Below are 230,686 nucleotides of genomic sequence, written 5' to 3'. Positions count from 1 at the left end.
TTTTTTCATTATTTGGAACTCCAAAAGCGAAAGATAAAAGTGATTGCTGAAGTTATAAACGTAGGCAACTTGAGAAAGGGTTTTATTTTTTTCTTATTTTTCAGTTTATTTTCTCTTTTTATTTTTCCTTTTTTTTGGAACTCCCCTCCCGGTGCATCAAATTGTTACCTATAGTCAATATAGATTGTCTTTTACGCCGTAAGATATCAAAGTGTTATTTGTAGGTTGTTTTTTTGTGTTTGAGATAGAGCCCTAACGGGGAACTGGCAGGCAGTTAGCTTCAGATTAGAGTGCCGGAAACAACGAAAACTAAGGTGAGGTGGGTATGTATTCTATAAAAAGAAATCTGCTTTTAGGCTTAGCTATTGTCTTTTGCTACATCTTCGTCAGTATTTATAGTGCCAAACTTAATGATGTCTCTTTCGCAACCCAAGCCCATCAGTATGGGACCGACTTGGCCTATAACGCGTCAGAGTTTGGCGATCTCAGAGTGTCACCCGCGACTATATACAACAGAGCCAAGATTAATCATCTGCACTCAGACGGAAGGGATAGTCGTGAGAGAAGTGATAAAGATGGTCAAAGCGGAATTAACCGTAATAATGCTTATAGAAGTAATGAATATGGGAGTTTAAATCGCAGAGCCGATAACGCTGGTGTCACACAAAAATCCCAGATAAACAGTGTTGAGCTAGAAAAAACGAGAGTCGCGGGTATACTCAACGCTGCCGTTTTTCTATTGGGTGTCACCATAGTTTCATTGGCATTTACCGGCGAAAACATCAAGTCAGAATTTGATGAAAAGGTTATATTCCTGTCGATACTGATTTTGATCGATGTCCTGTTTATCGGGGGGGAATACACCATGGCACTTCCGGTCCTGGGGCTTATTTTGCTCTATGGAAGGCGCTACCTTGGAACCTACTTTACCCCGCATCAAGAGTAGCTTGTTTTATCCTCAACTCAAGGTTAGTCTTAGATAAACGACTTGCCAAAGGAGGATAATGCCGATGCTGGAACCGCTCGCCAACAACACGCCTGTGTTGTTCCATTGGTACAACTGCGATATTCAACTCGCCTACGATTTCCCCAACGTTTAGTCCTGCCCGATGCAGGCTGGATATCAGCCCGCATTTAAGCTAATTCTGTTAGCTAATTCAGTTAATCAAAACGCGCTATTTAGCCGAGCTCTGCCATGCCATTTTTGCTGAAGATAGTTGCTGAAATTGTTGCGGTATTTAATCGACTCGGTAGGTGTAATAAATGCTACAAGGGATTAAACAATGAAACGTATTCCGGAACCTTTTCGTATCAAGATGGTTGAGTCAATTAAAATGACTAACCTTGAAGACAGAGAGCAAGCCCTGACCCAGGCGGGTCTCAACCCCTTCCTGCTTCGCAGTGAAGATGTCTATATCGATCTGCTCACCGACTCCGGCACCGGCGCAATGAGTGATGTGCAGTGGGCGGGACTCATGATGGGGGATGAGTCCTATGCGGGTAGTCGTAACTATTTCAACCTGTGTGAATCTGTAGAACATTTCTTTGGTTATAAACTCACAGTGCCCGTTCATCAGGGGCGCGGCGCCGAGCAGATATTGTTTCCCTGCCTGATAGAGCGGATGAGGCAGGTACGCGGTGGCACCGAGCCGATATTTATCTCTAACTATCATTTCGATACCACGGCGGGTCATATCGAGATGAACGGCGGCAAGGCGCTCAATGTCGTGACCGAAAAGGCGTTCGATACCGAGAGTTACTACGACTGGAAGGGGGACTTCGATCTTGATAAGCTGCGCGACACCATAGCTACCTATGGTGCCAACAATATCGCCGCCATCATCACAACAGTGACCTGTAATAGCTCCGGCGGGCAACCTGTCTCTATGGCGAACATGCGTGCCGTCTATGAGATCGCTCAGAAACATGACATACCGGTCGTCATCGACTCAGCCCGATATTGTGAAAATGCCTATTTCATCAAGCAGCGTGAGCCGGGATATGAAGATAGCTCCATGTTGGAGATCATCCGTGAGATGTTCCAGTATGGCGATATGCTTACCCTGTCGGCGAAGAAAGATCCCATGGTTAACATAGGCGGGCTCTGCTGTGTGCGTGATCATGAAGAGTTATTCAGAGCCGTGCAGACACGATGCGTGCCCATGGAAGGGTTTGTCACCTATGGCGGCATGGCCGGCCGTGATATGGAGGCGTTGGCCAGAGGCATGCATGAAGGCGCCGATGAAGACTTTCTTCATTACCGTGTCTGTCAGGTAGCCTACCTGGGGGAGCGTCTTCGCGAGGCGGGGATCCCAATTCAATATCCCACGGGAGGGCATGCGGTGTTTGTCGACGCCGCGAAGATGTTACCCCATATTCCAGCCCATCAGTTTCCCGCACAATCTCTGTGTAATGCCCTCTATCTCGAGGCGGGCATTAGGGCGGTAGAGATTGGTTCATTGCTACTTGGACGCGAGCCTGAAACCGGTGAGCAGAAGGTGTCACCTATGGAGTTGATGCGACTCACCATTCCGCGCCGGGTTTATACCAATGATCATATGGACTATATCGCCGATGCGCTCATCGCCATCAAAGATCAGGCGGCGTCGCTTAAGGGGTTAACCTTCGATTACGAGCCGCCGGTATTGAGGCACTTTACCGCTAAGTTCAACTCTCTTTAGAGTACAATTGCGTTACAGCCCGAGGTGAGCTTTCAAGCTCACCTCGGGTTAGCTTTTCTCTCAAAACTTATTCGGTTTATAAAAGATATTCAATTTAACTCTTTCTATATCCTCAACTTTTCTCAACTCACATAGCTTCTATCTCATTATAGGTACATAAATTAATACACATATAAATTTGTGATGCCCCAAAAAAGAACTATTTTTAATCATAGGACATGTATGTTTGGCTGTGCTGAAGAGCATGACCATGCCGCGATAGGGACGTTCAATGAATCTACATACTCAGGAACCGGAAACGATAAATGTCGTTATCTGCGATGATTCGGTTACTAATGTTTTGATCATAGCCGAAATCTTAAAGTCTATTGATATGGAGCTGAATGTCACGAAAATCACCGATCCGCGTAAGGTGATGAATGAATTGGATAGTCAAGTAACCCTGCTTATTTTAGATCTGGAAATGCCCTATTTTACCGGTTATGAAATTCTCGAAAAAATCAGAACACTTTACAGTCCCGAGAAATTACCCGTTATCGTTGTCAGTGGTTTGAGCGATCAAAAGTCTCAAATTAAGGCATTAAAATCGGGTGCAAATGATTTTATCTGTAAGCCATTTAATGAGTATGAGCTCAAACTTCGGGTTATCAATCAGCTTAATATCATGAACGCTTTTAAGCTGCAGTCCAGGCTCAATCATGAGCTTGAGAAACGTGTCCAATTGCGTACCTTCGAGCTCGAACAGGCGACCGAATGCCTGGTTAATAAGTTGGCTATGGTTGCCGAAATGCATGATGAAAATACCGGACAACATATTCTTAGGGTGGGAAAATATTCAGGAGTGCTGGCTCGGAAGCTAGGGTTAACAGAGCTGGTGTCCTATATGATAGAAAAAGCCGCGCCTATGCATGATATGGGGAAAATCATGATCCCCGATGAGATCTTATTTAAACCGGGTAAGCTTAGCGAATCAGAACATTTAGTCATGAAGCAGCACGTTGTAAAAGCGAATGACCTGTTTGATGACCACCCCTCAATGATGATTCAAATGGCTAAATCTATTGCAGTATATCATCACGAGAAATGGGATGGTTCTGGTTACGCTAAGGGTCTGAAGGGGCACTCTATTCCGATTGAAGGACAAATAGTCGGACTCGTTGATGTATTCGACGCGTTAACTACCGAGAGGCCTTATAAACATGCATGGACAATCGAAGATTCGGTTCAATACCTAAAAGATCAATCCGGAAGCCACTTCGATCCTAAGCTCGTTAATCTGTTTGTTGAACATCTGCCTGAAATATTAGAGATAAAGGCTGCGTTTCCCGAGAAGGCACTATAGTGTCTCTTTCGATCACAAGCTTAACTTGTCGCTGAGCGATCACATCTTTATGCCGATTGGTATCAACATCATCGATACGCCTGGGGATGTAAATACTATCTAAGAGCTGAAAGGGGAACAGTTGAAATACAAGATATTTCAACTGTTATCAGGCAACACTACATTTTTCTAAAACCTGCGTAGCTCGCATTCTCCAGTGAAGCGTTAGCCTGGCCACCTCGACCCATCTGGCTCATAACTGATTCATCCCGGCTCTTGGTTTTACCGCCACAGCCACACCCACCGGACTTTTTATGATCCAACTTTCCAGCATGGCCACCACAGCATCCACCGGCCTTTTTTTCTGCACTGCCGTGAGCATCAGAGTCATCGCTATGTGAGTGAGAGCCGCAACCACATCCACCCGACTTACCATCTCCTGAATGGCCGCCACAACAGCCGCCTTTCTTCTCATGATTGATTGAGGCTCTGCCTTGTGAGGCATCGAGAAGACGCAGGTTTAAGTTAGTTGTGGTTTTTAATAGTTCTTCTACACAAAGATAACTATCGCCCTTGCTGACGCTGATCCCTGCATCGAGCAGCTTACCGAGCATACGCTCGCCTATGTGCTGCACTATGATGATGTTGGACTTGTTATTGATAATAAGCTCCAACATCGCTTTCTTGGCGCTGCACCCTTCGCCCTGTAGTGCGGGGTTGTCGAAGCTGGCGATTAGCTGATGCTGTTCGTTGAAGAAACCTATCTGTTGGGCCTTGGTAAAGTGGCTCGCGAGTCGGTCACGACTCATTGGCATTGCAATAATCATAGTTATTCCTTGTGAACCCTTAACTGGTGGTCCTGTTAAAGGCTGATATTAGTCTGGTATCGGCTTAGCTCTCTTGTCTCTCTTGAGGCAGCACTAGTGCATGTCCGCGGGTGATAGCGGTGGCGACTTTCTTGCGTGCGCTGGCCAGCAGGTTGCCAAATGTCTGTCTGGAGATCCCCATCCTGGCGGCGGCATCGAGCTGACTCATCTTCTCTACGTCGCCTAAATTCAGCGCTTCAAACTCATCGGCTTCCAGCTGGATCTTGGTTAGCTCGACCGAAGGGATCCCATTAGGTTTAAACATGCTACAGGGCACACAGGCCGATAGACGACGACACTTTCTGGGTCTTGGCATAATGAATCGCCTCCCTTCTTTTTGGTAAAGAGCTATTAGTAAAAAGTATTGGTAAATAATCCCCAGTTATTGGCCTACGCCAATAACTGGGGATTATCTTGTAAGTTCACAAAACAAACTGTGCAGTAGATCACCATCAAAAATATTCGTATGGACTAAATAATCATCCGCTTTTTTATGAGGAATGTTTTCTTAATTAGAGGTTTAATGGTTTAAAGCTTCGATTTTAGCTTTGAGGACTCGAGATCTTAAGTCCTGTATGGCATGTGCTTCCAAGTGCGACCGTTACTTTTTGTTAGTGGTGAGGCTATTTAAGCTTGTTGAGGCTATAAATGAAAAAATATGGTCGCGGTATACAACTGTCCCCATTGAAGTTGCCGAAGTGCGTTGGAATCAATAGCGTGAGTCCAGACATGGATGTCTGGCTAACTTTTGGACTGTTTGTTATTAGAGTGGATGTACCATCGGAAGTGATAGCTATTTATCCGTAAGCATGAGGCTCGTAATCAATAGCATGTAACTTCGTTGGGGCGTCATGGAGGATGCAAGGAGGATAAGGACGAGCAGTCCTCCTTGCCCTGGTGTGGAATGGAATTCCACGACTTTAATCCAAACGAAGTTTGGAAAAATAATTGTAAGCATACCGCAGGTAGCAAATACCATAGTAGCTATGGTCTACAACAAACCTCCAAAAACCACAAAAGTTAAAAGATAAAACAGAAGTTATTTAAACCATTGTTAACTGACAATGGCCTCCCCAAGCGATAGAATACCCCTCAGATTATTCCTCATCAGAGCCAACCTCATGCATGTACACATCTTAGGCATCTGCGGCACCTTTATGGGTGGTCTAGCACTGCTAGCCAGAGCCGAAGGCCACAAGGTTACTGGCAGCGATGCCAACGTCTATCCGCCGATGAGCACTCAGCTCGAAGAGCAGGGCATCGAGCTTATTCAGGGCTTCGATCCGAGTCAGCTCGGGAAAAACGAAGATGATGCGCCGGATCTGGTGGTTGTTGGCAACGCCATGAGCCGTGGTAACCCATGTGTCGAGGCGGTATTGAATCGCGGCCTCAAGTACACCTCAGGGCCACAGTTTCTGGCCGAACATATTCTCCCAAACCGTTGGGTGCTGGCGGTATCTGGAACCCATGGTAAAACCTCGACCTCGAGTATGCTGGCATGGATTTTAGAAGAGTGCGGCTATGAGCCGGGCTTCTTGATCGGTGGCGTACCGCAAAACTTTGGCGTGTCTGCGCGTCTGGGTAACTCGCCATTTTTTGTGGTAGAAGCCGATGAGTATGACAGTGCCTTCTTCGATAAGCGTTCCAAGTTCGTCCACTATCAGCCCCGCACTCTGGTGATCAATAATCTGGAGTTCGATCATGCGGATATCTTCGACGACTTAAAAGCGATTCAACGTCAGTTCAACCACGTGATACGCACCGTACCCGGTCAGGGGAAAATTATTTGGCCGAAGGACAGTGAAGCGGTGCAGCAGGTGATAGAGATGGGCTGCTGGAGCGAGCAGGAGACCTATACTAAGAGTCAGAGTCGTGGGCCTAAAGCGATAGAGCAACAAGCGCCAGCTCAAGGTTGGTCGACTCAACTTATTGCCGATGATGGCCATAAGTTTGAGCTGTTCTTTAATGGCGACTCCCAGGGCATCTTGGATTGGAGCCTTATCGGCCAGCATAATGTCGAGAACGCCACCATGGCAATTGCTGCGGCGCTTCATGTGGGCGTACAGCCTGAAGTGGCTATCGAAGCGCTCACCAAGTTTTCGCCACCTAAGCGCCGCATGGAGCTTATCGGTACGGTGAACGGGATTGAAGTCTATGATGACTTTGCCCACCATCCGACAGCGATTGCGACAACCCTGCAGGGAACTCGCGCTAAGGTCGGTGAGGGTAAGATCACCATTATTTTAGAGCCACGCTCTAATACCATGAAAAGTGGTGTGCATAAGGATACCTTAGCCGATTCGATGAAGCTTGCCGATGAAGCCTATCTTTATCAGGCAGACAACATCGGCTGGGATGTGAAGGCGGCGATGGAAAAAGCCGAACTGCCAGTCACTGTGCTATACCAAATAGATGAAATAATCGATGCCGTGGCCAGTAAGGCAAAGTCCGGTGACACCATCATAGTGATGAGCAATGGCGGCTTCGGTGGCTTGCATCAGAAGCTGTTAGCTAAATTAAGTACCTAGTACCTAGTATCTAGGTTCTTGTAAATTGAGATTTTTAAATGAGTTACCCAAGAAAAACGAAGTCTATCAGTCTGGCTTGGACCGGCGCCTCGGGGGCACCTTACGGCCTTAAGCTGCTGGAGTGTCTGCTTGCTGCCGATTATCAGGTGTTCCTGATGATCTCCTCTGCCGCTAGAATAGTGATGGCTACCGAGCATGGCTTGCAGTTGAGTGCTAACAGTGACAAGGCAAGGGACCAGCTGCTCGAGCTGTTTAGTGAACAGGGCTCCGATATCACCGGATTGCTGCATGTTCTGGGCAAGGAGGAGTGGTTTTCCCCTCCGGCCTCAGGCTCGGCTGCGCCTAAGCAGATGGTGATCTGTCCCTGTAGCACGGGAACGTTAGCGGCCGTGGCAACCGGAATGAGCAATAGTTTGCTCGAACGCGCCGCCGATGTGGTAATAAAAGAGCGCGGCCAATTGATCTTGGTTCCCAGAGAAACCCCCTTTAGTTCTATACATTTAGAACATATGTTGTCGCTCTCACGTCTGGGGGCGACCATCATGCCTGCGGCACCGGGCTTTTATCATGATCCCAAATCGATACAAGATCTGGTAAACTTCATGGTCGCCCGGATACTTGACCATCTGGGCGTTGAACACGAATTAACGAATCGCTGGGGCTATGATAAGCATAATACCAGTGACAGCGACAATTAAGACTATGTTGAGAGTACTATGAAACACACCATCGAAGAGATGATCTCTACCCAAGAGATAGACGAGAAACTGGATCTGTTGGCCGAGCAGATCAATGCTCATTACGCTAACAGCGAGCGCCTGTTAATGGTGGGTTTGTTGAAAGGCTCAGTTGTGTTTATGGCTGATCTTTGTCGCCGTATTAAAGGCCATGTTGAGATCGATTTCATGTCGGTATCCAGCTATGGCAATGCGATGACCAGTACACGTGAAGTTAAAATTCTTAAAGACGTGCAATCGGATATCCAGGGACGCGATGTGCTTATCGTAGAAGACCTGATCGACTCGGGTAATACCCTCAATAAGATCCGTGAGATGCTTTTACTCCGCGATCCTAAGAGTCTGGCGTTATGTACGCTACTCGATAAGCCTGAACGTCGTGAAATCGAAGTACCCGTAGATTTCATCGGTTTTACTATTCCCGATGAGTTTATCGTCGGCTACGGTATCGATTACGCCGAGCAGTATCGAAATCTGCCTTACATCGCTAAGGTTATCCCGCAAGAGTAAGCTCGCTCGCTTTATCATTAACTCCCGCAACTGGCGGGAGTTTTTCGTTATACAGATATCGGCTTATACCGATTGGTATTCTTATCAGTACTTTTCGCTGCATTGGAAGAAAAATGTCAAATACAGAGAACGCATTAGTTATCGACTCGCTGAAGAAAACCTATAAAGGCGGAGTCGAGGCGGTAAAAGGAATTAGCCTCAAGGTCAAGAAGGGCGATTTTTTTGCACTACTCGGCCCTAATGGTGCGGGCAAGTCGACGACCATAGGTGTGATTAGCTCACTGGTGCAGAAGAGTGAAGGTAAGGTGTCTGTGTTTGAACACGATATCGACAGTGAGCTGGAGTTGGCTAAGCTGTGTATCGGTTTGGTCCCACAGGAGTTTAACTTCAACCAGTTTGAAACTGTTCTGCAGATAGTGGTCAATCAGGCGGGTTATTACGGTGTGACCAAGGCTGTCGCCCTCAAGCGCGCCGAGAAGTATTTGACCCAATTGGATCTTTGGGAAAAGCGTAACAGTCCCTCACGGACACTGTCCGGTGGCATGAAGCGTCGTTTAATGATTGCCAGAGCTCTGATGCATGAGCCAAAGCTGCTTATTCTCGATGAACCGACGGCGGGTGTCGACATTGAGCTCAGACGTTCGATGTGGACCTTCCTGACGGAGCTTAATGCAGAGGGGGTGACAATTATTCTGACGACTCACTATCTGGAAGAGGCTGAGATGCTTTGCCGTAATATCGGTATTATCGATAAAGGTATCCTGGTTGAGTGTACCAGTATGAAGTCGTTACTGAGCCGTTTGAATCTTGAAACCTTTGTGCTCGATCTGAGCACGGATCTCACAGAGACTCCAATGCTTAAGGGGTTCTCCTGCCGTTTAAGCGATGCTCATACTTTAGAGGTCGATGTCGAGAAAGATCAGAGTCTTAATGCGGTATTTACTCAACTCAGCGAGCAAGGGCTCGAGGTGCTGTCGATGCGTAACAAGGCCAACCGTTTAGAGGAGCTGTTTGTGGAGTTGGTAGAGAAAGGTAAACATCAGCAAACTCAGAATAAGGACGTGGCATTATGAATATGAGAGCACTCTACGCCACGGCATTTAAGAGTATTTTAACCAAAGAGATCAATCGTTTCACCCGGATCTGGATACAGACTCTGGTACCTCCGGCTATCAGCATGACGCTCTACTTCCTGATCTTCGGGAACCTGGTAGGTAAGCGGATCGGTGAGATGGGTGGCGTCACCTATATGGAGTTTATCGCGCCGGGCTTGATTATGATGGCAGTGATCACGGCCTCTTACTCTAATGTGGCTTCATCATTTTTCAGCGCCAAGTTTCAGCGTAACCTCGAAGAGTTGATTGTGGCCCCGGTGCCTCATTATGTGATTATTGCCGGTTATGTGGGTGGAGGTGTTGCGCGGGGGCTGTGCGTGGGTAGCATCGTGACCGGAGTGGCAATGTTCTTCGTCGATATCTCTTTGCATCACGCGGGCTTAGTAGCGATAACTGTGCTGCTTACCTCTATTCTGTTTGCGCTGGGTGGCTTAATCAATGCTATATTTGCAAAGAGTTATGATGATATCAGTATTGTGCCAACCTTTGTGTTAACGCCGCTCACCTATCTAGGTGGCGTGTTCTACTCCCTGTCCCTGTTGCCTGATTTCTGGCAAGGTGTGTCGGCACTGAACCCTGTGGTCTACATGATTAATGTGTTCCGTTACGGTTTCTTAGGCTACGCCGATATCAGTGTGCCGTTTTCGATTGCCGTTATGGTGGGCTTCTGTATCGGCTTGTGGAGTCTGGCGTATTATCTGATCAGCCGTGGCATAGGTTTACGTAGCTAGCAGAGTTGAAGGTGAGAAGGTTTCGGATCCCAGGCTTTCAATCCTGGGTTTTGGTACTTGTGATTTAATACCAAGGAATTCAACTCCTTTAGCTTTCTTCTAAATACTTCATTATCTCGAAAATCTGCTCCATAGATACAGCATTCAGCTTGGCGGTGCAGCAGTGACCCGATACGCCGGCATGCTGTCTGACCAAAGCCAATACCCGAGGTAAACGCAGAGGTTCATCCGATACGTGCCAGCTTAGCTGCTTGTCTGGCTTCAATTGAGTACGCTGCGCCGGGATTAGCCTATAGGTGATGCCCGATGCGTCCAGCAGACGGCTACTTTGCACTATGTGACTCTGCTGCTCGAGCAGCCAGTCTTGCTCTGATGAAAGATAGACAAGCTCGGCTTGATCTTCTTGAATGAGTATTGCCGGCCACTTGATGTGCCTGTTCTCGTCACAGTTCATATCATATTCTTATTACTTGTTTTTCTAACCTTCTTTGAGTAGCCAAGGGTATTGACTATCGCACCTATATTGGTCGAAAGCGGTGGCTTTATCTGCGATCGAATCCGCGATTCCGAAGGCGTAGCCTTTCACGTAGATCAGCACGAAGAAGGCACGCATTTCACCATTATCAATAGGCTTTAGCTGCTCATTGAGCATGAGGTTGAGACCTGGGTTATCTATTTTATAACCTTTGCTCATGGCTAGTTTGCTACAGATGAGCATATCCATCACCTCTGGCCGGTTAAGTATCGTGTGTGCAGTATCGACAAAGCCATTCATCCCCATGCCGCCTCGACTTGCGATGATCTTTTGCAGCGTGAAGTAGGAGAGGAGGGTTCCCAGTAATAAGCCTGTAATAAAAATAGTGAGATAAGTGAGTTTTTTCATCGAAATGTTGAACGCTTCTACTTCTGGAATAGGGGAAAGCCATTAGCTCAAGACAAAGCTGAGAAAGCTTCGAGTCGCGAGCCGCTAAAAGCATGCCGTGACGGACTGCTCGTAGCTCGCAGCCCGTAACTGAAGTGCCACTGTTTATTCCGGCTCCACTTCGGCTTCTATCAGCGCCTTGCGCTCTTGCAGGAGATCTATGCTCTTCTGGTTATTCGAGATAAGATCATTGAAATAGAGGTGCATCTCCTGTAACTCTTTAAGGTACTCGGGGTCATCTTTTTCATGTTTCTGCCAGTAACGCTTTCGCTCTATCTTCTGAATCTCGCTGGCTCTCAATATATCGAAATAGCTGTTTTCCTGTTTTAAACGGTACATCTCTCCGTTGATCAGCTGCATCAGCTTCTCTTTCGAGATAGCTTTCATATCGAGTAGTGCAGATAGAGGATCGATAAAACTTTGGGGTTTATCTGAATCGATCTCTGTGGTGATCCCCAGATCATATTCGATCTGGTGTTGACTGAACTCTTTGGGACAGGTGGTTTGGCTAAAGACGACCTTGTCATCCTTAATACATTTAAAAATGCTACCAGCCACTGCAGTGCCGGGTAATAGCAGGCCTGAAAAAGTCAGACCGATAAAAATAATGAGTATCACTCTTGCCATCGGGCTACACATCCTCTGTTCAGCTTTCGACTCACTCATAGGGTGAGTGTCATATTTTCCGGCTGTATATCGAAAAATACCTGAGCATTATTCGAACATCCATTCAGCCAGCTGTTACATCTTTATATTATTAATTTTTGTTGGTACTACTATGGCGTAACTTGCTTGATAAAACCAGTTTTTTGAGGATGAGCCGTGTCTACGCTGAGCCTGATTAATAAGAAAACAGTGAGAGAAATCGCTATCAAAAAATTGCAGGGATAAGCAGGGCACAAAACGTGCCCTCGATAGTGCTGGAATTATTTAGCGAGTGAAGCAGAGGTTATCTATTAGGCGAGTATCGCCCATGTAGGCCGCTGCGAGTATGACTAGTGAAGAATCTTCGCTGGATGCCGGTGACAGGTCAGATGTACTGCGTACCTCGAGGTAATCAGGTCTGAATCCTGCCTCGCTCAATTGACTATGTCCTGCCTGAATCACATCCTGAATCGATTCACCTTGCTGTATTGCTGCAGACATGGTGTCCATGGTTCGCTTAAGCGTCGCCGCCCTGTCTTTTTGGTCCTGGCTGAGGTAGCCATTACGTGAGCTCATGGCTAAGCCCGAGGCTTCACGTATGGTGTCGACGCCAATTATCTCAATAGGCATAGAGAGATCTGCCACCATGGTTTCGATCACCAGCAGTTGCTGGAAATCTTTACGACCGAAGAGGGCAATATCGGGCTGGACGATGTTAAACAGCTTACAGACCACAGTGGCGACGCCACGAAAATGTCCCGGACGACTGGCACCACATAGCTGCTCGCTGATATTGGGCACCTCGACAAAGCTCTGCTGCTCCATCCCTTTAGGATAGATAATCTCCGGTGTCGGGGTGAAGAGTAGCTCGGCCCCTGCATCGCTTAAGGCTTGCTGATCGGCTGCCAATGTTCTCGGATAGGCATCGAGATCTTCGTTCTGGCCAAACTGCATCGGATTGACGAAGATTGAAGCGACGACGTGATCGGCACGTTTAACCGCTTCTTTAATGAGTGTAATGTGGCCCAGATGCAGATTGCCCATAGTGGGAACAAATGCGACGGTTTCGCCTTTTGCATGCCATGCACGAACTTGCTGACGGATCTGACTGATTTCTTGAGTGGTGATCATAGTAACTCTGCACTATTTTGTTTTGCTGAACACGTTTGAGACTCATCAGAGCGCATATACGCTCAAGCCAAACCGCGAGTGAACCATGGAGTTCACAAGCGGCCGAGTATACGTGGTCTTAGTTAAAAGTGTGGTCGCTGCCAGGGAAGATACCTTGTGCGACTTCATCGATATAAGCCCGGATAGCCTCGCGGATCTCACCGGTCTGCTTCAGGTAATTCTTAGAGAAGCGAGGAATGTAGCCGCTGGAGATCCCAAGCACGTCGTGCATCACCAATATCTGACCATCGGTGTCGGCGCCGGCTCCGATACCTATTACCGGTATCGTCAATGCTTCGCTGATTGTCTTAGCCAGAGGGGCTGGGATACATTCGACAACGAGCAGTTGAGCACCGGCGGCTTCAATGGCCTTGGCCTCATCGAGAATACGTTGGGCATTATCAGAGTCACGTCCCTGAACCTTAAAACCACCGAAGACGTGAACCGATTGTGGTGTCAGTCCTAAGTGTGCACAGACCGGGATGCCGCGTTCGGTAAGTTTACTGATGGTGTCGAGTAACCAGTGACCGCCCTCAAGCTTGACCATGTTGGCACCGGCTTGCATCAAGGCGGTGGCATTTGTCATTGCCTGTTCGCTTGTGGCGTAGCTCATAAATGGCATATCGGCGATAAGCAGTGAGCGTTTGATACCGCGACGTACACAGCGTGTATGGTAGGCAATATCTTCGACCGTTACCGGTAGCGTATCATCATGTCCTTGAAGCACCATCCCCATCGAGTCGCCAACGAGCAGTACATCAATCCCTTCGCTATCGAAGGCGCTGGCAAAGCTTGCGTCATAGGCTGTGAGTGCAGTGAACTTTTTACCTTCCTGCTTAAATTTGAGCAGGGTAGAGCTAGTTATTTTAGACATAGTGATGATCTTAAATCGATTAATTATATTAGCGCTAAATATTTAGGTATTTGCACTTAGATAGTGTGCTTTTATATGCCAACACAGAGCCGAGTTCAATCTTATCTGACTATTTGTTCTAATTCTGCGGTCAATTCGGCATTTATCAGTCGTTCGAGTTTTGTGCCACAGGGAAGCAAAAGCTGGGGAGCGATATCTGCTAACGGCACTAATACGAAGCTTCGCTGTTTCATTCCATAGTGGGGAATCGTGAGTCTTGGAGAGTCTATGGTTTGATTGTCATACAGAAGAATATCGAGGTCTAAGGTTCTTGGGCCCCAACGCTCGAGCCTCACCCGGCCCTGTTCGTTCTCAATCTTCTGCAGCGCATCTAACAACTCGATAGGTTCGAGTGTCGTATTAAAGCCAACGACGGCGTTGACATAATCGGGCTGTACCACACCTCCCATAGGAGCTGAGCGGTAGTAAGGGGACACTTGGAGTGAGCGTTTTTGTGACACATTTGAGCTGGGCAACGCCAGCTCGGTAATCGCTTTGCAGGCGTTATCGAGCTGAGTCACCGGGTCGGTCAGGTTTGCCCCTAGTGCAACAAAAACTAACGACATTACTCTGCCGGCTTAGTCGTTTTTTTTGATGCAGGCTTACGACGTCTGCGTTGGTTCGAATTACGGTTACGGCTGCCCTTGTTTGCCGAGCGTGCGATGACATTACGCTGCTCTTCGCCACCTTCGACGAAGCTCTTCCACCATGCGGCAGATTTTGCCACCGAACCACCTTCGGCATCGGCTCTCAACAGGAGTAGGTCATAGGCCGCGCGGAACTTGGGATGTTCGATAAATTTAAATGCGCGTGTGCCTTGGTTACGATCGAACCTTAGCTGTAACTGCCAGATATCTTTTGCCGGAGTACTGAAACGACGCGGGATGCTGATAGTTCGGCATTGCTGCTCCATGACATCACCCATAGCGGCATTATATGCATCATAAAGGCTTAGTCCGCTTTCCAGTGCGATATCATCGGCACGTTGGCTCAATGGGTACCAGAGAATGGCGGCATAGAAGAATGCGGGCGTTACCGTCTTCTCTGCGCGAACTCTCGAATCGGTACTTTCCATAACAGCCTGAAGCATTTTCGCCGCAAAGCCGTCTGGCTCATCCACAAGTTGTGAATCTACCAGAGGGAAGAGTGGCGCAAACAGGCCAAACTCACGCATCATGGTAAAGTTATTTGCAGCCTGGCCGTTGAAGAAGAGTTTGAGTATCTCTTCATACATGCGCGCAGCAGGAATATCTTTCAGCAGTGGAGCCAATTCATAGATAGGATCGGCCGCACCTTTATCGATAGTCATGTCGAGCTTAGTCGCGAAGCGGACGGCTCGGAGCATACGTACCGGGTCTTCACGATAGCGGGTGTTAGGGTCGCCAATTAATCGAATTGTTCTCGATTTTAGATCTTCCAGTCCGCCTCCATAACTGTGTATAGAGAAGTCACTGATATCGTAATAAAGCGCGTTGACGGTGAAGTCACGACGTTCCGCATCTTCATCTATGGTGCCATAGACATTATCTCGTAGCAGTCGGCCTTCGGCATTGGTTTTTGAAACCTGCTCGACATGTTCAACATGATGACCACGCAAGGTCGCGACTTCGATGACATCTCGGCCAAAGACAATATGGGCCAGACGGAAACGTCTACCGACGAGTCTACAGTTACGGAAGAGTTTCTTGATCTCTTCCGGTGTGGCATTGGTCACCACATCGAAATCTTTAGGCTGTAATCCCAACAGGATGTCACGCACACCTCCACCGACGAGATAAGCCTTAAATCCGGACTTATGCAATCGATATAGTACCTTTATGGCATTTTCGCTCATCTGTCTGCGAGATATCGAGTGATCTTGTCTCGGGACAACCTCCAAACTTAGGCCTGTTTGTGTGGTTTCTTCAGCTGTTTGATTATCATCAAAGAACTGCTTACAGAATTTGCTAATACGGCGAAAAATGGGACACCTCGAACTTGGAACTGAACTGCGATTTAAAATAAGTCGGCTATGATACCCCAAATATGGCTCAATGAGTATACGATTGATCACCATTGACTCACGTCGATTTGAATTTGTTTTGCGATCTTTAATGATTGGTATAATAAAGAGGGCTGAAAACGCTGAGCAGCTATCGGTTAACTGAGTATGATCTCTGTTTGTTTGGGAATGAGGTCGATATCAAATTGTGAGATGGCCTGCTCAAGCATCAGGTGCATCTGTTGTCTGGGCTCGACCTGCGGCTGACCTAAGAATTGAAGCGCTGCATTCAGGCTCGTCTGTGGCTGATCGATGTCGATAGCAGGTGCATGGTTCTGCTTCGAAAGCTTCATGCCCGGTGTGGTGCAGACTAAGGGAAGGTGTAGCCAGGTCGGCGGGGTTAAACCAAACAGAGCAAACAGGCTCTCCTGTCTGCAGCTGGTCTCTAACAGATCACTGCCACGAACGACTTCGGTTATCTGCTGAAAGTCATCATCCATGACGACGGCCAATTGATAGGCGTAGAGCCCATCACTGCGTTTAATAATAAAGTCTTCATTGGCAAAGGCTTTATCTAAGTGTATCTCACCCATTAAGGTGTCTTGAAATTTATCTATGCCGACAGTATTGCGAATTCTGATCGCACCATGATCCAAAGACGTTTCCAGTGCGCCGCAGCGACCATCATAGCTTCCACCCATGGCGTGGATCTGTTTGCGTGTGCATTGACAATAGTAAGCTAGATCGTTGGCCATCAGGCTATCTAGCCTTGCCTGATAGGCATCGAGACGCTGACTCTGATACAAGACCTCGCCATCCCATTCCAGACCATAGGCGAGCAGCGTTCGTAAGATATCATCACTGCACCCCGGCACCTCTCGAGGAGGATCGATATCTTCAATGCGAACTAACCATTGACCCCCCATAGATCGAGCTCGCAGAAAACTGCCTACCGCGGCTACCAGCGAGCCGAAGTGGAGCGGGCCCGAGGGTGAGGGAGCGAAACGGCCAATGTAAGGGGAGTGAATCAAAGTGACGAAACCTGTAACTAATGGGATAGAACTGATAACGATCATAATACGTTTAGGCAGCGTTTAACAAGGTACAGAACGGCAAGACTGATCTATCGAGTGGTATATGAGATTTAGAAAAGTGTATCAGGGGAGCGAGAGACGAGCATAATATGTTTGCCCGTTGGTCTATTTGGTGTAAGCCGGATAAATAGAGGTAATAGGGGGGAGATGGTAAATGAACAGGTAGAGAGGAATAGTAAAGCGGGGCCTAAAACCCCGCTTACTCATGCAGTAAAAAGAGCCGGATTAGCCAGCCATCTGCTTTTCTTTGATCTCTGCAAGTGTCTTACAGTCGATACACTGATCGGCTGTTGGACGAGCTTCGAGGCGGCGGATGCCGATTTCGATGCCACAAGATTCACAGAATCCGAAATCATCTTCTTCAATCTTCTGAAGTGTCTTTTCGATCTTCTTAATCAGCTTGCGCTCTCTGTCACGAGCACGAAGCTCAAGACTGAACTCCTCTTCCTGTGCTGCACGGTCTACAGGATCCGGGAAGTTAGCCGCTTCATCTTGCATATGGTTAAGAGTACGATCGACCTCTTCACGCAATTGATTACGCCAAGAGTCCAGAATCGTTCTGAAGTGGTCCAGCTGATCTGCGTTCATATACTCCTCACCAGGCTTTTCCTGGTAAGGTTCTACACCTGCGATAGCGAGCACGCCGAGTTTTTTAGTGCCTTCTGGCATAACCCATCTCCTGTTAATCGTTTGCTTTGTAGAGCGCTTATATTTTAAGGCCGATATCTATATCAGAAACAGATAATCCAAGCAAACTTTTTATGTCCATTTGACGTTATTCCTTGACTATGTCCTCTATTCCTAATTAATTCAACTTTTAGGTGCTAATTAGAGTTTGACAGGGCAGGATTTAAGCAAGGAAGCCCCTTTTGGGGACATTTCAGCGCTATAGGCGATGACTTCGACCCCGGCACTATGGGCCTTGGTCAGCAGGGATGCGTAGTCAGGGTCGATATGGGCCGCCGCTTGAACTGAGTCAATGCCTGTGTGTTGTACCACAAAAAGCAGTACTCCTCGGTGGCCTGATTCCACCATCTCCATCAGCTCTCTTAAATGCTTCTGACCTCGGGTGGTGACGGCATCGGGGAAATAACCTTGCCCCTCTTCGAGTAAGGTACAGCTCTTCACTTCGACATAGCAGTTTGGCTTAGCTTTTGTGTTGGCAGGCTCTGTATTGGTGGGAGGTGTGCCGGAGAAAGAGGTGTCAGTCGAACCTGTATCGTCACTGAGAAGAATATCGATGCGGCTATTTTCACTGCCGTATTTAACTTCACGTTTGAGGGAGTGATAACCGCTCAGTTCGGTTATTACGCCGGCTTTGATTGCGTCCTCTGCCAGCTGATTTGCTCTGCCGGTATTGATACCTATTATATGTCCCACATCTGACTCTGCCTGCTCCCAGGTTCGCGAGTACTTACGTTTAGGGTTATCAGATGTGGAGAACCACACCTTCTCTCCCGGGAAGAGGCAGTTTTTCATGGAACCTGTGTTGGGGCAATGTATGGTGACCTCACTTCCATCGCTAAGTCTAATGTCGGTGAGGAAGCGCTTATAGCGTCTCAGTAAGACGCCCTGTTCGAAAGGGGGAGTGAACTGCATGAGTTTGGTCTGGTCTCATAAGGAATATCAGATGATGTTAGATTATCAGCTTATTGGTCCGAGTATGTGTCTTTCTCCTTAAGTAAGGTGGAAGTTTTTCTATCGAGAGCTGTTTGCCTGTTTCGCTCCACGCTATCAATTGTGACCGCTTTCGGTATCGACTTCTTTGCAGTACACTTCGGACAAAGCAATATCTGGCTATTTAGGTCGCTCGGGTAAGAATCTAATTATAAAAGATGCATAAAAGGAAGGATTAGGCATGACAGAGTTAATGAAAGTAAGCCTTAGTAAAGAGGCTCCAGCTGCTCACTGGGGTAAAGCCGATGTGACATTTCAAAATGATCAGGCGGTTATTCACCTGCAAGGTGGAGATGAGCTAAGACAAGTTCAGAAAGCCGCGCGTAAACTGCGTAGCCAAGGCATCGCTTCACTTTCATTAGAGGGCGAGTTGTGGGATCTGCATTCTCAGTGGGCTTTTGCTCAAGGGTTCGCCACGGCAAAGTCTAATTCTGATATCCGTTGGACCGGGGATGAGGCAACACAAGTCGAACTTAAAAACAGACTCGACAGTGCCAGCTTTGCCCGACAATTGATCAATGAAACGCCTGAAAACCTTGCGCCTGTGAAGTTGGCTATACTTGCCGCCCATTGGTTATCTGAGATAGGCGGAGAGAAGGTGACTTACCGCATCATCGAAGGTGCCGAGCTGCTCGAAGAGAAGTGGGTTGGGATCCATGCCGTTGGTCGCGGAAGTGAGCGGGCACCGGCTATGTTAGAGCTTGATTATAACCCTTTGGGGGATGATGCTCCGGTATCTGTGGCCTTGGTCGGTAAGGGGATCACGTTTGACTCTGGTGGTTATAGCATTAAAGCCTCTGAAGGCATGCTAGGGATGAAATGCGACATGGGTGGCGCGGCTACCGTGGCGGCAGCGCTCGGGCTTGCGATGAAGCAAGGCTTGAACAAGCGAGTTAAATTGTTCCTTTGTTGCGCCGAAAACCTGATCAGTGGTCATGCTTATAAGTTAGGAGACATCTTAACTTACAAGAATGGCGTCTCTGTCGAAGTGGTCAATACTGACGCTGAGGGACGTTTGGTATTAGCCGATGGATTGCAGGCGGCTTCTGAAACGGGCGCCTCTTTAATTATCGATGCGGCCACCTTAACTGGTGCGGCCTTGATGGCAGTGGGAACTAACTATAACGCTATCTTCTCGCCATCAAGCGAAGTGTTGGCGATGGCGCAAGCCAAAGCGACCGAAGTGGGTGAGCGAGTTTGGCCGCTGCCACTGGATCCCTGGCATCGTGAGATGTGTCCATCGGCCTATGCCGATACCGCTAACAGTCGCCCCATGAAAGGGGGCGGTGCCGGTGGAGCGTCTAATGCAGCGGGCTTCCTTTGGCATTTTGTTACGCCTGAGGCTAACTGGTTGCATATGGATCTAGCCTCGGCTTTTGCCGATAGCGCCAATGCATTGTGGGCTGCCGGTGGAACGACACACGGTGTGCTGACTATCGCAAATTTACTGCAGGATTAAGAAACTAAGCGTAAGTATTATCGCTATAGAGTAAGCGGTGACCCTTAACAAAATGAAAAGAGCCGGTGTCTGAAAAGATACCGGCTCTTTTAATGTAAGCATTTTGATAGTTTTAGAGATTTAGGCTTTAACCAGTGCCCAGGATCGCAAGATACGATATTCAACTCCCTTAGCTGTGCTGAGCGACTCGTAGAGGTGCATCTGCTGTGGCGAGAGTGTCACAGGTATGAGTGACTTTTCCATTAATTCGGACTGTAATAACCCCGTTTGCGGCAGATGATCCTCAGGTATCCTCTTTGCTTTTCTAAATAGGGTGATATGTGGGGTAAAGGTAAGCTCATCACTTGTCTTAGTCTTGTTTGTTTTACCGCTGAAAAGCCCAGCCTCTTTAGCGGCATATCTGCATCTGTCTACTGCTATTTGCAGATTCGGGTCATCCGCTTTTCCCGACAGACAGAGCACCTGAGGTTTTCGCCAGAGCGTCAGTGTATCTAATGTTACATCGAAGGAGGGCCATTGGCTGGCGTTGATGGCGTAGAAGCTGTCCAGTGTCGACTCCAGTTGCGCTTGCATCTCATCGCTGACGGCTCCTAAGAAGGCGAGCGTCATGTGAAAATTCTGCTTGTTGACCCTGCGACCGACGCATGTGTATTGATGGCTACCAGAGTTTTTGTCGGCATCTCGCCCCACCAAAGTCCTCTCTTTATCACCAGCTTCGAAAAGGGCGGCCTGGATCTTGAGCAGTTGTTCGAGCTGCAGCGCATTGGGTGATATGCCTAAAAATAATCTTTTCATGTTAGCCGCTCCATCTGAAAGAACTCGCTTTATTAACCTTAAATAGTTTTCTAAGACTTAATTCTTTTGTCGTTAATTGTAGCAAAATCATATGGCTTTATGGGTGAATGACATAACCCCTTCGCAGATGACGCTTCATAGCGTCGATTGTCGCTACATTCACTAGTTTCGCCAGAGAGACTAAATTGGTTAACCTAGGCCTTGTGTCATAAGGCTATCCGGTAGGGGAGAGCTTTCGGATACTCTTGGATTATAGCTCAGACACTTGGGTATAAGTCCCATTCCTAGTACACTGGTTCGCAGTGTGTAATTCAGATGTCATCTCCTTGGAACAGTTACCCGTACATAGCCTGCTCAACCCTCTGCGTAGGGCTTTTGGTCAGCATAATCAAGTCATTCTCGAAGCTCCTACCGGCGCAGGTAAATCTACTGCACTGCCTTTGGCCATGCTCGATTGGTCAGAGATAAAAGGTAAGATATTGATGCTGGAGCCCAGACGTGTGGCGGCGAGAAGTGTGGCTCACTATATTGCGAGCCAGCGAGGCTGTGCTATCGGTGAAGAGATAGGCTTCAGGGTCCGAGGGGAGTCACGCAGCAGGGCGACGACTAAGCTGGAGATCGTCACCGAAGGTATTTTGACCCGAATGATCCAGCAAGATCCCGAGTTAGAGGGGATAGGGTTGATCATCTTCGATGAGATCCATGAACGCCACCTGACCACAGATCTCGGGCTGGCTTTGGCCCTTGAAATCCAGGGAACGTTTCGGGAAGATCTTAAGATCTTAGCCATGTCGGCGACGCTTTCGGGTCTGCCACTGCACAGAGTCATGCCCGAGGCCATCTCCCTGAAGAGCGAGGGGCGCAGCTTTCCTGTCGATATCGCCTATAACGCCGCTTCCGCTTCGAAAAACAGATCCCAACATCAGTCCCACTCCCATTGGATAGAGCACATGGGGCGAAGCATACTGGACTTGCTCAAGAACGATAATGCCTTGGTTGATGACACATCTAAAGGCTCACTGCTTGCATTTCTGCCCGGCCAGGGGGAGATCATGCGCTTGCACGACTTCTTAGCGAGCCGATTGGATTTGAATCAATTCTCACTCTGTCCGCTCTACGGTAGTTTACCCGCAAAGGCGCAAGATAGAGCCATAGCCGCAGCAGACGATGGTAAACGTAAAATAGTGCTCTCAACCAATGTGGCCGAGTCGAGTCTGACCATCGAAGGGATCACTATGGTGGTCGACAGTGGATATAAGCGGCAGGCCAGCTTTAACCCCAGAACGGGTGTGACCAAACTGTCACTCAAACGTATCAGCCAAGCTTCAGCTGCCCAGCGTAGCGGTCGTGCGGGGCGTTTGGTTCCGGGGCACTCTCTGCGCCTCTGGAGTCAGGAGGAGCAGGGCAGGCTATTAAAGGCCGATGAGCCCGAGATCCTGCATACCGATCTTATTCCTATGGTGCACGACGGAGCGTGTTGGGGAGTGAAGTCACTCTCAGAGCTTCCCCTGTTAACTCAGCCCTCAAAGGCAAATGAATCGGTAGCCTGGCAGTTACTACAGATGCTCGACGTGGTCGATGAACGCAGAAAAATTACGACTCATGGAAGGCAAGCCTACGAGTTAGGCTGTCATCCCAGGTTGGCGCATATGTTACTCAAGGCCAAGTCTCTATCGACAAAGACCGGATCAAATGAACTCGCGGGCTTAGCCTGCTTATTGGCCGGTGTCTTAGAGTCTCGCTCCCGCTCCCGTCACGGCACCGATATTGGCAATTATTTAAGAGAGGCCGGTCAAGGGGAATCTGGTCAGCAGGTACGCTTATGGATGAAAAAACTTAAGGTTACTATGCCTTTGTCTGAGATTGTTGCCGGCGCCGCCAGCTCTGATATCGCTTTCCTGCTCGCGTTAGCGTTTCCCGATCGTATCGCGAAAAGCCGGGGAGTGTCGGGTTATCAACTGGCCAACGGTACCGGGGTGATCCTGCCCGATAACGATCCTCTCTCTCATGTGGATTGGCTGGTGGTTGCAGATTTTCAGGAGAGTGAAGGCAGAACGTCCGGCCGGGTTTACCTTGCCGCCGAGATTGACAGTGCGGCGTTTAAGGAGCAGCTCTCATTTTTAGTGTCGACCAAAGACTATTGTGGCTGGGATGAGTCGAAAGGACGCTTCTTCGCCGAGACTCAGAGATGTATCGGTCAGATAGTGCTGAGCAAGACAGCATCTAAGAAGCCTGATCCGGAACAGATAAAAGCCGCCATCATCGAACAGCTCCTCGCTAAGGGGCTGGGTCTGCTCAATATGGATGATAAGTGGTTGCAGCTACAAAACAGGGTGAAGCTAGCGGCAGCACTCGACGGCGAGCATGGCTGGCCCGACTTTGGTAATGCCAGCCTGCTGGCAAGTCTCAATGATTGGTTGAGTCCCTATTTAAATGATGTCAGAAGCTTGTCACAACTGAAGGCTCTCGACTGTTATACTCTGCTGCTCAATCTCCTCGGATGGGATAGACAGCGCAGGCTGGATACGCTGTTTCCTTGCCACTGGCCGATGGCGACGGGTACGAAGGCGAAGATAACTTATGATGACGCAGGCAGAGCCCTGCTCAGTGTCAGGCTGCAAGAGGCGCTGGGAATGGCACAAAGCCCGGTTTTGGCCAATGGCAGACTCATAGTGACGATGGAGTTGCTATCTCCGGCCCGAAGACCCTTGGCGTTAACGGCCGATCTTGCCAGTTTTTGGCAAGGACCCTATGTCGAGGTAAAAAAAGAGATGAAAGGAAGGTATCCCAAACACCTTTGGCCCGACGATCCTGCCAATACCTTACCGACTCGTTTTACCAAGAAAAAGACGTTAAGCGCAAAGAGTTAGGATAGTGACTCTTGCACCTGAATGATGATGAGGTGAGCGTCCGTTATATTGAGCTCCCGGCGCCAGGGAAAGAGCTCCCCGGGATACCGCTTGATTAGAAAGTGATACCAATTACAAATGACTCAGTGGCTGGAACCTGGCCGCTGAAATCGATTTATCGGAATAAAGATGACACAGAAAGAGACAACAAAGAGAGCGGCTAAGAAGCCAGCCCCTAAAAAAAGTGCGGCTAAAGCTAAGCCTAAAAGAAAAAAGCGCGCATCGAAGAAACCATCATCTCCGGGCTGGGGACGTCGTATCTGGTCGATAAGCTGGAAGTGTGCGCTTATCCTGATAGCGGCGGTTTTTATCTATGGGATCTATCTGGATCAGATCATCGCCCGCAAATTTGAGGGACAGAAGTGGCATCTGCCCGCACAGGTATTCAGCCGCTCCATGGCCCTCTATCCGGGCGCAGCGGTGAGTCATAACCAGCTCATTGCAGAACTTAAGTTGCTCGGTTACCGCAAGGTCACTAACCCGAGGCAGGTCGGCGAGTTTTCGGCCTCGAAAACTAAGGTCGATCTGTGGCGCCGCCCCTTCCTGCACCCACAAGGTTCTCAGGCGGAGCAGAGGGTGATGATCACCTTCGACTCTCAGGGTGTCAGCTCGGTTTCCAGAAGCAAAGATCGGCGTCAGTTAGCGGTTTTTCATCTCGAACCTGTGTTGCTCGACCGTATTCTTACCGGGGATGGTGAAGACAGATTATTTGTGCCGGCGCAAAAGATCCCACAACCGATTATCGATGCCCTTATCTTAGTGGAAGATCGCAGCTTCTATGAGCATCATGGCGTCAATCCGTTTGCGATTGTCAGGGCATTGATGGTTAACATCAGCGCCGGAAGGACGGTGCAGGGGGGCTCGACCCTGACTCAGCAGCTGGCTAAAAACTTCTTCCTCTCCAGTCAGCGCTCACTGGTGCGAAAAATTCGGGAAGCCTTGATGGCGGTGATCATCGATTTCCGATATGACAAGGATGAGATCTTAGAAGCCTACCTCAATGAAGTGTATATGGGGCAAGATAAGGCTCGTGGCGTACACGGTATGGGGCTGGCCTCTCAGTTCTACTTCGGTCGCCCGATTGCCGAGCTGACCTTGCCGCAACAGGCCTTTCTGGTGGCGGTGATTAAGGGGCCCTCCTATTACAACCCATGGCGATACCCTGAGAGAGCACAGCAGCGAAGAGACTTGGTCTTGAGGCTATTGATGGAGGCGGATCAACTCAATGTCGCTCAGTATACGGCGGCGGTCGAATCCCCTCTGGGGCTGCGTAAAGCGGATAAGCCTGTACACCAGAAGCTGCCGGCATTCTTTGCCGTGGTGCAGCATGAGCTGGCGAGACGCTTCGGTGACTCTCTGCTTAAGCAGTCCGGGATAAAGGTCTATACCACTCTCGATCCTATGGCTCAGGAAGCCGCGGAAAAAGCGGTTAAGAAGACCATGGCACGCTTAGGCAAGAGTGATAAATCTCTGCAGGTAGGTATGGTTGTTACCGACAAATACTCTGCCGGTATTGCCGCCATGGTTGGCGACAAGGTACCCGGATATAAAGGGTTTAACCGCGCCGTAGAAATACGTCGTCCTATCGGTTCTTTGGTAAAGCCATTCGTCTATGCCACGGCGCTGAGTCATGGCGACAAATACAACCTGGCGACGCCGATAAAAGATCAGCCCATCACGCTCAAGAGTGGTCAGGGGAAAAGCTGGTCGCCTAAGAATGTGGATAAGCAGTTCAGGGGAGAAGTACCCCTGTTAACCGCCTTTAAGAAATCGATCAATGTGCCTACGGTCAATTTAGGCATGGCTATCGGTGTGGGCAGTGTGGCGACCACATTAGATAAGGCGGGTTGGCGGGATAAGATCCCTGAGTATCCCTCTATGTTGCTTGGCGCGGTAAATGGTTCTCCCTTGATGGTAGCGCAGGTATTTCAGACCATCGCCGACAACGGTCGTTACCGAAAGCTAAGCTCGATCACTTCGGTGTTGGATATGGATAATAATCCGTTGCCGGCATCGCCGATAACACCTGTTCAGGCACTGGATCCTGCAACTAACTATCTGGTGCAGTATGCGATGACACAGGTGGTGGACTCAGGCACCGCCTCCAGACTGGGCAAAGCCTTCCCGCGCACCACACTGGCAGGCAAGACCGGAACCAGTAATGACTCCCGGGACTCCTGGTTTGCCGGTTTCGATGAGCGTAATGTCGCCGCAATCTGGGTTGGCCGTGATGACAACGGCAAGACGAAGCTCTATGGCAGCAGCGGCGCCATGGCCGTGTATCAGGACTTCTTAGGTGACAGGCCGCCTATCAGTCTGAGAAGAACGCCGATCAATGGCGTTGTTAACGGTCATTTCGAGCGCACCACCGGTGTAGCCAAGCAGGCGGGCTGCGAGAACTCGATTGCACTGCCAGCGCTGGAGTCCAGTTACCACCCGGCGAAGAACTGCGGCGAGCCCCTTTCCTGGTGGCAGAAGCTCACGGGTGGATAAGAGTGGGGAGGGCTTGTCGAATAACAAGCCCTTTAAGTATTTTTGTTTGGTTTCATTGGGCTGAATGCGTATTGGGTTAGCCTTCTGAAGCCTTTTACTTTAAATTTATCTATAGCCTGCGGCTGGCTTAATGTGCAAACACTTCAGTGACACGCCGCAAGCACAATCCCTGTGGGCTCTGCGACAGCCTCCCTGCTGTCGAAGGTCACTGCCGCGTTTACATCTGAGTGTTTATTTTTTGCTTTTTGTTTTCCAGACTTAAGGCTTAAACCTTTCATCTTACAGCTGATTTCAACATTTAGTTGTAACCAAAAGTATCGTTACTTTTTCTATCGATATTCATTGTAAACATATACTTGGTCAGATATTATCCAGCAATAATCTTGTTAAGAAGGGAGTCATAACATGCTGATATATTGCAGGTTTGCATTAGTCTTTATCAGTTTTATTTTATTGGGTTGCTCGGGTTCAGACGATAACACAGAGGAGGTCAACCTTCCGCCAGTCATTGAGCTGCAAGCGCCATCATCTGCGCTCTCTCTCGAGCAGGTAACCATTACCGCTCAAGTTACCGATCCTGAAAATGACACAGTTTCTCTACTCTGGCACCTGAGTTCCGATGCCGGGCTCGATATGGAAGTGGTCGATGTTAACGAGCTGAGTTATCAAATTCCGCTGACCTCGGTCGATACAGCTTACACAGTGACCTTAGTGGCTACCGATAGCCATGGCAATCAAGCGTCCGAGTCATCGACCTTTACCGTGCCAGCGTTGGATGTGAGCTTTACACAGCCCTTCGATGCGATATCCCAGCGATATGTGGACACAGAAGCTAATCTGCTAAATATCGCCTCTACCGATATCATCTATGGCTGGGGAATTAGTCAATATCCTCTTACCATTATTGCGCCTAATCGGGTACGTTTTTTTGCCGCTAAAGAGCTGACGGAAGAGTATGATCCTAATGCTGAGCCCGAACGTATTCGCGGCGAGGGGATCACCGAAGATTTGCTGCTGACGCTAACTGTGTCAGATGGGAGCACCAGCATCGACTTTGACAAGACGATTATCGTTCAACCCATCCAGAAACTGACTTCATGGCCGGAGCACATTGTTAGCGCAGAAATGCAGGCTACAATAACTGCAGCAACTATTAATAGTTTAGAGGTTATCGATAACTGCCTCAGTCGCGAGAATACGGTCAAGAATTATTTCGACTACAACCAGAATGGTGTCGATGATGTTTTCTGTACCTACTCAGATACGCTCTATTTTTATCTGTCGGATATCGACTCTGCCGGAAAAACCATCTATACCGAGTCAGTTGTAATTGAAAACCAAGTTCTTACCGAGTATTCGGAGCTTATCGATCTCGATAAAAATGGCATCCCCGAGCTAGTGCTGGCAGTAGGTCCTGGGTATGTTGGAACCCTCATTTCGCTAACTTATAATTCATCGAGCCATTCTTTCGATGAGAAGGAGCTTATAGATATCGGTTATAGTGCAAAAGATTATCGCCTCACCGAGGCAAATGGCATCTTGTCTATGGCGATTCGAATCGATGGACAGCAGATTTCAACCGGCCTAGCAACTGATTATATTAAGGCACTTATCTTCGATGCTAAGGGAGAGGAGCTTAAAAAGACAGATGAGTTCGAAGTTGTGGAGTGCCTGGACTGTGTCTTGGTTACCTTGGCTGTGGGTGATTTGAGCGGACAAGGTGTCGATGAACTGTTGATTGAGAACCGAGAATCCAGTATTTACGGTCCCTCGAATTTTCATAATAGGGTGAGTACCATTAGTGGTGATTACACTAAATTATCTGCTTTTCCTATGTTTTTCAGGGAGGTGTATCAGGAAGATATTCATGATGATGGAACGCTTGAGTGGGTAGGAGTAACCGAAACCTACAAAGATGTAGGTATATTTATCCCAGACTATAAGCTTCACTTAACGCTGGACCAAGAGGGCGAGCCTAATACCGAGGTGTTAGAAAGTTACTATAGTGATCTATTTTTCAACTATGGATCAGAGTCTTATGCAGCGGATTTGAATCAAGATGAGCAGTTAGATGAGTTCACTAAGCTTAGTTACTATGAAGAAGACTATTATCAAAAGGATCGCTTCTATAGTTACACGCTAGCCGGGTCAGATAAGCGGGTGCTCATATCCACTGAATCATATGACACTATCCGAGATGACTTTATCGGTCTGGAGGATATGAATAACAATGGCTATCTGGACCTCAAGTTTGGTCAGGTTTCTGAGAATAACATCGAGACTGTGACCTCCTGGCTCGAGAATGTAGAAGGCTATCCGTTCGAGTAATAGATTCAGCCTGTTTTAAAGAGAGCACTTATCTTCATATAGGTGCTCTTTTTGTAGGTGCTCTTTTTGGGGGGGAATCAGCATGAAATCAGAACACTAACGGGCTGACTTCTAACCGTCACTATCTGATTTTTTCTGGTACCTAAGCCTTTCATCTACCCTTGATTCTTAGATTCAGTTATTACCAAAATAATTGTTCGTTTTTCTATCAATATCCATTGTAAATGTATACTTGCTTAGATATCATCCAGCAATAATCTTGTTAAGAATGGAGTCATAACATGCTGATATATTGCAGGTTTGCATTAGTCGTTATCAGTTTTATTTTATTGGGTTGCTCAGGTTCAGACGATAGCTCTGAAGAGGTCAATCTTCCGCCAGTCATTGAGCTGCAAGCGCCATCTTCCGCGCTCTCTCTCGAGCAGCTAACCATCACAGCTCAAGTCACCGACCCTGAAAATGACAGTGTATCTCTTAGCTGGCAATTAACCTCAAACGCAGGCTTTAGCATGAGCCTCGAAAATACCACAGAACTCAATTATCTCGTCCCTTTTACCAAAATTGATACCGCATATACTGTCACTTTGTTGGCGGAAGATAGCCAAGGTAATCAAACGACTCTATCCTCTGAATTCACTGTAGCCGCATTAGCGGTCGATTTCTCACTGCCCTTTGGGGCTGTGACACAGCGCCATATTGATGTTGAAGCTAATATACGCAATATTGCGACTGAAAATCTAAGCTATCAATGGCGAGTTTCACAGGGCTCTGAATACCCTTTAATTGAGCCTGAGTCTCGGCGAGTTCGCTTTTATGCGGCTAAAGGACTGACCGAAGATTACAATCCAGATAGTTCACCTGAATATCGCCGTGGGCTAGGTATTACTGAAGAGATGCAGTTGACGTTCTCAATATCACATGAGGGTGAGACTCTAAACTTCGACAAAGCATTTACCATCCAACCTATTCAAAAAGTGCCAGAGTGGCCCCTGCATACAGTGCCGGCTAAAGATTCAGTTGCAAAGGGGTTAGCTAATAATGTTATCCAGGCTAATGCCGAACAAAGCGATAACTGTTTAAACAAGGATAATGCCGTCAAGCACAATTTCGATTTTAACCAAGATGGTGTCGATGACATATTTTGTTCTTCTTATACTTATTATAGTAACCTTTATTTCTATCTATCCAATGTAAGTTCAACAGATGAGATAACCTATACCGAGTCAATATTAATCGGCAAGCGCAGGAGGCTGGTTGGAAATGCTGAGTTAATCGATCTAAACCAAGATGGTATACCTGTATTAGTGCTTGTCGTCGGTACGAATTTGATATCATTTTCGTTTGATGCCTCAACTTTGAGTATGGTGGAGAAAGAACTTATCGACTTAGATTATTATCCCGAAAGTTATCAGTTAGCTGAAAAAGATGGCACTTTATCCATGGCTATTGAGATTTATGATCATCTAGATCTTGGTAAATACCTAATTTACCAAATTAAGGCACTAATTTTCGATATAAAGGAACCTGAGCTGCGTAAAACAAACGAGATTTCAATTGCCTACTGTATGGAGTGTTGGGTTCAGAGTGCCATAATAAATGATCTCGGTGGTCAAACCGGAGATGAATTAATTATCGTGCATAGTGAGCTAAGAGTTAATGGTCCTACTGGTCATAATAGTAAGTTAAATGTCGTCAGCCCTGATTATACTAAAGTTATTGAATTTGGAGCTTTTCATACGGTTTACCAGGAAGATATTGATAACGATTCAACTTTAGAATTGGTTGGTTTCACAGAAGCTTATTGGGGAGGAGGGCAATCTTCCTACGGGCTAAAATTGTTATTATCTTTGGACCAAAACGAGGAACCTCTGAATATAGTATTGAAAAGCTATTACAATGATATTTTGTTTGATTATGCTGCTGTTCCAAATGAAATTGATATCAATCAAGATGGAAAGTTAGATAAGTATTTTAAAAACAAGCATATTGACAATTATTATAAAAAAATGGATCTAATTCATGTTTATCGGTTAGCCGATTCAGATAGAGAGGTGCTGATAGCCAGGACTCCTTATGGTGTCCCCATTGATGATTTTATTGGCTTGGCAGACATGAATAATGATGGCTATTTGGATATAAAGTTTGGCCATATAAATGATAACCAAGAAGTGGTGACCTCTTGGCTCGAGAATGAAGCTGGCTATCCATTCGAGTAATTGATGTAGTTATTTAAAGAGAGAACTTATCTTCAGGTAGGTGCTCTTTTTTTTAAGGAACAGAAAACTTAAACTTAGTTATACTTGCTTAACGCTCTTCTTGATCCTCAGATCTCGGACCCCGAACCTTTCTCTTCCTTTTCTTAGGTTTCTGCTGTTGCCAGATATAAATGCCGGATATGGCCATGATGATCAGTGCCAGCGCCACCAGATCCATAAACCAAGGGCCTAAGCTACCGAAGAAGCGCCCGCTGTGGATATCCAGCAGGACGCGCTCCCAGGTGAGATGGTGCGAGCGGGCTTGCAGGGCGATCGCCTCACGCTCATCTGTCACGCTGATAATAATCTCATCGCTATCGGCCGTAAGTGGTACGGTCCAGGCTATCGGGGCAAATGGCTGAGTCTGATTCCACTCGATAAGGTCATTGTCGGCCATAAAGGTGCCGGCAGTAGTGTTTAACCAAACCTGCTCATCAAAGCCGATAGCCTCAATTCCTCTTGGCAGCCCGGTCGAGGCATCCTGTTTCTCTAACACCTCGCCCTCTTTCGAGAGCAGGTAGAGGTTGCTACTGTCGACGGCGATCAGCATTCTGCCCAGAGATAACATTCCCTTAATCGATGAATCGGCTTCGACGGCGAGTCGATTGTCTATCCAGATAAGGTTATCTGAACTGGCAAGCTTAAGTGGCGATGTCTGGTAGATATCTATTTGAGAGGGGGGAGTGATGCCATAGTAGTCCAGCAACCAGTTCTGCTTTACATGGGCAGTATCGATGGAGAGGTGATTGCTATGATTAATCAGCACGCCGCTCAGGGCCATCAATAAGATGAAGAGCGCGCTGATGACCCCAAGGCTGCGGTGCCAGGGACGAAGCTGTTTGGTTATTTGAGTTCTGAGACTTTTCTTACGATGATGGTGATGCTTATGAATCATTTAGTTATTCTTATTCTTTATTCTTAATATGGCATAAGCACCATATCGAGGGCATAGGCTGTAAGTTTAAATACCTCTTACGCTTTTAGCCCTTAGTGACATGGTTATCCAACCATAGTGCAATGCGTGATAGTTTGGTCAGAGCCCTGACGGACAATGTGGCACCGGTTATCCCGTCGATATGTTGATCGAGTTGAAGATCGTCCTTTAGTTTGGCCGATTTGAATTGATCAGTAAAGAAATCATGTCTTACCTCATCGCCACGGCTCTCCCGGTAGACGAGAACCTTGGTTTGGGCTATCTGCTTATCTTTGATGTGAATAGCGACTGTGATAAGCGACTCTTTACCTACCTCCTCTAATATCCAAACCGTTTCGGCTTCCTGTTGCCAATATCTGAGGCGCATCTTCTTGAACCTATGTGCCAGTATCTGTTCGATAACCTGTTGAGCCTCATCGTCTATCCAAAAGACTTTCGATTTTGGAGTGGGGGCATTGAATGCCTGACTGATAAACTCTTCCGGTTGCTGGTAAACACCCTTCGAGTGGACATTGAAGCTTAGAGTAAATAAAAAGAATATAACGAGAAGAGAGTTCAGCTTCATAATGGACTCGGGGGTTGGGCTTATGGGTTTAGAGGGTATCGAAAAGTTCATACACGCTATCACTATTAATAAAACCTGCTATCTATTAAAATCTGCTATCTATTAAAACCTATAGTCAAATAACCTAAATCAGATTGCTTAAATCTTCTAAGTTATTTGAGTATAGATGAGCGCCCATGAAGGGCACTCATAACATCGAGCTTAGATTAGAACTGGTAACCTACACCCAGGTTGAAACCGTCTGAATCTTTAGCGCCGCCAACTTTTTCGTAGTCAGCCTTGAATACCACGTTCTCATGCAACCAGTAGTTAATACCTACGTTGGTTTGCTCAATTTTAGTGTCTTCGCTGTTACCAGCTTCGTTGTCGTATTCGTTGTAGCGAGCAAACAGACCGAAGCTTTCGTTGAAGCGGTATGAAGGCTCGATGTACCAACCGTTTTGCTCATCACGACCTAAGGCTTCTGCTTCGTTACCATCGATATCCCATTGAGCATAAAGGGCTTTAACTGTGAAACCCTGGATGCTGTAGATAGCGTGAGCAGTCAAAAGAGTTGCAGAGGCTGTGTCTACGCCACCTGCACTCTGAGTGATATCTGCTTGGTATTGAGCGGTTGCAGCAAGCTCTAAACCTGGAACGCCTGTGTATTTAGCGCGCGCCGTGTAAGCAAGATCTGAAGCATTTGCCTTAGCTACTTTCTGGCGACCGCTACGGATGTTGTAGGCTTTACTGCCTTCAGTAGCAACTTCAAGACCACTGGTTACTGCACCATCGAATGCCAGACCTGGAGCGGCCTTTACATTAAGTGCTGCACCGGCTTCCCACCAAGTTGCCGGAAGAATGTTTTTCTCAACCGGGTTACGCTCGACGCCATAGAATGCTGGTGGCTCGTGTGTTTCGTTGATGATACCGACAGGCATCAGGAACAGACCCGCTTTACCGGTAAACATCTCGCTGAAGTCATGCTCAATATAGGCTTGCTCAAGCTCTACTTCACCTGGCTTACCATCACCGGAAAGTGAGTGTTCAAGCTCAACTTCAGAGAAGAAACGTGTTTTTTCACTGAACTCATGGCCGAAGAACAATACGAAACGGTGGAAATCGATTGATTTTTTATCGCTGCCAGACTTGTTATCGGTAATGTTGTTGTAGTGAAGTTCACCATAACCACCGATAGTTGTTGCACTCTTAGACTCAGCAACCTCTTCTACGACATCGGCTGTCTTCTCAACACGAGTTTCAGTGGCTTCGAGACGACGTTCCAGATCTTGTAGCACCTTTTGCTGCTGCTCGATCACTTTACGTAATTCTTGAGTCTCTTCAGAAGCAAATGCAGTTTGGCTGGCGAAAAGGCCAACCAGTGCGGTTGCTATCAGTGTCTTTTTCATCATCATTCTGTTCCCTGTTGTTATGTAAGGGTTATTTAATTTGGAGGGATTCTAACAACTGATGTTGATAATGCAAACGGTTATCATTTGCTTTTTTGATAAGGATCAACAAATGTAAAGATAAGGTAAATCGCTTTGAGACTTGAACTGATTGGTGGTATGAATTGTATCTATTTGTTTCTTGGTGCTTATTTGTTTTCTGGTAATAAAAAAGGTGAGCCGAAGCCCACCTTTTTAAAGATTTAAAAAATTTATCCGTTTTTAAGTTCTATGTTAGAACTTGTACGAATATCCGACAGTTACTGTCATTGGCTTACCCGCTGAGCTTGAACCGTGAATCTTAGTTGCGACATATTGCTCGTCAAACAGGTTCTCGGCTGTCAGGTAAACTTCCTGAGCTTCTGAGATAAAATAACGTCCAGAAAGATCGACTATGGTTCTCGCTTCGATTAGCTCATCGCTTGGGATGCTACCTTCACCGGCCTCTGTACGGATATCATCTGTGTAGCGTGCCGCTAAGGTTAGCTCCCAGTTGTCACCTGCAACACCTGCCGAGGCAAATAGGATGTTTTCAGCAAGGTAAGGTAGTGCGTAGCCCTTCTCAACATCACCCCAAAAATCAGATTCGAAGCTATTACCAAACTCTGCATTGGTGTAGGTGTAAGCAAGTTTGACTGGGAAGTTGACCTGACCGTCACTATTGAAGTTATACCCCAGGCTAAGCTCCAGGCCTTTAATATCAACTTCACCTGCGTTGTACTGATCACCAATATTTTCATCATTACAACCAGCGAACTCAGTGCAGTCACCGTGCATATTACTGTAGTCACTGTAGAAGAATATCGCTTCAGAAGTTAGCTCACCACTGTTGTAACGGGCACCAGCTTCATAGTTCCAGCTCTCCTCCTCTTCACCTTGGCTATTGCCTGGCGATGAAGGTGAGAAACCTTTCTGAACGCCAGCAAGTACAAGTAGGGCATCGTTAACTTGGTATGTGGCTGATAGCGAAGGCATGAACGCCGAGAAGCTATTGTCTTTTACCTTATCTGGCTCGCCGTCACGTCCAGGGTTCTCTTTACCCCAGTCGCGGCGGTTGGTGGTAACATCTTCGTAGCGCACACCTGCGGTGATATTAAAGTCACCGAAGTTTATTTTATCTTGTAGATAAAGTGCTAAAGCTTCAGCGCTGTCGATACGGTTAGAGTCGGTTCCAGGGGTGCCAGCTTCGGACATCACCATCACTTGGTTCGATCCCATAGTGTAAGTATCAACCCACTGGAACCTGTCCATCTCATCTTCGTGGTAGCGAGCACCGAAGGCTATCTCATGGCTATCTAAGTACCAATTAAGTTCGGTTTGAATACCCTGTGAAATATAGGCACGGTTGTTAGCTTTAACATCGACCTCAAGATCACCTGAGGTGGGATCTTTATCGAAATCAGAAGCTATCTGGGTACCATCACCACTGATCTTTTCACCGTTAACCTTGTTGGTCTTGTACCAGTTACGCTTAAAGTCGTTATGGTAAACCGTAGTACCTAAGGTGACGTTGTCACTGAAGTCGATAATGTGGTTGATCTGCAGCTGCTTATGCTCGGTGTTCATCACATCTTTTTGTGATGCCGAGTAACGGTTATAAGGGTTTGCTGAAAAGTCTTCATCGGTGAGGCCCATATAGGTCTCGTTAGATGTTTCATCTGAATACTTAAGCTTAAATTCCAGTACCTGATCGTATTTGGCATCTTTGGCTGAGCGTACGCTGAACTTGGCCATGGCATCGTTCTTCTTGAAGCCGGTGTCACCGCCTACGCCATTGATATCTTTAAAGCCGTCGGCCTGATAACGATATAGATCGACAACAGCGCCTACGCGCTCTCCCTGGCCGCCTGCATAGCCATGCAGTTTTCCGAAGCCATCCTGTCCTGCTGCGATATGCAGCTTACCGGCTAACTCCTCCTCAGGGATCTGCCTCGATAGCATGTTGATCACGCCGCCTGTGGTGCGGGGACCATACTTAACCGTTGAGCTACCTTTAAGAATCTCAACTGACTCCATGCGGCCAGATGTTGGGAAGTAGTAGGCTGCAGAAGAAGCATAAGGGGCTGGGGCTGCGATAACGCCATCTTCCATGATGGTGACCTTCTCAGAGCGGTTTTGCCCCGTGCCACGCATACCGATATTTGGGCGAAGACCATAACCATCTTCCTCCTGAATATATACACCCGGAACCGATGAAAGAGTGCGCATAATATCTGTGTATTTAAAGGTATCGAGCTGCGCCTCGGTGATCTGATGTCCACTTCCCGGAACTGTGTTGAGCGGGTTTCGCTTGCCAAAAATGCTGATCTGCTCCATCGGGCTGGCATGTTCATCGCCTTGAATTTCCTGAGCGAACGATGAGGTTGACAGTGCGCTAAGTAGCGCCGTGGAAAGCAGGCTGAGTGACAAGGTTTTAGGGTGCGGCATAAGATCTCCGTTACGCAATTAATACCAAAGGTAAAATAATCGAAGTCGACTTATTAAACCCGTTAATGAGAGTGGTTATCATTTCTATGCGCATCCTAAGCTGCTTGTATTAAAATTAACTTAAGCTCAGATTTCTTTACAATTGTTAACTCGTCAGGGCTGTTGCCCAAAGTCTGTATTTGGCTTACAAATTCTTGAGCGTTAAGTCATCGGGTGAGTGTTTCGGGGGTTTTGATATAAAATGTGCGGCTATTTTATGCTTCAACAATTATTTGAGTGACTATGTTTCTAACTCCATATTATAAAAAAGAAAATCAATCGGTCTCAATTCTCCCGTCTCAGGCGAGTGACTTTGCAAAAATCGTGGCTCAGGATTTTAATCCTATTCATGATGAAGGTGCCAAGCGTTTCTGTGTACCAGGAGACCTGCTATTTTCTTTGGTGTTAGGGGAATATGGTTTAAGTCAGAAGATGAGCTTCACCTTCGCCGGTATGGTGGGAGATGGAGTTAAGTTAGAGTTCCCCGAGTCTGTCGGTGAGAATTTTGACGTTCATGATGATAAAGATAAACACTATCTGAGTGTTGAGCGACATGGCGATGTGAGAAGTTGTGAAGCTCAGGTTGAGTCCTTTATCCGTAGTTATGTGGCTTTTTCCGGACTGAACTTCATTCATGTGCTTGTGCCCATGATGGAGCAACACCAGGTGATGATAAACCCGGCGCGTCCTTTGGTTATCTACGAGAGCATGTCATTCGATCTCAATACGCTCGATTTTACCCAAGTGACGCTTTCACTGGTTGAGCAGGAACTTATCGTCGACGGTAAGCGCGGTAATGTCACCTTGAAGTTTGAGTTACATAGTGGCGATACCTTAGTGGGCACGGGAGTGAAAACCTTGGTCATGAGTGGCCTGCGTCCCTATGAGGCAGATAAAGTGCAAGGTATGTGTGAAACCTATGAAGGCCGCAGAACCAGCTTTTAATGTTTGAATTGTTTTAACGTTTGTAGGCTAGTCATCCTGAACCTGTTTCAGGATCTAGCTTGAATGTAGGCATTTACCGTTATTCTGGATGTGCTAGTTTATCGTCTGTCTGAATGGGCTGATTTTGTCATTCTGAACTCACTCTTTGTAAAGAGCTGAATCCTGGCCATGTATCGAAAGCCTCTATCTCATGGCTCGAAACGTTTAAAGATTCGCGGCTAAAGCCGCTCCTACATAAAAGAACTCTGGCCCCTTCCTCGCCCCTAGAACCTAGCATCTCGAACCTCGCTCCCTCTCTTCTGTCCAAAAAAAACGCACTTACCGAATTGAAGATAAAAGTGTGATCTAACCGACTTGAGCAAAGCCCGAGATTGCTGCATTCTGTGCAACCTGCCGGATCTATCGCGATTATTCACGATACGTTTGGCAATCCGTTCGGATGAAGGTAGCAGGAGAGTGGGGAATTGCCCCCACACCGACGAGGCAACTTTGGTTTAGCGTTTTAATTTAGTACTTTTTATTGAGTACTTTTATTTAGCTCAGACCAAATACTCTTTCAGGTGCCAATTGTGATTGGCGTGGACTGTTACTGGACGAGCCTCTGGAGAGATCGTAAACAGGTATTCAAATCTGAATAACTGTATTGCGGCGCCGAAGGCGAAAGTGTCACAGTGAATTCGTTCACTGACCAATAGCCAAACTTATCGTTTGGGTATAGACGCGAAACGCTCAGGCAAAAGGACAGAGGAGAGGATGACTGCACAGTCCCTGTCGTTTGTCGTCGTGGGCTATTTTTACCGTTTGGCTTCTCTGCCCGGTGAATATGGCTTGCTATTGCGTCCGGCGCGTCGCTCAACAGCCATTTCTTTTCCTCCTCCGTTTATTAATTAAGTCGTTTAATACTCGAGGAATGTATGAATTTTCAACTCTTAATCGCCGACCTGCTGGCTAATGTTAACGCCATCGTTTGGGGACCTATTACCTTATGCCTCCTGGTGGGTACGGGACTCTACCTCACCGTGAGACTCAAGCTTATTCAGGTATTTCGCCTGCCTTTAGCGCTGAAGCTATTATTTAAACCCGCGACGGGTAAAGGGGACCTCTCGTCCTTTGCCGCCCTTTGTACTGCTCTCTCTGCCACAATCGGTACCGGTAATATTGTCGGTGTCGCCACCGCTATCAAGATAGGTGGCCCCGGCGCCCTGTTTTGGATGTGGCTAGCGGCATTCTTCGGTATGGCCACCAAGTATGCCGAGTGTATGTTGGCGGTAAAGTATCGCACCACAGATGCAAGGGGACGGATAGCCGGTGGCCCCATGTACTATATCGAGCGTGGTCTGGGACTTGGCTGGATGGCTAAATTGTTCGCCGTGTTTGGTGTCGGTGTCGCTTTCTTCGGTATCGGTACCTTTGCGCAGGTCAACGCTATCAGCGATGCCATGTCCATTGCCTTCCATGTGCCGACTTGGGTAACGGCTCTGGTGTTAACCGTGCTCGTCGCGGCGGTCACTCTGGGTGGGGTTAAGCGTATTGCCAATGTGGCGCAGAGGCTGGTACCGACCATGGCGCTGGGCTATGTGCTTGCCTGTGTGTGGATCTTAATCGCTTTCTCAGATCAGATTCTGCCGGCATTCGGGTTAATTATTGAGTCTGCCTTTACACCTATCTCTGCCGCCGGTGGCTTCCTCGGGGCGACGGTAGCACAGGCGCTGCAAATAGGTATTGCCCGCGGAGTGTTCTCAAATGAAGCGGGATTGGGTAGCGCGCCGATCGCCGCTGCAGCAGCCAAGACCAATGAGCCGGTAGAGCAAGGCTTGGTCAGTATGACGGGCACATTTTTTGATACCATCATCATCTGTACCATGACCGGACTGGTGTTGATCATCACCGGAGTGTGGAGTGGTGAAACTGCAGGCGCGGCCATGACCAGTGCCGCATTTGCCAGTGGTGGTTCGGCATTGGTCGGCCAGTACTTAGTGACGGTCGCTCTGGTCTGTTTTGCCTTTACCACGATTTTAGGTTGGCACTATTACGGTGAGCGTTGTTGGTACTACCTGATGGGAGACAGGGGCCTACGGCTTTATCAGGGATTGTTTCTGGGTCTGATTGCTGTCGGGGCTTTCATTCAACTGGATATGATCTGGTTGCTTGCCGATACCGTTAACGGCCTGATGGCGATTCCAAACCTTATAGCGATTATAGGCCTGCGACATGTTATCCATGCCGAAACCCTACGTTATTTCTCTAAACGTGAAAGCAGTGAAATGGACAGAGCCGAGGTTGTGACGGGCTAACAATCAGAGACAGAAGGTGTGAGTTTATGCGACTCACACCTTCGATTTTTGTTAGTCATAGTGCATGCGTTAACTTCTCTTTCTCAGCCCTTTCTCTTCGCGCTAAACCTGAGTGTCAGCCTCTTCTTCAATTGCTCTTTCCTTGAACGTCATTTTGATGCAAATTAGCGTATGATCCCGCTTTTAAACTTCACTGAACATTGCCAGTGTGCACTTAATTGCGCTCGCTGCCGCTTTGATCTATTTTAGTGTCTCTGAAAAGATCGCTACGTGAACCTGAAGGTTGACGAAAAGTGCGCAGAACCGCCCCCGGCTCTGTGCCTGTGATGCTCTATTGCCTGCTTTGGCCTCAAATTGAGGCTCTGTTTGGATAAGGAAAGAAATGCCAAGCTTGAATCGAATTGTGCTTATCGATACGCACCTACCCGGCGTAGTGGAACTCGCCCTCGACGGCCACACGAATATCTGTGGTACCAATGCCTCAGGAAAGACCACGCTTCAGCGTCTGGTCCCGGTTTTTTATGGTGAGTATCCAAGTCGAGTCGTGCCCTCTACCCGTGATAGCTTCGAGCGTTGGTACCTGCCCCATGATTCAAGTTTTATCATCTATGAATATAAACGCGATGATGGCCAGTTAAATCAAGCGGTTCTGGCCTCTGCCGGTGATGGTAAAGGGGTTAATTATCGTTTCATCGCTAAGGGCTTCGAGCTTGAAGATTATGTGAAGTCAAAAAATGGCGACACAGTGCTTTGCCATACCATGGCGGAGCTGGGCAGGGAGATGAAGCGTGCAGGCGTCGCGGTGACTAATCTGCTCAATACCCGGGAATTTCGCGCCATCATTCAAAATGATCGTGCCCTGTTGAGTACCGGAAGTAATCGCACCGAGCTTCGTACCTATGCGAGGCAGTTTTCATTATGTGAATCCGAGCATTCACTGCGTCATATCGAAAAGTTAGCCAAGGCGGTGCACTCGAAAGAGGGCAAGATGGAGACAATAAAATCGATGGTCGCCGCCATTTTGGAAGAGGATGGTGTTAATCCGCCGAGCTCCCGCCTGAATCCTCAGCGCGTCGAAGCCTGGATACGAGACAGCCAGCTTATTCAGGGATTCGAGCAGATCCGCCCGGAATTTGAAAAGCTTGAGCAGGAGTTTAATCAACTCTTGAGCGCCGAGCTGCGCCTTGCGAGTCTTAAACGTGGCTACAGTAAAGATGAAACCACAGAGGTGGAGCGTCAGGAGCATAACCAGGACCTTTCTAAATCCCTCAATGGTGAGTTAAGGCAGTTAGATGATGAGTGGAAAGAGCTGCGCGATGAGCTCAGTTTAGATCTATCGGCCGCGAAGGGTGACGTTGCTAAGTGTGAGTATGAGTTAGACGCGATAGAGGACCAACACGGCGCCTTCTTAGATGCAGATATCGAACAGGCCAAACTGGACTTAGAGCAGCTACCCAATTGGCGTGGCAGTCTTGAGAACTTAACCGAGCGCCATAAGCTGCAGACTGAGAAGCATCAGGATATCGAAGCGGCATACAATGCCCGTCGCAGTAAAATTGGTGAGGGGCTCAACCGGGAACTGGAAAACCTGCATCAGGCTCAAGATAAGCAGCGCGAAGCCAGAGACAAGCAGCGTGAACAGGGTCGAAGCGAGCTGGAGGCGTTGGGGGGTCAATGGCGCGAGCAGATGGACAGTGGCCGTGAAAAGTTCCAACAAGAGGAATATCAACTTAAGTTATCGACAGCCGAACTTAAGGTGCGTGTCGATAGCGTGACCTATACCGAAGAGGAAAAGCTGGCATTGGCCGTGTTCGATGAGCGGATCACACGGGCCGATGAAGATCAGGAAGTATGCAATGCCAAGGTCGACAGGTTAACCATTGAGGAGCGTAAACTTCGTGCCAAGCGAGACCAGGCCAATGAGAGCCTGCGTCTGGCCGGTATTCGCGTGACAGAGCGCCAGAGTGAGCTCGACGAGCTGCATCATATCCTGTTTCCTCAATCTCATACTCTGCTTGAGTTTTTACGCAAAGAAGCCGATGGCTGGGAGAACACCATAGGTAAGGTGATTAACCCAGAGTTGTTACATCGCAGCGACCTGCACCCGGCCATGCTCAGCGATAATTTAGAGGCCATCTACGGAATCAACCTGGATCTTAAGGCTATCGAGTCGCCGGAATATGCATCTTCGGAGCAAGAGTTACGTATTCGTCATGCTAAGGCCGAAGAGGCGTTACTCGGCGCCAAAGAGTTGCAGGCCGAGGCCGAAGATAGCCTGGTCGCCATCAATGCTGAATTGGATGGATTGACCCGGGAGCTGACCTTTGCCCGTACGGCATATAAGAACAGTCGTGACGATCTTCGTCGCCTGTTCGATGAGAAGCGCGCCGAGCAAGATAAGATCAATAAAGCACTCAAGGAACGAAAATCAGAAGCGCAGAAGAAGCTGAGTCGTTTAGACAGTGATATCAAGCAGCTGAAGCATCAACACCAGGAATGGCTTGAAGAGCAAAAAGAGCAGGCATTAGAAGCCAGAATGGAGAAAAATGCCTACTGGCAGGAGGTGGTTGGCGCGTTAGACTCTCAGTTGGAGCAGACAAAGGAAAATATTCAACACAGGCGCGATCACGCTAAGAGCGAGCTTAAGGCCTGTGAGCAATGGTATAAGAACGAGCTTAAATCCCGCGGCGTCGATGAAGATAAGATCCTGGCGCTTAAGCAAGAGATCCGGGGACTGGAGTCGAGTATCAGTAAGGCTGAGCAGCGTCGTAACGAGGTACTCAGATATGAAGATTGGTATCAGCATACCTGGTTAATGCGTAAGCCTAAGTTGCAAACAGAGCTGAGCACAGTTAAGCATGCGACCTCAGAGCTCGAGCAGCAACTCAAATCTAAAGCCAATGAAGTTAAGGCGAAAAGGCAGGAGCTGGACAGCCAGCGTAAGCAATCTGATGCCATACAGGTAGAGGCATCGGAGAACTTAACTAAGCTGCGTAGCGTGATGCGTAAGCTTAGCGAACTTAAATTGCCGGCAAGTAATGATGACGCTCAAGGGGGGCTCACCGAACGTCTGCGGCAGGGTGAAGAGCAGCTACTGAAAAGAGACAGTTTATTAGGCTCGGTTAAGCAGTATGTGGAGCATTTCGACTCGGTTATCGCCAGTAAGTCAGGCTCGAGTCTGTCTGAGACCTGGGAGCGGGCTCGTGAAGAGTCGAGCTTTGTAAACGATAAAGGGATCCGTCTGCTGGATTACCGCAAGCTGGTTCCTCAACTCGAACAGCTGCTCAATGTGATGGTGCCGCAATCGATTATGGCGCTTCGCGAACAGGGGCGAATTTTTGGTGTCGATCTCACCGCATTTTACGATGTACTGGCCGATATCGATCGCCGCATCGCCTCACAAAGTGCGCGGATCACCCGTGAAGTGGGTGAAGAGCTGTTCCTCGATGGCGTTTCCGAGTCGGCGGTTAAGATCCGCTCTCGGATCAGCGAGCTGGAGTTCTGGCCTGAGTTGGAGGAGTTTGTTAAGGCCTTCCGTCAGTGGAAAGCCGATGGATTCAGTGAACTTCCCGATGAAAACTACACCAATAGCATGCGCCGAGCCCTGGATATTATCGGCCGAGCCGCACTCTCCGGTGGTATCTCCAAGCTGCTCGAGATTGAGTTGAGGCTAAAAGAGGGCAATAGCGATCTGGTGATCCGCACCGATCGTCAGCTCAATGAGTCTTCCAGTCACGGTATGGCGTATCTGATCTTATGTAAGTTCCTGCTGGCATTTACCCGCCTGCTACGTGGCCGCTCGAATGTCACGATTCATTGGCCTATCGATGAGCTTGGCACCTTGCATCATGGCAACGTAAAGAAGATCTTCGATGCCTGTGAAAACAACAATATTTCCGTTTTGGGCGCCTTCCCCAACCCTGAGTCTGAGGTACTTAACTTGTTTGCTAACCGATATATCATCAATAAACAGACCAGGAAACTTCAGGTGGTGAAGCCTCAGGCTAATCCCATCGCAGATAAGTTGAATAAACGATTCGCAAGGGAGGCGGTGTAATGAGTGAGATGACAGAAACCGCAATCGTCGGAACGGGCGCCATCATAGAACGTCTGCTTAAGGGAGAGTTTATCTGCCGAACGACCGATGAAGAAGCCTGGCGTTCACTGAAAAATTCAACCACTAAAGAGCGGGTCGAAACCTATCTGAACCAGATAAATCGGACCATAGGTTCGGCGGGAGAGGGAGAGGTGTTCTTCTGCGGTTATCTGCAGTTGGGTGAAAAGGAGCGCAAGGTGATCTCCTCTCAATTCAGAGATATCTGTAATGCACTCATTCCCCTGGTCGAATGGCTGGTGCTGGTACAGGAGTCCAGTGGGCAAGATGCCCCCCTGTCGGAGGGAGCCGCGGTACGCTTAACTGAGCTGCAAACCCGCATAGAAGACACGCCGGCATTTAGAGAGCAACTGGCTAAGATAAGCCATTACCGTCTGTTTGGCTCGACCAGTAGCAACGTCGATGCCCAGATTAAATTGGTGTTCAAACGTCTGGTCGAGTTGGGCTATCTTACCCGCCCCAATACCGAGAAGCAGATCTTTATCGCCACCGGCAAGTTAGATTATCTCTATGAGGTTATCCGTTTTATCGATGAAACCGAAGGGCTGAGCCTGGAAGCACAGGCTGAGACCGCGACCCAAAGGGATCTGGTTTAAGATGAGTACAAACTTACATCAGGCCGGGGTCAAGCTGCTTAAGCAGCTAGGCAGACACGCCGATCTCGTTATGGATGTCTACCTTTCGGGCTCTGTGCCTGAAGGGGGGGAGAACGCTGCCGCGATCGAAAAGTTGCGCAAGAGTGAGATCTTGTGGCGTCCGGAGCCGGATCAGGAGTTACGTCTCAAGCGTTCGGTGCGCGCCCTGCTCGAAGAGGCGCTGAGCGATGAGCGTAATCGTCAGATCGATTCCAATGTGGGCTCCTCGTTAGCTAGCATCAAGACCTTGGCCGAACATTATAAAGAGGCACGCCATAACGTCGATTATAGTGCTTCAGAGGCCTATTTAGCCGACTTGAATGAGCATGTTTACAGTTTCGCCGAAGGGCTGAGATACTCGATACGTGTGCTCTGGAGTCGCATCAATAACGAATTTGGTTATGTCGGTACCATCAACGCCAAGATCCGTGAAAATGAGTTAGCCCAAGCCCAAGTGACTGAGCTGCTCAACGGCTTGGAGATGTTCCAGTTCAGTGAGCTGGGTGAAATAGCGGGGGACATTCGAGAACTGCGAAAACTCCTGGTCACCAGCCTGCAAGAGACCCTGAGTGACTGTACCCAGGAACTTAGCGTCGTTCAGAGCCGATTGCTCGAATTACTAGGGCGGTTCCGCCAAATAAGAGGGCGAACTCGTCTGCTTAAGGGCTGGCTGCTTTATACCGATCTGCATCCTGATTACGCTCCAGCCGATCATGTCAGCCACAAGCAGTTGCCGACGCTATTTAATCGCGCGGAAGCCATCCTGGCACCTGCAGCGGTAGATGTTCATAACACAGGTTATGAGCCCGAGCTGTTAGATATCGTTTCGCGCATTAAAGCCATCGCTCGCACGAGCCATGATCCTCAGCTTCGCGAGCATGATGTCAGTGTCTCCCTGAGCCAGGCGGAAGATTTTGATATTCCGGATAACCCGCTGAAACTGGCCGTCGATGAGTACTTCTGCTCGGTTATCGATTCGGGACGCAATCAATCGGCGTTGGAGTATCTGGATGAACAGGAACTGCCCTGGGAGAGGGAGAGTTGGCTCTATCAGGTTATCTGTGGCTATGAAGGTCTTCCCGAGGAGCACAGGCACTACTTTGAACTGGAGCCTATCGGTGAGCCCGATCCGGTCTACACAGGTAACTTTATCATTCGGGATGTAGAGATCTGGCTGGCTTAAATACTTTGGCTTAAACACTTTGGCTTAAATACTCAGTCTTAATATGGACTTGTGTTCTGTAAGGGCCGTTGATAGGTTTCCCCCATCAACGGCTCTTTTTTAACCAAAAAACAAACTAACTATCCTGGCATGAGCTTATTGCTGGCTTACCGCTCTGCTGGATGCTTACTTGTTAGTGCTATTCACTGCCTTGGCGTTGCATCTTGGTGGTATTGACTGTTGAAAGTGTGTTTGCACTAGGGTAGGTGTTGCTCAAATGATAATGATGTAAAAGTTATTGTTGGCGCTGGTGGCGTCTCTGTCTGTTTGTGTGTGTTTTTATGCTTGTTTATGCGGGAGTTATGAAGTTGTATCAAATTGCATAATTTCGATTCTGATTGAAATTGTGGCCAGCATGATTCACTATCGGTTGCAAAGAAGGGAACTCATTCCCTCAATAAAAGGCATCAGCACTATAGAGTGTCCGATGTTGAATTAAAAAGGCACGCAAAAAGAGGTGCCGAATTGAAGGCAGGCATATGACAAAATCACTTTCTACGCGGATCTTTATCGGTCTGTTCTCCGGATTAATATTCGGCTCCATTATTCAATATCTTCTCGGCGATATCGGCTTCTTTTCCGGTACTGTGGTCGAACTCTCCTCCGGTGTCGGCACCATGTTCGTCAATATGATCATGATGTTGGTCGTGCCGCTGGTGTTTGTCAGTATCGTATGTGGTGTTTTGGAGCTTGATGACCTTAAGAGCTTCGGTCGTTTAGGCGGGAAAACATTTGGTTTCTACATCATCAACACGCTAGTCGCAATATTTGCGGCATTGACAGTGGCACTCCTACTACAGCCAGGATTAGGGGTAGATATGTCAGGTGGTGCGGGTGCTGAAATTACCGCAACAGAGCTCCCTAATCTGGTTCAGCTCATCGTTAATATCGTGCCTAATAATCCGGTCGCGGCTTTCACCTCGGGTAACATGCTACAGGTCATCTTCATGGCACTGCTTATTGGCGGCGTGATTAAGTCTCTGGGCGATGCCGTACCTCTGTTGGTTCAAGGGTTTCAGGAAGGCAATAAGCTGATGATGAAGCTGATTACTATTGTGATGCAGCTGGCTCCCATTGGTGTTTTCGCCTTGATGCTGAAGCTGGGTGCAACACTCGAGGCGAGTATATTCCTGAGTGTACTCGAGTATCTGGTGGTTATCTTAGGCCTGTTGTTGACGTGGATCTTCATCGTCTACCCGATGGCGGTCGGTGCCTTTACTTCCGTATCGGCGAAAGAGTTCAGGGCTAAAACCCGGGAGCAGATCTTGTTCTCACTCTCTACAGCAAGCTCGAATGCTACCATTCCTGTGACCATGCGAACCTTGACCGATAAGTTAGGCGTTAAGCGTGCCATTGCGGGCTTTGGTGTCCCCCTTGGGGCGACCATGAATATGGGCGGCGTGTCTATCTATATCACTATTGCCATCTTCTTCGTTGCAAATGCCTTCGGCGCACCTATTGCGATGGATCAGCTTCCCGCCTTGTTATTTAGCATCTTCCTGCTGTCGGTGGGGGCCGGTGGTGTTCCCGGTGGCGGAATGGTGATGATAGGTGTGCTCATTCACCAAATGGGCCTGCCAGTAGAAGCATTCGCCATTGTGGCAGCGTTAGATAGGCTGATCGATATGGTGCTGACATCGTGTAACGTGGTTGGTGATGCGGCTGTCCTGACTATTGTCGATGAAACCGAGAAAGGTGTCGAGGTTGAGCGCACTGCTGAAGCTCTTCCGGTTCAGGAAACCAACCGGGCATAAGTGATTCGCTGAACGCTAAAAGCAAAAACTAACAATCGGAAAGGCCCACAGATTAACTCTGTGGGCTTTTTTTTGCCTGCATCCAACTTCCCTTCGAGTGGATAAACTTCACTTATCTGCCAAAATTAAATTTGGTGAATCCAGATTTATGACAATGACCTATGGCAAAGGAAAGAGAGTTCGCCCTCCAATGGTATCTCAGCAGATGGAGATGGTTAGCGATAGCCATACTTTTTGCTACGGGCATCGTCGCCTGCGGTACAGAAGATGATGCCACCATTAAGGTAGGTATCTTGCACTCTATGAGCGGCACTATGGCGTTCAGCGAACGGGATCTGGTCGATGTGCTCACCATGGCAATCGAAGAGATAAATGCCAATGGTGGGGTATTGGGAAGACAGCTAGAGCCTGTTTTAGCGGATGGTGCATCGAACTGGTGGCAGTTTTCAAAGGAGGCGGAGCGACTCATTGTTCAGGAGCGGGTAGCAGTACTCTTTGGTTGCTGGACCTCGAGTAGCCGTATCGCGGTTAAGCCTATTGTTGAACGTTACGATCATTTGCTCTTCTATCCACTGCAATATGAGGGGCTGGAGCAGTCGCCGAATATTATCTACACGGGCGCCACACCGAATCAGCAGATCATCCCCGGTGTTCACTGGGCGCTGGAAAATATCGGCCAGGGCGTCTACCTCCTTGGTTCCGATTATATCTTTCCCCGAGCCGCGAATATGCTGATTAAAGATCAGCTGAAAAACCGTGGCATAGAGCCTCTGGGGGAGATGTATCTGCCTATGGGATCATCAGATATCTCCCGTGCAATTGAAGATATTCGCAGGTTAAAGCCGGATCTGGTGTTCAATACTATTAACGGAGACAGTAATATCGCATTTTTCAATGGTCTGAATGGGATAAAGGAGACCAAGGTGGTCTCATTCAGCATTGCCGAACCAGAGGTATCGGCCATCGGCATCGAACAAATGTTGGGGCATTATGCCGTCTGGAACTATTTCCAGAGTATAGAAAGCCCGGAGAATCGGCAATTTGTCAGTGCATTTAAAGCGCGCTTCGGTAAAGACCGGGTCGTTAACGATCCTATGGAGGCAACCTATATCGGTATTAAGTTGTGGGTCCAGGGGGTGACTGCGGCTGGTACCTTCGATCCACTGAGGGTTAAACATGCCCTTGGTTATCAGAGTCTCAATGCGCCTCAAGGTATCGTCTCGGTCGACATGGGCAGTCAACACCTGTGGAAAACGGTCCGCATCGGACGGGTACGAAGCGATGGACAGTTTGAAATAGTCTGGCGAAGTGATTCCCCCATCAGGCCCACACCTTTTCCTAAATATCACAGTCGGTCGATCTGGCTGCAACGCTTGCAGGAGCTCAAGTATCGATGAGACGGTATAACTTATCGACTATGCTTTTTGTCTGGCTACTCTTAAGTGTCATGACTCCGACTGTGATTTTATCCGGTCTATATCTCAGTTCATTCAAGCAGGCTTTCTTACAACAGGAGCAGGTACATCTATCCCAGTTTGCCGATAATAAAGTTAAACAGATTGAAGACTATATAAGCGAACGAATCGCGGATGTATTTAGTCTGTCTCAGTCGGCAGAGACGGTAGAAGCCTTCTCTCAACTCTCCCCTCTATATCGTCAGGACGGTAAGCAGAGCCAGAATTATCATCAACTATTAGTCGAACTAAAGAAGGTATACCAACACTACCAAGATGATGGTTACCTCGACCTGTTACTTATCTCTCCCTCTGGTGAACTCCTATTTTCGTTAGGGATGAATAACCATTTGCCGCCAAGTGAGAATACTGACTCTGAGACGGTCAGCGGCTTAAATTTTGTTGTAAAGCGAGCTAAGTACTTTCTTGAGTCCTCCTCATCGAGCTTTGAGTATTATCCCCCGATTGAGCAGGCGGTGGCATTTATAGGCTCTCCCGTGTTAGTTCAAGGGCGCCTGATCGGCATCGTCGTGCTGCAGGTCGACAGTCAGATAATTCAGAAGGTGACCTTAGAGGTAGGCGGTTCGAGGTCGAGTAGGGAGGTCGTTGTCGCGGCCAGGCAGGGAGATTATTTTAGTTATCAGGTAGAGCTTAAATATGATGCGGATTCGATCGTAGGCGAACCCCAACCTATTTCGGAGTTATCCGAGTCACTCTCCAAGGCTCTGTCGGGTCGCAGGCATATAGGTGTCGATATTGATTATCGCGGAGTGGAAGTGCTTGCGGCTTCTCGTTATATCCCATCGGTACAGTGGGGATTAGTGTTCAAGGAGGACATGAGTGAAGTCGTTCAGGTTTACGATCAGATTTTTCAACTGGGGCTGCTGATCTTGTTTATTGTACTCATTGGTGTTTTGCTTGTTTCCGGCTTGCTTGGAAGAAAGTTGGCGAACCCATTTGAGTCTATGACACAGATGACCCGCTCTATTGCCTCGGGTGAGACCGATACCCGAATAAAGCCCGAAGGTTTCAGGGAGAGTTATGAGTTGGCACTGTGTTTTAACCAGATGTCTCATGCCCTCTCTCTGGCCAGAGAGACGTTAGAGCAGCAGGTCGAAGAGCGTACTTTGGAGCTCACCGATGAGATTGATTTGCGGCAGAATAAAGAGGCTGCACTGGCTGAAAGTTATAAAAAATTAAATCTGTCGATGAAAAACTTGCAAGCGATGCAGTCACAGCTCATCGAGTCGGAGAAGATGGCGGCGCTGGGGGGGCTGGTTGCCGGGTTTGCCCATGAGTTGAATACGCCTATAGGTGTTGCCATCACGGCATCTTCGCTCCTGCTGAGGGAGTTAACCATCTTAGAGCAGAGTTACACCAGTGACGAACTGACTGAAGCGGTATTTAAACAGTATCTGGATGATATTAAATCGGCGTGTACTTTGCTGGAGAAAAATCTTAAGCGTTCCGCCTCATTGGTGAGAGACTTTAAATTAGTGGCCGTCGAGCAAACAAACCTTCATAAGGAGAAATTTGTACTTCACGATTTGATAGAATCACTACTGACCAGCCTCTCTCCGGAGACAAAAAAATATCCTGTCGAAATAACCAATAGAGTTGGTGCGTATATTGTAGTTAACTCCTATCCTGGGGATTTCTATCAAGTGTTTACCAATTTAATCCTTAACTCATTAATCCATGGTTTTTCCGGTCATCAGGGGGGAGAGTTAATTATTGATGCATCGATCGCCGAAAACCTCATAACCATAACGGTTGCAGATAATGGCAAAGGCATCCCCCAACAAAATTGCAGCAGTATATTCGAGCCATTTTTCACCACTAAACGAGGTCAAGGCGGTAGTGGGTTGGGGCTCAGTATTGTCTACAACATAGTTAAACAAAAACTTCATGGTGACATCAAGGTAAGGTCGACATTAGGGCAAGGAACTGAGTTTATTATCACTTGCCCGGTCAAACATTAAGCCGCAAAGCCTTATGTTTACTTCTGCAATGAAGTTTAGTCTTTTAGCCTATTTTTCCTTAGTCATGCGTCGACTCAAGGCACTTTGACTTATTCCCAGCATCTGCGCAGCAGCTGTTTGATTATTTGCCGTACGGCTCATGGCCTCATTGATCAGTGCATTACTCATCTCGGCTAAGGTTGGCAAACTCTTTGGAAATACCAGAATATTTTGTGGAGCCTCACCTGAACCTTTTTGCTCTTTAATTGCTTCCATAAAGGGGGAGATATTGAGCTGAACACCATCGCTGCGACTCACCGCATCGAAGACCATACCCTTCAGTTCATGAAGATTCCCCGGGAAGGCGTAGTCTGCCAGTTGGCTCGCTAAATTTCCGGGTTGCTGCGGGGCATCGAGTCCCATCTCTTCGGCCGCTTGGGCGATAAAGTGGTTGATGAGCATAGAGAGGTCCAGGGTACGGTTTCTCAGTGGGGGTAATTTGATCTTGTGTGATCGCAACCTATATAGCAGATCGCTGCGAAACTTGCCGGCCTGATTCAGTGCCAGCAGATCGTTTTGAGTCGAGGTGATGATCTTACAGTTAACCGGGTAGGGGCGATCGCTGCCAATAGGGTAGTACTGTTTGTGCTCGATCACATCGACCAGCTTTGCCTGGGCTTCTAAGGGCAGATCCCCAATCTCATTGAGATAGAGCAGTCCGTTTTTAACCTGATGTAACACGCCTGCCTGAGCCGAAACCTGACCGTCTTCGTGGGTATGGAGCTGTCCGAATAGCTGTAGTTCAAACGCATCGGTACCGACCCCAGCAAGGTTCACATTGATGAACGGGGCATCGGGGCAACAGAGCTGATGGCAAGACTTGGCAAATTCATCTTTTCCCGTGCCGCTCTCACCGAAGATGAGGATCGGCTCGGGGCTCAGGGCGACGGCTTCCAGGTATCTGAACTGATCCAGCAGGGCGGGTTCACAGGTCAAAATATTATTGAAGGCCTCCGGCTGACTCAGGGTGCGGCTCAGGAAACTCTCTTTTATCCGCAGATAGTTTCTCTCCAAGCCCACGACTTCAAGGGCTCTACGGACGGTCCGGGCCAAATCGTCCACATTGTCAGTCTTGATAAAGTAGTCATAGGCCCCATTTTTGATGCAGCGCACCGCAGTATCGACCTCATTGACGCCGGTTACTATGATGACGCGGGTCTTTGGGAAATCACAGCGGATCATCTCGAGTAGTTCTTCGCCCGAGTGAAATGGCATTGTCAGATCGAGCAGGACTAAGGCGTAGTCGCCTACAGAAAGACGATTAACGACCTGCCTGCTGTCTACACAGGTATCGACTTGCGCTTCCGGAACCAGTCGATTGAGGGTCACGGCTAAGGTTCTCAACCATGAGGCTTCATCATCGACTAACAAAATATTTCGCGCGAGTTTCATCTTAGTTGCTCCAATGAAAAGAGAAGTTTGATGCATGTACCTTTGCCTTGGCGAGAGGTTATCTGCATTTCCCCCTTATGTTCTTTGATTATTCTGCTGCACACCGATAAGCCGAGCCCGGTGCCGCCGCAGGAGCGACGAGTCGTAAAGAAAGGCTCTGTTATGCGTTGTAGTGTCGCTTGATCCATACCGGAACCATTATCGCAGACGATTAAGCAGGCTTTGCCATCCACAATGCTGGTCTCTATTGAGATCATGCCGTCATCTGTGTCCGTTCCATCGTCGGGTGGCGATGCATGGCAGGCATTTTGAATAAGGTTAATCAGTACCTGATGCAGCTGCTGGGCATCACCCAAGATCATCGGCTCTGGTTGGCGCAGTTGGGTTCTGATTTTAAATATTTTAATCTGATTTGCCGTCAAACGCAGCGACACCCGCACCACTTCATTCAGGCTTAACACTTGGTGCTCGGTGGCAATATTGGGTAAGGCATACCGCTTTAAGTCGTTTACGATTCGGCTGATCCGGGTGGCACCCTCATCAATATTGAGGCAGCTATAATGCAGCTCATGTAGGGCGCGTTCCGGTTCCAGCCCTGCGATTACCCAAAAAGGGTTTTGCTTCTGGTAGGCGTCGGTTGCCGGCTGTAGATCTTTTAGTGCATCATTTAAGAACGCCACGGAATGGATAATAATTCCCGTTGGATTATTGATCTCATGGGCGATTCCGGCAGAGAGTTCGCCTAATGAGGCCAGGCGGCTCGCTTCATTATTGGCTTGTCTGAGTTGATGACGCTCCGTGGCTTCCTCCAATAGGATGACGGCCTGATCCTCCCCTATGGGGTGAATTTGGAGCTGCCAGAATTGATCCAGAAAAGTCATATCTTCAATCAGAGACTTCTGGCTGTTCAATACCTCAAGCAGAGTGATCTTCAGCTCGAAAGGTTCGCCATCGGTAAAGTGAAATTCGGGATTTTTTAACAGTTCGTTATTATTATCATTACTCCACAAACAATCACATTCCCGATTAAATAGCGTGACGCCATGGGGGATCCCATCCAGCACAGATTGAAACTGTTTTGATAGGCTGGATATTTGATGTTCGGCCTTGCGACGTTGCGTTAGCTCGACATTCAGTGAGCGGGTACGTTTTCGCAGGCTTCTGCTGATATAGCCGGTGAGTATCATGCCAAGTGCAGAGATGATACTCACCGTGATGGCCAGCCACAACATCTTCTGTTGGGTGGAGGTGAGATCGACCTTCTCTCGACCGGTACCAAACCACTTGTTGACGAGTCGGTCGTATTCCCCGGAGAGTTTTAACTGCCTGAGGGCATCGTTAATTTGGCCCATCAGAGGAGCATTAACCTTATGACTCACAAAGTTGAACGCACCATATATAAGTGCATCGCTGGAACTTCTAATCTTTGGATAGAGTGGCATCAGGCGTCTGGCGACAAAGTTCTCGGCGAGAACCACATCGACCTCTCCCTTGATTAACAGCTGAAAGCCGGTCTCATAGAGATCGACATCGACTCGCTCAAATTCCTGTGGCTGACCCGATATATAGACGTCCACGAAGGCGCCTTTCTTGATGGCAACCCGCTTACCGACAAGGTCGTGCCAGCTGTTGATAAAGGATTTTCCCTGCAATGTGTATGCTTTGGCGTGGGTGGCATAGATGGGATCAGACTGACTGAGTTTTCTGTCTATGCTGACCGGACTGACAACGGCGATGACGTCGATAGGGCAGTCGGGATCATGAACATCGGTCAGCAGTTGCTGAAATGTTTTACGTCTGACAACGATTCTTTTATCTATGAGTTGTCCAATTCTGCCTATCAGCTCGAGGTTAAATCCTTGGTCAACACCATTGTTACGCCACTCCAGTGGGGCCGTTTTTGAGTGAACACCAAACACAATACTCTTGTGTGACAAGTCTTGTGCCTGTGCGGCCAGATATGGTGCATGGAAACAGAGCACCATGACTAATATAAGAAGATATTTCATAACGGCGATTTTAACATGTTCGATAGCTAATGAACTGTGGTGATGGGCGCAAATTTGTTGCAACATACTGCTCTAGCGGAAGAACAGAACAGCCGTGAATGTCATCGAATTGAGTTTTTGTGATCCATTCATATATGGCCTATGCAAAACTGCATAACGACCTATTTAATTATGCATCTTTGCATGAGCATCTTTTTTAGCTGTGAAGCTCGCTTGATTTTCGTTTTCTCTATCTCTGTTCACCTTGAGCAAGATGCCTGGATCGCCCAAAATTAATTTGAAACAGAAAGCTGAGAATATCCTATTCTTATGGGGTCTGAAAACTCAGCTCAAATACTAGAGATGAGCTTGTAGATATCGCGACTATTTAAACAAATGAGTTGTTCTATTGAAAAGCTAGGAGACGTGATGAAAAACTTTAAAAAAGCTATATGCCTGGCCACCTTAATTGGTTCTGCAGGGATGGTAGCGAACGCAACTGCTGCTGATAACCTTGCCGATTTTCATGCTGAAAATCAAGAGTGTGATAGCTGTCATACACCGGATGGTGAACTATCTAACGATAGCCTTACTTATGAAAATGAGCAGTGTGTTTCTTGTCACGGCTCCATGGAAGAGGTCGCTGAAGAGACGGTACATGAGCATTACAATGCCCATGATTCTCACTTCCCAGGAGAGATCGCTTGTACCTCTTGTCACAGCGCCCATGAAAAATCTATGGTCTATTGTGATTCTTGCCACAGCTTCGACTTCGATATGCCGTATGTAGGCAAGTGGGAACGTCACGAGCCAAGCATTGCAGAACTTGCTAAAGATAAATCTGAGCGTGAAGCGGCATTAGCCCTCGCACCAAAAGATACTGTCGATGTGGTCGTTGTCGGTTCTGGCGGAGCAGGTTTCTCTGCGTCTGTTTCAGCCCACGATCATGGCGCAAAAGTGATTCTTATCGAGAAAGAGCCTGTTATCGGTGGTAATGCAAAACTTGCAGCCGGTGGTATGAATGCCGCCTGGACCGATCAGCAAAAAGCTAAAGGCATCGAAGATAGCCTTGAGTTGATGACTAAAGACACCATGAAAGGTGGCCGTAACATCAACGACCCAGCGTTGGTAGACGTTCTGGTTTCTCACTCAAAAGGTTCTGTCGATTGGATGACAGCCATGGGTGCAGACCTGAGTGATGTCGGTCGTATGGGTGGCGCATCGGTTAACCGTACTCACCGTCCAACGGGTGGTGCTGGTGTTGGCGCACACGTTGTCCAGGTGCTTTATGATAACGCCGTTAAGCGTGATATCGATATGCGTATGAATACACGTGGTATCGAAATCCTTAAAGATGACTCAGGTAACGTTAAAGGCCTGCTAGTTAAGGGCATGTACAAAGGCTACTACTGGATTAAGGCCGATGCCGTTATTCTGGCTACCGGTGGTTTCGCTAAGAACAATGAGCGTGTTTCTAAGCTTGATCCTAAACTGAAAGGCTTTGTATCGACTAACCAACCTGGTGCAACAGGTGATGGTATCGATGTAGCCGGTAACGCCGGCGCGGCAATGGTAGACCTTCAGTACATCCAGGCTCACCCAACACTTTCTGTGAAAGGTGGTGTGATGGTAACTGAAGCGGTACGTGGTAACGGTGCAATTTTGGTTAACCGTGAAGGTAAGCGTTTCGTCAACGAGATCACGACTCGTGATAAAGCCGCTGCTGCGATTTTACAACAAACAGGCAAATCAGCTTACTTGATTTTCGATGATTCAGTACGTAAGTCACTGAAGAAAATTGATAAGTATATTGGTCTAGGCGTCGCTCCTACTGCCGATACGCTTGTTAAGCTAGGTAAGCTGGAGAATATCGATGGTAAGGCTCTGACTGAAACCGTTGCTCGTTATAATACTTTCGTTACCAGTGGTAAAGATGCCGATTTCGAGCGTCCAAACCTGCCTCGTGCAATCAATGAAGGTAACTACTACGCTATCGAAGTGACTCCAGGTGTTCACCACACTATGGGTGGTGTGATGATTGATTCTAAAGCAGAAGTTATGAATGCTAAGAAGCAGATCATCCCTGGCCTATATGGCGCTGGTGAAGTGACCGGTGGTGTTCACGGTGCTAACCGCTTAGGTGGTAATGCTATCTCTGATATCATCACCTTCGGTAGATTAGCCGGTGAACAAGCGGCGGCTTACTCTAAGAAGAAATAGTCTTCAACTCTTTAAAGAGTGAGTAAGCTTAGAAACGAGTAACGCTCTCCGGTTTACTCGCTTCAATAAGCCATTAATGAAAAGCCACAGTCTCCGTGCTGTGGCTTTTTTATGTCTGTTTGCCATGGGCCAATGATGCTCCCGGCATCAATACGGCATTGGCATAAATGTTCCAGACATAAATACCACACCTAACCATCCATGGGGTGTGGCATAAATGCTCCAGACATAAATACCACACCTAACCATCCATGGGGTGTGGCATAAATGCTCCAGACATAAATACCACACCTTTCCATCCGTGGGGTGTGGCATAAATGTTCCAGACATAAATACCACACCTAACCATCCATGGGGTGTGGCATAAATGTTCCAGACATAAAAAAGCCAGTCGGGAGTTCCAACTGGCTTAATAAAGACCGTCAACCTATTTTAGGACTAGGCAGAGCCCGAATTGGCTCAGTTATAGCGATTGGTGTTAGAAGGTTAAACTGACTTTTAACCCACCGAATTGTTCGCTATGGGTAAATTGCAAATCAATCTCATATTGTTCGGCAATATCTTTTACGATAGAGAGCCCCAGGCCATGACCCATGGTCGCCTCATCTAAGCGTTTACCACGACTGGTCAGTTGAGCCAGTTCCTCACTCGCGACACCGGGGCCGTCATCTTCAATGATGAGACAGATGGCGTCATCTTCAATGCTTGCACCTATCTCCACCCGTGATTTAGCCCATTTGTGGGCATTATCGAGTAAGTTTCCGATGAGCTCCATGCCATCTTCCCTATGAAGGGGCAGTCTTAACAGTTTCTCCGGAATATGGATATTGCACTGAATCTGCTTATGAAAATGTACCTTGCTCAATGTCTGGCAAAGATCGTCTAAATCTTTGGGGAGTTGCATCTGAGCCGCCGGTAACATCTCTCCGGTGATCCGAGCGGCAGCGAGTTTTCTCTCGATCATCTTGTGGACTAAGTCCAGCTGCTTTTGAAGCGCTATCGCCGCATCGGGATCTTTGAGTCCCAAAGCTTCTACCTGTTGCTGCATCACCGCCAGCGGCGTCTTTAACCCATGGCTTAGATTACCGATATTATTGCGGCTTCTTTCGAGTTGCTTACTTGAGTACTGCAGCAGCTCATTGTAGGTCGAGGCTAACCCCTGCAACTCCGGAGGGATCTTTTCGATCTCTAACGAAGTTATCTCTCCCTCTCTGAGTTTTGAGAGGGCCGATTGCATATGGTTAATTGGCTTAAAAGATTGTCTCAATACCAGAAAAATGCCGGCTATCATGGTTAATAACATCGCCAGGTTGACACCCAGTTTTGTGCCGTAAATTTGAGTAAAAATTTTACGCCCAATACTCAGGTCTTGTGCAACGGTTAGAGTGGCATCGACATTGAGAGAGTCAGAGCTGAGTCCGATAGAGAGGAGTTGGATATCATGATTTTGGGGCCCTTTGGTTTGCCAGACACGACTATCCCCCTTTTTCAGTGGCAAAATTTCGAGTTTCTGATCCCAAAGCGATCTCGAGCGGATCTCCTGGTCCGGCAGATTGAGCTGATAATAACGGCCTGAAAATACCGGCTTATAGAAGCCTGATAGCTGGCTTTGATCTATGCTTAGCTCATCTCCCTGAAGGTGAGTGGCCAGCATAACCTGTTCAATATCTTCCTGTAATCTCGCGATAATCGAATCGTGGAATGCCTGTCTCAACATAGACTCGAAAAAGATAATGCCAACGACCGTCGATAAGATGACTAACCCCGTAAGCCAGAGACTGAGCTTAGTTCGAATCGATATCATTCTCTGATGCCGTGGAAGATATAACCTTGTCCACGTCGTGTCTCAATGGCTGTTTTACCTAGCTTCTTACGTAGATGGGTGACATAGACCTCTACGACATTACTCTCTTTTTCATCATCGAATTGATACAGCTTATCTGTGAGTTGAGATTTTGAGAGCAGTTTCTGTGGTGACATCAGAAAAATCTTGAGTAACCTGAACTCCATCGCCGTGAGCTCAAATAAATTCGATCCAACCATCACTGATTGTTGGTTTTCGTCGAGTGTAACTCCTGAGAAACTCAGCTCCTTCGATGGCAAGCTTGCTTTGCCGTGAGCACGCTGAATGAGTGCATGTATTCTTGCCAGCAGTTCTTGAGTATGAAAAGGTTTACCTAAGTAATCATCGGCACCGGCATTAAAGCCTTCGACCTTTTCATGCCACTGACTTCGCGCCGTTAACATGATGACCGGTGTATTAATTCCTTGGTTTCGCCAGCGTTCGAGTAGTTCGAGACCATTACCATCGGGCAGGCCAATATCTAAGATCACGCAATCGTAATTTGTCTCTTTTAGCAGGTAATCGGCTTCGGCTGCCTTATCTGTCACATCAGTAACGTAACCGGCTTGCTTGAGTTGTTTTTCGAGTTCTTCAACGAGTAGCGCATTATCTTCAACGAGCAGTAGTTTCATATTAACCTGTCATCAAATGGTATCGTTGTCCCAAATGAAACATTGAACTAATTCTCAAAAGCTCTGCAGTCATTGGGTAACGATTTATAGGGATCGGGCTGTCCGGTACTAGCGTCCAGACTCAGATCTATGATTTGGCCACGTTGAGCCTTAATTTGCAAATCATAACGCCACTTTCCATCTTCACGATAAAGGTGCGCATCGATAAGTTTGCCGTCACAAAAATGCTTGGTTTTAGATAGGGTCACATCGAGAGATAGAATTTTTCCTGAGCTAACCAATTGTTTAGCTTCATAATGTTCAAGTTCAATCAGGCTGGATGTGTGTCCTGTCATTGGCATTAAGGCCGCAAGAGCTAAAAAGCTAATAAACAGTGCCCTTGTCATTAATATTATCTCCAAAAAAAATGGCCTGAGATTATCTCAGGCCACTTTATCGAAGCTGTCTTAAATCTAACTTAATGTTAGCTTAGCGCGTGCCGTAAACCACGATTGTTTTACCGTGAGCTTGAATCAGGCTTTGCTCTTCAAGCATCTTAAGAATACGTCCCACAGTCTCACGTGAACAACCAACAATTTGACCAATCTCTTGACGAGTGATCTTGATCTGCATGCCATCCGGGTGAGTCATTGCATCAGGCTGTTTTGCCAAATGTAATAATGTTTGAGCGATTCTTCCTGCGACATCAAGGAATGCAAGATCACCAACTTTCTGGCTGGTGCTATGCAGACGATATGCCATCTGAGAAGAAAGCTTCATCAAAATTTCAGGGTTAACCTGGATAAGCTGCTTAAATTTCTTGTAAGATATTTCTGCAATTTCACAAGGTTGCTTAGCACGTACCCAAGCAGTTCGTTCGGCTTGCTCTTCAAACAGACCAAGTTCACCGATGAAGTCGCCTTGATTCAGGTAAGAGAGGATCATCTCTTTGCCTTCTTCGTCTTTGATCAAAACAGCGACAGAACCTTTAACGATGTAATAAAGCGTATCCGATTCTTCACCAGCGTGGATCAAAGTGCTTTTGGCTGGATACTTATGAATGTGACAGTGTGATAAAAACCATTCCAAAGTAGGATCCGGTTTAGGCTTACCAATCAGAGCCATGCCTATGTTCCTCGACAGTTTAATGTAAATACAAGAATATGCTAAATAAGCAGTTTACGTCAATTAAGTCAACAAAACCTAGATAGAGATCTAGGTTTAGAAAGAATGAATGTTCGTAACAGGCTATCTATATTGATGTTTATTTTGATACATTAGTGATATAAGTCAACTAATACCGTATAAATATGCATTGATTGGTTTAACAATGCCGACTTAATCACATCTTACCTCCGTTTCCGGTCGAACTTGTTCGATATTTATTTGTCATAAACTGAGTGTGAAACACACTTTTTCTCGACTTTGGCTGTTAAATCTGGCTAACTCAGGGGAAATGAGCGTTTTGTATTGAGTTTTTACTGCTTTTTTTTTGTTGTTCCAATTTATTTTTTTCAACCGTAAACCCCCTTTGCGGGCTGGTTCGTATGCAGATTTCGATAGGAGTTGTTTTTGAAATATCATCCGTTATTTGTAGGCGTTGGTTTTGTCATATTACTCTTGACGAGTACTACAACTAATGCATTTTCAATTCCTCAGCCAGTGGCAGAAGTCGCAGCGAGTAAATTAGCCCATATTCAGCTGAAAGCCTCTCAAGGCGAGAAAGAAGCACAGTTTCTTCTCGGCCTCATGTATCTGTCCGGACGTTTCGTAGAGCAAGATCAAGAACAGGGGATTAAATGGGTCTCACTGGCAGCAGAGCAGGGTCATCCTAAGGCTCAACAGACGCTGGCCGATCTCTCATTCGAAGGCAATATTATTGAACGTGACCTGACGGTTGCAGAGCGCTGGTATCTCTCTTTAAGCGAACAGGGCAATAAGTGGGCTCAATTCAGGCTCGGTTTTATCTATGCCGCCGGTGGGAATGGTGTGGAACGGAACTGTGGTAAAGCAGTTGACCGATTCAGTTCGGTCGGCGATGAAGTTTCATTGGGGAATGTTGCCTGGATCTTATCTACCTGTCCGGAAGAGGAATACCGAAATGGTGATAAAGCCCTGCAGTTAGCACAGAGCCTGGTTGATTCGAATCGTGATGATCCGACTAACCTTGATAATCTGGCTGCGGCCTATGCTGAAACCGGTGACTACAGTGCGGCGATTATGACGCAGCTAAAAGCCATCGATGCTCTGAAGCATAGCGAAGAGGCACATCGTTCGGGGGAGTTTGAGGAGCGTCTTCAGACCTATGAGCAGAATAAGCCTTTCCGCGAAATCGTTCCCTTGATGTAATCAAACACGTTGAATCTCCGGGCCATCTAATACCAATCGGTATAAAGATGATGGCCTTGGTCATATCTGGTTATTCACCCCCCGATTCTTAGTGCTGTATCACGAAAATTTCATTTACCCATGTAAATTAGTCATTATCGATATCTTGTTTCTAGATCTTAAAATCTGACTCTGGTCTAATACGGCATTAGTTTAACAGGGGGGGGAATACCGCCTCACTCTGAATTGCGAGCTTTAGTTTCACTCTTTAGTTCGAGAATCATTTTAGTTCGATAGTCATTTTAGCTCGATAGTCATTTGATTAGGAAATATTGCTTGTTCAACACGAAGGCTTCAACACAGGTTTTACAATCTAAGTTGACACTGGTTCTCCTGCTGGTGGTTTTCGTGTCTCAGTTATTTCCAACCTGTGTGGCGTCAGACATCCACACGAATGAACTTGCCTCAAAAGATGCCTCACAAGAGGTCTCGCAAGCTCAAGCGGTTCCTTTCGGTGAAAAGCAAGAAGATTGCTGTCATGTTCAGGGGCACATCTGTCATGTCTCTGCGGCCAGCGAGCAAGAGGAACATGATGACGATTTTCATACCTCCTGCCATCCACCTATGGAGCTACACTTTGCCTGTGACGTCAATCGAGTCGAAGGTGAAAGTCCGTTTCTTATAAGTTACCAAGATAGAAATTACGCACCACCCATTCCCCCTCCTCATAGTTAACTCCACGTTATTTATATAATTTTTATTTATTAAATCTGCCTGCAACAAGTTGTGGCTGAGGTGAGTTGCCGTGTCTATTTTCGATAAGACGCGACTCGCATCGTCATGTGTTCAGGCGATAACCGGAGTTTATTCTCGTGAAGAGATATCAAGAGATCACACTCGTGGCCTGCCAACGTGCGCTGGTCACCGTGAGTCTGTGCGTGCTTGCATTATATGCAGGCAAGAGTGTTGCCCAGTCAGACCAAGGCAAGGTTAATCTGCCTTGGGTACTGGAAAAAACCTTGCTCAACAATGTTCAACTACAAAGCTTTCCCTATGAACTCAGGGTCAGTGAAGCCCTGACCATACAAGCTGGGATCTCGCCTAATCCTGAGTTTTCTGTCGAAGTTGAAAATGTGCTGGGCACAGGTGAGAGACAAGGCGTCGATAATGCCGAGATCACTCTGGCATTAAGCCAACTTATCGAGCTGGGTGGTAAACGTCAGCGCCGCGTCGATGTGGCTCAAGCCACAGAGCGTCAAAAGCTAAGTGAATATGAGATATTGCGTCTGGATATCCTGGCCGAGGCCACAGGGCGTTATTATCAACTACTGCGCCTGCAAGCCCTGCAAGACTGGAGCGAAAGACGTTTTTTGGTTGAGCAGACCGCTTTGAAGGCGATAGAGTCTCGCGCCAATGCCGGGGCGGTGATTCAAGCCGATGTGACTAAGATGGCCCTGCGTCTGTCTCGAACGAAGGCGGTCAAGGAGCAGCTCGATGGCGAGACAAGGCTTGCCCGACTGCGCTTAGCGGCCATGTGGTCGAGGGAACCTCACTTCACCCGTGCCCTTGGTACTCTGGACCTGTCATTGACGCTCCCCACAGCGGCGAGCGTGCTCAACGCTATCGAAACCGCTCCTCAATATCTGCAGCTGTTAAGCGTCGAGCGTTTGATGTACGCCAAGCGCCGTATGGAGGAATCTAAGGCGCAATATGATGTGACATTGGGGATGGGAGTTCGAAGTTATGAGGGGTTCGATGACGGTGCCTTGATGTTCAACTTCTCTATGCCCATTCCTCTCTCTAATCCCAACCAAGGCAATATATTGGCCGCTAAAGCCAATGAAGACAGGGCGATGGAGCAGCAAAAATTGGTCCGCGGTCAACTAAGGCTTTCATTGATGGAGATTCATCAGGTCATGGTCAATAACGCCCGGCAAGCAAGCCGTATCCAACAGCAAGTTTTGCCTCTGGCACAACGGTTACTCGAAGACACCCAAGGTGCCTATCAAACGGGGCAAACCAATGTACTGCAGCTGGTCGATGCCCAATCTGAGCTGTTTGCCATAGAGCGGGAGCTTATCGAAGTCAAAGTGGCTGTCTATCAACAGAGGCTAGAACTCGAGCGCATTACCGGACAATCAATGACTGCCACTGACTCAAACTTTAGCTCAAATGCACGTTCAAACATGACGCCGTTTGTGGCACAGGAGAACAGATAATGAATTTTAAATTGAATCAGCTTTCATCAGCATTTATGGCGGCAGCTATCACTCTATCGGCCTTGAGCTTTTCAACTCTGCTACCGGGAAATTTAGCCTGGGCCAGTGGCGATCACGGTCATGGCCATGAAGAGAAGGAGGAGCACGTTCCCGAGGGACCTCATGGTGGCAGACTCCTGCACAGTGGTGAGTTTGAGGTTGAGATCACTATGGTCGAGTCGGGGATACCGCCGGAGATGCGTGTTTATGCTTACCATAAGGGCGAGAAGTTGGACCCAAGCGAGATAAAACTCGAGCTTCTGCTTAATCGCCTCGGCGGCAAAACAGACAAAATAAGCTTTGTCATTGAAGAAGATTATCTGGTGAGTGAGCAGAGCGTCGCCGAGCCTCACTCTTTCGAGGTGGAGGTCCACGCAGGCTTTAAGGGCGAGTCTTTCGACTGGCACTACGACAATTACACTGGCCGGACTGAGATTAACGATCGGCTATTGAAACTTTCCGGGATTCAAACTCAGCAAGCCGGTAGTAAACAGCTCACCTTTGTGGATACTCTGTTTGGGGTCGTCGCCCCTATTGCCGATAAGCAGTTTAGTGTTAATGCGCCTTACGCCGGGGTTATCGAACGGCTTCATGTCAGCATAGGTGACTCGGTTGAAAAGGGACAAATCATCGCAACCGTGCGCAACTCAAGCACACTGCAAACTTATCAGGTCAAGAGCCCTGCCAGCGGTCAGGTTACCGAGCAGTTGTTGAGTCTGGGTGACAACACCTTTAATCGCGCCTTAGTACGTATCAGCGATCTGTCGAGTGTCTGGATAGATCTCTCTGCCTTCCCCAAGAGCATAGATAAGCTTTCTCTGGGTCAGCCCGTGACCATAGGGGATGATCACAAAGATATAGATCACAATGCCGAAAATGTTAGCGCTTCAGCCCGCAGCACCATCAGTTATATAGCGCCAACCATGACAGGCGGTCACATCGCCCGCGTGCGTGCCGTGATCGAAAACGAACATGGACACTGGCGACCTGGCATGCACATTCAGGCCGATATTGAGACCCGTACTAAGCGGGTGCCTTTAGCGGTGCGCGTCGATTCGCTGCAAACCTTTATGGAAAATCCGGCCGTATTTGTAAAGCATGGCAACACCTTCGAGGTGCGTATGCTGAAACTTGGCGAGAGCGATGGTGCGTATGTCGAAGTGTTGGCCGGACTGGATAGTGATAGCGAATATGTCACCGAAAATAGTTACTTATTAAAAGCGGACATCATGAAAAATGCCGCTAAACACGTGCACTAGGAGCCAATTATTATGGATACAATCATCTCCTTCGCGTTAAGGCGGCGGTTACTGGTGCTGGCGATGACCCTACTCATCGCGCTATTGGGTGTCTACAACACGTTAAAGTTACCTATCGATGCCGTACCCGACATCACCAATGTACAGGTACAGATAAACACAGCGATTGCTGGCTACTCTCCACTCGAGTCTGAGCAGAGACTCACCTATGTGGTTGAAAATGCCATGGCGGGGATACCTAATCTGGATCATACCCGCTCTATCTCCCGCTATGGCCTGTCTCAGGTGACAGTGATCTTCGATGAAGGCACTGACATCTATTGGGCAAGGCAGCAGATCGCCGAGCGACTTCAGGGGATCCGTGGTGAGTTACCTGTGGAGGCCGAACCGGCACTTGGCCCTGTGAGTAGTGGCCTGGGTGAAGTGTTTACCTACTCAATTCGCGCCCTCGATGGGGCATTGAAAGAGGACGGCACCCCCTATAACGCCGAAGATCTGCGTACTATTCAGGACTGGATCATCCGCCCTCAGCTGGTCAAGGTGCCCGGGGTTACCGAGATCAACAGCCTGGGAGGCTTCGAGCGGGAATATCAGGTCGCGCCGGATCCCGGTAAGTTACTGGCGTTTAAGGTGACCATCGATGATGTTATCTCGGCGCTTGAGCGTAACAACCGTAATGTGGGTGCAGGTTACATAGAGAGAAATGGTGAGCAGTGGTTAGTCCGCTCACCGGGACAACTTAAAGATCTGGAGGAGATCCGCCAAGTCGTTGTGACTAAGCGAGACGACGCGCCGGTTCGCATCGGCGATGTGGCCGAGGTGTTCTACGGTAAACAACTCAGAACCGGCGCCGCGACTCAAGATGGTGAAGAGACAGTGCTGGGCACCGCCTTTATGCTGTTGGGTGAAAATAGCCGCGTCGTCGCTAAAGAGGTGGGTGACAGGCTAGAACTGGTTAATGCCAGCCTGCCCGAGGGCATAGTGGCAGAGGCGGTATATGACAGAACGGATCTGGTCGACAAGGCTATCGCCACCGTGCAGAAAAATCTGTTCGAAGGTGCCGTACTGGTTATCGTCGTGCTGTTTGCCTTGCTTGGGAACTTTCGCGCGGCGCTTATCGCAGCCCTGGTTATTCCGCTCAGTATGCTGTTTGCCATCACTGGAATGACTGCTAACCGCGTCTCAGGCAATCTGATGAGCCTTGGTGCTATCGACTTTGGCATTATCGTCGATGGTGCGGTTATCATCGTCGAGAACGCATTGCGTCGACTCGGTATGGCCCAACATAGCTACGGCAGGCTTCTCTCATTGGAGGAACGTCTCAAGGTGGTGTTCGATGCGACAAAAGAGGTGTTCCGCCCGGCGGTATTTGGTGTCCTGATAATCATGCTGGTCTATCTGCCTATCTTTGCACTCAGTGGTGTCGAAGGTAAGATGTTCCACCCAATGGCATTTACCGTGGTTGCTGCGCTTATCGGTGCACTTATCCTTTCGGTTACCTTCGTGCCAGCCGCCATCGCCATTTTTGTTAAGGGTAAAGTTAACGAGAAAGAAAACTTCCTGATGGTTAAAGCGCGTAGCATCTATGAGCCGGTGCTGTTCTTCTCTCTTAAACGCCCTGTCATCATTGTCGTCACCGCGATAGCCTTGATGAGCGTCACCACCTATCAGCTCAGTCGCTTAGGCTCTGAATTTCTGCCTAAACTCGATGAAGGTGATATTGCCATGCACGCCATGCGCATTACGGGTACAGGCCTCGAGCAGTCAACCGAGATGCAGAAAAAACTCGAGTTGGTTATCGGTGAGCTTGATGAGGTCAAGCATGTGTTCTCGAAAATTGGTACTCCCGAGGTGGCGACCGATCCTATGCCGCCAAGTGTTGCCGATACCATCTTGATCATTAAGCCTCGCGATCAGTGGGCCGATCCGACCAAGAGTAAAGAGCAGTTTATCGATGAACTGAGAGAACATGTTGAACAGGTCCCAGGCAATAATTATGAGTTTACCCAGCCTATCGAGATGCGCTTCAACGAGTTGATTGCCGGAGTACGTGCAGATGTTGCCTTGCGAATTTATGGTGACGATCTCGATACCCTTAAAGCTGCAGGCGACCGCGCCGAGGCCCTGTTCCATAAACTCGATGGCGCCAAAGATGTTCGTGTCGAGCAGATGTCTGGTTTACCTACGCTGTCTATCGAACCTAATCGGGATCACTTAGCCTTGCTGGGCCTCACCATAGTCGATGTGCAGCAGGCGCTGCAAACAGCAGTCTCAGGTGTACCTGTTGGTCTCATCTATGAGGGAGATCGCCGCTTTAAACTCGTGGTGCGTATGGCTGATAATATCAGCCAGGATCTCAGGGCGCTGGAGAGGCTGCCAATCGCCTTGCCGACAGAGCTAAATCCCGATCTCAGTTATGTCCCCCTTGGCGAGGTGGCCGATATTAAGTTCAAGGTGGGGCCAAACCAGATCAATCGTCAAAGCGGTAAGCGCCATGTGGTGGTGACCGCGAATGTCGAAGGTCGGGACTTGGGCTCCTTCATTAAGGACACTAAGGCGCTGATGGGGAGTGAGCTTAAGCTGCCCAGTGGTTATTGGAGTGAGTACGGTGGCACTTTTGAGCAGTTAGAGTCGGCATCTAATCGCTTGATGATCTTAGTACCGCTTACTCTGCTACTCATCTTCGGCCTGCTGTATAGCGCCTTTGGCTCAATCAGGGACTCGTTGATCATCTTCAGTGGCGTGCCGCTGGCATTGACCGGTGGCGTCTTGGCACTGGTGCTTAGAGATATGCCACTGTCTATATCGGCGGCGATCGGCTTTATCGCCCTGTCGGGCATTGCCGTGCTAAACGGTGTGGTGATGCTGAGCTTTATTAAGGAGCTCAAGCAGCAGGGATTCGAGCTGATGGAGGCAATCAAGCAGGGCGCGAGTCAGCGACTTCGTCCGGTACTCATGACCGCACTGGTGGCAAGTCTTGGATTTGTCCCTATGGCATTGAACGTCGGCACTGGTGCCGAGGTACAGCGTCCGCTCGCAACTGTGGTGATTGGCGGCATCGTCTCTTCGACCTTGCTGACTCTCGTTATCCTGCCCGTGCTCTATCTGCTGGTGTATCGTTTCAGCAATAGAGAAGGCGTTAACTAGGTTCTAGATACGAGGTTCGAGGTTCTAGTTCCTCGGACCTTCATTGAAGGAACTTACTGAGAGGTGCCAGTTTCGAGGTCCTAGATCTTAGATCCTAGGAACTGTGGCCATTTTTATGATCCCGCATACTCAAGGACTTCTTATAAACTCATCTTATAAACAAGGAGTCAGATCAAGCATAGAGGTGGAATTTACTGAAAAGGTGCGAGTTTCGAGGTGCGAGATTCTAGGAACTAATTTTAATCCTCGTACCTTCTTTGAAGGAACTGCCGGCATACTCGAGGACTGATTTTAAATCAGGAGCAGAGCAAGCGTAGATGTGGAATTTACTGAGAGGTGTTAGGTTCGAGATCCTAGACTCTAGGAACTCGGGCCTTCTTTAAGAAAGGGAACAGCCAGCATACTCGAGGAAACAAACAGATCAAGATGGGGGAATTCACTCCCAAGAGCATGCTAACTTATCAGTCTTTCGCCTGAAATCCCGACGAGAGAAAGTTTACTCGATCATACTTAAATGAAGCTTAAGCTTTCCTGAGTCGAAATAAAACAGCAGGTTTCTTACCTGTTCACTACTCACTATTCACTATTCATTATCCAGCAATAAAAGCTGCTGACGTTTCTCTAATAGATCTCTGATCAAGGGAGTTAATATCAACTCCATAGCCAGAGACATCTTGCCTCCCGGTACTACAAGCGTATTGACCCTGGACATAAATGAACCATCGATCATCTTCAGATAATAGGGAAAGTCTACATTCTTGATCCCACGAAAGCGGATCACAACGAAGCTTTCATCTAAGCTGGGGATATTTTTCGCACTGAACGGATTCGAGGTATCCACCGTCGGAACACGCTGAAAGTTGATGTGGGTGCGAGAAAACTGGGGGGTCATATGGTTAATGTAATCGTCCATGCTACGTACGATCGAGCCCATTACTTTTTCACGACTGTGGCCTCTTTCAGACGTGTCTCGAATGATCTTTTGAATCCACTCCAGATTGACGATCGGAACCATCCCTATCAGCAGGTCGACATGTTCTGCGACATTGCAGTTGTCGGTTTTCACTCCACCATGAAGCCCTTCATAGTAGAGCATATCGGTATTTTCCGGTAAAGGGTGCCATTGGGTAAATGTTCCCGGCATCTGGTTGAACGGAACAGCTTCATCGAAGGTATGTAGGTATGCACGGGTTTCGCCTTGACCCGTCGCGCTATAGTCGCTGAAACATTGCTCTAATCTTTCAAAGTCGTTCGCTTCCGGACCAAAGTAGCTGATATTTTTATCTTCGGTTTTAGACTTGCGGATCTTTAACTCCATTTCAGGGCGGGTAAAGTGATGAAAGCTGTCACCTTCGACCGAAGCTGCATTGATCCCGAGTTGACGGAAGATATGCTTAAAGGCCGTTGTCGTTGTCGTCGTACCCGCTCCAGATGAACCGGTAACTGCGATGATGGGATGTTTTGCTGACATTAAATTTCCTAAATGGAACCTGAAAAAGAGCCGTACATATCGTTAAGCTGACCCATCTTTATACGGTAACCAGACCTGTCAGGTCAAATTCGTACGTGATTTAGCTAGTTTCTAGCTGCGATTTAGTTATGGAGGTGATCATGTTGACGAATAGCAATAGACTCATCATCTTCGCTGTATTCAACGACTAAAATCCCTTGCTTTAGTGCTTGTTTACATTTGTTTATGGCGAGTGTTAGCGTTTCATCATCGGTGTCTGAAAAGCTGCCATCTTCGACCTGAGAGAAGAGATATTCTTTAATTAAACTCTCTAAGGTCTCATTGGGTAACTGCTGCAGTGCATCATAGGGAACTAACATGTTTAGGTACCACTGTGTGAGAGAAAGGTGAGGATCCGCCTTTCCAGATAGTATTTAGGTTTTAATGGTGTGCCACCCTCGATAAAGCCGACATGTCCACCGCGATTATGCAGTTCATAGACCACCTGAGGAGACAACTTATCTGCGGCTGGGATCACGTCCCGGGTCATGAAAGGATCATCCTCTGCATGTATGACTAACGTAGGCTGACGAATATGTTTTAGGTAGTCCATACCGCTGGCTCTATGGTAGTAGTCATCCACTCCCGTAAACCCATGAAGCGGAGCCGTTACTCTATGGTCGAAGCTATAGAAGGTGTTGAGCTCATCTATCTGCGACATCGAGATCGGCATGCTCTGTCCAAGCTGTTTGTCTTTGACCTTTTCGGTGAGTTTCTGCTGTAACTGCTTTATCAGGTAGCTTTGGTAAACCTTGGAAAATCCTCTTTCCAACCTCTTAGCGCATGCTGCAAGTTTTAACGGTGCCGATACTACAACGGCACGTTCGATGAGACTCGCCTCATCATGCTCGCCCAGATATTTAGTCAGTACGTTGCCGCCGAGGCTGTAACCTACGGCCCTTATCTTTGAATTTGGATATCGCGACTTTAAGTGGGTCAGATGTGTCTGCAGATCTTGGGTATCACCACTATGATAGCTTCGGGCCAGACGATTCGGTTCTCCTGAGCAGCTTCTGTGATGGTGAACGACTGCACATAGATCTCTATCGCGGCACTCCTGCAAGATCCTGCGTACGTAATGAGAGTCGGCACTACCTTCCAGCCCATGAATGATAACCAGAATATTTTGGCTATCTTGGGGAAAGCTTAACCAGTCCAGATCGATAAAATCTCCGTCACTGAGCTCAAGACGTTCTCGGCTCAGCACTGGTCTGTCCACCTTGGTGAATACCGGTAGAATAGTCTGAACATGGGGGCTTTTTGCCCACCATGGAGGTGAAAAAGAGTGCGTCATAATATATTGGCTATTGCTGAAAATTAAAACGTGTGTTTAATTATTAATGTGAGTTGCATTGTAGCATACCTGTTTGTTTCTTTTTCTCGATGAGAAAAAGACCACTTCAAGTCTGGGCTGTCCAATGGTTAATTTATATGACTCTACAGAGACAGGAACCAGCGCTATTTGCTGCTATATCTGAGGTCGCTTCGCATGTGAGCAGGCATAGGTATAGTATAGAAAAACAACGACTTTCTGTGCTGGATATTTATCCTCATTGAAAATTACAGAGGGGTGGGCATGAAAAGACGGACTTTTTTAACATCGACATTCGTGGGGACGGCCTCATTAGCGCTGGGGTTCAGCATCTATTCGCCTGAATTTATCGCGGCTAACAGATCACAAGATAGCCAGCATAGATTGCTGTTCAGCGCGCTTCTTCCGGTATTTTTGGATGGCGCGCTCCCCGAGGTCGAAACGCTTCGCCGCGCCGCCGAAAATCGTACCTTAGATGCCATCGGGCAGACAATCGCCATCTTGCCCGAAGAGGGACAGGCCGAGTTGGAACAGCTACTGGATATGTTGGAGCAGAGGCTGGGCCTGCTGATCTTGACCGGTAGCATGACCCCATTAATGATGCGTACTCCGCAAGAGTTGATCTCAATGTTAGAGTATTGGCGTACCAGTTTTTTAGACCTGATGGTGACCGCTTATCAAGGTCTCAGGGAGTTGATTATTGCGAGTTATTACTCCTGCCCCGAGCACTGGAGTCGATTGAATTATGAAAAGCCGACATTTCTGGGCCAGGAAGCCTAGACAATAACGACTTGGCATTGCTGTAACGCATTTAAAATTATAACTAAAATAGTAAGTCGTTGGAGGTAGTTGAGGTGGTAATAGCAGATCCGATTGAAGAGGGACTGGCCTCGGGCTGGAAACATATCGATGCCAGCCTGTTAAATGAGAGTCAAACTCTCGAGGCCGATGTCGTTATCGTTGGCAGCGGTGCCGGTGGCGGTGTCGCCGCCGAGATATTAACCGATGCCGGCTTGACGGTTATTATTATTGAGGGAGGTCCACTGAAATCATCCCGAAGTTTTAATATGGAGGAGCGGCGCGCCTATCCTAATCTCTACCACCAAGCGGCCGCCATGAAAACGAAAGATAAGGCGATTGGCATCTTTCAGGGCAGGGCCGTGGGCGGCTCGACCACCGTCAATTGGACCACCTCTATCAGAACACCCAAAAAGGCCTTGGATTATTGGGCTAAAGACAAGTCGGTTAAAGGCTTGTCCAGAGAGGAGTTGGATCCCTGGTTTGAGAAGATGGAGCAACGCCTGAATATTTCTGAGTGGCCATTTGCGCCCAATAGAAATAATGATGCATTAAAAACCGGCTGTGAAAAACTGAATTGGGATTTCACCGTGATTAAACGCAACGTCAAAGGGTGCTGGAATACGGGATATTGCGGCATGGGATGCCCAGTGAATGCGAAACAATCTATGTTGGTCACCACCATTCCGGCGGCACTTGAAAAAGGAGCGACCCTGGTGAGTCGCGCCAAAGTGGTAAAGTTAGAGCATCACAAGGATAAGATCTTCGCGGCTAAGGCCATCGCGCTGGATGAGAACCTGAAGCCCACCTCCGTGGAGTTAACCTTTAAGGCTAAGCACTATATTATTGCGGCGGGTGCCATACACACGCCGACATTATTGATGCGCTCCGGCGTCACCGATCCCAATCAAATACTCGGCAAGCGTACCTTCCTGCATCCAAGCCTGTTGAGTGGGGCTATTTTTAGTGATCCCATTAATGCCCACAGTGGCGCACCTCAGTCCATCTATTCCGACGAGTTTGTCTGGCGCGACGGCGCAGACGGTCAGCTGGGTTATAAGTTAGAGGTGCCTCCGGTTCACCCTATTCTTATCGGTTCGAAAACATTGGGTTACGGTAAGAGTCATGCCGAATTAATGGCCAACTTTAATCAACTTCAGGTGACGATAGCTCTGGTCAGAGACGGCTATCATGAGCAGAGTCGGGGGGGGCAGGTACATCTGACCGATAAGGGGTTTACCTTGGATTACCCTCTGACCGCGGAATTTTGGAATGCGGCAAGAAGGGCGTTTTCCAGCATGGCCGAACTACAGTTTGCCGCAGGAGCTAAACAGGTACTGCCGATAAGCGAAGGGATGCCCTACCTGAACAGCTGGGCCGAGGCCAAGACTAAGATAGAGACGATGGAGTTAGCGCCGCTGAAAACAGTGGTTGCTTCGGCGCATGTTATGGGGGGCTGTCCCATGGGGGAAGACCTCAAAATGTCTATGGTCGATAGTCATGGACAGTCTCATTACTATGAAAACATGTCTGTTATGGATGGTTCTATCTTTCCCACCAGTTTAGGTGCCAACCCACAACTGTCTATCTATGGCATGACGGCAAGAAACGCGACACGTTTGGCCGAGCGACTAACCTCATCTAAGAGCTAGCTCAAAAGAACAGGAGTGAAGCCTTCGCTCCTGTTGTAGAGGGCGCTTGCTCTTCCGGCTAGGCTGCCAGTTGCTGATATTCATCCGCATTTAGCCGATACAGCTCTAAAAATACATTCAGGTTCGAGCTGTTACCTTCATGGGGGAGCTGTCTAAGCTTATGCAGGATAAGGCCTTGAGATTTTCGTTCTAACATGAGTTCGACCTCAAGCATCTGCTGATACTCGCCATCGACTAAGCTGTTTTTACTCAGCTTACGTAATTTTCTGTAGGGGAGTAAAACTCGCTCTTCCCAGTGATGGACCTCATCTTTCATCTGCGACCAATCTGTTGGGGTTAACAGGTAGCCCTGTTTGTCTAACCATAAGGAAAGCAAGAGTAAGTTCACATTAACTTGATGTTCATCCTGAAGCTGAATACAGAGCGTTTGATGCTGGTGGTAATAGCTGTCACACATTAGCCAAAGAGAGAGATCAAACTGATTTAAATAGGTCATTTAACGCGTTTCCTTATGCATTTTTGTCTTGGCGATGTTCTATCCCTGATATGAACATCGCTATAGTCTGAGTTAGTATCAGAGTGCTGAACGAACCTCTTGTTCAATCTCTTCGATAGACTCCTGAACCTCTAACCATTCCATCTCACTCTCCTCTAACGCTTGAGTGAGCTGAGTTCGTTCACTTAAGACCTGAGTTAATTTAGCCTTATTGTCGGCCTCATACAAACTCATGTCGGCCAGCATCTCTTCAAGTTCAGATAAACGGGTACTCGATTTTTGCTGCGCTTTCTCGAGCTTGAGCTGAACCTTTCGCATCGGCGATAGTTTTTGGCGCAACTCGGCCTCTAAACGCTTCTGTAGTTTCTTATCCTGAGCAGGTTTAGCCTCTGCACTGACCTCCTCTCTGTTTGCCGACTTGGCTGCATCGAGAAGCCATTGATGGTAATCATCGAGGTCACCATCGAAACTACGCACTTGACCGCCGTCGACCAGATAGTAATCGCTACAACTGAGTCTGAGCAGGTGTCTGTCGTGGGATACGATAATCATCGCCCCCTCGAACGACTGCAACGCCATCGTCAGTGCATGGCGCATCTCAAGATCCAAGTGGTTGGTTGGCTCATCGAGAAGTAGAAGGTTAGGGCGTTGCCATACCAATAATGCCAAAACTAATCTGGCCTTCTCTCCGCCGGAAAAAGGACGGACGGGGGATAACACCATGTCACCATTGAAGCCATAACAACCGAGGAAGTTTCTCAACTCTTGCTCTCGCGTCGTCGGGGCCAGGCGTGACAGGTGCTGAAGTGGAGTGTCATCGAGGCGAAGGCTCTCGAGTTGGTGCTGTGCGAAATAGCCGATATTGAGGCCCGGATTCGTCTCGTACTTTCCCTTCATCGGGGAGAGTTCTTCGGAGAGTAATTTAATAAGCGTCGATTTACCCGCGCCGTTACGTCCGAGCAGGCCGATACGCGCACCGGGAACCAGGTTCAATTGAACGCTTTTTAAGATCTCGGTGTCGCCATAACCTACAGAGACATTTTCCATGGTGACGAGTGGATTCGGCAGAGTTTCAGGCTCAAGAAATGCCATATGAAATTGACTGTCAGCCTGTGACGGTAACAGTTCTGCCATACGCTCCAATGCTTTGAGGCGACTCTGTGCTTGTTTTGCTTTACTGGCCTTGTAGCGGAATCGGTCGACAAAGGACTGCATATGAGCCCGTTCTTTCTGCTGGCGCTCGAAAGCGACCTGCTGTTGCGCCATACGTTCGGCACGGATCCGCTCGAAGGCGGTATAGTTGCCTTTGTAATAGTTGAGCTTATGGTTTTCGACATGAATGATCTCAGTGACGATGCCATCGATAAAGTCTCTGTCGTGGCTGATCAAGATGAGCGTACCCTGATAGGCTTTGATCCATCCTTCGAGCCAATACATGGTATCTAAGTCAAGGTGGTTGGTTGGCTCATCGAGGAGCAGGAGATCTGAGCGGCACAGCAGCGCTTGAGCCAGATTGAGGCGCATACGCCAACCACCTGAAAAACTCCTGACCGGATTGGATTGCTCCGCTTCACTGAATCCCAGGCCGGCTAACAGGCTGGCCGCTCGTGAGCGAATAGCATAGCCGCCAATGGCATCAATTTTTCCGTGCAGGTGGGCAATGGCATTACCGTTATCATCGGCCTGAGCTTGGTGAAGTTGCCTTTCAAGCTCTCGATACTCAACATCACCATCGATAACATATTCTAGTGCCGATACCTCAAGGGCGGGCGTCTCCTGAGCGACTGTCGCTATCTGCCAGCCACTTGGCAGACTAATATCACCTTTATCTAAGCTTATTTTGCCAAGTATTAACGCGAGTAGTGATGATTTTCCTGTGCCGTTAGCACCGACTAAGCCCACTTTGTGGCCCGGGTAAATAGTGAGAGAGGTTTCATCCAGAAGCGTTTTACTGCCGCGGATCAACTGTGCTTGATTGATGGATATCATTGAGTACGACTTGGTGATGTTCTGGAGACAATTGGGCTGATGATATCTCACAAATGACCATCATTACCACAAACGGAGCCACAAACTGCGTTACTAACAGGGGAAAAGTGCCGAACAATACGGCGATTTTTCTTTGTTTATGGCAAAATAGGCGACTATTGAGCAGTGACCCCAATCAAAGGTTGAGAATTAAGTGGCTGAAGCTAGAGTGAAGAGACGTTTTGTTGCCGGTGCTAAGTGTCCTGAATGTAAGGCGATGGATAGCATAGTCTTGTTTAAAGTTAATGGTGTCGAAACCGTAGAGTGCATCGACTGTGATTACAGTGAGCAGCAGCCCGATGAAAAGGTGGCTAAGAAAGCCACCGGCGATGTGATAGGCGTATTTAAGCCTTAAAAATAAGGTTCTAGGATCCGAGGCTTTAGAATCTAGAATCTAGAATCTAGAATCTAGAATCTAGGTCCTGGAACCTGGCCAACTAGAATCTAGGCGCTACTCATGTTAATTAAGGCTCTATAACTTGTTAAATCGCTTCTCCAGTAAGAAGCCGATAAGCCCCGAAGTGACCAGCAAGACGCCAAGTATCTGTAGCCAGGCATTGATTGCTCTGGGTATCCGTTCCTCTTTATCGAAGAAATAGTGACGTTTTCCGTTTTCCAGAATCACAGTGAACTCCGGCCCTCTATTTTCCGTGGTTAACAGGAAGCTATTGTCTTTGCGGTTTTCCATCTCCAGCCGTCTCTCCTTCATTAAGGCTCTATCGATACGGTGAGGCCAGGATGAGAAGATATCATCGGGTTCATCAATCATAACCAGACCGTGAGACTGATACTGATAGCGGGTCTCACTGAATAGTTGCTTACTCGAACCGGTATAAAACAGGGTGACACCTATGATGAGTAATATGCTGGAAATATAGAGATAACGACGCAGGTTTTGCACATTCATTTTATTTTTTTGTGCCAGTAAAAGTTCGATATCGGGGATTAAGTTGAGCTGCTGTTTATGTTTATCGGTATCGAGAGAATCGACAAACTCTTGAGTCGTGAGTGACAAGGCTGAAAGTAATTGTCTGAATATGTCGTTCGATGGCACTGATTTATCATTTTCCAGCTTCGAAAGATAGGACTGTTCAATACCCGCCAGCTCCGCAAGTTCCGGCTGGCTATAACCTCTTTCATTTCTGAAGTGTTTGATCTGATTTCCTAATGTCATGCTCGATTCCTTGTGAGTATCATTTTATAGACGTGGGTTGCCGGCAACGAAGACTATTCTTTAGTATTCCAGTAAAAATATGAAGTGGAATATGAGCGGATATGGATGAATATTAACTGATTTATCTATGCTTATAAGAGCTGGAGGCCGAAACTCTTAGACCAGATAGGTGAGGATAGACAGGCACAACGATGTGATCGGTGTAGTTAAGCCTTAAAGTAAGGCTACTGGTCATAGACTATAGACGATAGGGCTGAAACTCTTGAGTCAGGGAAGGGAAGGGGCGGGGGCTAGGAGCTAACGAAGCCGACTGTGCCAGCCGACAGATTATTTCATAACACCATAAAAAAATGCCAGTCACTATCAGTGACTGGCATTGCCCTGGACCATTACCTCAAGGGACTGACCTCAGAGGGTTTGCCTCAGGGGACTTGCAGGAAAACTAATACTTATGAATTACTTATGAATTTGTCCTATCTTCGCGGCTCTCAAGTCATAGTCCTCCTCATGACAGCCAGAACAACTGTCGTAGGCACGAAGCCACGGCTTCATGTACTCGCCGTCTGCGGAGAAGTGTCTTGGGTCTTCCTTTACCCCTTCGAGATCGATCTTAAAGAGGTGAGATTCGCTTGGCATATGGCAATCTTTACACTCAGCGATGAACTCGTGGGCCGCAGAGGCTAAGTTAGATCCCGTCACATTGGCAAATTCCTTGTCATGACAATCGGTACACTCGCGCACCATGGCATCTTCGTGACCCGGCTTATCTTGATAGTGTTCAGACCGGTGAGGATTATGACAAGTTGAGCAGGTGAAGTCCTTCTTCTTACCCATAAGTTCGCCAGTGTCCGGATCGGCACCGATCAGGGTTGAAGCCGCATGACGACCACCACGGCCATCACGACGGCCTTCGGGGCCAAAGGTGTGGTCATCCCTCTTCAAGCGTGCACCCAGGCTAGGTGCTCCAAACTTTTGCTCGAAAGGAGACTCATAGTCCGGGTAACGTCTGACGGCGTCATCTGTGGTATGACACTCAATACAGGCAGCCGCCTTACCATATCCCATATCATCTGCAGTGAAATCTCCAGGAACGCGTGCTTCTGCTATCCTAACAATGTTATTTTTTGATGGACCCTTAACATGCTCACTACCGGCGCCGTGACAACTCTCACACTGAACTCCGGTCATAGCGAACGTGCCGTCCATTCCCGGCAGATCATCTTGTCTGTTCAGGTTTCGGTTATCACCGGCACCTTCGGTGTAATCTTCCCAACCTGTTGTGTGGCATCTGCCACAGTAACCGTACGGGCTTCCATCCGGCGCCTTGTCAGGATACTCTGGGAACATCTTAGTCACTTTCTCACCTAAAGGCGCAGCAAGAGCCGTCACATTTGTACCATTGATAATGTAACCATTCGCATCGATAAACAGAGCGACTTTTTTATAGCCACCGATAACATAGCTGATATCTGCCCAGCTCTCTGGTTTACCCAGAGTGTTAGTGACTCCGTCCATTACCTCTAAGGAACCATCGAGAGTTGTAAATGGATACACAGGCTCCTTACCATCTACAATTTTAGTCAACTTAAAGTTATGGCCGGTCTCATAATAGGTCTTCTTATCGGTATGACAGGCGATACAGGTCTCTGTACCGACATAACTCAGTGTAACAGAGGCATCAGAGGTAACGGTTATAGTGATCCCTGATTCGGCCACGCCCCCGTTACCATCGCTAATGGTGTAGTTCAGTGTGGTGGTGCCGACTTTATCCGGAGTAAATCGGATCTGGTTGTTTTCGATGCTTGCGCTTCCGGTGCCGTCAATCAGCGTCACCGTTTCTATGGTCAGTGCATCACCGTCTGCATCAGTATCGTTTGCCAGGGCATCGATTAGTATGCTGGTTCCCACAATGGTTGCCGCTTCGTTTGGATTGGCAACCGGAGCGGTATTCTCCGGCGGTAACGGAGGCTCAGGAGTTGGAGCTGGGTCATCACTGCCACAAGCCACCAACATGCTGATCATACAGGCAAGCACTAGCTTCCTGTAAGGTACGCTTATATTTATCGTATTCATCATTATCTTTCCCGTAATCATATTAATAGATTATTATTTTTTCTACTCATCAGTTATCGCGCCAACATAGCTTCCTAATTTTATGGGGGTTTTAGGTGAACAAGGCTTGTTGCCTGGTTGTAAACTATGTAAGTGGTGCGATAGGTTGAAGTTAATTAAAAGCCCCTATTAATCGCATGGACTTATCGAACCAAAAATGGTGGAAGTCGAACCTAATGGAAATTCTTTGAGCCAGAGACGGGGGGGGATGAGATTCTATCTCAACAACTGATACGGATCAGAGATGCCCTGTATAGCTTGTATTCAACATCTGCCAATGGCTGAGGGGATTGTTAACTGTTGGGAGTATTCATTGTGGTACGTCAGTAACTCTAGGCTGCTAAGAGTTAATTAGAGCCTGCTAAAGCTAAGATGGCTTAGCCCTTTGAGACCTCTTTGAATTGAGATGGTGTGAGAAGGGTGTGTCTTTTGAAATATTTTACGAAGTAAGTGACATCATCAAAGCCCAGATCATAGGCTATCTGCTGCACCTGAGAGTTATCTATGGTGAGCCTGCGTTTTATTTCCAGAATGATGTGCGCATCAATCAGTTGTTTGGCGGTTTGGTTGCATGCCAGCTTACAGATCTGATTCAGATATTTGTACGAGATATGTATCATATCGGCGTAAGCCAATGCATCTCTGGTGATAGTGAACTTCTCCTCAATCAGTGATATAAACTGACTGAATCTATGGGCCTGCACCTCGTTTAACAGCTCGATATGACTCGTTCTTTTCTGGCTTAACTTTAGCAATAGCGAAGAAAAAACAAGCTGAAGGAGTAAGTTGTCACAATGCTCGCTTGCCTGCGCCTTATCGATCTCCTCTAAAAAAAGATCACAGCTCTCTTTAGTCGATTGGTCCATAATAAAAACGGGAGAATGTGCAGTCGCCAGATGAGTAGGAGTGAAGAGCGGCATTCTGATATTGGCTCGAATTTCATCAAAAAACTTCTCCGTGACATTTATCATTTTCCCTTTGGGCCGATTTATTAGATCGAATGCTTGTATTTGATTTTTGTTCACAGCGATGAAGCTACCTTTCCTGAATGGGTAGTAATTACAATCGATGAAGTGGCTGCCTTCCCCCTGGGTAATATAGATAAAGCAGAAGTAATGAAGCCTGTGGGGCTTTGAGGGGTCATGATCATACTTTGGTAGTTTCTTGTAGAACTTGTCTAGATCTAAAACCTCTATTCCGGACTTCTCGATGCTCGGAGCCCGATATTTAATGTCTGGTATATCAGTAAATTTATCCATTCAGATTCAGATGATAGCCCTTATTCAATAGCGCCTTGCAGCGTAAAAGTGCAGAAATTAGTAGAGGTAATGGTATTGATATTTTTATCTATAACTCAATTCTCACATCTGATAATAGATCTTGAAGTACTCAAATGGAATGAAATTGTGTACACGTCTTGCGGATATATGAGCATGCTCCCAAATATTTAATAGTGTCGTGCCTAGAAATAACAGCCTACTCCCATGGCGCATCATTCAGTTGTCAGTCATTCTACCTGAAATGCTTAACCTGTACGGTAAGGAGCTTCCTGGCATTGAGCATAACCTTATGCTCAGCATACCTGTCGGCTCCATACTCCCGGGGCTTCATTACTTAAAACTTAAAACTCAAAACTTAAAACTTAAAACTTAAAACTTAAAACTTAAAACTTAAAACTTAAAACTTAAAACTTAAATCGTGACACCAACTCATTGAGTTGTACTGCCATCTCTCTGAGATCGCTACAATCGACAGAGGTCTGTTGCACTACCTGACTACTGGTTCTTGAGATATCGGCGATAGCCGTGACATGGGGATTTATCTCCCCCACCACATTCGATTGTTCACCGGTTGCGGTGGCTATCTGTACGCTCATCTCGTTCATCGCCTTGATGTTGTCTGAGATGCTTTGCAGATGCTCACCCGATGAGGTTGCTTCCTGCTGGCTGTCACTACTCAGTTCGGTGCTCTGCTCAATTGCTTTTACTGCTTCGTTGGTTCTCTCCTGCAGTTGCTCGATAATATTGCGGATCTCTTCGGTTGAGGCGTGACTGCGTGAGGCTAATGTTCTGACCTCATCGGCGACTACGGCAAACCCTCGTCCCTGTTCGCCTGCTCGGGCGGCCTCGATGGCGGCGTTGAGCGCCAGCAGGTTGGTCTGCTCTGAGACCCCACGGATAACTTCGAGCACGGTATCGATAGAGCTGGCATCTTCGGCGAGTTTGCTGATGGTCGAGCTGGTATTTTGCAGTTGCTCGCTCATGGTTGCCACACTGGTAATGGTTTTTTGAACAGAACTGTTACCCTGTACCACGGCTTCCTCGGCGACAGAGGCATTTTCTGCGGCGTTATTGGCACTCCCGGCTATCTCCTCGGCCGTCATGCCCATCTCATGAATGGCGGTGGCTATCTGCTCTATCTTGCTCACCTGCTCGTTTATCTCATGCTCCATATGCTTAGCTTGGTTATCGATACGGTCGACGGCCTCAAAGAGATCATTGCCTGTCGCCGATACGCTCTGCAGGGTGCGGCTGAGATAGTCGACGAAATGGTTATAGCCCTGTGCCATATTACCTGTCTCATCCTGACGGGAGTCATCGAGTCTGAGTGTGAGATCGCCTTCACCCTCGCCAATGGCTTTGAGCATCTTGGCCAACTCTCCAAAGGGAGAGAGCAGGTGGTTTATCAGCCACATGCTGACAGCCATAAAGAAGAGAGCGATCACGATGCCCATAATAACCACAGACCAGGTGGCGTCGTCTAAGGTGCCAAAGATCTCATCCCGGGGGATCTGAGCGATAAGATACCAACCGATATCGGGCAGATATCGGCTCGCGACCAACATCTCTTGGCCATTATCGGAATACTCTGTGGTGGCGAAATCCTGCTCTTTAAAGAGTGATTCAGTATCTATCTCACCTAAACTACTCAACTGCTTGCCGCTATAACCGCTGTCGGGGTGGATCTTGATGGTGCCGCTGCCATCAACCAGGAAGACCTGACCATGGGTGCCAATATGGTACTGTTTAATACTGGAGGCCATACTTGAAAGCGACAGGCCCACACCAGCCACGGCACTGGGTTTTCCGTCAATCGTCATTAGGTAGTTAATAAACAGCGTCGGGATCTGATTCGACTCATCGACATCTAAACTGAGGGAGTACTGTTTGCCACTCTTCATAAAGTTATAAAACCACTGGTCACTCGAGTCGGACTCGGAGATGGTTTTCAGTATGCCGCCGGGGATGAAGTAACGGCCGCTATTGCCCGAGACCAGAAAGGCGGTGATGGTGTCAAACTTTTGCTGGATATTAGTGAGGTAATTGTCGATCGCCTCATGGGTATCCGGGGTGTCCCCCCGACGAATTATATCCTGATAGTCGATGTTATTTGCCATCACCTTGCTGATCGTTATCGGCATCAAGAGTTGGGCGTGGATGTCGTTAGCTACCTCGCCTAAGACAGCCGGCAGCTCTCTCTCCAGGGTGCTTTCGAGGATAATACTACGGCTGGTACTGAGCGAATAGATGCTGATGATCAGTATGGAAAGTACAACGGAAGCTAAGGTCGTTAAGACCACTTTGCGGCGAATATTCAGTTTTAACATTGGCATGTCTCCTAATCTGAAATAAGTATAGGAGACAGTTGGCAATTGCGATGTTAAATAATAGCTTAGTCACTCCCTAACGTTAGATTTTAGGGGGACTGCTGAGAGTTTGCTCTCAGTTTAGGCTGATAAATAGTGGGTTAATCGCGAAATCCTTCGCGCAGAAACAGGTGGCGGGTCTGGTTAAAGTGTGACTCTTCTGCCTGAATAAACTCGACCGCCAGCATGTAGTTTTCAAGGCGAAACTTCTCCTGCTTGGCTATCTCATATTCATTCATTACGATATTCATCGCTTCTACGGTCCACTCCGCCTCGCCCTTGCCTATGTCGGTTTCATCGGGGTCGTAGTTAGTGACCATCCAGTCCTGAAGCTGATCCGCGGTGAGCTTCTGTTCCCCCCAAGCGTTGAGGACGTCGATGAGTTGCTGTTTGCTGATGTTAGGTTTAGTCATTGGCTTGTCTGTATATGGCTACTTTAGGCAAAGGGTAGCGCTATTTAGTCCGATAATCGAGGCATGGAGGTATCTTCATTAGGAAAGTTGACGTGAGTTGAATAAATACCGAACAGCTGTATAGGTATTTTGACACCATTAATACCCCTACAATCAGATGTTAACTCCGTTCCCTTGTTAGTTTGCCTCGATTATTGTTAATGGTTTTGGTGTGTGGAGTGCTCACAACTGAGCATTAACTGTCTTGTCATTAACAAAATCGTGATAGAATCCGGCGCTACTTCTTATTCGGGGCATGTCAGGCCTTGTTCGTGGCACATCGGCCTGGAGTCGGTGCATCTGGGTTTTATATTGGTTGGAGTCGAGTCTTCAATCTGTTGGAAACTCAGGCCTCAGACGAATAGAGATAGAATCGAGATAGAATAGATATTGTCACAATTGCGTCATCACGGGCTAGATAATATGTTGATGCAGATAACAACTTCAGATCTGGAATAAAATAAAATGACTAACAATACGTCCTCATCGACGCAGCAGGGTTTTCCAAAAACATTTTGGATTGCCAACGGCGTCGAACTTTTAGAGCGCGCCGCCTATTATGGCGTGTTCATTGTGATCACCCTTTATTTATCACGTATCTTAGGGTTTACCGATGTTGAGGCCGCATGGCTTGCCGGTTCTTTCTCCGCGGGTCTCTATTTTCTGCCGACCTTTAGTGGGGCACTGGCAGACAAAATCGGCTTCAGGGGAGCGTTACTGCTGGCCTTCGGTCTGCTTACAATAGGTTATTCCGGCCTTGCACTTTTCCCTGCACTGTTAGAGGGACAAGGGCTGGTTGAATATGGTAAGGAGGCGACCTATCACGGACTGAAAGAAGCCGATATTCGCTGGGCCATCGTGCCAATTCTTATCGTTATCATGATTGGTGGTTCATTTATCAAGGCGGTGATCACGGCTACCGTGGCTAAGTGTACGACTACCGCTAACCGTGCCAAAGGTTTCTCGATCTTCTATATGATGGTTAATATTGGCGCCTTCTCCGGTAAAACAGTGGTTAAACCTCTGCGTGAGTCCATGGGTGATCTCGGTTTAATCAACCTCAACTATTTCGCTGCCAGCATGACGCTGATTGCGTTTATCAGTATCTTTATCTTCTTCAAAAATGCCGAGACCAACAGCGAAGGAAAGTCTCTGGCTGAAATATGGTCCGCACTTACCAGAGTACTGAGTAATGGCCGATTAATCTCACTGACCGTTATTATCAGTGGTTTCTGGATGGTGCAGCATCAGCTGTATGCGACTATGCCTAAGTATGTATTGCGTATGGCGGGTGAGGGCTCTTCGCCATCTTGGTATGCCAACGTAAACCCGTTAGTGGTATTTCTGTCGGTCAGTCTCGTGACTGCCATGATGAGCAAACGTAGTGCGCTCTCTTCAATGACTATCGGTATGTTTATCATGCCTGTCTCGGCGCTTCTGATGGCATCGGGTAATATGTTTGCCGGTACAGAAACCATCTTAGGCATGCACCCGATTGCGGCTATGATGATTATCGGTATCGTGTTCCAGGGTTTGGCCGAGTGTTTCATCTCGCCGCGCTTCCTCGAATACTTCTCGCTGCAGGCACCTAAGGGAGAGGAGGGACTCTACCTTGGTTTCTCACACTTGCACTCTTTCATCAGCTCGCTGTTAGGCTTCGGTCTGTCAGGATACCTGCTTCAGGCATATTGTCCGGATCCTCGTACTTTCGATACCCATGTTGAATGGGCTGCTGCGGCATCGCATGCACATTACATCTGGTACTTCTTTGCCGCTATTGCAACGGTTTCAGCTGTCTCCTTGATAATCTATGGCGTCGTGATTAAGCGCTTAGATGCGAATAAGACAGAAGAAGTTGAGCTCGCTACGGCTTAGATGAAATTAATATAGAGTCGTAATCGACTCATTATTGAAAGCCCCGAACATTCGGGGCTTTTTTTTGCCTTCTTTTGCTACTTTTTGCTTTTTTTGAAAGAGGCCGAGAGAGAGGGACCGAGCAGTGGGGCTTCGATTCACAAGGGGGGTCACAATAGATTCGATGAGTAGCAATGAGTTAGGGACGGGCTTTGCGGAGTCATTTCATTGAGCGCAATTCAGACTGTTGTGTTATGATGACTAGACAGTTGTGTAGTGGTGTTTGTGTGAAGCACTTGAGTTAGCCGCGCTTTTATTAGTTTTGACTTAGTTTTAAATCAGTTTTGAATTAGTTGAATGGGAAATTTTATGAAATCTTGTCGAATCGCACTGAGTTTGGCTGTGAGTCTATTTGTACTGCTATTAAGCGGCTGTGGTGTCGTTCAGGATTATCGTCAATCACAGATGTTTAAAAGCTTCGATGACTTCAGGCCGGGGCCGGAAGGTGGCAGCGACCTTATCTGGGCAAAACCGGGTATTAAGAGCATCAAAGATCTTAATGAAATTCTCGGGCAATACGATAGCGTTATCGTCGATCAGGTCTGGTTAGTTCTGGATGATAAGACCCGCTACGATAATCTATCTGAAGAGGAGGTTATCGGCGTGTCTGAGTATCTGGTCGAAAAGATAAAACAGAAGGCCGCGACTCGTTTTGAGCTAGTAGATAACCCGAAGGGGAAGACCTTAAGGATTAGTGTCGCCCTGACCAACATAGAAACGCCTAACCCTATCTTGGCGGTCACCAGTAGTCTGCTTCCCTTTGGGCTCGGGATCTCCACTATCTCTAAAGTTGTGACCGGAGAGCACACCAATGTCGGTAGCGCCACGATTGAGATGATGATCAGCGATGCTAACTCAGGTAAGCCTATCGTCGCGGTTATCGACAGAAAAGCGGGTAGTAAGGATCTGAGCACCATGATTGATTCGACAGATGATGCCAGAGATGCCATTGACTGGTGGGTCGAGAGAATCGGTTCGACGCTACGGGGAGAGCTGCCTCAGTAATCGTAACGCTTGCGCATTCTATGATGTGAAAGATGCCCTGTTGAATTTCGGTGGGTAGAAGAGTTGGCTCGACTCTATGCGCAGAGCTACCTCAGTAATATCAGGCTCGTATATCCGATACGAAAGATTCAGGTGGGGTGAACGTATAGGCTCTACTCTATGGACTGAGTCGCCTCTTTTGATTACCCCTCCTCTATCCTTGGCGTTTCTGACGGTTATACCGATTGGCATTACAGCCAAGGATACGAGCAACTCATATCAAACCTTGCTATAATCACGCCCATTATTATTGAGCCGGAATATCATCAATTTCACAGGATGATAGTTATCTCGATAAATTCGATTTATATCAGCGATGTATCAATAGCTTATATTTGAATGATTGACTATTGTTTAGTCTATTATTGAATGATGCACTATTGATTAGTTCTTTATAGATAGTCGCTTTCATGACGAGTGTTTCGTCGTGATAAAAATAGGAATAGACCTTGAGCCAAGTTACCCCAAATGCAGATCGTAATATGTCATTTTCGACATTAACGCTAAAACCTGAACTACTCGATAACCTGAAAACAATGGGTTACGACTCGATGACGCCAATTCAGGCGCAGAGTTTACCTGCGATCTTAAATGGTGAAGATGTTATCGGCCAGGGTAAGACCGGCTCAGGTAAAACGGCGGCCTTTGGTTTGGGTCTATTGCACAAGTTAAACGTAAAGCGTTTCCGTATTCAATCTTTGGTATTGTGCCCGACTCGAGAGCTTGCCGATCAAGTAGCGAAAGAGATCCGTACGCTTGCCCGTGGTATCCACAATATCAAGGTCTTGACCCTATGTGGCGGCGTACCTATGGGGCCGCAGATCGGATCTTTAGAGCATGGCGCACATATTATTGTTGGAACACCAGGCCGAATTATCGATCACCTGTCACGTGAACGTTTAAGCCTTGAAGATGTGAATACCTTAGTGCTGGATGAAGCGGATCGTATGTTAGAGATGGGCTTCTTGCCAGATCTTGACTACATCATGGCTCAGATGCCACGTGAACGTCAGACATTGCTGTTTAGCGCGACGTTCCCTAAGCAGATCCAAAAGATCGCCGAAGAGATCATGTATGAGCCTGTGATGGTCAAGGTGACATCGACTCATGACAGTAGCAGTATCGACCAGCATTTCTATCAGATAGATAGCAACAAAGACCGTCAGAAGGCCCTGCGCCTGTTATTATTGCAGCATAGACCGGAGAGCGCCGTTGTATTTTGTAATACCAAGCGTGAGACCAAAGACGTGGCCGCGACTCTGGCCAATGATGGTTTCAGTGTGGTGGCACTCCATGGCGATCTGGAGCAGAGAGATAGAGACATCACCCTGATGCAGTTTGCCAACAAGAGTGCCTCTATCATGGTGGCAACCGATGTCGCCGCTCGAGGTCTGGATATCGAAGCCTTGGATATGGTGATTAACTACGAATTCGCCTTCGACACCGAAGTGCATATTCACCGCATCGGTCGTACCGGCCGTGCCGGCAGCAAGGGCGCCGCCTTTACCTTCTACACCTATGACGATGACTATAAGATCAAGCTGTTAGAAGAGTATCTCGACCATGATATCGTCAGCGAAGGCCTGCCGCCTGAGAACCTGCTCGATACCCTCCCGACTCAACCTAAGATGGTAACTCTGCAGATCGATGGTGGTAAGAAGCATAAGGTACGCCCTGGCGATATCTTAGGTGCGCTAACTGGCGAAGATGGCATTCAAGGCTCCGAGGTCGGTAAGATTAAGATCACCGAATTCCGCTCATATGTCGCGGTTGACCGTAAAGTGGCTAAGCGTGCTCTGCATAAGATCACCAACGGCAAACTCAAAGGCCGCAATTATCGTGCCTGGGAGATGCGCTAGTCTGATAGTTGAGACTAGGTTTCAACTTTGAAGGGAGCGATTAAGGTCGCTCCCTTTTTTTGTCTGGCATCTTTTGCCACCCAAGGCAGAAATTTGCTTTCCAAACTTTGTTTGGATGAAAGTCGTGGACGTACCGTCCACACCCGACCAAGAGGGAGAACAACAGCAATCCCCCTCTTGGATCACCCCGTGCCGCCCCGGCGAAGTTGTGCTCCTCATACTCCGATAAAAATCACCTAACGACTCAGATGCTACATCCATGTAGCCCCGAGTCTGAGCCATCATCCATGATGGCTCTACGGCATTTTTAATTACGTATTTCGGCAACTTCCAACGGGGAATCCTCGAACTTGCAGGTGGTTAGAAGAGTTTACATAGAGTTTTAATCGATAGGTTTTATTTTGGATGTTCGTGTTGTCATGGTGATACTTCACCTAGCAATGCGATCGGAGGTAATTTAGTGTTTAGCCCTTCTACATAATTAATCACTTTAATCGAAGAGAGAATAGATACAGGTGTAGATGCGACTGTGGCCGTTGATGGCATGGATGCCATCGTCGAGCTTACACGGATGTACTTGCAGCGTGTCACAGAAGTATCTGCACATAAGCGAGCCGCAGGCTTTAAATCCTCTTGAAGGTAGGATCTTCAATAAACCTACTAAATACCAGATAAACCCAAGCAAACATCCGAAGTCAGTGATGCGACTGACTACCCCTGTCGAGTGCCGGGATACTTGGGCACATTATCCTCAATGTGCAGCCACTCTAGCTGGCTGGAAGTAAGTATATGATACTTAACCGGTACCAGATTTGGGTTGTCCAGTGATGCAATGCTCAATGAGAGGTTAACATGAAGGCAAAAAAAAGCAGAGCGGCTGCTCTGCTTATTCTTCGAAACGAGTACTATGAAGTTCTTTATTCCGGGAGTCGGTTATCCTTGATATCTAAGAATTACTTACCCCAGATGCTGCTATTTGAACTTGGCTTAGACGCAGGCGCACTCGAAGTTGATTGACCCGAAGGTCTGCGTGAACGGCTATGGCTTGAGTTCTTGTCGTTGGGCTTATGCCCGCGAGCAGAATCACCACTGCGTTGACCGTCTTTATGTTCTACTCTGCCACCTTGACTGCTTTCACTACGAGAGTCGTTACGCGATGAGCCACGTGAAGCATTGCCACGAGAGTCATTGTTTCTTGAACCGGAGTTTGAGCGACCATTGCCTCTGCCGTTGGCATTGCGTGGACCACGGTTTTGACCATGTTTTCTCTCATTAAGATCGGTTTCGGCGACAACTTGAGTCGGCACAAAGCCTTCAACTTCTTTGCGAGGAATTTTTTGCTTAATCAGACGCTCAATATCTCTGAGCAGCTTACTTTCATCACCGCTGACAAGCGAAACCGCTTGACCATCGGCGCCGGCACGTCCTGTACGGCCGATACGATGAACATAATCCTCGGGTACATTTGGCAGGTCGAAGTTAACCACATTAGGTAGCTGATCGATATCGATACCTCGGGCGGCAATATCGGTGGCGACTAACACGCGCACTTCACCACTCTTAAAGTTAGCTAAGGCCTTAGTACGTGCGCCTTGGCTCTTGTTACCGTGGATGGCAGCTGCGGTGAGGTCATTAGCTTCGAGGTTCTTAGCGATACGGTTTGCACCATGTTTAGTGCGGCTGAATACTAATACCTGTTTCCAGTCATTTTGTTTGATCAGATGGATCAGCGCAGCGGTTTTCTGCTTCTGATCGACCTGATAGATATACTGCTCGACGGTTTTTGCCGTAGCGTTACGTGGCGTTACCGAGATCTCTACCGGGTTGTTCACTAAGCCTTTGGCCAGTTTACGGATATCATCAGAGAAGGTTGCCGAGAACATCAGGTTCTGGCGCTTCGCTGGCAATACCTTAAGAATTTTCTTGATGTCATGAATAAAGCCCATATCTAACATGCGGTCGGCTTCATCGAGGATCAACACTTCCAGTTGATTGAAATTCAGGGCTCGCTGATTAAATAGATCCAGCAGACGCCCCGGAGTCGCAACCAGAATATCGACGCCTTTGCCTAACTTAGATATCTGTGGGCCAATACCTACACCACCGAAGACAACTGCCGAACGTAGAGGCAGGTTTTTACCATAAGTCTCTACACTCTCGGCGACCTGGGCCGCGAGTTCACGAGTCGGGGTTAATACCAGCGCGCGAACTTGTTTAGCTTGAGCACGATTGCCTCTGGTTAATAGCTCTAATAGTGGCAGAGTAAAGCCTGCCGTTTTACCTGTACCTGTTTGAGCTGCGGCCATCACATCCTTGCCTTCCAACACAGCGGGAATTGCCTGAGCTTGGATAGGTGAAGGAGTATCGTAACCTTTTTGGGCAACAGCTTTTAATATCGGGGCTGATAACCCCAGGGAGGTAAAACTCATAGATTGGTCTCTCGGTGCTTTAAAACAGCAGAATTCATGGAGCCAGTGACTCTGGCGGGCGTGCATCTTACAGGATAAGGGATAAAAGAGCTAATAAATAAGCAAGGCGCGGAGAGGTAGACAGCTTTCACGTGCGTTTTGTCCGGGAAGTTGATGAGCTTAATTCTCGCTGAGCGAGCACTGCTTTATGTCACTCGATATAAGATAAAGTTACAAGGATCATTTTGTTTAAACTCTGTACGTGTTAATCTCCCGCTTTGAGCGCTTCAAAACCGATTGTCGACGCGGCGGTGCATTCGTCATCTGTCTCTGTAAGATATGAAACAAGCCATTGTTAGTTACCTTAAAGATGATGAAAATCACAGGCTTGTCAGGTTAGTATGTGGGCTCGATTGCAACAAATGTGATGTCGGTGCGCCAAAAGACACTTAGGTTGATGATTAGCGACACGTCGCCAAGTCAAATCTACTAGAATATATACTTCTATCCCTGTGACTCACTGTTTGAGCTCTGGGGTAGAGGAAGCTGGAAACAATTTTTACTTAACGCTTGCCCAAAGGGGTGTGCGATAAGACTTTATCTGTAGGAAATAAGTAACATGACACAAACCAAGAAATTCGATTACCGCATAGTACAAGACAAAGATGTGTGGGCCGCTGAAATTACTCGTCGTATGACAGCGAGAAAGACTATCGTTTCGAAAAGAAAAACAGGTTTTGCAACCGAAGCGGAAGCCACAGCTTGGGGCGAGAAAGAGCTTAAATCATTCCTCGATAAGTTGATGGAACGAAATGAGCGTAAAGCTAAGCAACGTGAAGTGCGTACAGAAGCGACTGCAGCTAAAGAGTTAGCGGCTGACGCATGGCGTGATGCTCGCGACGTTGCCGATGGCGGCGATGACAGTGATTTCGATGAAGATAGTGACGACTACGCATCTGATAAATAAGCGGTAACGCTGAGACTCAGATTACGGGTCATCAAATAGTCATAATAGGCCGGTCGAGCAGATGCTCACCGGCCTTTTTTTTTGGGAGAGAGAAGGAGAAATTAGTTCCCTCAAAAATTGATCTAGCTCAATTTTTGTGAATCCGTTAACAATTACGAGACTGGCGTTTTATTCCTCTATCGATGCCTGCGATACTGCGTCCCATCTCAATGGCTTATCCTAAGTCATAGCTCGCTATCTTGCCGGAGAAGCATGGACAAACCCTTAGAAAAAGTACTCACCTCCTGGTTGAAACAACAGAAACAAGCCTGTGGTTTCTATCTGAATTTGACCGTATTATTTGGTCTGTTGACCGGTTTATCATTAGTGGCGCAGGCCTACCTGATTGCCACTATTTTACATGGGCTGATCATTCTGGAGCTGCCCAAGGAGCAGTTTGCTACCCAATTCTATTGTCTGGTGGGACTCATCTTTATCCGGGCGGGGTTGGCCTATGGACGAGAGAGAGTCAGTTTCGAGGCGGGAAGGCGGCTTAGGGTGCAGATCCGTGGCGCGGTTTTAGATAAATTGACCGAGCTTGGCCCCTGCTTCATTAAAGGCAAACCAGCGGGGAGTTGGGCAAGTATCGTGTTAGAGCAGGTGGAAGATCTGCATGATTTCTATGCCCGTTATCTGCCGCAGATCATCTTGGCGGCCTTTATACCGCTCACCATACTCGTGGTCGTGTTTCCGATTAATTGGGCCGCCGGACTGATCCTCTTGCTGACGGCGCCGCTGATCCCCATGTTTATGGCACTGGTCGGCATGGGCGCCGCCGATGCCAACCGAAAGAATTTCAGCGCCCTGGCTAAGCTCAGTGGCCACTTCATGGACAGAATGAAGGGATTAAATACCATCAAGTTGTTTAATCGCGGCGACGCAGAGAGTGAGGCTATCGAATCGGCATCCGAGGAGTTCCGAGAGCGGACCATGTCGGTACTCAGGCTGGCATTCTTAAGCTCTGCCGTGCTGGAGTTTTTTGCGGCAGTATCCATTGCCGTACTCGCCGTTTACTTTGGTTTCAGCTATCTGGACCATCTGAATTTCGGCCATTATGGCGCGGGTCTCACCCTGTTTACCGGTCTGTTTGTGCTGATCCTCGCCCCCGAATTTTATCAACCGCTTCGAGATATGGGGACCCATTACCATGCAAAGGCGCAGGCGATAGGTGCCGCCGAAGAGTTGATGGCGCTGTTAAATCATAAAGTTGAGTCCGGCACTGAATCGGCAAGCGATCCACTGCTTGTTAAGGGGAAGGCTGACCCTCTTATTACTGAGAGCTTCAGGGCTGGAATATCGATTCAGGCAAGTGCCCTGTGCGTCGACAGTCCCGACGGTACTCAGTTACTGGGGCCGGTGGATTTCAATATAAGCGCGGGTGAGCATATGGCTGTCGTGGGGCCAAGCGGCGCCGGTAAAACCAGTCTGCTCAATGCATTGCTGGGATTCCTTCCCTATCGCGGAAGCCTTAAGGTTAATGGAGTCGAGCTTAATGCACTCAATAAATCCCAATGGCGTCGCCACTTAGCCTGGTTGGGGCAAGATCCTCAGCTGTTTCATGGCACCATTCGTGACAATGTCTCCATGAGCAAGCCCGATATGGGTGATGAGACCGTGATGGCCTTGCTTGAGAAGGCGAAGGTCTTGAACTTCGTTGAACGTCAAACCCATGGGCTGAATCACCCGATAGGCGAACAGGCATCGGGCGTCTCGGTGGGACAGGCGCAGCGTATCGCTCTTGCCCGGGCCCTGGGCCAGGATGCTTCCCTGTTTGTTCTCGATGAACCGACGGCGAGTCTGGATAATCACAGTGAGCAAGCGGTACAGACGGCGCTTAGAGAGGCGATGTCGGGGAAAGCTTGCCTGATGGTGACTCACAGGCTGGATCAGCTGCACACGATGGATACCATCTTAGTGCTGGATAGGGGACTTGTGGTACAGCGAGGGAGTTTCGATGAGTTAGACCAGAATCAGGGTCTGTTTAAGCAGATGCAGGAAGAGAGCAATGATGAGTTTACTAACCTGAAGGGGCTTAACCGATGAAGGCGCTGTTTCCTTTTATAAAGTTGTTTAAACATCAGTGGTTGATGATGTTTACCGGTTTACTCCTCAGCATTACTACCCTGATGGCAGGGATAGGTTTACTGTCACTGTCGGGATGGTTTCTCTCTGCCGCCGCGGTTGCGGGTTTAACGGTTGTGACGGCGCAGACGTTTAACTATTTCACCCCCGCCGGTGGGGTTCGGTTTCTCTCTATTGCCCGTACGGCAAGTCGGTATGGCGAACGTCTGGCGACCCACGAAGCGACCTTCAGATTGCTGACTCAGCTCAGAAGCTGGACCTGGCGTAAGTTACTGCCCTTGAGTGCCAAGAACCTGCAAGGGTTAAGGCAGGGGGATCTGCTCAATAGATTAGTCGCGGATATCGATACCTTAGATCATCTCTATCTGAGGCTACTGACTCCGATGGCGGCCTCTCTGTTAATGCTGGGAGCCTTATATCTTTTTGTTGCCTGGTTCGATGCTCAGTTAGCCCTGATACTGTGCGGGATCTTATTGGCGGTATGGTTGCTGCTTCCCTTCATCTTCTATCGTTTGGGTAGAAAGCCCGGCATAGAGCAACTCGAGGCTAAACGGCACTTCAGGGTGCAGTTGCTGGAGTTTATACAGGGACAGGCTGAGATCACTCTGTTCGGCGCCAGCGATCGATTCAGAGCCGAGATATCTAAAGCCGAAACAGCCATGTTAAATAGCCAGTCGGCGATGGCCAATGTCACCGCCTTGAGTCAGGCTTGTTTGATTTTATGCCACGGCGTGGCTGTGATCATCATGCTCTATATGGCCGCCTCCGGTGTAGGAGAGCATGTGCCTCCCGGACCAATGCTCGCCATGATGGTATTTATGACTATGGCCTGCATCGAGATGCTGATGCCTATCGCGGGGGCGTTTCAACACCTCTCTGCTTGCGTGACAGCGGCTAAGCGGGTCAATGAGTTAGTGGAGCAGGAACCCGACATAGTGTTTAACCCCGATTGCGACACTAAGGTATCTAAGGGGGAGTTGCTGCTCAAAGATATCTTCTTCAGTTATCAGCCTGATAGTACGAATCGAGATGTCGAGTCTGATCAACAATCTGAACATACCGTTCTCAGAGGTATAGATCTGTCGGTGAAGGCGGGAGAGAAAGTCGCACTTTTGGGGCAGACGGGTTGTGGTAAATCCAGCCTCTTGTCGCTTATCACGAGAGAGTGGCAACCGACATCGGGCAGCGTCAGTGTCGATGGCCGGGATATTACCGAGTTTGGGGAAACTTCTCTAAGGGAGGGGATCACCCTTATCAGCCAACGGATCTATCTGCTGAGCGGTACATTAAGGAGTAACCTCACCTTAGCTCAGAAGCCGACTGAGCCTCTGGCGACGCGGGCCCAAAGGCGTGAAGCGAAGGCAGTGAATGATGAAAAGTTGATCCGGGTGTTAAACAAGGTTGGATTGACAACATTGACTCAGGGTGAAAAACCACTCGATACCTGGATAGGTGAGGGCGGAAGGCAGTTATCAGGTGGCGAACAGCGACGTATCGGTGTCGCCAGAGCCCTGTTACGCGATGCGCCCCTGTTACTGCTCGATGAGCCAACTGAAGGCCTGGATAAGCGCACCGAGCGGGAGATCTTAGCCCTCTTGTTTGAGTTTGCAGCCGATAAGACCCTATTGATGATAAGCCATCGATTAACGGCCATGGCGCAGATGGATCGAATTCATTTGATGGAGCAGGGAACAATTAGCGCCTCGGGAACCCATGAATCCCTGTTAGCGACTGATGACTATTACGCGAGCCTGCATCATAAGCTAGGTTAGTATCCGTAAAATGTGGTGTTCCAATGAACCGACCGGGAGGAGAGCGTCTCTCTCCCCCGTCGGGTCTTACCCCAGACGCTTAGAGAACTCCAGATAGCGCATCACTTCATCTTTCTTAAACTTAAGCTCATCCCCTTCGCCAACATTGGTGAGCAGGTTTTCTCTGGCATAACGTTTAATGGTTGCCGATGGTTTATTTAATATTTCACTGACCTCATCCAAGTCTAAAATGTCATCGCTCATTAGTTTCTCCTTCGGAAAATAAAGGTTATACAGATTGGAATTAATAGCTCAAGTATAGAAGAGAAATTGAGGAGATAAAAAAACCAGGCACTATGGCCTGGTTTTTAGACTGCTTGTTTAGAGTAAGCGATTACTCTTCGCTGTCACCCAGTGAAAGTAGGGTTGCATTCCCGCCAATCGCAGTGATGTTATTGGTACGAGTCTTCTCGGTGATAAAGCGCGTCAGGTAGTGTGGACCACCGGCTTTAGGACCCGTGCCAGACAGGCCTTGTCCACCGAATGGCTGAACACCAACAACTGCGCCAATCTGATTACGGTTGATGTAGACATTACCTACCTTGACCTTGCTGGCCACTTCGAGGGCGTGGCCTTCGTTGCGGCTGTGTATGCCAAGAGTCAGACCGAACCCGGTGCTGTTGATCTCATCGATCACCTTATGCAGATCGGCGGCCTTGTAACGTATCACGTGCAGGATTGGGCCGAAATGCTCCTTCTCCAACACCTTGATGGAATCTATCTCGACGGCAGTCGGGGCAACGAAGTGACCATTCTTGGTGCCCGTAGGTAGCTCCAGTTGCTTAAGCAGGGTGCCAACTTGCTTGATATGATCGATATGGGCATTAAGGTTAGCCTGTGCCGTGGCGTCGATCACCGGACCTACATCGGTTTTCACCGAACTTGGGTCGCCAATCGTGAGCTCATCCATGGCGCCTTTCATTACTTCCAGAACTCTGTCTGCGATATCTTCCTGTAGGAAGAGTACGCGCAGCGCAGAGCAACGTTGACCGGCACTGGTAAATGATGAGTCGATAATGTCATGAACAACCTGTTCTGGCTGAGATGTCGAATCGACAACCATGGCATTTTGACCGCCTGTCTCGGCGATAAGCGGGATGATCGCGCCTTCGCGGTTTGCCAGAGTGCGGTTAATCAGCTTGGCCGTTCCCGTAGAGCCGGTGAAACAGACACCATTGATACGCTCATCTGAAGTGATAGCGGCACCGACTGTCGCACCTGTGCCTGGGAGGAACTGAAGTGCCTCTTTCGGGATCCCTGCTTCATGAGCGAGTTGAACGGCGCGGAAACCGACAATAGAAGTCTGTTCGGCAGGTTTAGCCACTACCGTGTTACCGGCAGCAAGCGCCGCGGCGACCTGGCCTAAGAATATGGCCAGCGGGAAGTTCCACGGGCTGATACAGACAAAGATACCGCGGCCTTGCAGGAACAGCTCGTTGAGCTCGCCTGTCGGGCCAGGAAGTAGCTCCGGCTTAGCCATCATCTTCTTAGCTTGTACGGCATAGTAACGACAGAAGTCGACCGCTTCACGGACCTCATCTATACCGTCCTGAATGCTCTTACCCGCCTCTCGGGTACAGAGTGCGATCAGCTCTTCACGATTCTCCTCGAGAAGATCGGCCAGTTTCTGTAGTGCTGTGGCACGCACTTCAACCGGTGTATTGCACCAGCTCGAGAAGGCGTTATCGGCGCCCGCTAAGGCATGCTCTATGGCTTGATTATTAGCGAAGGCGACTTTACCGACTAGCTTGGTGGTATCGAACGGGCTGACGACCTCTTTCGTTTCGCCACTTAAAAGCTCACCATTGACCAAAGGCCCGACGTTCCACTGAGTGTCTTTAAACTTCTCGAGTGCAGCGAAGAAAGGCTCTGATTCAGATATGATGTTCATGTTGAGTCCCTTTGAGTTTTTACGCTCTTCCCCAAAAATATCGGCGGGTTGAACGATCTTATTATTAGATAGGGTTTTATAGTTCTGAAGTGTCTTTATCGGGTGAACCACCAGTGAGTCGATGGCGACCTTAGGGTCTACCAGTTTATGAACAAACGATGTGTTGGCACCGTTTTCAAGTAGGCGACGTACCAGATAAGGCAGTAGCTCCTTGTGCTCACCAATCGGTGCGTAGATACGGATTCGGGTGTCCGGGCTTTCGGCCAGCAGAGTATCGTATAGCTCCTGCCCCATGCCGTGCAGACGCTGGAATTCAAATCGGCGATCGCCGGCCATGTCCATAATGGCGGCTACCGATTGTGCATTATGGGTCGCAAATTCAGGGTAGATGGCGCCGCGGGTCGCATCGGACAGGACGTACCTGGCCGAGGCAAGGTAGGAGACATCCGTTCCCGCCTTCCTGGTAAAGAGTGAGTAGCCCGCTTCACCGGCTTGCTGTGCCCATTTAAGCTCGCTGTCCCAATAGGCGCCCTTCACGAGGCGAACCGGGATCTCATCCCCCTGCTCTTTGGCAAGGCGTGTCAGCCAGCATAGTACCGGAAGGCCACGTTTAGCATAGGTCTGTACTACGATACCCAAAAGACCCCAGCCTTTAGCTGCATCGGAGTTATAGAGTTTCTTGAAAAGTTTTAGGTGCAGCTCGAGTCTGTCCATCTCTTCGGCATCGATCGCTATGCCTACATTGAGTTCACGCCCTTTCTTAATCAGCTTGATTAAGGAGTCATAAAGCTCGGTCAGCACGCGATCTTCATTGGCAACTTCATACCTTGGGTGCAATGCGGAGAGCTTGATGGAGATGGTGGGGCGTGGCGCCACACTCTCATCATAGGTTTGTGCGCCAAGGGCGGCTATGGCTGCCGAATATTCACTGAAATATTTGTCTGCATCGACCATGGTCAGCGCGGCTTCACCCAGCATATCGTAGCTGTGGGTATAACCAATCTTTCGGTTCGCTTCACTGTTTTTCAGGCCATCTTTGATGCAGGTACCTAAAACAAACTGTTTACCCATTATTTTCATGGCTGCCAGCATAGCCTGACGGATAACGGGCTCGCCGACTCGGTTGACCAGACGGTTCAGAAGATTGCTGGGTTTGCCGTCGATATTTTTATCCAGGGTGACGATTTTTCCTGTCAGCATCAGGCCCCAGGTCGAGGCGTTGACGAGCGTCGAATCACTCTTACTCATATGCTCATCCCACTTAGCCCCGGAAAGTTTATCCTGGATAAGTGCATCGGCCGTCGCGCCGTCTGGAATTCGTAATAATGCTTCAGCCAGACACATGAGGATAATACCTTCCTGCGTGTCCAGGCTGTACTGCTGTAGGAAGGCATCGATGCCAACCATTAGGCCTTTCTTGTCATATTGGCGAACTTTAGCTACTAAATCATGGGCACGCTTGGTAACACGCTGGATTTCATCGTCACTCGAAGGTACGAGTTTGATAAGTTCAGATAGATATTCATCTTCATCGACAATGTAGTTATTGGTGATGGCTGTAAATAGCTCATCGAGATTAGCTTGGTCATAGTGACCAGTCAGAACTTCACTCGCTTTGAACATAGTAATCGCTTCCATCTGGGCCGGTTAAGGGACAGTTTGCTTGAAGAAAAATCTTACCGAAACCTAGCCTAGGAAGTCTGGCTTCGGTAAGTGTATTAAGATGCTTGTTATTTTTTGTATACAATCTGACATCTTCGCGCGCAATTATACATTCAAAATGTGACGAGGGACACCATTGTGACTCTGTGTGTGAACTTTGTTTGATCTGGTCGGCGGAGTGTGTGACGGGGCGGCGGGTAAGGAGGTGTTGATTGTATACTCAAACGACCTCTAAATGCAGGGTTCAGCATGTCGAAGTAGCTTGGGTATATGATAAAGAAAAAGCCAGCGCGTTAAGTGCACTGGCTTTTACTTATAATATGACATGAACTTAAGTGTTATACCGATTGGTATTACCAGCGGTTCTTCTGCTTACGTCTGGGTCTTGGTAGGTAGACCAAGATAATACCCAGTATCAGGCCTGCAGCGGCAATAAGTCCACCCTCCTGCCACATCTGAAAGCGTTCATTTTTTTCAATGCTGGCAAGCTTAGTCGTTGCTATATCACGCTCTGTGCTGGCCTGCTCGAGAGACTTTTCTGCCTGAGCGAGTTGGCTCTTGAGCGTACGAAGCTCCTGAAGACTGCTGTCACTGGAGTTAATAATCTGTTCGAGTTCAGCCTTGGTTTTGTCGAGTTCGGCCTGAACTTCCGGTAACTGCTCACGGAAGCTCTTCTTAGCGCTAATCATCTTAGTTTCAATCCAGCCTTCGCGGCCTTTGTGGTCGATGATCTTGGAGTAATCTCCCTCTTTTTGACCCAGTACAGAGATCGCCTGTCCAGCTTCAATGCTGCCTAAAATACGGTATTGGGTTCCGGGACCGCCATGAAGATAGAGGTATACCTGGTCTGAGATATAACGGGGTTGGCCTTCAGCCAGCAGGCTGGGAGAGAGTAACATCAGTCCCACTAAAGCAAAGAATCTTAACACTTTGAATTCTCATCGAAGAAATATAGCCACATGCTAGGGATTTGCAGGACTTTTTGCAAGGCTTTGATGCAAGACTTTGATGTAGGGGTTAGTTGGGGTGTCGTGATACAGATAGGTCGAAGTGTTGGAGACTAATTGTTATGAACCAGAGTATTGAGGGCCGAGGAAAAAGGCTTCTGGATGGAGTCTCCTTTGCGAATGTGGCTCAGTGGTAGAAATCAAAAAGGGAAGCCTGTTGGCTTCCCTCCTTATCTCACTATCTTCGCCGAACTCTTTTTGAACTAAAAGCCGGATGATCGAATCTTAGCTGAAGATGCCTTTAATCGTGAAGAAGAACATGATCGACAGTGCAGCACCCGCAGGAAGCGTGATAACCCAAGATACGACGATATTTCTGACCACACCGATATTAATCGCGGCAATACCGCGAGCCATACCCACACCTAAAACCGCACCGACTAAGGTTTGAGTCGTAGAGATTGGAAGACCGGTGCCCGATGCAATAACCACAGTTGAGGCGGCAGCCAGTTCGGCAGCAAAACCGCGGCTAGGAGTCAGGTGAGTAATGTTCTTACCAATGGTCTGCATTACGCGCTTACCAAAGATAGCCAGACCCATCACGATACCAACGGCACCCAGAGGCAGAATCCACCATACTAATGAAGATTTACCCGCTATATCGCCACCACTGTTGACAACAGAAACGACGGCAGCCAATGGGCCAATAGCGTTCGCAACATCATTAGATCCGTGAGCAAAAGCCATACAACACGCTGTAACAACCATTAAGATAGCGAAGACTTTCTCTACGTTACCAAACTGAGTCTGACGGTCGGCGCTCTTGCTCATCTTAAGACGCTTGATGGCCATCATACCGGCAATACCTACCAGCACAGCGACACCAAAGGCCATCGCATAGGCTTCACCACTGCTGAAGTGCAAGCCAATGTGTTTAAGACCCTTCTTGATGGTCACCAGTGACATGACAAAGCCAGCCAGTGCCATATAGAAAGGCACGTAACGCTTAGCGTTTTCCAGTGGATCCTCTGTATCGAAGATAAGCTTCTGTACACTCTGGAATATCATGAAGGCGATAAAACCTGATATAGCCGGAGTCACAACCCAAGAACCGACGATACCCGCAACTTTACCCCACTCGACGGCGTCTGTGCCTACACCCACTGCCGCAAAACCAACGATAGCGCCGATAATTGAGTGAGTTGTAGATACAGGCCAGCCTAGCGCTGAAGCTGCAATAAGCCAGATACCTGCTGCAAGTAGCGCAGATATCATGCCGTATACAAGCAGTTCAGGCGAATCAACAAAGTATGCTGAGTCGATAATCCCTTTACGGATCGTGCTGGTTACTTCACCACCTGCCAGATAAGCACCGGCAAATTCAAAAATCATCGCGATGATGATCGCTTGTTTAATCGTAATCGCATTCGAACCTACAGAGGTTCCCATTGCATTGGCTACGTCATTGGCGCCAATACCCCATGCCATTAAAAAACCAAAAGCAGCCGCAATAGCAATAAGCATTGGGCCGTTGGTGACTAATACATCAACCATGTTGTTACCTTGATAACTTTGTTGTTAGACGCGAGCTAGCATCAGCTCTAAGCGGGAGCCAACTCGCTCGGCAAGATCTGCCAAGTCGCCAACCCACTCAATTATCTTATAGAGGAACATCACATCGATAGGGTTCATATCGTTTTCGATAGCGAACAGCTGACGACGGATCTTGATTTGAAGATCATCCGTATCTTCCTCGATTTTATCGAGTTCGGCGATCATTTTTGCAACTAGATCGACTTCACGACCACGGAAACCGGTTTCTAACAGGTCATCGAGCTCGTTGATTGCTTGTTTAGCCTGCGATACTGCATCGAGGCAGCGTTGCAAGTAAGCAGTGAAGGGGGCTTGTATAGCTTCAGGAACGAGAAGCTGACGGCCGATGATTCGACCTGAGATATCTTTTGCCTTGTTAGCGATTTTATCTTGCTGGGTCAGAAGCTCCAGAAGATCGGTTCGTTCGACAGGCATAAACAGACCACCAGGAAGAGTGAGACGTATTTCACGTTTTAGTGAATCCGCTTCTCTTTCCGTATAGCTTATCTGCTTACGTAGTTGAACAGCTTTATCCCAATCTCCGGCTATAGTAGCCTCAAAAAACGGGATAAGTATCGATGCACAATCGTGCACTTTGTCTATATGCTCTTGTAGAGGCTTAATTGGCGATTTTGCAAACACGCCCAAAATAGAGTTTACTGGCATTGCCGTGTACCTATTTAGGTTATTCCACTGTTGGAAAAAGCGGGCGCATGTTAACCCAAGCGACCGCGTATTGAAACTGTGTTTTTACATTAAAACTAACAGTTTTTATTCTAACGAGTTATATCTTAACTGCAAACCGCATCCTACGGCGAGTTTGTGACAGTAATATTACACTTGGCACGATAGATGATTTTTTGATTAAATTTTAATTAAACTTTAATGACAACCATTAGGAGAGGGGAACATCACCGCTCCTAACATTGACAAAAGAGCGAGCTGCAGGCTAATGGACGCCGAGATAGAACTAAAATTATTTTTTCAATTAGAACAACAAGAAACCTTAATTCACTTGCTGGATAGTTTACCTCACTCTGAGCCCAAAGGGGTAAAGAAACTCATCAATAGTTATTTCGATACCTCCGATCTTCAGCTGAGAAAATGGGATATGGGGCTTAGAGTCAGAAGTTGTGATGGTGAGAGAGAGCAGACAATAAAAACGGCCGGCAGTGTGATCGGAGGGATCCATTCGCGGCCGGAATTCAATGTGGCTATCGAGCAAGATACACCAGATCTCAGTAAATTTCCTGAAAAAATATGGCCTGAACTGTCTAAACTTTCATCAGTGCAATCTGAATTGGTCTGTCTGTTTAATACCGATTTTGTCAGGCGAAGATGGCATATATATGTCGGTGACAGCTTAGTCGAGCTCGCCTTAGATATTGGTCAGGTGAGCGTCAAAAGAGAAGGGAAAGTGATATCAGAGCCTATTTGTGAGCTCGAATTTGAACTTATGGCAGGTGAAACATCGGCACTTATTCAGTTAGGATTATTGGTTGCCGAGCAGATCCCGGTACGTTTAGGTAAGGCGAGTAAGGCACAAAGGGGATATCGTTTAGCCGCACAGGCGAGCCCTCTGAGCCTGGAGGCATTAGATTTTATTGCATTAGTACCAGAGCAAGATCTTAAACACACCTTTATCGCGCTGTTGAGCACCGGTCTTGAGCGTTGGCAGTTACTCGAAGCCATGATTCTCGAATCCGGTATCAAGGATGATGAACAAGCCCCTCACCTTTGCTACAGGCTTAGGGCATGTGTTCGTCTGCTCAGATGTACACTGGCGCAATTTAATCTGCTTGATGACAAGTTGGCGTCTAAGTTTGATTGTATCGAAGGGCATCTGGATTTTATTGAAACGGGTTTGAGTCTGGTCGAAATTATCGATCAAAACAGTTTACTGATCGCTAAACTCCCTCAGGAAAAACGGCTAACGGCGGCGACCTTGGCTCAGTTGAAAGGTTTATCGATTCCACAGCTTATAGACAAAATGTTGAATGATACCTGCTATGGAGGCCTTCAATTAGCACTCGTTGATCTGCTGCTTGCTTTTCAGGCGGGTAAAAAGGTCATAGATAAAAGGCTGGAGCTGCAGGAGTTTGCCGATAAGATGCAGGAAGCCTCATGGCAGAAAATCGTTAAACTTATGCCCTCTAGCGAAGATCTCAGCAGTCAGGAATACCAATCTTTTGCACGTGCCCTGGATGAGAGTATTTTTGTCGGAGTAGCATACGGTGCCCTATATCCAACGAAAGCCAGAGATCTGTTCAGGACTCCGTGGCAAGATCTTGTCTTGGGAATAAGGACATTAGCGGCATATCGGCAACTGGCAGAGTTGAGTGAGTCAGAAGCTATCGATATTTCGGACTGGTTGCTTAATAAGGAACATAGCCTGCTGTTTGCGATGGAGCACTCCAGACGCTCGGCGTTAAAGAACGAACCTTATTGGCGCTAGATATGCTCGATGATAAGAGGGCGTAGCCAGGTTGATGGCTGCGCCACCTGAGTTTTTCCTGATTCCCTTTGTCTTAGTTAACTTTCAGTTCGTTATTCATATTTTTAGGCGAAGCTGGCTACTAGCTCTCTGGCGTATCTTTCTTTTCTTCTAATTTTTGGTTCAGCTGTTCAATTTGCTCCATCAACACACCTTGATTCGCTTCCATTCTAGCCAGTGCTTCATGCAGTTCACAACGGATCTGCTCGCTGTGAGTTTCAAGTTTTTCTGACTCATCCGGCGCGATAAACAGAGAGGCCATATAACCTGAGATAACACCGAAAAAACTGACGCCACAAATAATGACGACACCACCAATCACGTGGCCCGCAGCGGTCACCGGATAGTAATCGCCATAGCCCACGGTTGAGATGGTGACTAAGGTCCACCAGATGGCATCTTCTGCGGTATGAATATTTGCGTCTGGTACGCCCGCCTCTACGATAAGCATTAATACCGATGCGAAGGTCAGGATGGTGACCATAGCCACTAACAGGCTGGCCAGTGTCGCTTGTCTGCGCTGCTTTATGATGGGAATGATTAAAGACTGAGTCATACGAATAAGACGTATCACTCGTAAAATTTGAAACAGCCTAGCTAGCCTCAGGGGCTCTATCGCTGGAATACTGGCAACGAAATCTATCCAGTTGTGCTTGATATAGTCAATTTTATTCTCTGCTCTGAATAAGTTAACAAAGAAGTAGGTCATAAAAATCATGCAGATACTGAAATCTACAAAGAGCAGGAGTCGGTTGGTTTCTGAGTCGAGAGAAGCAAAGCTGAGAACAAGAACAACAATGACTGACAACAGTGAAAGCATCATCATTGCAAGTTGGAAAGGGGTTGGAGCTTGCTCCGGGTGAAGTAACCAGCGTTTTTTATCAGCCATGATCTCGTCCAATATCACTATACTTTATCGATTGCCTACCTATTTTTCTGGCAGGCATCTGCATGAGTGTACTAGCTTTTATCGACAAAGTGGATGAGATCGTCCAATACATGTTTTTTTATTTCGAGTTGCTGCTCTGGCGATAGATCATATTTTTCAGCTAACTGGAGATAATCTTCAGGGCTGAGAGAGACGGTGAGTCTGGGACGTTTAGGCCGCTTGGTCACCGAAAGCCCCAGAATGGTACGGATCTGATCCGAGGGGCTAAAGCCTGAGTCTAATGCGGCTTTACGAATAGAGTATTGGAACTTCTCATCGAGATCGAAAGCCACCTGTGTCGCCTTGGCCGCCTTCTGGTTTTGTAACCATTGTTCCGGTAGTGGGCTCTTCTGCTTAGTCATACCGTTTACCTTAAAAATTGAAATCTAACTTAGAACCTAGGAGCTAGAACCTAGGTTCTAAAGAGTTTACTTCCCTGGCCAATAATCTCTGATATCGGACAATGGACGATACAAGGTTAACATGACATCGGTTTCACCGCCGTCATAGACTTCGACATCGATAGCAAATTTCTCTTCGTCATCCATTAACAGGTAGGATTCGAATGCCTCGCCTGTTGCACCGCTTTCATCCTGTGGCGGTTTCTTGCCACGATAATCCTCACGGTGAAAGTAACCAAACTGCGCGGAGTTAACTTGATGATATTCTTTGCCTAACCACTGCTCAAATTGTGTGGAGAGCTCATTGGGTAAGGCTTGAGTCGTAAGCTGTGCTTGTTCATCTTCTTCGAAGATAGCGCTAAAGTGTTCGAGGTCGAAAATCTGTTCAACTTGTCCGCGGTTGACCTTAATGGAGAATGCCAGATAGGTTTCATCATCTTCATCGAGTGAAAGAAAAAGCGTCTCTTGACCATGGCCTTTAAGCACCCATTCAGCCTTTTGACTGCGTTCATACTCATAAGTACTGACAGATTCGACTCTTAACTGTTGGCCCCTGAGTTGAGGCGGCAGAGCAAAACTGTCATCGAGGGAGATCATATCGCCCTTCATCAGATGAGAGGGTTGATCGAGTTGACGTTTTGGCGCCTCTTTCTTACCGAAAAGGCCTTTTAAAAATCCCATCATCGACTCCTGATACTTTGGGTTATTAATACTTTTAATTATATAACTTGGCTTCGCTCGAATAATCCCTGTCTTAGTGTGAGCTTAACGCTAAGACGAAAATAGCGCCTTTCTTAGTGATAAGAAAAGCGCTACTTATTAGGCGTTGAATCTATTCAAGCAGTTAACGCTGAATCTCTTCATTTAGCTTCTATAGTTACTTGCGCGCTTTCAGGCGATCAAGTACTGCATTAGCATTCGATTTTTGCTCGCCAATGCCCGCTTCCGCAAGTTTATCGTGTAGTGACTTATCACTGTTTTCATCGGCAAGTTGCTCAGCTGCGACCAGACGGTCATCAAACTGCTGCTGACGAGCCTTGATACGCTCCAGTGAATCTTTAGCATTTAATAGCTTAGAGCTGCTACCTGCGAAAGAGTCTGTGATGCTAGCCGTTGCCTTTTGAACACTCTCAGTGGTCTTTACCATGCTCAGTTGACGTTGGTAATCAGTTAGCTGGCGCTCAGTTTTACGCACGAGGTCTTTAAGACGAGTCGCATGAGCAGTGAAGTTAACGTTTGCACCTTCTTGCTCTGCAAGCTCCTGGTCTAGTTGAGAGATCTTCTCAGCCACTTCCATCGCTAAGGTTTCATTCTCTTTCTCGAGTGCTTGAGTGGCATAGCCTTCATGTTCGCTGATGGAGCGCTTTAAGCGGTCTATTTCGCGGCTGGCCTGCATCTCTTTGGCCATAACGTCAGTTAATTCACGTTTAGCTTTTGTCAGGTGGTTTTCCGCATCACGGATCTCTTGCTCGAAGATACGAGTAGAGTTTGCATCGACGATGCCTTGACCAACTTCTGTTGCACCACCACGAAAAGCGGTTAAAATCTTGTTTAGTATGCCCATAATGTGGCTCCTTTTACCTAGTCACGGCGACTTGAACCGGGACTAAAAAATTGATAAGAAATTACTTTAAGTACTCGACCATTTCGTCGATGACTTCCAGGCAGTTATCGGAAAGAACGGAAAGCTCCTGTTCTATCTCCTGCATGTCTGATTGAACAGACAGTGCGCCGTAAATCACATACTTATCATCAATTTTTGCAAATGATGACAGTGGCATCGGGATGTTGAGTTCTAACATTGTCTCAAACATCGCTAAACGACGGTCCTGATTTACTTCGTCTTCTCCCCAAAGGTAACTGATGCAGAGAACTTGGTTTTCTGTCACCGATACGAATACTGGGATCTCTTCACGTCCAACGATATTGACTTGTAAAACCTCTACTTCGCCGTCGATTGGATAGCAATCAAATTGCAAGCCGGTATGGCTTTTATCACAAAGGTCATTGAGGTGGTTGGCAATAGTGTGAATATTCATATTTGTCCTTATGACATATTATGTCTGCGATTAAAGATAGCATCACGACATAATATGTCAAGTGCTATTTTTCGAAAAGTGTCATGCACTGAATTCAGTTCATGTTCCCAAATATTCAGGCGTAAGCAAGACTTGAGTCCGCTTATGGCCTGTGCCTTCAATTTCGATTAAACAAATTTAACCTTTTCAATATCAGAAAAGTGTGACGCCTTGATTTTCTGTCCATGCCTTTTGGTGATATTGGTACAGTTGCATAGAGCCTATGCGGTTGGGCTCGATCTTATCCATATCCTGATAGAAGTTGCCCGGGAACTCAAATGACCCTTTAATGAGTCCTGGTGTTAACCAATCGTCTTCTATGGATAGGTGTTCAATATCGCTTAATCTGTTTTTAGCACTCTTGCCCGATGCTGTGGCTATGCTCCAACCCCATTCACCAAAACTGGGTACATTGTGATGGTATTGGCTGACATTGAAGCCTGCCAGTGCTAACGTTTTCCCGACGGATATAAAGGCCTTAGGGGCATGATAAGGCGAGGTCGACTGTACCGTTAGAGCACCATCACTGCTTAAGAGTTCCTTCAGTTTCTTATAAAAAAGATCTGAGTATAGCTTGTTGAGATCTGGATGGCTGGGATCGGGCAAGTCGACGATGATGGCATCATACCTGTCGCCCCTCTTCAGCAGCTTATCGACTCCGTTAAAGGCATCGTCGACAACGACCTCGACTCTGGGATCATTGAGTGCGTCACCGTTCAGTTTTAGCAGGGTCTGACTTAATCGAGTGGGCATGTCTGCATCATGAGAGGTAAATAGCTCGAGAAGATCCCGGTCCAGATCCATCAGGGTGACCTGCTCAGGCTGCCATTTTAGTACCTGTTTTAGCCCTAAACCGTCGCCTCCACCTATGATTAATACCTTATTATGACGTGCGCTGGCTTCCAGTGTCGGATGGACTAAAAACGCATGATAGATATGCTCATCCTGACTGGAGAACTGCAACCTTCCATTGATATACAGAGAGTACACCGGTTCCAGGCCGCTGCCTCTGAGCCTCTCGGTAAATGTCAGTTGTTGGAAGCGAGTAGATTTGGCGTAGATCACTTCATCTTTATAGAGCAGGTTATTAAAGTTTTGCTCCCAGCCCGGGCCATGCCAGGCCAACATCAACAGAATGCCACTGGCGATAAAATGGCCTACAAGTAGGGTTTTAACAAATCTAATTCGATCCCAGAAGCGCCAGATAAAGATAAAGCCGGCCAAGAGATTAAAGCTGGCTGTTAAGGCGGCAGCCAGCTGGATGTCGATAGCTAACATGAAGCTGACCCAGATGGCAGCACCGATACCCGCACCAATGTAATCGGCGCCATAGATGGTGCCAGCATTGTGCATCAGGTGTTCATCACATAAAGACTGTCTTACACGCGCAATGAGCGGGATCTCCATACCTATCATCAAGCCGAGCAATACGCCCCAGAAGTAAGGCAGGTATTCACTCAGGTGCTGAAGCAAGCCGATAAAGCCACCTTCGGGTAGCTGATCTGGCGGCAGGCCTAACGTGCTGGCGATAATGAGTGGTAGTTGCTGACCGAAACCGATAATCGCGGCGGTGATGAGTATCGCCAGGGAGCCGCACAGGGCGACGCTGAGCTCCAGAACGGCAAAACCGGTAAAGGCACAACGTATTTTCCTGGCGGCAAAGGCACCGACTCCCATGGAGACGATCATCAGGCCTATCATGGTATAAATAGCAGCTTCTAATGCTCCCAGAATTCGACCCGCATAGTGAGAGAGAAGGTATTCATAGATCAAGCCACAGCCTGCTAATACGGCCATTATGCCGAGTAGCAAGGTGTCGTCGAACCAGCTTAACTTTCGTTCTCTGCCTATGGTATTTGTGCCTAGTGCAGGGGATAGATCCTTCACATCAGGCAGGCTTTCTTCAGGTTGGGTTAGTTTGGAACTCGTCACTTCACTCACTCGTATCTCACAGTCAAACGCTTGCGGATAAAATAAAACGGCTAATCAAATGATTAACCGTATTTTATGTGTTCCTACAAAAATTCTGGGCTAGTACATTAGGCTCGTTAGAATAAGGGCTACAGCTACACTAATTGCCAGCTCCACGGTAGCGATACCGATATTGTGTTGCTGCTCGACCTCCTGAGCTAGATGTATTTTAGATAACACCAGCTTTTTCACTATCTTAATCAGTACAGAGAGAGTGACTAACATAATGATTGAGAAGATGAACCAGCCCACAAGATTGGCGATATAGGCTTGAGGGTTATAGATGATGAAATGGCTGGCAGCGTTGAAGCTCAGCGCCATGGCCAACATGTAGCCACTATGACGGATAGCTACCGCGGTGTGGCCTTGAACAAGTGCATCTTGCATCGAGGCATCTTGATTTCGTTTGGCGTAGCGAAATTCGCGAAAGCGGGTTAGCAGTACCAACATTAGCTGTGAAATGGCAAAGGCACTGAAGATGGCTATGAAGGTATCAAGGGTCAGGTCTTCGGCCCAGACCAATACTGCACGTATGATGATGGCTGTGGCAATTGCAGCGCAGGCATCGACAATCGCAACCGAGATATTCCCTTTGAGGATCTGCTCGTTTTTATTGAGCTCATTCAGGGCAACCTTATCGTGAAAGTACCTACCTAGCTTAATCAGTAGTAAGCCAAATAGTCCATAAACACTCATGCCGATAGCCTCAACAATATAGGAGTCTGCGGCTTCACCTGAGATGGCTCCGGTGAGCACGATACCTAATCCTGCAATGGCGCCGGCGGTACTGATCCCGAAGGCAAAATTATCTTTCTCTGCCAGTTCTATGCGGCTATCTACCTTGGCTGTCCAGCCCTGAAGGTAGCGCATCAAGGTTAAAAGAATAATGGCGATAGTCAGATCGATCACTAATATAATGGCTAGATCTGTTGTGATGCCGAAGTTTTGAAAAAATGTCATGGTATGTCCTTATCTATTTGCCTCGGCGTACACCGCGAGTAGTGCGACTGTTAGAATTACGGAAGTTACTGTTCTTAGAGTAGTTAGAACGGAACTTGCTGCCACTTTTACTGCGAGTACCTGTCGAACTCGCCTTGGGTGTACTCGTGCTTTGACGCGATAAGCTGGTTGAGCCCGTGCGTGATTTGGCATAGGGGCTGTCGAATTTCTTCCCCTGTGAGTTGAACTGTTTCTTGGTTCGCTCGAAGGTTTTGTTCTGTGCACTCGCCTGTTTAGGAGAGGTGTAACGGTAACGCCCTACATCATTGTAGTAACTGTAGTTTCTTCGGCTGGACCAGCGATCGTAGCCAATAGGGCCGCGCATCACATTGGAAAACATGGAGTACATGCCATACCAGGCCCAGAATGACATGCCATTTGAGCCTGTTTGCCAGCTGCCGTAGCCCGGATTACCGACTAATTGGCTACCCGCACCAAAATCTTCGGAGCCATTGGCGAGAGCCGCAGCCTCACGACTGATGGAGTTGACTCGGGCCAGCGCACCATTTGACATATCGGCGACGACGTTGAGTGGATCTGACAGCATGTCGTTATAGAGACTGGGATCGGCGGCTTGATAGATGTTTTCAGCTTCTGCCAGCTGCTGATCGAGATCGATGTAGTTGCCTGCATCACCAAGCTCGCGAACACGACGCACTAAAGAGGTAAACATAGGCCCTTTAGTGGTTGCATCTTTTGCCAGCTCATCGAGCAGGGGAGCCAGTTCAGTTTGTTGTTTTGCCAGAATACCAGTGTATTGCTTAAGCAGGGTGGCATTACGGATCTGACCGCTATCGAGCATCTGATTGAGTGAATCTATTCTCTGACCCGCCAATTGCTGGTATTGCGCAATGCGATCGGGCCTGTCATCACCGCAACCCACTAAGGTTAAAAGCAATGTAAGAGTGAGAACACGTATGAACATCGCTGCCATATTTTCTCCATTTATATTCGGTAGAGGCTGATAAAATATCATCAGCTTAGTATTTCATTAGGTTATAGTAACCCTTACTTTGAAATAAAAAGTAATTTTTTTTGTTTAAACTCAGTTCGGTGACTAGATTAAATCTTGGTCGTTACACGCTAGTCACAGTTAAGACATAATATGTCTTAATTGATAATAAGTCGATTGCCATAATTGTTAGGGATTATTATTACCATGGAAAATATCAGTAACAAGTCGTTACCCGCCATTATCACTGACGTTGCGGATCGTTACTGGCAAAGGTTAAATGAAGCGTGGCCTGAGCTCTCGACCTTAATAGATAAGAAGCATTGCGATGAGCTTTACCGGATCATGGGGGTGAGTGATTTTATCGCGGAGCAATTATGCCGACATCCTGACTGGATCCCCGCCCTATTCGATGGGCAGTTAGTTAAGGTTGAAAGGCTAAGTTTCGATAGAGAGCTGCATGAACTCATGGAGCCTTGCCGTAGCGAAGATGAAGCGAAAGCCATTTTAAGGTGCTATCGAAATCGGTTGATGGTGCGACTGGCCTGGCGAGACTTTTTCGGATATGTGAGCCTCGAAGACTCGCTGCTCGATCTCTCTGCCCTGTCTGAGGCGCTGATCATTGCCGGACGTGACTGGCTCTACCGTGAGCTCTGTCAGCAATACGGAACGCCTTGTGACCGTGAGGGAAATCCTCAACCCTTGATGGTTATCGGAATGGGTAAGCTGGGGGGACGTGAACTCAATTTTTCTTCAGACATCGATCTTATCTTTACCTTCCCTGAGCACGGAGAGACACAAGGTGGCCGCCGCGCCTTGGATAATCAACAGTTCTTTATTAAAATGGGCCAGCGTCTGGTGAATCTGCTCCATCAGGTTACTGTGGATGGTTTTGTCTACCGTGTCGATATGCGACTTCGCCCCTATGGAGAGAGTGGCCCTCTGGTGGTCAGCTTCAGTGCTCTGGAAGATTATTATCAGGAGCAGGGTCGCGACTGGGAACGTTATGCCATGGTGAAGGCGCGTGCGTTGGGTCCTTGGACTGCATTTTCTGATGAGCTGCACTCTATGCTGAGGCCATTTGTTTATCGCCGCTATATCGATTTTTCGGCTATTGAATCTCTGCGTAAAATGAAGCAGTTAATCACCCAAGAGGTCAGGCGACGTAAGCTTACCGATAATATAAAGCTGGGTGCCGGCGGGATCCGGGAAGTCGAATTCGTGGTGCAGAGTTTCCAGCTTATCCGTGGGGGACGGGAGCCTTCATTGCGTCAGCAAAGTCTGTTTGCCGCTATCGATACCCTGTATACCTTAGGACAGCTTGAATATTTGGCTGTCGATGATCTCAAGCAGAGTTACCTGTTATTGAGGCGAGTGGAAAACTTACTCCAGGCCATAGGCGACCGACAGACTCAGACCTTGCCCGATAATGGTCTGGATTGGTATCGATTGTGTCACTGCATGGGAATGGCTTCAGAAGCCGAGCTAAGAACGCATATCGAGTCTGCCATGAGCAAGATCCATCGACACTTTAATGATACGGTCGGGGGTAATGAGCAGGATGAGTCATCACAGTTGTGGACGCAGCAGCTCTGGAGTGTGCAAGAGGATGAGCATGCACAAGCGCTCATTAGTGAGCAGTCTATCGAAGACCCGGATCTCTGGCCCATGCTGAAATCATGGCGCGATACCATTGCGAAGCGTTCCATTGGACCTCGCGGCCGGGATACCTTAGATAAATTGATGCCCTGGCTCTTGCGTGAGTTAACTCCGCTGGTGTCTCCCTCCAAAGCCTTTGAGCCTGTGTCTAAGGTATTGGATCAGATCCTGACCCGCACGACCTATCTTGAACTCTTGTATGAGAATCCCGGCGCACGTCAACAGCTGGTGAGTTTATGTTGTGCCAGCCCATGGATTTCGGCTCAGCTGGCAAAATTTCCCATGTTGCTCGATGAGTTGATCGATCCGGCTCAACTCTATGATACGACCTCATTAGATGATTATGGCAGTGAGCTGCGTCAATACCTGTTGCGTGTGCCGGAAGAGGATATGGAGCAGCAGATGGAGGGGCTGAGACAGTTTAAACTATCGCAGCAATTGAAAATTGCCGCGGCTGACGTGACCGGAGTATTACCTGTGAGTCAGGTGAGCAACCATTTGACCTTGCTGGCAGAAGCGATAATTGAGCAGGTGGTGATGCAAGCCTGGTTACAGGTCAGTTCCCGCCATGGCGTTCCTACTCATCTCGATGAGGGGGATATGGGTTTTGCGGTTATCGGCTACGGTAAAGCTGGTGGGATTGAGCTGGGTTACGGGTCAGATCTTGATTTGGTCTTCCTGCACAGTTACTCCCGAGAACGTTTTCCGGAGAATACAGAGACTAATGGCGAACGTCCGATAGAGGTTGGCCATTTTTATCTCAAGTTGGCGCAAAGGATCCTACACCTGTTTTCAACCCGAACGAATTCAGGTGAGCTTTATGAAGTAGATATGCGCCTCAGGCCGTCCGGTGCTTCGGGTCTGCTAGTGAGCGAGATAGAGCATTTCGGTCAATATCAGCGTGAAGAAGCATGGACATGGGAGCATCAAGCCTTAGTGAGAGCTAGGTTTATGTTTGGAGATAATGCGTTATCCAGCCGTTTTAGTACGCTACGCTCCGAGGTTTTACAGTTACATAGAGAGAAGGAGACTCTGGCTCAGGAGGTGAGAGAGATGCGTTTGAAGATGCGAGAGCATCTGCTTAAGGTTAGCCCGGATATGTTCGATCTTAAACAGAGTGCTGGCGGGATCGCAGATATTGAGTTTATCGCTCAATACCTGGTGCTGGCTAATGCCAATGAGCACAGTGAACTCAGTATCTGGTCTGATAACATCAGAATCTTCTCGACTCTCGGAGAGTTAGCCCTATTGCCTCAACTCGATGCTCAGGAGTTAATTCAGGCGTATCTGTTTTTGCGTGATGAGAACCACAGGCTGACATTGCAACAAAAGCCCGGACAGCTCGCTTTGGAGCTGGTGGAGCTACATGCGCAGCGGGTGATTGAAATTTATCAAAACGTACTCGAGTTCTAGGAGCGGTTTATCTTTCTTGCTTGTCGCAAACTGCATCGCAGTTTGTGGCAAGAATTTGGCGTTGCCTTTGACCTAACTCCTGACTCCTCCTTAAGCAGTTGATACTTATCATCACCGTGTTTGGCTGGCCCGACTATTGCTTATTATTTGTACAAGTCTTTAGTTGAGGAGTGATGAAGATGCTCATCGATAATCCAAATGACGTTAATATTCCATCGGCCCTGTCTATTTTGAGTCTGCGATCCGTTTCAAGCCCCAATGAGTTTAAGGGGGAAGCTGAACACTCAGTTTTTAAGTCTAAGCGACGCATATTCCCTTCAGCCTGGCTGACCGTTCTGCTCTTCTTATTACTCTGCCACCATGTGTCTGCGGGGGAACTTTTTCAGCGCAGTACCTACCGCTCTGAACAGTCGGTTACTTCAATGGCTGACTCTAGAGTCGACAATCTACTCGAGAGTGATTCGGTTCGCCAACTCATTAATGAACTCAATGTGACCAAATTAAAAGATGCAGAGTTAACAGGCGTACCTGTCTCACCTCTGCAAAGCTCGACTTGGCAGTTGAGCTTAGATCATATCGAACTGGGGGGCGTTGGGAGTGCTTCCGGGGATGTGTGGGCTACACAGGACTATGGCTACCGAGACCTGCTGAGTCAAGATAGCCGCTTATACTCAGGTTGGGGAGCAAGAGTGGGTTACCGATTCCAGCTGGCCTCCGGGGTATCTGCATTAGTCAATGTCGGGGCGTTCAATTGGGAGCAGGAGTCTGGTTTGCTAGTTGGCAATAAGCAGAATCTAGAGCCAGATGGAATATCTCCATATTTAGGAGTGGGGTTTAATTTTAAGGTATCTCCCAAATCAGATATTCGGTTCCAGTGGGATCATTTTGAACTTGATGATCGTAGCTTCGAAGTTATTGGGCTTAAGTTTGAGTATCGATTTTAAATGGTATGGCAAGGATCGGAGGGGAATTAACTTCTGATACAAGTTAGCCTTGATACGATTTGTAGCATTAGTCTGAACCTATGACTGTTTTACTGTATGGCGTTTTACATTATATTGTCGAAGATGTGTAGTAAAATTGTGAGGCTAAGGTAATGATAATAACCGGTATTAGTAATCCATCTTCTCAGAATGCCTATCTGCCTGAACGTCAGTCGAACACTCATGCAACCCCTCAAAATTCTACTCATGTTGATACCGATAAAAGCCTCGTTTCTATAACGGAAAGAGAGACGGGGCAAGCCGCAAATCCCAAAGCGGAGAATAGTTTGGTCAACCTCTCTCCCGAATCGGTAAGGCTGCAAACTCAGAGCGGCAGCACTCAAATACCTGATACCGATAAGTTAGTCGCCCCTGCAAGTGCTAAGGGGACAACAGAAAAAGATAAGGCTGATCAATCCGGAGGAGTAAAGTCTTTTGCTTACGGGGCACTTGGTATGGATCACCCCGATAAAGTGGAAGAGAAGGAAGATGATTCCTATACCGCAGGACAATACCTTAAAGCTGCCGCCACCATAGGTAGTGTGATCGCCCTCTTTGTATAGAAACTTATCGTATAAATAACCTCGTCATAGCCCGAGACTGGTTTAAGCAAGCTTACCAAAGTCTAAGTAACTCCAGCCTTTAAACTCACACTGTTGGTAGGGGATGCTATTTAGAGATAAATTCAGTGTTTTTATATCTTTAATGAGTGATTAAGCTTATCTGTTCAGATATTGCTCTTCTCGTTTGTCTTGCTACACTCAAGCTAGGGATTCTTCGAGGGGGTATATGTGCGGATAAAACAGGTCGTGATGATATGTTTAGCTATCACAACGCTTATCTTTAATGCGCGGGCCAGCAGCTTGTCTGAGCTCGAGTATTTAACTGAATCCTACCCGCCATATAACTATCAGGAAGAGGGAGAGTTAAAAGGGATTGCGGTGGATCTGCTGCGTGCAGCCTTAGCCAGAGTTGGTGAAGGGCTCCCCAGAGAGAATATTCAGCTTTTACCTTGGCCCAGAGCCTATAAGATGGCCTTAGCGGGCCCTGACCGGGTACTTTTTTCAACGACTCGCACCCAGCTTCGTGAAGACTCATTTCACTGGGTCGGACCTATCGTTGAAACCCGGGTAGTGCTGTTTGCAAGGGCTGAGAGTGAGATCAATATTCATTCGATAGATGAGCTGTCGAACTACAGCATAGGCGGGATAAAGGACGATATTGGCGAGCAACTCCTGTTATCTTTTGGAGTGCCAGCGAAACATATTAAGCGGGCAAATAGTGCATACTCTCTGCTCAAGATGCTAAATAAGGGCCGTATTCAACTATGGGCCTATGAAGAGAATGTGGCCAATTGGAATATTCATAATGCTGGTTTAGACCCTAGTTTATTCAAGTCTGTTTTTACCCTTCAGGAGAGTGAGCTCTATTTTGCTTTCAGTAAAGATACGGATCCTGAGCTAGTCAATAAGCTACAGCTGTCTATCGATGAGATAAAGAGTGAATTTATTGGTGATGGCAATAATCTATATGAACAGATCATCTCTAAGTATCGTTAGCCGCAGTATTTCAATATCCAGCTTGCAGGCGCAAATCAGCTAACACCTAATGCCTTTCATTCATTTTATGGCTTGTTAATACGGATTTTGATAAAACCTGTGGGTTCAATACTGCTTCTTACCGACAGGACTAATGAAATAGTCACAGACACACTTAACATGACAAATATCGCAACCAGTATGACTAACTGATACTTGATAGCGACCATAGGATCGCTGCCTCCCAAAATCTGACCCGTCATCATACCCGGTAGTGTAACGAGCCCCGTAGTAGTCATAGAGGCCAGAATAGGGGCTAAAGATTGCTTCAAGGCCGATTGAACGAAAGGGTAGGCCGCCTGATTCGGTTTTCCCCCCAGGGCCAAGACCCCTTCATACTCCATTCGTTTTTCCTCAAAGGCAGAAAATAGCCTTTGCAAGGCAACAATATTCCCACTGAGACTATTACCCAGTAGCATGCCGGCGAGTGGGATAGTGTATTGCGCGCTGAAGATGGGCTGCGGTTTTAATAAGAGGGCCAGGAGAATAAGCATAAGCGGTGTTATGGCGATAATTAACCCGGTAAAAACGGGAAGATACAAGACGCGCTTGGGGAGCTTAACGCCGCCGATGATCGCACTCGCTCCTATGAGTATCATGACGCTTAACCAGAGTATATTTAACAGTGGACTGTTGAGCTCAAACAGAAACTCCAGGTATAAGCCAACCAGGATTAATTGCACCGTCATTCGTATCACCGCAATGGAGATATCACGGCCTAATCTGAGTTCAAACCTTCGATTGATGAGCAGGGGAATAAACAGTACTGACATAAATAGGGCTAATTGCCCCCAACTGATATCTATGGTCGATCCCATTGTTATTAGGCTCTTAATTATCGAGGGATAAGGGATCTTATGCTTAATTTAGAACGAGGTCAAAATAGCCTGTTCGAAGATAAGCAGGAAGCTTTATCCAGTTGGTTCGGGCACATTGAACTTTGAGCTAATCAGCAGATTGATAGGTTGGAATAAGCTCAGTTATAGCCCCTGTTCCTGTGGATTAGGGGCCATACTGTGGTTCAACCGTTATTTGGCTTTCGTCTGATTGCTGTATCTGATCTTAGGGCTCTTTTTTGCGTGCAGCATAGGGCTTAATCCCATATCGGGTCTGGCTATATCACCTTGGTTATAATCACAGACACCACCTGGAAATATCGATGTTAGCTTTTGCAGGTATGGGGTCATAGATATGTCACCATAGGTACCATTTGCGATAGCACTGGCAACCGGGATCCGGCCACACTTAAAGATGCTCCCCGCCCAAGGGCCACCTGCTTGAACCCGAATATTGCTGTAGTTAGGGAAGACTTTACTGCACTCCCCGGAGGGTTTACTGTTCCACTCCCCGTCCCAGACATTATCTCCTTCGAATAGTATCTCTCCCCGACTACCTATACAGGCGTCGCGCAGCGATTGAGGTTTCGCTGCCACTGGATCTTTGTCATCAGAGGCTTTTATATTCATTAGCCAGCGATCTAAATACTCAACCCCCTCCTTGAGTGGGGTGTAGTCCTTGTGAGATATCCAGATAACCTGATTATCGTTATGGCCCTGATAACTCTGGATCCTGAGACGGCTCTCAAAAGAGGCGGCCGTATGATGCATATTGAGCTCATCTTCCAGATAGTGGCGGATCTCTAAGATAGGCACCTCCGCCTTCCCAATAAAGATCTGTCCATAACGATAGCCATTATCGATAGCCTTCGGATCGGCAGGCTTTCTCTTCGCAATATCCGGTGAAGGTTCGGTAATGTTATTACGGCTCCAAAGGCTTAACCACAAGGGAAACTTCATTCCAAATGGCGTAAATGCCGTCTCTTCTCGCATCTTATCCTGAGGAACCCAGGAGCCAATATATTGATTGAGATGAATAAACTCTTCGATACTGATATCGCCGCGGCGCAGTGCCATCAGGCCATATTGAACCCCTTCATTGCCCCAGGTTGTGCGCGCGAAGCCATTGTTATCGACCCCATAGATCTGTGCTAAGTCTTGCCAGTAGGTCCAATTTACCTGAGCTTTCACATCGTCAGAGAAGAAGGGTTTAATATAGCCCTGCTTGGGGTTATAGAAGAAGGTTGAGGCGATAAACCAGGAGTAGACGCATTCGCTGCTACCGTTAGGCATAGATGGCCAGGCTCCTGCGAACAATTGATTCAGAGGGACAAGAAAGGTGTAGGGGTGACTGAAATCATTGATACCATTCATGCCTTCAATATTTTCTCTCTGCTCCCAGTCCCGCCACTTGTCATTGTCATTCGCGGTAATATTGAAGTAATGCTGTAGCAGGTCACAATCGAGTATGAAAATTGATTGTGAGACCATATCCGGATAGCTGTATAGCGGCATTAACCCATCCAGTATCCCCTCGCTGTTTTGTGCGATCAGGTATTGGGCCAGTGCTCCACCCGAGCCGCCAATGCCCAAGGTATATATGGGATCGCCATAGAGGGAGGTGAACTGTTTCTTTACTCTCCTGGCAATATCTTCGGCCAGGAGCATGTTATAGGAGTAGCTGGTGTTATTACCGCTGGAGCCGACTACCGCGTATCCTTGTGATAAGAGAGATCTCCGTCTGCCGATAAATCGTTCGGCTCCCATCTGTCCCTGGCGGAAGCCGATGCTGGATCCGCCTTTAAATTGATAGAGCAGCTTCTTGTTCCAGTACTGCTTTATATTGCGGTTACCCAGGCCATATTCAGGCACTAACATGACGATATGATAGATGTAACGGTTGATGCTGCCTCTTTCCAATCGATAGATCTCGGGGACGAGCTTTCCCTCTACCTCTATATGGGATATGTCGGATGTTGCTGGTGGATTGTCTATGTTGTAGGGCTCGATTGAGTCGTCGTCATCGACTTCGCCGGCCACTGCATAGTAGTAATCCAGTCTCGACCTTATTAAGCAGTCTTTACTGTAGCCAATAAGCTGCTCATTATCATCGTATATAGGCACTCCATAGCCTTCCTCATTATCGACTAAAGGTTGTCCCAGACCGGCATCGACTGTCATGCAGTAAAAGGGGTATTGGCGCTTACCTGAGTAGAGACTGTCGGCGGGACCGACCTCACCAATCTGTATAGGGAAAGAGAAGGTCTCTTCTGGTCTTGGAGTGAGGCTTATGTGCTTATCTATCTGTAATAGTGTATTTTCTTGGTTCATTGGAGCCACGGCTTTCACTTGGCGTTTTACCAAAGGATCTTGTTCGCATGCGCAGATAAGAAGTGATAAGGCAGATAGAAGAATTAACAGTCTTTGGTTCATTGGTCACCCCCGCTTCTCTTTAATTCTCCTTTTAAGTCTTGTTCTATTCGATAAAAAAGCAAACAATTTTATGGATGAACCTCCATCTATTTACCAAGTGAACATCAGTTAATCCTGGTGATAAGGCTCGAAATTCGAGCCTTATTGGGAGGTTAAATCATCTGATGTTGAGCTTTTCAGTAGCGGAAATGATTAATTTTTTCGTTAACTTCATCGACGAGTCTGGCTGAACTTGTACTCTCCTCTTGTGCTGCATTAGCACCTTCTGCCAAAGACTCTGCAGCGTCATTGATGGCGACAATATTGCGGTTTACCTCTTCGGTCACTGCCGCTTGTTCCTCTGCCGCACTGGCAATCTGATGCGCCATATCTTGGATCTTACTACTCTGATTATTCACTTCATTGAGTTCTTCTACGGCTTGATTTGCATGAGTTAAGCAGGTTTGACTCAGTTCTCTGCTTTCACTCATGGTACTCACAGCTTGCTTACTCTTACTTCGAAGCGCATCAATCATATGCTGTATTTCATCGGTGGAGTCGGCGGTTCGAGTGGCCAGCACTCTTACTTCATCGGCAACCACAGCAAAGCCTCGGCCTTGTTCGCCGGCTCTTGCAGCCTCAATAGCCGCATTGAGTGCCAGTAGATTCGTTTGCTCTGAGATATTGCGAATAACATCCAGAATGGAACCAATACTCTCAGTTTGCTTCTCTAACTCGATGATCTCATTAGATGCGTGGTTGACGTGTTCAGAGAGAGACTGCAACCCCTCTGCATTGGCTTGAACCACCTCTTGGCCTTTAGAAACAGACTCTTGGGTGGTTGAAACTGAGTCAGCTGTTACCTGAGCATTATCTGAGACACTGTGGGCGGTCGATGACATCTCATTGGTAGCGGTAACGACCTGTTCTATCTCCATCTGTTGAGTGCTGATCTGTTCCCTGCCAGATTCAGAAAGGGCCGCATTGCGCTCGGCGCTGTGGGTGAGTTCACTCATGCTATTGGCGACGTCCGAAACGATCGAGCGTACATTAGCGATAAAGGTATTGAGGTGAGTGGCGAGCTGGCCAGTTTCATCTCTACGGGATATTTTTATCTCCTGGGTTAAGTCGCCACCCGATTGAGTTAAGTTGGCAACCACGTCGACTAACTCACGAATAGGTCGATTAATTGAGCCTGACATGATCCAGATGAGTAGCATGCCAAAAATGGCGGCGATACAACCTACGAGGAGTTGTCCGCTAAGATTTGCGGCAAAGCCCGTTTCAAGCTGTTCAACAATGGCATTGGCCTCAGCTAGTGCCAGCTCTTTGGGGACCTGGATTAAAATTTCCCACTGAGTATTTGTACCTGTGACGACAAAAGTTTTACTGGCGATGATACTGCTATCTGTGATCGAAGCTTGCTGTTTTTGTCTGGCTGTAAGTAGCTGGGCAATATCTGAGCTGTTGGCTGACTTGCTAATATTGTTCTTATTGCGGCTATCGGCGCTGATAAGCCCTCTGGGGCTGAGGATTATCACTCTTGAGGCGCCGTTAAAAAGGTTATCGGCGGCCTGTGTTGCTAGTTGCTGCAAGAAGTTTAGTGAGTAATCGACACCGACCATACCGACATATTGACCGTCATGTATAACTGGCGCGACAAACGAGCTTAACAGCGTATCGACTCCCTGGACTTCATAGGAGGCGGGATCAATAACGCAGGGCGAGCGACTCTCCATAGGGCACAGATACCACTCTGAGCTTCTGATCCCCGTGGCGGTGAGCTTTTCTGAATAGAAGTCGCTTAGAGGTTGAATATCAATTTTACCTGATGCTGAACGGGTCCAGTAGGGGGCGAAATTACCACCGGGTAGAGAGTCGCGGTTGTCGGTATTACCGCTATCGAGTCCATCGAATCGGTTGGCTTCCCATCCTGTATATATGCCTAAAATATCATGATTATTTTCGACCAGATTCTTAAGCATGCTGTTGACTTGCGCGCGGCTAAGACCGGGAGCTTGTGGAAATAATCCACCTGCAACCGAGGTCGCAATATCCATGGCATGGTCGAATGCCGCATTGATTTTTAATGCCTCTTGCCGGGCGGATAAATTAATATTCTCTATGACTTGATCTTGAGCTTGGTTCAACACGCTGTCGTGGACTTCATGTCGCAGAGATTGGTTGGAAAAGTAGCCGTAGCCGATGATAGCTAAGGTGACTGCAAGCAAACTTGCAGAGCCAAAGAGTAATATCTGATGCCGAATACTGGAAAATTGAATCATTGTGCCCCCTAACGATAAACTTCATCTTCAATATTAGTTCACTATCTTGAACTGAGGGGCTGGAAGTAAAGATTACGTGAAACCAACATGTTTCTATTGAGGGGAGGAAAGTCAGGGAATATAGTCAGGATAAGCTCTGACTATCGCACCTTTTTAGTGGGGAGGTGTAAATATTGCCGGTGCTAAGACGGCATTCTTTTTGAGCTTTTGGTGTATTCATGTGACTGCATCTCTTGAAGACGGCTGTATGTTCTCCTGAATTCGAAGGAGAGCGCGCCTTGGCTGTATAGATGTTCCAGAGGGACTTCTGCGGTCAGGTAGAGGCTGACTCCTTGATCGTAAAGCTCATCGACTAATGCAATAAAGCGTCTTGCTGGGTCGTCCCCGATGGCATAGGAAAGTTGTCTCTCACCGGTTTTGGTCGCCAGTGCACCATCTTCTGTACCTCTGGCTCTTATCCAGGACTTGGCTTCTCCGCCCAACACCGGAATATCACTTAACAGTACCGTGGTAAATTGACTCGCCAGTTCAATATAATCGAGCTGAGATCTGGGCCCGTTACAGAGTGAATTAAAATCCAGCCATAGAAGGCGTCCCGCCCGTTTTATGATCTCAATCGGGCGACCTAAGATGATTAACGGTTCACTTTGATATCCTGCTCCGGAATTTAATTTTGTAAACAGAGCATCTGTGTCGGTATGGGCATTAATAAAATAGCTCTGCTTAAAAGTGAGTCGACGTAACCTGTGGTCGGCCTCACCGTCAAGATGAATCTCCCGGGTCGATTGCTGTAAAAGCTCGATACTCGGCTCGAACCGCTCCCTCTGTAATCCGTTTTCATAGAGACGCCGTATCGGAATATTCGACGTTGCGACCAATAGAATCCCCTCTTTGAACAGGGCGTGAAAAAGATTACCCAAGATCATGGCATCACCGATATCGGAGACGAAGAACTCATCGAAACAGATAAGCCTGCACTCCTTCGAGATGCGTTTTGCTATGCGCGCTAGTGGTTCTCTGTGACCCGATTCTTGCAACAACTCCCTATGAATACGTGCCATAAAGCGATGAAAGTGTAATCTTAGCGGTGGTTGAGTCCCCGAGTCAGATACCGCCTCACAGAATAGGTCCATCAACATGGTTTTACCGCGACCAACATCCCCCCAAATATAGAGACCCTTTAACCTTGAATCTGTTGACTTTGCGGGGTGAGGAAAAGCGATGATCTGCTTAAACAAGCTATCCAATTGCTCAATCGCTCGCTCCTGTATCGGATCATAGGCAAAGCCTGATTGGGTTAATCGTCTCCGGTACCGTTCGAGTGGCGATAAAGTCATTGGGTGGTATCTGCATAAATAATGAGAAAGGGAGTATATCAGCTCCCTCAGTCCGGGAGCGATCATATTAGGGACTGATCATATTAGGGAGTGATCATCTTTATCTGCCAATCGGGGAGCTTGCTTTTAAGATCTTCGGTGATGAGGTCAGCATCGCCGCGAAGTAAGATGGTTGGCGGTGAGTCGAAGATGGCCCTAGCCATCTGTTGTAACTCTAAAGCGGACAGTGCAGCAATCGCCTCGCGTTGACGCAGCACATCCTCATTGTTTTGAGCTAAAGTCAGCCGTTTGATGTAACTTGCCTGTATCGCCACCGTGGAGCTGTTAGCCAGCAAGTGCTTACTCTTCTCGAAGGTTTTAATCGCGTCGAGTTCGGTGGCTTGCACCGGTTCGCTCATCGCGAGTTTGAGATGATCCAGTATGCCGGAGACGAAGGCGCCGGTATGTTGAAGTTGGGTACTGCCATAAAACTTCAGTGTACGGGCCTGAGGGTTGTCGAAACAGCGACCGTAAATGCCGTAGGTTAAGCCGCGCTTCTCTCTCAGATCGTAATACAGGCGACCAGAGAAGCTTCGGCCCAGCCAACTTGCCAAGGTGTGGCAGGAGAGGGGGGCACTCGATATCGACATCCCTTTCGTATCAGACTGAAGGGAGGTTATCGGCAATCGGTATCCTACTCTGACCTGAGTCTGAACGGCGCCGGGTACATCGATGATAAAGAGCTGTTTCTTCGATGCTGCCCCGATCCGTTCACTGTCCTCTCTTGAAGAGCCAATAGCGGCTACATCTGTTGAAGGGAGCTGCGGTAGTTGCTTGGCTAAACCCAGCGCGAGCTTGTCGAGTGACGCTGACTTAGTCGTATCATCACCCGAAATGAGCAGATGCCATTTTGAGCCCGGTAATATGGCACCTTGTATGTCGATTAAGTCGACTTGTGTGAGCGCTTGCTGCAGCTCTTGGTTGTTCAGGGCCAAGTTATAGGGGTGGCGTTCACCCAGTATCTCTCTGGCCCAGACCTTCTCTATCTCTGAACCCGTAAAGGCACTGATATGTTTGTTTAGTTTTAACTGCCGTCGAACGGTATCGATATCTATCTCATCGAAGGCATTATCTTGCCAGCTCGCTGCTAAGATGGAGAGTGCCGATCCTATCTCCTCGGTTGGGCAGGCCATCTGCAGCGCGATGCTATGCATGCCCGCTCTTACCTTCAGACTTTCGATACATGACAGCGGTTTCTGTGCCGATAACCAATTTGCCCTGTGATAGAGTGCGGTGTTGAGTACATCGATATCCTTAAATGGTCGCTGTGAGTTAATTAGCACTAAGCTGATGTAATGCAACCCTGAGTGACTGGCAGGAAACTGATGTAGCGTGAAATTTGGGGTTAGTGGCGTGACTTTTGGTTGAGTATTCCCGGGCTTGCTCTCATCCTTGTCTGCCAATTTAGCGGTAGAGGTGAGTTTAGGTGCATTTTTGAGGGGGACAAACTGAGAAATGACAGGCGTTTGAGTGTCGGTGAACACTAACTTTGTCTGTTGGCAGCCGACTATCGGCAGCATCAATACCAGGCCGAGTAATATGGCTATTCCTTTGAACGTACTTAGCTCAATTGTCATCATAAGACGAGATCCTCCAGAGTGTCACTCACTCCCGTTGGAAACCACTCGAGCAAGGTTTTCGTCCAGCGAATGTACCAAGGTGGCAGCAGATTCAACCTGACATAACCTTGAGAAAAGTAGGTCTGTGCTGCGGCTTGTAGCATCGCAGGACTAACCGCGTTGATGCGTTCCCAGGGGCCCGTCAGAGGCGTTAAGCTATCTTGCGCTAAGGTCGCCGAGAGTGCTCTGGCAAGTAGTGAAGGTCTGTCGATGAGCTGTAACCGCTTGTTGAGCCAGTTGGCCTTGAGTTGAGACAGATCCTCGTCGGATATGCCGTCTGTGGCCAAGGTTTCTATCGCCTGTTCAACATTGCCGGCAAGCTGGTCCAGTGAGGTCTTTGCTCTGGGTACCATAATCAGGTTGGAGACCCCCATCTGCTCCATCGTCATTGGGATTGAATAGGTGAGCAGTTGGTCCGGTTCGGTTAATCCGCTCTGCTTAATCAAGCTGCTGCGGTTTTGAAACAGGTAGGCTTCTAACAGGGAGACCGCGGCAGCATCACTGTGCGTCTGCCCGACGGTATGCCAGGCGAGCAACAGTGCCGGCCAGGGCCCCCTTTCATCTATGACCTCAGCGTGTACCAGCTTGTTCTCGAACTGCATCTTTAGGGGCGGTTTTAGCGCCTGCTCAGGATTTTGCCATTGGCCAAATTCCTCCTCCACCCACAGGGTTGTATTTTCCGGCAGTGCACCAACGATACTCAACTGCATGGCATCGGGGCGGTAGTGATTATGATGAAATTGTTTGAGTGCCTCTTTGGTTGCATTCTTAACGTCTTCCCGACTGCCTATCACCGCATGTCCGTAGGGTGTGTCTCGGGCCTGAGTCAGTAAAAACTCCATCGCCTTACGCACGTAAGGTTGATTATCTATGCTGGTGGCCATCTCCTCGAGTACCGTGTCCTGCTGATTCTTGACGGTTTGATCCGTTAGCGCCGGGCGAATAAATCTATCGGCCTCCAGCCAGAGGCTGAGTTTCAGCGCTTCTGACGGAATAGTCAGGTAGTAGTTGGTGAAATCGAAGAAGGTGGAGGCGTTAAATTGCCCGCTAATGGCACTCATGGTTTGGGCGTAGCTATCCCCGGGCGCATTCTCACTGCCTTTGAATAACATATGTTCGAACAGGTGGGCATAGCCGGTCTGTCCCGAAGGTTCGTCTCTGGAGCCGACATTGAATTGACTGGCCAGAGAAACAAGCTGGTTATCGGCTAAAGGGAGTAGTCTGAGCTGAAGGCCATTATCCAGCCGATGAAAGATGATCTGTTTCTCTGTGCGATACAGGGGGGCGGCCATCTGTTGCAAATTTAATTCATTGGCCGTGACCACAGGGACAAACAATGCCGCTGTGGTGAGCGAGGTGACCAGCATCATCAGACCCATAACCAGGTGATGAATTGGGTCACTAATTGAGTTCGTAACGGACTTAGGTCTTGAGATAATACCCTTTTTCATTTAATAGCTTATTTAGTCTATCGATAACAATTTTATATCAGCTTTATCAGATTAATTCCAATTGGCATAGCAGTGCTACTTCTTGAGCCCCAGCCGTTTTGCTAATCGATGCAAATTGCCTGAGTCGACCTTGAGCTGACGTGCCGTTGCCGCCCATTGAGTCTGGTTTTCGGCCAATGCATGTCGGATATATTGCGCCTGAAACTCATCGGTGGCATCCTTCAGACTGCCCGTGAATGAGCTTTGAAAAGGGCTCGAAATCTCGCCGGGGAGTTGGACCTTATCCTTTTGAGGCTGTCCCGGTATATCGAAGTGTTGAGGAAGGATTTGGGGCAGATCATTGACCGCCTGTGACTTCGCCAATACGGCCGCACGGTGGAGTGCGTGTTCCAGTTCCCGAATATTTCCCGGCCAATCATATTGTTTCAAAAGGCTCAGGCTTGTTGGATTGAGGCTTAAGTTTTTTATGCCTAGTTTTTGCCTGCATCGCTCGACAAAGTATCCACACAGGAGAGTAATATCATCGTCTCGTTCACGCAGCGGTGGCACCATCAGCGGAAAAACACTGAGTCTGTGGTAGAGATCGGCACGAAAGCGTCCCGCCAGGATCTCCTGTTTAAGATCTTTATTGGTGGCGGCAATAATTCTTACATCGACCTTGCGGCTGCGATCATCGCCAATTTTCTGAATATCACCATACTGAAGGACCCTGAGCAGTTTAGCCTGCAAGGTCAGGGGCAGCTCACCAATTTCATCCAGGAACAGGGTGCCCTTGTCGGCCAACTCAAATTTCCCGCTGCGATTACTGATAGCGCCGGTAAAAGCCCCTTTTACATGACCAAAGAGCTCACTCTCGGCGACAGACTCTGGCAGTGCGGCGCAGTTGAGGTAGACCAGAGGGGACTTTTTACGTTCCGAACCCTGATGTACCGCCTTGGCGATAAGTTCTTTACCCGTTCCTGTTTCACCTAAGATCAGTACATTAAGATCGGTCGAGGCGACGACGTTAATCTCATTATTGAGTGACTGCATATTCTGAGACTGGCCTATCATCTCTACATCGTTATCGGTCGTGATATCGGTACTCATTGCCGTGCCAGAGTCTTGTGACTGAAACGCCGCTTTTTCGAGCCTGTCTATCATTAGTGCGTTGCTCAGTGAGACTGCGGCAATTGCACTGAGGCTTCTCAGTTCGTTATTGGTGAACTTCTGAAACTGGTCGGGATCGAAGCCGTCGATAGTGATGGCACCGATTAAACGCTCATCGGCATAGAGAGGCAGACCGATGCAGGCATGAACCTTAAGCTCATCTCCCTGATTTGGGATCAAGCCATCATAGGGATCCGCAAGATCGCTATCGGCGGGGAACCTGACGATATCGCCGGCGCGGGCAATCGCTTCTAGTCTGGGATGTTCATCCACAAGAAAGCGGCGTCCCAGCACATCGGCATTGAGTCCATCTATGGCAAGAGGAATAAACTGCTGGCCCTGGAAGGCGAGCAAAGCTGCGGCATCACAGTTGAGGTTTTGGCGTATGATATCGAGTAGGCGAGAAAACCGGTCTCGATTAGACAGGCCCGAGGTGATATCGAGTGCGATATGGGTTAGCTCTGTTTGACTCAAGGCCATGGTTTGGTCTCCGTTGAGTTTTCTCTATTTTGCTGCTTAATACCAGTCGGCATAAGAAAGTAGGCTACTCAGAGTATTCGGTAAAATTTGAGAATATAAGATACCCGAGTGAGGCATGCTTGTCATATTGACATTTTATATTGCTGTCATAAATACAAAAAAAGAGGGCCGCGAACGGCCCTAAAAGTGAGCAAGTAGTCCAGGATTAAGCCTCTGTTGAGATACCCTCCTCTACAGTCTGTGTTTTGGTACCTATGGCCTTCTTAATGATGTCGAAGAAGAACAGGCCCATAAACAGACCACCGATACCGAAAACCACATCACCGGGAACGCGCATCCAGACCAGAGTTTCGACGAGTGGGCTGTGGATCACCTCGGGTGAACGGGCAAACCAGTAGCCATTTTCGATAACGGCGAAGAACTGCGTGATACCGACAGGTAACAGTGACATGAATACCATGCCAGCTAAGCCGATATTCAGGCTCCAGAACGCGCCCTTGAGTAGTTTTTCATTCCACTGCATTTGACCCGTCAAGCCTCGTGTACAGAACAGCATCAAGCCGATGCCTAACATACCGTAGACGCCCATAAATGCAGCGTGAGCATGGGTGGCAGTGGTATTCAGGCCTTGGATGAAGTAGAGAGCAATCGGTGGGTTGATCAGGAAGCCAAGGACACCCGCCCCGACTAAGTTCCAGAATGCCGTCGCCACGAAGAACATGATGGCCCATCTGTAGCGGATCATCCATGGGGCGGCTTGACGCATACGATAACTCTCTACCGCCTCATATCCTATGATAGCCAGTGGCACGACCTCTAACGCTGAGAAGATAGCGCCCCAGGCGACCACAGAGGTGGGGGCACCGGTAAAGTAGAGGTGATGCAAGGTACCGATTAACCCGCCAGTGAGGAAGATCAAGGTGGTAAAGAGTACCGCAGCATTGGCGCTTCGGGTACGGATAAGCCCGAGGCGAACTAACATGAGTGCAATAACCGAAGTGGCGAAGGTCTCGAAGAAGCCTTCGACCCAAAGGTGAACCACCCACCAGCGCCAGTATTCGGCAATCGCCAGGTTGGTATGCTTGCCCATGAACAGGCCGGCACCGTAGAACAGGCCGATAGCGATACAAGAGGAGTACAAGACCCAGATAACAGGGCTCATCTCACCTTGGTTCTTAAGTGCCGGGCGAATTGCTGCCGTCACGAGCCCAAGCCAGATCAATAGCCCACCGAGCAGCAGCACCTGCCAAACCCTGCCGAGATCGATATATTCGTAACCTTGGTGACCGAACAGGAAGTTCATGTCCAGATCGAAGTATTGCTGAACACCGGCCCACTCGCCAGCCATAGATCCCAGAACCACGACAACCAGCGCAGCCCAGAGTACGTTGACGCCCAGGCGTTGGTACTTTGGCTCGTGGCCGGAGAGGGCCGAAGCGATATACAGGCCTGTGCCTAACCAGGTGGTCGCAATCCAGAATACTGCCAGCTGGGTGTGCCAGGTTCGCGTGACCGAATAGGGGAGAATTTCGGCGAGTGGCAAGCCATAAAACTCCTGCCCCTCAACCGCATAGTGAGCCGTGATGCCCCCGAGAAATATCTGTAGCAGGAAGAGGCCAATGGCCGTAACGAAGTACTTACCTACCGCTTTTTGTGAAGGGGTGGGTTTCTTGAAGAACAGAGGATCCTGAGCGGTAGGCTCTGGGAGAGGTTCATGCTTACCACTGGCGTGGTACCAAACGAGTCCACCAATACCCGCGATCAGGGTGACGATACTCAAGATAGACCAGACGATATTGCTTGAGGTTGGCGTGTTACCCAGTTGAGGATCGAACGGCCAGTTATTGGTGTAGGTGTAATCCAGGCCGGGACGTTCGGTGATCGCCGCCCAAGCACCCCAGAAGAGGAAGGCATTAAGCTGTTCGCGACGCGCTAAACTAGGAACTGTGCCCTCTTTCATGGCGTACTGCTCTCTGAGCGTATAGAGCTTTGGATCGTCACCAAAGAGTGAAAGGTAGTGCTGGCTTATCTCCTCGATGGCCAGAATACGAGTCCTGGATAGGGTCACCTGAGTCGTATCGTCGGTATTGATGATAACCGTGTTGTGACGAATATCTTCACGCAATAGCTGCTCTAATCCCGCCTGCTTTTCGCTACTCAGGGAGTCAAAATCTTGCTTGAAACGTTCCTGCGAAGTGATGTTAAGCCATGCTCTCGCCTCACGATGCAGCCAATCTGCGGTCCAGTCGGGAGCGACGTATGAGCCATGACCCCAAATAGAACCTAGCTGGTGGCCTCCCATAGATCGCCAGACCAGCTGTCCCTGCTCGACATCATCTTTACTGAAGAGTGTTTGACCATCGGTGGCCACAAATGCCGTTGGGATAGGGGGTTTCTCTCGATAAATATCACTGCCTATACTCAGTAGTACAGTGAATGAAGCAATTAGCACGGCGATGAGTGCGATTGCGGTTAATTTTAGTTTGCTCATATTTCCTCTTAGCGCGGTCATTGATATCAGGCGTCAGAGGTTTAGCATTTGTCGTACCATTTTTTAACTGCTTGTTTTATAGTTGTTTGTCTGTTTTTTGGTAGATCGTATTGTGTCATTAGGACACCCTCGTTTAGTGTCTTAATAACAGCCAGTGTCATTTTTACACTTGTGGGTGGCTAGCTCCATTTGACTGTATGCCTATATAAATATCATGTTCGAATGCTTGATGGTTATTCCTTGGTATAAACTTGTGTTTAGTGAGGTTATTAATTGTTTTGTTGTTCATGTAAATGTTTTTATATTTTTTAACCTTGGTGTTTATAAAGGTTTTTTTTTAGTTTGACTGTGTTTTTTAGTGTTAAGGTGTTGATTCTTTCTTTGTGCGTTAAAATTAATAAAAATTATGTTTTCTATCTCCCTTGCTATTGTATAATGGCATGGTTAAAAGTTATTCGATGCTTACAAGATAAAACTGAGCTTACTACATAGGTATCAGAAAGCAGATATTAGAAAGCAGGCATCGAAGATAAGGTTCAAGTACTGGAAAAGGGGTCATTGTGAGCGCTGAAACAATTAATAATTTTTTTCTTATCGGTGCGCTGTTAATTGCAGTGAGTGTACTTTTGAGTGCGGTTTCTTCTCGTGTCGGTATTCCTATCCTGTTAGTCTTTCTCGGTGTAGGTATTATGGCTGGAGAAGACGGCCCCGGTGGGATACATTTCGATGACTATTCCGTTGCTTACCTGGTCAGCAACTTAGCCCTGGCCGTTATTTTGCTCGATGGCGGTATGCGCACTCGCGTCTCCAGTTTCAGGGTGGCCCTGTGGCCGGCACTCTCCTTAGCCACATTTGGCGTGGCTATTACGACGGGCCTGACGGGAATGATGGCCGCCTACTTGTTTGACCTCAATATTCTTCAGGGGCTATTGGTGGGGGCTATCGTGGGCTCTACTGATGCGGCAGCCGTATTTTCATTGCTTAAAGGCAAGCGTCTGAACGAACGTGTGGGTGCGACATTAGAGATAGAGTCCGGCAGTAACGATCCCATGGCTGTTTTTCTGACTGTGACCTTAATAGCCATACTCGCTAGTGTAGGTGAAGGAGTGTCGGCTAGCTTCATGGTGATGAGTTTCATCAAGCAGTTTGGCTTAGGGGCGTGTCTGGGCTTAGGTGGAGGCTGGTTGTTATGGCAATTAATCAATCGAATTCAGCTGGCCGACGGCTTATATCCAGTCTTAGTGCTCAGTGGCGGCTTAATCGTGTTTGCTATCTCAAATAGCCTGGGCGGTAGCGGCATCTTGTCTATCTACCTGTTGGGATTACTATTGGGGAACCGTGCGATGCAGGGCCGACATACCATCTTGAGTGTGCTCGATGGCATGACCTGGCTGAGTCAGATTGGCATGTTCCTGGTCTTAGGCTTGCTCTTGACCCCATCAGATCTGACTGAGGTAGCGATTCCTGCACTGGCGTTGGCATTTGGTATGATCTTGTTTGCCAGGCCCATTTCCGTGTGGCTGAGCCTGTTGCCATTTAAGAGTTTCAGTAGTCGGGACCGTTGGTTCATCTCCTGGGTCGGGCTGCGAGGTGCCGTACCGATTATTTTAGCGGTATTTCCTATGATGGCGGGTCTTCCCAATGCCCAGCTTTATTTCAATGTTGCCTTCTTTGTAGTCTTGGTCTCTCTGTTGGTTCAGGGCTGCTCTTTAGGCAGGGCTGCGAGACTCGCTAAGGTAGAACTGCCAACCAAACCTAGCCCTATCTCCAGATCTGGCGTGGCCATCTACCCTAAGAGTGACTGGGAGCTTTTTGTTTACCACCTCAGCGAACATAAGTGGTGTGTGGGGGAGCCTATTCGCAGGCTCAACATGCCTGCGGGAACACACATTGCCGCCCTGTACCGTGGCAAGGATATGTTGCACCCCTCGGGAAGCACTAAGCTGCAAACGGGAGATATCTTGTGTGTACTGGGGCATGAAAAAGATCTCGATGCCTTGGGAACCCTGTTCAGTGAAGCGCCAATGCAGGAGGAGTTACCGCGCTTCTTCGGTGACTTCTTTCTCGATGTCGATATTCAATTAGCCAGCCTGGCCCCGATATACGGACTCGAACTCGATGATGAGGCGCAATATCTGTCTGTTGGAGAATTGTTGGTTAAACATTTGGGGGATGAGTTGGTGCTTGGGGATCAGTTCGAATGGCAATCGCTGAGTTGGGTTGTCTCTGAGCTGAGTCAGGGAGAGGTTGTTAAGGTTGGTATACGGTTACCCAATGATTCATAAGTCTTTAATAGAGGGCGGAAGCTTTTACCATATTTGACTCGCTAGCCAACTTTGTTATCTTATAACTCCTCCTCAACGTTAAGAGAGTCTGTATGGATAGCGCCATTGTTACACCTAAGTATGTCAGTGATTTTAGCTGTATAGGCCCGGATTGCGAAGACAGCTGCTGTATCGGCTGGAATATCTATATCGATAAAAAAAGCTACAAGAAGACAATGGCCCATCCTCAGTTGAAGGGGTTAGCTAAGTCGGCCCTGAAGAAGATAAAACGCAGTGATGACCAGTGGGCCATAGTACGGACCGATGCTACAGGTGTTTGCCCTTTTTTAGACAGCAAGAAGCTTTGTAAGATCCATTCTATAGCGGGTGAAGAGACTCTTAGTGCCACGTGTAGAACTTATCCAAGGCTCACGGTCATCAGAGAACATGATAAGTTTGACAGCCTTTCCTTGTCATGCCCGGAAGCTGCCAGGCTGATACTGTTCAGCCCCGACGCCTTTATATTTGAGCGTAAGCTTTCTGGTTCCTGGCAAACACCACACTCGAGTCCACTATGGGTTACTAAGACATATGACTACAGCATCGAGTTGCTGTTAAACGACAAGCTTAATTGGCAGCAAGCACTACTTACTATAGGATTTCTGATTAATTCGGCCGATAAGGTGTGGCAAAATGAAGCGCCGGCCAGTGTATTGGATAGCCGCTTCGAGCAATTGTCTCTGCTGGCTGAGCAAGGTGTTCTACAGGATCAATACCAAAGCTTATCTTATGTTTGTGGTCATCAGGTTCAGGCATTCGCCGCAATTCATGGTATGTTCATCGATGCACATCCAAGGCGTGACGGAGTTAGATTCGGAATGATTAATGATGCCATCAGTGCCATGTTAAATGACGATGAAACCCTTGATATCGAGAGAATTAACCGAGCGTGGAACGATATCGCGTCACCGGCATTAGATGAGCATGGAGACATCTTTAAGCGATACCTCCTCTATTATATGTATCACGAATACTTCCCGACCACTCTGGATGATAAACCACAATCAGCCTTCAGATTGATTGTGCTGGATTGCTTTATTTTGCGCTGCTACTTAGCTGTCATTGCAAATAAGAATAACGGCTTATCGGAGAGTGATATCATTCTCTGCTTTCAGGTATACCACGTCGTTCGTCAACATAAGTCTACCTTTATTAAGGGAGCCACAGAGATAATGGAGAAGTTTAGCTTCTCCAATGTGGCTGGCATTATCAGCCTGCTTAAGACTCAGGATTAGTTTCGCTCAGGTTCATTGCCCCTACATAGGCTCTGGTCCGTGCACGCTTTATCTTAAGTGTGCACGCAGGAGTTTACCGCCGGATTTCTCTTCACTCACTTTGCTCTCTTTCAATTATCGAACCTGCGTTGATATTTTTTTAACACTGTACGGAGTGGACTCATCATGGCCATGATGAAGTGTATCTCTGATTTTCTTACTTCTTTGAAATAGCGTGAGTTTATATCGTGGGGCTTTTCATTCTGATTGTTATCAACTAGTGTGGAACTATGGTTTCTAGCGATCTGGTGAATGGGCTAATGGCGGCAATCACTGAGGGGGCACTATGAGAAAACTATTGCTGTTGCTGAGCTTGATGACGTGGAGCTTAAGTGCCGCGCCTTCGCTGAACTATCAGGTACAAAATTTTCAAGGCGAATTGGTGAGCCTGAGTGAATTTAAGGGGAAGGTGGTATACCTGGATTTTTGGGCCTCCTGGTGTGGACCCTGTCGTAAGTCCTTTCCCTGGATGAACGCAATGCATCAAAAATATCAACAACAAGGCTTGGCTATTGTTGCCATTAACTTGGATGCAGACAGGGCGTTAGCAGAAAAGTTTCTATCAAAATTACCCGCCGATTTTCATATCCGTTTCGACCCACAAGCCGATGTCGCCAGCCAGTTTGATCTGCAAGGCATGCCGAGTAGTTATCTTTTTAATCGCCAGGGAGAATTAGTACAAAAACACCTGGGCTTTTTTGAAGAAAAATCGGCTGGTTATGAGAATGAAATAGTCGAACTGCTGAAGGAGTAGCCCATGAATCGAACCATCATATCTATTGCGATAGCTATCAGTTTATCCGCGTGTTCGAGTCTCGGTGTCGAGCCATGGGAAAAAGATCAACTGGCCAGAGCCGACATGGCGCTGGACAGTGAGAAACTGGACTTAGCACTCGATGACCATATCTATTTCAGCAAAGAGGGGAGTAGTGGTGGCCGCTCACTAGCCGGCGGGGGCTGCGGATGCAATTAAAAAACAGGTCAAATATATCTAAGGCGCTAGCGATTGCCAGCTGTAGCTTGCTTGGTCATAGCTCCCAGGTTAATGCCGGTGACGAGAAACCGGATGACTGGAAAGTCGATGCCGCCATCATGTACTACGGTGAGGAGGGCAGGGTTCAAGCCCTGGAGGCTATCGGTAATGTGCAGAAGGCGTTTGGCGATGAGTCTCTGTTGGACATGAAGTTGGTGGTGGACAGTTTGACCGGGGCATCGGCGTCCGGTGCCGTCGCCCAGTCACAGAGCCAAACATTTACCCGTCCCTCCGGTGATGGCGAATATGAAACGGCTCCGGGTGAAACACCCCTCGATGATACCTTCAAGGACACCCGGGCGCAGGTAAGCGCCAACTGGGCGGAGATCCTCTCTCCGGTATGGAAAACCAATGTGGGGTTGAACGCCTCTAAAGAGTTTGATTACTTTTCTCTGGGTTTCAATGCAGGGGGGGAACGCAGCTTCAATAAAGATAATACGACACTGGCGCTGTCGGGGGCCTATACATTTGATAACGTCGATCCGGTCGGTGGCAGACCCGTGGCATTCTCCTCTATGGCACTTAGAGGAGATTATGACACCGAAGAGGAGTATAGAGCGGCTTTCGATAAGACTCGCATGGAGGGCTCACAGGACAAAAAAACCATGGATATGATGCTGAGTGTCACTCAGGTACTGAGCCGCAGGTGGCTGTTTCAGGCAAACTACGGCCTCTCCAGTGTATCGGGCTATATGACCGATCCCTACAAAATCTTGAGTCAGGTCGATGATACCGGTATGACTCAGCGTTACCTATATGAGAGCCGTCCGGATTCTCGTCTCAAACACAGCTTCTATATGATGACAAAAGGGGCTCTGGATGCGGGCGTGGTAGATTTCTCCTACCGTTATAGTACCGATGATTGGGACCTGAACTCTCATACTCTGGAGACCCATTATCGCTACTATTTCAGTGGGCGCCTCTATGGGCAGCTACATCTGAGATACTACCGGCAACAAGCCGCCAATTTTTATCGCCCCTTCCTGATGGCGGGCGACACCTTACCCGAATATGCCAGTGCCGATTATCGTATTGGTGATATGACCACTTATACTCTGGGGCTCAAGTTTGGGCAGCGTCTTTCCGGCGGTCATGAGATGAGCTATCGGCTGGAGTATTATCAACAAAACCCTGAGAATAATGACACCGAGTTAGTCGGACAGTTGCAGGATCACGATCTGTTTCCCGAAGTGAAGGCGGTTATTGCACAGGTGAGTTACTCTTTTTAAAAGATGGCGAACCGAAAACTCGTACAGTGAAGAGGGATAATGAATATTCAAGAGAATAGGGAATCACCCGATTTTGAGTTGAGCCATCGTAGCTGGGGACATTTAGGTTCGTTTCGTGCGATGGCGAGCCCCTGTGAGTTACTCATCGCCACTGAAGATGAACACTTGGCCCGTGAGATGATGAGTATTGCGGCCTTTGAAGCTATGCGCATCGAGCAAAAATTCAGCCGCTTCATCGAGGGAAATCCCCTGTGGAAGATTAATCATGCAGCGGGAACCCTCTCTCTAATTGACGCAGAAATTGCGAGTCTGCTGCAGTTTGCCCGCCAGTGTCATCAGCTCAGTGATGGTCGATTCGATATCAGCGCTGGCCCTTTAATGAAACTATGGCGATTCGATGGTGGTGAGCTCCCCGAAGCGGCCGATATCGAGCAGGCCAGGGCATTAGTCGATTTTTCCAGGGTGGACTTTAACGAACGTCACCTGCAGTTTCCCTCCGGCATGTCCCTCGATTTTGGCGGTATCGCGAAAGAGTACGCCGTCGATAGAGTGGCTTATCTGCTTGCTGAAAAGTGGCCGACTATTTCGGTGCTGGTTAACTTCGGCGGTGATATCGCCTGCCCGGTATCTAAAGGGGCGGATAATGAACCCTGGCAAGTGGGCATCGAAAATCCGCAGCGACTCGACAGCGCCGGGGCACGGTTAGAGATCCGTAAGGGGGCGCTGGCAACCAGCGGCGATACCCGGCGATTTATCGAAAAGGATGGTCAACGCTTCGGTCATATCATCGACCCCGGAACCGGCTACCCCGTAGTCAAGGCGCCACGTTCGGTCACTGTACTCGGACCCAACTGCGTCACTGCCGGCATGCTGGCCACCATGGCCATGCTTGAAGGCGAAAAAGCCGAAACCTTCCTCAGCGAACAAGAAGTAGAGTTTAAGTGTTTTAGATAGGAATATGGTTTTAGTTGGTTGTGATTGTGGCCAGCCTGATGAATAGCATATTTAGTAGTGATAACGACAGGAGATTATCGTAATTACACTATCGTCAACGGCGTACACTAAGCGGTTAGTATCATCGATGCGCCGAGACCAGAAACCCGCTAAGTTTTCTTTCAGAGGCTCAGGTTTTCCAATACCCTCAAAAGGTAAACGCTTCACATCATTGATGAGTTTATTGATGCGTTTCAGTGTTTTCTTATCTTGCGTTTGCCAGTACAGATAGTCGTTCCAGGCATCATCAGTCCATGACAATAAACGACTACTCATCAATTAACTCTCTTTGAGTTACTTTTCCCGATCTATATTGAGCAATTGAACGATTCAGATGCTCTGCGTTTGCCGGAGAGCGAAGCAAGTGCACCGTTTCCATTAGACTGTTGTAGTAGTCCAGTGACATAACAACTGCATCTTCAGAATCTCTGCGTGTAATTACAGTCGTGTCAGCATCATTAACCACACCGTCCAATACTGCTTTCAAGCCATTTCGTGCTTCTGTAAAAGATATGATTCTCATAGAATCTCCACATGTACGTTTAACAGAACAAGTATAAGGATTAACCCCCTACTTGTACAGCAAGTTGAACATGTGAACTTTGTCTTCAGCTAAACCTAATCGAAGAGGTAGATGACCACATAAGATGCGGCAGCGGACGTTGATGGCATGGATGCCATCGTCGAGCCTCCACGGATGGATTCACGGCGTTTCGCTGAAGTATCTGCACACTTCCTCGCTGGAAGCGATAGATAACCACAAAGGTTAACTATCCTTACAGCTCTCCCAATATCAATAAACCGTAGAGAAAATGTAATTCACCTTCATTCTAAGGTCATAAAAAAGCCCCGGAATAAATTCCGGGGCCGATACTCTAACCCTTATTAATAGATCTACTTATACACCGATGGGTCGTCCTTATTCGGACGAGTCTTAAACCTGCGGTGCAGCCACATATATTGGGCGCGATTCTTGTCGATTATCTGTTCGATGATCCCGTTGCCACGCTTGGCATCGGCTATCTCATCTTCGCCGGGGAAGTTATCCAGTGGCGGGAGTATCTCTATGGTGTAACCCTTATCATCGGCATTTCGCTCGACGCTAAAAGGCAGTACCTTGGCTTTGCCCAGACGCGCCAGGGTCGTTGCACCTGTGATGGTCGCGGCCTCAGGCATGGCGAAGAAGGGGATAAAGGTGGCGCTGGAGCGTCCGAAGTCTTGATCGGCGGTATACCAGATCACATCGGGGTTACGCAGGCAACGTACCATTTTTCGAAGATCTCGCTTGGGAACTAAGGCTTTATTCGAACGAAGACGCCCCTTAACCTGCAGGTACTCCATCACGGGATTATCGTGTGGGCGGTATACGCCGACACCGGGCTGGAACTGACCGAAGATTCTGGCTCCCATCTCCAGTGGCAGGCAGTGAACTGCAAACAGAATTACGCCGTGGCCGTCATTGAGAGTTTGCTCCACATGCTCCTGACCCTTGATGGTCATATGCTGTTGTATTTTTGCATCTGACCACCACCAGGCATTGATGGTGTCGAAAATAGCCTTACCTGTCTCTTCGAAGTTACGCTTGAGTAAGACCTGTTGCTCTTCGGCAGTCATCTTTGGAAAGCAAAGTTCCAGATTTCGCTTAGCCGTATTGACCCGACTGCCCATAAGGGTTTTAGCCAATCTGCCTATCATGGCGCCCAGCTTCATCTGTATCTGAAGGGGCAGGAGTTGAGTGAGGCGCATCAAAGCGACACCGAACCAAAGCAGCCAGTATTTGGGGTGATATAAATGCGCTGAAAATTGGGCTTTCTCTACCACGGTAAACTCGAAAAATTGGAAAGTAAGAGGGTATTCTAACGTAAATTAACACCAAAAAGTGGGAAAATGTTCGGGTATTCTCACTCCCATCCGTGCCTGTTAGTTAATGGTAAAATTAGGTACAATTGGTCATTAATTTTTGAAAAAAGATAAGAGTGTTATGAAGGTGTCTCTACCAGCGTTTGAAAAGGCAAAGGTGTTAGTTGTCGGTGATGTGATGTTAGACCGTTACTGGACTGGCCCTACCGGCCGCATTTCGCCTGAAGCACCTGTGCCAGTGGTGAAGATCTCACAGATTGAGGACAGACCTGGTGGGGCGGCCAACGTAGCGCTCAACGTGGCAACTCTAGGTGGCCAGGTGAGTCTGGCTGGTATCGTTGGTAAAGATGAGGCCGCAGATGCACTCACTACAGGGATTCAAGCCTTGGGCGTCGAGCCTAAATGGCATTGTGTGGAGGGTAAGCCCACCATCACAAAGCTAAGAGTCATGTCAAGAAATCAGCAACTTATCCGTCTCGACTTTGAAGAGGCCTATCCTGAGGATGAGAGTAAGGCATTACTGACTCTGTCTGAATCTGCACTGGACAATGTTGCTGTTGTTGTGCTGTCAGATTATGCGAAGGGAGCGATAACTCAGCCTCAGGAGTTTATTCAGAAGGCTATAGCCAAAGGTGTTAAGGTGCTGGTAGACCCTAAGGGGAGTGATTTTTCCCGTTATCGTGGTGCGTCGTTAATTACTCCCAATATGGGTGAGTTTGAAGAGGTTGTCGGTAGCGTCTCTTCAGAAGCCGAGTTGGTTGAGAAGGCACAAGCCCTGCTTAGTGAATTCGATATCGAGGCTATCTTAGTGACTCGTTCAGAAAAAGGGATGACCTTAATTACCGCCGATGCTCCCGAGCTGCATATTCCTACCGTGGCACGTGAAGTCTATGATGTGACTGGTGCCGGTGATACCGTTATCTCCGCACTTGCAACCTCATTAGCCGCAGGAAGCGATCTTCCTCAAGCCTGTGCCATCGCTAACACCGCGGCCGGTATCGTCGTTGCTAAACTGGGTACCTCGACGGTAAGCAGAATTGAGTTGATTAGGGCGCTGTCGGTTAATCACGGCGAGTCTGGTTTTGGCGCTGTCAGTGAAGATCAGCTGGCATATGCTCTGGAGCAAGCGAGACTTCGCGGCGAACGAGTTGTGATGACCAATGGCTGTTTCGATATCTTACATGCGGGGCATGTGAGTTACCTGAAACAAGCCAGAGAGTTAGGTGACAGATTGATTGTCGCCGTTAATGATGACGATTCCGTTAAACGCCTGAAGGGTGAAGGGCGTCCGGTCAATCAGTCTGATCGTCGTATGGCCGTTTTAGCGGGTTTGGCCTCGGTTGATTGGGTGGTGCCATTCACCGAAGACACTCCGCAGCGTATTATTTCCAGACTATTACCGGATCTGCTGGTGAAAGGCGGAGATTATAAGATTGAAGATATAGCGGGTGGTAAAGAGGTGATTGCCGCCGGTGGCTCCGTGAAAGTCCTGGGCTTTGAGGATGGCGTTTCGACGACATCGATTATCGAAAATATCATGGCTAATCAGTGATCTGGTCAGCGCTTGCGCTGAGTGTTAGCTTGCTTTGGACCGACATAGGTTCAAAGCAGGCGATGATATGTGATCTGGACTCACTCCAATCATGTTTACATCAACTCCCCTCTTCTGTTCGCCATCAATTACCAGCTAACCTATCTGAATTTAATCAAATTTTGGGCCAAAGAGGCGCCATGGTGATGCCGGTTGAAGACAGGTCTATCGCAGGACTGATCCTTACCTCGCCCGATAACATTCCTGAGTCACTCTCTGTCAATCTGTCCGGCTCTATTGTCTCTCTAAATCTTGAAAACCAGCGTCAGTTAACTTTGTGGCATGAAATGGGGCATTTGGAGGCCAAGGGGTTGCTGGACAGTGGTTTTATCGATGAACTTACGCCATACATGCATGAATGGCTGGCAGACTGTTATCTGGCCTGGCGAGTGGCGCAAGAGACAGGAAGCTTAGAACTTATCTGGCAGCAATATCATCGAAGAAATCTGGATCTGATGCAGAATGTGACTGCCATGTCGCACTGGACTGTGCCGATACTGTCCCAGTTACTGAACCGTTATACGCTTGAGGAATTAATGGCATTCGAGAGATTCAGTGATTTGATGGATGATATCCTCCCCCAATTGGCACTTCTTGAGCCCGATAGCCTCGACGAATTCTCCAGCCTGGTCCATCGCACCTTTAGTACCGAAGTGCTTCAGCCTCTACCTAACTATATGTTTTGGAGAAAACCTGATTTAGGGCGCTATCTCGAGCCAACTCTGATTAAGCTGTTGGGGAATATAGCGGCCGAACATTGGTTGCGAGAACAAAATATGTTGGCGGGCAATGACGTTTTGACCGAGAAACAGAGCGTTCAAGCTGAACCTTAGCTGAACCTTAGCTGAACCTTTGCTGAACGAGAGTCAGAAACTCAGTATATGCATCAGCTTACTGCAGTAATCTCTAATCTGGTTTGATAGCATATAATACCAATCAGTATAAGAAAGTGATCTACTCAGCGTGCTTTTTGGCAACTAATTCAAGGCGAATGGATGATGGAATGGTTGTTCCCTTGTAAGGCCATTCAACGCAGAAGTAGGCAGCCAAAAACACGCCTAACAGGCGAGTTTTAGCGCATCCGATGCTGTGTTAACGAGCTTGAACGTAGATCAACTATGTTCTTTACTCGTTGCCTTGCCTCAGAAGCGCTAAATTCTAGCTGAGCGATCACATCTTTATACTGATTGGTATAAGGCATCATAAATGATTAGATTGGAGGATCGGCAATGGCTAAGCGCTCAAAAGTTCAAACTGAGCAAACGATAAACCAAATTCTTGACGAGGCGCTAAATCAGATCCTTACTCTTGGCTATGAGCCTATGTCATACACAACCCTATCCGATGCGACGGGGATAAGCAGGACAGGTATTAGCCACCACTTCCCACGTAAAGTCGATTTTCTGACCCGGTTAGATCCTAATATTGCCCGGTTATTTATTCGTGAGTTAGACTTCTCGGGTTTACCTCAGCTGGAAGAGTCCTGGATGACGGCGTTAGCAGAGCCAACCAATGCTGCGATATTGAGACTGTTTTTTAGCTTGTGTGGTTATTCCGGCAATGAAGTTACCCTATTTCGAGCGGTCAGTCAGACCAAGGAAACGGCTATATCAGAATTGGGCGAGGAAGGGGAGAAGCTTGTCAGTGATCTGTTGGGCAGAAGTGCAGTAGTCTTGCTTGCTCAAACCGCAGAAGCCGAGGCGGCTTAGCCACTCGTTGTTTCGCGATCCTGGTATAGGCACAAAAAAAGGAGCATCGGCTCCTTTTTTATAGTCATCTGTTTCTGTCACGATAGTCTGTTTCTATCACAATACATTGTAATCGGTCGGCTATCTGTTTTACGCGGCACTGTTTTCAAGCTGCTCTGTTTTCACGAAGTACGAGGGTCGGGTTGAAGTCGATATCTCCCTCATCATCGATGGTGACTAATCTGTCATCCTGCCTTGCCACCGCCGTCTTCTCATTCTGTGATTGTCTGACAAACAGTAACTGATAACCCAGTTTTGCAAGAGTATAGAAGGCAAATCTCTGCGCCGTGGAAAGACGGTGCCAGTGCTGCTCTAAATTGGGCTGAGTGATTCTTCTATCATTAAAATCTGCAAAAGAAGAACCCAGGGTCGATGCCTGCATGTTAACCACTCCTCACTGTCACTATTAGATAAGCCCGAACTTATATAAGCAGATGTCGAGTTTTTATGCAAGTTGCACTAGTGATACTTCTTAAGCCAATAGCTAGTATAAATCAGTTTAATATTCTGTTTTACTGAGGAAATCCTGTTGAAAATTTCTCTGAAAGAAAAATTACAGGGTTTATCAACTAAGAGGCGTTGAGGGATAATTTTTAGATAGAGAGCGATATATTATCGCTCTCTATCTGTAGAGTCCACGACCAAAAGAGATTAACGCTTATTTGATCCTGGACCTGTTCGGCTGCTTGGAGTTAGAAATGCCACTGAAGGTAGAGGGTTTGATAGTTACTGCCACCACCGATACGACCGAAGGCAGAGCTTTTCTCATAAATGCCGGATCTATGGTGAATGCTGTAACCCATCCACATATTGCTTAAATGACTACTTTTAAACAGATCTCCCATATTCACATCTAATGAAAAGTCTAAATAGTTAAGCAGCTTAGAGGGCTTATAGCCTTTCTCTTCCATCTCAGTCCCTTCGATGTGAGTGACGCTGCTGACATAGGAGAGACCCTCTGCCACACCTAAGCGCCATCTTGGCCCAATCTCGAAGGTGTAAAATGCCTTGATGGCCACCACGCCTTCGGCAAGGTTCCCCTGAACTTCAGAGTCGTGGTGCCAAACAGCACCAGGGGTGAAATAGAGCTCTATCGGCAGAGTAAAGAGGGTCTCGGTGAGTCGCGTACCATAGAATACCGAAGTGAGCTGGTTATTATAGGGATCGGTTTTGGTCTGCCATGACAAGATGGCATTAAGGTTCGATGGGGTCGCCCAACCATGGGCAACTCTTATAAACTCATCATCAGAGTCGGCCTCATGGGGTAATTTTGAGTTTGAATCAGAGTATGAATTTGTGGCTTTCTTCTTGCCTGAATCGGGATAGAATCCGAAACCAAAAAATGATTCATATTGATACTGGTTCTCAATGGTTGGCAGGTTGACGATATCATCTTCGAGTCGTCCCACGCCAAACTTGCCTAACAGATAGAGATTACTGACAAGGTGATAGCGTGCGGTGATGCCGGCATTAACCTCTACCCCACCTGAGGTATCATATTGTTCTAAGCCATAGTAAAACTGATTGAAATCAGCACTCTTCCAATTTAACTCGGCATAAGGGCTGAGGTACCAGTCACCGGACTCCCAATGGTATTTGGTTCGTGAATAACCATAACTGCGTTTGTTCGAATCGGCCATGAATGCGACATCGGCTTCCCATGGCCCCTTGATAAATCGGTATTGGAGGCCGAAATCGAATGCCTGAGACTGAGATTCATTTTGCAACTCTGTAGGAATATCGACAAACCTGAAGCGGGTGTAGGCGTTGACCTGATGATTCTCATTTTTCCAAATATGTGCTCCTGCTTCCATGCCATCGACAAAGAAGTAGTCGTTTCTGAACTTGATTAAAGGAAGAATATCGTTAACGCTATCATCGTCGACGGCAAAGGGAATATCTCCCCGTCTTACTCCCATCGCAAGACCCCAATTTTCAGCTTGATATTGGGTTGCGTAAACCTGAGTTTGTGGTTCGCCAAGTTCGTGGCCCTCCTCGTTATCGGAAGAAGCGAACACTATGCTTGGGAGGATTAGCGCGAAAATAGAGCTAATGAGTAGGGAGTTATTTTTCATAGTTTTTAGTTGTTATTGAACTCGTGAGACCAGTATAGAATGAAAACAAGAAGTTAAAAAAGAATTTGTTCCTGCCCCCTTTCGATAACAGAGCTTGAGTCCTTGCCGAGTTCTTTTTTCTTCAGGTTCCAAGGTCTCATACCACATCCCCCTCTGTTTCATTTCTCCGTGTGGAAAGCCTGTTATTTGCCTGCTTAGCCATCAATTTGAGCAATTTCACTACTGCTTCGATGGATATTTAAACGTCTTTATATCAAAAAGGAATTAAAAATTAGATTTTATTCTTTTTTGCTTTTCTGTATAGAAGCTAAGCTAATCGACATTACACTGATATAGGGCCGTTTCTCATGTTGTTAAAAGAGCTTTCATCACTCGCTTCTCCTCTGTCGCAAGGACAGGTCGATAAGTTAAAGCAGCTCACTTCTGAGCTGAGTGCCATTCAACTCGCTTGGGTGGGAGGATACCTGTCTGCGTCTGCCGGACAAGCAAGCATCAATGTTGCGGATACGCAACCTGCTCAAACGATCACTATTTTATATGGTAGCCAAACCGGAAACGGTCGAGGTGTTGCCACCGAGCTGGCAGCGAAGGCTCGAGCTCAAGGCTATGCGGTCAACTTAGCTTCCATGTCGGATTACAAGGTAAGACAGTTGAAGCAGGAGACGCTGTTATTGGCAGTGGTGAGTACCCATGGTGAAGGTGAAGCACCGGATGATGCTATTGAGTTGCATAAGTTTCTGGCATCGAAACGTGCTCCTAAGCTGGAAAACTTAAACTACTCTGTGTTGGCTCTGGGAGATTCAAGCTACGAATTCTTCTGCCAGACAGGTAAAGACTTCGATGAGAGATTATCAAAGCTAGGTGCAACTTCGATTCAACCTCTGGTTGAGTGTGATGTGGACTATGAGTCTGCGGCAGAGCAGTGGCAGGAGAGTGTACTGGAAGCGGTTAAGCCGTTAATCCAGACCTCTGGTGCGAGTGTGGTTTCTATCGCCCCTTCAGTGGCAGAAAGTGCATACACCAAGCAAAAACCTTATACCGCAGAGGTCTTAGTTAGCCAAAAGCTAACGGGCCGGGACTCGGACCGTGATGTGCGCCATGTCGAAATTGATCTGGATGGATCGGGCCTAAGCTACCAAGTCGGTGATGCGCTAGGCGTCTGGTTTACCAATGCCGATACTTTAGTCGATGAAGTTTTGATTAAACTGGCACTCGATGGTGACTCACCGGTGACCGTCGGCAAGGACTCCCTGTCGCTCAAGCAAGCCTTGATTGAGAAGAAAGAGCTGACTCAGATCTATCCGGGTCTGGTTCAGGGATGGGCCTCATTGAGTGGAAATGAGGAGTTGCTTAATATCGTTGAAGACAAAGAGTTAACCCGTCACTTCGTGCTTAATAACCAACTGGCCGATCTCGTCGCTAACTATGCGGTGCAGATCACTGCGACTCAACTGCTTGAGCTACTTCGCCCAATCACACCGCGCCTCTACTCTATCGCATCGAGTCAGGCCGAAGTTGAGTCTGAAGTTCATCTGACCGTTGCCCTGGTTGAAGATGAACATGAGGGGACGGCCCGTTTCGGTGGTGCGTCTCAATTCCTGGCCCAGGCCGAGGAGGGCACGACGGTTAAGGTTTATGTCGAGCCTAATAACCATTTCAGATTGCCAGAAAACCCGGAAACGCCAGTGATCATGGTGGGGCCGGGAACCGGTGTAGCCCCATTCAGGGCCTTTATGCAGGAGAGAGCTTCACAGGGTATCGAGGGCAACAGCTGGCTGATTTTTGGTAACCCACATTTCGAACAAGACTTCCTCTATCAAACCGAGTGGCAGCAATATCTTAAAGATGGATCGCTTACCCGTCTCGATTTGGCGTTCTCCAGAGATCAAGCGCATAAAGTCTACGTCCAGCATCGTATTGCCGAGCAGGGCAAAGAGTTATGGCAGTGGCTGGAGTCAGGCGCTCACCTCTACATCTGTGGCGACGGCGAGCGTATGGCGAAAGATGTCCATCAGGCATTACTGGATGTGGCGGTTAAGTTCGGCGCTAAGACGCCTGATGAAGCAGAAGCCTATTTCGAAGCCCTGCGCAGCGATAAACGCTACCAAAAAGATGTCTATTGATCCCTCTATGGCTCGATTCGACGCAGTGCGGATCCCTTGAGTGTGATTGAAACGATTAAGAATATTGATGTGGCGTCCCGAGATTGGGCGTTACACCTGGATAATGAATGAGACTGTTGCCATGACTGTAGAAAATGTTGAAGAGAAATTATCGATAAATGAACACCTGAAAACCGACAGTGACTTCCTCAGAGGAGGTATTGAAGAGGGGCTCGATACGGCAGTTACCGGCGCATTTAGCGAGGGCGATCAGCAGTTAATCAAGTTTCATGGTTTTTACCAGCAAGATGACCGGGATCTACGTAATGAACGTAAGGAGCAGAAGTTAGAGCCTCTCTATAGCTTTATGTTGCGTGCCCGTGTTGCCGGTGGTGTGTGTACACCCGAGCAGTGGTTAGGTGTCGATGAGATATCATCGACATTGACCAGTTCAAACAGTATTAGACTCACGACGCGTCAGACATTTCAATATCATGGAATCTCGAAGCGTAACCTCAGAACCTTGATTCAGAGCCTGGACAAGAAGGCGTTAGACTCTATTGCGGCGTGTGGTGATGTAAACAGAAACGTGATGTGTAATCCAAATCCTGTCGAGTCTCGTCTGCATGAACAGGCGTATTACTGGGCTAAAAAGCTGTCAGATATTTATCTTCCGAGAACTAAGGCCTATGCCGAGATCTGGTTAGGTGATGACAAAGTTGCCACCAGTGAGGGCGATGAGGTTGAGCCTATATACGGTAAAACCTATCTGCCGCGTAAGTTTAAGATGGCCGTTGCCGTGCCACCGGATAACGATGTCGACGTTTACACTAATGACTTAGGCCTGATCGCGGTTGCACAAGAGGGTGAGCTTGTCGGTTTTAACCTGGTCGCCGGTGGTGGTATGGGCTCAACCCATGGTGAAGTCGAGACCTTCCCGCGTCTTGCCGATGACTTTGGTTTTATCAAGGCCGAAGACACCCTGAAATTTGCCGAAGCCATCTTGAAAGTTCAACGCGACTGGGGTAACCGCTCTAACCGTAAGCAGTCACGACTTAAGTACACTATCGTCAAGCATGGCTATGACGCCTTCAAGGCCGAAGTTGAAAAGCGCGCCGGCGTTACGTTCGAGCCTAAACGCGACGTGGTGATTGGCGATCGCGGCGATCGTTATGGATGGATCAAGGGTGTCGATAACAGATGGCACCTGACTCTCTTCATCGAAGGGGGGAGAATCAAAGATCTACCGGGTCAGCCACTACAAACCGGGCTGAGAGAGATAGCTAAAATCCATAAAGGTGATTTTAGGATGACCTCAAATCAAAACTTTATCGTTGCCGGTGTTGCCGAGGAAGATAAAGAGGCGATTGAGGCCCTGGCCCGCAATCACGGTTTGATGGGTAAGCTTATTACCGAAACCCGTGGCCGCTCTATCGCCTGTGTGGCTTTGCCAACCTGTGCACTGGCGATGGCCGAGGCGGAGCGCTACTTCCCCGATTTTCTGACTAAGGTTGAGTCCTTGCAGGAGAAGCATGGTTTTGCCGATCAGGGCATAGTGATCCGTATGACGGGTTGCCCTAATGGATGTGCAAGACCCTTCGCAGCCGAAATAGGCCTGGTGGGTAAAGCGCCGGGCCGCTACAACCTCTATCTTGGGGCGAGCTTTGAAGGGACTCGGCTGAACAAGCTCTATCGTGAGAATATTCAGGAAGCCGAGATATTATCTGAACTCGACCAACTGTTTGCCCGCTATGTGAGTGAGCGTGAAGAGGGCGAAACCTTTGGTAATTTCACGGTTCGCTCAGGCGTAGTGAAAGCGGTTATCGATGCCGCTAAGGACTTCCATGACTAACTCTATAAAGGTGGAGTCCATCGTCTCTGCCGATGAACTTCTGGCGTTACTGAGCGCGCCTCAAGTTGAGCAAAAGCTTGAGCTTGAGCGTATTAATCAGTTTTTGGCTGAATTAAACCCGGCTCAGCGGGTCAGTTGGGGGCTCGATTACCTACCGGGTAATCATGCTCTATCCTCAAGTTTTGGGATCCAGGGTGCCGTTATGCTGCATCTGGTCAGTGCTCAGAAGGCCGATATACCTGTGATATTGACGGATACCGGTTACCTATTTTCCGAGACTTATCGGTTTATCGATGAGTTAACCGAGCGATTAAAGCTAAACCTTAAGGTCTTTGCATCGCCGCAGACACCGGCTTGGCAGGAGGCGCGTTTCGGTTTGCTGTGGGAGAAGGGCTTAGATGGCCTGGATCAATATAACAGGATGAACAAGGTCGAACCTATGCAGCGAGCCTTGGGTGAGTTGGAGGTGGGGACCTGGTTTGCAGGGTTGCGCCGTTCTCAGTCGAGTACTCGTGAGGCGCTGCCTATTTTGGCTATCCATGGTTCGCGCTATAAGATCTTGCCTATCCTGGAGTGGAGTAATAAAGATGTGCATGAGTACCTCACAGAACACTATCTTCCCTACCATCCCCTCTGGGAGAAAGGTTATGTCTCGGTAGGAGATGTGCATTCCAGCAAGCCGCTGGAACTGGGCATGAGCGAAGAGGAGACTCGTTTTAACGGTTTGAAGCGGGAGTGTGGTCTGCATTTCGATATCTGATTTTGATAAACGCCTTCATCGAAAATTCAGAGGAACCATTTTATTGGTTTCTCCTGTTTGTTGAATAAGATCCAGTGAACGATATGAGCGACTTAATTCACGATTGTGGATAAGCAGGTATTATTGACATCGTTGTCATCTGACTAATTTAATGAGTTTTTATCCACTCAGGTTATACTTTAGTTTTATTTTGTTAATTTTTTGTACATAAATACTCACAAACTTATGCACAGTTCTTTTTTTAGTCTATAGTTTGTGGTTCCCGTAGATGGTTTTAGAATGCTGTTCTGTATCGAGTCTGTCATCTGTTGAGTTGGACTCAGTGGTTTTTAGTTCTTCCTTGAGCTTTTATCATCACCCATTTGATGATGCTCACTATAGAGTCACAGACAGAGCCGTCAGCAAACAAAAACCTTGCTCGTTTCACTTCCTGAGATGAGCCCATGGTTTTGATTGGCTTGCTGGCGCCTGCTTAATCAAAAGCCGTTACACCTGAATAGCCCGGCGTGGCTATTCAGGTTGTATACCCAAACAACCTCTAAATGCAGGATTCAGCATGTCGAGAAGTGACAGAGTTCAAGGCATGAAATTGCAGTACTAGTCATTCTAATTCAATATTTCATAACGCAGAGACATGTTGCTTCTCGGCTTGCCCTTCGGGAGATTCCGTAGAATCCCTGCACTGCGTTAGTGATATTGAAAAGGGAATAACCATTCTCTTCATCACTGCCTTGTTCAGCTATCCTACGGGAGCTCTGAAACGAGCATTTTGAAGTAGCTTGGGTATATACCAAAACCTATTCATGCATCCCTTTTCAATCACTCCCTTTTGCTTGCTCGTTATAGTATATTTAACAGCTATGTCTACAGGGATCTTTTTTGGTAGACACTCGTTTGCATAATTTAAAATGGAGCTTGATAGATGAAGAAGATATTAATTGCAGCAGCCGTGGTCGCCGCAGGTGCGGGTGGATATTGGTTGAGTCAAGATAAGCCAAGTTCTGTTTCCAGTCAGTCTGATACCGTTCTGGCCTCTGTTCCTGCCGATACTCCGCTATTTTCCGGTCAGCTGAAGCCTTTTCCAATCAAGTCCTATGTGAACTCTCTTTCCCAAAGCTATAAGACTGCCCCAGCTGAGCTTTTTGCAGAGTTAGAGCAGTCTGATGACGCGAGAGCTAAGTTTCTTTTGAGCCTGAGCCGATCATATATGGACAGCCTGCAAAGCGGTGAGCAATTTATTGCGACCTTTGGTTTATCGGAAAAGATCCGCAGCTATTTCTATACTCTGGGTATCTTGCCCGTAGTTAAATTTGAAGTGGAGAAGCCTCAGGCTATATGGACCTTACTCGATAAGGCCGAATTAGACAGTGGCTATAGCCATGAAATCAGAACGCTGAAAGGCCAGGAATATCGTGTCTATACCCTAAGTGATATAGGTGAACCCGATAAGTTAGAGCTCCTGATTGCTCAAAAAGATGGCTTGCTGACGGTAACCTTAAATAGTGCGTTTATCGATGAGCCTACTCTGGAAACGGCCTTAGGTGTTCGGCCTGTGGCTCAATCACTGGCCGACTCAGGAATTATTGAGCAGATCATTAAAACTCATGGTTTCAGCGATGAGGCGATCGGCTATCTGAATCATCAGGAGATAGTCAAAGCGATCACCACGAAAGAGGGCAATCAACTGGCTCAGCAGATAACGGCTTTCTCAGCTCAAGAGGGTGAAGATCTGCTTGCCGAGTTCAGAACCCCTGAGTGTCACAAAGAGTTCTCCGCTATTACCGCCAACTGGCCGCGTACGGTATTTGGGGTAAATAGTGTCAATATCGTGGATAAGCAGAGCAGCTTCGATATCTCAACGATCGTAGAGAGTAAGAACCAAACCTTGCTCAATGCCTTTAAAAAAATGCGTGGTTTCATACCCGATTACGCTAAAAACCCGGGTGACTCAGTATTTTCAATGGGAGTGGGCATCGAGCTTAATCAACTGGTGCCATCATTGACTGCCGTTTGGGATGAGCTACTGCAACCACAATATCAGTGTCAGGTTCTGCAGGAGTTTCAGCAGGAGTTATCGGGTCAGAGCCCGGCAATGCTAGGCATGTTTACCGGCATGGCAAATGGAGTCAGAGGGGTAAGTGCCGCGCTTATTGATTATAAATTTACCGAATCATCGGCTTCAGAGCAGGGCGAACCAAGGTTAGAGAGTATCGATGCCATCGTGAGCTTGTCTGCCGATAATCCCAGTATGTTGTTTAATATGGTGAAACCTTTCGCTCCCGAGTTAGCCAATATTCAACTGCCTCAAGATGGTAGCGTTATCGACCTCTCGCATCTGCTACCTTTACCGCCTGAATATGGGATTCAGCCTAAGATGGCAGTAAAAGGCAGTCACCTGGTGTTGTTCAATGGTGATAAGGCGGAGGCCATCGCCGAACAGCTGGCCGCAGAACCGCTTACCGATAATGGCCTGTACAATATTGCTTTAGATTATAAAAAGTTATTCACGCCAATCGTGACCTTGGCAGAAATGACGGGAGAGCCGCTTCCCGAAGAGCTCTCTATGATGAAAGATTATGATATGCAGGTGAAAATGGGCGTGGATATCAATGAGCAAGGCATCGTTTTTGACTCATATATCAATAACAAAGTTACACCAGCGGAAGAGTAAGTTAACATCCCTCTTTCAGATAGAGCCAGCATCGCTGGCTCTTTTTTTTGCCTAATACCGATTGGTATAAAAGTAAGGTGCGATATGTTAGTTGCCGGAATGTTTTTGAAAGCAAATGAGGTTCGAATCGTCACCCTTAAAGGGACACGTGCCACTCATGAATTGGTGGCTCCGAAGACGAATAAGTTCACCTTAATTAAGAATCCGACTCAGGGTGAAGTTGTCACTTTCGGTGAGCAGGTGAAGGCATTTTGCATCGAACATAGTATCGACAAGCTAGTGCTGAATCGACGTGCGAGTAAAGGTCAGGGCGCAGGAGGTGCGGGGACATTTTTAATGGAAGGTGTGATTTTAGCCTTGTCTCCATCGAATATCGAACTCGTGCATCCGGCAACGGTCAGGGCGACAGATAAGCGCACATCAGAATTTAAAGCGTTAAAACCAAAAACAGTCGATCTGGGCAAGGCATACGATCTGGCATTTGAGCTTCTAACTTAAGTGTTTAAAAAGTAGTGATTAATCATTTTAGTATAGCGAGGTATTGAGAGGTCATGAACCGATCTATTTTGAATGATAATTTGCTTAGATATTCCATCAAGCCCTTAAGTAGGGTATAAGGGCGCTATGAAAATCCCGAAACGTATTCAGCCTCTCGTAGATGAAGGCTTAGTTGATGAAGTCCTTCGTCCATTAATGAGTGGCAAAGAGGCCGATGTATTTGTTGTTCGTAGCGGCAATGAAGTTCGATGCGCCAAAATTTATAAAGAAGCGGAGAAGCGCAGCTTTAAACAGGCTGTTCAATACCGTGAAGGTCGAAAAGGCCGAAATAGCCGACGCGCTCGTGCAATGGAGAAGGGCTCGAAGTTTGGTCGTAACGAACAGGAGCAGGCCTGGCAGAATGCCGAGGTTGATGCCCTGTTTCGTCTTGCTTATGCCGGCGTAAGAGTGCCTCAGCCATATGGTTGTTTCGATGGTGTGCTGTTAATGGAGCTCATTACCGATGAGCAAGGGTTTGTTGCCCCCAGATTAAACGATGTCACCCTGACAGCTGAGCAGGCTTTGGCGCACCATAAGGTGGTCATGAAAGATGTGCAGCGCATGCTCTGTGCAGGTCTTATCCATGGCGATCTGTCCGAATTTAATGTCTTGTTAGACAGCTGCGGCCCGGTGATCATCGATCTTCCTCAAGCCGTCGATGCGGCAGCGAATAATAATGCCAAGCGAATGCTTGAGCGTGATGTAAACAACATGACTCAATATTATGGTCAGTTTGCTCCTGAGTTACTGAAGACCAAATATGCGAAAGAGATGTGGGCACTGTTCGAGTCGGGTAAGTTGAATCCTGACTCAGAGTTGACCGGGAAATTTAAAGAGAGCACTAAGGCGGCTGATGTCGATTCCGTGCTGGCTGAAATCGAAGCGGCCTTCGATGAAGAGCAGGAACGCAAAGAGCGGATCCGTGAGGCGGTAGAAGGGTAGAGTTCCTAGGCTCTAGGCTCTAGGTTCTAGGACCTAGGGCCTTTTAATCTTTTACTGTTTCTCTATTCCCAACTGTTTCAGCGTTGCTGCAATATCTTCCGCTGCCGTTTCGGCGTTAATATCTTCATCAATTTTTAATATTGTCCCATCTTCACCGATATAAAATGTCACTCTGCTGGCTACGCGAACAAAGTTGAGCACATCATAGGCTTTAGCGGTCTCTTTGGTCGGATCGCTTAACATAGGAAAGTCTGCTTTCTGTTTCTTAGCAAAGTCCTGGTTATCTTCTAAGTCGTCGACGCTTGCCATCATATAAGCCGCATTGTACTCACGGATTAAATGCCCCTTTTGAACCAGAGAGCGGCACTCGAGGGTGCATCCGCGGGTATTGGCCATAGGGTACCAGGCCAGGACTAATGTCTGCTTCCCCAAATAATCCTTGAGTTGATAGAATTCACCGTTGGTGGACTGTAATTTAAAGTCCGGCGCCTTGTCTCCGACCTTGAGATCGCTTGCCTGCACATAGGCCGAGCAAGTCAGTATTAAAGACACGATAAGTATTTTAGTCAGTTTAATCATTACTATCTCCTGAATCCATTAATCCATTAATCCAATTTAACTAAGACATTGAAAAAATCAAAGCTAACAGATGTTACAGCTTATTTTTAATCTGATCCTCTCATTCCCCTCTACCAGAGTCGAAAGAGTTTCGCTGGATTCAATATTTACAAGCTGTTGTTTCGTTTGCGCGATATCGTCATCTTGATGTTCAATTTTTATTGAACAATCGAGCCGTATCATACCTGTGGTTGTGACAGTAGGGTGAAGAGATATTGCAGCCTGAGAACTTGAGAACCGGCATTCTATATCGGCTAAACCTATTTGAGAATCATTGAGGATGATGCCGCCATCGAGTTGCAGCTCTATGGAGATATTTAACTTTGGCTTGCTCGATAACTCAAATTTTTCAGCCTTCTTTCTGTACTGCGCATTCAGATAGAAGCCACCGATTGGACTACTCATTTTATATTCCATTATCTGTTTTATTGTTTTCTCGAGGCGACAAATTCCCTATGGGGAGCCGAGTGTCTCACATTCGTTATTGCTAATGTTAATATCTACTCTACTATGCATCATGTTCATTTTCTAGCTCAATGAGGTAGTTTGCATAGTTTACCCAGTCGATGATCAGTGCTTTGATAAGCATCTCTGTTCCCGGGTCTGCATTAGGATGCTCACCCTTCGCCTTGAGTGTTTCAACGACAAGTCTGACTTCTATCGGTTTAAGGGTTAACCTGAAATTATCTTTAGGGCTTGGGCAGGCATCCGATTGAGGATTAAGGGGCCCACTCATCTGATTTTGGATAGTCAGTGCTAATCTGGGATTGACTCCACGAAGCAAGGCGACGGTCATGCGCAGAGCACCGCGGTTAAAGGTATCTGCCGTTAACAGGTGTTTGGCCTTATTGGACATCTAGCTTGCTCCTAAGGTACTCATAGTTAAGGGGCTGTTTTAACCGATATTAAAGTAATATTAACAGAAGCACTGCCTTAATTGATATCTGGCTTTCTTATCGTCAGTTTTGAGGGGCAAGCTTACGCTCGATAATTAATATTATGGGGAGCTTTGACTCCATAAATCGATGAGTGCTGAGTTTTTCGAGTCGGCAGTTTCAACTCGTTTTAGCGATAGTTCAGGAACGCTTGCTTGATTATTTTCACCGGGCCCTCTCTCATGAGTGAGCAAGGTGACTAAACCTTGCCAGTGAATGGTTTCATTGATTGGTAGCTCTATGTCCGGCTGGGTACCTATACCCGATAGTAATTTCCCTCGTGCGCTGTAGGTAATACTTGCAGTGACTCTTACCTCGATATTGCTCTGGGGTAACCTGAAACCATAGCGTTTGCCTAAGTCTCCGGAGGTCTTCTCTCCAATAAGTGTCACTCTGGGCAAAGATTTCGCTACGTAGGCTATCCACTCACACTCCTCCCGGCATTCGGGACCGATTAATAGTGCGAGACGATGAGCCTTGCTTTCATCTGTGTTTAATCCTGTGATTGCGGGAGAGCGTCTGGCATACCAGTGTCCAAAACGGGCGGCATTTTCATTGTTTATCGTTTGGCTGATATCTGAAAATTGAAGCTGCTCGAAGAAATTAAATTCATCGAAAGGGAGAAAGTTAAGCGGCCTGAGCAGATTGCCATTAAAGTCCGTCGAGCGCCGATATTGCGATAACGCCATCAGGTATCTATCGGCTTCATCACTCCTGTTAAATTGCTCTGTTCCTGCAAACTCACTGACCAGTAGCCTCAATAGCCTGTCACTGTTTCCGGTAACCTCTCTTAAGTCCAGGATGGTTAACGGGTGCGTAAAGGCGAGTTGTAACTCTTTTAGCGCCAAGGGGTCGGTTTCAAACCGGGTCAGATCTGTAATGCTAATCAGGGCGGCGCCGCTTTCAATATCGAGTGGGTCTTTGAGGATGAGTGCATCTTTTAGCGGAGAGTCTGTCTGCACAGCTAATATCAGCTGTATGTTCGAATCCAGGTTATCTGTCAGAGTGAGCCTGACCTTATTGGTAACGGCGAGTCCCATCTCCGCTCTCAGCATGTTAAGTTGCGAAAGCCATTGTATCTGCTGAGAAAGACTCAGTCTAAGGGAGTACGGAATAAAACGTAAACTGACATCTATCCAGCGAGAGAGTGGAATTCCATCGATGTGAGTAATGTAGGGGTGCTGCGGATCTAACAGTTGCTCGTCCTCGTTCAGTGCGAGCCAGGTATCTCCCAAGGGTCTCAACCGTAACGGTAGGACGCCTGAAGCTTGTGTGTGGGTGGTGATGCTTGTGCCCGGGTCATCGAGCATGGCGATAAGTTTTATCACTTCGGCTTTGAATTTGTCGCTGGTAATATTGATGGGGTAGCGATAGAGAATAGAGTCTATTGCCTGCTCAATGTTTTCCAACCGTGAGCTATTCAGGCCAGAAAATGCCGAATGCTGCCTGAGCTCATCAACTAATATGTTGAGATCGTGGCGCATTTCACCATGACGCAGACTCACCCTGTATTCCGTGGAAGTGAGGGTTAAATGCGCCAGTTGTAGTGTACTTATCAGTAAACATAAGCCAAATGTATTTACTATCTCTTTAAATCCAAACCTCATATCACTCCTTGATATGTATACTTCAGCGCCCTATATGCGAGAAGCTTCAGATAAAACAGATCCAAAAAACCGATTCAAAAACAGTGGATGTGATACACCAAATTGATGATGAATACTCATCTTATGTACCTCAATTGTAGTCTACTTGGCTTTATTCATAACCCTTTCGTTCATAAAAGCATGCGGTTAAGTGGATACCTGACTTTATGTATCTTATTGATATATCAGATATGTCGTTGGTTTCGTATTGCTTGATGAGTTGGATTTATAGCCTTGTGCTTTAAGATGGGCCGGAGGTGAATGCCATCATCTACCCGCCGCTCTGCGCTGCCAATACGATGTTGAGTATAGATTGTTTAGATCCGGTTAACCTCAACCATTCGACTAGAATTATTTGCGATAAGTTAGTGTCAAAGTCGAGAAAGTTCATATTCTCATCCGTTATTCGTTTCGATGCTTTAAATTATATGCAAGCGCAAGGTTATGATTTTTAACGGTTAATAAATGTGTTTTGATATTAGCACTCGGTAAGCACTCTGTTTTGGGGAGATTGAGTTGGAATAGAAGTGTTCTAATAACTATAAGTTATAAATATTAACTTTTAACTATTTATTAAGTTATAAGCTGGCCGTTATATTTCACTGTATTCAATAGTATGTGGGGCTGTGAGATGGAAATTGTAACTTTACCGGGTCAGAGAGCGGGTGGAAAAGTTTGGCTGGTAGGTGCAGGGCCGGGAGATGTCGAATTGCTGACACTCAAGGCGTACCGGATCCTAAAGAGTGCAGAGGTGGTTCTCTACGACGCCCTGGTCAGTGAAGATATCATGGCACTCGTTCCCTTTGATGCTGAAAAAATTGCCGTCGGTAAACGAGCGGGTAAACATAGTGCGAATCAAGATGAGATAAACCAACTCCTGGTGACCAAAGGATTTACCCGTAAGAATGTGGTGCGCTTAAAAGGCGGAGACCCGTTTATTTTCGGCCGTGGCGGAGAGGAGCTGCAAAGTTTAGTTGAAGCCGGGCTGGAGTTTGAAGTTGTACCGGGCATTACCGCAGCCAGCGGCACCTCATCCTATGCCGGTATTCCCCTGACCCACAGAGATCATGCTCAGGGCGTAACCTTTATCACGGGACATTGTCAGTTGGGCAGTAGGCCTATGGACTGGGCAAACTATGCCAACCCCAGTAACACCTTAGTTATCTATATGGGGATCCTCAATGCGGGGATTATCAGTCAGGGGCTTATCGATGCCGGACGAAGTGCTCAAACCCCGGTAGCCATCGTCTCTAAGGCGACCACATCCGAGCAGCGCCGTTTTATCGGTAAGCTGGGAGAGCTGGAACAACTCGCGGCAGATCCTGAATTGAAGATGCCTGCCTTGATGATCATCGGCGAGGTGGTTCAGCTTGCCGATACGCTTAACTGGTTTACACCTCAGAGTGACTCTGAGTCCCGCCCTATCAGTTATGAGTTATAAGCCGCAGGCTAAGGGCTACAGCTACAGCTACAGCTACAGGCTACGAGTCACGAGGTGCGGGGAACGAGGTGAGGGTTGCGACGTTCTCTATGTAGGAGCGGCTTTAGCCGCGAATGTTTTGGGGCTACGAGGTTCTAGGTTCTAGCCACGAGGTTCGACATTCCCCATGTAGGAGTGGCTTTAGCCGCGAAGCTATTGAGCCCGTCATCCTGAACTCATTCTTTGTAAAGAGCAGGCTCCAGGTTTGAAGCTTATAGCTTTCTTTGCTTATCTTGCTCTCGTGACTTAAAACTTAACACTGTCTTTCCCTGCCTTTAACTCGTTCTTACTCAATCTTAAAATCTTTTGAAAATAGTGTCTTGAAGGCTTTTGCGTACTCGGTATCAGCTTTGGGGTGTATGAGTTGAGTTAACTCGTCACCGATAGGCGTTAACCGATAATAATTAAATAGCAGATGACCGCTCTTAGGGGTTAATTTCATTTTTTCATCGAGCAAGGTGAAGCTCATGGGGGTTTTGCTGTTTAGTAGTCCGGTCTCGAACTCGCCTCTGTGCAGAATGCCTGCATCGACTAAGGTCAGAATATTGGAGTAGGGCAGGCCAAAATTGGAAAGACCAATATTGATAGGTGAAGATTTTCTGAATATTTGCCCAAAACCGCCTGTGTATCGATAGCCTATGATTAGCTTTAGGCGTGATTCATTATTGACCTTTACCGCCATACCCAGGGCTTTTTCAAATATCTGAGCTTCTTTATGGGTTAACTGCTTTAGGGTCGACAGGGTCCTTAAACTAAAGTTACCTGGGGTGGTTATCTCATTGGCCAGTATTCGTCCCCATAACTCCTGCATCTTGCGGTTATGGATCTGCTCGGCGATTTGAAAAAATTGGTGTGCCCAGTCAGGATCGAGGTCGACTCCGGTTACATCGGAAGGCGTATTGCTGAGTGCTATCGCATAGATCGTTTCTAAATTAGCCTGGTACTGGCTGGATACTTTTTGCTGACGAAAGGCTGCCCGTTCGGCGACAGAGGCATTGCCGGGGCGATAGCCCTCTTCGCTGCTTAACCCTAACTGGCGACCTAATAGCAGTGCTTTTTTGCGGGCCGACACATCAGACTGTGCAGCCTTTGTCTCATTGATCCTTGCTAATTCAACCATGCTCTACCCACGGGTTTGTTATCGAACGAATATTATACTCGCTATCTTAACCAAAATGGCTCATTGCTTCACTCTGTGTGCTGTTTTTTTTGGACTCCATGACCAATTCACTTCATTTCCCTGAGTAGGCATCGTTGGAATATTCCTGGCCAGAAGCAGCGAGCAGGCTGCGAACCCCGCCCCTATGTAGAATACCGCTTGAGGTGAGTATAGCCAAAGCAGGCCCAGCATGGCCGGGATCACGACTGCGGCGATGTGGTTAATCGTAAAGCTAACTGACATGGTCGCGGCAATATCTTTGCTGTCGGCAATTTTTTGGAAATAGGTTTTGATCGCTATGGCCATCGCAAATAACAGATGGTCGATAACATAGAGTGCGGCCGCCATTTCAGGGTGTTCAACCAGTGCATAGCTGACAAAGATGATGATCAGTCCAAGGTACTCAATTGTCAGTGCTCTTCGCTCGCCAATTCGACCGATGAAGCGACCGATAGCCGGAGCAAACAGCAGGTTAATAACGTAGTTGATGAGAAATAATGTGGTAATTTCACTCACACTATAGCCAAACTTTTCCACCATCATAAAGCCGGCGAACACCATGAATATTTGGCGTCTTGCCCCGGAGAAAAAAGTCAGCAGGTAATAGAGCCAATATTTTTTTCTGAGGATCACCTTCTTATGTTGGGGCTCTCCGACCTCAAATTGGGGGAAATACACGGTAATAGTGATCACCATCAAGAGGCCCAAGCAGCCTATCAGCGCGTACATCCACACATAATCGAGTTTAAGCCAACTCATGATTAGCCAGATGCTGGCATAGCCTGACAGCGCCGCCGCAGAGCGCCATGCCAGTGCCTTACCCAGAAAACCGGCTGTCTCTTTCTTATCCACCCATTGTAGCGTCAGGGACTGGTTGATGGTTTCGAAGTAATGAAATCCGACTGACATCAATATGGTAGTCAGATAAAGCCCTAAGACTTGGGGGAAAAAGCCTGTGATCGCGACGCCGACACACAATAGGGCGAGCGAGAGTAGTGCAAATGCTTGTTCGCGGATAAGCAGAAGAATGAAGATGGCGGTGAAGGCGAGAAAGCCAGGAACCTCTCGTAAACTCTGGAGCACACCAATTTCGGCACCTGTGAATTGTGCCTGTTCGATAACGAAATTATTTAAAAGCACCTGCCATACCGAAAACACCAGAGACATGATAAAAGTCATCCAGAGAAGGAGTTTTTGCGGGCTTTTACTCATAGTGTCATTCCATGCTAATGATTATTATTTTTAGTAGGTAGATCAGTTTACATGAGTTAATTCTTATCTTGGTAGTGTTTATTTTAAACAGTTAACTCTATAGTGAAAGGAACTTAAGGGGAGTAAGGTCCTTTAATGACTCCGGCTGCTTCTTGGACACTTAGTTGAACACTGAATTGAACAGCCCATTGAGCGCTTCAATGTGGAAGGGTCGTTTACAGAAATTACATAAGGAAGATGTTATGTCTGGTTTGAAATTATCTCACTTACCACTGCCAGGGTTATCGCGATTAATCGTGTCGCAATTAAGCCTGCTCCCACTCTTAATGAGTTCATCGGTTTTAGCCGATTCAACTCAGCTGAAAGTGGGGGTGTTGGTGCCAGAATCTTCATTTCAGATGGGGTGTTCAGTCAAAGATAGTGACTGTGAGTCCGACGAGGGAAAACCCGGTGGAGTATCCGTTTTTGTGCCTGCATTTTACATCGATACTCATGAGGTAATGGTCAGTGAATATCAAGCCTGTCTGGATGCGGGGAAGTGCCAAAGACCTAAAGATCATGACCGTAATCAATACTGTAACTTAGGGGCTAAGGGGCGGGATCATCACCCTATCAATTGCGTCGATTGGTCGCAGGCACAGGCTTTTTGCCAATGGCGAGGCCAGCGTCTGCCTTATGAGGCGGAGTGGGAGAAGGCGGCTCGTGCATCGAGTTTAACGCGATATCCCTGGGGAGATGCCGTTAGCTGCAAGCAAGCTATTTTGGACGACGGTAAAACCATGGGCTCCGTAGCTGGAGAACCCGATGGTTGTGGGGAGGACCGTACCTGGCCGATAGGCTCAAGATCTGCCAATGCACTGGGCCTATTCGATATGCATGGCAATGTCGGAGAGTGGACCATGAACTGGTATGCGAAAGATGGTATCGCACAATATGTTCAAGGGAACCTTACGGATCAGAAACCCACCCCCCGTAAGGTTGTAAGGGGCGGCTCATGGGATGAGACGGCACTTAACCTGCGCAGCTCTTTTCGTAATATCAAAGCGCCAATCAGTGGTGATAGCATCTATGGTTCCATTGGCTTCAGGTGCGCCAATGACTAAGGTTTGAGATTAAGAAGGTTTGAGATTAAGAGGGCGATAAGGTTCAAGAAAAGTCCGGGAAGGCGATAGGGCGACAAGCTTTCGCGGCTGAAGCCGCTCCTACATAGTAGCCGTCATCCCGGCGATACTTTTGGCTGGGAACCGACTACTTTCATGCTGCCGGAAACCTTCGCGGCTGAAGCCGCTCCTACATATTATAGCCCGTCATCCCGGCGAAGCTTTTGGCTGGGAACTGACTCCTTTCATGCTGCCGGAAACCTTCGCGGCTAAAGCCGCTCCTACATTGTGACCAGAAGCCTACCCCCCTCCGTTATGGCTATTATCTGCACAGCTCTCCTATCAGCTTTTTGTCTGCTTGGCTGCAAAAAAAGTAATCGAAGTGTAATTTTTATTGTAAATTTTAATGCAAACGATTCGTATTTAAACTAATTTATTCGCAAATTTAGGGGGAACTGTTAATTCAGTGCGGATAAAAATATGAAATCTAAGTTAACTTTGCTGGCTCTATCTATCACAACGCTAAGTCTTGCTGGCCTGAGTAGTACACAGGTTTTGGCAGCCGAGCCTGAACAGCTCCAACAGGCGATCGCGAAGCAGGAGGCTGAGCTTAACAAGCTCAAGCGAGATTTGGCAGAACTTGCCTCGCAGCAAAAACTGCAGCAGCAAGAGCAGCAGAAGCAGGCCCAAGTGGTCACAGCTGCCAAGCAGGAGCTTGCTGATAGTAAATTCAGCAAGTTTAAGTTCAAGTCATACGGCAGCATGAATTACACCAGCGCTGAGTATTTTGAAAATGTGCAAGATACTTCACCTGAGCGCCGTGGTCGTTTTGACCTTGAGCGAATTGTGACTGAATTTGGCTACCAGTTTAACGACGAGTGGGACATGGAAGTCGAGATCGAATATGAGCACGGTGGTACAGGTACCGCCCTGGAATATGACGGTTTCGATGAGTTTGGAGAGTTCGAATCTGAGGTCGAGGCCGGTGGTGAGGTCATGATTGAGAAGGCTCAATTGAGGTACCGTCCCAGCGATGCCTTCGGGGTTAAGTTTGGTAATATCCACCTGCCAATCGGTCTGTCGAGCATTCTACATAAACCCGATCAGTATCTGACCGTGCTGCGTCATCGCAGTGAAGCTGCCATGTTACCCGCGGTCTGGAACGAAACCGGTGTCGGTCTGTTTGGTGAAGTAGCGAATTTTCACTATCAGGCTCAGGTCGTTAGCGGACTTAATTCCGAGTACTTCAGAACCTATGACTGGGTTGCATCTGGCCACCAAAAGCGATTCGAGCATGTTAATGCCGATGATCTGGCCTATGCGTTGCGTCTCGATTACGGAAACTTTAAGAAAGGCTCGGCTGTAGGTGTCGCCTATTACTACGGTAATACCACTGGAAATCGCCATAAGAGCAACAAGGTATCCGGCGATGGTACGGTGAGCATTCTGGCCGTCTCAGGCGCATTCGTTCAAGGTCCCTGGATCTTACGTGGCCAATATCTCAATGGCACACTGAGTGATGCCGATGCCATTACCCAATCAAATAAAACCACCCCAGGTCTGAAACCCGGTAACTTCGCTCAATTAGGCTCTAAGTCGGAAGCTTTCTTCGTCGAAGCCGGCGTCGACCTGGGTCAATTCACCCCAGTACCAATCACTATCTTTGCCAATATCGATTACTCAAATCCCTTGGCCGAAGTCGAAACAGGGACCGCCACCAAGCGATATGAAAATACCTGGACCAGTGTCGGGGTTAACTACTTTCCGATCCCCGAGATTGTGCTCAAGGCCGAGGTCGGTCGTCAGCAGGTCGCCGTGTCATCAATACCCGATACCAACTTTTTCGCGCTGGGTGTCGGTTACCAGTTCTCGCTGTGATCTTAAGGTCACATAGCTCATCAAACATGAAGTACAACATTAAGTAAAAATGGAGCTTTACATGAAATCATTAAAATATTCGGCAATTGCAATTGCACTTGCACTCATCTCTACATTGGCGGCTTGCGGTGGTTCCGGCAGCGACGATACGACCCCTCCGGTCGATGAGTCTAAGTTCGAATTTGCGGCGACTGAGATGATCACAAACCTGACCGATGACGTGATAGTCAGTGGTTATGCCACTCTGGCGATGAAAGGTGAGTCGCTGTTATTGGCCACACAGACATTGGTCAACACGCCGACGCAGGCTAACTTGCTTGCCGCTCAAGAGGCGTGGAAAGCGGCGCGTCAGCCTTGGGAGCAAGGTGAGTCGCATATCTTCGGTCCGGTTGACTCTTTAGGTATCGATCCACACTTAGATAGCTGGCCATTGAATACCACAGATTTGACCACCGTTCTGGCTAACAACTCAGGTTTCGATGCCGAGACCATCAAGGGGTGGAACGACGATGTTCAGGGATTCCACACCATGGAGTACCTATTGTTTGGTGATGGGATTGCAGACAATGAGAAAGCGATTGCCGACCTGACGACTGCCGAAAATGAGTACCTGATGGGCTTAGCGGAAGTGTTCCGTGATTACACTAAGGTGCTCGATGATGCATGGCAGGTAAGTCATGACGGACAAAGTGGCAAGGCTTATGGCGAGCTGGTTAAGAGCCCGGGTAGTGACGGCAACACCTTCTATAGCTCTCAGGTAGGTGTGATCCAGGAGCTGGTGAACGGCATGATAGGCATCGTCGATGAGGTGGGCAACGGTAAAATTGCCGATCCATTCGGCGTATCGTTAGAGACTGCGGACACATCAAAGGTGGAATCTCAATACTCCTGGAACTCGCTAACAGACTTTAGCGATAACATCGTCGGTGTTCGTAATGTCTATCAGGGAGAGTTAACGGGCGCGAGCGATAAGCAAGGGATTGTCGATTTCGTTAAAGCGGCCGATGCCACATTAGCCGCTCGTGTTGGCAGCGAGATTGATGATGCCATTATTAAGATTCAGGCCATCTCAGGTACAAACAACATGCCTTTCCGTCAGGCAATATCAGATGTTGAGGGGCGCGCCAGGGTTCAAACCGCAATCGATGCCCTCTCTAAACTGCAAACCAGCTTAGAGTCCGACATATTGCCTTTGCTTAATGATTGGAAAGTGTAACTCCCGATTTATAAGCTCTTTTAAGTCAGTAAATTGAAGGGGGCGTAGGAACGGCCTCCCTTTTATTTATGGATGCCTGTTCACCGGTGGTGGCTATCTCAGGATAGAGGTGCCATCGCCGGAATAATAAAACCAGTGTGAGATAAAATGATGATGACACACAGATACCCGGGTTTAGCATTTGCGCTATGTATAGGGTTGAGCGCCTGTGGTGGTTCAGGAGATGATACTCCTGAGCCTAAGCCGGATGAAAAAATCTACCCGGCATATACCGATATCAGTGCCAGTGGCGGTGAGACTACCACATTCGATGCCTCAGAGTCGGGCCACGGTTTCTCGACGCCGGCCCCTAACCTGTCTGATGCCAACCTGGAGCTTCATTTAGAGGGAGATCTCGGCTTTGAAACGGCATTTACTACAGCGCCGAACAGTGAACACCCGGATCTCGATGGTTTAGGCCCCGTATTTAATAATGCCGACTGTAATTCATGTCACCAGCGTGACGGGAGAAACTCGACTCCTATGGTTCAGGTCGGCAAAGACCGCATTAAGCTGGGCTCCGAGGCCGGGTTATTTCTGCGGATCAGTAAAGCGCCCGCCGAACCATGTACCTTAGGTACCGAGGCAAATAACTATTGTGCCCCCATCGGGGTGCCAAATTTTGGCGGTCAACTGTTTCATCGTGGTGTATTGAAGGCCAGACCCGATTGGGAAGACAATCTATTTGGTGGTCAGGCAGATGTGTACCTCTCCTATGAGACTAAGCAAGTTACCTATCCCGATGGAACGAGTATCACATTGAAAAAGCCGCTTTTTGATGTTGAAAACCCATATGATGCACCGGGTGAGACTTTAAGCAGTGCCAACGTAACATCTGAACTATTACAAGATGACGTCTTAATGGGATGGCGAAATGGAATGCCGGTGTTCGGACTCGGCTTACTCGAAGCGATCCCCGAGGCCGACATCTTGGCTCTGGTAGATATCGATGATGTCGATGGAGATAAGATCTCCGGTCGGGCTAACTTTGTATTCGATGCGGTAAAGGCTCAGGCCGGCGATCCCAACCCGGTCTCTTTAGGCCGTTTTGGCTGGAAAGCCAACACGCCTAGTGTACGAGTGCAATCTTTAGGTGCACTGCGTGGTGATATCGGAATTACTAACCCACTGTTTCCCGATGAGAGCGTAGTCGGTACGGCGCTGCACGACAGTTACCTGACCCGAACCGGTTTCACGGATACGGGGGAAGATGAAAATGGGGCACCAGAGGCAAGCGCAGAGTTTAGTGATTCTGTGGTCTTCTATGCCGAAACCCTTGCGGTACCTGCAAGGCGCAATATTGAAAGCCAGGATGTGCGTGAGGGGGCGCGCTTGTTCGAGCAGCTCAATTGTACCGGTTGTCACAAGGCGAGATTCGTGACTAAATCTGCGGGTAATATTGGTGGTTTACCTATGGCTGAGGCGCTCAAGGGGCAGACTATCTATCCATTTACAGACATGCTGCTCCATGACATGGGTGATGATTTAGCAGATGGGCGTCCGGATTTTCTGGCCGATGGCAATGAGTGGCGTACACGCTCCCTTTGGGGAATCGGCCTGACACAAACCGTGAACCCTCAGGCGGGCTTCCTCCATGATGGTCGTGCAGCGACTCTGGAAGAGGCGATCTTATGGCATGGCGGTGAAAGCGAGCAGAGTCGTGATGACTTTATGGCGCTCAACCGGTCTGAGCGGGAGCAAGTGGTTGATTTCCTTATGTCGCTTTAAACCTTAAGGTAACAACTTCTAACAGATAAATAACGGCCGTTTCAGTGTAACTGAGGTGGCCGTTTTTCTTTCTATACCGGCAAACGGATTAGCTTCCGACTGAATGGAAATAAGGATTTGTGATGCAGGTAAAATTTACCCGAGTTTTGCAAATGTTTGCCGTGATCTGTTTCATGTAAATTAAGCGGTATTTATCTTATTATTATAGCTGTCAATTATTATCAAGTTTCAAGAGGTGCTGGTGAGCAACATCTTAATTATCTACTCAAGTGTGCATGGTCAGACGCGTAAGATCTGTGAATATTTAGAGCAACAACTTGAGGCTGTTGGAAATACTGTGACTGCATCGAGTATCGATGACGTACCCGATTTGGCGGTATTCGACAAGGTAATCTTAGGTGCAAGCATCCGTAACGGTAAGCACAACCCATCCGTTTATGAGTTTATATCTCACAATCGTGTTATGTTGGAACAGAAGGTCACCAGCTTCTTCTCGGTTAATCTGGTGGCGCGCAAGCCGGCGAAAAATACCGTAGAGACCAACCCATATACCAAGGCGTTTCTCGAGAAAACAGATTGGCGTCCTACTTTGCTGAAAGTTGTTGCAGGTAATATAGATTATCAAGGTTACGGTGCAATGGATCGTAATATTATTCGTTTCATCATGTGGATCACCAAAGGTCCTACCGATGCCAACACTAAGATTGAGTATACCGACTGGGCTAAGGTTGAGACATACGCTCAAGAGTTTCACGCACTTTAACTGAGCGGCCAACTCCAGAGTATTTACGCCCCTTTAAAAAGGGGCTGCGCGGGTATCAGCTTCATCACATTCTATTTCGCTCATTCATGAGGCATCATATGTCTAAGCCTGCATCTGCAATTACAAAGTTATTCGCTAAGTTAAATGAGCTTCAGCACCTATTCATCATCATCTTATCGGCTTATCTCATCATAACCAGTGGTTGGATCTTAATTGGTCGTAGCTTGAGAGCAAGCGCCTCCTTCTGGGATCTGGCCCATGTTTATCTGGGGCTCATAACGGCCATCTTCTCTTTCACCTTTCTGCTCTCTAATAGCTTGAAGGGGAAGTGGCGTCAGTACTTTCCCTGGCTGAAGGGCGATTTCTCGCAATTAAAGAAAGACATTAGTGGGTTATTTAAAGGAAAGCTCCCCATTGCCGGTGGCAGTGGACTTTTTAGCTGGATCGAAGGTTTGGGAATGCTGGTGTTCGTTGGTGTAGGTTTTACCGGCGTGATCTGGTATTTTCTGCAGGGAACCCCGGATGCACTTTTATGGCGCGGCTACCATATTATGTTGGCTAAGAGCTTTATTGGTTTTATTGTGCTGCACATTGTCTTAGCGGGTCTACATCTATTAGACTTTATTCGAGATTGATCTACACTCTGTGGGTAAGCCATTAATTAGGCTATATTTCCTTTAGTACCTAGTACTTAGCGTCAGTGAGGTGCCTTTGCGACCGCAAGTGATCCATCTTGTCGATGATAGCAAATTGGGTGGCGTCAAGTTGGCGCTCGAGAGCCAGTCTGAATCAAGCCTGAAGCAGACGTTTGACTTTAAGATCTGTATCCTCAATCTACACTCCTGGTTTCCCAGACGCTACAGCGCAGATATTATCTGCCTGCACGCCGCCGCTTCCTGGCGAAAGCTACCCGGCCTCTGTCTGCTTCGTCTGGCCAACATTGGAACGCCACTCCTCTATCAAGAGCATCACTACAGTGAATACTTCGTTAAGCATAGAGTCGCCAAGTCCTGGCGCTTCTTGCTGATGCTGAGGCTCTGTTACCGATTAATGACTCGTGTACTGTCTGTGTCGGATGCACAAGCCAATTGGATGAAGAGGGAAAGGCTGACGAGTCAAGACAAGCTCATTGTGATGGGGCAGGCAAAGGATGTGACCCCGTTTTTGATGTTGTCGGCTAAGCCCATTGGTAGGCCTGTCGTACTCGGCGCCTATGGGCGCTTCGATTCCCAGAAGGGGTTTGATCTCCTGCTCGAGGCTATGACTCAACTTTCACCTGAAAAGGTTGAACTCAGGTTAGCAGGCGGGGGAGAGGAGTTAGAGGAGCTCGAAACAAAATGGGCGAACCTGCCCCATGTGCGCTTTGTCGGTGAGGTCCATGATGTGCCTCAATTCCTATCCGGATGTGATGCCGTAGTGATACCGTCACGCTGGGAACCTTTTGGTCTGACTTGCCAGGAGTCTTTAACCGCAGGAAAAACCATTATCACCAGTGGTGTCGATGGGCTCAATGAGCAGCTCGAGGAGATCGAATCATTGGGGCTGAATCGAACCGGGGACTTGATAAGGCTTGCCGAGCTGACCCCTGAAAAGATCGTTGAAGCGATCGATAAATTGATTGATCGCGCCGAAGCGCTGCTTGGTGACAACAAAGAGTCGAATGCGTCACTGGGCTTGAGTCGTCAAGCAAGACAGATAGTGGCGGCGCGTTGGCCGGTATTACTCGAAAAGTGGCGTGAGGTGTTGAGTAAGCATCTATGAAGGCTGAAATCGCCCATAAAAAAGGCTCCTTCGGGAGCCTTTATTGAATTCAGTACGCTGAAATCTACTTTAAATATACCGATTGGTATTATTTATGCTCAACGGCCAAGTAGTTGATAAGGTCGATAAGTTCACCCAGAGTACGGACCTGTCCCATATTGACGGCGTATTTATCGTTGACGATAAATGCCGGAACACTTTGAATGCGAAACTCTCTTTGCTGTACGCGCCATAGATCAATTTTGTCGTTCACGGCTTTGCTGTCGGCGATAGCATCATATTTGCTGACATCGAAACCCTTGTCGGCAAAGACCTTCTTGATATCGTCTCGATTGTTCAGCTCAGGCTTCTCATGGGCACTATGGTCGTGATCATGGCTATGACCATTGGCGCCTTCATCTCCCTGAATGGCGGCGAACATAGCATGAGTCATCTTATCACCCGCATCCAGCTCCTGAATGACGGCCAATGAACGCATGACTTCGGTACCAATTTCGCTATTCATAAAGTCAACGTGCTTGCTATCGAACTTCACGTTTTTATTTAAGTTAGCCTTGATATCGCCAAGGTACTGGGTTTCCATGTTGAAGCAGTTATGGCAATAAAAAGAGTAAAACTCAGTAAGCTTAGGCTGGGCACTCGGTGCTTTATCAGAAACTTGAGTAAAATGCTTACCTTCTACAAATTGTGCGGCAAAGCTGCTCAATGGTGCAACGGCTAATGTTAATGCTAGTGCAATATGTTTAATCAATCTTTTGTCCTCAAAAGTGACCCGCGGCTCGATCAAATATCGCAAGAGCCTGCAAAGGTGCCTGAAAAATTCAGCTAAATTTAGCATAGAAGCTTAAGCTTAATTATGACTGAATTTACAACAGGAAACAGGCCTACTAATGTGACTTAGGTTGGGGTTTGAGGGAGATTTTAATATTTCTCTCTTAAAGCTTGCCAGGCTTCACACACTTTTCGAAATTGAGCCGCATTGCCATCGGGACGGTCAGGGTGCCACTTCAGTGCCAGTTTACGCCACTGGCGCCGCACTTCCCTGTCTGTGGCATTCATATCCAGCTCGAATACGGCCAGCGCCTGACCCTTATGCATCAAGTTTGGGTTGGTACCGATATAATCTTCATAACGGTTCCAGAAGGACTCGAGCATCTCTTGTATGATATTGGGACAGGTATCGTAGTTAATCCAGTTAAGGTAATACTCTCTCAGTGCATCATCTTCTCTGAGGCTGGAATCTAAATTTCTGGGGATGATTCGAAATATTTGGATCTCCATCGCCTTAACCTGGAGCCAGTGTTGTGGCAATAGCATAGCCTGGAGCTCAAACAGGGCGTTCATCAACAGAAAATTGCGCTTGAAGAGGGCTTTTTGTTGATCCTCATCGAGATCTTGCATCAAGCCTTTATTTTGTAATTCGGATGCCAGGTGATGGACTTTCCAGCTCTTATTTGAGGTCTGTAGTAAGCTGAGTAGTGGCCAGATAAGGGGGTTATCACCTTTGATAACAGAGATATCGGCTACCGATGTCGAATCAGAAAGGGCCGGGAGCGTCGTTGAATTTTTGGCAAAAAGCATACTCAGAATCCATCCTCAACTGGCGATTACTCTCATTGAAAGAAGTAACATTAAACAGACTATGACACAGAGGATTAGGAATACAAGTGGGCAGAGTGATTGCCCCTACAGATAACTCATGTAGGAGCACATGGGGATGTTTATACCTATTGGTATTATATCTCGGTGAAGAGTTGCTCCTGTGGCAGCCTGGACTTAGGTAGTTTTGCATTAAAGTCATCTTCTGCCTTGTAACCCAGAGCTACGATGACTGAAGCGCAATAACCTTGTTCTCTTAATCCCAGCACCTGGTTAAGTATAGTCGCATCGAAACCCTCGATGGGGCATGCATCGACATCTATCACGCTGGCACCCAGCAGCAGGTTTCCGAGCGCCAGATACACCTGTTTTTCCATCCATTGTTGAGCGTCTTTTAACTCATACCTGTGCATGTTTACAAAAAAGGAGCGACCATTGTGTTGCCCCTGTTTCGCCTCCTCATCGCTGAATCGACCATCTTTCTCCTCCTGCTCCAGAACCGCTGACAAGTGTTGATCATCCATAAGCACTTTCGTACACAGCACCAAAACATGTGATGCATTGAGCAGCTTTTGGGTGTTAAAGCCAAAGTTCACCGTCGATTCGGCAATTGTGGCCTTACCCTCTTCAGATGACGCCAGCACAAAATGCCAGGGTTGAGAGTTGGTAGATGAGGGGCTGTATTGAAGCAGCGTCTTAATCTCTTCGATTTTGTCTGCAGCGATCTTTTTGGTCGGATCGAATGCCTTGGTGGTATAACGCTTTTTGGTCAGGTAGCTTAGTTCGCTCATTTACAATCTCCATTGGATAGCTGCGAGGTGGAAAACAGTTATTCTACTCTCCAACTTTATATAAACAATATCGATAATCGGCGTATTAGTTTCAATTTATTTTTGATAATTGGTCTTCGCAACTCCAGAGCAGATTCAATGATAAATTGCTGCTCTTCAGACTCGTTATAGGGCAGTTCCTCCTTAACAGTGTCAGACGAAGATCTTCCTCCTATACCCCAGTGATAGCGGAGTATTGAGGCTGGCTGTATTCATCTATCTGGTAGATGCTTGAAGCTAATCGCTATTCCATGTTTATGGAGACAAATACCGGCGAAATCTCACGCTGGCGTGGGATAGGTTCAAACGATTATCATTTGATTTCCCCTCTTTTGGAACTAAGCTCAATGAATAAGGCGTTGCCATCGTTTCGATACGTGAGTCGATGGATTTCATCTGCTGCAGAGGAGACGAGAGTGAATCCAAGCTTCACCGTTCTAAAGAATGCACCCATTTTAGGAAGGCTACAGTGCCTTAGTCATGCCCATATCTAACTCCTATACGCGTTATATTATCTTATTCTCAGTATCGATTGGCATACTGCTTTCCGGGTTGATTGGCTACAGCTTTTATCAGAAAGAGACGCAGGCCATTGAGGCTGATTTCAGAAGCGATGTTGATGATAAAGCATCAGCCTTAGAGCGTGAACTCTTGCTGAAATCAGAAGTGTTATATGCACTTAAGGGCTTGTTCGACAGTTCTGAAAATGTCACGGCACAAGAGTTTAACAGGCTGGCGAGTGGTTTCTTAATTCGGCATCAGGACATTCAGGCACTTGAGTGGATCCCTAAGGTTATTCAGGATCACAGAGATGCCTATGAACAGGCTGGTAGACGCATGCATCCGGATTTTGAATTTACAGAGCGCGAGTCTCAAGGTCGTATGGTCCGGGCCTCAGAGCGCGCCGTATATTTCCCTGTCTACTATGCGGAGCCTCTGAAGGGGAATGAAGTGGCTCTGGGCTTCGATCTCGCTTCTGATGAAAAAAGACTAAAAATAATCAATAAATCAAGAGACTTAGATCTGTCTCTGGCAACAGAAAGTATCAGATTGGTTCAAGAGACCTCAGATCAACGAGGGGTGCTTGTTTTTATGCCTATCTATGACGGTGAACCTACTACGCTGAAAAAGCGTCGAGAAAAATTTTTGGGGTTTGTGCTTGGCGTGTATCGAATTGGTGAAATATTTGAAGCCGCGGTTAGGCATACCAGTGTACAAGGACTCAACCTGAGTCTGATTGATAATACCGGTATCGAGGCGGCTCAACTCTATGCCAACTTTTCCACCGACCAAGCTCAAGGTATGGCATCAGTTGAATTTAACTACAGCAAGCCTTTACGCCGTTTCGGTGGACGACAATGGACGCTTGTGGCCACTCCTAGCTTAGGCTATGTCGTCGAACGCAGAAGCTTACTGCCCTTGATGAGCGGCAGCTTCTGTATCTTGTTTGTACTGCTTGTCGGCGCCTATCTCTATGCTGTCATGAAACATTCGGTTCTTATTGAGGCCGAAGTGTTTGAACGTACCCAAGCTTTGCATAAAGCTAAGCAGGCATTGAAGGATACAGCTCTTATCGATGGACTGACCAAGGTGGCTAATCGTCGGCAATTTGATGCTCAATATGAGACCGAATGGTTGAGGGCTATTCGCGATGGCAGCTCGTTGTCGTTAATCATGATAGAGGTTGATCATTTCAAGTTATACAAGGCGCATTATGGTGACAGTGCGGGCGATCAGTGTTTAAAGGATGTGGTAAAGGAAATCTCGAATACATCGAGCAGAAACTCCGATCTGGTGGCCAGATACAGTGGAGAACAGCTTGCCATCTTGTTGCCCAATACAGAAGAGCCCGCTATTTTGGCCGATAAATGTCTCTCGAATGTAGAAAAACTGTATATCCCCCATGAAGACTCGCCGGTTTCCGAATATGTCACCATTAGTCTCGGGGTTATGACTATCATTCCGACTCAAAGGTGTGACCCCGATGATTTTATCTCAAAGACAATAGCCGCTCTTATGGAGGCAAAGGAGTCCGGTAGAAATAGAGTATTTGTTGGTGATAAGGCCATCCAGGCTAATCAAGGCGAGATTATCGATTTCAAATCCCCCAAGGGTCATTCTCCGGAATAACCCACTTTATCACGCTGTAAAACTAGTACTTTTTTATGATTTGTTAATATCGCTTAGGCGAATAACATTTCGTTTTAATGTGAAAAAAATGTTAACTCCTAACTCTTCTCTCGTGTAAACTGTAGATTAAATGCCTGTTTTCATGGATACAATTTCACGGTATGAATTTTTTTTCAAAGTACATTCTCTTAACCGCTATCTTGATAGGCTTAAGCCTTTCGGGCTATATGGGAAAAAGTTTCTATGAAGAAGAGACTAAGGCAATTGAGCAGGACTTTCACAAGGACGTCGATGATAAAGCGGCAGCCTTAGAGAGGGAGTTACTGCTCAATATTGAGGTGCTTTTTGCCATTAAAGGGCTCTTTGATAGCTCAGATGAGGTAAGTTCAGCCGAATTTAACCGAATTGCCCAAAGCTTTCTTGCCAGACATCAGGATATTCAGGCCTTGGAGTGGGCGCCAAAAGTGCTCGAGAATCAAAGGCTGGCCTATGTGGATTCGAGACGCGCCGAGTTTCCCGATTTTGAAATTACCGAGGTTGGTCCCCAAGGCATGATCCGCGCCCTCGACAGGGACAGCTACTTCCCCGTCTCCTACGTTGCGCCAATCGCCGGTAACGAGGTGGTCCTGGGATTCGATCTCTCCTCCAGCGATAAAAGAGTCGAGACTTTGGAGAAGGCGCGAGATCTGGATCAGTCGGTAGCGTCGCCCGGCATAAGCCTGCTTCAATATCACTCGAATCAAAAAGGGATCCGCATCTTTGTACCCATATACACGGGGGAGCCCACTACGGTATTTAAACGTCGTGACCAGCTTCGTGGATATGTGCTGGGTGTTTATCGTATCGGTGACATGTTTGATAGTGCGATCAAGCGAACCTTGGCTCATGGAATCTACTTCTCCCTGGAGGATAGGACATCAAATAGCGACAGCAGCCTCTATTCAAACTTTCCAGCGGCGCTCTCCCTGAATTCATCGCAGCAAACCTTCGCCTATGAAAAGTCGCTGACTCGGTTTAGTGGTAGACAGTGGACGATTGTTGCCGTTCCCAGTACGGGCTATGTCGTTGAGCGAAGAGGTAAATTGCCCTATATGATAGCGATATTCGGAGGACTCTTTGTCTTGCTGGGGGCATCCTATATCTATGCGATTTTAAGGCGTTCGGAGCTGATTGAAAGTGAGGTCGAGCAGAGAACCCATGATCTCAATGAAGCCAAACGTAAGCTGGAAGAGCTTTCTCAAACCGATGGATTAACTAAAATTCCTAACAGACGCTGCTTCGATGAGACCCTGCAAGCATTGTGGCAAAAAGCGATAAGAGAGGAGTCAAAAATTGGCTTGATGATGATAGATATCGACCATTTTAAACTTTACAACGATACCTATGGCCATCTCGCCGGCGATCAATGCTTACGTGAAGTCGCCCAGGCATTAAGTCAGACGCTGAATCTGAATACCGATCTTGTGGCCCGTTATGGGGGTGAAGAGTTTGTCGTGTTACTGCCTGATACCCGAGACTGCCTCTCTCCTGCAAAACGTTGCCAATATAATATCGAACGTCTGGGTCTTCCCCATAACAGCTCACTGACCAGTGAGTTTATTACCGTCAGTATTGGCGTTGCCAGTATCTCACCGACTCAAGATTCGGATCTTGTAGATCTGACGACTCAGGCAGATCTGGCCTTGTATGAAGCTAAGAATTCCGGTCGAAATCGTGTCTGTTTCTTTAAACCTAAGCCGGTAGATATTTCCACTATCAGCCATAAAGAAAATCATAAAACCTGTGCTGTTTCGCATCAATGATGAACTTTTCAAAACTTGTGTGATTTACAACTAGGTCGCGGTGGCGCACTTGTCACCGCGCTTTATACCAAGCTGTATAAGAAAGTGATCTACTCAGAGTGTTTTTGGCAAACTAATTCAAGGCGAATGGATGAGGGAATGGTGCTCCCTTCTGAAGTCATTCAACACAGAAGTAGGCAGCCAAAAACACTCCTGAAAGGCGAGTTTTAGCGCATCCGATGCGGTGTTAACGAGCTTAAACGTAGAATAACTATGTTCTTCACTCGTTGCCTTGCCTCTGAAACGCTAAATTCTCGCTGAGCGATCACATCTTTATACTGCTTGGTATTGATATCTGTCTCTCGACTATGCTGGATAAGATGAACATCAACAGATAGCCACTTCCCAGAGCCAAGATCACCGCAACGACATTATCTGTGATCCGACTGTAAATATAGTAGCTGCCAATTAACGCCAGGATCCCGCTGATCCTGATGATCAAACTCTGAGTAAACAGGCCATGAGCCTTGATAAATGCTAACTGATAGGCATTGAGCATCATAAACACGAAGAACATGGAGAAATGCATCAAGACGGGGGCAGCCTTGCTGTATTGCGGTGGGAATACCCAGCTCACTATCTCATGACTAAAGCAGAGCATAAGCGTAAAGAAGCCGGCACCTATAATAACGGCAAGCTTATATACCCAGCGCTTTATCTGTTTTATCTGTTCAAGGTCATTTTTACGCACGCAGACTGCGAGTTCCGGGAAAACAAATCGGTATATCGGGAAGACAAATAACAGGGTCAGATAAGCGATGATAGGCCGGACAACAACCTGAAAGTCACCTAGCTCATCTATGCTGAAATGGCCTATGGTCATCAGGACGGTGATATAGATCATCAATATGCTTGCCCCGGCCTCGAGTGAAGCGGTAAAGCTTTTCTTCACGAAGTTGCGTAGGCCTGGGTCCAAATTTACCGAGGCCAGAGGCGTGGTCGCAATCTGTTTACGTCTATTGAAAAACATAAAGCCCGCCATCGCGATAGAGGAGAGCATTAAGCTGAAAAATAGCGAAGCGATGGCGGACTGTTGTAGCAGGTAGAAACAGGTCAGAAAGATCATCACCTGACTTAGGGGCTCCAGCCAGGTCACCCTGTTGGAGATGGTATACATACGGTACATGGCAATTTGGTTGGTAAAATAGACTTTAAACCCCATCCCTAAGATGATCCCGACTAAGTGAAAATATTCCACATCGATATGTAATCTATGCTTTATGTAAGGCAGCACGACTCCCCAGGTGAGCAGTACCATAGCGATTAAGCTATAGCGAAAGATATTGGTGATATCTCTATCATTTTGAGTCTGGGAATAGCTCACCACCATGGAGGAGCGAAAACCTGTCATCAGGATCAGCGACAAGGAGACGATATCGACGACGGTGTGATAGAGCGCGAGATCCTCTTTGGCAACCCACTGTGCTAACCAAATTTTAAATCCAAAACCAATCGTTATACTCACGAGCGTAGCCCATATCCCGGCAATAAAAGCCCGCTTTACTCGTTCGATTGAGGTGACTTGCATGGTGGTCCTTGATGAGTGAGAAGTAAAAAGTAAGAGTTGAGAGGGAAAAGAGGTTTCAATCCTAACGTGCAATGAATAGGGTCAACAGCGTCACAGTGCAAAGATGTGACCGGAGTTCCCTCCTTGAAATCTTTATCATCTGCAGGGAACTTTTGTTATGCCTGAGTTCGTCATCTAGTGTTATTAGTGGCATTTCATTGTAATCTAGCCCTATTAATCAGTTGTGATCGAATAGAAGGTTTCAGCTTGCAAAGTCAATCGACCAATGGCTCAGATGCGTCAGAGCTTATCAAGATAGCCACCTTCAACCTGTTCAACTTCATTGAGCCGCCAGGTGCATTTTATGAATTTGAAAATATTTACACTCAGGAGCAGTGGCAGAAGAAACTGGATTGGATCGCGACTTACATTAATGAGCACCAGCCCGACGTCATTGGATTTCAGGAGGTCTTTACCCCCGACGCGCTGGCGCAATTAACCCAGCGTTGCGGTCTGGAGTACTTTGCCGTGTTAGATACCCCCGAGGTTGTCGATGACTTTATCTATAGTAAGCCCGTCGTCGCTTTAGCATCGCGTTATCCCATCACTGAGGTTCACAATGTCACCGTGGGTGATGGCTGGGCATCCATGATGGGGCTGCAGGATGACTTTGGTTTCAGCCGAAAGCCGCTGAGGGTGACTATCTCTCTGCCCAAATTAGGGTCCTGTGACTGTTACGTCGTCCACTTTAAATCCAAGCGTCCGCTTTTCGATGCTCAAGAGCTTAACGGGCTGACGACTCCCTCCGCGGATTCTTCTGGCGGAAATGTTGGCCAGCTCCTCTCCATAGAGGCTCTGGCTCAGTGGGGTTCGAGCATACAAAGAGGCTGTGAGGCTGCGCTGCTGCGTTATTCTATGGTCGAGCGCCGCACTCAAACGGGCAACCCCATGGTATTAATGGGAGACTTTAATGATATTTTGAGTGACGGAGTACTCGCCTCTTTGACCTCTGTCGATACCCGGATTAAACCCGACCCTCTGCTGGGGGAGGTTGAACACCAACTGCGAGACCATAGGCTTAAAGATGCCTATGAGCTTTATCAATCGAGTCAGTACAGCCTCTCCTGTCAACAACGGCCTGCAACACATTATTACTTTGCTAAAGGCTCTGTGCTGGATTACATCTTGCTTTCGAGTGAGTTTGATATAAAAAATAGTCGCAGTTTGGCAGAGGTCGGAAGGTATGAAACCTATGACAGGCACCTCATCAACCCTAGGTTTGAGCGGGATAGCCAGAGTACTGACCACGCTCCGGTGATGATAACCATCTCAATTCGACACTAATTTATTTGGATTCTCGACATTATGCTTGATGCCATTTGTATGTTTGATGAAGATGAACCTGTCACCTATTCGGTGTTTAAGTTTCAAAAGCTCAGCGATGCGGATATCGAACGGTACCGGCAATCTCTTATCTGCCCGCAGTGTCATGGGAAAGCCTATTATCGTAAGGCGTCGCTGGACGGTAAAGCCGCCTGTTTCGGCTCCCGCTATCATCAGGCGAACTGCAAAGAGTTTAAACCTTCACAGGCTAAAGCCAGGGAGGAGCAAGATGCCATCGAAGTTAATCAGCTGGTGGTCGATAGTGACGCCTTGATCATCGACTTCACTAAGCGCCCCTCTATTCATGCACCTAAGGCTGGTGCCAAACCTGTCTCTAAGGAAAAGTCGCTACAAGCTGAATCGGGGCCGAATGTGGGTGAGGAAAGAGAGGTTGTAGACTCTTATAAAGTCGATGTAGAGAGTGCCAAAGACGACATAAGTAAGACGAGTTTACCTGACGACAAGCGAGTTTCAACGCAGGGGCTGGAGAAGCTTCTTCACAGCTTGCTCAGAGGCAGCGAACTGGCTGAGTCAGAGCTTTGGGTGTATACCGATGATAAGTATCGTTGGCGAGCAAAAAATCTCTTCGTAAACTTTGCCGATGCGGAGCCGACAGAAAATGGCGCGCCACGTATGTATTGGGGCACCGTATCCCATATAGATAAGTCGATGCAGTGGCTGAACCCCTCAGATAGTCGGGATGTCGGCATACCTATAGAGGAGTTTCAGGGGAGTTTATTCGAGAGGTTCAATATTAAAGATCGCCGGGATATCGAAGGGGCGGGCATCATCCTTTTTGGTAAATGTTTCTTGAATAAGGATAAAACGAGAAAGATCATTCAGCTGTGGGGAAAAGACATCAGCCGGGTATTTATCTCTAAGCTTGATGATTAAGTTATCCGGCAGCGTTTGATTTGGCAAAATGAAAACTCATCTGCAAAAGAGAGTGGCAAAATGAGAAACTTTGTCGCTGGCCTTATTCCTGGTCTGATTCGACATGAGGAGCCTGCCACTTATTCGGCCCGATTCTTCATCAAAGGTTTAATGCTCAACTCCTCTCAATAAAAACAGCCGCTTATCCCGGCTTATTTCTCATCTTCCCATACCGTTTGTAGGCAACAGTCGAGAGGCGAGCTGTCGTTTGACCCGCTTGGCATAGTAAATGCTTTTATCTGGATACTGGTTAGCATTCACAAGCTCCGCCTGAAGTGCTAATGAATAACCCGAGGAACTGAATATGTCTTATACAGCACCAATGCCAAAGCAGCTTAACTTTACGGTTAACCAACACCTCTATCAAACCTCTAACCACTATCGTTGCAGAGTAGACTACGTCATTAAGTTATTAGGGAGTAAAGAGATGGCCGCCAATCATCAATCCCTTAACTATAGGGCGGATATCATTAATGAAGAGAAAGACTTTGTGCTTGGATATAACTAAATCTCGATCATGAAAAGTCGAGGGACGAGGAATAGAGGAGCAAAGCGAAGATTTTTAGAGCTGGTAAGTCGAGCATATTTTGCCGATTTGTTGCTTAAAACAGAGGAATAATCTGTTAATTCCAATTCCCTCATTACTCATGCTTATCATCCTGACTATCGGTAGTGATTAGCTCTTTTGCTCGCGCTGTTGTTGTGAGTTAACCTATTGGACTGTAAAGCTAAAACCCCTCATTATTTAAAACCAACTCTGGATATTTACTACTCATTGAGCTACCTTGGTCGGCAATATTTTTGAACGTCAGTCGATAGGATTTAGCTTTTACCGGCGCGGGTCTATCTTGAGTCGATTATGGTTCACCATGGAGAGTCTATGCCTTCAAGTTTAGTCAAGCTTGCCGTCACCACCTGTACCCTTTTAGCTATCGGTAGTGGGATAGGGATCAGCGCATATCTTAATTCTGGGCATAGTGAAAATCATGACCATCTACTGCCTTTGGTTATCGGCTCTTGGGTCAAGATCCCTGGTTTTTGTGAAGGAAAAACGGTTTACCTCGACCAGATGGACATAGTGAATAAGCAGTCGATGATCATGAAGGGAGAAACTCTGGAGATCGTTAACTTTCAGTTGACCAATACCTCTCCCATAAATCTGACCTGTGAGCCCATAGGCGAGGTGGAGCTGTTTGCTCAAACCTCATTTATTGCCGACAAGTTTTCCCGTTTTTATGTCGGGAAAGTTTCGGGCTATACCGTGATGAAAGAGGTAAGCCCAACCGGAGACTTGTGGTTCAAATTAGACATCCGACTGCAAAAGAAACTACAAGCGATGAACAAAATGAATAATCGAGCAAGAATATAACTCTTGTGTCCGTTCTTGTTTCTATGAGCGGACAAATCAGATAGTCACCAATATCCAGCTTCATCTATTCCTCATACTCTTTCGGTCATTCGCTGACCTTATGCACCTTCCTTACACTTTCCATATACTTACATAATTAATTTTGAGTCCTGAAACTGGGCCCTCAATATTCGCTTTTTTTGGTAAAGCTTCGAGCTTATCTCAAAGAGCGCAATTGTGGCCTAAAACCACTTTGTGAACTAGATTTAGAGGGGAGACATCGATCCTTGTAAGGTTATCGATGGCTGTCGTAATGGAGGCACTTGGTAATATCACAAGGATAGGAGTGGAGCTTGATATTTAGTAACCGAGTCGGCGATAGGGATAAACGCTTTTCTGGTTTTAATCGACTGGTTCGGGCTCGTTTTATTGCGTTATTTATTCCCCTGACTCTGCTCAATATCGCCGCATTAATGCTGGCAAACTCCCTGTATATTAATGTCGAACAAGCCAAGCAGCAGGCCTTAGTTCAAGCCGCCATAGAGGTCGGTACCAATTTAGCTCAACATGATCTGACGACTGTCATGTCTCACCTGGAGTTTTTAACCGCCAGTGAAAATGTTGAAAGCTATTTAGATAATGGAATCGATGATAGTAAAGCGCATATCGAGAGGGAGTTTCTTAATTTAGCCAATACCAGTCAACTCTATGATCAAATTCGCCTTATCTCTCCCTCCGGAATAGAGCTGGTTCGGATCGACTATTTCGATGAGCAAGCGGTCGCCGTTGTCCCCGAGCTGTTGCAAGACAAGTCAAATCGATACTACTTTCAGGAAGCTGCCGCGATTACCACAGATAAGATGTATATCTCGGCGCTCGATCTCAATGTGGAAAATGGCGTTATCGAACAGCCCCTGAAACCTATGATCCGATTTGCTAAGCCACTTAAAGATGAAAATGGAGAGTTAAGAGGGGTTATCGTTCTAAACTATTTCGCCAATTTATTGCTCGACAAGTTCAGAAACCAGATGATGTTTGCTCCGGGAGAGGGGGCACTGTTGAATAAGGATGGCTACTGGCTATCGAGCAGGGATCCCTCTCAGGAGTGGGGGTTTATGCTCGATCATAAGCTGAGTTTCGGTACCGATAGTCCGGAGCTTTGGCAGACCATATCCCTGGCCGAGAAAGGCAGCGTTGAGAATTCAGATGGCCTGGTTACCTTCGCCACAGTGCACCCCATTAAAGACATTGATAAAAAAGTGGCCAATAGGGATCATTTTATCGATGAGTGGCGGATCATCATAGTTAATACCTATTGGGGGTTAGGTCCTGCTTTAGTCTTATCTAAGATTGAGTTTTTGTATCCGGCGTTGATCATCTACCCTATAGGATTGATACTCCTCTGGTTTTGGGCCCGGGCTTCAGTCGGTCGGAAGTGTGCCGAGCGGGAACTGAAAAAACTCAATAAAACGCTGACACTAAGAGTCGCGGAGCGAACTAAGGAGCTTGCCGTTATTAAGGATGTGACTATTCTCAGTATGGCTACTCTGGCCGAGACTCGAGATAACGAAACCGGGCAGCATCTCAGACGGACACAGACCTATGTAAAACTGCTGGCAGAAGAGCTACAAGATCATCCTGATTTTCACGATTTTCTGTCGGACAAAAATATAGATTTACTGTATAAGTCTGCCCCGCTTCATGACATCGGCAAGGTGGGAATACCCGATGATATCTTACTGAAACCCGCCAAACTGACCGATTTTGAATTCGAGATAATGAAGCGACATACAACCTATGGCAGTAACGCGATTAGCTCCTCAATTCATACGTTAACCAGTGAGCTGGCAGAAAATGATGGCCCGACATTTTTACAGTTTGCTCAGGATATTGCTCATTACCATCATGAAAAGTGGGACGGTAGAGGGTATCCAAATGGTTTGTCGGGTGATGATATCCCTATTGCGGCTCGGATCATGGCGATTGCCGATGTATTCGATGCGCTCTCATGTAAGAGGGTTTATAAGGGGGCTTTCAGTCGCGATAAGACTGAAAGCATTATGCTCGAAGGGCGCGGTACCCATTTTGATCCAAGAATGATCGATGCTTTTTGCAGGGTTAATGATTCATTCTGGGAGGTAAAAGCTCTGTTTGAAGATGAGCCCCCTGAAGTCACTAATGGCTGCATTGAGCATTTTCCAGTGGAGTATTCTCAACTGATTAATTTTGGTCAAGGTATTTAGCGGCAATGAGAGGCTGTATCTGCCACCTTTTCTTTAGCGAGCGTCTTCATTTAGCGAACTGAGGAATAAGCACTCACTGACTTCCTGAACTACAATTTTAAATGAATTGTAGTTCAGCATAGGTATGAGAATGATAAAGAAACTGTTGCTGTTTTTAGCCTTTGTTGGTGTCGCCACCTATCTTATCGTGGGTGTGCAAACTGAAACTTCAAATGAGGCATTTACAGCCCCGATTAAGATAGCTATGTCCACTACGCCATTAAGTTCACCCTTGATTATCGCCCAAGAGTTATCACTGTTTGATAAGCATAAGGTTCATGTAGAGCTATTGCCTGTACGAGGTGGCCATCGTAGTTTCACCATGATGAGCAATGGCGAGGTAGATCTGGCGACCAGCTCCGAATCTGTGGTGATGTTTAATAGTTTCTTGCGTACAGACTTCAGTGTGCTGGCCAGTTTTGTCGAGTCGGATAATGATCTCAAACTTATCACGTTAAAAAGCTCATCTATCACTGAGGCTAAGCTTCTTCAGGGCAAAAATGTGGGAATGGTTGAGTCCAGCGCCAGCGAGTTTTTCATCTATGCTTACATGATCCTGACCGGCAATAAAGAGGTCAAATTTAATCGTGTATTTATGGATGCATCAGAGTTGGGTCCCGCCCTGTTGTCGGGCAGAGTCGATGCCATCTCAATTTGGGAGCCCTTGGGTTATCAGCTTAATAAAGAGTATGGCGACCAAATCAGCCAATTCCAGACAAGGGGAATATACAACCTCTCATTTAACCTGATTGCTAAAAAAGCAACGTTAGAGAATAGCCTGAATTCCTATGTGAGAATTCTAGCAGCCATCGATGAGGCACAAAATTATATTGCTGAAAACCCGAAGAGGTCTAAGAGTATCGTGAGTGATTTTCTTCATATTCCGGTGACAGAGCTTGAATGGGGCTGGACCGATTATCTATTTCGGCTCTCCTTGAGTAATGTGTTGCTGTCCAATCTACAGACCCAGGCAAGGTGGGCGATAGCAACCGGCTCTGTTGTTGATACTAAAGGAATGCCTGACTTCAGACAGTTGATCGACACCAGAGCACTGGAGCGGGCGGGAAATATAGAGACAGATCTATAAAAATAACACCTTTGCATCTTCGATTGTCTGAGCGGGAAAGCCAGATGAACCGAGGGGAACAACACAGTTAATGAAATTGGCAGGAAGATGAAAGTAACCCTACGTCTTAAGATATTACTGATAGTGAGTCTAATGCTGACAAGTATCATCTTGATCTCTTTTATCACGCTAAAAGAGATACAGATGCAGACCAACTCGCAGTTGTATCAGGTCAGCGATATCGAGCATAAAATTGATCTGTTGAGCAGCAAACTATGGTTATTGCAGCAGTATCATGACGAGGATGCTCTGGTGCAGACTCGCGACGCACATGAAGAGCTTAAGCTGCTATTGAATAAGAAGCTGTTCACTCACAAAAATAAAATCATCATAGTCGCCAACCTGATTAGAATGAACGCTAACTTAGGTACCCTACTCGAACTGTCTCAAAAAGATCTCGAATCTCAGTTTCGCCACGGTATTACCTCGCCTGCCGGCATGCTTTCGGCGCGATATAGCATGACACTGCAGTCGATGAATGAAGACCTGGGGAAGTTGGAACGATTAGCAATCAAGGATTCAGAGATATCACAGCGAAAAATACTATTTGCAGTGATATTACTGATGGTAGTCGGCTCGGCGGTGGTCATGGCTTTAACTCTGTTTACCTTAAAGACCTTTAATACCAACCTCAACGCACTAACCGTAGGAATAAAAGATCTGGCTAAAGGCAACCTCAATAGTCGAATAGAGATACATGATACGGATGAACTATCTATTCTGGCTGAGCAATTTAACTTAATGAAACGCTCTCTGGAGGAGACGACGATTAAGAAAGATCAGCTGCAACTCGAGGTCGATCGTCAAACGAAAGAGCTGCAGCAGCAGCGTGAAGAGTTTCAGCACCAGGCCAATCATGACAGCCTGACGAAACTGTACAGCCGGAGCGCATTTGAGGAGCAGATGAAAACGGCGATTGCTCGCTGCGGTCGTACTAAACAGAGTGCCGCGCTGCTTTTCATCGACCTGGATCGATTTAAAGCCATTAATGATTGTCATGGTCATGCGGCGGGTGATGCGGTCTTGATCCAGATCGCTCAAAAGCTGTTACAGACGGTGCGTTCATCGGATATTATTGCCAGAATCGGGGGAGATGAATTTATTATCTGGTTAGAACCCATCGAAAATGCCACACAGGTGATAACCGTGATCAACAAATTGATCGAAGAGTTCGCGTTACCTATGCAATATCAGGATGTTGAACTTTTGATCGATGCGAGTATTGGGGTGGGTTTCTTCCCTATAGACGCCACAGAGCTGAGTGGCTTATTAAAAGTTGCCGATGACAATATGTATAAAGCTAAGGAGATTGATGGCACTACTTTCCAGCTGACCAACAAGGCAACGGTGGGATTCTCCGACGCCAAGATGGCTTAGAAAGAGGTTCCAGAAGCTAGAACCTAGAATCTGGGAACTAGAACCTAGGATCTAGCCCCTACATCTGTTTTTTTAGTAAACTCTGTAACTTCTCTCCGAATTGATACAGGGCTAGGCCAGTGATGACGGAATCTGGATGCCGATGAACAATGAGTCGATGATGAGCACTTTACCGTTTTATATGGCGCCTACCTCTGATTGTTTTTAGTAAACTCTGTAACTTCTCTCCGAATTGATATAGGGCTAGGCCAGTGATGACGGAATCTGGATGCCGATGAATAATGAGTCGATGATGAGCACTTTACCGTTTTATATGGCGCCTACCTCTGATTGTTTTTAGTAAACTCTGTAACTTCTCTCCGAATTGATACAGCGCCAGCCCGCCAATGACGAACAGGGCGCCGATGATCAAGGTATCTGTGATCACTTCACCATTTAATGTAGCGCCTAATGTCATGGCAAAAACCGGTGTGATCAAGGTGACCAGGGCCACTGTGCTGGCTTTGAGGTTCTGCAGTACATAGAAGTAGGCGATAAAGCCAATCAGAGAGCCGAACACGCCCAGGTAGATAATGGCCCAGATAGATTTTACCTGCCAGGTATCGACTGGCAGAGTTCCGTCAAATAGTAACCAGGCCAAAGTGAACAGGGGGGTTGAGAACAGCAGGGCTCCGACTGTACTTGCGATAGGGTGGATGTTAATTTTCACGGTTTTTATCAAGACACCACTCAGGCTGAAGAGGGAAACGGCGGCCAGCACCAATAGCAGGCCAATCCAGCTATCAGAGTTCAAAGATAGTTTCGAGGAGCAGACGATACCTAGCCCAATAAATGCCATGGCCAGCGCCAGTAATTTCGTCGGGCCAAACTTTGGTTCATTGAGGAGTTTCTGAGCTAATATCCCGGAGATTAACGGCGACAGCCCGAAGATCAATGACATGGTACCCGATGCTAAATATCGTGCGGCAAAATAGCTCAGTAACATGCCGCCAACGATACCAATCGAAGAGAAGCCATATAACTTTTTAGCAGCCTTAGTCCAGGGGAAACGAATCTGAAAGATGACCAGAAGCAGACTGCCTAATACCAAGGCTAGCACCATACGCAATAACACGGCCATGGTTGGGTGAACCGAGGCGCTGCTCCATACGATGCCAAGAGGCGTCGTTGACCAGATGAGCACGACCGATAAAAAAGCGAACGGCACCATCTTCGGGAGTGGAACGGGGTTCTGCATTACTGTTAATTCCTCATCTACTTGCCTGATTCTGAGGGCAAGCTGGCAACGGCTTTAGTTGTAGTCAAAGTTAGGTTTTAGTTAAAGAGTATCGAGCCATCTTGCTGGGAGAACTCTGATGCTGCGTTAACGAGCTTAAACGTAGAATAACTATGCTCTTCACTCGCTGCGAGCAACATGGATGTTGCAAATGTCATTTATGCAGGAGCAATTAATGACCTTGCCTCTGAAGCGCTAAACTCTCGCTGAGCGATTACATCTTTATACTGATTGGTATTAGTCATTTCCCACTCATAGAGAGCCGGATAATACTGATGTTCGAGGCGATAACTGTCAACCTTTCTCTGTCGAGGGCAGGCGATTTTTTTGTTAATTTTTATGAATGATACGGGATTGCGAGAGTGAGTTATGGAGGACTGATGAGACTGGCAATAACGCTAAAGGGAATATGCTGACTTGGGCTAATGCAGAGGGAGGCGCTCTAACTAAGCTTTATCAGAAAGAGAGGGGAAAAATCGAAAAGATGAAAATTGAAAGCCGAAAAATCAAAAGGGGCAAAGCCCTTCAGCTTATGCCCCTTTTGTTGTTTGCGGTTATATGAACCTTTGCCTTTCTTCGGTCTTTCGGTTCGCATTTTAAACAGTTCACTGGTGACTAATGCTTTTAATGCGTTGTCTTTAATCTTGCCTCGCTTACTATCGTGTTCGATATGCGATGAGGACTTTCGATGTTTTGCCATCGTGTGCTCCAGCTCCTTTCTCGTATGAGTCTCTTATTGCTCTCATGTGATTGACAGTGAGAGCGCCCGAAAGCCTCCCGATATAGGAGACTATCTGGCGATACTATAGAACAGATGTGTACATTTAGTAAACAGTTTTGTGCTGTCGGTAACCCACTTCTTATCTCATTGACTATCGGAGTGCTAATCACTATTGCTCGTTTCCCTCCTCATTCTTACTCTCAATTAACGGGTAGCCCAGCTCCCGCCAAAGGTTTAAGCCATGATCCAGGGCAACGGCTCGTAAGAAGCCCATCTCTCTCAGGGTCGAGGTGGCTAACACCGAAATGATGCCGAACTCACAATAGACGGCGATACGCCGGGTTGGATCGGGCAGCAATTCGTTGACCCGCAATTCCAGCTGCCCTCTGGGGATATGAATGGCCCCGGCAATATGCCCCTTGTCGAAGGCATCTCGCTCGCGTACATCGACTATGACAAACTTCGGCGCTATCGACTGGCTATAACGCAGCACCTGTTCAAGTGAGACAAATGAGATCTTTCTCTCGGCATCACTGATAAACTGTTCGACGGTTTTCCCGCCGCTTAAATTTGTGCGTAACGACTCGGTCAGCTGGGTTGGCATCTTGAGATCTATTGCCCGCATCTGGGCGACAAACTCATCTCTGTCTTTCTTTTGCAGCCTGGGATTATTTGAAAGTTCCTCCCCTATGCTGCTATGGGTTCGCTCCGAGTAGGCATGGGCCGGATAGACTTTCAGATCGGCAGAGAGCTTAAGCAAGCCATTAAAGAGACTATCGTATAGCCGCTCGGGGTCACCGCTGGGTAGGTCGGTTCGCCCGGTTCCACCTAAGAGCAGAGTATCTCCGGTAAATACCCTATCTTTCATTACTATACATATAGAGTCTGCAGTATGGCCAGGGGTGTGCATTATGGTAAGCCTGAGTTTACCGACTATGATGATCTCACCGTCATCGACGTACATATCGACGAAGGGGGCCGGGCTGTTGCAATGCATAATGACCGGGACCTTCAATTGACTTGCAAGCTGCTTACTCGCCGAGAAATGGTCTGCATGGGTGTGGGTGTCGAGCAGGTAATGGATAGCTAGTCCATCATGGCTGGCCAATCCCAAATAGTGTTCCATCTGACTGATCTCAGGGTCTATGATGATTGCGGAGTTAGTTTCACTACAGCCGATTAAGTAAGACTGACAGCCACGTTCAGTGCGGATTCGGTGAAATATCATCGACATCTTCTTGTCTCCTATGGATATTTGTCGACCTAAGTTGAGTTTCAAACAAGTTGAGTTTAAATATAGTCGATACTTGGTGACTCAAGAGGGTAAATATTGCGTGAAGTCAGCTCCTTGAATAAAAAGGTGCGAGATAAGGTAGTGAGGTTCGAGGTTCGAGGTAGGAGCGGCTTTAGCCGCGAATCTTTAAGGGCTACGAGTTACGAGCTACGAGCCACGACATTCGAGGTGCGACATTCCCCCTGTAGGAGCGGCTTTAGCCGCGAATCTCGGGCTAGAACCTAGAATCTGGAAGTGACATGGATCACGTTTTAGTCACCTTCTGTTGTCGATTAGGTTAGAGTAGGGGGATGAGTATCAAAGAGTCATTATCTCGACCACACGGATATAAACGATGAGCAGCATGGAAATAGACCTGGGTTTAACATTCGACAACAGTTATGCACAAGAACTGGAAGGTTTTTATGATGCTTGCCTGGGGGACAGGGCGCCGAGCCCCGAATTAGTGAAATTAAATGCATCCCTGGCAGAGAGTGTTGGCCTGACCAATACCGACACCGGGGAATTAGCCCAAGTGTTTTCGGGGAGTGACGCACCTATCGGCGCATCACCATTGGCACAGGTCTATGCGGGACACCAGTTTGGTGGATTTACTCCTCAATTGGGGGATGGCCGTGCGCTCTTGCTGGGGGAGGTACTGGATAAAGAGGGCAAGCGACTGGATCTGCAGCTTAAAGGTTCGGGCCCGACAAAGTTTTCACGCCGTGGTGACGGCAAGGCAGTACTGGGCGCCGTACTGCGCGAGTATATCTTGAGTGAGGCCATGCATGCCCTCAATATTCCCACCACCAGAGCATTAGCCGTTGTCACTACCGGTGAGCCTGTAATGCGAACCCAGTTTCTACCCGGCGCCGTGCTTACCCGCATCGCATCGAGTCATCTGCGTGTCGGTACATTTCAATTTTTCTCCGCACGTGGTGAGCAAGACAAGGTTAAGCAACTTGCCGATTACGCGATAGCACGTCACTACCCTGAGCTAAAAGAGAGTCAGCAGCCTTATCTGGATCTCCTCTGTGCGGTTCGGGATAAACAGGCTGAGTTAGTTGCCAGGTGGTTACTCGTCGGTTTCGTACATGGTGTGATGAATACGGATAATATGACCATCAGCGGTGAAACCATAGATTATGGTCCCTGTGCCTTTATGGATAACTATGATACCAATGCCGTATTTAGTTCCATCGATGAACAGGGTCGCTACTCCTATAACAATCAACCCGTTATAGCGCAGTGGAACCTGGCTAGGTTAGCGGAAACCTTATTGCCATTGATAGATGTTGATAGAGACGAGGCGATAGCCCAAGCTACCGAAGCGGTGACAGGATTCTGGGAAACCTTCCATAGATGTTGGCTGGCAGGCATGCGAGCCAAGTTAGGCTTATCGACCGCGCAGGAGACCGATTTGGCACTGTGCGAGCAGTTACTCGAGACCATGTCGGGACAGGAGGTGGATTTTACCCAACTATTTCGTCAACTCGCCAGCGATCTGACCAGTGGCAATAGTGAAAGCCAAACCCTATTCAAAGATGCCGATAAGTTTCTCCTGTGGCGAGCGTCCTGGTTAGCGCGCCTGGCCCAAGAGAGCCTGTCGACACCCGAGCGCGTAGAGATGATGAATGGGGCTAATCCGCTCTATATTCCCAGAAATCATCTGGTTGAAGATGCCATCGATGCCGCCGAGCAAGAGGGGGATTATCAGCCGTTTGAGAAGCTGATTGCCGTGCTCGCGACCCCTTACATGCAACAGGAGAGCGCCGACGATTACACTAAGCCTGCGCCCGAGAGCTTTGGGTGTTATACGACTTATTGCGGTACTTAGGTTATGATGCTCAGGGTATTCTCAGACTAAGATAAGGACGTTAATGTCTGCCACCCAACTACGGCAAAGGTGTTACAGCAGGCCAACCTCAAAAACCGTAAAGTGTTTGAGATAGGTAATCCCAGCCTGTCGCCTAAGAGCCGAGAGCTGCTGGATAACAGAGCGCTCTGGCTTTATGAGTCATTGCCGGATAATCGCTAACCGATAGCCATTGACCTGAAGATGCTGAGCGTTAAAGCGGGATCTCGCCGAAACGACCCTCTTGGTAGTCCTTGATAGTCTGCTCTATCTCGGCCTGAGTATTCATCACAAAGGGCCCCATATGGACAATCTTCTCTTTGATTGGTTGTCCGGCAAAGAGTAACAGCCCCGCGCCATCCGGTCCGGCCTGAAGTTTGAGTAGATCCTGACTATCCAGAATCAAATATGTACCTGCAGAATAATCATTAGGGAGGGTGTTATCGGAGCTCTGGGCATCATTGTTGCCGATAAGCGTTCCCTCGTAGAGATAGAGGCCGACAAACTCATGCCTGTCCAGCTGCAGTTCAGCCATTGCTTCGGGGCTTAGCATCAGATCCGCAATCGCGGCCTCACCTGCCAGATCCTGTATCGGCGCGCTGATGCTGCTTTGCCCTGTAAAGGCCCAGTTACCGGCCAGCGCCCGCAATAGCGCACCTTTGTCATTAGTCGACTCTGGGTTCGCGGTTTCACTGCTGTCCTCATACCTTGCCGGACGCATCTTCTGATTTGCGGGCATATTCACCCAGATTTGAAAACCGTGCAGCCCCTCATCGGCATCGGCTAAAGGCATTTCAGAATGGATAACCCCGCTTCCGGTGCTCATCCACTGTACATCTTTGGCCCGAATCGCTTTAACATTACCCAACTGATCTCTGTGCTCAAAGCCACCCTTTTTTATATAGGTAAAGGTTTCAATACCGCGATGAGGGTGTGGCGGGAAGCCACCGATAAAATCTTGCTTATCATCAGATTTTATCTCATCCAGCATCAGGAATGGGTCGAACCTGGTATTGTTAAAATCCGCCACCCGGCGAATATTCACCCCATCGCCATCCATCGCGGGTCTGGCGGAAAATTGATTGATGACTCTCATTAAATACTCCTCAATGTGGCTGCACGTAACTTCAAAAAAAGGCTAGCGGGCGAGCTAATGAGTCACAGCTTAACAATTAAAGTATCGAACAAAAATTGCGTAAATGTGCGAATATCATTCGATTAAATAGAAGTAAATGGCGTGAGGTATTCGGCATGTATCTGATGTGGTTCCGCCACGCCAGCCTGACGTTTCAAAGACTGTTCCCGACCCATATGGGAAATGTCGAACTCCCCATATAAAAAGTAAAAGTCACTGCAGTAAGTCATAGCAATGCTGTCCGATAAAATACAAGTGTGAACGGTCTTACAGACGACTCAAATTATCTTAATTACCCTTCGCTGATAAACAAAAAGACAATCTCGACTCGGTATCAGGCCTGAAGGTTGCGGGTACACAGGAGTTATTAAAATTATGCAACGAAGACGCCCCCCTCAACAACAAAGCACACCTGAAGAGTTGGCCAGCCAACTCAGGTTAGATGAGATCAAGCTGTTTAACTTGGTCGCTAAACTGGGCAGTTTCAGTGCCGCAGCCAAGCAATCTGGCATCAGCCAGCCTACCGCCAGCCGTCGCATCCGTCGCCTGGAGGAGAGCCTGAGTCTGCGGCTGTTCGAACGTACTACCCACACTGTGACTCTGACTGAACTGGGGACGCAGTTTTTGCAGCACAGTCTGCAACTTATGGCCAATTTCGACAGTACCCTGAGTTTCGTGCGGCAGACCAGAGAGGAGCCGGCGGGCCTGTTAACCGTAGGACTGCCACTCTGGTTACTGCAAACTATCGACAGCCGTTTTTTTGCGGAATTTTTGCAAAAATACCCGAAAATCCAGCTCAACTTTTATAATGTCTCCCCGGTGCGGCTTCAGGCCGAGAGCTTTGAGTGCGATGAAATGGATCTGATGCTGCATTTCTTTCTTCCCGCCGATCGTAAGATGACAGCCCGGCCGCTGCAAGCGTACAAGCTTGATTTTTTTGCCAATCCAAATTATCTGGCAAGGGCGCCGACACTGGAGCATCCTCGTCAATTCAGCCAACATGACTGCCTGTATGTCCGAAACCCATTCTTACAAGACAAGGGCTGGCTCTGGACCGAAAACGGCCAGACCAACTCGGTTATCATCAATGCGCTGACGACATTTGAGACATTCACCCCGGCGTTAGACTGGGCTCTGCAGGGAATTGGGGTGATCTGGTGCCCCACACCTCTCATCGATAAAGCCGATCCGCAGCGGCAGATGATAAAGCTGTTTGACGGTGCCTATGCGACAAGCTTAATCCTTAACGCTATCTACCCGTCCAGGCGACTCCTCTCCCCCAAAGTTAAAGTATTTATGGAGGAACTGACCTGCTTTCTGCGCAGTGGTCATGCAGCAAGCGTATAAACGGTTTCGACTGATGCTACTAAAACCATACAAATAGCAAGGGTATGATCTGACGGCATAAACATGTTGTTAATTAAGGTAACCCTATGACTACAGAGAAGGATAACAATTCCACCGATGCGCCGGCGGATCCGTCCCGGCGTAAGATGTTCAGACTCAGTGCGGTGGCGGCAGGCATCGCCGCAGTGGGCGGTGCAGGCACTTTCATCAGCCATCGCGTTGAGGGCGTTCCCTTTGAGGGCGGTTTCCCTATGCCAATTGATGATAAGGTGCTCAAGCCATTTAATCAGCGTAACTGGATCTTTTCACAAGGCGGCTCCGAGAGGAACCGGGCCGAATTTCCTAATCGGGATAAGGCATTTTCCGAGTTGATCGGCGAAGAGGACTGGTCCTTTCAGGATGGTATGTTTGCCGCGTCAGACTATACCCGCAGCCCGGAGCAGTGGGATAACGCACGTCCCGGTTACCAGCAGATAGACTGGGCACTCTTCTGTGCGGCCTCACACCCGCTGGAATACCTGGGTAAGATGGCTAAATTCGGCATGCCGGATGCGCCGGGGATCTGTGGCTGGCCCCAGAAGAACCTTGCGCCGGTGAAGTGGCAGTTTGCATCCAAAAAAGAGGCGGCCACCAAAATCAAACGCGCCGCTAAGCTGTTTGGCGCGACCCGGGTTGGGATCACTTATAACGATCCACGCTGGAACTATGAACCCATGTACAACATCTTCGAGTCTAAGGAGGTCTCTTGGGATGAGTACCCCTTCAAGCCCAAGACTGTCATCGTCATGCTGCACGAGATGGATTACGACGCGATAAGAACCTCCCCGTCTCCCGCCTCCGTGGGGGCCGTCAATAAGGGCTACACCGACATGGCGGTAAAGGCGGGCTCACTGGCCGACTTTATTCGACGCCTGGGCTATAAGGCGATAGCTTCGCACAATGATTCTATCAACAAAGTGGCTTACGGTATCATGGCCGGGCTTGGCGAAGGCGCACGAAATGGTGCCTTGGTGGCCCCGGGATTAGGGCCGCGAGTCCGTATCTCGGCGGTGATCACCGATTTCGATTTTGTCGAATATGACAAGCCACGCAACTTCGGCATCATGGAGTTCTGCGAACATTGTAAATTGTGTGCCGATCGTTGCCCCTCCAAGGCCATCACATTCGATGACAAGCCTGGCTTCAAACCCACCTACGAGGGTGCTGACAACCCGGATCTGGCTTGGGCCGGGCAGATCGGGGTCAAGAAGTTCTACAACGATGCCAAGAAGTGTTTCAAGTTCTGGGCTGATAATACCGTCGCCTGTACCAATTGCATCAAGGCATGCCCGTGGAACAAGCCGGATTTCTGGCACCACCGCCTGATCGATGCCTCCAACACCTTCACCAAAGGTCCGGTCCACACCTTTATGAAGGATATGGACACCCTGTTCGGTTACGGCGATATGGATGTGGCTAAGGCTACCAAACTGTTTTGGAATAAGGAGGATTAGTCATGATGGGATTGCAATGGTATCTGATGGGAGTACTGACTATTTTTGCCTGGAACGGTTACTTATGGCTGGGGCGTCACTATCGACTCGACTGGAAGGCAAGCCTTGGTCTGCTCATCTCAGCCTGTACCTTATTAGTGTGCTTCGGTTGGTCATGGGCCTCATTCGCCGAAGGCGAGGCCAGATCCGGTGCAATGGGGCTGCTGCTATTCGGACTCGGTGGTCTGATGATATTCAGTGGCACCTGGCGCGCATTTATTAGGCCGAAGAAGCACTCACTAAACTAGCAGGCAATGTCGGAGGCGTGGTGTATTCGATGACATCACACCTCCTGACGTTTCCGACCGCCATTTTTCAGATGACTTAAGTTAACTGAGCAATAACGGGCTAAAAAAAGAAAAATTCACTGCAGTAAGTCATAGCAATGTCATCCGATAAAATGCAAGTGTGAACTGGCTTACAGACGATTAAGGCTATCTTAATTACCCTTCACCGATGAACAAACAACCAGCATCTTCTATGAAAAAGAACTTAGGCCCCCATCTCGAGAAACTGTGGCTCTTGTTTGCATGGAGCACATTGATTCTAGCCTTCATCATAGGGCATATCGCGGCGAAGCCCGACTACCTGACGATGGCTAAGAGCCATTTCTCAAATTTTAATCTGGTTCCTTCCAAAGACTATACCAGTCTGCCTGTGGTCTTTGTGCCCGGAGAGGATAGCCAAAGCAGCATCTCGGGTGGCGAGGCCGTGGTCATCGCCGCCGGTACCGGCTATGGCGGGCCATTCGTGCTGGGGGTGAGAGCCCAGAAAGGTGAGAACTCCGCCCGAATTAAAGAGGTGGTGGTCTTGTCGCATAAAGAGACCCCCGCATACCTGCAAAAGCTGATTAATAACAATTTTTTCAGGCAGTTTATCAATAAATCGGTCACCGATAATTTTCTGTTAGAGGAAGATGTCGACGGTATTTCCGGCGCAACAGTGTCGTCTAAGGGCTTTACCAAGGCGATAGGTTTGGCCTTGCACCAAGGGGCTCAAAGTCATCTTGGATACGAGAAAACCTGGCATGAAGTTGAGTGGTCGCCGGGGCTCAATGAAGCCCTGATGGTCGCCCTGTTTTTGATGGTGCTGGTGGTCGTCTATGCGCCGAGACAGATAGCTAAACCGTTTAAGTTGATCTTACCTTTTGCCAGCCTGGCCTTCGTTGGGTTTTATGTGAATGCCTCGATTAGTCTGGGTACTCTGGCTGGTATCGCCATGGGCTATGTTCCCGAATTCAGGCAATATCCCATCTGGTGGATCATTGTCGGTGGTGTGCTGGGCGGTATCCTCCTCTTGGGGCGCAACCTCTATTGTGGTTACCTCTGTCCTTTCAGCGTGATCCAGGATCTACTGCAAAAAGTAAGCGGTATCAAGCTGGCTCTGCGACCGGGCATGGCCAGAAACGCCAGACGCGTCATCTATGGCCTGAGCTGGTTGGCGCTTATCTTGATCTTCCTGTCACGCCACCCGGCCTTAGGTTCCTACGAACCCTTCGGCATGATGTTTTCACTTCAGGGGATGGGCATTCAATGGTACATCTTACCCTTTAGCCTGCTGGGTTCCTTCTTTGTGCCTCAGTTCTGGTGCCGCCTGTTCTGCCCGGTGGGTCTGTATCTATCCGAGGCGGTGCGTCTGCAGCATGCCACGGTTCGCACCGTAGGCAATATCTTAGTGAAAAATGTTACCGGACGGCCGAGTGATTCGAAAATTATTGCCGATAGTTACTCCAAGGCGACCGACACGCTTACCATCTTGTTTGCATCTCAAACCGGTAACTCGAAGCATCTGGCTTATCAGTTAAAAGCGAGTTGCGATGCCAATAGCTTGCCGGTGCGCATCGCGTCCATGGCCGACTACGATACCGATAACCTGCAGCGCGAAAGTCACCTGATTATCGTGACCAGTACCTATGGTGAGGGTGAGCCACCCGAGAGTGCCGAGGGTTTCTATCACACCCTCTTTGCGGACAATGCCCCACAGTTACCCGATCTCTCCTATTCGATACTGGCTCTGGGTGACACCAGTTATCGCTTCTTCTGTAAGACAGGCATAGACTTCGATGAGCGTCTTAGCGAGCTTGGAGCACAGCGCCTCCATGAGCGGGCTGAGTGTGATGTCGACTATGATGCCATGGCGGACACATGGATAACTTCTGTCATTAAGGTGCTGCAAAATCGACTGGAAGCCAGCTGTGCCAATGCCGTTATGCCCATCGAATCGACGGGAGCGGAGCAGGCTTACTACAACAAGGCGCGTCCATTTTCGGCCCGTCTGTTATGCAATGACAGACTCGCACCCGATGCCTGTGAAAAAGATTTTCGTCATATCGCGCTGTCACTGGAGGGCTCGGGGATCCAATATCAGCCAGGCGATCTGCTGAGCGTCTGGTTTAAAAACGACGAGACAGAGGTCGCAACGCTGCTGGCCAACTTGTCTATCCCGGCCGACGTCGAGGTTGAAGTTGATGGCAACATCAGAACAATTTCACAGGCCTTGATTGAAAATTATGAGCTGACCCAGTGTCACCCTGCCTTTATCGAAAAGTATGCGACGCTGAGTCAACAAGCCGAGCTACTTGGTTTAGTGGCTGACTTCGATGGGGTGCGTGACTATGCACGTCGCCATCAGATCTTCGAGTTGGTACGTCTCTATCCGGCCCGACTTACGGCGGAGCAGTTGCTGTCATCTCTGCGCAGATTGACGCCGAGAAAATACTCTATCTCCTCCAGTCAGTCGGACGTTGGTGAAGAGGTTCACTTAACGATAGCCGTGGTCGAGTATATGTCGGGTCAAGGTGTCGAAAGTCATCGATATGTGGGCGGAGCCAGCGGCTACCTGTGTCAGCGACTGGCACTGAATGCCGAGGTGAATATCTTCGTCGAGGAGAATGAACACTTCCGTCTGCCAGAACACGGCGATGCGTCCATGATCATGATTGGTCCCGGCACCGGCGTTGCGCCGTTCAGGGCATTCATGCAGCAGCGCGCCGCGCAAAAGCATACAGGTAAGAGCTGGTTATTCTTCGGTAACCGTAATGAAGAGCTCGATTACCTCTACCGGGATGAGTGGCAACAACATCTGGACTCAGGCGTATTGACCCGTATGGATCTTGCCTTCTCACGGGATCAGCAACAGAAAATCTATGTTCAGCATCGTATCGAACAGCAGGGCGCGGAGTTTTATGGCTGGCTCGAGCAGGGCGCGTATATCTATATCTGTGGCGATGTCTCACACATGGCTGTCGATGTAGAGAAGGCGATTTTGCAGGTCATCGAACTCCATGGGGAGATGTCCTGTGATGAGGCATTGAAATACTATGAACGCCTGAAACATGAAAAACGCCTGTTGAAAGACGTCTACTAACGGACGTCTCTCAACCGACGCCCCTATGGGCGCACAGGCACTGCAATTACAGATAACATATGAGGCACCGATTTTGAGTCAATCAAACAATACGGGTCATGAACAGAGTGGGAATAAGGGCAGCACATTCGAAACTAAAATGAGTTTTGGTTTGGGGATGATCACCCTACTGCTCATCTTTGGTTATTTCTATGAATCGTTTCAGGAAATTCAACGTCAGGAGATCATCGTTATCGCCATCGACAGAATAGAAGCCGCTTCAGACGCGAAAAAAGACTGAGGCTAATCGTTAACAGTCATCACCCCGACATCGACCCATAAGGATATGGGCTCGATGTCACTCCTGCTTCCGGCGACAGTTTGTAGCGATAGTATCTAACGCGCTTTCATATCGAACGCACTCTTCAGATTATTGGCAAACTCGATAAATTTCTCTTTGATGGTGCGCTTAATTGAAACATTGAGTGAACCCAAAACAACCTTGCCTTCGATAGTGATGACAGGTGCCTGGCGGTTAGCCAGCGACGGGGCTCTGTTTTCGATACTGCTGACAATCCCGTAGGTTTTGCAAACCACGTTGATCCCCTCCGGAACATAGATAATGGCGCCGCCCAGAACACAATTTAATTTAATGGTGACATGCTGGTGCTGAAAAATGGCGTCGCTAAAGTCCAGCGTCGACTCACCTAAGATGTTGCGTACATTAATCACCTTAGGCACCTGCCACTGGCCGCTGCGTTCATTATTACCGAGAATACAATTTAAACTGAGCTGGTCATCCTCGGTTTTATTTGAATAGCTTGGCGTAAATTGATGCTCTTTCTTATTGCTATAGTCGGTATCAGCCTTTAAGGATAGATCGGCAACCAGATCGAGTATCTCTCGATGGGAGGAGGAGTTCATCGCATCATCGAGTCGGCGCTCGAAGGCCTCTGCCGAGATAACGCCATGGCTGTAGTTGACGATCAACTGATCGATCACCTCTTCACGTATTTGTTCAATGGGACGATCTTCAAGGATCACATCCATGCTGTCACTCCTCTGACTTAAATTATATTCGCTTGTATATGTTTGATCTAAATGAACTCGAATGAAAAATAAGCAATTTCCGAGCCAGTAAATTTAGCTTTTAAAAACAAAAGATTAAACTTTTACGTTTTTTGCAGGTCGTAGGAGTAACCGATAATTAGTGAAAATCATCATATAGCGTCGCCTAAATCAGATTAAGTCAGCTTAGATACAAGTTAGATAAGTAAGCTGTATTAGTTTGCCATGAATGGCATCAATTTCGATGAGTTTGAGTTCTTTCGACTCCGATAGTTCGGTCTCGATTAGCAGGTATCTTTTATCCTGAATTTGGATACAATGTAAGCAACAGTGATAGTTTGGAGTGGGCGAAATGGACAAAAGTAAAATCCTGATAATTGATGATGATCCTGTGTGTACCGGGGTCTTACTCGCTATCTTAGGCGACGATTATGATGTAACGACCGCCAACTCCGGCAGTGGCGGCATCGATATATTAAGTTCACAGACGCCCGATCTTATCCTGCTCGATATCACCATGCCGGAAGTGAATGGTTATCAAGTCCTTAAGTTCCTCCAGGAGGACCCGTCACGCATCGATATCCCTGTGGTGGTGATCAGCACCTTGGTCGAGAGCTCAGATCAGGAGTTCGCTATCAAACTCGGCGCTGACGATTACGTCAACAAACCTATCATGCCAAATGTGATACAGGAGAAACTCGAAAAGTATCTCCGATAACCCTCAGCTTTGTTTTTGTCGAACGACAAAGTTTGAAAACGTTCTACTCGTTAGCCTTGGCTGGGGTTATTCTTGGCTAGGGTTAACCTTTGACAGTTTATTGTTAAGTTAACCCTAGGTTGAGTTTAGTCCGTACCTCTGTCACTCCTCTCTCTTTTGCTTCCTGCTTACTCGATCTTTCTTATTTGTGGACTCATTAGCCCGATAAATTATGAGTCACAGGATTGCTTTGAATGTAACATACTCCTAACATGTGCTTGTAGCCTACTCTCTATAGGTGAGTGCCATAAAGAACCGTTTTTAATATCGTTAGTTGATGGCGCTAGCGAAAACGATAGCGCAGTTTAAAAGGAGTTTCCCTATGAAAGCCGTTGAGCTTGCAAAAGCAATACTTGTATCGACCTCATTGATGATGATTGCCCCGGCCACAATGGCCGAGCCGCCTACTAATACTGAGAAGAAGGCTGAAAATAAGGCTGAAAAAAAGGCGATGAAGGAGCAGAAAAAGAGTGAGAAAGAGGCTCGCAAGGCTGCGGAAAAACGTGAGCGTGAAGCGAGAAAGGATGCCAAAGAATATGACCGTGAAGCGCGCAAAGACGCAGAAGAGCGTCAGCGTGAAGCGAGAAAGTATGACAAGGAGTATGATCGCGAGGCGCGCAAAGATGTAGAAGAGCGTCAGCGTGAAGCGAGAAAGGATGCCAAAGAATATGACCGTGAAGCGCGCAAAGACGCAGAAGAGCGTCAGCGTGAAGCGAGAAAGTATGACAAGGAGTATGATCGCGAGGCGCGCAAAGATGTAGAAGAGCGTCAGCGTGAAGCGAGAAAGGATGCCAAGGAATATGACCGTGAGGCGCGCAAAGACGCTGAGGAGCGCGAGCTTGAAGTAAGAAAGGACGCCAAAGAGCGCCAGCGTGAAGCTCGCTTAGAGGCTGAGGAGCGTCAGCGTGAAGCTAAGGAAAAGGCTAAAGAGCGCGAAAGCAGGGACTGTAAGAAAAACGAAGAGTGTGAAGAATTCCTCTGATATTTTGCCCCCGGCCTATAGCCGTATAACAGCGTTGCTGTTATACGGCTATAGGCCGGTGAGACCGCCCCTATCTATTATGGCTCGATAGAATGGGGGTCATCTTGGTACTTTACCTCAGCACTCTTACCTAGGAGCTTTTACCTAGGCATTCTCACCTAAGCACTCTCACCTCAACACTCTTACCTCAACACTTTACTCAAAAAGGCCTGAGTTCTTGCCTCTTTCGGTGCGCTGAACAGGGCTTCCGGCTCGCTGTTTTCTACGATAACGCCGCCATCCATGAAGATGACTCTGTCTGACACATCTCGTGCAAAGCCCATTTCGTGGGTGACGATCACCATGGTCATCCCCTTGTGAGCCAGAGATTTCATCACATCGAGTACATCACCCACCATCTCAGGATCCAGCGCCGAGGTGGGCTCATCGAACAGCATCAGCTCAGGTTTCATTGCCAAGGCACGAGCGATGGCGACCCGTTGTTTCTGGCCACCCGACAGGCTGGACGGGTAGGCATCGGCTTTATCCTGCAATCCTACCTGCTCGAGTAACGCTTCGGCTTCGCCGTCGGCCTCTTTCGCAGTCATCACCCCAAGCTTTACCGGGGCGAGAGTGATGTTTTGTTTAACCGTTTTATGGGGGAACAGGTTAAAGTTCTGAAACACCATGCCCACTTTCTGCCTTAGCTTATCGATGCAGGCGCCAGACTCTGTGATAGATTGACCATCGATAAGAACATCCCCTTGAGTCGGTTGCTCAAGCAAGTTGATGCAACGCAAGAAGGTACTCTTGCCACTGCCCGATGGGCCGATCACACTGACGACTTCGCCATGGTTAATCTGCTCATCTATCCCTTTCAGCACTTGGTTATCGCCAAAGCTCTTATGTAAATTATTAATCTTAATCACTTTGCTTTAACCTCGTTTCAAATTTAGACAGTAGTAGGGTGAAGCTATATGTCAGCAGCAGATAGATCAGCGCACAGGTAAATAGCGGCACACTGTCTTCGAAGGTACGGCTACGAATGATCTCACCGGCGCGCATCAGATCGACGCCACCGATAAAGCCGATCACAGCCGTCTCCTTCAGTAACACGATAAATTCGTTACCCAGAGAGGGGAGAATATTCTTAATCGCTTGAGGAAGTATCACCTCTTTCATGGTTGCCCCATGGGATAGTCCCAAGGAACGTGCGGCCTCCATCTGGCCCTTATCGACCGCCTGGATCCCGGCGCGAATGATCTCAGAGATATAGGCACCGCTATTGAGGCCGAAGGCGATGATGGCGGCGGTGATCTTGTCGATATCGAACGCGGCCAGCACAATAAAGTAAAGGATCACTAACTGCACAACTACCGGCGTACCACGAATAATCCCAACATAAAAATTAGCCGGCCAACGCAGGTACCACTTAGATGACATCTTCATCAGGGTGGTCGTCACCCCCAATATTGAACCCATTATCATGGCAAAGAAGGTCACTATAAGCGTGACTTTAAGGCCATTTATGATGAGGTAGATACCGATTAAGCCATCTTCCCCGATAGGGGTAAACAGTGAAGCGTTAATTGCATCAATCATTATCGGCTCACTTCATATGCTTGGCGACAAGGGCGTCATACTCGCCGTTGTGCTTCATGGTCGTCAGGGTGCTGTTGATGCTGTGCAGCAATTCAACTTTCTCTTTGGTGACCGCAAATCCATAAAACTCGGGGTCGAAATCCAGTTCAACCATCTTAAGCCCGGGATTCTTATCCAGAAAGCTGGCCGCAGGTTCACTGTCAAACAGCACCAGATCGACCTTAGCGTTTTTAAGCTCCATGATGGCCTCAAAACCTGTGTTGAAGGCGGTGACCTCTTGGCTGTAACTCTTGGCCATGATATCGCCGGTGGAACCCAGCTGTACCGCGATATGTTTACCCTTAAGGTCATCGACACTCTTTATGCTGGTGTTATCTCTGTTGACCAGCACCACCTGCGTCGCTTCGTAGTAGGGATCGGAAAAGTTAACGCTCGCCTGACGCTCCGCAGTGATCGTCATGCCGGAGGCGATCAGGTCAACCTTGCCCGCATTAAGCGCCACGATGAGTGAATCAAACTTCATGTTTTCAACTTTAAGTGTCTTCCCCGCATCCTTGGCGATCTGGCGAGCTAAATCGATATCGAAGCCTTTGATCTCATCACCGCTAACCCCTCCGACATATTCAAAAGGAGGAAACGACGCGTTAGTGCCCACTACAAGCACATCATCACTCTTACCGCATCCGGTTAACATCAACACGCCAGCTAAACCTAAGCTTCCCAAACACAATATCGACTTCTTCATCTTCAACTCTCATCACCAAAATACTCAACTGGCAACGACTATAAGCCGACACAAAACAAAGTCAATAATTATGCGTGTAAAATGATTATAAATTCACTCCAATTGGTTTAAACGCTTACTAATTAATCAGTTTAATCTGTTTGTAACTCACTGTTAATAAGTTTTTTGCTTATTTTGCTGTCGATGTTGAGCTAACGCTATAGTAGTGAAAGATGAATAAATAGTTAGAAGTTGTGGGTAGTAAGATGTAAGCAAGTGATAGTCGCAAATTAAGAGGCGCTAGCGGTACGTTTAGATTGGAAAAGATAGGCTGCCTTGTCTTCTCTCTTTTGAGTTCAGGTTCGATATGGAAGTAAGAGGCAGCGCTAAATAGCGAGTGCTAATGTCCTCTATCGGACAGTTCGTGGCGTCGAAAAATGACATGCTTGCGCAAATTTGTGACCCACTTTGCTTAGGACTGTAATCATGTTCGGACTATTTAAGAAATATAACTTGTACTTTGAGGTGTACAAAGTGATGGACAACCTTGCGCTAAGCAAGAGTGACAGCCTGCTCATAGTTCCGTCGGGAACGAGACGGTAGACGGCCCGTGCCAGCGAGTAAACAACGACATGGTAAACGGCGTATAGCCTGAGCGAAATTGACTAATGAAGCAATGTGAATACTGCCGACGTTGGTACGAACCAACCGACTGTAGGCAAAAGTTTTACTGCAAGAGTTGTAGCCATAGTGCAGACAGCGCGGCACGGTTGGCCTCGGGCCAAGCTGCGGGGAAAAGCGCGAAGCAAGAAGACATACCGATGACGTTCGATGAGTTGGAAGCAGCCTTTAAGGATAACTAATAGCCTACCACACGCCACGACAGATTGAACACATCATGGTGACTCTGGATGTTGAATTCGGGCCGCCTTTTGATGGCCGCAACCAGATAGAGCATCAGCCCACTTGCGGCAAGAGTGAGGTGTTAATTGAGACGCGGTACGCTTAGATTCGAAAGATATGGCTGTGCAGCCTTTTTGAGTAAAACAGACGGCATAACAATTTCATTGGACTCTCTTTCCACTCCTTAAGTTGGCTCTATCCCCCTTTATTTTCTACGATTTGCACCCACTCTTAGTTGGTACGGACGTACACATATATGTTCTTATTTTCAATGACTTGCCCCAACTCTTATATTGGTAGTTAGTTGGTACGAACGTACATGCATCTGTTTTATCTCTTTATGTGATCGAGTTATAACTATTGATGAATATGTTGTTTTTACTCAAAAAAATAGTTAGGTAAATGCTAGGGATTGTTTATTGTATACACACTGTAAAAGCTCTTTATGGAGAAATAAAAATAATGATGAATATGAGTTTGAAGAATAAACTGCTGTTATTTGCCCTTTTACCAGTGGCGGTGATCTTTTTTAGCTTAATGGCTATTACCTATAACATTGAGTCGAATAACCTCGAAAAAAATGTGTCATCTTTCAAAGAGAAGTTAATTGAAGACCGAAAGGCGGTGTTAAAAGAGGAGATTGAAATTGCTGTTCAGATCGTTGTCTACCAACAGTCATTGGGTGAGCAAGGAGATGTAAAAGCGGCGCTAAGACAGGTGCGATTTGGCCAGTCAGGCTATTTCTTCATCTATGATGAGCAAGGGGTCAATATTTTCCATGGTGCCAGCTCCGAAAGAGAGGGGAATAATTACATTGGAATGACAGATCCCAATGGGAAGAGAGTCATTGTAGGTTTGCTTAATGCCGCAAAAACAGGGGATGGTACCTTCAATTATCATCATGATAAACCGGGCACTAGTGGCCTGGTTGAGAAAATTAGCTACAGTGAGATGATTCCTGGCAGCGATTGGATAATAGGAACCGGGGCTTACGTTGATGATATCGAAAGTGAGGTTCGCGACTATCGGGACATCACCACTCAGCATATGCAAGATAAGGCGATAACTGTCTTGGTTATTGTACTTATTCTTGTTTTATTAACCACGATAGCGGTGTTATATATTGCCCAGCGAATGGTCCGTCCAATAAGAAACATGGTGACCAATTTAGAAGATATTGCCAAAGGTGAGGGAGACCTGACTAAGCGACTGGATGTTGAGGGCAGTGATGAGATAGCGCAGCTCGGACTTGCCTTTAACCTGTTTGTCGAAAAATTGCAGGGAATCATTAAGGATGTCAGTAATGTCACTTTGGAGGTCAAGAGTGGTGCAGCTGATATTAACAACCAGACGCTGACGATGGGCGAGCAACTGGTGAATCATAATAATGAGACTGATCAGGTGGTCACCGCTATCACTGAGATGTCGGCAACTGCGAGTGAGGTGGCACAAAATACGTCACAGGTTGCCGAGGCGACGCTCGCCGCAACGGGTGATGTCAATACGGCTCAGGAGTGCGTCGATACTTCATTAACCGAAGTGTCATCATTAATGGCCGAAATAGACACCGCTGCGGAGCATATTAATTCACTGAGTGAGCAATCTAAAAAAATTAACAGCGTATTGACCGTAATTGGCGGCATTGCCGAGCAAACCAACCTGTTGGCATTAAATGCAGCCATTGAAGCGGCCAGGGCGGGTGAGCAGGGCCGAGGCTTCGCCGTCGTTGCCGATGAGGTACGTAGTTTAGCCAGCAGGACTCAGGCCAGTACCTTAGAGATTAATGAGATGCTCACTGAGCTTCATAACCTGGTATCACTGGCTGTGAGCACCATGGATTCGAGCCAGAAAGGTTGTTTGCGCTCGGTTGAGTCCTCCAGAGCAATCTCTGAGAGCCTAGGTGCGGTAACGTCTGCGGTAACATCGATTAATGATATGAGTACACAAATCGCCACGGCGGCAACCGAGCAAAGCTCAGTGACCGAAGAGATTAACCGTAACGTCTTTGCGATTCAGGATATTGTCAATGAGTTGATGAGTTCGAGCCAAAACACTTCAGGAGTGAGCCAAAAGCTGGCTCAGGAGGGGGACAGCCTCGGCGAGTTGGTTGGACAGTTTAAGGTCTAGCCATTAGGCCTTGATGCAATCCGAAAGGGAAGCATATCGCTTCCCTTTTTGTTGCGCCGTTCCCTATTTTTATATACTTAATGGCCCGAGTTTCTCTACTTCAGCCCTACTTCATCGAATAAATAGAAATTCTCAATAATTTCATGATCAAACTGGCGACTCGGGCATGGCTAACTATACTTCTTTCGATAATAACCATATAAAAAGGATGGATATGATGAGGGGATTGTTAGTTTCACTGATGTTACTACTGTGCACGTCGGTTTATGCAGCCGATAAATGCGTGTCATGCCACCAGGAGGTCACGCCCAACGCCGTTAAGGACTGGCAACTTAGCCGCCATAGCGAGAATGATGTGAGCTGTGATACCTGTCATGAGGGGGACCATTCATCGGCTAAGGATGTAGACAAGCTGGTCACCATTACTGCCGAAACCTGTGGCGGCTGCCATGGCGATCGCCTGGATCAATTCTCTAAGGGTAAGCACGCCCTGGCATGGGCAGCAGTCAACGCTATGCCCACCACTCATGCACAACCTATGGCACTGAATCAGGGGATGAAGGGCTGTACCGGCTGTCATAAGTTGGGGATAAAAACCGATGCCGAGATCGCCAAACTCAAGGAGCAGGGCAGCAAGTTCGGCCATGCCTCCTGCGATGCCTGCCATACCCGCCACACCTTCTCGGTAAAAGAGGCACAACAACCCCAGGCCTGTCAGACCTGTCATATGGGCTTCGATCATCCGCAATGGGAGATGTGGTCATCGTCCAAGCATGGTGTGCGTTATCTGCTGAAGCAAAATGGCGTATTGCCCGAAGGCACTCCTGCACCAACCTGTCAGACATGTCATATGGTCGATGGCGACCATGAAGTGCGAACTGCCTGGGGCTTCCTGGCGGTGAGATTGCCGCTGCCTGAAGATGATGAGCAGTGGAAAGCCGATCAGATCACCATCTTGCAGGCATTGGGTGTGCTCGATCCTAAGGGACAGCCCACCGGACGACTCGACGTGATCAAGGCGGCCGATGTTGCCCGTCTGGATAAGGCATCGTTTGATAAGGAGCGCAACAAGATGCTGGCCGTCTGCGGTGATTGTCACTCAGCGAACTTTGCCCGCAACGAGCTCGATAATGCCGATAAGCTGATCCGCGACCTCGACCATCTGCTGGCACAAGCTATTCGTATCATCACGGGACTATACCAAGACGGCATCCTCACTAAGCCAGAGGGCTACGCCTATGCCTTCCCGGATCTGTTAACCTTCCAGGATGCGCCGACCACTATCGAACAAACCCTGTTTGAGATGCACCTCAAGCACCGCATGCGCGGCTTCCAGGGCGCATTCCACGCCAACCCAGACTATGCGCTATGGTACGGTTGGAGTGAGATGGTGAGAGATCTGCAGGAGATAAAAGAGAAAGCGGCAGAGATGCGTGCGGCTCACGGCAAGTCGGCCTCAGCTCACTGATCACAAAGTAAAGGCTAACAAAGCCTGAGGCAGGGAATATCGATTACCCGATACTCCCTGATCTCAGCTTTGGCGGAACTCTCATCAGGAAGATGGCTAAGGTTAAGATCCACTCTCTTATGAAGAGTGAGTGACGCTCTTATTCTTATAAAGCGTCAGTTCAGCCGCAACGTATTCTCCTATCTTTATTCACGACTATTAGCGTATGTTGGTGGTCTCTGTTTATTAAAGTGACATAACTAATGTTAATTTTATCTTCTAAGACAGGACGTAATTGATTTCACATCGAACCTCTCAAACAGATGATAGCCCATCTCTTTTTGAATCTATCGCCAATGATATCGCCACTAAAGGCTTTAGTATTAACCCTGCGGCACTTCCTCTGGATTTAACTCATTTATTAGCACAACACATCACCACCATGCCCGACACTCACTTTAAACGTGCAGGCATTGGCCGAACGACTGAGCATAGGGTGAATGACTTTGTGCGTACCGATGCGATCTGTTGGATTAATGGTGACAGCGATGCGGAGATTGGGTGGCTTAACTGGGCCCGGTCGTTGCAAGCATTCTTGAATAGAAGGCTATTATTAGGGTTATTCTCGTTTGAAAGTCACTTTGCTCACTATGCAAAAGGCGACTTTTATAAGAAACACAAAGATGCATTTACAGGTGAAGGCAATCGAGTGCTGACAGTGATTGTTTACCTTAATGAGCATTGGTCTACAGAAGATGGTGGCGAGCTGGTGATTTATCCAAATCAACAATCGATCTCAGCTGTAATTGATGATCACACTGTTAGCGTGACACCAGGCTTTGGTACGCTAGTGGTATTTTTAAGTGAAGAGTTTCCTCACGAAGTACTGGCTGCACAGCGAGACCGTTATTCCATTGCTGGCTGGTTTAGACTCAATTGCAGTATCGACAATAATATTGATCCGCCGCGATAACCTATATCGCAGCAGGGTAATACCAAACCATCTTAACCCAATACGTTTTTAAGCACGCGTTGCCAGTTACCACCGAGCATGCGGTCTCTGTCGGTGGATTTGTAGCGCGCTTTGGCTAGTGCATCGTCGATGCGGCTCATGCGATCAATATCGTTGAGTTCGGGGATCACGACATGTGTGGGTTCGTGTTCAAATCCCAACACATTTTTAGCGGCTAAACTGTGCCACCAAGGTAAGTACTCTTTGATGCCTTCGGCATTATCATTGCCCAGCGCCAGTAAGTTCTCTTGGCCACGCAGTGGGAAGTCGTTGGCGATGGCGACACAATCTATGCCGCCGATACGGACGACGCGATCGAGTTGCTTTACATAATCTTTAATGGTCGGTAGGGGTTTATTGGTCAACCAAAAACTCATCATAAACACCCCGAATACGCCACCGCTGTCACCGATAGCACGGATGACTTCATCGGGTGAGCAACGGGCATTGTTGACGATAGAGCGAACGGCGCCGTGGCTGTGTACTATCGGACTGTTACTGGCTTTTACGGTGTCCAGCGCCGTCTGGGGGCTCGAATGGCTGACATCGATGAGCATGTTGCGCTGGTTAAGTGCGGCGATCAATTGGCGGCCATCTGCAGTTAACGGCTTATTTAAACCCTGTTGACCGTCATTATCTAATGCGCCGCCGGCAAAGCGATTGCCGTAGTGGTGCGTCAGTTGTAATACCCGTAAACCTTGCTGGTGAAATTGATCGAGATGTTGCCATGAGTTGGCATCGCTATCGGCTTCAACACAATCGGCGCCTTGGATCTGAAAATAGACGGCAGTGCGCTCTTGCTCGACTGCCAGTGCGATGTCCTGGCCTGTCAGCCCCGGCATTAATATGTTGGGGTTGGCGCTAACGATTTGGTTCGCTTCTTTAATGCTTTTCATACAGGCGTCATAGGTACGCTTGTAATTCATGGTGCCGTCGGCTTGTTCTATGGTTTCAATGGCTGAAATATCGCAAAGGTAGGCATCGAGTTTGGAGGCACGGATATCGGCTAGATTTTCAGGAAGAAAGGAGAGGCCATCGATATAAAGGCGTTTTTTGGCCGCGGCAAATGCAGGCGAAATCCCCAGCGGGCTTAATAATGAGGCGGCCGCTAACCCTTTAAGTATTCTTCGACGGGTTGGATTGCAAGCATTGTTGGTCATGGTGTTTCCCTTAGTACTTGCAATCAATAATTAAGCTTGATTAGCGATTGGCGAAAAAATAATGTTTATCATCAATTAGTTCATGGTACAGCCATGCTTGGCTTTCGCAACCTTTTACTTGGGTATTTGACGGGTTAAATTGTTCATCGACCGCAGGCACTGTTTACCCAGCAAACATGATTTGGCGGTCTTTCTCTTGCCTGTAGTTGGTGTTTTTTATCTGACAGCAAATGGTAAGCATAAGGTAAATATGGCCAGCCTCAATTAAAGGCAAAAGGGCAACACCCATAGCCCATCGAAGTCACGGTTGGCGAGTGCCGCTTGAATGGGGAATTTAGTTTAGCTGTTCTTAAATTACATGCTATAAAGAGCTGATGGATAAGCTGAAACAGATGGATTTAAAACATATGAAAACATGGATTAGTTATCTCTTACTCTTTGTCGCGTTGCAGATTAGCGGCTGTTCAACAAAGAGCGTGCTCGAAACTGGTGTCACGCTAGGAACAGAAACTATCGAAGCAAGCCAGCGAAGAAATGAAAGAAGCAATCGGGATTCTGGTGATGTAGAAATCCGTACTGAAGATATGATTAATGGCGCGATAAAAACTGTTCTAAAAGAATAATGCACATGTCGTTCAGGTGAGCTCTGAAAGTTTGCTTTGTCTCCCGCTTATTACCAATTCACCATTTTCCTTTTATGGCTGTCCTGTCTTTTCCATACCATTACAACAGTAAATCCTAATTTATGCTTAAGCTTGTGGTAGGATCCTCGCCGGAAATTTAACTAAGCAATGAAATGGGTAATGTCGCGATGAGTAGAAAAATTGAATTATTGGCACCGGGTGGGGATGTCGATGCGATCAAAGCCGCGATTGTTGCCGGTGCAAACGCCGTCTACTGTGGCCTGGATACATTCAATGCCCGTAACCGGGCGACTAACCTCTCTTTCGATGACTTGATGGGGGTCATTGAGCTCGCACACCAATACCAGTGTGAAGTCTTCCTCACTATGAATATCGTGATCCTGGAGCACGAGATCACAGGCTTAGTTAAGCTGCTCAATCAAATCGTTAATATCGGCATCGATGGCATAATTGTGCAGGATCTGGGGATATTTAATCTGGTCAAGAAGCATTTCCCCACTCTGGCCGTGCACGCATCGACCCAGCTCACCACCCATAACCCTGGGCAAATACGCTTTCTGGCCAAGGTTGGCGCCACCCGAGCCAACCTGTCGCGGGAGTTAAACCTCGGTGAGATTAAGAGTCTCACCACACTCGCCCATGAGCATGATGTGCTTACCGAGGTCTTTGTCCATGGCGCGCTGTGTATCGCCTTCTCGGGCCAGTGTTATTCGAGCTCGGTCAGTGTCGGCAACTCCGGCAACCGTGGTCGATGCAGCCAAGCCTGCCGCGATGAATATGAGATCACCAATGCGGGCAACAAGTTCCCATTGAACCTGAAAGATAACTCGGCCTATTTCGACCTGCCGGAACTGGTCGACGCCGGCGTCGACTCGCTGAAGATCGAGGGGCGCATCAAAGGCGCGCAATATGTCCACACCGTGGTGGATAGCTGGCGCCAGCAGATAGATAAATTTGTCGAAACGGGCCAGTTGTTATCCGATAACACCAACCTTTATAAGGTATTTAACCGTGATTTCACCAACTCCTTCTTGAAGGGCGATCTCACCAAGAATATGTTTATCGATAACCCCCGTGATAACAGCTTTCAGCATGCCAACGATAAACATAACGCCATCTCTGTGGTGCAGATCCAGGCCGTGCAAAAAGACCTTTCTGAAGAGAAAAATGCCATCGGCGCGCGTGTGGTCGAAAAAATTCAGCACTTAAGCATCGCCAAGCAAGCATTGACTATCCGCTTTAGCGGACAAGCCGGCAAGCCGCTAACGGTCGATGTCACCGCTGGCAAGCATGAGTTTTGCGTACAATCTGAGATGCCGCTTATCGCATCCGAGCAAGCGGCGGTCGATCAAAGCGCCATCGAAAAGCGCTTCAAGAGCCTGCAACAGGGCAAATACGCCCTGCAAGCATTCGACTTCAGCGGTCTCGATACCGGCCTCAACATGCCGTTTAAGGAGCTGACCCGAATTAAAAAGCAGGTCGCCTTCCTGTTGAATGATTCGGTCAAAGTGATCCCGCCAGTCACCCTGCCTAAGCTGACAAAACATAGCAAGCTGACCGACACGCCCACGCTATCGCTATTGATAAGCGACGAGAAAGACCTGCACCTTTGTGATGTCACCGACGCCGATATCTACTTTAAACTACCGGAAAGCTTCAAGAAAAACTGCACTAAGTACATAGATATCTTGTTAAGAAATCCAAGGCTGATCCCCTGGTTTCCCGCCGTACTCATAGGCAAAGACTATCTCGAAGCGGTCAAAATTCTTGAGCGAGTCAAGCCTGCGCGAATCGTCACCAATAACACCGGGGTGGCATACAAGGCGTATGAGATGGACATCAGCTGGATAGCCGGGCCTTTCCTCAATACGACCAACTCCTATGCGCTATTAACCCTGCAGGAAGAGCTGAATTGTGCCGGGGCGTTTATCTCCAACGAGATCAACCAAAATCAGATCAGAAATATTGCGCGGCCGGAAAACTTTAAGTTGTTATACAGCATCTATCACCCCATCCTGATGATGACCAGCAGACAGTGTTTCTTCCAACAGACCGTCGGCTGCAACAAGCCCGCTATCGAAGATGGTTGTATGCTCAAGTGTGAAAAAGCCACCACCATCACCAATGTGAAGGGGATCTCTTTTGCCGTCGACAAGCAAAAAGGCGGTTATCCCAGCATCTATAACCATGAGCAGTTCTTGAATATGGATGTCATCGATGATTTCTCACACCTGTTCGATGAGTTCTTTATCGATCTGACCAATATTGGCTCGGGCTCCAAGGCGGAGCTGGATAAAGTCCAGTTAATCCATCACTTTGAAAACCTAATCAAGGGTGACGGTGAAGCTAAAGCGCAGCTCGATGCCATGGTGACAGTGTCGACCCATGCCCAGTACAGCCAAGGGCTGTGATATTGGCAGCAGTAAGACACCAATCGAATCGCCTTGGCAGAGATTGAATTTGGAGCAATGAGCAATGAGCCTAGAACTGTCGCTCATTGACCGCCAAATAAGACGATGTCCTGGTTATCCAGCCATAGAGGGCATGGCGTCATGGCTTTAGAAAATATCGGTTGCTCATAATGGCTATTCATCCAACGGCGCACATTTTTATGTGGCGACTGTAAATACCCGCGATGATTGACTCGGGAAAACTGGCGAACAAAGGGGAGCAGGGCGTAGTCAACCAAACTCGGTGTCATCCCCATCAAGAAAAGATGTTCGTCGAGGCGTTGTTCGAGGTGGGATATAAAGGGCTGGCATTGGTCAAGATAATGCTCCTGGGCGGTGTCATGGTAGCGAGCGGCCGCTTTATATTGCTCTAAGGCTGGCACGAACACGTTATCGTTTCGGTCAATTAATGCCAGCATGGCAGGCAATGCATCGACCTGAGAGCTTAACAACAAGTCGCTGGGATCATTTTGTGCCAGGGCCCAAAGCATGATATCCAGGCTTTCCTCAATCACAGTACCGTCATCGAACACCAGCAGCGGCACGCGGGCATGTTTAGAAACCGCCAGCATCTGTGGCGGGATATTCTTCAACACGATTTCACGCAATATGACCGTCTGCTTTGAAAGTAAGATGGCCAGTCTCGCCCGCATGGTATAGGGACATCGTCGCAATGAATACAGTATTGGTGGTGACATAAGCAACCCGATTGCAGCCCTTGTCCCTGTACTATAGCCGATCTTTTAAGGTGGATTTGCTCTTTTGTAGGAGTGGCTTTAGCCGCGAAGCTTGTCTGGAACCAAGCCACGCTTGGATTTGTGGCTAGCGGCATAAGGATCTCCAAACTTCGTTTGGAGATTAAGTCGTGGACGTTCCGTCCACACCCGACCAAGAGGGAGATCAACAGCAATAAATTGGGTTTGAGTAACCTCGCTCATTACATCCAAATGCAGCCGCAGATTACAATAATTCCCCATCGGAAACGTTAGCTATTTTCAAGAAAGACCGGAGGAAAACAATTTCGCCGGGGCGTCATAGGTACTTTGGTTTATGAAGAATCAAGGAGGATAAGGACGAGCAGTCCTCCTTGCCCTGGTGTGGAATGGAATTCCACGACGTTTGTCAGGCGGAGCCTGACTGAAGTCCGCGACCAGCATAATCCCAAATCCCGATTATTCGGGATCAATAATTATGAATTACACGACGATAATATCGTTGCTCAAAATTAAATGAGCTCATCTTCATGGTGCGGATCGCATCGACCCAGCCAATAATCATTGGTACCAGGGTCCAGCTAAACACCAGGTACAAACTGCCCATTCCGTATTGACCTAAATAGAACTTATGTACGCCTATGATGCCGAATAAAAAACCAAACCAAATAGCGAGTTTTTGATTTTTTATCTGAATGTTCGGGTCGACTCCCGCTAAAGCCTCTAACCCTTGCGCAGTATGACATTGTGGGCAGATAGCCAAACTCGGATCGATCTTTTGGCTGCACTCTGTACATTCAGAGCGCGGGCAATCACTATTTTTCATTGCAGACTCCAGTTGTCATACGTTAGTAATATTGCTGATTACTTATTATGTGTACAAGTGTGCGCTGAAATACAGGTGCACAGTTCACAAAAATAAAATAAACCAGAGCAAAAGGTCTAAACACGACATCAGTAAAGGCAGGGCTGAGACCTCCAAAGCCACTTACTAGCCACTCCACTGCCTCTATTCTGTCACTCCAGCAGTGCCTGACAGGGTTGCTATGATGGAAAGGTGAGCCCGTGAAGGTAGTGACGTTAATGAAGGTGGTGAAGCTTGTAGGGAAAATGAGAAAAAAAAATAAAAGCAGAACAGATGTATCTTTCTGTTGCTCTCGATAATTTTGATGAAACCTCGATACAGTTTCGACGCAGCTTCTATACCGTTATTAATAAGAGCCATCCAGCCCCAACCCACATTCAGCTGTTATTCTGATTTTGCATTAGCCCATGAATTAGCGATCGCTTAACTAACTGTTATCTATAGGAAGAATCAAGTAATATTAACAAAAAGCGATGGACAGATTATGTACTCTGCGGTATGTTTCCTGATGTAAAAATGAGCGCGTGAAAAATAAGCGTGATAAGCGTGTAAAAGAAAGCATAAAGAGCACAACAAGGATGACCCCCAACGCTTACATAGCTTTGGCGGAACTCACATCAGGAAGATGGCTAACGTTAAGATATCAATATTCAGGCTAAAGATGCTTCTCGCATAAGCTTTTGATATAAATCAATAAACTTCCAGATACCGGTTCCCATCCTCTATAAAAGGTTTATCTTAGAAAAGATATGGCGGATAGGTGAGTTCAAAAATCTTACTCTGAATCCACTTATTTTCGGTGTTGAATTTATTGCCTAAAAATCTAAAAGGAAAAAAGATGAGCACAAGACAAATTCATGTTTTTATCAGTCATGCATGGTCTCATTCTGGTCATTATGACACTTTGTCTGAATGGATTTTCAATGAAAACTGGAGTGTAGGTCAAGCTTCGTTAGACTTCAGAGATTTTTCGGTTCCAAAAGATAATCCTATTCATGATGCAGATGATGATGACCAGCTACAAGCTGCACTATTTAATCAAATTGCTCGCAGTCATATCATAGTTATACCTATGGGAATGTATGCAAATTATAGCAAGTGGATTAAAAAGGAAATTGATGGTGCTGGTTTATATAGTAAACCAATTTTAGCTGTAAACCCTTGGGGGCAGGAGAGGAGTTCAAGTGTCGTTGGTGATGCAGCAGATAAGAAAGTTGGCTGGAATAAAAAAACAGTGATCAATGGGATTTGGGAACTGTATAAATAATCGATTATCTGCTCCTTTTCTTTATCTGTGACCCTATTGTTCAGGTAAGACACAACTGGAAACCTTGATTGTGGATAATATAGCAATCAAGGTGTTCAGAATGATTAGACTAGAATACTTACTTAAGTTGATCCTGTTGCTATTAGTACGCTCCGATAATAAAAATATCACAAGGAAGCTAAGAAGTTAAAACTTGAAAGGTTGAGAAAACTGTATGGCTAATGTTGTATTTATTCATGGAATTGCAAATAAACCAGAAAAAAAGATATTGCATCAGCTGTGGTTAAATGCTTTAGCACTAAATGATGGTATCCATTTGGGAGCTGAAGGCATTGAATCTACGATGGTTTATTGGGCCGATGTCCTCTATGAGTCTCCAAAGAAAGAAATGGCTGAGCATGAAAATAATGACAGCGTTGTAGAACCTGAAGACTATATTGATATGTCTTGGCTGAATGAGCTTAAAGGTCAAGAATTAGATTGGGCTATCAAGTTACAGAAACAGTTAGGTTATAGCGTTGAGTCGCCGGATGGTACGGATGATTATTGCCCTTCGGGTGAAGTTATTGATGAGCTAGAAACACTAGACTTTGAACGAATTCCACTTCCTTGGTGGCTAAAACGCAGATTAATGAAAATCCTTTTAAAAGACGTCCATCATTATCTTTTTAATGTTGAGTATTCCCCTCGTACTGATGATACTTTTAGTGTTCAGGATGAGATTCGAAACCGATTTATTAAAGCTTTGGAGCAAGCTCGCAAAAAAGAAGGACCGTTGATTGTTGTAAGTCACAGTATGGGAACTGTTATTGCCTATGATTGCCTCACTCGAGATCCTCGGTGCCCAAAAATTGACTCGCTGATTACAATAGGTAGCCCTTTGGGTCTAGATGAAATTCAAGACAAGCTTCAACCTGAATGGACTCGGGAAAATGGTTTTCCTGGAACTATAATGGAAAATTGGTTTAACATTTACGACCGTTTAGATCCGGTAGCCAGTTTAGATCCCAACCTTTCTAACGATTATCAAAAACAAGGGGCTGAGGTTATTAAGGACATCAATGAGCAGAACTCTGGGGTTTGGCGACACAATATTTCCAAATATCTGATGGGGGCAGAATTTAGGGCTATATTGTCCAGCGAGCTCAAATTGGAAGAATGAGGTTTTAGATATGGAATGGGACCTAGCTGAATCAGAGTCTATATTAGTGGCTGCAATTGCCAGTAACAACTATGGAGAAGTCGAAACTCTATGTTGGACATTGATAGATTATGTAAAAACTCATAGTGAACCGTATGACATTAATAGTGCTTTGAAGATTGTAAGCTTGTTGCAGAGAAAAAATTATTTTGAGCTATCTAGTTTTGTGTCTAATTCACTAATTATTTCTGGTGTTGATTCATTTAAGCTAAAAAAACACTATGCACAAGCTTTGATCAATCAAGGGCAGCTTTCAGCTTCATTGGCATATTTATTTGAACTTCAACATAAGTTGCAAAATATAATAAAAGTACCTAAAAAACAATCATCATTGATAGATGAGCAATTTGAAATTAGAGAAGATTTTACAGAAGTCAGAGGGCTTATAGGACGAGTATATAAACAAATATATGTAGAGCTAAAAAGTGAATCATTACAAAGTGTAGAGGCATTAACTAAGGCACTAATGGCTTATCAAGAGCCTTATGTTGAAAATCCTGAATTTAATTATTGGCATGGAATTAATTATGTGGCTTTGTTAAAAAGAGCTGCTGCTGACCATATAAATTTTGAGGGTGTTGTTGATGCTGATAAAGAAGCAGAATCTATTGCTTTAAACATTCTTTCTTCTATGTGTTTGAAATGGAGTAAGGGTGAAGCAACAATGTGGGACAGTGCTACAGCATTGGAAGCATGTGTAGCACTTTCTAACTATGAAGAAGCTGCTAAGTGGTTAGAGCGATATTTAAGCGAACCTTTTGCTGATGCATTTGAATTAGGGAGTACGTTAAGGCAGTTTGAAGAAGTGTGGCAATTAAAGATTACTGAAGAACCTGGGGCTACTCTTTTACCTTTACTTCATGCTGAGTTATTGTTGCGAGAAGGTGGTGGATTTAATGTTAGCCCAGATAATTTAAATAGTTTAAATGTTGAGCAAGAAACAGATCTTCGACATGAGAAAGTATTTGGGACTGCGAGATATCATAGTTATAGCTTCCTGAAAAAAGCTGTTCAGCGTGCTCATAGTGTTGCGAGAATTGAGTTTGAACCAGGTAAAGGAATTGGAACTGGTTTTGTGGTAAAGGGGAAGGAATTGCATGCTTCTTTTGGTGATAAAACTGTTTTATTAACTAATTCACATGTAATTTCTAATAATATTAATTGCCGAAGTTCTATAGTTCCTGAGGATGCCATCGTCACTTTCGAATTAGATGACCATAAAGAGTACTCCCTAAAAAAGATACTTTGGAGTTCACCAATAGAGCATTTGGATGCTTCGATCATAGAGTTTGATGGTGATGCACCTGAGATAGTTTATGACTTCCCTATTCATTCTAGGCTTCCTTTAACTGATGGGAAACAGCGTGTCTATATAATTGGACATCCGTTGGGTGGTGGGATCTCATTTTCAATGCAAGACAATATATTATTAGATCATGAAGCCCCCCATATACATTATCGAGCACCAACAGAAGGTGGTAGCTCTGGAAGCCCCGTATTTAATGAACAGTGGAAGTTAATAGGGATTCATCATGCTGGTGGAGAGAAATTACAACGGCTCAATAATAAAAAAGGATTTTATCAAGCTAATGAAGGGATCTGGATTCAAACAATAATTAATAAATTAAATTCAGATTTTAATTGTTTAGCGATCGCTACTTCTGGTGTTGGTAAAATATTAAAGTCATGACGATAAAAGTGTTAATAAAAATTAATGAATCAATTATTCATTTTTATGATGTTTTGTGAACAACTATCTAGATTAGGTGAAAGTTTAAGTGTTTCTAGATGTATACTGTTTATAAATGATAAATGATAAATGATAAATGATAAATGATAAATGATAAATGATAAATGATAAATGATACATGATACATGATACATGCTACGTGAAATATAAGGAATTAAAGTGGCTGACGATATGGGAAAGAAAAAACAGATTGATAATTCTAATGCTTCCTTAGTATTCATTAGCCATGATGCTAGAGATGCTAAATTAGCCGAAGCTTTTAGTGGTCTACTAAAAAGTGTCAGTGCCGGGGTGTTGAAATCTTTCAGAACTTCAGATAGGAAAGGTAATCAGGGAATAGAGTATGGAGTTGAATGGTACCCTGAAATTATAAAAAATATTCAAAATGCATCAGATGTTGTTTGCTTACTTACAGAAAGAAGCGTCGATAGACCGTGGATTTTGTTTGAAGCTGGAATGGCCAAAGGAAAACTTGAAACCCCTATATTAGGTGTTGCATTGGGTATTTCATTAACTGATATTTCTTCAGGTCCATTTGCTCAATTTCAAAATTGTGGTGATGATGAAGAGTCTTTAACTAAACTAGTATTTCAGTTAGTCGATCGTATTCCTAACTCTGAACCTGATGAAGATACAATTAAATTTCAAGTGGGAAAGTTTAAAGAAGCTATTGCAAAAATTCTTAAAGAGGATAATAACAAATTATTAGATCTACCTAAGGTTGTGGATAAGAATAGCGATGCTTCTGCAAAGTTGTTTGAAGAAATTAAAGTGATGTTTAAAGATCTTCCTGCAAGAATTGGAGGGAATTTACAGCCTGAATCTAGAAAACGAAAAAATCGTAATTTCCATCCTATGATGATTGATGAACTTATGCACTCATCACAAAATGGAAAGGTAGGAATTTTGATAGGTCTGAGTATGTTACGCGATGGGATGCCTTGGTTGTATGATACAGGTGTCGATGTTTTACGTACTATCGACTCAGAAGTAGATATGAATGAAAAAAGGACTGTTTGTCATGAGTTTTTAGATTTGCTACATATGTCAACTAGGCATCCTATGATGCAAGAGCTTATCGATTATAAAGATGACTATATGCTTTTTGAAGAACTCCCCCGAATAATAAGCATGCAAATGGAAAAATATTTAGAGAAAAGAATGGATTCTCGAGCTTATTCTCTAAGTCCATGAGCTTACGATACGATAAGTGGGGTTAGCGTAAACTTTCCTCATTTCATCCAAATGCAGTCGCAGGTTACAAGATTCCCCGTTGGAAGTTGCCGAAGTACGCAGATGAAAATGCTATATAGCCATCATGGATGATGGCTAAGGCTCGGGGGGACATGGATGTTCCATCTGAGTCGTTAGGCGATTTTTATTGAAGTATGAGGCCCGTACTCAATGCATGTAACTTCGCCGGGGCGTTAGGGTACTTTGGTTTACAGAGAATCAAGGAGGGCGATGCAACTCTTTGACATCCATGTCACCGCTACATTTGTGAATCCATTCACGTCAGACGAGCAGTCCTCCTTGCTCTGGTGTGGAATTCCATTCCACGACTTTAATCCAAACGGAGTTTGGAAAAGCTTAAAGGCTGGATCCCGGCCTAAAAGAGCACCGGGATGGCGGGATAAAAGAATGGTCGATGATGTTCCATACATCATTCTACATATCCTCCGTGGAGGTCTACCCAACGGGTTCCAGACCAGTTTTGGCATTTCCTCTATCTCTGGAGGTTAGATACCTGCTAAAAGCATTACCGGAATGACAACTCCCTCATCGGGATGACAGCTAAAGGCATGAATCCCCGAAAAGAGACTGGACTGTCATATCTTTTCTTATCAAGTTCATCCCCATTATTTAGTGTTGTACTAGTATTAATGATGCCAATATTCAATGGAGGAATAGGCTATGACTAGGACTATTACTACTTTTATTTTATTTCTTGTAATTCAGCATGCGTATGCAGCTGAAGCTCCTGATGGAGCAAAAATTTTTAGAATTGAGGATGATTCATCATCAACTTGTATTGACCTAACAAATCATAAAATTTCGCTGCATTTAAGAAAAGCAATGGTAGAAAAAGATATAGGGTGGTTTTCACAAGATAAAGAAGTTGGTCTTATTATTAACACCACTGTCGAAGGAGAGACTGAAAATGGTACAAGAAAAGTTAAGTTCCCGCGAATGTTTAAAGCTACTGTTGAAGAGTATAATAAAGGCGTTGTATCCATTCCAATTGAGATTAAACTATTTCATAGGTTTCTGTTAACAAATGAAGACTCAATATTTGATAGTATGCAGATAGATTTTGTTACTTTGAAAAAGCATGAAAAAACTAAATTTGGTGCTGGGTTAGCCGCCCTTGCCAAACTCACAGAGAGCTTACCTACGCCACCAAATCCATTCTCAGATGGGTTTAAGTATTTTGTTGAATTTTCCAATGATGTTTTAGAGAACTCTTTAAATGAAAAAAATAATGTTGATGAAACCGTAAAAGAAGGTGGGATTTCATTGGCATTTTCTGAAACTAATATTTGTGGGGGTGATTTTGAGAAAACAGGAACCATCGCTGTTGTAAAAGGTTTTAGAGGAAAGGAAAAAGATGGTGTTGCAGATATAAATAAAGAATATTGTTGGAAAGCCAAAGGTCGTCCATCTTTTGAGTTGAAGTTTGCTCCTTTAAGTGTTGCTGGTTCTTGTAAAAACATACAGGAAGGTTCTTATAATATTTTAAGAAACCCATATTATGCTTTTGTTTTAAATGCTTATCCTAATAAACTACCAAAACGAGCACAGGTTCGCACTCAAAGGGTTGATATAATCGCATCTTTGAATAGAAAAGTATTAAGTGTTGACCGAAATGCATTAAATGTTGCGGTGGGTAGTGTATTTATTGGTGATTATGAATCTAAAGATACAGCATTATTTACTGAAAAGGTTTCGGGACAATTAAGAATGGCTAGCTATTCGAAATATGATGAGATATCAAATGTAGGTTCGTCTGAACAGACTATTCTATGGGATACAACTAGAGAAGATTCCGTAGCTTTTGAAATTGCTGAGTCAATAAGGCGTTGTGACTTCCATGGTATACCTCTTGAGGACTGCTTGTAGTTTTATTGTATGAGTAAGTGCAAAACAAAGAGGTGAAGAGCATTAGATTACAAATACACCAAATACCGCCGCAGGTTACAACATCTCCCCGTTGGAAGTTGCCGAAGTTTGGAGTTTAAAATTGCGTGAATCCCACATGGATGTGGGGTTAGCTTTCGGGGTGCAGGATGTACTATCGGAAGCGTTAGTAAATTTTAAATGAAATATGAGGCCCGTACTCAATGCATGTAACTTCGCCGGGGCGTTAGGGAGGATGCAAGGAGGGCGAGGACGAGCAGTCCTCCTTGCCCAGTGCAGGGTGGAACCCTGTGACCTATCTCCAAACGGAGTTTGGAAAGCCTAAAGGGCTGGTCGATGATGTTCCATACATCATTCGACATTTCCTCCATCCGTGGAGGTCAGATTCCGGCCCAAAAGCCTTGCCGGAATGACGGCAAGAATAGCTCCCGGCCTAAAATAACACCGTTAAAACTCTCCGTTAAAAGCCCTCTGTTAATAACCTTGAGTCACTGTTGTCGATTTGTAATTTTCGCTCAGATCATCTACCCTGTTGCTTCATTTTAAGGCAATTGCATCACGGTTTAATTAGCCTAGCTAAAGCTAGTAAATCCTAGCTAGTAAACCCTAATTATACTCAGTGCAAATAGCTACAGGAGAAACATGTCAGACCCTGATATATCACCTCAATTCAATGCAGAAATGGGCATTACTGATTATAAAAAAGTAATCCAAGATGCTGACAACTACTTTAATGAAAACTTTACCCACATTGCTATCGACGAGATAGTAAAGTTACGCGCTGATTTCTTTGATACTTTACTTCTCCATCTCTGGAAATGTGCCGATCTCGCTGACGAAGATATATCTCTCAATGCCGTAGGCGGTTATGGCCGTCAAACGCTACACCTGCACTCCGACATTGATATGTGTGTCTTATCTTCCCAAGAGCTTAGCCCTCATCAAGCCACCCAGATTGGCCAGTTTTTCACCCAACTATGGGATATTGGGCTGGAGCTCGGCCATAGCGTGCTAGCACTGAATGAAATTGATAATGCGTGTGAAGATATAACCATTGCGACCTCACTGTTTGAGATCCGCCATTTATCGGGACCAGAGTCTCATGCGAATCAGGTCTTAGACAGACTCTATGGTGATGACCTCTGGAGCAGTGAAGCCTTCTATAAAGCGAAATTCAGCGAGCAAGATGTACGTCATCAAAAGGCGCAGGGCAGTGCTTTTAGCCTGGAACCCAACCTAAAAAATAGCCCCGGTGGCATGCGCGATATCCAAACCTTGATCTGGGTAACCCGTAAGTATTTTGCTGCAGAGGATATGGCGGCCTTAAGGCGGTTCGGCTTCTTTACCGCCGACGAATATGCAGAACTGTTAGAGTCACAGCATTTTATCTGGCGTACGCGTTGGGCACTGCACGCAGCGGCGCAGCGTTCTGAGAACCGACTACTTATAGGTTTGCAAAGTGATGTCGCCAGGCTGATGGGCTTTGGAGACAACAGTCACCTCGCTATCGAAAAAATGATGCGTCAGTTATACCGTGCAATGAGGCGGATTAGCGAACTCAATCAAATGTTATTGCAGTATTTTAAAGATGAAATCCTGGTACAAACAGACAAGAAATCTATCCCGTTAAATCAACACTTCGAAATAAATGGTCGACAGATAAATGCTCGCCATGATGATGTATTTGTTGATCGCAAACAGCTTATCGCTCTGTTTATCCATATTGCAGAAAACGCGAATGATATTGATGGTATTTCGCCGCAGACGATTCGGTTAATACGTCAGGTCAGACGACGACTATTAGGTGATCTGCAAGATTTTCATAGCTGCCGTAAAGAGTTTATTTCGCTGTTTCGTCATCCTCAAGGCATGGGGCTGGCGCTATCATTAATGCACAAACATGGGATCTTAGCGTCATATCTTCCCCAGTGGCGTGAAATTGTGGGTCAGATGCAGTTCGACCTCTACCATGTTTATCCCGTTGATGAGCATACTCATAAGTTACTCAAAAACTTATATTCACTGAACGGCAAATCTGAAAACCCGTCTCTTGTACAGCCTAGCGCTGTTTACAAAGCGATAGAGAATAAAGAGGTATTGTTGTTAGCGGCCTTGTTCCATGATTTAGGCAAGGGACGCGGTGGCGACCACAGTGAATTGGGGGCGGTCGATGCGCTGCAATTTGCTAAATTTCATGAGCTAAAACCTTCGCAAGCTAAGGTGATAGCCTGGTTAGTTAAAAACCATCTATTGTTATCGTTATCCTGCCAACGATTAGATATATATGACCCTTCGGAAGTTAAAAACCTTGCTAAAGCGATAGGGACTAAAGCCAGACTCGATGCGCTGTATTGTTTAACGGTTGCCGACATTAAGGCGACAAATGATGATCTGTGGACTAACTGGAAGGCAACCTTGCTCCGGGATCTCTATTTGTCGATAAGTTTCGCGCTGCGTAATGGCTTAGAAAATGTTTTAGAGCAGCGAACTGTCGTCCGTGAACACAAAAATGAAGCACTAGAACTGATGGGGGCGAGTGAAACGCCTGATGTGATCAAACAGCTTTGGAAGCGCTTACCGCTCTCATTTTTCAGTAATGCTCAACCCAGTGAAATAGCCCGTTACTCTCATGCCATGACGCAACATCCCGCCGATCATGCACTTATTCTGCTGGATGAAAGCAGTACTAAAGGTAGCAGTGATCTATTCGTCTACATGAAGGATAAGCCCGGCCTGTTTGTGACACTATTTAATACCTTAGCTTCACTACAGATCTCAGTTCAGCAAGCGAATATATCTAAGACTAAAGATGGTTATGTGGTGGAGTCTTTAAAAATACTGGATTATGATCATCACCCAATAAGAACCGCTGGGCGACGTGACCGTATCAAGCAAAGGCTGAAACAAGTATTGTTTGAAAATAGAAAGGTGCCTAAACAACGCCGTAATAGCAACATTGGCTCATTCGTCAGTGAGCCTAAAGTCGAGTTCTTGCACTCTCGTAAAAAGGATAGAACGCTTATCAGCGTTACCGCACTCGATAATCCACAATTTATGAGTCACTTCTGTAACGGCTTCAGGCAGTTTGAACTCAATATTCACTCGGCAAAAATAACCACAGTTGGTGAACAGGTTGATAATGTATTTCTTGTCTCTGACAAAGAGGGCCAATCACTGGATGATGAGAGCAAACAAGCGCTAAAATCCTTCTTTGTCGATATCATTAAAGAAGAGGCGCCTGTTTAATTCATAAGTGGGCAGAGTAAACTTTCCCTATTTCATCCAAATACCACCGCAGGTTACGACAATTCCCCGTTGGAAGGCGGGTAATCACCTTTCGTGATTGTGCTTATGAGTGTATGAGCGAGAGCCAGGGGGGACAGGCTACTATGTAGGAGCGGCTTTCCTGAGTTCGAGGCCCTTCATGTAGGAGCGGCTTTAGCCGCGAAGCTCTGTCTTTGTAGGTTTAAAAAGCTGGTTGATGATGTTCCAAGGATCCCTCAGGGTCCGAGATAATTTCCCTATTTCATTCCAAATACCGCCGCAGGTTACAACAATTTTGACCATGCCACCGCTGCATTTGTGAATCTGACCTCCAAGGATGGAGTGAATGCCTTATTATGTAGGGAACATATAAGGCCATTCACGTCAGACGAGCAGTCCTCCTTGCCCTACTCTTTATTGCGAGAAGGGAATGGAATTCCACGACGCCTACTCTCTCAAAATAAGCAAACGGAGTTTGGAAAAGCTTAAAGGCTAGATCCCGGCCTAAAAGAACACCGGGATGACGGCATGAAAGAACAGATCCCGGCTAAGAGCATCGCCGGGATGAAGAAGTCGCTACTGGGATGACTATCTGAAATCCGCGACTCGCGTGTTTACTCGTGGTGTTCTTTTAACTTTTGGAATAATACGTCTTTCAAATTAGCGCGTTGTAATTTGAGCTGGTGCATATGCTCGTCATCGGTTGGACTGCCATCAATTTCCAGCTGACGAATATCGTAATCTAATAGGTGATACTGTTTGGATAATTTCTTGAAGGCTTCGTCTTTATAATTCAGATATACAATGTCTTGTTTAAATTCCGGGAAGTCGAAAATAAGCGCATGATTCTCATTTAACATAGGTAACCCCTGAATGGTGAACTGAAATTTATTATTTTTGAACTAATTTTGAAACTAAAGTCACTATAGCATCATGAAGTTTAAAAATAAGTGGGATCAGAGCAAAGTTTATCCAGTTAAACCGAACTAAGCCTAAAGCTACAATATTCCCCGTTGGAAGGCTAATAATCCCCTTTTATGATTGTGCTTATGAGCGAGAGGTAGAGGGGAATATGGTGTAGCCATACCCTTCATGCGCCATGATTGTCAATCTGGTTTTTACGCATAACTATTCACCTGGCAGGGGCCTTTGTCTACACCCACGCAATCCCACCCCTGTTAACATATCCTTAACTGAAACTTAATGTCCTTACTAATTGTGGTGGTTAATAATGCTACAGCCCAGATACCGTGCTGTATACCACTATATTAGCGGTTAATAAATGAGCTGGCTGTTATTTTGTTCTTTTTGTATAGTAACTTAGGCTTAACTACTTTTGCTGAATATATCAGAATAGGTGTAAAACTTGATCTTAAACCAGTAAGCTGTATACCTCTTTAGGGATATTTGAATGGTATGCCAGTGACCATCCTCACACAAGTGTTAAGTTAATGTTTACCAAAAGCTCTCCATTTTGTTATAGGTTGACTCGTCTTTAGGACGCTGTGCTTACAATAATAAATTACATAAAAAGTGAATAAAATTCACTTGCAGGAGAGTAAGATGAGATTACAAAAGCTTGCGGTTGCTATTGCGGTATCTGCTGTTTTAGTTGGTTGTAGCGATGATGATGACACACAATTAATTACCTGTGGTGAGGGATCGCTACTCAACCCGGATACTAACATCTGTGAAGTACTTCCCGTTGACCCTGTAGAGCCCGTCGATCCGGTTGTGTGTGGTGAAGGAACCGTTTTAGATACGGAAACCAATACCTGTATCGTTCCGCCAACATCAGGGCCTGTTGATCTATACAACAGCGATAACTGGCAGGAGACCTTCCCTGATCAGCATGCTACTTGGGCTAGTAGCGAAGAGAACACCCCGGAATCTGGCACGCCAACAGATCTACTGGAAGCAAACCCTAATCTGGTCAGTGCATGGGCTGGCTATGGATTTGCGAAAGATTATAACCGCGCCCGAGGTCACCAGTTTGCATTAACCGATGTAATGAAGTCCTTGCGAACAGGCAGCCCAATTGTCGGTCACGACGGTAACGTTGTTGGTGAAGCGATGGCTGCATCTTGCTGGTCTTGTAAGTCTCCAGACGTTGCTCGCATGTACGATCTTGTCGGCGAAGACAAGTTTGCTAACAACAGCTGGTCCACTTGGGGCCATGAAATGAGTAACTCCGTTGGTTGTGCCGATTGTCATGAGTTGGGTGGAATCGACTTACGTCTAAGCCGTCCATACGCTGACCGTGCTATGACTAAAGTTGGCCTAACGTTCGAGGAGCAAGATCACAACGGTCAAGCCAGTCAAACCTGTGCTCAGTGTCACGTTGAATACTATTTCGATGGCACAGACAGTAAAAAGGTTCGCTACCCATGGGATCATTGGGTACCAGGTGTAGAAACCGATTACGCCAGCGTCGTTAGCTACACAGGTGACGACATGCTTTATAAAGGTTTCGCTGCCGAAGCTCAGTTAGCCTACTACGATAACATCAACTTTAAAGACTGGACTAACGCGATATCTGGTACTCCTTCGCTAAAAACACAGCATCCTGAATATGAGAACTTAATGGATAGAACATCTCATGTGATGCCTAACCATCTTGAGTTCAGCTGTAATACTTGTCACATGCCGAAAGCTGAAAATGCGGAAGGGCTTGAGTACTCCAACCACAACGTTAAGTTTGATCCTGCTAAGTTACCAAGCAGCTGTAAAGGGTGTCACGATGACAGCGCGATTGAGTCTATGCTGGAGTCGAGAAAAACTGCAATCAATAACCTTCGCTTTGCAGCCACAGGTACTGACCCACGTCTGACAGAGGCGCACTTTAAGGCACAGGCTATCTGGGCTGCGAACGGTGTTGAAGGCATCGATGCAGGCAAAACCATAGGTGAAGCTAAAGGCAACTATGAGGCAGCACTTAAAGCCGGTAATGATTTAGCTACCGAAATGAATAGCCTGCTAGGTAAAATCCGTAACGCACAGTGGTTCTGGGATAGCGCTACCGCATCTCACGGTATGTATGCTCATAACTTCACAGAAGCAAAACGTCTGTTGGTTAAGTCTAATACTGTCTTAGACGGTGCGATTGCCGAAGCTGACGTACTACTTGCTAAATATGCGCCTAGCTACGTATATGACGCAACTAAGTACGACACTAAGGCGAAAGTACAACCTGAAGCCGGTCTTAACTATGACGCCATGAAAGCTGCTAAAGATGAGTTTATCAATGAGCGTGTTAAGAAAGAGTGGCCAATCGAACTTCGTTAAGTAGACGCATCATCTCTCCTCCGGAGCGTCTCTAAGCAAAATGCCAGTCAGTAAACACTGACTGGCATTTTTTTGTTCCGATTTATCTAGGGACGGCAGTGCTAATTTCTGCTCTGCTGCAGATAATACGCTCACGGAGCAGGTCATAACACCAGTTGTAGACAATCGCGTATACCAGGAAGAAAATGACAACGCCAATATCCATCACAAATACGGTCCAGAAATCTAGCTGCAGTACCCACATCATCAAGGGGAGTGTGGCAAAAATCATACCCAATTCAAAACCGAGTCCATGGCCTATGCGCATTTTAAATGTACGCTCAATGCGGTTATATCCAAATATACGGTCAAAACCCAGGTTGTAAATATAATTCCAACACATCGCAATTAATGACAGTCCGACAGCTAAGCCTGTCGCTGACTTTGCTCCGGCATCGGTAAAGACAGTGGCGGCAGTGATAACAAATACTAAGGCAATCGCTTCAAATAATACGCTGTGAAAAATTCGTTCTTTCGTGTTCATGCTCAATCTCATTTATGTTGTTCACTGATTCATGGTTGCTATAATCATCATTATTTGCGAAAGAAGATAGTTAGTTACTATCAGGAAAAGTGATATGTATAATTTGGAACAGCTGAGAATGTTTGTAGAGACGGCACAATCTGGGTCGTTCTCGGCATGCGCTCGTCGGTTGGGCAAGGTGCAGTCGGCGGTGAGTCAGGGGATTGCAAATCTCGAAATTGAGCTCAATACGACGCTGTTTGATCGTACCAGCCGTAAACCATCATTAACCCCTCACGGTGAGAGATTATTACCGTTTGCTCAAGCCATTCTGCAACAAACTTATGAGCTTGACTCGGTGACCAACGCCCTGAATTTATCCCATGAAACACAGATAAAAATGGCGGTGGACGATGCGTTGCTTCCTGTGACAACGAGCATTCTGAATACTTTTGCAACGCGTTTCCCTGGCACCATTTTGGAGCTTTACGCCGTTTCAACACCCGATGTGTTAACTCTGGTACACACTGGACGAGCGGATTTAGGATTGATGTTTGCGAATAGCGATTTCCCGCAAGAAGTGGATTTGTGTTATGTCGGTAGCTTGCCGTTTAATGGCGTCGTGAGCCCTACGCATCCACTGGCAAACATGGACATAGTCACAGTTGCGGATTTGATCCCACATCGTCAACTGTTGATCCGTGGCCTTGATGGTCAGGCCTTGGCGCACTGCCCTAGTATCTCTTCACATATCTGGTGGGGAAATACCTTTAATGCCGTTAACACTATGGTAAAAGAGGGGCTGGGATGGAGTTATATTCCCGCTTATATGGCAGAGCGATATGAGCATCAGGGTGACATGGTGCGAATGAATCTAAGCTTTGATCATAAGCCGTGGCGAGTGCCGATTGATCGTGTGATGGCAAAACAAAAGGCGAAAGGCCCCGCCTTAATGTGGTTGGCTGATGCTATCGTCAATGTGTTGGATGAATAGAAAGGCAACACAGTCACATCTCTCTAGGGATGGCAGTGCTAATTTCTGCTCTGCTAGTATGCTTAACCCCTTGTTTATCTAAAGTGATACGACAAACTTTACAGTAAGACCATTGACCATTTCCCCCATTAGTCAGGTTCAATGGTCATGTTCTGTTAGAATGTTGCACATAATAATAACTATATGCACGCATTTGGGATCCATGAAAGAATTTATCATCATTGGGGCTGGTCAGTCTGGACTGGCTATGGCTTATAACTTATCCAAAAATAATAAAGACTACTTAATTTTAGATGCCAATGAACACATTGGCGCACCTTGGCTAAAGCGTTGGGATTCTTTAAAGCTCTTTACCCCCACAGAATACAACCACCTTCCAGGTATGCCATTTCCGTTTCCTAAAGGGTATTACCCCAATAAATATGAAGTGGCAGACTACTTAAAAAGTTATGTTGAAAAATTTTCGATGCCGATTGAATTCAATCAAAGAATCACCTCGGTAAAGAA

At 47.3% G+C, this 230,686-nt stretch carries 181 protein-coding genes and 1 riboswitch (2 of these 182 running past the window's edge); of the genes, 96 read left to right on the top strand and 85 right to left on the bottom strand.

Annotation, left to right across the window (positions count from 1 at the left end; genetic code table 11):
• Positions 1-9, bottom strand: partial view of an oxidative stress defense protein gene (locus SSED_RS20455; RefSeq protein ID WP_012144252.1) — the 5' end (the start) only. 696 nt of this gene lie to the left of the window's left edge; 9 of the gene's 705 nt are visible here — the first part of the coding sequence; the start codon lies at positions 7-9; its stop codon lies beyond the left edge, outside the window.
• Positions 10-325: 316 nt separating this feature from the next.
• On the opposite strand from SSED_RS20455, the gene SSED_RS20450 reads away from it, so the two are divergent.
• From SSED_RS20450 to SSED_RS20440, 3 genes are all read left to right on the top strand, one after another.
• Positions 326-946 carry a hypothetical protein gene (locus SSED_RS20450; protein WP_012144251.1) on the top strand — a complete coding sequence of 207 codons (621 nt, stop codon included), beginning with the start codon at positions 326-328 and terminating at the stop codon, positions 944-946.
• Positions 947-1,283: 337 nt separating this feature from the next.
• Positions 1,284-2,681, top strand: a complete 1,398-nt coding sequence (locus tag SSED_RS20445; protein WP_012144250.1) for a tryptophanase — start codon at positions 1,284-1,286, stop codon at positions 2,679-2,681.
• A 271-nt stretch (positions 2,682-2,952) separates the two neighbouring features.
• Positions 2,953-4,023: an HD-GYP domain-containing protein gene (locus SSED_RS20440; protein ID WP_012144249.1), complete on the top strand. Its 1,071-nt coding sequence runs from the start codon at positions 2,953-2,955 to the stop codon at positions 4,021-4,023.
• 158 nt (positions 4,024-4,181) lie between these two features.
• On the opposite strand, the gene SSED_RS25195 is transcribed toward SSED_RS20440, so the two are convergent.
• Both SSED_RS25195 and SSED_RS20430 read right to left on the bottom strand, forming a co-directional pair.
• Positions 4,182-4,829, bottom strand: coding sequence for a NifB/NifX family molybdenum-iron cluster-binding protein (locus SSED_RS25195; RefSeq protein WP_012144248.1), 648 nt, complete (start codon positions 4,827-4,829; stop codon positions 4,182-4,184).
• Between the two features lie 64 nt (positions 4,830-4,893).
• Positions 4,894-5,184: a DUF134 domain-containing protein gene (locus SSED_RS20430; protein WP_012144247.1), complete on the bottom strand. Its 291-nt coding sequence runs from the start codon at positions 5,182-5,184 to the stop codon at positions 4,894-4,896.
• 805 nt (positions 5,185-5,989) lie between these two features.
• On the opposite strand from SSED_RS20430, the gene mpl reads away from it, so the two are divergent.
• The 5 genes from mpl to SSED_RS20405 all read left to right on the top strand — a co-directional run bounded on the left by mpl (position 5,990) and on the right by SSED_RS20405 (position 10,489).
• Positions 5,990-7,396: a UDP-N-acetylmuramate:L-alanyl-gamma-D-glutamyl-meso-diaminopimelate ligase gene (gene mpl / locus SSED_RS20425; RefSeq protein ID WP_041421837.1), complete on the top strand. Its 1,407-nt coding sequence runs from the start codon at positions 5,990-5,992 to the stop codon at positions 7,394-7,396.
• Positions 7,397-7,434: 38 nt separating this feature from the next.
• Positions 7,435-8,094 carry a flavin prenyltransferase UbiX gene (locus SSED_RS20420; protein WP_012144245.1) on the top strand — a complete coding sequence of 220 codons (660 nt, stop codon included), beginning with the start codon at positions 7,435-7,437 and terminating at the stop codon, positions 8,092-8,094.
• Between the two features lie 18 nt (positions 8,095-8,112).
• Positions 8,113-8,643, top strand: a complete 531-nt coding sequence (hpt, locus tag SSED_RS20415; RefSeq protein WP_012144244.1) for a hypoxanthine phosphoribosyltransferase — start codon at positions 8,113-8,115, stop codon at positions 8,641-8,643.
• Between the two features lie 113 nt (positions 8,644-8,756).
• The gene (locus tag SSED_RS20410) at positions 8,757-9,716 is read left to right on the top strand and encodes an ABC transporter ATP-binding protein (protein WP_012144243.1); all 960 of its coding nucleotides are present in this window, start codon (positions 8,757-8,759) and stop codon (positions 9,714-9,716) included.
• 2 nt (positions 9,717-9,718) lie between these two features.
• A complete protein-coding gene (locus SSED_RS20405) occupies positions 9,719-10,489 on the top strand; it encodes an ABC transporter permease (protein WP_041422362.1) in 771 nt (256 codons plus the stop codon).
• Positions 10,490-10,577: 88 nt separating this feature from the next.
• Here the strand turns inward: SSED_RS20405 and SSED_RS20400 are convergent, their stop codons facing one another.
• The 10 genes from SSED_RS20400 to SSED_RS20355 all read right to left on the bottom strand — a co-directional run bounded on the left by SSED_RS20400 (position 10,578) and on the right by SSED_RS20355 (position 18,813).
• Complete coding sequence (locus SSED_RS20400) at positions 10,578-10,943, bottom strand: DUF4144 family protein (protein WP_012144241.1); 366 nt, start codon at positions 10,941-10,943, stop codon at positions 10,578-10,580.
• 24 nt (positions 10,944-10,967) lie between these two features.
• The gene (locus tag SSED_RS20395) at positions 10,968-11,372 is read right to left on the bottom strand and encodes a hypothetical protein (RefSeq protein ID WP_012144240.1); all 405 of its coding nucleotides are present in this window, start codon (positions 11,370-11,372) and stop codon (positions 10,968-10,970) included.
• A gap of 144 nt (positions 11,373-11,516) precedes the next feature.
• On the bottom strand, positions 11,517-12,038 hold the full coding sequence (locus SSED_RS20390) for a hypothetical protein (RefSeq protein ID WP_012144239.1): 522 nt from the start codon (positions 12,036-12,038) through the stop codon (positions 11,517-11,519).
• Positions 12,039-12,341: 303 nt separating this feature from the next.
• The gene (gene panC / locus SSED_RS20385) at positions 12,342-13,187 is read right to left on the bottom strand and encodes a pantoate--beta-alanine ligase (RefSeq protein ID WP_012144238.1); all 846 of its coding nucleotides are present in this window, start codon (positions 13,185-13,187) and stop codon (positions 12,342-12,344) included.
• A 118-nt stretch (positions 13,188-13,305) separates the two neighbouring features.
• Complete coding sequence (gene panB / locus SSED_RS20380) at positions 13,306-14,100, bottom strand: 3-methyl-2-oxobutanoate hydroxymethyltransferase (protein WP_012144237.1); 795 nt, start codon at positions 14,098-14,100, stop codon at positions 13,306-13,308.
• A gap of 101 nt (positions 14,101-14,201) precedes the next feature.
• Positions 14,202-14,705 carry a 2-amino-4-hydroxy-6-hydroxymethyldihydropteridine diphosphokinase gene (gene folK / locus SSED_RS20375; RefSeq protein WP_012144236.1) on the bottom strand — a complete coding sequence of 168 codons (504 nt, stop codon included), beginning with the start codon at positions 14,703-14,705 and terminating at the stop codon, positions 14,202-14,204.
• Positions 14,705-16,162, bottom strand: a complete 1,458-nt coding sequence (gene pcnB, locus SSED_RS20370; protein ID WP_041422361.1) for a polynucleotide adenylyltransferase PcnB — start codon at positions 16,160-16,162, stop codon at positions 14,705-14,707. The genes folK and pcnB overlap by 1 nt, the downstream gene beginning before the upstream one ends.
• Positions 16,163-16,278: 116 nt before the next feature.
• Positions 16,279-17,196, bottom strand: a complete 918-nt coding sequence (gluQRS, locus tag SSED_RS20365) for a tRNA glutamyl-Q(34) synthetase GluQRS (RefSeq protein WP_012144234.1) — start codon at positions 17,194-17,196, stop codon at positions 16,279-16,281.
• A gap of 243 nt (positions 17,197-17,439) precedes the next feature.
• Complete coding sequence (gene dksA / locus SSED_RS20360) at positions 17,440-17,883, bottom strand: RNA polymerase-binding protein DksA (RefSeq protein WP_012144233.1); 444 nt, start codon at positions 17,881-17,883, stop codon at positions 17,440-17,442.
• A gap of 159 nt (positions 17,884-18,042) precedes the next feature.
• Positions 18,043-18,813, bottom strand: coding sequence for a DNA/RNA nuclease SfsA (locus tag SSED_RS20355; RefSeq protein ID WP_012144232.1), 771 nt, complete (start codon positions 18,811-18,813; stop codon positions 18,043-18,045).
• A gap of 259 nt (positions 18,814-19,072) precedes the next feature.
• On the opposite strand from SSED_RS20355, the gene pepB reads away from it, so the two are divergent.
• The gene (gene pepB / locus SSED_RS20350) at positions 19,073-20,350 is read left to right on the top strand and encodes an aminopeptidase PepB (RefSeq protein ID WP_012144231.1); all 1,278 of its coding nucleotides are present in this window, start codon (positions 19,073-19,075) and stop codon (positions 20,348-20,350) included.
• Positions 20,351-20,470: 120 nt separating this feature from the next.
• On the opposite strand, the gene SSED_RS20345 is transcribed toward pepB, so the two are convergent.
• A complete protein-coding gene (locus SSED_RS20345) occupies positions 20,471-21,145 on the bottom strand; it encodes a 2'-5' RNA ligase family protein (RefSeq protein ID WP_012144230.1) in 675 nt (224 codons plus the stop codon).
• A 302-nt stretch (positions 21,146-21,447) separates the two neighbouring features.
• Here SSED_RS20345 and hrpB point away from each other — a divergent pair, with 302 nt between their 5' ends.
• The 4 genes from hrpB to SSED_RS20325 all read left to right on the top strand — a co-directional run bounded on the left by hrpB (position 21,448) and on the right by SSED_RS20325 (position 31,091).
• Positions 21,448-24,015 (top strand): ATP-dependent helicase HrpB, encoded by a 2,568-nt coding sequence (hrpB, locus tag SSED_RS20340; protein ID WP_012144229.1) that lies wholly within the window; start codon positions 21,448-21,450, stop codon positions 24,013-24,015.
• 168 nt (positions 24,016-24,183) lie between these two features.
• Entirely contained in the window at positions 24,184-26,547 is a 2,364-nt protein-coding gene (gene mrcB, locus SSED_RS20335) for a penicillin-binding protein 1B (RefSeq protein WP_012144228.1), read from the top strand.
• Between the two features lie 405 nt (positions 26,548-26,952).
• The gene (locus SSED_RS20330; RefSeq protein WP_012144227.1) at positions 26,953-28,875 is read left to right on the top strand and encodes an FG-GAP repeat domain-containing protein; all 1,923 of its coding nucleotides are present in this window, start codon (positions 26,953-26,955) and stop codon (positions 28,873-28,875) included.
• 281 nt (positions 28,876-29,156) lie between these two features.
• Positions 29,157-31,091, top strand: coding sequence for an Ig-like domain-containing protein (locus tag SSED_RS20325; RefSeq protein ID WP_012144226.1), 1,935 nt, complete (start codon positions 29,157-29,159; stop codon positions 31,089-31,091).
• Positions 31,092-31,179: 88 nt separating this feature from the next.
• Here SSED_RS20325 and SSED_RS20320 read toward each other — a convergent pair whose 3' ends face one another.
• The 4 genes from SSED_RS20320 to SSED_RS20305 all read right to left on the bottom strand — a co-directional run bounded on the left by SSED_RS20320 (position 31,180) and on the right by SSED_RS20305 (position 36,483).
• Complete coding sequence (locus SSED_RS20320; RefSeq protein ID WP_012144225.1) at positions 31,180-32,025, bottom strand: PepSY-associated TM helix domain-containing protein; 846 nt, start codon at positions 32,023-32,025, stop codon at positions 31,180-31,182.
• Positions 32,026-32,110: 85 nt separating this feature from the next.
• Entirely contained in the window at positions 32,111-32,629 is a 519-nt protein-coding gene (locus tag SSED_RS20315) for an FMN-binding protein (RefSeq protein WP_041421836.1), read from the bottom strand.
• A gap of 206 nt (positions 32,630-32,835) precedes the next feature.
• Positions 32,836-34,023: a porin gene (locus SSED_RS20310; protein WP_012144223.1), complete on the bottom strand. Its 1,188-nt coding sequence runs from the start codon at positions 34,021-34,023 to the stop codon at positions 32,836-32,838.
• A 267-nt stretch (positions 34,024-34,290) separates the two neighbouring features.
• Positions 34,291-36,483, bottom strand: a complete 2,193-nt coding sequence (locus tag SSED_RS20305; protein WP_012144222.1) for a TonB-dependent receptor family protein — start codon at positions 36,481-36,483, stop codon at positions 34,291-34,293.
• Between the two features lie 282 nt (positions 36,484-36,765).
• Between SSED_RS20305 and SSED_RS20300 the strand changes: the two genes are divergently transcribed.
• The 9 genes from SSED_RS20300 to SSED_RS20265 all read left to right on the top strand — a co-directional run bounded on the left by SSED_RS20300 (position 36,766) and on the right by SSED_RS20265 (position 50,922).
• Positions 36,766-37,467, top strand: a complete 702-nt coding sequence (locus SSED_RS20300) for a DUF3581 domain-containing protein (RefSeq protein ID WP_012144221.1) — start codon at positions 36,766-36,768, stop codon at positions 37,465-37,467.
• A gap of 591 nt (positions 37,468-38,058) precedes the next feature.
• A riboswitch (glycine riboswitch) is annotated at positions 38,059-38,222 on the top strand.
• On the top strand, positions 38,221-38,358 hold the full coding sequence (locus SSED_RS24880) for a hypothetical protein (RefSeq protein ID WP_190273174.1): 138 nt from the start codon (positions 38,221-38,223) through the stop codon (positions 38,356-38,358). (Overlaps the previous riboswitch by 2 nt.)
• 23 nt (positions 38,359-38,381) lie before the next feature.
• Positions 38,382-39,761, top strand: a complete 1,380-nt coding sequence (locus SSED_RS20295) for an alanine/glycine:cation symporter family protein (protein WP_012144220.1) — start codon at positions 38,382-38,384, stop codon at positions 39,759-39,761.
• Between the two features lie 382 nt (positions 39,762-40,143).
• On the top strand, positions 40,144-43,818 hold the full coding sequence (locus SSED_RS20290) for an ATP-binding protein (RefSeq protein ID WP_012144219.1): 3,675 nt from the start codon (positions 40,144-40,146) through the stop codon (positions 43,816-43,818).
• Entirely contained in the window at positions 43,818-44,471 is a 654-nt protein-coding gene (locus SSED_RS20285) for a condensin complex protein MksE (protein WP_012144218.1), read from the top strand. The genes SSED_RS20290 and SSED_RS20285 overlap by 1 nt, the downstream gene beginning before the upstream one ends.
• A 1-nt stretch (position 44,472) precedes the next feature.
• Positions 44,473-45,693 carry a hypothetical protein gene (locus SSED_RS20280; protein WP_012144217.1) on the top strand — a complete coding sequence of 407 codons (1,221 nt, stop codon included), beginning with the start codon at positions 44,473-44,475 and terminating at the stop codon, positions 45,691-45,693.
• A gap of 518 nt (positions 45,694-46,211) precedes the next feature.
• Positions 46,212-47,486, top strand: coding sequence for a dicarboxylate/amino acid:cation symporter (locus tag SSED_RS20275; protein ID WP_012144216.1), 1,275 nt, complete (start codon positions 46,212-46,214; stop codon positions 47,484-47,486).
• 161 nt (positions 47,487-47,647) lie between these two features.
• Positions 47,648-48,883: an urea ABC transporter substrate-binding protein gene (locus SSED_RS20270; RefSeq protein WP_012144215.1), complete on the top strand. Its 1,236-nt coding sequence runs from the start codon at positions 47,648-47,650 to the stop codon at positions 48,881-48,883.
• Positions 48,880-50,922, top strand: coding sequence for a sensor histidine kinase (locus SSED_RS20265; protein ID WP_012144214.1), 2,043 nt, complete (start codon positions 48,880-48,882; stop codon positions 50,920-50,922). Before SSED_RS20270 ends, SSED_RS20265 begins: the two co-directional genes overlap by 4 nt.
• A 48-nt stretch (positions 50,923-50,970) precedes the next feature.
• Here SSED_RS20265 and SSED_RS20260 read toward each other — a convergent pair whose 3' ends face one another.
• Together SSED_RS20260 and SSED_RS20255 are read right to left on the bottom strand one after the other, a co-directional pair.
• Positions 50,971-52,353: a sigma-54-dependent transcriptional regulator gene (locus SSED_RS20260; RefSeq protein ID WP_012144213.1), complete on the bottom strand. Its 1,383-nt coding sequence runs from the start codon at positions 52,351-52,353 to the stop codon at positions 50,971-50,973.
• Positions 52,350-54,428, bottom strand: a complete 2,079-nt coding sequence (locus tag SSED_RS20255) for an ATP-binding protein (protein ID WP_012144212.1) — start codon at positions 54,426-54,428, stop codon at positions 52,350-52,352. The genes SSED_RS20260 and SSED_RS20255 overlap by 4 nt, the downstream gene beginning before the upstream one ends.
• A gap of 342 nt (positions 54,429-54,770) precedes the next feature.
• Here SSED_RS20255 and SSED_RS20250 point away from each other — a divergent pair, with 342 nt between their 5' ends.
• On the top strand, positions 54,771-56,561 hold the full coding sequence (locus SSED_RS20250; protein WP_012144211.1) for a flavocytochrome c: 1,791 nt from the start codon (positions 54,771-54,773) through the stop codon (positions 56,559-56,561).
• Positions 56,562-57,039: 478 nt separating this feature from the next.
• Here the strand turns inward: SSED_RS20250 and SSED_RS20245 are convergent, their stop codons facing one another.
• The 4 genes from SSED_RS20245 to crp all read right to left on the bottom strand — a co-directional run bounded on the left by SSED_RS20245 (position 57,040) and on the right by crp (position 60,140).
• Positions 57,040-58,365, bottom strand: a complete 1,326-nt coding sequence (locus SSED_RS20245; protein WP_012144210.1) for an ATP-binding protein — start codon at positions 58,363-58,365, stop codon at positions 57,040-57,042.
• Positions 58,362-59,036, bottom strand: coding sequence for a response regulator transcription factor (locus SSED_RS20240; RefSeq protein ID WP_012144209.1), 675 nt, complete (start codon positions 59,034-59,036; stop codon positions 58,362-58,364). Before SSED_RS20240 ends, SSED_RS20245 begins: the two co-directional genes overlap by 4 nt.
• Before the next feature lie 47 nt (positions 59,037-59,083).
• Positions 59,084-59,422 carry a PepSY domain-containing protein gene (locus SSED_RS20235; protein ID WP_012144208.1) on the bottom strand — a complete coding sequence of 113 codons (339 nt, stop codon included), beginning with the start codon at positions 59,420-59,422 and terminating at the stop codon, positions 59,084-59,086.
• 82 nt (positions 59,423-59,504) lie between these two features.
• Positions 59,505-60,140, bottom strand: a complete 636-nt coding sequence (gene crp, locus SSED_RS20230) for a cAMP-activated global transcriptional regulator CRP (protein ID WP_012144207.1) — start codon at positions 60,138-60,140, stop codon at positions 59,505-59,507.
• Between the two features lie 447 nt (positions 60,141-60,587).
• Between crp and SSED_RS20220 the strand changes: the two genes are divergently transcribed.
• The 5 genes from SSED_RS20220 (at position 60,588) to SSED_RS20200 (ending at position 68,007) form a co-directional block, all read left to right on the top strand.
• On the top strand, positions 60,588-61,364 hold the full coding sequence (locus SSED_RS20220) for an SEL1-like repeat protein (RefSeq protein ID WP_012144206.1): 777 nt from the start codon (positions 60,588-60,590) through the stop codon (positions 61,362-61,364).
• A 387-nt stretch (positions 61,365-61,751) separates the two neighbouring features.
• Positions 61,752-62,078, top strand: a complete 327-nt coding sequence (locus tag SSED_RS20215) for a hypothetical protein (protein WP_223295930.1) — start codon at positions 61,752-61,754, stop codon at positions 62,076-62,078.
• A 137-nt stretch (positions 62,079-62,215) separates the two neighbouring features.
• Complete coding sequence (locus SSED_RS20210) at positions 62,216-63,562, top strand: TolC family protein (protein ID WP_012144204.1); 1,347 nt, start codon at positions 62,216-62,218, stop codon at positions 63,560-63,562.
• On the top strand, positions 63,562-64,860 hold the full coding sequence (locus SSED_RS20205; protein WP_012144203.1) for an efflux RND transporter periplasmic adaptor subunit: 1,299 nt from the start codon (positions 63,562-63,564) through the stop codon (positions 64,858-64,860). Before SSED_RS20210 ends, SSED_RS20205 begins: the two co-directional genes overlap by 1 nt.
• Before the next feature lie 9 nt (positions 64,861-64,869).
• Positions 64,870-68,007, top strand: a complete 3,138-nt coding sequence (locus SSED_RS20200) for an efflux RND transporter permease subunit (protein WP_041421833.1) — start codon at positions 64,870-64,872, stop codon at positions 68,005-68,007.
• 583 nt (positions 68,008-68,590) lie between these two features.
• On the opposite strand, the gene SSED_RS20195 is transcribed toward SSED_RS20200, so the two are convergent.
• The 3 genes from SSED_RS20195 to SSED_RS20185 form a co-directional block, all read right to left on the bottom strand.
• On the bottom strand, positions 68,591-69,478 hold the full coding sequence (locus SSED_RS20195; protein ID WP_012144201.1) for a phosphoribulokinase: 888 nt from the start codon (positions 69,476-69,478) through the stop codon (positions 68,591-68,593).
• 122 nt (positions 69,479-69,600) lie between these two features.
• Positions 69,601-69,837 carry a YheU family protein gene (locus tag SSED_RS20190; RefSeq protein WP_012144200.1) on the bottom strand — a complete coding sequence of 79 codons (237 nt, stop codon included), beginning with the start codon at positions 69,835-69,837 and terminating at the stop codon, positions 69,601-69,603.
• 2 nt (positions 69,838-69,839) lie between these two features.
• Positions 69,840-70,811: a hydrolase gene (locus SSED_RS20185; RefSeq protein WP_012144199.1), complete on the bottom strand. Its 972-nt coding sequence runs from the start codon at positions 70,809-70,811 to the stop codon at positions 69,840-69,842.
• Between the two features lie 282 nt (positions 70,812-71,093).
• Here SSED_RS20185 and SSED_RS20180 point away from each other — a divergent pair, with 282 nt between their 5' ends.
• Both SSED_RS20180 and SSED_RS20175 read left to right on the top strand, forming a co-directional pair.
• Positions 71,094-71,609: a hypothetical protein gene (locus tag SSED_RS20180; protein ID WP_012144198.1), complete on the top strand. Its 516-nt coding sequence runs from the start codon at positions 71,094-71,096 to the stop codon at positions 71,607-71,609.
• A gap of 74 nt (positions 71,610-71,683) precedes the next feature.
• Complete coding sequence (locus SSED_RS20175) at positions 71,684-73,279, top strand: GMC family oxidoreductase (protein WP_012144197.1); 1,596 nt, start codon at positions 71,684-71,686, stop codon at positions 73,277-73,279.
• A 58-nt stretch (positions 73,280-73,337) separates the two neighbouring features.
• Here the strand turns inward: SSED_RS20175 and SSED_RS20170 are convergent, their stop codons facing one another.
• Together SSED_RS20170 and SSED_RS20165 are read right to left on the bottom strand one after the other, a co-directional pair.
• On the bottom strand, positions 73,338-73,775 hold the full coding sequence (locus tag SSED_RS20170; protein WP_012144196.1) for a TIGR02444 family protein: 438 nt from the start codon (positions 73,773-73,775) through the stop codon (positions 73,338-73,340).
• A gap of 78 nt (positions 73,776-73,853) precedes the next feature.
• The gene (locus tag SSED_RS20165; RefSeq protein ID WP_012144195.1) at positions 73,854-75,764 is read right to left on the bottom strand and encodes an ABC transporter ATP-binding protein; all 1,911 of its coding nucleotides are present in this window, start codon (positions 75,762-75,764) and stop codon (positions 73,854-73,856) included.
• Positions 75,765-75,957: 193 nt separating this feature from the next.
• Between SSED_RS20165 and SSED_RS20160 the strand changes: the two genes are divergently transcribed.
• On the top strand, positions 75,958-76,158 hold the full coding sequence (locus SSED_RS20160) for a YheV family putative zinc ribbon protein (protein ID WP_012144194.1): 201 nt from the start codon (positions 75,958-75,960) through the stop codon (positions 76,156-76,158).
• Between the two features lie 117 nt (positions 76,159-76,275).
• Here SSED_RS20160 and SSED_RS20155 read toward each other — a convergent pair whose 3' ends face one another.
• The 5 genes from SSED_RS20155 to SSED_RS20135 form a co-directional block, all read right to left on the bottom strand.
• Entirely contained in the window at positions 76,276-76,977 is a 702-nt protein-coding gene (locus SSED_RS20155) for a helix-turn-helix domain-containing protein (protein ID WP_012144193.1), read from the bottom strand.
• Positions 76,978-77,433: 456 nt separating this feature from the next.
• Positions 77,434-79,053, bottom strand: coding sequence for an Ig-like domain-containing protein (locus SSED_RS20150; protein ID WP_012144192.1), 1,620 nt, complete (start codon positions 79,051-79,053; stop codon positions 77,434-77,436).
• A gap of 413 nt (positions 79,054-79,466) precedes the next feature.
• Positions 79,467-80,348, bottom strand: coding sequence for an AraC family transcriptional regulator (locus tag SSED_RS20145; protein ID WP_012144191.1), 882 nt, complete (start codon positions 80,346-80,348; stop codon positions 79,467-79,469).
• 425 nt (positions 80,349-80,773) lie between these two features.
• The gene (locus SSED_RS20140) at positions 80,774-82,696 is read right to left on the bottom strand and encodes a methyl-accepting chemotaxis protein (RefSeq protein WP_012144190.1); all 1,923 of its coding nucleotides are present in this window, start codon (positions 82,694-82,696) and stop codon (positions 80,774-80,776) included.
• Between the two features lie 140 nt (positions 82,697-82,836).
• Positions 82,837-83,148: a hypothetical protein gene (locus SSED_RS20135; RefSeq protein ID WP_012144189.1), complete on the bottom strand. Its 312-nt coding sequence runs from the start codon at positions 83,146-83,148 to the stop codon at positions 82,837-82,839.
• Positions 83,149-83,652: 504 nt separating this feature from the next.
• Between SSED_RS20135 and SSED_RS20130 the strand changes: the two genes are divergently transcribed.
• From SSED_RS20130 to dbpA, 3 genes are all read left to right on the top strand, one after another.
• Complete coding sequence (locus SSED_RS20130) at positions 83,653-85,062, top strand: MFS transporter (RefSeq protein ID WP_012144188.1); 1,410 nt, start codon at positions 83,653-83,655, stop codon at positions 85,060-85,062.
• Positions 85,063-85,410: 348 nt separating this feature from the next.
• Positions 85,411-86,106 (top strand): DUF3313 domain-containing protein, encoded by a 696-nt coding sequence (locus SSED_RS20125; RefSeq protein ID WP_012144187.1) that lies wholly within the window; start codon positions 85,411-85,413, stop codon positions 86,104-86,106.
• A 521-nt stretch (positions 86,107-86,627) separates the two neighbouring features.
• Complete coding sequence (gene dbpA / locus SSED_RS20120; protein ID WP_012144186.1) at positions 86,628-88,004, top strand: ATP-dependent RNA helicase DbpA; 1,377 nt, start codon at positions 86,628-86,630, stop codon at positions 88,002-88,004.
• 953 nt (positions 88,005-88,957) lie between these two features.
• Here dbpA and SSED_RS20115 read toward each other — a convergent pair.
• Positions 88,958-90,433: a DEAD/DEAH box helicase gene (locus SSED_RS20115; protein ID WP_041421831.1), complete on the bottom strand. Its 1,476-nt coding sequence runs from the start codon at positions 90,431-90,433 to the stop codon at positions 88,958-88,960.
• 598 nt (positions 90,434-91,031) lie between these two features.
• On the opposite strand from SSED_RS20115, the gene SSED_RS20110 reads away from it, so the two are divergent.
• The 3 genes from SSED_RS20110 to cydC all read left to right on the top strand — a co-directional run bounded on the left by SSED_RS20110 (position 91,032) and on the right by cydC (position 95,272).
• Entirely contained in the window at positions 91,032-91,379 is a 348-nt protein-coding gene (locus tag SSED_RS20110) for a DUF3622 domain-containing protein (RefSeq protein ID WP_012144184.1), read from the top strand.
• 252 nt (positions 91,380-91,631) lie between these two features.
• Complete coding sequence (gene cydD / locus SSED_RS20105; protein ID WP_012144183.1) at positions 91,632-93,461, top strand: heme ABC transporter permease/ATP-binding protein CydD; 1,830 nt, start codon at positions 91,632-91,634, stop codon at positions 93,459-93,461.
• Complete coding sequence (gene cydC, locus SSED_RS20100) at positions 93,458-95,272, top strand: heme ABC transporter ATP-binding protein/permease CydC (protein WP_012144182.1); 1,815 nt, start codon at positions 93,458-93,460, stop codon at positions 95,270-95,272. Before cydD ends, cydC begins: the two co-directional genes overlap by 4 nt.
• A 66-nt stretch (positions 95,273-95,338) precedes the next feature.
• Here cydC and SSED_RS20095 read toward each other — a convergent pair whose 3' ends face one another.
• The 5 genes from SSED_RS20095 to SSED_RS20075 form a co-directional block, all read right to left on the bottom strand.
• Positions 95,339-95,515 (bottom strand): helix-turn-helix domain-containing protein, encoded by a 177-nt coding sequence (locus tag SSED_RS20095; protein ID WP_012144181.1) that lies wholly within the window; start codon positions 95,513-95,515, stop codon positions 95,339-95,341.
• Positions 95,516-95,645: 130 nt separating this feature from the next.
• Entirely contained in the window at positions 95,646-98,840 is a 3,195-nt protein-coding gene (gene putA, locus SSED_RS20090; RefSeq protein ID WP_012144180.1) for a bifunctional proline dehydrogenase/L-glutamate gamma-semialdehyde dehydrogenase PutA, read from the bottom strand.
• A 377-nt stretch (positions 98,841-99,217) separates the two neighbouring features.
• The gene (locus SSED_RS20085; RefSeq protein ID WP_223295929.1) at positions 99,218-99,793 is read right to left on the bottom strand and encodes a TIGR04211 family SH3 domain-containing protein; all 576 of its coding nucleotides are present in this window, start codon (positions 99,791-99,793) and stop codon (positions 99,218-99,220) included.
• Between the two features lie 303 nt (positions 99,794-100,096).
• The gene (locus tag SSED_RS20080) at positions 100,097-101,365 is read right to left on the bottom strand and encodes an inorganic phosphate transporter (RefSeq protein ID WP_012144178.1); all 1,269 of its coding nucleotides are present in this window, start codon (positions 101,363-101,365) and stop codon (positions 100,097-100,099) included.
• Between the two features lie 24 nt (positions 101,366-101,389).
• Positions 101,390-102,070 (bottom strand): TIGR00153 family protein, encoded by a 681-nt coding sequence (locus tag SSED_RS20075; protein WP_012144177.1) that lies wholly within the window; start codon positions 102,068-102,070, stop codon positions 101,390-101,392.
• A 286-nt stretch (positions 102,071-102,356) separates the two neighbouring features.
• Here SSED_RS20075 and SSED_RS20070 point away from each other — a divergent pair, with 286 nt between their 5' ends.
• Positions 102,357-103,859: a CYTH domain-containing protein gene (locus tag SSED_RS20070; protein ID WP_012144176.1), complete on the top strand. Its 1,503-nt coding sequence runs from the start codon at positions 102,357-102,359 to the stop codon at positions 103,857-103,859.
• Between the two features lie 121 nt (positions 103,860-103,980).
• On the opposite strand, the gene SSED_RS20065 is transcribed toward SSED_RS20070, so the two are convergent.
• From SSED_RS20065 to SSED_RS20030, 8 genes are all read right to left on the bottom strand, one after another.
• The gene (locus tag SSED_RS20065; protein ID WP_012144175.1) at positions 103,981-104,787 is read right to left on the bottom strand and encodes an ion transporter; all 807 of its coding nucleotides are present in this window, start codon (positions 104,785-104,787) and stop codon (positions 103,981-103,983) included.
• Between the two features lie 71 nt (positions 104,788-104,858).
• Entirely contained in the window at positions 104,859-105,188 is a 330-nt protein-coding gene (locus SSED_RS20060; protein WP_012144174.1) for a hypothetical protein, read from the bottom strand.
• A 66-nt stretch (positions 105,189-105,254) separates the two neighbouring features.
• Positions 105,255-105,908 (bottom strand): hypothetical protein, encoded by a 654-nt coding sequence (locus SSED_RS20055; protein WP_012144173.1) that lies wholly within the window; start codon positions 105,906-105,908, stop codon positions 105,255-105,257.
• A gap of 196 nt (positions 105,909-106,104) precedes the next feature.
• Positions 106,105-106,791, bottom strand: coding sequence for a PspA/IM30 family protein (locus SSED_RS20050; RefSeq protein WP_012144172.1), 687 nt, complete (start codon positions 106,789-106,791; stop codon positions 106,105-106,107).
• 61 nt (positions 106,792-106,852) lie between these two features.
• On the bottom strand, positions 106,853-107,266 hold the full coding sequence (locus tag SSED_RS20045) for a YjfI family protein (RefSeq protein ID WP_012144171.1): 414 nt from the start codon (positions 107,264-107,266) through the stop codon (positions 106,853-106,855).
• 192 nt (positions 107,267-107,458) lie between these two features.
• Complete coding sequence (locus SSED_RS20040; RefSeq protein ID WP_049772184.1) at positions 107,459-109,192, bottom strand: polyamine aminopropyltransferase; 1,734 nt, start codon at positions 109,190-109,192, stop codon at positions 107,459-107,461.
• Between the two features lie 144 nt (positions 109,193-109,336).
• The gene (locus SSED_RS20035; RefSeq protein WP_012144169.1) at positions 109,337-110,236 is read right to left on the bottom strand and encodes a DUF350 domain-containing protein; all 900 of its coding nucleotides are present in this window, start codon (positions 110,234-110,236) and stop codon (positions 109,337-109,339) included.
• A 13-nt stretch (positions 110,237-110,249) separates the two neighbouring features.
• On the bottom strand, positions 110,250-111,209 hold the full coding sequence (locus tag SSED_RS20030) for a hypothetical protein (protein ID WP_012144168.1): 960 nt from the start codon (positions 111,207-111,209) through the stop codon (positions 110,250-110,252).
• Positions 111,210-111,434: 225 nt separating this feature from the next.
• Here SSED_RS20030 and glnE point away from each other — a divergent pair, with 225 nt between their 5' ends.
• From glnE to SSED_RS20010, 4 genes are all read left to right on the top strand, one after another.
• Positions 111,435-114,299: a bifunctional [glutamate--ammonia ligase]-adenylyl-L-tyrosine phosphorylase/[glutamate--ammonia-ligase] adenylyltransferase gene (gene glnE, locus SSED_RS20025; protein WP_012144167.1), complete on the top strand. Its 2,865-nt coding sequence runs from the start codon at positions 111,435-111,437 to the stop codon at positions 114,297-114,299.
• Positions 114,300-114,478: 179 nt separating this feature from the next.
• A complete protein-coding gene (locus SSED_RS20020) occupies positions 114,479-115,243 on the top strand; it encodes a hypothetical protein (RefSeq protein ID WP_012144166.1) in 765 nt (254 codons plus the stop codon).
• Positions 115,244-115,395: 152 nt separating this feature from the next.
• Positions 115,396-115,845, top strand: a complete 450-nt coding sequence (locus tag SSED_RS20015; protein ID WP_012144165.1) for a hypothetical protein — start codon at positions 115,396-115,398, stop codon at positions 115,843-115,845.
• A gap of 228 nt (positions 115,846-116,073) precedes the next feature.
• Positions 116,074-116,841, top strand: coding sequence for a substrate-binding periplasmic protein (locus SSED_RS20010; RefSeq protein WP_223295928.1), 768 nt, complete (start codon positions 116,074-116,076; stop codon positions 116,839-116,841).
• A 65-nt stretch (positions 116,842-116,906) separates the two neighbouring features.
• Here SSED_RS20010 and SSED_RS20005 read toward each other — a convergent pair whose 3' ends face one another.
• The 8 genes from SSED_RS20005 to SSED_RS19970 all read right to left on the bottom strand — a co-directional run bounded on the left by SSED_RS20005 (position 116,907) and on the right by SSED_RS19970 (position 130,979).
• Positions 116,907-117,698, bottom strand: a complete 792-nt coding sequence (locus SSED_RS20005) for an ABC transporter permease (RefSeq protein WP_012144163.1) — start codon at positions 117,696-117,698, stop codon at positions 116,907-116,909.
• A 210-nt stretch (positions 117,699-117,908) separates the two neighbouring features.
• Positions 117,909-120,149 carry a DUF6351 family protein gene (locus tag SSED_RS20000; RefSeq protein WP_012144162.1) on the bottom strand — a complete coding sequence of 747 codons (2,241 nt, stop codon included), beginning with the start codon at positions 120,147-120,149 and terminating at the stop codon, positions 117,909-117,911.
• 176 nt (positions 120,150-120,325) lie between these two features.
• Positions 120,326-122,413 carry a methyl-accepting chemotaxis protein gene (locus tag SSED_RS19995; RefSeq protein WP_012144161.1) on the bottom strand — a complete coding sequence of 696 codons (2,088 nt, stop codon included), beginning with the start codon at positions 122,411-122,413 and terminating at the stop codon, positions 120,326-120,328.
• A gap of 182 nt (positions 122,414-122,595) precedes the next feature.
• Positions 122,596-123,750 carry a cell division protein ZapE gene (zapE, locus tag SSED_RS19990; RefSeq protein ID WP_041421829.1) on the bottom strand — a complete coding sequence of 385 codons (1,155 nt, stop codon included), beginning with the start codon at positions 123,748-123,750 and terminating at the stop codon, positions 122,596-122,598.
• Positions 123,751-123,833: 83 nt separating this feature from the next.
• Positions 123,834-125,369, bottom strand: coding sequence for a M16 family metallopeptidase (locus tag SSED_RS19985; RefSeq protein WP_012144159.1), 1,536 nt, complete (start codon positions 125,367-125,369; stop codon positions 123,834-123,836).
• Entirely contained in the window at positions 125,366-126,859 is a 1,494-nt protein-coding gene (locus SSED_RS19980; protein ID WP_041421828.1) for a M16 family metallopeptidase, read from the bottom strand. The genes SSED_RS19985 and SSED_RS19980 overlap by 4 nt, the downstream gene beginning before the upstream one ends.
• A 75-nt stretch (positions 126,860-126,934) precedes the next feature.
• The gene (gene norR, locus SSED_RS19975; protein ID WP_012144157.1) at positions 126,935-128,488 is read right to left on the bottom strand and encodes a nitric oxide reductase transcriptional regulator NorR; all 1,554 of its coding nucleotides are present in this window, start codon (positions 128,486-128,488) and stop codon (positions 126,935-126,937) included.
• Between the two features lie 205 nt (positions 128,489-128,693).
• Positions 128,694-130,979, bottom strand: coding sequence for a nitric-oxide reductase large subunit (locus SSED_RS19970; protein WP_012144156.1), 2,286 nt, complete (start codon positions 130,977-130,979; stop codon positions 128,694-128,696).
• 560 nt (positions 130,980-131,539) lie between these two features.
• Here SSED_RS19970 and SSED_RS19965 point away from each other — a divergent pair.
• The 6 genes from SSED_RS19965 (at position 131,540) to SSED_RS19940 (ending at position 137,793) form a co-directional block, all read left to right on the top strand.
• Entirely contained in the window at positions 131,540-133,264 is a 1,725-nt protein-coding gene (locus SSED_RS19965; protein WP_012144155.1) for a potassium/proton antiporter, read from the top strand.
• Between the two features lie 92 nt (positions 133,265-133,356).
• A complete protein-coding gene (gene fliB / locus SSED_RS19960; RefSeq protein ID WP_012144154.1) occupies positions 133,357-134,538 on the top strand; it encodes a flagellin lysine-N-methylase in 1,182 nt (393 codons plus the stop codon).
• Between the two features lie 325 nt (positions 134,539-134,863).
• Positions 134,864-135,331 carry a TlpA family protein disulfide reductase gene (locus SSED_RS19955; protein WP_012144153.1) on the top strand — a complete coding sequence of 156 codons (468 nt, stop codon included), beginning with the start codon at positions 134,864-134,866 and terminating at the stop codon, positions 135,329-135,331.
• A gap of 3 nt (positions 135,332-135,334) precedes the next feature.
• Positions 135,335-135,550: a DUF4266 domain-containing protein gene (locus tag SSED_RS19950; protein ID WP_012144152.1), complete on the top strand. Its 216-nt coding sequence runs from the start codon at positions 135,335-135,337 to the stop codon at positions 135,548-135,550.
• Positions 135,541-136,839, top strand: a complete 1,299-nt coding sequence (locus SSED_RS19945) for a DUF3570 domain-containing protein (RefSeq protein ID WP_012144151.1) — start codon at positions 135,541-135,543, stop codon at positions 136,837-136,839. Before SSED_RS19950 ends, SSED_RS19945 begins: the two co-directional genes overlap by 10 nt.
• A 39-nt stretch (positions 136,840-136,878) precedes the next feature.
• Positions 136,879-137,793 (top strand): FAD:protein FMN transferase, encoded by a 915-nt coding sequence (locus SSED_RS19940; RefSeq protein WP_012144150.1) that lies wholly within the window; start codon positions 136,879-136,881, stop codon positions 137,791-137,793.
• 51 nt (positions 137,794-137,844) lie between these two features.
• On the opposite strand, the gene SSED_RS19935 is transcribed toward SSED_RS19940, so the two are convergent.
• The 3 genes from SSED_RS19935 to SSED_RS19925 form a co-directional block, all read right to left on the bottom strand.
• Positions 137,845-138,108, bottom strand: coding sequence for a Txe/YoeB family addiction module toxin (locus SSED_RS19935; protein ID WP_012144149.1), 264 nt, complete (start codon positions 138,106-138,108; stop codon positions 137,845-137,847).
• Positions 138,101-138,355 carry a type II toxin-antitoxin system Phd/YefM family antitoxin gene (locus tag SSED_RS19930; RefSeq protein WP_012144148.1) on the bottom strand — a complete coding sequence of 85 codons (255 nt, stop codon included), beginning with the start codon at positions 138,353-138,355 and terminating at the stop codon, positions 138,101-138,103. The genes SSED_RS19935 and SSED_RS19930 overlap by 8 nt, the downstream gene beginning before the upstream one ends.
• Positions 138,356-138,726: 371 nt before the next feature.
• The gene (locus SSED_RS19925; protein ID WP_012144147.1) at positions 138,727-139,653 is read right to left on the bottom strand and encodes an LpxL/LpxP family Kdo(2)-lipid IV(A) lauroyl/palmitoleoyl acyltransferase; all 927 of its coding nucleotides are present in this window, start codon (positions 139,651-139,653) and stop codon (positions 138,727-138,729) included.
• A 160-nt stretch (positions 139,654-139,813) separates the two neighbouring features.
• Here SSED_RS19925 and hldE point away from each other — a divergent pair, with 160 nt between their 5' ends.
• From hldE to SSED_RS19910, 3 genes are all read left to right on the top strand, one after another.
• On the top strand, positions 139,814-141,244 hold the full coding sequence (gene hldE, locus SSED_RS19920) for a bifunctional D-glycero-beta-D-manno-heptose-7-phosphate kinase/D-glycero-beta-D-manno-heptose 1-phosphate adenylyltransferase HldE (protein ID WP_012144146.1): 1,431 nt from the start codon (positions 139,814-139,816) through the stop codon (positions 141,242-141,244).
• Positions 141,241-142,116, top strand: coding sequence for a hypothetical protein (locus tag SSED_RS19915; protein ID WP_049772138.1), 876 nt, complete (start codon positions 141,241-141,243; stop codon positions 142,114-142,116). The genes hldE and SSED_RS19915 overlap by 4 nt, the downstream gene beginning before the upstream one ends.
• 396 nt (positions 142,117-142,512) lie before the next feature.
• Positions 142,513-142,992, top strand: coding sequence for a TetR family transcriptional regulator (locus tag SSED_RS19910; RefSeq protein WP_012144144.1), 480 nt, complete (start codon positions 142,513-142,515; stop codon positions 142,990-142,992).
• A 145-nt stretch (positions 142,993-143,137) separates the two neighbouring features.
• Here SSED_RS19910 and SSED_RS19905 read toward each other — a convergent pair whose 3' ends face one another.
• Together SSED_RS19905 and SSED_RS19900 are read right to left on the bottom strand one after the other, a co-directional pair.
• Positions 143,138-143,413, bottom strand: a complete 276-nt coding sequence (locus tag SSED_RS19905) for a hypothetical protein (protein ID WP_012144143.1) — start codon at positions 143,411-143,413, stop codon at positions 143,138-143,140.
• Positions 143,414-143,723: 310 nt separating this feature from the next.
• Positions 143,724-145,106 (bottom strand): MipA/OmpV family protein, encoded by a 1,383-nt coding sequence (locus tag SSED_RS19900; protein WP_012144142.1) that lies wholly within the window; start codon positions 145,104-145,106, stop codon positions 143,724-143,726.
• A gap of 347 nt (positions 145,107-145,453) precedes the next feature.
• Between SSED_RS19900 and SSED_RS19895 the strand changes: the two genes are divergently transcribed.
• From SSED_RS19895 to SSED_RS19870, 6 genes are all read left to right on the top strand, one after another.
• Positions 145,454-147,229, top strand: a complete 1,776-nt coding sequence (locus tag SSED_RS19895; RefSeq protein ID WP_012144141.1) for an assimilatory sulfite reductase (NADPH) flavoprotein subunit — start codon at positions 145,454-145,456, stop codon at positions 147,227-147,229.
• Positions 147,230-147,350: 121 nt separating this feature from the next.
• Entirely contained in the window at positions 147,351-149,060 is a 1,710-nt protein-coding gene (cysI, locus tag SSED_RS19890; RefSeq protein ID WP_041422349.1) for an assimilatory sulfite reductase (NADPH) hemoprotein subunit, read from the top strand.
• Positions 149,053-149,820 carry a phosphoadenylyl-sulfate reductase gene (locus SSED_RS19885; protein ID WP_012144139.1) on the top strand — a complete coding sequence of 256 codons (768 nt, stop codon included), beginning with the start codon at positions 149,053-149,055 and terminating at the stop codon, positions 149,818-149,820. Before cysI ends, SSED_RS19885 begins: the two co-directional genes overlap by 8 nt.
• A 922-nt stretch (positions 149,821-150,742) precedes the next feature.
• Positions 150,743-152,491 (top strand): hypothetical protein, encoded by a 1,749-nt coding sequence (locus tag SSED_RS19880; RefSeq protein WP_012144138.1) that lies wholly within the window; start codon positions 150,743-150,745, stop codon positions 152,489-152,491.
• Between the two features lie 84 nt (positions 152,492-152,575).
• Entirely contained in the window at positions 152,576-152,989 is a 414-nt protein-coding gene (locus SSED_RS19875; protein WP_012144137.1) for a DUF3010 family protein, read from the top strand.
• Between the two features lie 126 nt (positions 152,990-153,115).
• Positions 153,116-153,970: a PA4780 family RIO1-like protein kinase gene (locus SSED_RS19870; RefSeq protein WP_012144136.1), complete on the top strand. Its 855-nt coding sequence runs from the start codon at positions 153,116-153,118 to the stop codon at positions 153,968-153,970.
• Positions 153,971-154,021: 51 nt separating this feature from the next.
• Here the strand turns inward: SSED_RS19870 and SSED_RS19865 are convergent, their stop codons facing one another.
• The 4 genes from SSED_RS19865 to SSED_RS19850 all read right to left on the bottom strand — a co-directional run bounded on the left by SSED_RS19865 (position 154,022) and on the right by SSED_RS19850 (position 157,130).
• Positions 154,022-154,549 carry a peroxiredoxin family protein gene (locus SSED_RS19865; protein WP_012144135.1) on the bottom strand — a complete coding sequence of 176 codons (528 nt, stop codon included), beginning with the start codon at positions 154,547-154,549 and terminating at the stop codon, positions 154,022-154,024.
• A gap of 63 nt (positions 154,550-154,612) precedes the next feature.
• Positions 154,613-154,993: a hypothetical protein gene (locus SSED_RS19860; protein ID WP_041421827.1), complete on the bottom strand. Its 381-nt coding sequence runs from the start codon at positions 154,991-154,993 to the stop codon at positions 154,613-154,615.
• Between the two features lie 103 nt (positions 154,994-155,096).
• Entirely contained in the window at positions 155,097-155,444 is a 348-nt protein-coding gene (locus SSED_RS19855; RefSeq protein ID WP_012144133.1) for a hypothetical protein, read from the bottom strand.
• 141 nt (positions 155,445-155,585) lie between these two features.
• Positions 155,586-157,130 (bottom strand): S41 family peptidase, encoded by a 1,545-nt coding sequence (locus tag SSED_RS19850; protein WP_012144132.1) that lies wholly within the window; start codon positions 157,128-157,130, stop codon positions 155,586-155,588.
• 670 nt (positions 157,131-157,800) lie between these two features.
• Here SSED_RS19850 and cobA point away from each other — a divergent pair.
• On the top strand, positions 157,801-158,610 hold the full coding sequence (gene cobA / locus SSED_RS19845) for a uroporphyrinogen-III C-methyltransferase (protein WP_012144131.1): 810 nt from the start codon (positions 157,801-157,803) through the stop codon (positions 158,608-158,610).
• Positions 158,611-158,935: 325 nt separating this feature from the next.
• Here cobA and SSED_RS19840 read toward each other — a convergent pair whose 3' ends face one another.
• Positions 158,936-159,769, bottom strand: a complete 834-nt coding sequence (locus SSED_RS19840; protein ID WP_012144130.1) for a TIGR03899 family protein — start codon at positions 159,767-159,769, stop codon at positions 158,936-158,938.
• A gap of 60 nt (positions 159,770-159,829) precedes the next feature.
• Positions 159,830-161,020: an MFS transporter gene (locus SSED_RS19835; protein WP_012144129.1), complete on the bottom strand. Its 1,191-nt coding sequence runs from the start codon at positions 161,018-161,020 to the stop codon at positions 159,830-159,832.
• A 242-nt stretch (positions 161,021-161,262) separates the two neighbouring features.
• Here SSED_RS19835 and SSED_RS19830 point away from each other — a divergent pair, with 242 nt between their 5' ends.
• From SSED_RS19830 to SSED_RS19800, 7 genes are all read left to right on the top strand, one after another.
• Positions 161,263-162,123, top strand: coding sequence for a formylglycine-generating enzyme family protein (locus tag SSED_RS19830; RefSeq protein ID WP_012144128.1), 861 nt, complete (start codon positions 161,263-161,265; stop codon positions 162,121-162,123).
• A gap of 477 nt (positions 162,124-162,600) precedes the next feature.
• The gene (locus tag SSED_RS19825; protein ID WP_012144127.1) at positions 162,601-163,998 is read left to right on the top strand and encodes a porin family protein; all 1,398 of its coding nucleotides are present in this window, start codon (positions 162,601-162,603) and stop codon (positions 163,996-163,998) included.
• Positions 163,999-164,059: 61 nt separating this feature from the next.
• Positions 164,060-165,214 carry an imelysin family protein gene (locus SSED_RS19820; RefSeq protein ID WP_012144126.1) on the top strand — a complete coding sequence of 385 codons (1,155 nt, stop codon included), beginning with the start codon at positions 164,060-164,062 and terminating at the stop codon, positions 165,212-165,214.
• A gap of 147 nt (positions 165,215-165,361) precedes the next feature.
• Positions 165,362-166,981 carry a di-heme oxidoredictase family protein gene (locus tag SSED_RS19815; protein WP_012144125.1) on the top strand — a complete coding sequence of 540 codons (1,620 nt, stop codon included), beginning with the start codon at positions 165,362-165,364 and terminating at the stop codon, positions 166,979-166,981.
• 241 nt (positions 166,982-167,222) lie between these two features.
• Positions 167,223-167,744: a menaquinone-dependent protoporphyrinogen IX dehydrogenase gene (hemG, locus tag SSED_RS19810; RefSeq protein ID WP_041421825.1), complete on the top strand. Its 522-nt coding sequence runs from the start codon at positions 167,223-167,225 to the stop codon at positions 167,742-167,744.
• A 98-nt stretch (positions 167,745-167,842) separates the two neighbouring features.
• Positions 167,843-168,379, top strand: a complete 537-nt coding sequence (locus SSED_RS19805; protein ID WP_012144123.1) for a cytochrome b/b6 domain-containing protein — start codon at positions 167,843-167,845, stop codon at positions 168,377-168,379.
• Between the two features lie 76 nt (positions 168,380-168,455).
• Positions 168,456-169,505 carry a glycosyltransferase family 4 protein gene (locus tag SSED_RS19800; protein WP_012144122.1) on the top strand — a complete coding sequence of 350 codons (1,050 nt, stop codon included), beginning with the start codon at positions 168,456-168,458 and terminating at the stop codon, positions 169,503-169,505.
• Between the two features lie 88 nt (positions 169,506-169,593).
• Here the strand turns inward: SSED_RS19800 and SSED_RS19795 are convergent, their stop codons facing one another.
• The 3 genes from SSED_RS19795 to nfsB form a co-directional block, all read right to left on the bottom strand.
• A complete protein-coding gene (locus SSED_RS19795; protein WP_041421823.1) occupies positions 169,594-170,256 on the bottom strand; it encodes a thiol:disulfide interchange protein DsbA/DsbL in 663 nt (220 codons plus the stop codon).
• 170 nt (positions 170,257-170,426) lie between these two features.
• Positions 170,427-171,086: a DNA-J related domain-containing protein gene (locus SSED_RS19790; RefSeq protein WP_012144120.1), complete on the bottom strand. Its 660-nt coding sequence runs from the start codon at positions 171,084-171,086 to the stop codon at positions 170,427-170,429.
• A gap of 155 nt (positions 171,087-171,241) precedes the next feature.
• A complete protein-coding gene (gene nfsB, locus SSED_RS19785) occupies positions 171,242-171,895 on the bottom strand; it encodes an oxygen-insensitive NAD(P)H nitroreductase (RefSeq protein ID WP_012144119.1) in 654 nt (217 codons plus the stop codon).
• Positions 171,896-172,414: 519 nt separating this feature from the next.
• On the opposite strand from nfsB, the gene SSED_RS19780 reads away from it, so the two are divergent.
• Both SSED_RS19780 and SSED_RS23770 read left to right on the top strand, forming a co-directional pair.
• Positions 172,415-174,064, top strand: coding sequence for a CHASE domain-containing protein (locus tag SSED_RS19780; RefSeq protein ID WP_012144118.1), 1,650 nt, complete (start codon positions 172,415-172,417; stop codon positions 174,062-174,064).
• 161 nt (positions 174,065-174,225) lie between these two features.
• Entirely contained in the window at positions 174,226-175,866 is a 1,641-nt protein-coding gene (locus SSED_RS23770) for a diguanylate cyclase domain-containing protein (protein ID WP_012144117.1), read from the top strand.
• Between the two features lie 304 nt (positions 175,867-176,170).
• Here SSED_RS23770 and SSED_RS19770 read toward each other — a convergent pair whose 3' ends face one another.
• Positions 176,171-177,433, bottom strand: coding sequence for a lipopolysaccharide biosynthesis protein (locus SSED_RS19770; RefSeq protein WP_012144116.1), 1,263 nt, complete (start codon positions 177,431-177,433; stop codon positions 176,171-176,173).
• Between the two features lie 246 nt (positions 177,434-177,679).
• On the opposite strand from SSED_RS19770, the gene SSED_RS19765 reads away from it, so the two are divergent.
• The 7 genes from SSED_RS19765 to SSED_RS19735 all read left to right on the top strand — a co-directional run bounded on the left by SSED_RS19765 (position 177,680) and on the right by SSED_RS19735 (position 185,861).
• Entirely contained in the window at positions 177,680-178,756 is a 1,077-nt protein-coding gene (locus tag SSED_RS19765) for an endonuclease/exonuclease/phosphatase family protein (protein ID WP_049772182.1), read from the top strand.
• Between the two features lie 21 nt (positions 178,757-178,777).
• The gene (locus tag SSED_RS19760) at positions 178,778-179,689 is read left to right on the top strand and encodes a hypothetical protein (RefSeq protein ID WP_012144114.1); all 912 of its coding nucleotides are present in this window, start codon (positions 178,778-178,780) and stop codon (positions 179,687-179,689) included.
• Positions 179,690-180,032: 343 nt separating this feature from the next.
• The gene (locus tag SSED_RS19755) at positions 180,033-180,236 is read left to right on the top strand and encodes a hypothetical protein (protein WP_041421821.1); all 204 of its coding nucleotides are present in this window, start codon (positions 180,033-180,035) and stop codon (positions 180,234-180,236) included.
• A 372-nt stretch (positions 180,237-180,608) separates the two neighbouring features.
• Positions 180,609-181,097 (top strand): hypothetical protein, encoded by a 489-nt coding sequence (locus SSED_RS19750; RefSeq protein ID WP_012144113.1) that lies wholly within the window; start codon positions 180,609-180,611, stop codon positions 181,095-181,097.
• Between the two features lie 332 nt (positions 181,098-181,429).
• Entirely contained in the window at positions 181,430-183,319 is a 1,890-nt protein-coding gene (locus SSED_RS19745) for an HD domain-containing phosphohydrolase (protein WP_012144112.1), read from the top strand.
• Positions 183,320-183,449: 130 nt separating this feature from the next.
• On the top strand, positions 183,450-184,445 hold the full coding sequence (locus tag SSED_RS19740) for an ABC transporter substrate-binding protein (protein WP_012144111.1): 996 nt from the start codon (positions 183,450-183,452) through the stop codon (positions 184,443-184,445).
• Positions 184,446-184,532: 87 nt separating this feature from the next.
• On the top strand, positions 184,533-185,861 hold the full coding sequence (locus tag SSED_RS19735; RefSeq protein WP_041421820.1) for a diguanylate cyclase domain-containing protein: 1,329 nt from the start codon (positions 184,533-184,535) through the stop codon (positions 185,859-185,861).
• A gap of 301 nt (positions 185,862-186,162) precedes the next feature.
• Here SSED_RS19735 and SSED_RS19730 read toward each other — a convergent pair whose 3' ends face one another.
• From SSED_RS19730 to SSED_RS19720, 3 genes are all read right to left on the bottom strand, one after another.
• Entirely contained in the window at positions 186,163-187,098 is a 936-nt protein-coding gene (locus tag SSED_RS19730) for a DMT family transporter (protein ID WP_012144109.1), read from the bottom strand.
• Between the two features lie 481 nt (positions 187,099-187,579).
• The gene (locus SSED_RS19725) at positions 187,580-187,837 is read right to left on the bottom strand and encodes a ribosome alternative rescue factor ArfA (RefSeq protein WP_012144108.1); all 258 of its coding nucleotides are present in this window, start codon (positions 187,835-187,837) and stop codon (positions 187,580-187,582) included.
• 190 nt (positions 187,838-188,027) lie between these two features.
• Positions 188,028-189,092, bottom strand: a complete 1,065-nt coding sequence (locus SSED_RS19720) for an MBL fold metallo-hydrolase (RefSeq protein WP_012144107.1) — start codon at positions 189,090-189,092, stop codon at positions 188,028-188,030.
• 394 nt (positions 189,093-189,486) lie between these two features.
• Here SSED_RS19720 and SSED_RS19715 point away from each other — a divergent pair, with 394 nt between their 5' ends.
• Positions 189,487-190,968 carry a protein adenylyltransferase SelO gene (locus tag SSED_RS19715; RefSeq protein WP_012144106.1) on the top strand — a complete coding sequence of 494 codons (1,482 nt, stop codon included), beginning with the start codon at positions 189,487-189,489 and terminating at the stop codon, positions 190,966-190,968.
• Between the two features lie 232 nt (positions 190,969-191,200).
• On the opposite strand, the gene SSED_RS19710 is transcribed toward SSED_RS19715, so the two are convergent.
• The gene (locus SSED_RS19710; protein ID WP_012144105.1) at positions 191,201-192,082 is read right to left on the bottom strand and encodes a pirin family protein; all 882 of its coding nucleotides are present in this window, start codon (positions 192,080-192,082) and stop codon (positions 191,201-191,203) included.
• A gap of 414 nt (positions 192,083-192,496) precedes the next feature.
• Here SSED_RS19710 and SSED_RS19705 point away from each other — a divergent pair, with 414 nt between their 5' ends.
• The 5 genes from SSED_RS19705 (at position 192,497) to SSED_RS19685 (ending at position 198,646) form a co-directional block, all read left to right on the top strand.
• Positions 192,497-193,468, top strand: a complete 972-nt coding sequence (locus SSED_RS19705; protein ID WP_012144104.1) for a LysR family transcriptional regulator — start codon at positions 192,497-192,499, stop codon at positions 193,466-193,468.
• An 86-nt stretch (positions 193,469-193,554) separates the two neighbouring features.
• Entirely contained in the window at positions 193,555-194,961 is a 1,407-nt protein-coding gene (locus SSED_RS19700; RefSeq protein ID WP_012144103.1) for a reductive dehalogenase, read from the top strand.
• 2 nt (positions 194,962-194,963) lie between these two features.
• Positions 194,964-195,248, top strand: a complete 285-nt coding sequence (locus SSED_RS19695; RefSeq protein WP_012144102.1) for a VcrB family reductive dehalogenase putative membrane anchor — start codon at positions 194,964-194,966, stop codon at positions 195,246-195,248.
• A 232-nt stretch (positions 195,249-195,480) separates the two neighbouring features.
• A complete protein-coding gene (locus tag SSED_RS23765) occupies positions 195,481-198,366 on the top strand; it encodes a flavodoxin domain-containing protein (protein ID WP_190273173.1) in 2,886 nt (961 codons plus the stop codon).
• Positions 198,367-198,439: 73 nt separating this feature from the next.
• Positions 198,440-198,646: a hypothetical protein gene (locus tag SSED_RS19685; protein WP_150104367.1), complete on the top strand. Its 207-nt coding sequence runs from the start codon at positions 198,440-198,442 to the stop codon at positions 198,644-198,646.
• A gap of 95 nt (positions 198,647-198,741) precedes the next feature.
• Here the strand turns inward: SSED_RS19685 and SSED_RS19680 are convergent, their stop codons facing one another.
• Positions 198,742-199,395 (bottom strand): LiaF domain-containing protein, encoded by a 654-nt coding sequence (locus tag SSED_RS19680; RefSeq protein WP_012144099.1) that lies wholly within the window; start codon positions 199,393-199,395, stop codon positions 198,742-198,744.
• 370 nt (positions 199,396-199,765) lie between these two features.
• Between SSED_RS19680 and SSED_RS19675 the strand changes: the two genes are divergently transcribed.
• Complete coding sequence (locus tag SSED_RS19675; RefSeq protein WP_012144098.1) at positions 199,766-200,131, top strand: response regulator; 366 nt, start codon at positions 199,766-199,768, stop codon at positions 200,129-200,131.
• Between the two features lie 361 nt (positions 200,132-200,492).
• Positions 200,493-201,152 (top strand): hypothetical protein, encoded by a 660-nt coding sequence (locus tag SSED_RS19670; RefSeq protein WP_012144097.1) that lies wholly within the window; start codon positions 200,493-200,495, stop codon positions 201,150-201,152.
• 182 nt (positions 201,153-201,334) lie between these two features.
• Here the strand turns inward: SSED_RS19670 and SSED_RS19665 are convergent, their stop codons facing one another.
• From SSED_RS19665 to SSED_RS19655, 3 genes are read right to left on the bottom strand one after another with little or no spacing between them, the layout of a single operon-like run.
• Positions 201,335-202,060, bottom strand: a complete 726-nt coding sequence (locus tag SSED_RS19665; RefSeq protein WP_012144096.1) for an amino acid ABC transporter ATP-binding protein — start codon at positions 202,058-202,060, stop codon at positions 201,335-201,337.
• On the bottom strand, positions 202,053-202,733 hold the full coding sequence (locus SSED_RS19660) for an amino acid ABC transporter permease (protein WP_012144095.1): 681 nt from the start codon (positions 202,731-202,733) through the stop codon (positions 202,053-202,055). The genes SSED_RS19665 and SSED_RS19660 overlap by 8 nt, the downstream gene beginning before the upstream one ends.
• 7 nt (positions 202,734-202,740) lie before the next feature.
• Entirely contained in the window at positions 202,741-203,478 is a 738-nt protein-coding gene (locus SSED_RS19655; protein ID WP_012144094.1) for a basic amino acid ABC transporter substrate-binding protein, read from the bottom strand.
• A 1,344-nt stretch (positions 203,479-204,822) separates the two neighbouring features.
• On the opposite strand from SSED_RS19655, the gene SSED_RS19650 reads away from it, so the two are divergent.
• The 3 genes from SSED_RS19650 to SSED_RS19640 all read left to right on the top strand — a co-directional run bounded on the left by SSED_RS19650 (position 204,823) and on the right by SSED_RS19640 (position 208,907).
• Positions 204,823-206,487: a methyl-accepting chemotaxis protein gene (locus SSED_RS19650; RefSeq protein WP_012144093.1), complete on the top strand. Its 1,665-nt coding sequence runs from the start codon at positions 204,823-204,825 to the stop codon at positions 206,485-206,487.
• 214 nt (positions 206,488-206,701) lie between these two features.
• On the top strand, positions 206,702-207,955 hold the full coding sequence (locus tag SSED_RS19645) for a multiheme c-type cytochrome (RefSeq protein WP_012144092.1): 1,254 nt from the start codon (positions 206,702-206,704) through the stop codon (positions 207,953-207,955).
• Positions 207,956-208,229: 274 nt separating this feature from the next.
• The gene (locus tag SSED_RS19640) at positions 208,230-208,907 is read left to right on the top strand and encodes a 2OG-Fe(II) oxygenase (protein WP_012144091.1); all 678 of its coding nucleotides are present in this window, start codon (positions 208,230-208,232) and stop codon (positions 208,905-208,907) included.
• 32 nt (positions 208,908-208,939) lie between these two features.
• Here SSED_RS19640 and SSED_RS19635 read toward each other — a convergent pair whose 3' ends face one another.
• Both SSED_RS19635 and SSED_RS25190 read right to left on the bottom strand, forming a co-directional pair.
• Positions 208,940-210,106: a membrane dipeptidase gene (locus tag SSED_RS19635; RefSeq protein WP_012144090.1), complete on the bottom strand. Its 1,167-nt coding sequence runs from the start codon at positions 210,104-210,106 to the stop codon at positions 208,940-208,942.
• A gap of 40 nt (positions 210,107-210,146) precedes the next feature.
• Positions 210,147-210,266 (bottom strand): SufE family protein, encoded by a 120-nt coding sequence (locus tag SSED_RS25190; protein WP_083758965.1) that lies wholly within the window; start codon positions 210,264-210,266, stop codon positions 210,147-210,149.
• Positions 210,267-210,480: 214 nt separating this feature from the next.
• Between SSED_RS25190 and SSED_RS19630 the strand changes: the two genes are divergently transcribed.
• Both SSED_RS19630 and SSED_RS19625 read left to right on the top strand, forming a co-directional pair.
• Positions 210,481-210,729 carry a hypothetical protein gene (locus SSED_RS19630; protein WP_012144089.1) on the top strand — a complete coding sequence of 83 codons (249 nt, stop codon included), beginning with the start codon at positions 210,481-210,483 and terminating at the stop codon, positions 210,727-210,729.
• Positions 210,730-210,917: 188 nt separating this feature from the next.
• Positions 210,918-213,161 (top strand): peptidase U32 family protein, encoded by a 2,244-nt coding sequence (locus SSED_RS19625; protein ID WP_012144088.1) that lies wholly within the window; start codon positions 210,918-210,920, stop codon positions 213,159-213,161.
• Positions 213,162-213,244: 83 nt separating this feature from the next.
• Here the strand turns inward: SSED_RS19625 and SSED_RS19620 are convergent, their stop codons facing one another.
• Together SSED_RS19620 and SSED_RS19615 are read right to left on the bottom strand one after the other, a co-directional pair.
• Positions 213,245-213,898 carry a glutathione S-transferase gene (locus SSED_RS19620; RefSeq protein WP_012144087.1) on the bottom strand — a complete coding sequence of 218 codons (654 nt, stop codon included), beginning with the start codon at positions 213,896-213,898 and terminating at the stop codon, positions 213,245-213,247.
• 484 nt (positions 213,899-214,382) lie between these two features.
• Positions 214,383-214,739 (bottom strand): TM2 domain-containing protein, encoded by a 357-nt coding sequence (locus tag SSED_RS19615; RefSeq protein ID WP_041421818.1) that lies wholly within the window; start codon positions 214,737-214,739, stop codon positions 214,383-214,385.
• An 877-nt stretch (positions 214,740-215,616) separates the two neighbouring features.
• On the opposite strand from SSED_RS19615, the gene SSED_RS19610 reads away from it, so the two are divergent.
• The 6 genes from SSED_RS19610 (at position 215,617) to glnD (ending at position 225,380) form a co-directional block, all read left to right on the top strand.
• Complete coding sequence (locus SSED_RS19610) at positions 215,617-216,045, top strand: TIR domain-containing protein (protein WP_012144085.1); 429 nt, start codon at positions 215,617-215,619, stop codon at positions 216,043-216,045.
• A 214-nt stretch (positions 216,046-216,259) separates the two neighbouring features.
• Positions 216,260-217,207, top strand: coding sequence for an esterase/lipase family protein (locus SSED_RS19605; RefSeq protein WP_012144084.1), 948 nt, complete (start codon positions 216,260-216,262; stop codon positions 217,205-217,207).
• Positions 217,208-217,217: 10 nt separating this feature from the next.
• On the top strand, positions 217,218-218,936 hold the full coding sequence (locus SSED_RS19600; RefSeq protein WP_012144083.1) for a serine protease: 1,719 nt from the start codon (positions 217,218-217,220) through the stop codon (positions 218,934-218,936).
• Between the two features lie 219 nt (positions 218,937-219,155).
• Positions 219,156-220,190, top strand: a complete 1,035-nt coding sequence (locus SSED_RS19595; protein WP_012144082.1) for a toll/interleukin-1 receptor domain-containing protein — start codon at positions 219,156-219,158, stop codon at positions 220,188-220,190.
• A gap of 720 nt (positions 220,191-220,910) precedes the next feature.
• Positions 220,911-222,116 carry a hypothetical protein gene (locus SSED_RS19585; RefSeq protein ID WP_012144081.1) on the top strand — a complete coding sequence of 402 codons (1,206 nt, stop codon included), beginning with the start codon at positions 220,911-220,913 and terminating at the stop codon, positions 222,114-222,116.
• A gap of 660 nt (positions 222,117-222,776) precedes the next feature.
• The gene (gene glnD, locus SSED_RS19580) at positions 222,777-225,380 is read left to right on the top strand and encodes a [protein-PII] uridylyltransferase (RefSeq protein ID WP_012144080.1); all 2,604 of its coding nucleotides are present in this window, start codon (positions 222,777-222,779) and stop codon (positions 225,378-225,380) included.
• A 632-nt stretch (positions 225,381-226,012) separates the two neighbouring features.
• On the opposite strand, the gene SSED_RS19575 is transcribed toward glnD, so the two are convergent.
• Positions 226,013-226,258: an HP1242/YdcH family protein gene (locus tag SSED_RS19575; protein ID WP_012144079.1), complete on the bottom strand. Its 246-nt coding sequence runs from the start codon at positions 226,256-226,258 to the stop codon at positions 226,013-226,015.
• 703 nt (positions 226,259-226,961) lie between these two features.
• Here SSED_RS19575 and SSED_RS19570 point away from each other — a divergent pair.
• Positions 226,962-228,683 carry an ammonia-forming cytochrome c nitrite reductase subunit c552 gene (locus tag SSED_RS19570; RefSeq protein WP_012144078.1) on the top strand — a complete coding sequence of 574 codons (1,722 nt, stop codon included), beginning with the start codon at positions 226,962-226,964 and terminating at the stop codon, positions 228,681-228,683.
• 82 nt (positions 228,684-228,765) lie between these two features.
• On the opposite strand, the gene SSED_RS19565 is transcribed toward SSED_RS19570, so the two are convergent.
• Positions 228,766-229,206 carry a PACE efflux transporter gene (locus SSED_RS19565; protein ID WP_041421816.1) on the bottom strand — a complete coding sequence of 147 codons (441 nt, stop codon included), beginning with the start codon at positions 229,204-229,206 and terminating at the stop codon, positions 228,766-228,768.
• A 94-nt stretch (positions 229,207-229,300) separates the two neighbouring features.
• On the opposite strand from SSED_RS19565, the gene SSED_RS19560 reads away from it, so the two are divergent.
• Both SSED_RS19560 and SSED_RS19555 read left to right on the top strand, forming a co-directional pair.
• A complete protein-coding gene (locus SSED_RS19560) occupies positions 229,301-230,179 on the top strand; it encodes a LysR family transcriptional regulator (RefSeq protein WP_012144076.1) in 879 nt (292 codons plus the stop codon).
• 202 nt (positions 230,180-230,381) lie between these two features.
• On the top strand, positions 230,382-230,686 hold the 5' end (the start) of the coding sequence (locus SSED_RS19555) for a flavin-containing monooxygenase (RefSeq protein ID WP_041421815.1). The gene runs 739 nt beyond the window's last position; the window shows 305 of its 1,044 coding nt (coding positions 1-305); its start codon is at positions 230,382-230,384; its stop codon lies off the right edge, out of view.

It is taken from the genome of Shewanella sediminis HAW-EB3, assembly GCF_000018025.1.
In the GTDB taxonomy this organism is placed as follows: domain Bacteria; phylum Pseudomonadota; class Gammaproteobacteria; order Enterobacterales; family Shewanellaceae; genus Shewanella; species Shewanella sediminis.
This window is presented reverse-complemented; position numbering and strand designations above follow the sequence as displayed.

Coding starts and splice junctions, on each gene's coding strand:
- SSED_RS19675 (WP_012144098.1), top strand. CDS start 199,766: ATGGACAAAAGTAAAATCCTGATAATTGATGATGATCCTGTGTGTACC.
- SSED_RS19930 (WP_012144148.1), bottom strand. CDS start 138,355: ATGAGAATCATATCTTTTACAGAAGCACGAAATGGCTTGAAAGCAGTA.
- SSED_RS19830 (WP_012144128.1), top strand. CDS start 161,263: ATGTCTGGTTTGAAATTATCTCACTTACCACTGCCAGGGTTATCGCGA.
- SSED_RS19560 (WP_012144076.1), top strand. CDS start 229,301: ATGTATAATTTGGAACAGCTGAGAATGTTTGTAGAGACGGCACAATCT.
- SSED_RS19735 (WP_041421820.1), top strand. CDS start 184,533: ATGAAAGTAACCCTACGTCTTAAGATATTACTGATAGTGAGTCTAATG.
- SSED_RS20315 (WP_041421836.1), bottom strand. CDS start 32,629: ATGAAGCTGAACTCTCTTCTCGTTATATTCTTTTTATTTACTCTAAGC.
- SSED_RS20125 (WP_012144187.1), top strand. CDS start 85,411: ATGAAATCTTGTCGAATCGCACTGAGTTTGGCTGTGAGTCTATTTGTA.
- SSED_RS19835 (WP_012144129.1), bottom strand. CDS start 161,020: ATGAGTAAAAGCCCGCAAAAACTCCTTCTCTGGATGACTTTTATCATG.
- SSED_RS20130 (WP_012144188.1), top strand. CDS start 83,653: ATGACTAACAATACGTCCTCATCGACGCAGCAGGGTTTTCCAAAAACA.
- SSED_RS20115 (WP_041421831.1), bottom strand. CDS start 90,433: ATGAGTTTTACCTCCCTGGGGTTATCAGCCCCGATATTAAAAGCTGTT.
- norR (WP_012144157.1), bottom strand. CDS start 128,488: ATGGCCTTGAGTCAAACAGAGCTAACCCATATCGCACTCGATATCACC.
- SSED_RS19790 (WP_012144120.1), bottom strand. CDS start 171,086: ATGCTTTTTGCCAAAAATTCAACGACGCTCCCGGCCCTTTCTGATTCG.
- SSED_RS19725 (WP_012144108.1), bottom strand. CDS start 187,837: ATGGCAAAACATCGAAAGTCCTCATCGCATATCGAACACGATAGTAAG.
- SSED_RS19935 (WP_012144149.1), bottom strand. CDS start 138,108: ATGAGTAGTCGTTTATTGTCATGGACTGATGATGCCTGGAACGACTAT.
- SSED_RS20140 (WP_012144190.1), bottom strand. CDS start 82,696: ATGTTAAAACTGAATATTCGCCGCAAAGTGGTCTTAACGACCTTAGCT.
- SSED_RS20280 (WP_012144217.1), top strand. CDS start 44,473: ATGAGTACAAACTTACATCAGGCCGGGGTCAAGCTGCTTAAGCAGCTA.
- SSED_RS19610 (WP_012144085.1), top strand. CDS start 215,617: ATGAGCACAAGACAAATTCATGTTTTTATCAGTCATGCATGGTCTCAT.
- SSED_RS20305 (WP_012144222.1), bottom strand. CDS start 36,483: ATGCCGCACCCTAAAACCTTGTCACTCAGCCTGCTTTCCACGGCGCTA.
- SSED_RS19825 (WP_012144127.1), top strand. CDS start 162,601: ATGAAATCTAAGTTAACTTTGCTGGCTCTATCTATCACAACGCTAAGT.
- SSED_RS19855 (WP_012144133.1), bottom strand. CDS start 155,444: ATGTCCAATAAGGCCAAACACCTGTTAACGGCAGATACCTTTAACCGC.
- SSED_RS20080 (WP_012144178.1), bottom strand. CDS start 101,365: ATGGTTGATGTATTAGTCACCAACGGCCCAATGCTTATTGCTATTGCG.
- fliB (WP_012144154.1), top strand. CDS start 133,357: ATGGATAGCGCCATTGTTACACCTAAGTATGTCAGTGATTTTAGCTGT.
- SSED_RS20180 (WP_012144198.1), top strand. CDS start 71,094: ATGAAAAGACGGACTTTTTTAACATCGACATTCGTGGGGACGGCCTCA.
- SSED_RS19900 (WP_012144142.1), bottom strand. CDS start 145,106: ATGAAAAATAACTCCCTACTCATTAGCTCTATTTTCGCGCTAATCCTC.
- SSED_RS20095 (WP_012144181.1), bottom strand. CDS start 95,515: ATGAGCGATGACATTTTAGACTTGGATGAGGTCAGTGAAATATTAAAT.
- SSED_RS19645 (WP_012144092.1), top strand. CDS start 206,702: ATGATGAGGGGATTGTTAGTTTCACTGATGTTACTACTGTGCACGTCG.
- SSED_RS20135 (WP_012144189.1), bottom strand. CDS start 83,148: ATGACTAAACCTAACATCAGCAAACAGCAACTCATCGACGTCCTCAAC.
- SSED_RS20345 (WP_012144230.1), bottom strand. CDS start 21,145: ATGAAAAGATTATTTTTAGGCATATCACCCAATGCGCTGCAGCTCGAA.
- SSED_RS19710 (WP_012144105.1), bottom strand. CDS start 192,082: ATGAGAGTCATCAATCAATTTTCCGCCAGACCCGCGATGGATGGCGAT.
- SSED_RS20195 (WP_012144201.1), bottom strand. CDS start 69,478: ATGTCAGCAAAACATCCCATCATCGCAGTTACCGGTTCATCTGGAGCG.
- SSED_RS20145 (WP_012144191.1), bottom strand. CDS start 80,348: ATGGATAAATTTACTGATATACCAGACATTAAATATCGGGCTCCGAGC.
- SSED_RS19695 (WP_012144102.1), top strand. CDS start 194,964: ATGATGGGATTGCAATGGTATCTGATGGGAGTACTGACTATTTTTGCC.
- SSED_RS20440 (WP_012144249.1), top strand. CDS start 2,953: ATGAATCTACATACTCAGGAACCGGAAACGATAAATGTCGTTATCTGC.
- SSED_RS19655 (WP_012144094.1), bottom strand. CDS start 203,478: ATGAAGAAGTCGATATTGTGTTTGGGAAGCTTAGGTTTAGCTGGCGTG.
- SSED_RS19715 (WP_012144106.1), top strand. CDS start 189,487: ATGAGCAGCATGGAAATAGACCTGGGTTTAACATTCGACAACAGTTAT.
- SSED_RS19770 (WP_012144116.1), bottom strand. CDS start 177,433: ATGCAAGTCACCTCAATCGAACGAGTAAAGCGGGCTTTTATTGCCGGG.
- SSED_RS19750 (WP_012144113.1), top strand. CDS start 180,609: ATGCCTTCAAGTTTAGTCAAGCTTGCCGTCACCACCTGTACCCTTTTA.
- SSED_RS19620 (WP_012144087.1), bottom strand. CDS start 213,898: ATGTCACCACCAATACTGTATTCATTGCGACGATGTCCCTATACCATG.
- SSED_RS20250 (WP_012144211.1), top strand. CDS start 54,771: ATGAAAAACTTTAAAAAAGCTATATGCCTGGCCACCTTAATTGGTTCT.
- SSED_RS20400 (WP_012144241.1), bottom strand. CDS start 10,943: ATGAACTGTGACGAGAACAGGCACATCAAGTGGCCGGCAATACTCATT.
- glnE (WP_012144167.1), top strand. CDS start 111,435: ATGGAAAATATCAGTAACAAGTCGTTACCCGCCATTATCACTGACGTT.
- SSED_RS20020 (WP_012144166.1), top strand. CDS start 114,479: ATGCTCATCGATAATCCAAATGACGTTAATATTCCATCGGCCCTGTCT.
- SSED_RS24880 (WP_190273174.1), top strand. CDS start 38,221: ATGACTGCACAGTCCCTGTCGTTTGTCGTCGTGGGCTATTTTTACCGT.
- SSED_RS19940 (WP_012144150.1), top strand. CDS start 136,879: ATGAATATTCAAGAGAATAGGGAATCACCCGATTTTGAGTTGAGCCAT.
- SSED_RS19705 (WP_012144104.1), top strand. CDS start 192,497: ATGCAACGAAGACGCCCCCCTCAACAACAAAGCACACCTGAAGAGTTG.
- SSED_RS20155 (WP_012144193.1), bottom strand. CDS start 76,977: ATGACATTAGGAAATCAGATCAAACACTTCAGAAATGAAAGAGGTTAT.
- SSED_RS20050 (WP_012144172.1), bottom strand. CDS start 106,791: ATGGGCATACTAAACAAGATTTTAACCGCTTTTCGTGGTGGTGCAACA.
- hpt (WP_012144244.1), top strand. CDS start 8,113: ATGAAACACACCATCGAAGAGATGATCTCTACCCAAGAGATAGACGAG.
- SSED_RS19970 (WP_012144156.1), bottom strand. CDS start 130,979: ATGAGCAAACTAAAATTAACCGCAATCGCACTCATCGCCGTGCTAATT.
- SSED_RS20260 (WP_012144213.1), bottom strand. CDS start 52,353: ATGAAACTCGCGCGAAATATTTTGTTAGTCGATGATGAAGCCTCATGG.
- SSED_RS20065 (WP_012144175.1), bottom strand. CDS start 104,787: ATGGCTGATAAAAAACGCTGGTTACTTCACCCGGAGCAAGCTCCAACC.
- mpl (WP_041421837.1), top strand. CDS start 5,990: ATGCATGTACACATCTTAGGCATCTGCGGCACCTTTATGGGTGGTCTA.
- SSED_RS20190 (WP_012144200.1), bottom strand. CDS start 69,837: ATGTTAGTTCCCTATGATGCACTGCAGCAGTTACCCAATGAGACCTTA.
- SSED_RS19955 (WP_012144153.1), top strand. CDS start 134,864: ATGAGAAAACTATTGCTGTTGCTGAGCTTGATGACGTGGAGCTTAAGT.
- SSED_RS20245 (WP_012144210.1), bottom strand. CDS start 58,365: ATGATATCGATTCGAACTAAGCTCAGTCTCTGGCTTACGGGGTTAGTC.
- SSED_RS20255 (WP_012144212.1), bottom strand. CDS start 54,428: ATGTTGCAACAAATTTGCGCCCATCACCACAGTTCATTAGCTATCGAA.
- SSED_RS20150 (WP_012144192.1), bottom strand. CDS start 79,053: ATGATGAATACGATAAATATAAGCGTACCTTACAGGAAGCTAGTGCTT.
- SSED_RS20005 (WP_012144163.1), bottom strand. CDS start 117,698: ATGGGATCGACCATAGATATCAGTTGGGGGCAATTAGCCCTATTTATG.
- SSED_RS19815 (WP_012144125.1), top strand. CDS start 165,362: ATGATGATGACACACAGATACCCGGGTTTAGCATTTGCGCTATGTATA.
- SSED_RS19980 (WP_041421828.1), bottom strand. CDS start 126,859: ATGAAAAAGGGTATTATCTCAAGACCTAAGTCCGTTACGAACTCAATT.
- SSED_RS19755 (WP_041421821.1), top strand. CDS start 180,033: ATGTCTTATACAGCACCAATGCCAAAGCAGCTTAACTTTACGGTTAAC.
- SSED_RS20235 (WP_012144208.1), bottom strand. CDS start 59,422: ATGACAAGGGCACTGTTTATTAGCTTTTTAGCTCTTGCGGCCTTAATG.
- SSED_RS19885 (WP_012144139.1), top strand. CDS start 149,053: ATGACTAACTCTATAAAGGTGGAGTCCATCGTCTCTGCCGATGAACTT.
- SSED_RS19875 (WP_012144137.1), top strand. CDS start 152,576: ATGTTAGTTGCCGGAATGTTTTTGAAAGCAAATGAGGTTCGAATCGTC.
- SSED_RS19680 (WP_012144099.1), bottom strand. CDS start 199,395: ATGGATGTGATCCTTGAAGATCGTCCCATTGAACAAATACGTGAAGAG.
- SSED_RS19880 (WP_012144138.1), top strand. CDS start 150,743: ATGAAGAAGATATTAATTGCAGCAGCCGTGGTCGCCGCAGGTGCGGGT.
- SSED_RS20310 (WP_012144223.1), bottom strand. CDS start 34,023: ATGATGATGAAAAAGACACTGATAGCAACCGCACTGGTTGGCCTTTTC.
- SSED_RS19945 (WP_012144151.1), top strand. CDS start 135,541: ATGCAATTAAAAAACAGGTCAAATATATCTAAGGCGCTAGCGATTGCC.
- SSED_RS20355 (WP_012144232.1), bottom strand. CDS start 18,813: ATGCAGTTCACTCCCCCTTTCGAACAGGGCGTCTTACTGAGACGCTAT.
- SSED_RS20185 (WP_012144199.1), bottom strand. CDS start 70,811: ATGACGCACTCTTTTTCACCTCCATGGTGGGCAAAAAGCCCCCATGTT.
- SSED_RS19840 (WP_012144130.1), bottom strand. CDS start 159,769: ATGGTTGAATTAGCAAGGATCAATGAGACAAAGGCTGCACAGTCTGAT.
- SSED_RS19650 (WP_012144093.1), top strand. CDS start 204,823: ATGATGAATATGAGTTTGAAGAATAAACTGCTGTTATTTGCCCTTTTA.
- SSED_RS20325 (WP_012144226.1), top strand. CDS start 29,157: ATGCTGATATATTGCAGGTTTGCATTAGTCGTTATCAGTTTTATTTTA.
- SSED_RS20395 (WP_012144240.1), bottom strand. CDS start 11,372: ATGAAAAAACTCACTTATCTCACTATTTTTATTACAGGCTTATTACTG.
- SSED_RS20290 (WP_012144219.1), top strand. CDS start 40,144: ATGCCAAGCTTGAATCGAATTGTGCTTATCGATACGCACCTACCCGGC.
- SSED_RS20205 (WP_012144203.1), top strand. CDS start 63,562: ATGAATTTTAAATTGAATCAGCTTTCATCAGCATTTATGGCGGCAGCT.
- SSED_RS20320 (WP_012144225.1), bottom strand. CDS start 32,025: ATGATTCATAAGCATCACCATCATCGTAAGAAAAGTCTCAGAACTCAA.
- SSED_RS19740 (WP_012144111.1), top strand. CDS start 183,450: ATGATAAAGAAACTGTTGCTGTTTTTAGCCTTTGTTGGTGTCGCCACC.
- panB (WP_012144237.1), bottom strand. CDS start 14,100: ATGTCTAAAATAACTAGCTCTACCCTGCTCAAATTTAAGCAGGAAGGT.
- cobA (WP_012144131.1), top strand. CDS start 157,801: ATGGAAATTGTAACTTTACCGGGTCAGAGAGCGGGTGGAAAAGTTTGG.
- SSED_RS19865 (WP_012144135.1), bottom strand. CDS start 154,549: ATGATTAAACTGACTAAAATACTTATCGTGTCTTTAATACTGACTTGC.
- SSED_RS20165 (WP_012144195.1), bottom strand. CDS start 75,764: ATGATATCCATCAATCAAGCACAGTTGATCCGCGGCAGTAAAACGCTT.
- SSED_RS20015 (WP_012144165.1), top strand. CDS start 115,396: ATGATAATAACCGGTATTAGTAATCCATCTTCTCAGAATGCCTATCTG.
- cydC (WP_012144182.1), top strand. CDS start 93,458: ATGAAGGCGCTGTTTCCTTTTATAAAGTTGTTTAAACATCAGTGGTTG.
- SSED_RS20420 (WP_012144245.1), top strand. CDS start 7,435: ATGAGTTACCCAAGAAAAACGAAGTCTATCAGTCTGGCTTGGACCGGC.
- gluQRS (WP_012144234.1), bottom strand. CDS start 17,196: ATGATCGTTATCAGTTCTATCCCATTAGTTACAGGTTTCGTCACTTTG.
- SSED_RS20285 (WP_012144218.1), top strand. CDS start 43,818: ATGAGTGAGATGACAGAAACCGCAATCGTCGGAACGGGCGCCATCATA.
- SSED_RS20000 (WP_012144162.1), bottom strand. CDS start 120,149: ATGAACCAAAGACTGTTAATTCTTCTATCTGCCTTATCACTTCTTATC.
- SSED_RS19910 (WP_012144144.1), top strand. CDS start 142,513: ATGGCTAAGCGCTCAAAAGTTCAAACTGAGCAAACGATAAACCAAATT.
- SSED_RS19820 (WP_012144126.1), top strand. CDS start 164,060: ATGAAATCATTAAAATATTCGGCAATTGCAATTGCACTTGCACTCATC.
- zapE (WP_041421829.1), bottom strand. CDS start 123,750: ATGACTTTATCGCCACTCGAACGGTACCGGAGACGATTAACCCAATCA.
- SSED_RS20295 (WP_012144220.1), top strand. CDS start 38,382: ATGAATTTTCAACTCTTAATCGCCGACCTGCTGGCTAATGTTAACGCC.
- nfsB (WP_012144119.1), bottom strand. CDS start 171,895: ATGAGCGAACTAAGCTACCTGACCAAAAAGCGTTATACCACCAAGGCA.
- SSED_RS25195 (WP_012144248.1), bottom strand. CDS start 4,829: ATGATTATTGCAATGCCAATGAGTCGTGACCGACTCGCGAGCCACTTT.
- SSED_RS19575 (WP_012144079.1), bottom strand. CDS start 226,258: ATGTTAAATGAGAATCATGCGCTTATTTTCGACTTCCCGGAATTTAAA.
- SSED_RS19850 (WP_012144132.1), bottom strand. CDS start 157,130: ATGAGGTTTGGATTTAAAGAGATAGTAAATACATTTGGCTTATGTTTA.
- SSED_RS20240 (WP_012144209.1), bottom strand. CDS start 59,036: ATGAAACTACTGCTCGTTGAAGATAATGCGCTACTCGTTGAAGAACTC.
- SSED_RS19615 (WP_041421818.1), bottom strand. CDS start 214,739: ATGAAAAATAGTGATTGCCCGCGCTCTGAATGTACAGAGTGCAGCCAA.
- SSED_RS20170 (WP_012144196.1), bottom strand. CDS start 73,775: ATGACCTATTTAAATCAGTTTGATCTCTCTCTTTGGCTAATGTGTGAC.
- SSED_RS20265 (WP_012144214.1), top strand. CDS start 48,880: ATGAGACGGTATAACTTATCGACTATGCTTTTTGTCTGGCTACTCTTA.
- SSED_RS20390 (WP_012144239.1), bottom strand. CDS start 12,038: ATGGCAAGAGTGATACTCATTATTTTTATCGGTCTGACTTTTTCAGGC.
- SSED_RS20045 (WP_012144171.1), bottom strand. CDS start 107,266: ATGAATATTCACACTATTGCCAACCACCTCAATGACCTTTGTGATAAA.
- SSED_RS19600 (WP_012144083.1), top strand. CDS start 217,218: ATGGAATGGGACCTAGCTGAATCAGAGTCTATATTAGTGGCTGCAATT.
- SSED_RS20300 (WP_012144221.1), top strand. CDS start 36,766: ATGTTTCTAACTCCATATTATAAAAAAGAAAATCAATCGGTCTCAATT.
- SSED_RS19605 (WP_012144084.1), top strand. CDS start 216,260: ATGGCTAATGTTGTATTTATTCATGGAATTGCAAATAAACCAGAAAAA.
- SSED_RS20405 (WP_041422362.1), top strand. CDS start 9,719: ATGAGAGCACTCTACGCCACGGCATTTAAGAGTATTTTAACCAAAGAG.
- cydD (WP_012144183.1), top strand. CDS start 91,632: ATGGACAAACCCTTAGAAAAAGTACTCACCTCCTGGTTGAAACAACAG.
- SSED_RS20070 (WP_012144176.1), top strand. CDS start 102,357: ATGGACGCCGAGATAGAACTAAAATTATTTTTTCAATTAGAACAACAA.
- SSED_RS19670 (WP_012144097.1), top strand. CDS start 200,493: ATGAAAGCCGTTGAGCTTGCAAAAGCAATACTTGTATCGACCTCATTG.
- SSED_RS19635 (WP_012144090.1), bottom strand. CDS start 210,106: ATGACCAACAATGCTTGCAATCCAACCCGTCGAAGAATACTTAAAGGG.
- SSED_RS20075 (WP_012144177.1), bottom strand. CDS start 102,070: ATGCCAGTAAACTCTATTTTGGGCGTGTTTGCAAAATCGCCAATTAAG.
- dbpA (WP_012144186.1), top strand. CDS start 86,628: ATGTCATTTTCGACATTAACGCTAAAACCTGAACTACTCGATAACCTG.
- dksA (WP_012144233.1), bottom strand. CDS start 17,883: ATGCCAGAAGGCACTAAAAAACTCGGCGTGCTCGCTATCGCAGGTGTA.
- pepB (WP_012144231.1), top strand. CDS start 19,073: ATGACAGAGTTAATGAAAGTAAGCCTTAGTAAAGAGGCTCCAGCTGCT.
- SSED_RS19625 (WP_012144088.1), top strand. CDS start 210,918: ATGAGTAGAAAAATTGAATTATTGGCACCGGGTGGGGATGTCGATGCG.
- SSED_RS19780 (WP_012144118.1), top strand. CDS start 172,415: ATGCCCATATCTAACTCCTATACGCGTTATATTATCTTATTCTCAGTA.
- cysI (WP_041422349.1), top strand. CDS start 147,351: ATGACTGTAGAAAATGTTGAAGAGAAATTATCGATAAATGAACACCTG.
- SSED_RS20445 (WP_012144250.1), top strand. CDS start 1,284: ATGAAACGTATTCCGGAACCTTTTCGTATCAAGATGGTTGAGTCAATT.
- SSED_RS19565 (WP_041421816.1), bottom strand. CDS start 229,206: ATGAACACGAAAGAACGAATTTTTCACAGCGTATTATTTGAAGCGATT.
- SSED_RS19700 (WP_012144103.1), top strand. CDS start 193,555: ATGACTACAGAGAAGGATAACAATTCCACCGATGCGCCGGCGGATCCG.
- glnD (WP_012144080.1), top strand. CDS start 222,777: ATGTCAGACCCTGATATATCACCTCAATTCAATGCAGAAATGGGCATT.
- SSED_RS19585 (WP_012144081.1), top strand. CDS start 220,911: ATGACTAGGACTATTACTACTTTTATTTTATTTCTTGTAATTCAGCAT.
- SSED_RS19895 (WP_012144141.1), top strand. CDS start 145,454: ATGTTGTTAAAAGAGCTTTCATCACTCGCTTCTCCTCTGTCGCAAGGA.
- SSED_RS20055 (WP_012144173.1), bottom strand. CDS start 105,908: ATGGGATTTTTAAAAGGCCTTTTCGGTAAGAAAGAGGCGCCAAAACGT.
- SSED_RS19660 (WP_012144095.1), bottom strand. CDS start 202,733: ATGATTGATGCAATTAACGCTTCACTGTTTACCCCTATCGGGGAAGAT.
- SSED_RS19995 (WP_012144161.1), bottom strand. CDS start 122,413: ATGATTCAATTTTCCAGTATTCGGCATCAGATATTACTCTTTGGCTCT.
- SSED_RS20330 (WP_012144227.1), top strand. CDS start 26,953: ATGCTGATATATTGCAGGTTTGCATTAGTCTTTATCAGTTTTATTTTA.
- SSED_RS19630 (WP_012144089.1), top strand. CDS start 210,481: ATGGATAAGCTGAAACAGATGGATTTAAAACATATGAAAACATGGATT.
- putA (WP_012144180.1), bottom strand. CDS start 98,840: ATGGAAGCGATTACTATGTTCAAAGCGAGTGAAGTTCTGACTGGTCAC.
- folK (WP_012144236.1), bottom strand. CDS start 14,705: ATGTCGTTAGTTTTTGTTGCACTAGGGGCAAACCTGACCGACCCGGTG.
- SSED_RS19760 (WP_012144114.1), top strand. CDS start 178,778: ATGCTTGATGCCATTTGTATGTTTGATGAAGATGAACCTGTCACCTAT.
- panC (WP_012144238.1), bottom strand. CDS start 13,187: ATGATCACCACTCAAGAAATCAGTCAGATCCGTCAGCAAGTTCGTGCA.
- SSED_RS20410 (WP_012144243.1), top strand. CDS start 8,757: ATGTCAAATACAGAGAACGCATTAGTTATCGACTCGCTGAAGAAAACC.
- SSED_RS19870 (WP_012144136.1), top strand. CDS start 153,116: ATGAAAATCCCGAAACGTATTCAGCCTCTCGTAGATGAAGGCTTAGTT.
- crp (WP_012144207.1), bottom strand. CDS start 60,140: ATGGCTCTGATTGGTAAGCCTAAACCGGATCCTACTTTGGAATGGTTT.
- SSED_RS20450 (WP_012144251.1), top strand. CDS start 326: ATGTATTCTATAAAAAGAAATCTGCTTTTAGGCTTAGCTATTGTCTTT.
- SSED_RS20270 (WP_012144215.1), top strand. CDS start 47,648: ATGGCAAAGGAAAGAGAGTTCGCCCTCCAATGGTATCTCAGCAGATGG.
- SSED_RS20430 (WP_012144247.1), bottom strand. CDS start 5,184: ATGCCAAGACCCAGAAAGTGTCGTCGTCTATCGGCCTGTGTGCCCTGT.
- SSED_RS19985 (WP_012144159.1), bottom strand. CDS start 125,369: ATGATGACAATTGAGCTAAGTACGTTCAAAGGAATAGCCATATTACTC.
- SSED_RS20275 (WP_012144216.1), top strand. CDS start 46,212: ATGACAAAATCACTTTCTACGCGGATCTTTATCGGTCTGTTCTCCGGA.
- SSED_RS20035 (WP_012144169.1), bottom strand. CDS start 110,236: ATGACATTTTTTCAAAACTTCGGCATCACAACAGATCTAGCCATTATA.
- SSED_RS19905 (WP_012144143.1), bottom strand. CDS start 143,413: ATGCAGGCATCGACCCTGGGTTCTTCTTTTGCAGATTTTAATGATAGA.
- SSED_RS20030 (WP_012144168.1), bottom strand. CDS start 111,209: ATGGCAGCGATGTTCATACGTGTTCTCACTCTTACATTGCTTTTAACC.
- hldE (WP_012144146.1), top strand. CDS start 139,814: ATGAAGGTGTCTCTACCAGCGTTTGAAAAGGCAAAGGTGTTAGTTGTC.
- SSED_RS19570 (WP_012144078.1), top strand. CDS start 226,962: ATGAGATTACAAAAGCTTGCGGTTGCTATTGCGGTATCTGCTGTTTTA.
- SSED_RS23770 (WP_012144117.1), top strand. CDS start 174,226: ATGAATTTTTTTTCAAAGTACATTCTCTTAACCGCTATCTTGATAGGC.
- SSED_RS20060 (WP_012144174.1), bottom strand. CDS start 105,188: ATGACTAAGCAGAAGAGCCCACTACCGGAACAATGGTTACAAAACCAG.
- mrcB (WP_012144228.1), top strand. CDS start 24,184: ATGACACAGAAAGAGACAACAAAGAGAGCGGCTAAGAAGCCAGCCCCT.
- SSED_RS19805 (WP_012144123.1), top strand. CDS start 167,843: ATGTCTAAGCCTGCATCTGCAATTACAAAGTTATTCGCTAAGTTAAAT.
- SSED_RS19860 (WP_041421827.1), bottom strand. CDS start 154,993: ATGAGTAGTCCAATCGGTGGCTTCTATCTGAATGCGCAGTACAGAAAG.
- SSED_RS23765 (WP_190273173.1), top strand. CDS start 195,481: ATGAAAAAGAACTTAGGCCCCCATCTCGAGAAACTGTGGCTCTTGTTT.
- SSED_RS19720 (WP_012144107.1), bottom strand. CDS start 189,092: ATGTCGATGATATTTCACCGAATCCGCACTGAACGTGGCTGTCAGTCT.
- SSED_RS20110 (WP_012144184.1), top strand. CDS start 91,032: ATGACACAAACCAAGAAATTCGATTACCGCATAGTACAAGACAAAGAT.
- SSED_RS19730 (WP_012144109.1), bottom strand. CDS start 187,098: ATGCAGAACCCCGTTCCACTCCCGAAGATGGTGCCGTTCGCTTTTTTA.
- SSED_RS19950 (WP_012144152.1), top strand. CDS start 135,335: ATGAATCGAACCATCATATCTATTGCGATAGCTATCAGTTTATCCGCG.